The following is a 228623-nucleotide window of genomic DNA, read 5'->3' on the forward strand; positions in this document are numbered from 1 at the left end:
AAGGGCGGCCTGGAATGGGAGCAGGAGCAGCCCAATCATCTCTGGTACACACCGTTCGGCGAGCCCAAACGCCTGATCACACGCGGCGGAGCCGGCGCCGGAGCCGCAGCGGCACGGGTTTCGCGCATCCCCGGTGGTCACCCCGAAGGCTATCTGGAAGGCTTCGCGACGATCTATTGCGAGGCGGCCCGGGCGATCCGCGCCCTGCGCGAGGGCACGACACTGCCAGACGACGCGATCTTCCCCACCGTCCATGACGGCGTCGAAGGCGTCGCCTTCATCGAAGCCTGCGTCAGGTCGTCGAACGAGAACGGGGCTTGGACGCGGCTGGATTCTTAGGGGGCTGAACCCAAGGCCGTCGATGTCAGACGATGATGCCTGCTTTGCGGAACGCAGTCCAACGCGAACGCCGCACGAGTGTTCAGTCTATGCATAGTCCTTGCGACAATGCGACAGCCATTTGATTGACCATGAACTGGGTGCATGTCAGATTCAGCGGCGATCTCTTGGGGGCTAAAGTTCGCGTTTACCCGGTGTTGCACCCTCAAAAGCGAACCCCTGTTATAGGTGGTAATGCAAAGGCTGCGCGAATTCGTTCATTCCGCTACGGGTCCTTCGAGCGGTAGAATGGACAGGTGGCGTCCCTGTCGCTGATTACAATGGGATTGAACGGCCAAGCTATCCCGAACGCCGGATCGTCCCACCGTGCCACGCTCGCCGATTCGGGAGCATAAGGCGCGGACATCTGGTAGAAAATTTCCGTGGCATCCTCGAGCGTGAGCACGCCGTGAGCGCATCCACTGGGTATATAAAAGGCATTGCGCCGGTCGCTGTCCAATTCGATGCCGTCCCAACCCAAATAGGTCGGCGAGTCCGGCCGCAGATCCACGGCTACGTCGAAGGCTTTTCCGCGCGTTACACGTACGAGCTTGGTTTCCTCATCAGGCGCTGCTTGATAGTGGAGGCCTCTCAACGTTCCTCGAGTGGGGCTGTAGGAAACATTGCATTGGGAAATGTCGTAATCGAGACCGAGATCGCGGAAGGATTTGGCACAGAACGTGCGCGCGAATGTGCCGCGCTCGTCATCCCTAGGCTCGATGTCGATAACATACGCGCCGGCGACACGGCATTTCGTGAATCTCATGTGACAACCTTCAGTTGAGGCACGGCTACCACATATTTTCCTCCCCATGCGGAGATGTCGTTACTCGCGATAATCTCCTCCTGAATGTTCCATGGCAGGATGAGCACGAAATCCGGCCGGACCGTTGGAAGCACTTCGGGGGGCCGGATTGGAATTCTGCTCCCGGGTAGCAGCCGGCCTTGCTTGTAGGGGCTTCGGTCGACCGCCACCTCAATCAGATCGCGTCCCACGCCGCAAAAGTTGAGCAGCGTGTTGCCTTTCGCTGCCGCGCCGTAGGCGGCGACCTTCATTCCCTGAGCCCGTGCCGTGTTCAGGAAGGAAATCAAGTCATCTTTGATAGGCAGGATAGTGTTCTGGAACCCTATGTAGGTTGAGACCTCGCCCAGTCCGCCGTCAAGCTCATCGCGTTGTACTTTAAGGACGCGTTCCGTTGTCCCGCGATGCGTCGGTGCGTTGGCGAGGCTCGCCATCACCCGGATGCTCCCGCCGTGGGTCGGCAATTCCTCTACGTCGAAGACTTTAAGGCCGTGCCTTCGCAAAACCTTCTCAACCGCCAGCAGGGATAGGTAGTAGAAATGCTCGTGATAGATCGTGTCGAACTGCACGTTCCGGATCAGTTGGAGCAGATGCGGGAACTCCAGGCTGACGACGCCGTCAGGCTTTAGAACGGCGGCGAGCCCGCCGACGAAGTTATTGATGTCGGGCACATGGGCAAACACGTTGTTGCCGACCACCAGATCCGCACCGAGATCGCGTTGCTGCAGATCCATCGCAGTGTCCACGCCGAAGAAGCGCGCCTCGGTGGGAACGCCCGCCGCACGCGCTACTTCTGCCACGTTCTGGGCGGGTTCTATGCCGAGCGAGGGGATGTTGCGTTCCACGAAGTGGCGGAGAAGGTAGCCGTCATTGCTGGCAACCTCGATCACCTGCGAGGAGGAGGACAGGCCGAAGCGCTCGATGGCTGAGATCGTGAACCGCCGTGCATGCTCGACCCAGCTATCGCTGAAGGACGAAAAGTAGGCGTAGTCGGTGAAGATGTCGTCTGGAGAGGCGAAGGCTTCAGCCTGCACGAGCCAGCATTCTTCGCACACGAAGACTCGCAGGGGATAGACTGGTTCCGGCCGGTCGGCGGCATCGGGACTGATGTAGGAATTGGCAAGCGGCGTTTTGCCGAGATCAGCGAAGAGGTGGTTCAGCGGAGCGTCGCAGAACCGGCACGAATTTGGGGTCATGCGGCCATTCCTTCATAGTCCGAGATCTGGCGCTGCGTGAACGCACGCATGTCCGCGCCGGATTTCCAGGCGCGATACCACGCGCAGGTCCAATCAATCGTCTGCACAAGATTCAGGCGGGGCCGCCAGCCGATCGCCGATGCAGCCAGACCGGAATCGAGAAGGAGTTGGGCTGCTTCGGGCGGGTGGGATCCCGGCGCCGGTTCCCAGGCGCGGGTGATGCCCCAAACCTTTCCCAACGCGTCGGCCAGTTGCGCAACCGTCGCGACCTGCGCCGGATCGGGTCCGAAGTTCACGGCAGCCGGCAGTCCCGGTCCGGCTTCGGACAAGGCCTGCGCATAGGCCAGATATCCGCCGAGCGGTTCCAGGACGTGCTGCCATGGTCTTGTGGCCTTGGGATAGCGCAACTGTAGCGCTCTGCCGTCCTCGAAGGCGCGCAGCGTATCGGGGACCAAACGGTCTTCGGACCAGTCGCCGCCACCGATGACGTTTCCGGCGCGTGCGGTTGCCAGTCGAATGCCGCGCCCGGCAGCAAAGCTGTGGGCATAACTGCGGCAGACGAGCTCAGTGCATGCCTTCGAGCTGCTATACGGGTCGTTGCCGCCCAGGGCGTCAACCTCCCGGTAGGGCACGCCGCCTGTCGTCTCGGCATAGACCTTGTCCGTGGTTGCGACGACAACCACCTTCACCGACTCGGTCGCCAGAACGGCGTCGAGCAGATTGACCGTGCCGCCGACGTTGGTAGCATAGGTCTCGGCTGGCGCGCGATAGGAGCGGCGCACCAGCGCCTGAGCGGCAAGATGAAACACGAACTCAGGTCGGCATCGCCCCACCGCCTTCGTCAGCGCAGCCCCGTCACGGATATCGACGATGTAACTTCGGTCCCCGGCGCTTAGCGGCGCCAGCCGATACATGCTTGGCCCGGCGTCAGGTTCAAGCGCGATGCCGTGGACGCGCGCGCCAAGCTGTTCCAGCCACAGGGACAGCCAGCTTCCCTTGAAGCCCGTATGCCCGGTGACGAGAACCTCCCTGTCGTTCCAGAATTGCCTCAGTTCCATATCTTCCATGGCGCCTTCCCCGAGACCCACAGATTCTCCAGCATCATCTTCTCGCGCAACGTATCCATCGGCTGCCAGAATCCGTCGTGACGGAAGGCCGCCAGTTCCCGATTGCGGGCCAGTTCGGCCAGCGGTCCGGTTTCCCAGATGGTCGAGTCGTCTTCGATCAGGTCGAGAACGGAAGGCTCGAGAACGAAGAAGCCGCCGTTTATGCGCTGGTTGTCGCCGCGCGGCTTCTCGGTGAATTCCGTGATGATATCGCCTTCGAGCCCGACGGCGCCAAAGCGTCCCGGAGGGCTCACGGCGCACATCGTCGCCTTGAGGCCATGACTTTTGTGGAACGCGATCTCCGCCGCAATGTCGATGTCGCCCACGCCGTCGCCGTACGTCATGCAGAAGGATTCGCCGGGCTCCAGATAGTCGCGAACACGAAGCAGGCGGCCTCCGGTCATCGAGTGCATTCCGGTATCCACTACGGTAACGCGCCACGGCGGGCACTCCCGTGTGTGATACTCGATCCTGTTGCTGCCGAGCTCCAGCGTGACGTCACTGTGATGGAGGATCAGGTTTACGAAGTATTCCTTGACCATGTAGCTCTTGTAGCCGGCGCAGATGATGAAATCCGTCAGACCGTGATGGGAGTAGATGTTCATGATGTGCCAAAGCATCGGCTTGTCGCCGATCTCGACCAACGGCTTCGGTCGCGCGATCGTCTCCTCCGACATCCTGGAGCCGAGACCCCCGGCCAGTATCACAACTTTCATATCGACGTTCCCGACAGGTGGCCACACATGCGTCCCGTCGAATATCCGTTTGAAATTGTGCGAGGCTTGACGGCTCGTCCGGTGTCGGCGATCAGCGTTCCGAATAAGTCTGCGAACGCGATCCTGCAGGCAAGGAAAGCGCATCAAAAGTTGCGGAAGAAATCCGATAGGATATCGCGCTTGTCTCGTTTGAACACCAATGAGTTTTCTGGGCCTTGGAACGCGATTAGGTGGGCTTGTGTGTCGCGATCGATGACGCTGACACCTTGAGCGACGACGGTGCGCTGCCGCACGAGTGACTTCCCAATCACGGCGGAATTTGGAAACAGAATCACTCCATTCTCAATCACAGGAGCAATGCCGTTATTCTTACCGACAGTGCAGTTTTGATGAATCATAAAGTAATTTCCGTAGGTCGCTTTTGATAGCACTATCCCAACGGAATGGCCGATAAGAAAGACTTCCGGCATTTCGATTTCATAAAACATGTCGATCGCGTTTATCTGCTTGTTAAGCAGGAAGAGCTTCGTACACAAGGTCACCGCTCTCTCAGCGCGCCATATGGTGTTCGACAGGTAATATAGAAACGTACAGTATTGCGATGAGTGCAGGACGTCAAAGGAGCCCGGCTTCCATATCCGAACAGCCGAGATGCAATGATCCAGCCGAGCAAGCGCTTCGGAAAGATGGATGTCTATCAGATCGAAATCTGTCTCATCGCCAAAAGGCACCAGCCGTCGCAACTGTTCCTTGCAATAGGCCGCGAGCCTTCCAGTCTCAAGATTCACGATCTCCATTTCTTGCCCCTTATGCGCAGTCCACCATCATCCGCAGCCGTGCTGCGACCAATGTCTATCCAGGCTGATATAGTTCAGCCGGTTTCCTGAAAGCTCCTTTATCTCCTCCAGATAGTTGGAATTCATGACATAGATCGGCGTATTGTCGGCTAGCGAAGGCAATACCTCTCCCGGAGACTTGACCTCCAGCCCCGTTGCCGCCAGGAAGCGCCCTTGCTTGGCTGGATTGATATCGATCACACTGTCCACCGGCAGCCCCGCCCTTTCACACATAAGTGAGAAAATGACGCCTTTCGAGGCGCCGCCCCATACGATGGCAGCTTCTTTGATTTCGCTGCGGATATTGTTCAGGGCATTGGAAAAGTCAGATGGAAACTTCACGCTTCGTTCAGAGTCGAAGCGTGGCTTACGGGCAGACGAAAGCTCTGCGATCACGTAGATATATTGTCCGCCGAAAATATGCCCGCTTTCGATGACTTCGCCGAAAATGCGATCGAAGTCGTCGATACGAAAATAGTTCACATGCTCGTAGAAGATATCGAACCATGCACGGCGCTCGCAGATCCATTCAAAACACGGGACCTCGATGTAAATTTTCCCCTGGCCACCATTTGCCTCTTTGATCTGGAAGATGAAATCGACGGGGTCTGGAATGTGTTCCAGGACATGGCGAAGGACCAGGCCTCTTCCCCGGACGCCGGTCCCGGAACCGAAGTACTCCCGCCGTACGCGCGGATCGTTGCCCGTGTAGGTCGGGTCGAAACCGACGATGTCGGCACCGCGCGCAGTCAACATGTCCATGAAGAAGCCTTTGCCGCATCCGATTTCGACCAGATCTTCCAGTCCGATCAGACGCTCGACGATCGTCGTCACCTTCTCCAAATGCTCGCGAAAATGGGAGCTGTTCGCCTGTTCGTTCTGATAATGCTCGTCGTAGTCCATGACATCCGGACGAAAGGCGGCATTGTAAATCAGTCCAGTCTGCTGATCTTCGACCAGTCGAATATCACCTCGCGGGCAGCATCTGGCGTCTGAGGCGTTTGAATACATCCTGTTCTGAAAGACCGGAAACTGACTTTGCGAATACAGTTCGCGAAGGGGAGAGTTTTGCATTGGCGTAACCTCACTCAAAGGCGTCACAGCGTGCCCACGACACATGGCGGATCAATCACGTTGTCAGGGCGGGCGCCAAAATTGAGCAGCGAACGGCCCCCGTATTCGTCCGATATCCGTTCCGCCAACTCCCGGATCGTTACCGGTATGCCGGAACAGATATTGATTGCTCCCTGGCGGGGTCCGATAGCGGCGTCCACGGTCATGCGCCCAGCGTCTCGGACATTCATGTAATCGCGAATCTGATTTCCCGCGGTCAGGTCCACCGGCTCTCCGGCAGCCAGCTTGGCGCGCAAGTATGGCACGAACCGTCTGTCGTCCTCCCCTTCGCCGAACAGATAGAAGAGGCGACACCAGGCAAACTCGACACCGACGCTTGGCAACCAATGCGATAGAGCGAGGTAGGTGGACGCCTTGGCATCTCCATAAATCGTGGCAGGCTTCAACGGCGTTTCTACCGATAGCCTGCCATCCGACACGTCATATTCGAAACAGGTGCCAATACCGACAAAACGCCGGATGCCGGCGTCGACGCAGCCCTTGGCCATGGTGAGTGTGCCCGCCAGGCAATCGATATTAATTGGGGACGTGAGGTATTTTCTTGGCTCCGCGTACCAAGCAGCATGAATCACCAGATCTACATCTTCGGATGTCTTTCTCCACCATCGCTGGTCCTCATGGAATAGAGAAGCGCTTGAAACGATTTCCTTGACTGCGGGGTATCCGGCCAGATCCGCCTCGCGCCCGCTCCTGACCACGGCGCGCACATCAGCGCCCCGATCCGAAAGGGCCCTCAATATTTGCCGGCCTACGAATCCCGTGCCACCAGTGACGAGAACCCTTTCTATGTCTGAAGCCATCGCAAGTCCTCACCCATGGCCCATCCGACTAAAGGCCCATTGCTGCCGGGCAAAAGCTGCGCGACAGCTTCGGCCGACTTCCGCAACTGGAATGCGATGCTTCCCGTGATCAGTATCCTCATAAAAGCAAACCGTCCGTTGGAGCCCACGCGGGAGCAGGCGCGCCTGCATGACAGGCAAGATCAGGTCAGGATTGTGCGGGAAATGTCCGCATCAGTAATCACCAGGTTGGGCGAAAACCCACGCGCCAAGAACGCGTCACGATGCGCCGCGTCACTGACGAATACTGCGGATCGCTGGATCACTTCCGCCGATTGATCGGCTTCATCGCGCACCACGACGACGTCATCTCGCAGGCCGGTCTTGCGCAGGAGCTCTTCGAGCGCGGCATGATCGGCAACGCCGTCAAGCACCAGTCGGTCAATCTCAGCGGACGAGTTGACAATCCATGCCAGTGTCTGAATGGCTGCCGTTACCTTTAGAGTTTCCTTGATCCGTGTGACGTCAGGATGCTTTTGCTGACCACCCCAAAGCATGCGAGTATAAAGCTCGTATGCTCTAACATAATCCTTTTTGGCTACCCAAAATCGTACCGCTACGCCCATTCGCGACATTGTGAATTGTTTGATCGCCTCGTCGTAGAACGCCCGTCGCTGTGCGGTCTGCTCGACGACACCGCGTTTGGCTCCTACGTAAAGAAAATACTCCAGTCCCCCGCGGTAGCGATCCCACGCAGTCATTACCTCGTCGTTGCCTGCCTGGGTATGCTCCCGGACGATCTTGGAAACGACGACCGCGCGATAGAAAGGCTTCTTCAGAAATGCCACCGCGCCAATGTCAAGATAATGCGCAAGGTGAGAAAAAGCCCAATAGGCGAAGTATCGGGGAACCCAAGCAGAACGGAGTGCTGTGGCCCTGTATATGCCTACTTCTGGAAAGGCGTGCTTGTTGATCAGGAAGTTGAAGACAGACATGAAGTCTCGATGCTTGAATTTGACGTTTTTGTCGACTTGGTAGAACGTCCCTTTGTCGACATTCAAGCGTTCATTATACAGATACCAAGGTGCGTAGCACGCGACGACATCAGGATTCTGATCCATGTAGCGGATCGCTTCGATGAAACCATCCATGACGAGGATGTCATCGTCTGCAAGATAGATGTTATATTCGCCTCGAGCGTGACGAAAGGCACTTGCCAGATTGGGTTCATACCCGAGATTTTCCTCTCGCCTGAAGTACCGGATTGGCAAGCCTCTACCAATGTAATTTTCGACCACTTCGCGCGTATTGTCGGACGAAGCGTTGTCTGAAATTACGATTTCATAGGTGAGAGAGATTTTGTAGACTTCTGTGAAATAGCTCAGGGCCTTCGCGAGGAAAGTCGCGCGATTGAACGTTGGGATACAGATACTCAGCTTGACGTCGCTCACGATTCTTTCCTCTAGACAAATCTGGGCAATCGAAATTCTGTTCATTCACGATGAGTGGTTGGGAGTGCGGCGAGCGGATCCCGAACGCGGAACGCCGACATCTGCTAGACCTCTCGCGCATAGCCCGCACGAATATGGCAACCTTCGCGCGTAATGATCGTCGGTGCTGCGATGACCTGTAGGCTATACCGCAGACGGGCCACGCCAGCATTGGATGCAAATATCGCGAGATAACCTTGTGCCGGGCTGGATGAACCCCGATGGCATGTGCCTGTTTCACCTGCAAGTTCACTGAAGCCCAATAGGCGGGATGCCTGGATGGCATTGTCGTCTGCCAGCTTGAGGCAAGATTGGCTTGATAGGCGGATTATGCCGCCATTGAGGGTCGTGACTGGATCTCGTGAGCGGAAGAGGTAGCACTTGGGAGACTGCAATGAACGCTGAGGCAGCTTATTTTGCGGCATCGAAAGCCTATCAGAAGGGCCAGTATGTGCCCGCTCTGCAGTTGCTCAACCGGTTGCTGGATGTAAGCGGGGACGCCAAGACCTTCGTCTTGCTTGCGAAAACACTGATCAAGTTGAACATGCCCGCTGAAGCGGCTGCCTCCTACCAGAGGGCTGCGGAAGCGGGTGGGCGCCGGGAAGAAGAATACACCCTGCGAGCGATGGAACTCTATGTCGAGGCCGGTGACGACGACAGTGCGTTGCTCGCGGCCAGGAAGCTGGCACACAAGGCGCACCAAAATCCCGATATCGCATTCATCCTTGCATCGATATTCCGCAAGCGCGGGGATCTGGACGTGGTACAGGGGCTTCGCAAACCGCTGATCGAAAGCAAGGACCCCCGTCACGTCAAGCTGGCGACTTACCTGCTCACCGCTGAGGAGGATGACGAGGAGAATCATCGAACGATCGCGGTGGCTCTGAAGAAGTTTCCCAAGCGGCACGATCTTCGCTTCTATCACACATATCTTCTGCGCAAGGTCTGCGACTTCGACCAGATTCGCGCCCATCATGCCGCGTTGGATACTCATATCCGGAAGGACGAGGTGGAGGTGCTTTCGCGCGAGCGCCCCTGGAGCAGCGTCATCTGGTGTGGAGACGAACGGCGCAACGCGCTGGCCACGCGCGAGACCCCGAAATACTCATCAGCGATCACGCTCAAGCGTCGGAACATGGTACACCGGTGGGACGAAAAGAAGCTTCGCATCGGCTACCTGTCCGCAGACTATTGGGGTCGCCACGCCACGATGAAACTGATCGCCGACATTCTGCGGCGTCACGATCGGAATCGCTTCGACGTCGATCTCTTTTGCTACACGCCGCAAAAATATCTCGACATGAACGACGTCGACCGCAGCGAGTGGGGGAATGTGATCCTGGTACGGGATATGAGCGACGACGACGCTGCGGCTGCTATCCGCGAACGCAACATCGACATACTGGTCGATCTCAAGGGTCATACCCGGGACGGGCGCGCGAATATCCTCAATCAGGCCGCCGCTCCCGTTCAAGTCGCCTGGCTGGGTTTTCCGGGGATGACAGTTTCAGCCGATCTCGACTACGTCATTGGCGATCCTCACGTGCTGCCTGACAGTTCCAAGCCATTTTATCATGAGAAATTCTGCCGCCTTCCGGACAGCTATCAGCCGAACGACCCGACCAACAGGCCTCTGCCGAAGCCGACGGCGCGTCGTCAATGGGGCCTGCCTGCGGACGCATTCGTATTTGCTTCGTTCAACCTGCCACACAAGGTCTCGGCAGAGATTGTGTCGCAGTGGGCAGAAATTCTCTCACGAGCGCCGAAGAGCGTTCTTTGGCTGATGACAATCGGCGGCGACAGGACCAGGATCAATCTCCTCAAGGAATTCGGTTCGCACGGGATAGGACCGGATCGAATCGTCTTCGCCGACAAGATCGAGTACTCGAAGCATATCAATCGCCAGGCGTGCGCCGACCTGGCATTGGATACCTACCCTTGCAACGGCCATACGACCACCTCGGATTCTCTTTGGGGCGGGTTGCCGGTTTTGACTCGCAAAGGGACAAACTTTGCCTCGCGCGTCAGCGAGAGCTTGCTCAATGCAATCAATCTCCCTGATCTGATCGCCGCCGATGCGCAAGACTATGTCGAGAGAGCGCTCGAACTCTACGCTAATCGGGAACGCATCGCAGAGTACAAGCAGCGGATCGACGAGGCACGCTTCGTGCAGCCACTATTTGACTCCGAGCGGTTCTGTCGCCATCTCGAGATGGCCTACGAACGGATGGCCGAGCGGGCGAAAGCCGGTGCTGCGCCGGATCATTTCGACGTGCCTGCGCTTCCTTCGCGGTCCAACCCTTTCATGGAAGCTCCAGCCGAAACGGAATAGCGCTGGCCCAACCTCCTGGGGATTTTGCGCCAGCGCTATATTCTGAGATCGCGCAGATACGTGTTTTGCGCCGCGCTCTGCGTGAAGTCCTCCGGCTGGATGGTTGCGAGCAGCAGCGCTTCGCCTTCGGCTTCGGCGGCGGCGAGGACCGAGCCGTCGGGCGCGGCGATCGTGGAGAGGCCGGCATAGGCGAAGCGGTCGTCGGCGCCGCAGTGGTTCACATAGGCCACGAAGACCTGGTTCTCGAAGGCGCGAACCGGGATCATCCGCCGGGCAATGAATTCCGCATGGTCGCCGGCAGGCAAAGCGGTCGGCACGAGGACCAGCGAGCAGCCGGCTTGCGCCAGCTTTCGGACGTTTTCCGGAAACTCGACGTCGTAGCAGATGAGCATTCCGAGTTTCCGGCCGCCATGGTCGAAGGTGACGGCGCGCGGTGATCCCGGCTGGAACAGGTTTCGCTCATAGTCGCCATAGAGATGCGACTTCCGGTAGACGGTGGTCTGGCCTTGGGGCGTGACGAACGCCGCGCTGTTCCAGACTGAACCGCCGTCCGCCTCGGCAAATCCCGCAACGATCGCAACCCCTGCATCGGCGGCGATCGCACCCAAACGCCCGATCGTCGGGCCATTGGCCGGCTCGGTAAGATCGCGGATAGCCTCGCCGATGCCGTAGCCGGTGGTTGCCAGTTCTGGGGCAACAAGCAGATCGGCGCCATCTCTTGCCGCCTCGCGGGCTGCCTTCTCGATGCGCTCGAGATTTGCGGCGACATTTCCAGGTGTTGCCTGCATCTGGAGCGCGGCGATCTTCATTTATCGTCCCCCGATAGCGCACCCAGCAGTTTCGGGAGATCGCCGAACCGTGCGATCAGTCCGAAGACCACCGCAGCGACGACCACGAAAAACACGGCTACCGCGGCCATGGTGGGCGTGTAACCGTATCGAAGCGCGTTGAAGATCTTGATTGGCAGCGTTTCCATCGTGAAGCCGACGGTCATGTAGGCGACGATGTACTCGTTCAGCGACAGGACGAAGGCAAAGGCGAAGCCGGAAATCAGGTAAGGCAGGATCAGCGGCAGAACGATGGTACGCAGCACGGTGCGGTCGTCCGCGCCCATGGTCGCGGCGGCCTCGACGAGGCTGCGATCGATGGAGTTGAAGCCGAGCGACAGGGTAACGAGCGGCAGCGTTACAAAGAAGATCGCGTGGCTGATCGCCGCCGTCCAGGGCTGGCCGTAAGCGCCGACAGTGGCCCAGAACGTGAGGAAGCCGAGCGCGGTGATGACCGGCGGAAGGATGAAAGGTGCGACGCCCAGAAGCTGGAAGACGTTGGCCCATGGCGCGATGCGCCGCCACAGGAACCAGGCGAGCGGCAACGCTATGAGTACCGCAAGCGTGGCGGCGCCTGCGGCCAGCAGCAGCGAGTTTACCAACGCAGAGCGCCAGCCCGGGTCGGTGAAGATCTGCCCGTACCACGAAAGGGAAAACCCTTGGGGCGGGAAGGTAAGGGATTGCTGCTCGTTGACCGAGACGCCGGCAACGACGATCAGCGGGCCGACGAGAAACAGGGCGACGAGCGTGAAGAGGATCCGCCGCAGCGTCGTGGCGCTCATGTCGACGTCTCCCGGCGACCGCCGATGAGAAGGGTGAGGCCGACCAGCGCCAGCGACATCAGCACCAGGAAGACCGCCATGGCCGCGGCAAAAGGCATGTTGGACTGGTAGATCGCCTGATCGGTGATTAGCACCGACAGCGTCCAGTGTTGGGGACGGCCGAGAATCTGCGGCAGCAGGTATGCGCCCAGCGCGAAGACGAAGACCATGATCAGCGTGGCGATGATGGTGTTGCGAAGCGCCGGCACCAGCACATTGAAGAAGGCGCGCAGGGGCGAGGCGCCGAGCGTGCGCGCCGCCTCGAGCAAGGTCGGGTCTAGCCGGACGATGGCCGGGTACAGAACGAGGATCGTGTAGGGCAGGGCCTGGTAGACCATGGCGGTGAGCACGGCGCCGAATCCGGGCGTCAGCGCCTGCGGTTCGCTCATCAGGCCAACCAGCACGAGCAGGTTCGTGATGCCCGCCGTTCTGGAAAACAGCGTCGACCAGGCGAAGCCGATGATGACTTCCGACAGCGACAGCACCGACAGGATCGCGACGAGCCACACAACCTGCACACGTCGCTTGGCCTGCGTCAGCAGGTAGGTGAACGGAAACGCAACGACGACGCAGACGATCGCGACCATGACCGCCAGCATGATCGAAAAGCCGAGCACGCCTCCGAAGAAGGCCGAGATGAAGCGCTCGTAATTCGCAATGGTGAAGTCGGGCGAATAAAACCCTGCCGGGTCGCGGCGGAAAAAGGAGACGGTGATCATCGTCGAGAACGGGATGACGAAGAACACCACCAGCATGATCGCCGGAAACACCAGCGGAGCGTAGTCGCCAAGCGCGCGGGGCGGCTCGCGTTTCATGCCTTCAGCACCACGCAGCTTTCGAACGGCAACGTCACGCCGACGGCGTCGCCTGTCACGAAGGCGGTTCGCTGGCGCGGTGTCGTGACAGCGGTGATCGTGTGGCCGCCAACGTCGACGAAGGTCTCGACGGTTCCGCCGAGGTCGCGAACGAAGGTGACGGTGCCTCGCAGCGTACCCTCGTCCGGGGAAACCAGCCGCACATCCTCCGGGCGGATCGACAGATGGCCGCCACCGGCTCCGACGCTCATGCCGAGGCTCGGGAAGCTGCTGCCGAGGAGATCGCCATCGCCCTTCAGCGGAAGCAGGTTCGTCGAGCCGATGAAGTCGGCAACGAAGGCGTCGGTCGGCTTGCGATACACCTGGACGGGGGACGCTGCCTGCCGGATACGGCCCTGGCCCATGACGACCACGAGGTCGGCCATCGTCATGGCCTCGCGCTGGTCATGGGTCACGACTATGGTGGTGATGCCGAGCTGTTGCTGGAGCTGGCGCAGTTCGACCTGCATCGCCTCGCGGAGCTTGGCGTCCAGCGCCGACAACGGCTCATCCAGCAGGAACAACTTGGGCGACAAGGCGAGCGCGCGGGCGATCGCGACGCGCTGGCGCTGGCCGCCGGAAAGCTTGGACACCGGCCGATCTGCATAGCCGCTCAAATCGATGAGGGAGAGCAGTTCGTCGACCCGCTTCCGTCGGGTGGCCTTGTCGATGCCGCGAATGCGCAGAGGGTAGCCGATATTGTCGCCGACGTTGAGATGGGGAAAGAGCGCGAGCGACTGGAACACCATGCCGAAATCGCGCTTGTGGGTCGGGATGGGCGTGACGTCTTCGCCGCCAAGCAGGATGGTGCCGCCCGACGGCTCTTCCAGGCCGGCGATCATGCGCAGCAAGGTCGTCTTGCCGCAGCCCGAAGGTCCAAGCATGCAGACGAATGTCCCGTTCGGGATTTCCAGGGTCACGTCGTCGACTGCCGTGAAATCACCAAAGCGCTTTGAGACGTTCCGAAGCTGCAGAGCGGACATGGATGTTCCTATCCTTGCGACCAGGCCGCGTGGGGCGCAGACACCCTCTCCCCGATGCGGGGAGAGGGCAAGGGGCGCCGAGCGTCAGCCCGCGATCGTTTCAGTCCACGTCTGGTTCAGCCAGTCGGCCTTCGATGTATAGAGGTCGTAGCGCGGGATGATCGGATCGATATCCGACGACACAGCGGCGAACTCCTCTTCCGTAAGGTCAAGAAGGTCGCGCGAGACGGTCGGTGCGGTGCCGACCTGACGCGACATCAGCGCCTGGATTTCAGGCTGGCTCATATAGTCGATGAAGATGTGCGCTTCCTCGACCTTCTCCGACGCGCGCGACAGTGCCCAGCAGCCGGAATCGAGAATGCCGCCTTCCTTCGGGAAGGTGGAGCGCACCGGGTGGCCGTCGGCGGCCGCGAGGCCGGTGACGTCGTGATAATACTGGCCCATCGGGATTTCGCCGGATTTCAGGGCCTGCTCGAACTGCGCCTCATCGCGGTACCAGAGCCGCACGTTGGGCTTCACCTCGGCGAGTTTCTCGAAGGCCTGCAACTGGCCTTCCTCGGTGTCGAGCGCATTGGTGCCGCCCATGAACGTCTTCGCCGTCACCTCGAGCAGGAATGAGTTGGAGACGAGCGCGAGGAGACCGAGCTTGTCGCGGTTGGCCTCGTCCCACAAAGCGGCCCAGCTTTCGGGCGCCTGGGGGTAGGCGTCGGTATTGGTGACGAGCGTGATGTACCAGGCCACCGCGCCGATGCCGGCAACGCGGCCATCGGGATATTTGTTGACGAACTGGTCGAGCAGATTGCCCTCGTTTTCCAGCTTCGCGGTGTCGATCGGCGTCCACAAATCCGTGGCCTGACCTTTCAGCATGGCCACCTGGGACATCATCGAGATGTCTGCGGGTGCCTGGCCGGCGCGGGCTGCCTGTTCCAGTTGAACCAGCCACGCCTCGCCGGTGGGCTCCGCGACGGATTCGACGGCGATGCCGGTTGCCTCGGTGAATGTCGGGAAGACGTGCTTGTCGAAGGAATCCTTGAAATAGCCGCCATAGACGCCAACCTTGATAGAGCGATCCTGCGCGCGCAGGATCGCCGGCATGGCAAGGGCGCCGGCTGCCGCAACGCCGGCACCGAGCGCCGCGCGGCGGCTGATGGACGTGTTCAGAAGTCTTTTCATGAAACTGTTCTCCTCTGTGGCGGGGTCGTTGCCCCTTGGCTTCTTTTGGTCAGGATTATCTTAGTCCGATCAAGCGGTGTTTCCAGTCAGCGTGGGGCTGAACGCCATCAGGCTGAGGATTTCAAACAGCACCTGGGCGCCTGCATGGGCGGTGTTGGTGGTGGAATCGTATTGCGGGGCCACCTCAACGACATCGCCGCCGACGAGATTCACGCCCTTGAGACCGCGAAGAAGTTCGAGCACTTCGCGGGTGGACGGGCCGCCGATCTCCGGCGTGCCGGTTCCGGGCGCAAAGGCGGGATCGAGGCTGTCGATGTCGAATGACAGGTAGGTCGGGCCGTCGCCGACCACCTGGCGCGCCTTTTCGATGATGGCGGGTATGCCCATCGCAGGCATCTCTTCGGCGTGGATGACGGTCATGCCGGACTCATAGGAGAATTCCCACAGATATTCCGACGATCCGCGAATGCCGATCTGGATCGTCCGCGTCGGGTCGAGAACGCCGTCGAGCACTGCATTGCGAAACGGTCCGCCATGGTGAAACTTGGTGCCGTCGAAAGAGCCCGACGTGTCGCAATGCGCGTCGATATGGATCATCCCGACCGGCCTGTCCTTGCCGACGGCACGAAGGATCGGGTGGCTGACCGAATGATCGCCGCCGACCGATAGCGGAACGACGCCTGCGGCGACGATCTTGCCGATATGACGTTCAATGTCTTCGTGGCTCTGCTCGAGCATGTAGCGGCTGCGGAATGGAACGTCGCCGATGTCGGCGACCTTCAATTCGTGCGTGGGAGCACAGTCGAGCACGTGATTGTAAGGACCGATGCGCTCGATGGCGCGCAGCGCGCGCGGGCCGAACCGGGAGCCAGGGCGGTTGGTCACCCCGAGATCCATCGGCATGCCCACCATCGCAACCTGCAGATCGCCAAATTCCGGATTGGCCGGGTCGATCTGCATAAAGGGCGCGTCGAGGAAGGTCGGCATGCCGGCGTAGGGCGCGGTACGGGTGCCGCCCGAGGAGAAAATCCGATCCGCGACCCGTTTGAAGCGCGGCTCGAAAATGTCGCCGCCATGGCCCTGGGCGTACTTTGCCCGCAGCTCGGCGAGGCTTTCGTCGTTCCAGCTCATTCCCGGCAACCTCCCGATCGAATGGCGCAAGTCGGGGGATCGTGCGGCAGAATGCGTGGAAACTCAATTGAGATTGATATACCAATGTTTGTGAGAAATTTTCATACGGGTCCACTGCATGGCGAAGCGCCTGCCGCCGCTCAATCCATTGCGCGCCTTCGAGGCGGCAGCACGGCATGGTTCGCTGACGCGGGCGGCGGGCGAGCTCAATGTCACGCACGGCGCAATCAGCCATCAGGTCAAGGCGCTGGAAGCCTCGCTCGGCGTGGCGCTTTTCGAGCGCGTCGGGCAGCGGCTGCGTCTCACCGGCCATGGCGCGGAGCTGCTGCCAACGGTTTCCACGGCTTTTGACAACATCGCCGCCGCCACTGCACGGATGACGCGCCCGACGAGTTCCGGCACGTTGTCGGTCGCCTGCGTGCCGGCGCTGCTGTCGTTCTGGCTGATGCCGCGCCTGGGAAGCTTCACCGCGCAGTTTCCCGGTATCCGGCTGACGCTCGACGCATCGAACGACGCGCAGGCGCTTCGCGATCCGGATGTCGATGTGTGCGTGCTTTACGGTGACGGAAACTGGTCGGACTGCTGGCTGAAGCGCTGGTCACATCTGGACCTGTTTCCGGTGATGAGCCCCACCTTGATGAACAGCAGGCCCGTGCGCACGATTCGCGACCTCGGAACCCATGCGATGCTTCACGCCGACGATGGCCGCGAGTGGCAGCAATGGCTGGCAGCCGCCGACGCGCTCGACCTGTCGCGAGGCTCGCAGCACCATTTCTCCGATGCGAGGCTGGCGATCGAGGCCGCTGTGCATGGCCATGGCATCGCGCTTGGCGATACGATGACGGCGGCCGCGCTGCTGGCGAAGGGGCAACTCGTGGCGCCGTTCAACCTTGCCGTCCCGGCGGCCGACGCTTTCTACGTCGCATGCCGCAGCGATCTTCGGGCAGCGCCGATCGTCGGCGTATTCATAGACTGGCTGTTTGCGCAGCTCGAGGAGGACGATGCGCGGGCCGAGCCCCAGACCTCGGCTCACCGCGCCATCCGGCGCGCGAGTGACGACGCGCGTGCCAAGAGGAAATCGGCGCCGAAGGCGCCCCGCATTGCATGAACATGGATAAGCAACAGATGCCAAAGCCTGGTTTCAACCCGCTGGTCGCCGAGCTCTCACAGCCACCCATTCCCGCCGTCCAGGCCTGGGCAAAAGCCTATGATGGCGCGCATGGCCAGCTCATCGACCTGTCGCAGGCTGTGCCAGGCTATCCGCCGCATCCCGACATGCTCGCATGGCTGGCGGAGGCCGCGGGATCGGCCGCGCTCGCCGGCTACGGCGCGATCGAGGGTGACGCGGCGACCCGTGCCGCCTATGCCGCGCATGTGTCAGAGCTTTACGGGGCGATCATCCGGCCTGAGAACGTCCATCTGACCGCCGGATGCAACCAGGCCTTCACCGTGGCGGCCATGGCGGTCGCGGGACCGGGCGACGCGATCCTGATGACCAACCCGTGCTACTTCAATCACGAGACGACCTTGCAGATGATGGGCGTCGAAGCGCGCTATTTCGACTGCACTGCTGACAATGGCTTCGTGCCCCGCATCGAGGACATTGCCGACGCGCTTGATGGCGTGAAGGCCCTGGCTCTGGTATCGCCCAATAACCCCACCGGCGCAATCTACCCGCCTGCCCTGTTGGCGGACATCTTCGCGATCTGCCGTGAGCGTGGCGTTTGGCTCATCCTCGACGAGACCTATCGGGACTTCATTGCATCTCTCTCAGGCAAGCCCCACGACCTGTTTGCAAGGCCGGACTGGCAGGACAACCTGATCCAGCTCTATAGTTTCTCGAAATCGTTCTGCATTCCCGGCCACCGTCTTGGCGCGATCACCGCCGGACCCGAGGTGATCGGACAAGTCGCGAAGGTCATGGACAATCTCCAGATTTGCGCGCCCCGCGTGCCCCAATACGCGGTCGCCAGGGGATTGCCTGCGCTGGGTGGCTGGCGCGAGGCCAACCGGATCGAGATCGAGCATCGGGCGAATGCGATGCGCGCTGCATTCCAGCACGTCACAGGCTGGGAATTGCAGGCGATCGGCGCCTATTTCGCCTTCGTGCGCCATCCGTTCGACGGCCTGACGTCTTCGAAAGTGGCAGAGAAGCTCGCGCGCGACTATGGCGTCGTCACCATCCCCGGCAGCTATTTCGGCGCGGGGCTCGACCGCCATCTGCGCGTGGCCTTCGCCAATGTCGGCGCCGAGCAGATCGGCGACGTCGGCGGAAGATTGCGGATGATGACCTAGGCCGCGTCAGATGTGCAGCGCATGCCCCAATGCCTTGAGCGCGGCTTCCTGAAAGCCTTCGCTCTGGGTCGGATGAGCATGGATCGTGCCGGCGATGTCCTCCAGCCGGGCGCCCATCTCGATGGCAAGCGAGAAGGCGGCCGATAATTCCGAGACACCGGAACCGACCGCCTGGATGCCAAGCACCAGGTGGTTGTCGGCCCGTGCCACCACGCGCACGAAACCGCTTTCTCCCTGCAGCGTCATGGCGCGACCATTGGCTGCGAAGGGAAACTGTCCGATCTTGATCTCCGCCGCGCCCGCGCGCGCCTCGTCCGGTGACAGGCCGACGCTGACCACCTCCGGATCGGTGAAGCAGACCGCAGGCATCGCGCGCTTGTCCCAGCTCCGGCGGTTGCCGGCGACGATCTCCGCTACCATCTCGCCCTGCGCCATCGCGCGATGCGCGAGCATCGGTTCGCCGGTGACGTCGCCGATGGCGTAGATGCCACGCATGGACGTCCGGCACTGGTCGTCGATGCGGATGAACGGGCCTGTCAGGTCGAGGTCGATTTCCTCGACTCCCCAGCCCTGCGTCGCGGGCTTGCGGCCGACGGTCACCAGCACGTGGTCCGCCGGGATATCGCGTTCGGTACCGTCGGCGGTTTCCACCAGCAGCGCGTCGCCCTTCGAGGAAAGTCCCTTGGCCTTTGCGCCTATCAGCACCGCAACGCCCAACTCGTCGAGACGCTTCGATACCGGCCTGGTCAGCTCGGCGTCATAGAGTGGCAGGATGCGATCCTGCGCCTCCACGATCGTGACGCTCGCCCCCATCTTGGCGAACGCCGTGCCCAGTTCGAGGCCGATATAGCCGCCGCCGACGACCGCCAGTGTTTCCGGCACTTTTTTCAGCGCCAGCGCCTCGGTCGACGAGATGACCTTGCCGCCGAAGGGCATGAAAGGCAGTTCCACCGGCAGCGAGCCAGTGGCGATGACGATGGTCTCGGCGCGGATCACCTGTATTCCGGTTTCCGTCTCGACCTCTACGGTCTTACCGTCACGGAATCTCGCCCAGCCCTGGACGGACTTGACCTTCGCCTTCTTGAGCAGGCCGGCGACGCCGGTGTTGAGGCGGCCGACGATGCCGTCCTTCCAGGCGACGGTCTTCTTCAGGTCGATGGCCGGCTCGGAGAGCGAGATGCCGAGCGGATCGCCGCCTTGCGCCATCTGCGAGACCTTGAGGTACTCGTCAGCCGCGTGGATCATCGCCTTCGACGGAATGCAGCCAACGTTAAGGCAGGTGCCGCCCGGCTTTCCCGCTTCCACGATGACCGTATCGATACCGAGCTGCCCCGCCCGGATGGCGCAGACATAGCCGCCCGGTCCGGAGCCGATGACGAGAAGCTTGCAGGTGATTTCCTTCATCTGGTCAATCCACGAATATCATCGCCGGCGTCTCCAGCAGCGTCTTGATGCGCTGGACGAAGACGGCGGCATCCCAGCCGTCGATAACGCGGTGGTCGAAGGAAGAGGACAGGTTCATCATCTTTGCCGGCACAAACTGCGTGCCGTCCCATAGCGGGCGCACCATGATCTTGTTGACGCCGATGATCGCGACTTCGGGGTAATTGATCACTGGCGTGGTGGCTACGCCACCCATGGCGCCAAGCGACGTGATAGTGATTGTCGAGCCGGTGAGCTCCTCGCGCGTGGCCGTTCCCGCCCGTGCCGCTTCCGCAAGGCGGGCTGCTTCCGTCGCGCAGTCCCAGAGGTCCCGCGCCTCGGCATGACGGACGACAGGAACGACGAGGCCCGACGGGGTCTGCGCCGCGATGCCAACATGCACGCCGCCGTGACGGTGGATGACGCCGGCGTCGTCGTCATACAGCGCGTTGAGCTGCGGCTGGTCCGCGATCGCCTTGACCATGGCGCGCATCAGGAAAGGCAGGATGGTGAGTTTCGGCCGGTCGGGGCGTTTTTCGGCGTTCAGCCTTGCGCGCAGGTCTTCCAGCGCCGACACGTTCACCTCCTCGACATAGGTGATGTGGGGAATGCGCGACTTGGCCAGCGCCATCTTCTCGGCGATCCTGCGCCGCAGGCCGACAACCTTGACCTCATCCACGGAGGTGTCACGGCGAAGGCCGGTAGCGACGGGCTGACTGCCGCGTGCGATGAACTGGTCGAGATCGTCATGGGTGATCCGCCCGGCCGGGCCGCTGCCCGGCACCTGTCGCAGGTCGATGCCGGCATCCTTGGCACGCAGCCGTACCGCCGGCGAGGCGAGCGGCCGCTCGCCTTCTGCACGGGGGGCTCCTGCCTTCGAGATTGGCGGAGCCGATTTCGCCGCGACCTTCGGCTTGTTCGCCTTGGGTGTCTCGCTTTCCTTGTCCGGTTTCTTCTCGCCCGCCGCTGCGGGTGGAGGCGGCACGGTCTCGCCTTGCGGCGCGAGGCCTTCGGCGACCGGCGCCTCGCCTTCACCATCGTCCATCGGAGCCGGCGCATCTCCGGCAATGTCGATCTTCACGATCGGCGATCCGACCGCGACCGTTTCGCCGATCTCGGCGCCGAGCCACGAAACCGTGCCTTCCACGGGAGACGGGATTTCGACCGTCGCCTTGTCTGTCATCACGGCGGCAAGGACCATGTCCTCGCGCACGGGGTCGCCCGGTTTCACGTGCCATTCGACAAGTTCGGCCTCGGCCACGCCTTCGCCGACATCCGGCATCTTGATGACGTGCTCGGCCATCTACGCCTCCATCACTTCGACGAGTGCCTCGCCGACGCGTTTAGGACCAGGGAAGTAATCCCATTCCTGCGCGTGTGGGTAGGGGGTGTCCCAGCCGGCGACACGCGCAATCGGTGCCTCGAGATGGAAGAAGCAATGCTCCTGCACCAATGCGGTCAGTTCGGCGCCGAAGCCGCTTGTCAGCGTCGCCTCATGGACCACTACACAACGTCGGGTTTTCTTCACCGAAGCGACAATGGTGTCCAGGTCGAGCGGCAGCAGCGTTCGCAGGTCGATCACCTCGGCGTCGATGCCGGTGTCGTCTGCCGCAGCCTGAGCGACATGCACCATCGTGCCGTAAGCGAGCACGGTCACGGCGCTGCCTTCGCGCCGGACTTCCGCCTTGGCGAGAGGGACCGTGTAGTGGCCGTCCGGCGCCTCTCCCAAGGGGTGTTTCGACCAGGCGGTCACCGGGCGGTCGTGATGGCCGTCGAATGGCCCGTTGTAGAGCCTCTTGGGTTCGAGGAAGATGACAGGGTCGGGGTCCTCGATTGCAGCAACCAGAAGGCCCTTGGCATCATACGGATTTGACGGCACCACAACCTTCAGGCCCGAGACGTGCGTGAACAGCGCCTCCGGGCTCTGGCTGTGCGTCTGGCCGCCGAAAATGCCGCCGCCGGTCGGCATCCGGATGACGATCGGGCACGTGAACTGTCCGTTGGAACGGTAGCGCAGGCGCGCGGCCTCCGAAACGATCTGGTCGTAGGCTGGATAGACATAGTCGGCGAATTGCACTTCCACGCACGGGCGCAGACCGTACGACGCCATGCCGATCGCCGCGCCGACGATGCCAAGTTCGCTGATCGGTGCATCGAAACAACGTGTTCTGCCGTATTTCTGCTGGAGGCCGGCAGTGCAGCGAAAGACGCCGCCGAAATAGCCGACATCCTCGCCGAAGACGACGACATTGTCGTCGCGCTCCATGGTCACGTCCATCGCCGAACGGATCGCCTCGATCATCGTCATGCGCGGCATGTCTACACCCCCGCCTTCTGGCGCTGCCGGCGCAAGTGCGGCGGCATCGTCTCGTAGACGCCTTCGAACATGTCGCGTGTCGAAGGTTTGCCTCCGGAATGCAGGGTCCCGTGCTGTTCGGCTTCCTTCTGGGCGGCGATCACCGTGTCGAGGATTTCCGCCTCCATCTGCTTGTGGCGGTCGTCGGTCCACGCACCGCGCCGGATGAGGTGGTTCTTCAGCCGGATGACGGGGTCGCCAAGAGGCCAGGAATCGGATTCGGTCTTGGGCCGGTATGCGGATGGATCGTCGGATGTGGAGTGCGCGCCGACGCGGTAGGTGACGTATTCGACGAGCGTTGGCCCGAGGTTGCGGCGGGCCCGTTCCGCGGCCCATTTCGCCACCGCATGCACGGCCAGATAGTCGTTGCCGTCGACGCGCAGGGCCGGGATGCCGAAGCCGTGGCCGCGCGCTGCGAAGGTGCCGGATCCGCCTCGCGCGATGCCCTGGAAGGTAGAGATCGCCCATTGGTTGTTGACGATGTTGAGGACCACCGGTGCCCGGTAGGTCGAGGCGAAGACGAGTGCGGCGTGGAAGTCGCTCTCGGCGGTCGAGCCGTCGCCGATCCAGCCAGCGGCGATCTTGGTGTCGTTCTTGATGGCCGAGGCCATCGCCCAGCCGACGGCCTGGATAAACTGCGTGCCCAGATTGCCCGAAATCGAAAAGAAGCCGTGCTCCTTCGACGAATACATGATCGGCAGTTGCCGACCCTTCAGGGGATCCGCCTCGTTGGAGTAAATCTGGTTCATCATCTCGACCATCGGATAGCCGCCGGCGATCAGCAGCCCGGCCTGGCGATAGGTCGGAAAATTCATGTCGCCCGGCTCAAGCGCCTTGCGAAACGCGCAGCTCACGGCTTCTTCGCCCATATGCTGCATGTAGAACGACGTCTTTCCCTGTCGCTGGGCCATCAGCATGCGCGCGTCGAAAGCGCGCAACGTCATCATGTGGCGCAGGCCTTCCATCAGTTCCTCGTCGTTGAGGCTGCCGGCCCACGGGCCAACGGCTTCGCCGTCGCGATTGAGCACGCGGATGATGGAATAAGCGAGGTCGCGCATGTCGCGCGGATCGACGTCGATCGGCGGTCGCTCGACCGAGCCGGCTTTCGGAATGACGACCTTCGAAAAGTCGGGCGTGTCCCCCGGTCGCACCTCCGGCTCCGGTACATGAAGGCTGAGCCCTTGCCCGTCGGCCATCTTTTCCTCCTCGCATCGCACGCCCCGGTTCGACCGCCAGCTAAGGCCAAGAATTCAGGCTTGTCTACAGTACCCAACCTGGCTCACCTGTATCAGGCATCAAGGTCCGCTTCGCGACGCATCGCCGTATTTGCGAAGATTTCGGCATTAGCCTTGCCGCCGATTGTTTGTTTCGTGATCGATGATGCGAACGCAGGGATTGTTCGACAGCATCTTGTTTCGACGCGGCGAAAAAAGTTGCGGAACCGGGACAGCGGATCGGTGTGGCGGGCGTAAAAGTGAAACCATTTCTGGAACTAACGCTTATTGAGACGTATGGTCGTCCCAAAAGCCCTCAAGCCCGTCTGATTCCTGACGTCCGGTTCACGGTGGTGCGTAGCAGGGTGTCCAGGAGAATCAGTACGCGATGTTGCGGACCAAGCGTCAGGCGATGAAGTTCGTCCAAGCAGTGAGCCCTTATGCGGTTTCGACCTTGCGTCGCGAAAACCGAAGTTACCGGGCTCACGGACATGACGGTGACAACGTCGATGCGGTCATCGCCTCCTACAACATCCATAAGGCCGTGGGTCTCGACCGGCGCTTCGATCCAAGCCGGATCATATCGGTCATCCGCGAGATCGATGCCGACGTGATCGCGATCCAGGAAGCCAACCAGCGCTTTGGCGCACGGGCCTGCCTGCTCGACCTCGGCAATCTCGAACGCGAATGCGGCCTCGTACCGGTGCCGCTGGAGGAAGAAGGACAAAAACACGGCTGGCACGGCAACCTGATCCTGTTTCGCAATGGCGAGGTGACCGACGCACATCGTCTCGACCTGCCCGGGGTCGAACCACGCGGCGCCATGATGATCGACCTGACCCTCAAATCCGGACCCCTGCGCATCATCGCCGCGCATCTCGGCCTCTTGCGGCGATGCCGCGAACAGCAGGTCGAAACGCTGGTCCGGCTGGCCGAACCAGCGGATGGGCGTCCGACACTGTTGATGGGTGACCTGAACGAATGGCGCCTGGGCTCGCGCTCGGCGCTCAAGGGGCTTGAGCCGACATTCGGCCCGCTCCACGCGACGATACCCAGCTTTCCTTCACGCTTTCCTCTGCTGCCGCTTGATCGCGTGCTGGCGAAGCCGCACAATCTGATCTCAAGTGTGGAACTGCACGACACGCCGCTCGCGCGGATCGCCTCCGATCACCTGCCGATCAAGGCAGGCATCAGATTGGCCGAGGCCGATCGCGTCAGACAGGACCTCGATGCAGTCGCCTGACGAGGGGGAGGGAACGGCAAATGATGATCACGGGTGCCCAATGCCGGGCAGGGCGTGCGCTCGCGGAGCTTTCGCGCGAGGTTCTAGCGAAACTCTGCGGTGTCGAGGAGACCATTATTGAACGCTTCGAACGACAACTGGCCGTGCCCGATGATACCGTCATTGCCGGAATTGCCAGCGGCCTCGAAGAAGCCGGTATCGTCTTCATTCCGGAAAATGGCGGCGGAGTCGGTGTCCGATTGAAGTTCAACGCTTCCGAGACGAAGCGATTGTCGACCCTTGAGGGAGAGGGCGGCCGCGCCGCACTCGACGACGTACCGTGAGGCGTGCCGCCCGCCCGCCCTTTGTGCCGATCGAGATAGCGGGCACCCGACAATCGTGACCGCCGCCGCCAACCTGCCGCCGCTCGCCCCGTTCCGCCACGCGGTCTTCCGCTCGATCTGGTTCGCCAGCCTGGCCTCCAATTTCGGCTCGTTGATCCAGACCGTCGGCGCGGCATGGATGATGACGCTGATCTCCAGTTCAGCGGACATGGTTGCGCTGGTTCAGGCTTCCACAGCGCTGCCGATCATGCTGTTCTCGCTGATCTCGGGTGCGATCGCGGACAATTTCAACCGCCGGCACGTGATGCTCATCGCCCAATGCTTCATGCTGGTCGTATCGGTGCTCCTTGCTGCGACGGCGTATCTGGACCTGATGACGCCGTGGCTGTTGCTCGTCTTCACCTTCCTGATCGGCAGCGGTACGGCGCTAAACAATCCGTCGTGGCAGGCCTCGGTCGGCGACATGGTTCCGCGGTCTGACCTGCCGGCGGCGGTCGCGCTGAACAGCATGAGCTTCAACCTGACCCGAAGCGTCGGGCCGGCGATTGGTGGTGCGATCGTGGCTGCCTTCGGCGCCGCGGCCGCCTTCGCCATAAACGCGATGAGCTACCTCGCCATCATCGCCGTGCTGGTTCGCTGGAAGCCGCCGGCGAGCACCAACACCCTGCCACGCGAAACGCTGGGTCTGGCGATCGTTGCCGGGCTTCGCTACATCGTGATGTCCCCGAATCTCGAGAAGGTCTTGCTGCGCGGCTGTGTCTTCGGCTTCTCGGTGATATCCGTCGTTGCCTTGCTGCCGCTCGTGGCGCGCGATCTGCTCGACGGGGGCGCGCTGCTCTATGGTGTGCTATTCGGGGCCTTCGGCATCGGTGCCGTGGTCGGCGCGTTGGCGACCGGCTCCATCCGTGAAAAGTTTTCAACGGAATGGATCGTTCGGCTTTCTTTCTGCGGTTTCGCGATTTGCGCGCTGACCGTTGCGGCGAGCCCCGTCGCCTGGTTGACTTTCCTGGCTCTGCTCGTCGGCGGCGGCTGCTGGGTGATCGCCCTTTCGCTGTTCAACATCACGGTCCAAATGTCGACGCCACGCTGGGTGGTGGGACGTGCGCTATCGCTTTACCAGACGGCCGTCTTCGGCGGGATGGCTCTCGGTGGCTGGATCTGGGGCCTGGCGGCGGAGTCCTATGGTCCCGCCATCGCCCTGTGGATCGCGGCCACCGTGATGATCGTCGGAGCCGCGCTCGGCATGGTGCCGCGGCTGGCCCTGCCGGCGCTCGCGTCGCTCAATCTCGACCCGCTCAACCGCTGGAAGGAACCGCGCGTCGAGCTCGACATCAAGCCTCGCAGCGGGCCGGTCAAGATCATGATCGAGTATGTGATCCGTGAAGAACGCGTGCCGGAATTCATGGAAATCATGGCCGAGCGCCGACGCATCCGCAAGCGCGACGGCGCGCGGCGCTGGAGCCTGATGCGCGACATGGAGCATCCGGAACATTGGGTGGAGAGCTACCACCTCCCCACCTGGCTCGAATATGTGCGCCACAACCAGCGCATGACGCATGCCGATGCGATCGTCGGCGACAGCATTCGCCAGCTTCATTCGGGTTCGGAACCGCCGCGCGTGTGGCGGATGATCGAACGTCCGACAAACCGGCATGCTTCGGACGGCCAGCCGAAGGGAATGATCGACCTCCACCAGCAGGGGTGAGCCCTGCGGTTCGATCAGGTGCCGCAGAAGGTCGCCAGCACGCGCTCCTCGTCGCGCGGCGGCTGGGCATAGCGCTCGTTCCCCGGCTGCTCGTCGAACGGGTTGGCAAGCACGGCCACAAGCTGTTCGAAAGGCGCGAAGTCGCCGCTTTCGGTGGCTGCCTTGATGACTTCCTCGACACGATGGTTGCGGGCGATGTATCGCGGGTTCGTCGCACGCATGATCGCAGCGCGTTCGGTTTGATGCTCCGGTTCCCGCGCCAGGCGATCGCGCCAGCGCGCGGCCCAGTCGTCGAATGAAGTGGGGTCTATGAAGTGGTCGCGCGCGCGCGCCTTTCCTTCCGGTGCGTCGAGCTCGTTGGCGAGGTCCCGGAAGGTGAGCGTGAAGTCCGCGCCGTTCTGCGCCATTCGTTCGAGCAGGTCCGCGGCCAGCGCCATATCTTCTCCCTGCTCGGTGAGAAGTCCCAGCTTGCGGCGTATGCCGGCGTGAAACGCCGTCTCGTATCGCTGCTGGAACGTCCCCAGCACTGCCTGCGCTTCTTCCAGCGCCGCATCGCCTTCGCCGATGATCGGAAGCAGCGCCTCGGCGAGGCGCGCAAGGTTCCAGACCGCGATGCGTGGCTGGTTGACATAGGCGTAGCGTCCCGCGTGGTCGATGGAACTGAACACGGTGGACGGGTGGTAGCTGTCCATGAAGGCGCAGGGACCATAGTCGATCGTCTCGCCCGAAATGGTCATGTTGTCGGTATTCATCACCCCGTGGATGAAGCCGACGAGCATCCAGCGTGCGATCAGTTCCGCCTGGGCCGCGACCACCGCGTCGAGCAGGCCGAGATATCGCGCTTCCTTGTCGGCGAGATGTGGATAGTGACGGTCGATGGCATAGTCCGCCAGTGTCCTCAGTCCTTCGACATCGCCGCGTACAGCGAGATACTGGAAGGTGCCGACACGGAGGTGGCTGGCTGCCACGCGCGCCATTATGGCGCCGGGTAGCCGCGTTTCGCGATAGACCGCTTCGCCCGTGGTGACGGCCGCCAGCGTGCGCGTCGTAGGGATGCCCAGCGCATGCATCGCTTCGCTGACGATATATTCGCGCAGGATCGGACCGAGGGCCGCGCGCCCGTCGCCGTTGCGCGAAAAGCGGGTCGGTCCCGAGCCCTTGAGCTGGATATCGCGTCGGTGACCCTCACGGTCTACGACTTCGCCGATCAGAAGCGCGCGTCCATCCCCGAGTTGCGGCACGAAATTGCCGAACTGATGTCCCGCATAGGCCTGCGCGAGCGGGCGAATACCCTGGGGGAAGCGATTGCCAGCCAGCATCGCGACGCCTTCTTCGCTCGCGAGGTCGTCCGGATCGAGCCCCAGCTCATGCGCAAGCGACACATTGAGCTTGATGAGCATTGGGGCCGCGACCGGCGACGGGGCGGTGAAGGCGTAGAACCGCTCGGGCAAGTCCGCATATGTGTTTTCGATGCGTAGCGTGTGCATGGTAGCTTCATCCTGTCCTTCGCCTACAGATAGGATGCCGCTGCCGCGAGGACTACCCGTTGACGTCGGGTTCAATTTTATTTAACAAGTTAAAGAAATACGACAGGGAGGCATAAGTGCCGCACTTCACTTTCGAATACTCGGCAAATCTTGACGATCAGATCGACGTACAGGGCCTGTGCGATGCGACGCTTGAAGCCGCGCTCGCGACCGGCCTTTTCGAAGTCGGCGCCGTGCGTGTCCGTGCGATACGGTGTGACCATTATGCCATTGCCGATCGTCTTGCGCAAAATGCTTTTCTCGACCTGTCGATCCGGGTCGGTGCCGGGCGCTCGCCCGAAGCGTGCAAGCAGGCCGGGGAGGCGGTGTTCGCGGCGGTTGCAGGCTACTGTGCGCATCTTCTCGAAGCGCCGCACTTCGCCATGTCGGTCGAGTTGCGCGAGATCAATGCCGCGCTGAGCTGGAAGCGCAATGCGATGCATGCGCGCTTGCGCGGTTCCTGAGGAGCGACCATGGCGGATCTTGAAGTCAATCTTGACAAGGCAGCAAGCTATCTGGCGCGCTTCCGCGACGAGGGCGTGAAGAACCAGATCGCCGGCAGCGCGGTGGATGCCGCGGATGGCTCCACCTTCGAAACGATCTCACCGGTCGACCTCAAGCCGCTCGCGAAGGTCGCGCACGGAAGGGCAGAGGATATCGACCGCGCCGCCAAGGCAGCCAGGGCGGCATTCCCCGACTGGGCGCGCATGGATGGAGACAAGCGCAAGAAACTCCTGCACCGCATTGCCGATGCGATCGTCGAACGGGCCGAGGAGATTGCATTTGTTGAGTGCATGGACACCGGTCAGGCGTTGAAGTTCATGTCCAAGGCCGCCTTGCGCGGCGCCGAGAATTTCCGCTTCTTCGCCGACCGCGCACCCGAGGCACGAGACGGCAAGGCGCTGCATGGGCCGGGCCAGGTCAACATCACGACGCGCGTGCCGATCGGTCCCGTCGGCATCATCACGCCGTGGAACACACCGTTCATGCTGTCGACATGGAAGATCGCGCCGGCGCTGGCTGCCGGCTGCACGGTCGTTCACAAGCCCGCCGAGCTCTCGCCGCTGACGGCGCGGCTGCTCGTCGAGATCGCAGAGGGTGCAGGGCTTCCTGCCGGCGTCTGGAACCTGGTCAACGGTTTCGGAGACGAGGCTGGCAAGGCACTCACGGAGCATCCTGATATCAAGGCGATCGGGTTTGTCGGCGAAAGCCGCACAGGTTCGGCGATCATGAGACAGGGTGCCGACACCCTGAAGCGCGTCCATTTCGAGCTCGGCGGCAAGAATCCAGTGGTGGTCTTTGCCGATGCCGATCTCGACCGCGCAGTCGACGCCGCGGTCTTCATGATCTACTCGCTGAATGGCGAGCGCTGCACCTCATCTTCGCGTCTGCTGGTCGAGGCATCGATCTACGAGGAGTTCACCGCCAGGGTCGCCGAGAAGGCCAAGCGGATTAAAATCGGTCATCCGCTCGATCCCACGACGGTGATCGGACCGCTCATCCATCCGGATCATGAGCGCAAGGTGCTTTCCTATTTCGACCTTGCTCGGGACGAAGGCGCCACGATCGCCACCGGCGGTGTCAAGGCGGACCGTGAGGGCTGCTATGTGGAGCCCACGCTGTTCACGGGTGCGCGCAACGACATGCGCATCGCGCAGGAGGAAATCTTCGGGCCAGTCCTGACCGCGATCCCCTTTGCCGACGAGCCGGAGGCGTTGGCGCTCGCCAACGACGTGTCATACGGCCTTGCCGGTTATCTCTGGACATCGGACGTGACGCGCGCGTTCCGCTTTTCGGAGGCGATGGAAGCCGGCATGATCTGGGTCAATTCGGAGAATGTGCGCCATCTGCCAAGCCCGTTCGGCGGCGTGAAGTCCTCCGGAATCGGGCGTGACGGCGGCGACTGGTCGTTCGATTTCTACATGGAAACGAAGAACATCGCTTTCGCAACCACGGCGCACGCGATCACCAGGCTTGGCGGGTAGGGCGATGCCGGTTCCAGCAGCAAATCACTATCCCCCCTTCAATGTCGTGCGGTTGAGCCATGTCGAGTATGTCGTGCGCGACCTTGCCGCCAGCAAGGCGTTCTACGCCGACACGCTTGGTCTGCAGGTCACCCACGAGGACAGCCAGACACTCTGTCTTCGCGCCATGGAGGAGCGTGGCCACCATTGCATCGTGTTGAAGAAGGGCGCCGACCCGGTCGCCAACGTGCTCGGTTTCAAGGTCTATTCGGAAGAGGACGTCGACCGCGCCGCACACTTCTTCAAGGAGAAGGCGCTTCCGGTCGCGTGGATCGAGCGGCCACATCAGGGTCGTACACTGCGCACCGCCGATCCGTTCGGCGTGCCAATGGAATTCTACCACCGCATGGACCGGCTGCCGCCGATACACCAGAAATATGCGCTTTATCGCGGCGTGAAGCCGCTGCGCATCGACCACGTCAATTGTTTTTCGACCGATGTCGACGGGTCGGTCGCATTCTGGAACGCAATCGGCTTCCGCGTCACCGAGTATACGCAGGATGCGGAGACAGGCCGGCTTTGGGCCGCGTGGCTTCACCGCAAGGGTGGCGTCCATGACATCGCCTTCACCAACGGGCGCGGGCCGCGCCTGCACCATATCGCATTCTGGGTGCCGACGCCGCTCAACATCATCGACCTGCTCGACCTGATGTCCACCACCGGCTATCTCGGGAACATCGAGCGCGGGCCTGGACGCCACGGAATCTCCAATGCATTCTTCCTGTATGTCCTCGATCCTGACGGGCATCGAGTGGAGATTTACTGTTCTGACTATCAGACGGTGGATCCCGACCTGGAGCCGATAAAGTGGGATCTCAAGGACCCGCAGAGGCAGACATTATGGGGCGCACCGGCGCCGAAAAGCTGGTTCGAGCAAGGCACGGCCTTCGAAGGCGTCACCGTTTCCGACCCGATCCTCAAAGCCCAACCGATCGTGGCGCCGTGACCGAATGGGAATGCTGAACATGTCCGCAGCTCGCTTCGTTACCTTCACCGCTGCCGGAAAACAGCGCTACGGCCTGGTCCGCGAGGACGGCGTGGTCGACCTCTCCGCGCTTCACCCGGAATGGCCGACCCTGCGCGAGGTGATCGAGGCCGGCGGGTTGCGGCGACTTTCTGATGAGGGCGCGGCGCTTGCCGCCGATTTCGCCGAGGCGGATATCGCCTACCAGATACCTGTTCCCGCGCCACAGAAGATCATCTGTGTCGGAGTGAACTATCCGGACCGCAACGCCGAATACAAGGATGGGCAGGAGGCGCCGCCGAATCCCTCGCTGTTCGTGCGGTTTCCGGGCTCGTTTGTCGGTCATGGATCGCCGCTGGTGCGCCCACGCGTCTCCGACCAGCTCGACTATGAAGGCGAGGTCGTCATCGTCATCGGCAAGCCGGGGCGCCACATCGCCGAGGCGGACGCGTTTGACCATGTCGCCGCCATATCGCTTGCCAATGAAGGCACCATCCGCGACTGGGTACGCCACGCCAAGTTCAACGTCACGCAAGGCAAGAACTTCGACCGTTCCGGCTCGATCGGGCCCTGGCTGGTGCCATTCGAAGACGAGGCGCAGATCGCCGACATCCGGCTGACCACGGCGGTGAACGGCGAGATAAGGCAGGACGACCGCACCAGCCGGATGATCTTCTCGTTCCGAAGGATCATCGCCTACGTTTCGACCTTCACCACGCTTGTCCCTGGCGACATCATCCTGACGGGAACACCGACGGGAGCCGGCGCGCGCCATGACCCGCCATTGTGGTTGAAGCCGGGCGATGTGATCGAAGTCGAGGCCGAGGGAATCGGCATGCTCCGCAATGGTGTCGTCGACGAGGAGCCGCAATGACGCCGGCCGAGATCGAAGCGGCGGCCGCTGCGCTCGACGACGCCGAACGGAGCGGCAGACAGATAGGGCTTCTGTCGCTTGCCCATCCGGGTATGTCGATGGACGACGCCTACGCCGTCCAGGCCGAGTGGGTTCGAGGAAAGCTTGCTGCCGGCCGCCGGGTCATCGGCCACAAGATCGGCCTCACGTCGAAAGCAATGCAGCAGGCGCTGAATATCAACATTCCCGATTCCGGCGTGCTCTTCGATGACATGCTGTTTGGCAACGGCGCGACTGTACCGGCGGGCCGTTTCATCCAGCCGCGCGTCGAGGCCGAGATCGCCTTCGTGATGAAGACCGATCTAGTGGGCGACGACATCGGCGTAACGGAGGTGCTCGCCGCAACCGACGCCATTGTCCCGTCGCTCGAAATTCTCGACACGCGGATCCTGCGAGTCGATCCAGAGACCCGGCGGGCAAGAAACATCTGCGACACGATCGCTGACAATGCCGCGAATGCAGGGCTCGTGCTGGGCGAGGGGCGCTTCTCGCAAGACGCGGTCGACATGCGCTGGGTAGGCGCGATCGTCAGCCGCGATGGCGAGGTCGAGGAGACAGGGCTCGGCGCTGGCGTGCTCAATGATCCCGCTGCCGGCGTCGCGTGGCTGGTCAACCGGCTGGCGCTCTATGGCAAAGGGCTCAAGGCAGGCGAGATCGTTCTGTCAGGTTCATTCATTCGCCCGATTGAGGCACCGCCCGGTAGTGAGATCGTCGCGGATTTCGGGGCTTACGGCATCGTGAGCTGCCGCTTCGGCTGATCGCTGGATGGCTCGCCTCTATCTGTTGGCGGCCAGTGAGACGCCCTTGATCTGGGCGATGACCGTTTCGCCCTCGCTCAGGCCCAGCGCCTCCAGCGACCGGCGGGTGATGCGCGCGCGTATCGGTGCCGGTGCCGTCGCTCCGATGTCGAGACGGATGCTGGCTTCGGCGTCGCCGAGCGGCTCGATGGTGACAACTCTCGCAGACACCGCATTGAGGATGCTGCTCTGGTCGTGCCGGTTGCGGGCAATGGAGACGTCGCTGGCCGCTATGCGGATGCGCACCGCGTCGCCGGGTTGCAGGCCCTCCGCCAGAAGCAGGAATTCGCTGCCCGCCACGTCGAGCACGGAAATGCCGTCGGCATCGTTTCGAAGCACGGTTGCGGGCAGCACAGCGGCAAAATCCCGTCTTGCCGCCAAAGGCGAATGCGGCGCGGCCAGAACGTCGTTGAGCGGCCCGGATGCGAGCACGCGGCCTTCGCGCAACAGCACGAGGTGGTCCGCAAGTCTTTCGACCTCGGTGATATCGTGGGTGACGAGCAAAATCGGGATCTGCAGGTTCGCGTGCAACGCCTCGAAATAGGGCAGGAGCTCATCCTTTGCGATGCGATCGAGCGCCGAAAGTGGCTCGTCCATAAGAAGCAGTTGCGGCTGCGATAGCAGCGCGCGTCCGATGGAGACACGCTGACGCTCGCCGCCCGAAAGATTGTGTGGTGCGCGGTCGATGAGGTGGCCGATGCCGAGCAGGGACACGATGTCGTCGAACCGGATGTGTCTCTCGGCGATCCTGGCGCGTTTCTCGCCATAGGTGAGGTTTTGCCGCACGGAAAGATGCGAAAACAGGCTCGCCTCCTGAAGCACGTAGCCTAGCGCGCGCTTGTGCGTTGGCACGAATTCGGTCTCGTCCTGCCAGACCTGATCTCCGACGGCGATGCGGCCGGGAATGCGGTTGAGGCCGGCAACCGAGCGCAGGATCGACGTCTTGCCGCAGCCGGACGGGCCGAACAGGGCCGAGATGCCATGCATGGGCAGCGTCAGATCCACGGCAAGGCGGAAGGCACCCAGTTGGCCGTCCAGCGAGATCTCTATGCTGTCGCTCATCAAAAGACCTTCCGGCCGGACCGGCGCGCCAGCAAGGACACGGCAAGTATGACGGCGAAGGAGAATACCAGCATGCCGAGCGACAGGATGTTGGCTTCGCGCCAGCGCAGTGTTTCGACGAAATCGTATATTGCGATCGACAGGACCTTGGTCTCTCCGGGGATGTTGCCGCCGATCATGAGGATGACGCCGAACTCGCCGACGGTGTGCGCGAAGCCGAGCACGGCGCCGGTCACCAGGCCCGGCACGGCAAGCGGCAGCGCCACGCTGAAGAAGCGGTCCCATGGCGAGGCACGAAGGGTTGCGGCAACTTCGAGCGGGCGCGCGCCCATCGCTTCGAAGGCATTGCGCACGGGCTGAACCATGAATGGCAGCGAGGAGATTACCGAGCCGACCAGCAGCCCCTCAAAGGTGAAGGCGAAAGTGCGCATGCCCACCCACGGGCCAACCCAGCCACCGAGGCCCTGTGGGCCGAGTAGAAGGAGAAGATAGAAACCCAGCACCGTGGGTGGCAGGACGAGCGGCAGCGCGACGATGGTTGCTACCACTTCCTTCCAGCGCGACGTCGTCCAGGCAAGCCACCAGGCGATCGGCGTGCCAACCAGCATCAGCAGGATGGTGGTGACGGCGGCGAGCTCGACGGTGAGCAGTATCGGCGACCAGAGCTCCTGAGACAGCGTTGGCTCCCCTTCTTCAGTCGGCGGAAACTAGCCGATCAGCGGTCGAGCGCGTAGCCATATTTTTCGATGATGGTGCCGGCCTCGCCGCCCTTCAGGAAATCCAGAAAGGCGATGGCGGCCAGATTGTCCTCGCCGGACTTCAGCAATACCGCATCCTGGCGGATCGGCTGGTAATGCTCCTGCGGAACGACCCAGCGCGAGCCGGATTGAGCCTGCGACACCAGGCCTAGGGCGACGAACCCCACTTCCGCATTGCCTGTCTCGACGAACTGGAACGCCTGGCCGATGTTCTGGCCCTGGACGATCTTCGGCTGCAGCGCATCGTACACGCCCAGCGACCGCATCGTCTCGACGGCGGCCTTGCCGTAGGGCGCGGTTTCCGGATTGGCGATGGCGATGCGGGTGAATTCTCCAGCCTCGAGGGTCGCCGCCCCACTGACCTTGCCTTCGTCGATGGAGTAGAGCACCAGTTGGCCGATCGCGTAGGTGAAGACACTGCCATCCGTGCCGTGGCCGTCTTTCACCGCGAGCGACGGGCGCTGGTCGTCGGCAGCGAGGAACACCTGGAATGGGGCGCCCTGCGCGATCTGCGTATAGAGCTGACCGGTCGCCCCGAAAGACAATATCGCCTCGTGCCCGGTAGCCTTGGCAAACGCCGCCGCGATGTCGTTCGCGGCATCAGTGAAATTCGCCGCAACTGCAACATTCACTTCATCCGCTCGCGCGCCCGCGGCGAGTGACAGGCCGATCGATAGTGCCATCAGGAGGCGCCGCATCTCGAACCTCAATATATTCATTCGAATATAACGGTATCGATAGCTCGATTGCGTAGCCGTTGGCAAGCGCCGTTGGCCGCAATTCTCCAGATGGCGCTCGCGAGGTGATTCGATGGCTTTTTTCGGGAACCGGTCGCGCCGGGCTGCATTCTCCCCCCAACAAGAGAGAGCATTCTCCAACAATCACACAGAGGAGCGATATCGTGAAAGCCCTGCTAGCTACCGTATCCGGATTTGCCGTCGCCATGGTGCTGTTTGGCGGAGGCGTTGCCGTGGCCACCGGAGTGATCATGGTCGACGATGCGCCGCAGGCACGCGCAGCCAACGATGTCGCCCAGGTCTGGACAGGTAAGCCGCGTCCTGTCGACGTTGACGCCCAGGCGTTCGAGCGTGTCGGCCCGCCGGTGGTCACTATGGCAGAAGAAGTCGACGGCGCTCCGGCCGATGACGGGAGCTCCAATGAGGCCCTCATGGCATCGGCTGATCCCGGAGTCGACACGATGACCACGGCTGCCTACCAGCCCGCCGAAGAAGCGCAGATGGCCGTCGACGAAGCTCTGATCGAACTGCACACCGCCCATGTCGAATGGTGTTCCAGCCATTACCGCTCATATGATCCCGACAGCGACAGCTACCGGCCCTATAGCGGCGGCTTCCGCGCCTGCGAGTCGCCTTACTCGGAAGAGATGGCGGCTTGGGACGCGCCTGAATATGCCACCCCTGTCGACAGCGCCTACAGCCAGGTGGAAGACGCTTCCGTACAGACCGCCAGCTTTGGCGGCCAGCAGGGCGATAGCCGGTTTGGCATGACGCCGGAGCATGTCCGTTCATGTTTCGACCGCTATCGCTCGTATCGCGTCGAGGACAACAGCTACCAGCCCTATGGCGGCGGCCCCAGGCAGCAGTGCGAATAGTTCAAGTCGCAGTTTTCTACGGTGAAACCGGATGGCCTGGCTGGGCGTTGATTGCTGGCGCGATGATGCGCGGGAGGAATTCAGCATGGCCAAAACAACCACGTCCAAGACCCTGTCCAAGAAGGGCACCGAAGCTGGCCGCAGCCTGCATGCCGCGGCTGCCAAGGAAGAGCGGAAGGTGGAAGGCGAGAAGGGCAGCGACCTGAAGAAGGGCGCCGCCCGCTTCGAGGAGCGCGCGAAAAGCGCCAACGGCAAGGGCGCGAAGAAGACGCAGACAGATTAGGTGTCGACCGTCAGGGCTGCACGCAGGCGCCGGATTTCCTGATTGAGCGAGATCATCTTTTTGGCCGTCATCCCGGCTTTGGCGAATAGCGCCTCGCCAAGGCAGCGGCTGCGCTCACTCAGCGCTTTTCCCTGCTCAGTCAAATCAACCCGTACGCTGCGTTCGTCCTCCACGCTGCGCGTACGGCGGACGAGTGAGGCTGCTTCCAGGCGCTTGACCAGCGGAGTGATGGTGCTTGGCTCGAGGTCGAGCCGAGCCGCAATCGTACCGATGCTCAGTCCATCCTTCTCCCACAGGACGTTCAGCACCAGATATTGAGGGTAGGTGATCCCGAGCCCATCGAGCAGCGGCTTGTAGAGCCGGCTGACAGCCAGTGATGTCGAATAGAGCGAGAAGCACAGCTGGTCCTCGAGCGAGATTGCTTGGGTCATGGTTCTGCGTATCACGCAATTGTTTATCGCGGCAAATAAAAACTGGACAGGCAGGTCACTTCGCGTTACGAAGATGATTATCGCGATAATGAGTATCGCGACCGCAATCCAAGGAGGCCGATGTGCCAGTCAATGTTCTGTACAGCACCAACGCAATGTCCACCGGAGGACGTGACGGCAAGTCTTGCATAGATGGCGGACGAGAGATTCCGCTGTCCACCCCGAAGGAGTTGGGCGGTGGCGGGGGAGACGGCGCAAATCCTGAACAGCTTTTCGCTGCCGGCTATTCTGCCTGCTTCCTCGGCGCCCTCAAGGCCGTTGCACCTCAAATGAAGCTCAGGGTTCCCCAAGATGCCGCGGTCACCGCAACCGTCGGTATCGGGCCGCGCAGCGAGGGCGGTTTTGGCATCACCGCCGCGCTGGCGATCAGCCTGCCGGGCCTTTCCCGCGACGACGCGGAGCGGCTGGTCGAAGCCGCACATCAGACGTGCCCCTATTCGAACGCGACCCGAAACAACCTCGATGTCGCATTGACGCTCGTCTGAGCTCTGATCAAGCAGCTCCACCTGCACCCGGGAGCCTTGCCGGGTTTGCGGAAAGGAAGACATATGTTCGGAATTACGCCTCTCGGCTGGCTGCATACGCTGGGTAGCCTGCCTGCCATCCCCGCCGCCGCCTATATGCTTGTCCGCCATGGTCGGATCGTCCCGCGCTCCATCGCCGGCCGAATATACTTCGTATGCATGGTAATCGGCGCGCTCACTGTCTTCCTCGTAGCCAATGCGCCGGAAAGCCCGATCATCGGAGCGGCCACCCTCGTGATTCTCCTTGCCGGGTACATCATAGGCAGGGTCACGGCCCTAGGCCGCGTCCGCTGGTATCTGGAAACTTTTTTCCTGACCCTCACGGTGTTCCTGCTGATGGTTCCGACAGTCTCCGAAACACTGCGCCGTGTTCCCGATGGACACCCGATCGTGACGGATCCGAACTCACCGATCCTGAAGGGAGCTCTCGCAGGCCTCGCGGCGATGCTGGTACTCGGTCTAGCCGCGCAGTTCATCTACCTCTTCAGGTACAAGGTGAGCCGCAAGGCCCCCTGACCAGCGCTGTGTGAGGCATGGATCCAGCTACGAAAAGCCAGAGATTCGTTTTCTGCCCAGCGCCGGCACCATGTCTCTCCCGCTTCCTGGCGACATGGCTGCTGGCAGGGCGCGTGCCCAAATGCATTTCAGGCCCGATCCTGCGATCGGGCCTGAGGCATTAGACCGTTGATTTCACATAACTATCAGGAGCAGCCCGAAGTGCTTCCGCAATAATATGAAGGGGTGAGGAAAAAAGGCTATAAAGAATAGCGGGTTAGCACTTGGCATACACGCTCCTCGTATGCCGGGACCATGGGTGATCGGAAGGACTAGGAGTGACTCCGTGATGTCCTCATCCCCACTGGCGGTGCTGTGCTGTATGATTGGCGGTGTGCGGCACGCGCTGAAGCCGCCCGCGACGTGTCGTTGAGATCTCTGGTGGCAAGTCAGCTTCAGCCGAACTCCAGCGCCAGAACCAAAGGTTGGCTCAGACCGGAGTAGGATCAAACCTCGCCTCTGGTCAGCTCGAGGAGTGCCTATTGCTGCCGCGGTCGCTCTCGATCAGCCAGCGCCCGGTGCAGATCTCTGATGTCAGCCTCCAAGCGCTCACATTTCAGTCGGAGCTCTGACAGCTCTCCGGACTGTTCGGCGAACTCCAGTTCGGCTTCTGCCCATCGCTGTCTAATCTTGTCGAGCTCGGTGTTGGCTTCGTCTGCCCGCTGGGTGACATGCCTTCGAATGTTGGTGTGACCGGTGATGGTGCCTTCAAGCGTCTGCGTCACCCATTCCCGCAGCTCGGCTCGCAACGCTGCGTGGCGGGGCTTTGCGAGCAACGCTCGATCCAAGCCCGCCCTTCTTAACACCTCTTCGATAGACAAACGCCCGCCAGCGTTCGGATAAACTCCAGAATTGCGCGCAATTTCCTTTGCGATGATCTTCTTGGCACGTTCGATCCTTGAGACCGTAGCCTCGCGCTTCTTATTGGCCGCTTGGCGGCCGTGCTCTGCAATAGTAGTCGGTTTGTCTCGATTAGCTGACATGTCTGAACCGCCGCTACAAATCGTGGCTGGACCGGCGCCCATCCCATATGGCACGTGCGACGGGACTTTCGGCCATGATTTGGTTTCGGACGTCCGGCCAGCGCTTCAACTGGGCGAGGATTTGCCCGTCGAAGTAAGCAACCTGGAGATCCGCCCCAGCAGTGGAAGCTTGGTCGCGGTCACGTAGCAGTCCCCGCAGAGCGCGGAGGCAGTCGGCCTTGGCTCGGGCAAGCTCTAGCCGGTGATCGCAGCCGGTATCGCAGTTGCCGGGATCGGGTGCACCGCTGCCACGGGTGCACGGACCAAATTGACCGAGCCCCTTCGTGCACAACACGCCCTCGCGCACCGAAGCCCACAGTCTTCCGTTGAAGGTGAGGATGGCGATCGCCTCAGCCATTGTTTCAGCCCCCAGCTCTTCCTGCCCTCGGCGCATCTTCAAGCCATTCAGGCCACTTCGGAGCGGTTCCGCCGCCTGCCCCCCGGCCCTGCCGGCTTCAACATCCACGATGGCCTCTTCAGCGAGCGCATACGCAATTTCCTCGGCTATTCGCTGGACCTCTTCGGCGATGGAGGGATTCGAGAGGATGTAGTGGAGCGTGATCTCGAGATCCCTGTGCCCAAAAAGGTCCATCAGCACTTGTGGAGCCGCCGCGACACACAAGGCGATCAGACGAGCGATCGTGTGTCGCCAACGGTGAGCATGGGGTCTTTTTGGCCCTGAAAGGGCAGTCAGCCCCAGCTTCTTGATTGCCTCGACTATGGGTTCGGTTGCGTTTCGCAGCGGCGAGCCTGCGGGCTCGGCCCCATCCACCAACAGCATCCACAGATGCGTGCCTTCTTCAGGGCGGATGACCTTGGCAATCTTCTGTTGGATCTCCAAGGCCTTGATGGCGCGCGGATGTAGTGGCCAGTCCCGATAGGTTCCACCCGGCAAGGGTTCGTACTTGAACGTGCGCGCGTTAGGCCGCTCCGGATCTTCAGGAGATACGGAATTGTCATCGACGTCCAGGTTTTCGCTAGACCGCGCTCCATCGCAGAACGAAAGCGTGCAGAAATTCAGCGCTTGGATGATGCCGACCATGACGTTGATGCTTGTGGCATCGCGAGGCGGCCAGACGGCCGTTATCTCCCTCTTCCGGCCGACCTTGACTTCCCAAGGAAGCTCAGTGAGCGGGCGTCCGTCAGCATCCTTCCAAGGGAAGCTCGCGATTATGAAACGGCGTTCTTCGATAGTTCGAGGATTGGACGTGGTGCGACCCGATCGTGCGGCAACGGCCGCGTGTTCTCTCAGCTCAGCCCAGCAATCAATGACCTGCGCCGCGAGGTTGTCTTGAAGCCAGATTGCCCGGCCCAGAACCGCCGTCACGAATTCATCGGAGAATGGCTCAGTCTGCGACTTTGGCTTCTTTTGCGTCGCTTCCTTTTTTCTTTCTCCACGACGTGACGGCTCGCTCGTCTGCGTAGGCCGACGATGTTGGTGAGGGGCTCTCCGGATGTTTGGAAAATCCGATAGCAGTCCCCGTTCTCCATACGCCGCCAAATCTATGATCAGGGAGAGAGTTTGTCTTCGATACTCCGCAGAAGCGGTCATCCCGATGATGGCGCTCCACTCGTCTCTATCGAGATGTGACCAAAGTCCCTCCTCCCTGTCGGGGAAGTGCTCGACAATGCATCGGCCTAGCTTTATCGACTGCCGAGCTCGCGCCAGCCAGGTCGATGGACCAATGGTTCGAATTCCGGTCAGCGTCCGGCGCGGCAGGGACAGTGCCAACAGGGCTCGACACAGGCTTTCGTCTTGGGGATGCAATTCATTGATCTCAGAGTGCTCCCGTGTCCTCGGCGTCAAGCTTCTGAAGCTTTCACGCTGGGATGCTCCCGCCGGAAGGTAGGAGCCGGGCATAATCCAAGTGTGAGCGCTGAGAGGGGTTCCAGGAAATATCTCGAGGTGGGCCAAATCTGACCACGGTCTGGAACCAAGCACTTCATAGTTCCCGAGCTGTGACCAGATTCCTTCAGCCCAATTAAAGCCACGCCTACCGCTGTTTCCTTCAGTACGCGGGGTAGGTGTCATGAACGTCAATCTCGCCACGAAGAAAGCGGGTGAGCCATTCATTAATGGCAGTACTGACCCGCTCTGGAGGGAAGTACTCCAACGTCTGATCGAGTGATGCAGCCTCCATTTCAAATGAAGACCCCATCCAGGCCGTCAGGGGTATCGAGCGCTGAATCATAAAGAGTTCCGCGCGTGCTCTGGTCAGCGGATCAAAGCTGTCCTCGAAAACGACTCCGTTGTTGCATCCCGTACACCGCTGCACCGCGCACAGCGCGCCCGAGGAATGACCAGGTGCGATTTCCGGAGGTGGATTAGTTGGATCGAGGCAGCCCATGCCAAGCCGCGAGCGCTTGCGATGATCCAGCAGCCTGGCTTCCATCTTCTCATCAATGTGTCCTCGGTCCACCAATAGGCGAAGTCGCGTGGCGTCGAGAACGCGCCCGCCCTCGATCTCACCAAACACGGCCTTCTGAAGGGCGCGAACTGCCTTTTCACTCTGAGCGCGGTAGCGGCGTCGGCGCAGGTAATGAACCAATGTTCTGTAGTCGGAGTGTTGGGCCGCAAGCTGTGCGATTAGGGCGTTATTGCCGCTAGTTATGTATGCATGGCCTATCCATGCGTCGCGAGCGTCGCTTGTCGTCAGCTGGGTGAGTATTGGATGGTGATCTCCAAGAGAGTGTCTCTCGCAGACCGAGCGGGCGATATCATTCAAATGAAATGAATCTTCCCCATCGAAAGCACCAACTGCGCCGATCTTGTTCACGACATGGTAAAGCCATGGACTCTTCACCAACGCCGCCAAGCGCTCGACTTCAGCTGCACTTTGGTCGCTGCCGTCGCGTAGATGTGTCGCGCGCGCAGCCTCAAGATCTTTGGCGACAGTTCGCCGTAGAGATGCTGTGCGCTCGATCATGTATTCCAAAATGCGGTAGGGATGCCACTCGGGCTTCCTGAGGCACGGAATAAAAACGTGTCGTTCGGATCGATGTTTGAAGGCGTGAACTACGCAGAAATCGGTTCTATGCGGATGATCTTCAACCCACGCTTCGCGCGTACTGATGTCTATCGAGACGACAGTTGCGAGATTCCAGCCTGTGCCTATGAGAAATAGCCAAAGGAAGACGGCCGTATCGTGATAGCTTGGGTGAAACCACCTTAGTTTCCCAACAATTCCTTGTTGACCGCGCGCAGTCATTTTCGGGGCCAAGTAAGCGGGTCCATCATGCTTTTGAGTGCGAGTATCGTTCGCCTTGTTTAGTCCCTGGGCCTTGAGAAGATAGAATCCAGATTTTGAGGGGATATGATCCTGTGTTAGATGTCGTACGAGCCAGGCATGGTTCTCGGGAAGGTTCCATTCAGCGCTACCAGGCGTGCCAACGACGCCGCGCGGGTCGCGGCCAAGGAGTGCCATGCGCTCGCCCTCACGGAACATGCCCTTGATCGACATCGCTTCCTTCTTCAATGCGGAATACAGCTTCTTGAACGCTTGAAGATCGACATCTTCATTGTGTCTTGGGCCGCGACGAGCGGGCGTCGGCCAGAACAACGGCGTATAACCAGCGATCATCCTTGCTAGGTCAACGAGGCTCTTGATTTGCTTGTAAGTGCCCTGACTCCATCCCTGCTCACCGACCCAGAGCGCGAGCGCCCGCCCCATGGCATCCTTCAGTTCCCCAAATGATTTCACGGCACAGTCTGGATCGATGGTATCCAAGAACCGCATTAGGCCTCGGCAGGAAGCGCGCATCGTTGACTGGAGTGCCGAACTGGGCGTGGTGGTCCGGAATGTGTCCGCGAGTTCCAGGGCAATCGGCCTCCGTCCCTGGAAATCTCCGGCCCAAGATCTTTTTGACTGCGATCTTAGGTTATCCTCCCGGCCGCCCAGATAGAACTCAGTTAGGTCTACCTCATACCGAATATCGTCTGGCGGATGGACCCAAAATCTCAGATCAGCCAAATCGAAGAGGTCGTCGAGCTGCGAAGAGATCATCCGTGGTTACCTTCCATTTCAGCGGCGAGGAAATCGTGCCATCCGGTGGCGGCTGAGGCCGCTCCCGATGCGGTCACGAGCCAACGCAGATAGAGCTCCGTGGTGCTGTCGTCCGCGTGCCCCAACTGCTTCCTCAGCGTTTTCAGGTGCCATGCCCCGCGCGAGTTGATCCAATCTGCACCCATGTCCGACAACGCTCGGCCGACCATCTTTGCGTCGCGTTCTGTTGCGTAGAGAATGAAGAAGCAGGCGTAGGTGTGCCGGCCGTGGTGGGTGGTCCAGTGCTCGGGACGCGGCTCTACCGTATGAAAGCAGTCGTACAGGCGGGCTTCCGAGACCGGCATGCCTTCGTGATCTCTCGCGGTCGAAAGAAACAGCCTGTCGGAAGGCGTCTTCTGTGTCCGGGCGTGATAAAGGTAGCGGAGGCGCATACGCGGGCCATCGATCCAACGGCGTATCTCTAAGAGAAAGGGGATCGATGCCTGGATTGTACGGGGCCTGGCCCCTTTCGTCTTGGTTAGGTTCACGGGTGCCGTCAGCTGCCCAGCCCCGGCGAAGGCGTCCAAAGCTTGCAGAGACGGGATCTGGTCTTCCGTGATCGCGACCGTCTCTGCCAGCCGGGTCCCGCACTCCAATACGAACCGGCAGGCGAGGTATTTGCTGTATCCCTTTTTCAGCCGGACTTGCTTCAACCACTCCGCAACAGGCTTGGGTTGCGGAAGAAATGTGATGGCGGTGATATCGCGGCTGTACGATGCTTTGCGTCGCCCAATGCGCAACAGCATGACATCATCAGGTAGCCTTGGGTGTAGAGCACCTCGCCTGCGGACCTTGTACCTTACGTCCAGTGCGGGCCGCAGTCCCACCTTCCCAGCCCAGGTGAGGAAGCGCGTTACCTCATCAGCGCGTTGGTTGGCTGTGTCGGCTTGCAGCGGTCTGCTGCTTGGAGACCATCTTCCCAACGCCATATCATTCTGGAACCGCAGAACACCATTGTAGTTCAGCGTTTTCCAGTCGATCTGAAGGTCGACACACCAGTCAGAAAATATCGAGAGCTGTCGTCCGATGTTTTCGAGTGTCTTTTCGGAAGGATATTCAACTGCGTGAAGGTCATCAGGATCGCCAAATACCTCCTATAGGGCACGCGCACGGAGATATCGGTTTAATTCGCGACAGTACCGTCCTGTCTTATCAAAGAGAATTGGTACGGTGGAAACATCATTAAAGCGTAGTGACTGGAGGCGGTTCTCATCTGGGTAGAACAATTTTGCCATTCGCCATTCCAAAATATAGGGAGTGACGCGCCTGCGAACTTCTGATCACGACGCATTATGGATGTTTCGATTTGCAGTTCGACATTCGTATGTAGTTTAGAGTAGTTTGAATTAAACATCAGTCATGCAAATAATGTTCTAAACGATGATCGATAAGAAGGAAATATGTGAATGATTTCGCCGTTTTGCTATTGACTTCGCTGTCCGCAACTATCGGTATACGGTGGCTTTTCTCTGCGAATCTGTTCTGGATTGGCGTGCGAAATCTTGCCCCGGCAGCGAATCCTTGGACGGATACTAACCGCATGATTCGTATGGTATATTTGGTGCGGATCATTCTCCGGCGTATCAAGGCTGGGCAGGTGGCCAAGGAATCGTCCGAGAGCGGAGTTCTTCAGGCGTTGTGGAGCTCGTGGCGGGGAAAGCTGGCGCTACAGACCCGGATGGCGGCCCAACTGCCACAGTTGGCGTTCCAGTGCACAACTACTGGTGGAAGCGCTGTCCACAGGTAGAGGCACTTTTCCACAATGGGGTCGGTTTGTGGTATTTGCCGACGGGTTTGGTGGGCATCGAGAAGTAGGCTATCGACATGTCGATAGACGGTGACTTCTGGTTCGCGGGCTGCTCCTGGCAGCCCAACTTATCAAAGCGGCTCTATGAACTCCGAGCCAGGACTGATTCCGGACACCAGCAGCCTGTCTCGTGCCCGCGTCGCGGCAACGTAGAGGAGCTGTCGCTCGGTCGCGATGACCTCGTCCAGCTCGAAGGCGTCGGCAACATCGGCGACACGCGCTGCAAGCGGGAGGACGTTCTCGTCACAGGCGACGACGGCAACGGCGCGGAACTCGAGGCCCTTCGCGAGGTGCATTATGCCGACCAGGGCCTTTTCCTCATCCTGTCGGCTCGTGGTCGCTGTCCGGAACGGCAGCCCTGCCGCCTCGGCGATACTGCGCGCACGCGGTAGCTGCTCAGCCGACCGCACGAAGATGGCGATCTCGCGCGGCGCGATGTGCACGTCCAACGCGCGCCGGATGAAGGCAGCGGCGGCGTCCCGCTCGGCAGCCTCGTCCTCGGCGATCATGACCTCCGGCTCGATGCCCTCGAACACCGATACTGTTCCGCGACGGTCCTCCTCGAGCCCGTCGACGTCGCGGACGGTCCGGGGAAGGAGGCTATCGGCCATCTGCCGGATCTGCTGCGACGTTCGGTAGTTCACCTTCAGCGTGACCGAGCGACCGCGGACATCGATGCCGAGACCGAGCCAGGAGAATGGCTGCTGGAAGATGCGCTGGCCGATGTCTCCCGCGAAGAACAGCGCGTCGGGCATGTCCGGCGCAATTGCGGCGAGGAAGCGGAGCTCGGAGACGCCGAGATCCTGCGCCTCGTCGACTACGATATGCGAGAACGGTTTTTCATCCCGCGCGGCGTAGGTCGCGGTGAGGTGCTGGAAGAGGGCCGCTGGCGTGAAGAGGGCGCGCTGCCGCAATGCCTCCCGAATCCGGGCGAAGACCTGCCACAGCGTCTCGCGCTGCTTCGCGCCAAGACGGTTCTTTCGGCCCATGCGCGGCACGTCCGCGTAGGCGTCGGCGCTGCCGATGTGCCAGGCGTCGATAATGTTCTCCCACTCCGAGAGCAGGAAGCGCGGCGAGAAGCCGGTGACACGCGACTCCGACGCGGCCTGTTCCACCAGCTTGCGGATGCCGTCGCGGTCGGCCAAATGCGCCTTTCTGCCCGTGGTAAGCGCATAGAGCTCCTCGCCGATGCGCCGGAACGATGCGACGGTGACACGGTCCATCAGTTCGCGTCGGCCGCCCGCCAGGATCGCCAGCTTTCGCTGGAGAGCATCGGCAAGCGGGTCGGAAAAGGTGGTTAGAAGGACGCGGGCGTCGGGATCGCTGTGCAGGATACGCATGACGCGGTGTAGCGCCACCACGGTCTTGCCCGTTCCCGCCGAGCCGGCCACACGCACCGGGCCGGAATAGTCGCGGTCCACCACCTGCCGCTGGAGCGGGTGGAGGAACACGGCCCATTTCTCGAAGGGGGCGTCGAGGGCTGCCTGAAGCTCCTCAATTCCGTCGAGGATTCGGAACCGGCGCATCGTGTCCGGATGGACCAGCGGATCGGCTGTCGCAGGAGCCGGGACAGGAAGGATGCCCGTCGCGGCGTATTCAAGCAGTGCCTCGGCCGCTTCCTGGGGCAGGTGGGCGGCGAGTGCGAAGAAGGTCTCCTCGGTCGCCTTGCCGACGTCGGCGAGCCAGTCTTCCGGTACGCCGACGGACAGGAGCTGTGCCGCATCCAGGCTGGCGAAGATCGGCGGGAGCGTGGCGGGCGCCGGCGCGTCGAAGGCTAGCTCGATCTGCAAAGGCGCGGCAGGTCGCGCGATCTCCTCGACCCTCTCGCGTACCTCGACGATCTGGATCGCGCCTGTCGTCGGATGCGCCTCGATGCGGCGGCGCTCCGCCCAAGCGTAGGCGGCATCGTGGTGGTCGACATAGGCGAGCATCAGGCTGCCGCCCGTCTTGTGAACGATGATGCGGATGTCCCGGCTGACCCGCACCGACCAAAAGTTCGGATCCTTGGACTTGTCGATGCGGTGGAACTGCAGCCCCGGACGATCCGGCTCCGTCATCAGCGTAAAGGCCGCCAGCTGAGCCTGCTTCTGCTCGTCATTGGCGAGCTTGGGGAGGGAGGCAGTGAAGCTGTCGGCGAGGATGGTGGGCATCAGGTCTTCCTGATCTCGACATACCGAGCCAAGTTCATGCCCTTCCGGATCTCGGTGGCGTAGGTGACGGGTATCTCGGCGCGCGCGGCAAGGTCCTTCAAAGGCAAGCCGTCGAGTTCCGCCGCGAATTTGATCCCGAACAGATGTACGGACAGCGCCTGTTCGCGAGCGGCAATGCCTTGGTGATACATACGGGCCAGCTCTCGCGCCGCTTCATCGATTGTCATTCTCAGCTCCCCCTAGTCGGTCACCCAATTGAAGCCTCTTGCGCTCATTGCGGAAATCCGTTGGCGGCCCTGTGCTTCGCGAGAAAGGCTTGCATTCGAGCAGTCGGTTTCCGCGATAATCGCATGCCTTCTTCCAGAAGGCCGCTGTGCGACGCCATTGCGCGAGTAGCCAGAAGCACGCCATCCGGATCAAATGAGATAAGCCCACCATCGAAAAGTGCGTCGAGCGTTGCGATGAGCGGCAATCCGTTTTCGGGATCGAGACGCTCCTCATTGGTTGCGGTTCGCCACGGCAACAGATGAGAGGCTCGAATGACGGCGCCGAGCGAACATCCCGTGACAGCACACCGTCCATCCCAAAGGGCCAAGACACTTGCGCGAAATCTGCCCTGACCGACTCGGGCGAGTACCAGCTGTTCTCGCTGGGTTGCCGAAATGGATGTATCCGCCCCGACAACTGCGAGGTCAGAAGCGATCGATTGCACTTCGGGGCTAAGTGAATCGACCAGGGAACGCTTCGGTTGGACTGCAACTATGAAGCCCTGTCTGTTGCAGATGAAGTCAGCAACGTTCTGGCCATCCGGACCGACGAATTTCAGGCAGCCACCATCCATCGAGCGTTGCGCACCGTTGCTGACAAGGAACCTGTAGGGGACTGGGACTTCCCCTATCTCCTTGAAGATGCGAACCAGATGATCCTTGAAATAATCGGTCCGCGAACCATCCCCTGCACCATCGCTCCCGAGCGACTCCGGCTTGAACAGGCCGTGCGAAGACTTCGAGAAGGGACCCGACGCTGCCGAGCCGTCGGGCTTCACATAATCCGGGATATCCACTCGCAGCGGCGCGAACGGAGGATCACCCTCCAGAAAATCCTTTAGCGACATTCCGGTTGTGGGTTCGACCCAGTTCTGGGGACCGCTGACATTGCCGTCCCGGATCACACCTGCGGCGCGGCTCGGGCTCGTGAACACGTGATCCTCGGCGAAGCGAAGCAGGTTGTCTTCTTCCGTCTCAACCAAGACCCCTTGCCGAATGAGGCGGTCGCGTTCGTCTCGATCTCGCTTATCGCCTGCTGAGCTTTCACGCACAGCAGTAGAGTCTGCCAGAACGACGAAACTGCCGTCTGGCAATAGGCGTCCTGATGCTTGAGCATTTTTTGATCGGTACCGGAACGCAAGTCTCGATACGGCCGGGTCTACCCGCCCAGTCGCGCTACTCACGCCCTATATCCCCTCGAAACCAACGGCCAAAGTCAATATCAATCTCATTTCGATCCTCTTCGTCTCTGCCGCAGAGCGGCTGTAGCGTAGCGATCGAGTTTCGACCGTGGTAGCGTGTATTAGGCCTTTGCAGACCTGTTGCGGCCGGGCTTAACCAGCATCCACGGATAGACAATTTGCTGAGGCATCTGTCCATGGAAGCGGTAACCCTTGTTGAGTATATGCCAAGCACTCCCTCCGTTGCTGCCCATGCCAGGGAGGGTGTACATCTTCCTATCATTTACAAGGTATGGCCAGAGCGTCCAAATAAGGATGTGTTCGATCTCTTCGGACGCCTCCTTTATCCGTTCAATCTTATTCCTGCCCTGTATGAAATCAAAAAACGAAAAGCTGATGCTTGCTTTTCCTTGACGATTTACGATGTCATGAGCTGTCGGGTGATTGAGGAATCGCTTTGAGGGGTCTTTGGTCAGGCCGACGTAGACAATGCGCTTTTTGTGCCGATAGCGTCCATCATCGTGCATGATGATGTAGACGCAAGGATCCTTGCGATCGGTAGGGGTCTTCTTCCCCTTTTCCCAGTCGATAGGCTGTGACCAATCCAATTGAACGGCTTTGAAAAGTGGGTTCCCAGCTGCGTTCTCTAGCTCGCCTACTTCCGCGCCGAAATCAGCGGCATTCAACCCCTTGGGTTTCGTCACGTCCTTACCTCCGTCCAGGTTCAGGCTGTCTCACACCCCAAAAACCTTCAACACCTCGTCCCCGAAGTGGTTAATCACCTTCACCGCGATCCTTCCCGTCGATGGCCGCGGGAACGGGCGTGACGTGTCCGAATAGAGCGTCCCCCACGCGTCCTCGTCGATCTCGGCCTTCAGCGCGGTCTTCAGGGACTTGTACGGGTCGTTCGCGCCGAGGAAGTAGGCGTGGCGGACGAAGAAGCTTTCCTCGTTGTAGTCGGTGTCGATGAACCAGGCGGCGATGCCCTTGGTGTCGGTGGCTCGGATGTCGCCCGTGGAGGGATCGAACACGTCGACCCCGTTGACCTTCACCTGGATCTCGCCGGCCGGCGTCTCGATCAGGTCGATGTCCGGCTCGCCGAAGACGACGAAGAGGTTGCCCTTGCCCGTGTTCTTCAGGTCCTCGGCCATGTGCAGGTCGGGGTTGATGCGGGCTTTCAGGATCGGCAGCGGTCCGAGCCTGTTGAGGTCGCTCGCCTGGGCCTCGAAGTTGAAGGCGCAGGCGATCAGCGCGTCGAAGCGGGCGTCGGAGGCCTCGCGCGCCGCGGCGGTGATGTTGGAGCGGGTGAGGGTACCGAATTCCGGGCCGATCAGGAATCCCGCGCGCTTCTCGCGCCCGTCCCCGTCGGTGTAGCGGCCTTCGGCGGCAAGCCAGTTGCCCGGCCAGGGCTCGACTGAATGGAAGTGGATCGTGTCGCGCCGCTCCTGGCTGTGGACGCCGGCGGAGCGCAGATGGTCGAGCACCATGCGGCCGAAATCCTGGTCTGGCACGTTCTTCGGCGCTGGCTGCATGGTGCCTTCGGCGGCTGCCAACTCGTTTGCCAGCGTGTCGTCGCGAGAGGTGACGACGCGGTGCGGCGACAGGCTCTCGACCGTGAACGGACCGGCGACGCGCACCTTGGTCTTGTCCTCGTAGGGACGGTCGTAGAGCATCTCGACGTCGGCGGCGCGGGCGATGGAATCGTCGATCTCCTTCTGCCGCGCGATCCGACCTTCCCACCAGTCCTTGTGCAGCGCGCGCACCCGGGCGCTGACGAGCCCGGCTTTCCCGGCACCGTTCTTCGTCTCCAGCCACTGGTCGAGGTCGCGCGGGATCTCCCATTCCTCGAAGCCGGCCTGAAGCCTTTCGTTCAGCTCGGCGCGCAGCGGCTCCAGCACCGCCTGCCACTTCTCCCAGATGACATCGATTTCGGCATTGTTGGCGATGGATTTCAGCGTGATGTGCGGCGCGCGCTCGTAGACGAATCCCTGGCGGAGGTCGCCGGCTGTCGGCGCCTGCGGCTGGAGCTTTCCGGAGACCTTCTGCTCCTGCGCGCGGCCGTCCGGGCTGTCGGCAAGCAGGTAGTAGGGGTAGCGTGCGGCCATGAGACGTGTGCGGGCGAGCGCCAGTGCAACGCGCGAGGTATCGGTGGTAATCCAGCGCCGTCCCCACTGCTCGGCGACGGCCGCCGTCGTGCCGGAACCGCATGTGGGGTCAAGCACAAGATCGCCCGGGTCTGTGGCCATGAGAATGCAGCGCTGAACGATCGACGTGCTGGTTTGCACCACGTACACAATGCCGGCAGCTCCTGCGACGTCAGTCCACACGTTAGAGACAGGGTAGGCTGCAAAGTCGTCAATGAACCTTACGTAGGCGACGGTTTCTTTTCTTTTTTCGATACGGGCAGCTTTGGCGAGCGTCGCGAGGCCATTTAGTGAAGTCTTCCAGTTGGAGCTCTCTCCGGAATGGAAGCGCCGACCTTCAAAATACCATCCAGCAGTTGTGTTCGTACGAACGCCGCTGGAAATGAGGCTAGTCAATTGATACGGGCGAGCTGCGCTAGGAAGCGGAGCCCCCGCTTTCTCAGTCTTGTTCATTGGTCTTGATGAGAGATCGGGCAATCGAAGCTTGTCGTAGCGCGCCCCACTTCCTTCGCCCACGCCTACCTCTTTTCGGAAGTATAGCTGACGGTACTTCGCCGAGCCGCGATTTTTCGCATACCACAATATGTAGTCAGAGACGTTCGGTAGAAAGGACGTCTCTTGGCCGCCAGTCTTACGGAGACAAATCTCGGATAATACATTCTTTTCCCCAAAGACCTCGTCCATCACCGCTCTGACGCGGTGCACGTTCTCGTCGCCGATCTGGACGAAGATCGAGCCGCTCTCGGTGAGTAGTTCGCGGGCGACCATCAGGCGGTCCCGGAGATAGGTGAGGTAGGAGTGGATGCCGTCCTTCCAGGTGTCGCGGAACGCCTTCACCTGTTCCGGCTCGCGTGAGACGTCCTCCTTCTTGCCGTCCTTGACGTCGCGGGAGAGGGTGGACACCTGCCAGTTCGAGTTGAACTTGATGCCGTAGGGCGGGTCGAAATAGATGCACTGCACCTTGCCGCGCATCGCCTCGCGCTCGGCGAGGCTCGCCATCACCTGCAGGCTGTCGCCGAGGATGAAGCGGTTCGTCCAGTGCTGGGCATGGCTGTAGAACTCGGCCCGCGCCTCCGGATCGGTGATGCCATTGAAATCGGCAAAGAGGTTCGGCTGCTCGGCGCCGCCCTCGCGGGCGCGTTCCGACATGCGCCTGAGGTCGTCGATCAGGTGCTTCGGGTGGATGGCCTCCTGGCGGTAGATCGGCGGCGCGTTTACCACGAGGTCGGACCAGTCCTGCGAATCCTTGCCGCGCCAGACGAGCTGCGCGTCGCCGAGCTCAAGCTCGCCCGTCTCGGCCAGCTGGCGCATCTGCTCCTTGGTGATGCGGATCTTCGCGCCGTTCCAGACGATCTGCGGGTCGAGATCGCCATCGCGCGCCCGCGTCTCGCCATGGGCCAGCGGGCGAGGGCGCGGCATCGTCATCTCGCGCTCGACATCGCCCGTCAGCTCCGCCTGCTGCTCGAACAGCGACGCCATCTCGGCCGTTGGGACGTTGATACGCGTGTCGTCATGCGACAACGACGCGATGGCCTTCTGGATAGGGGTCTTGGCCATTGGCTTACTCGGCACTGAATGCGTGTTCGGATGAGGCTTCGGAGGCCAGCGGTTCAGGAATCTTCAGGTCCCCGCGCAGAGCTGCAAGAAGCTCGTTTCCGGCCTTGGCCAGCCGTTCCGCCCTTGTCTGAACCCATTTCGGGAACTCAGCAACGCTGGTGGACGAAAGGGTTGGCTCGATGAATTGTTGCGAAAGTTGCGAGTCGCCGATGTTGTACTTGCCCACGTAGTCCATCGGGTTGTTCTTTGAGATTCGGATGTTGGCCTTGGGCCCTATCAGGGCGATGTTTGCTAGCGCGTTGACCAGAGATTCCGGATGGCTGTCGCCGATGAATGCCTTAGGGAAGACGTGATGGAACTGTGGGGTAAGGCCGGCAACGAGATCGCCTGAGTCGAAGCCGATTTTCATGTGTGGCTTGTCCCAGTCAATCGCTCCGGCGTTGTAGATCAGCACGTAGAGAAGAAGGCGGCCGAAGCGGGCGTCGGAATAGTCGCGGAGGAAATCATCCGCCGTCAGCGCCGGAAGATAGCGAATCCTTGCGAGCAGCCGCTCAAGTGCGTCCTTGATGTCAGACGCGTCCGCGATTTCCTTGAGATCCTCCTCCATCGAGCTGGTTGAAGACGTCGAGTAACGTCCGAAACGAGACGCCTGGAGCAGCCAATAGAATACCTGGTCGAAGGTCGCCTCTGGAAAGCGGTCTAGTAAGGCTGTCAGGGGGACCAACGCATTGTCCGAGGGAAGCAGGGCATTTCCGGAAATGCCGCGGTCGCGCAGGTGCTTTACCGTAAGCGACCACGCCTTCTTCGTCCGCTCCCAAGTCGGAAGGATGTAAGTTTCATTCCAAAAGTCCGAGTCGATATCGCGGTACCGCACACGCTTCTTGCCGATGCCAGTTAGCGTGCGGAAGACAAGGTTCGGCGTCACGTCGAACCCGGACTCACCCAGGCTCTCGATGTATGGGAGATAGTGCTGCCTGACCCAACCGGGGGTTCTGGCAGCTACGACGCCGAGATAGATGTCAGCTTCGGTGACGCGAGTGCCGCGGCTGTTCAGTCGAGCGAAGATTTCGACGACGTCCTCGAGATCGTTGTCCACCGTGATCAGGACGACATCCTTGTCGCGTATCTTTCTCAGGCGATCCAGTCGGGTATAGACCTCTGTAACGTCCAGCCCGTCACAAAGCCCGTCGAGCTTCACCTGCCTGGCGAGGTCGAGGAGCGCCTTCTGATCCTTCTCGACATCCGTGTCGAGGTTCAGCAAGTCGCGGACGGGGATATATCGTTTCGTCGCGACCTTCCGGGTAGCAGCATTCGCGACCACGAAAAAGGGTGGCTTCGTAGTGTGGATGTCGAACCTGATGTCGTATTTGCGCAGCAGGTCATCCCAAGGTTTTCCGGTCTGCCACCAATATGGCTTCCTACCGCTTAAAATGCACAACGCCGTCGTTCGCTGCTGGCCGTCGACCACCCAGCTTGTCGGACTCTGGGAGTCCGTTGCGCCCTTGGTCTCAGCCCCGGCACTGCTATCCCATATGAGCAGCGTGCCGACCGGATAGTTCAGCCACAAGGATTCCGCCAGATCGCGAACCTGGGTTGTTTTCCAGACAAAGCCCCGCTGAAACTCGGGGATGCTCCATTCATGGCCGACAGAGCGCTTAACAATGTCTTTGACCTTTACCGATTCGTATCCCACGATTTGCCCCTCAATTCGCCTGCAACAGTGCGCCTTCTGCCGTCTTTGAAGTATGTGCTCTCAGTGCTTCGACGAGCTTCCTCCACTCTTCCTCGATCGCGAAGGCGTCCCGGAATTCCGCGAAACCCCAGCGGCCGAAGGTGCCGCGGTTGTTGACCCCCGGTACCCAGAGCGCCTCCATCGTCTCCGCCTTGATCTGGGCGTCGACCCCTCGGAATCCTTTCACCTCGACGATCAGGTGAAGCGGATCGTCTGCGCCGCGCCCATCGTCGACACGTACGATGAAATCCGGCAGGTAGCGGCGCGTGGTCGAGCCGAGGCGGTAGGGCACCTCGAAGCCCAGTGCCTGGTTCTTGACATAGGCGAGCGTGCTGGGATGGGATTCGACGACCCGAGCAAATTCGGCCTCCCAGTCGGAGTCGCAGACGACGTGATTGATGTGCGACTTGTCCGGCGCGGTCTTCCAGAGGTTGGACTTGGTTGTGTTGAAGGCGACGAAACTGGTCGTGCCGGCGGGGTTGTAGGGGTCGAGCATGGCTTTCACCACGCGGGCACCCTCAGCTCCCGCTTCGCGCACGATCGCACTGTAGATCAGGTTCGCCGCCTTCTCCGCCAGTTCGGCATAGGTGAGCATGCCGACCCTCGTGCCGCCGACGCATTTGACGTGCTCGCGCAGCCAGCGGCGCGTCACGGGCTGGATCTGGCTGAACAAATGGTAGGGCGGGTCCTGGTCGCCATCGCGAAAGTAGAGCTCGATCAGGCGCTTGGTCAGATGCATGCTTACCGTGTTGGGCGCCATCTCGTCGAGCGCTGCGGGCGACATGTCAATTCCTTCGCCGACGAGACCTTCGAGCCGGACGTTGGTCGGCCCGACCATTTCGGGCGTCAGCGTCAGTGTCGAATCCTGCGTGAAGCTCGCCGAGATGCGGTCCGGCGGCAGCTCTGTGCGGTATCCCGCAACCCGCGGGAAGCGAATCGCCAGCCGCTCGCGCTCCTTCATGGCCTGGACGCGGGTGGTCTTCTTCGGCGGGGTGCGAACGACCTTCTGCGGCTCTGTCGCGAAGTCGAAGGGAATCCCCATGATGTCGGCATATTCGGTGTTGAACAGGCCGCGATCGTTGAGCTCATAGGATTGGCGACGTAGGCCGCGCCCAATGACCTGTTCGCAGAGCAGCTGCGTGCCGAAGGCGCGGACGCCCAGGATGTGGGTGACGGTGTTGGCGTCCCAGCCTTCCGTCAACATCGAGACCGAGACGACGCAGCGAATCTGCTCGCCGAGGCGGCCCTTCTGGCCGACCGTGTTCATGACCTCGCGCAGCAGGTCGGAGTCGGAGATATTGCCGGCGGCCGCGCCTTCGCGCTCCTGCTTCTCCCGCCGGAACAGGTCGATCTCTGCTTCGGCGAGCTTGCGGAATTTGGGGTCGAGCGCCTCGCCGGATTCGAGCTGTTCGGAATCGATCAGCAGCGTGTTCATGCGGGGCAGGGGATTGCCGTACTCGTCGAAATTGCTGAACAGCTTGAGGTGGCCGCGATGGAAGTAGTCGGCCTCCTCCTCACGCTCTCGCCTCCAGCCGGAGATCCATTCGAAGACGAGCTTGGAGCTCGACGTGTTGTTGCAAACCACGATGAAGACAGGCGGCACGTCGATCGGCACCTTCCGCCATTCCTCGAATTCGGCTTCGTAGTGGCTGTAGAGCGAATGCAGCGCCGTCTGCAGCTCGTTGGGGAGTTCCAGGGGATCAAGGTCGCCTGTCTTTCCGGCGCCCTTCTTCGGCATTTTCTTGCCGATGTGGTCCCAGAGATTGCGGTAGATCGGTGAAGGTGCGTTGACCGCATTGTCGGCGACGGGAACGCGGGGCAGCTTGACGATGCCACATTCGATCGCGTCGACGAGGCTGAAGTCGGACACGACCCAGGGAAACAGCGTGCCTTCGTCGTAGCCCGAGCCGCGCAGGAAAAACGGCGTGGCCGACAGGTCGTAGACGCCACGTAAGCCGACCTTGCGCTTGAGCGCCTCGATGCCCGAGATCCAGAGGCGCGCCGCCTCGTTGTTCTTCTTGGCTTCCTCCTTGTCCTCGCCCTTGGCCTCGGCTTCCTCGTCGGTCCCCGGGCGCTCGCGGTAGCAGTGATGCGCCTCGTCGTTGATGACGACGATGTTCTTGAGCGGAAGGAGTTCGCCGCAGGCGCGCTGCAGCATCTCGCCTTCGGTTTCCTGCTTTTCGATAGGCGCACCGGTCCGACCCTGCATCAGGCGCTCGCCCACGGGGTTGAGGTCGTGCGCCTTCCGGCGCTGGAAGGCGTGATAGTTCGTGATGACAATCTTGGCCTTGCCGAGATCGACCATCATGTCCGGCGGGACGAGTTCACGGGTGACGTAGTAATTGTCGGGGTCCGACGGAAGGAGTACGCGAAGTCGATCGCGAATGGTGATGCCGGGCGCGACAAGTAGAAACCCGCGGGAGAACAGGCTCGAATTCGGCTGGCGGGCGGCGTTGATGGACTGCCAGGCGATCAGCATCGCCATGACGGTGGTTTTGCCAGCGCCGGTCGCGAGTTTCAGGGCCAGCCGGAACAGCTCCGGATTGGAATCCCTGTTTGCCGCTTCGAGAGACCTAAAGATGTGCGCATACTGCTTTCGCCCGCGCGCGACTTCGCTCAACCAGATGATGGTCTCGGCAGCTTCCACCTGGCAGAAGAAGGGGCGCTGGTTCGAGAATTCATGATGGCGCCAGTGCTGGAGCAGACGCTGTGTTGTCGGCGTCACGCCCCAGTCCAAAGGGTTGGGAAGCGCGCGCCAGGATTCGAGATGGCGTCGCAGTTCGTTGACGAGTGCATTCGGCGAATATTTCCCTGCTTCGCGACCGGCCTCATCCAGATCGAGCGCCCGTTGCGCCGCAGCAGATTTGGAGCGCTTACCGCGAGGTACCGGGACCAGGTACTTCGATGTCCGTCGACCGTCGATCGGCGGCGAGTCCAAGGGCTGCCCCTCGTCATCAAGCGCGTGGTGACGGGTCGGCGGCAGATATGGCGAATTTAGAATAGGTTCCGAATAGAACGGCTTCGTCATCATCCCCCCAAGGCACGAATCCTTCGGAGAATGGACGCCTATTCCTCCTGGATCAACCGAAGAGAGCCTCGTTGGTGGAAGCGTGACCTGTTATGCAGTGAATTGGTAAGATCATTATGTACTGCGGGAAGATCACGAAGGCGGGCGAGCATAGCAATTTTGTGGTCGGGTGCGGACCGGCAGCCTTCAAGACCTAGAGGGGGAACAGTTGCCGCTACGACGCGGTCCAGTCAGGCAGATTGATGACCTATTGCGGCTGACAGGTGTGAATCTAGCGGCTGCTGCGATTGCGGACTTATCCGCGTTGGGGCGGCCGCCTAGGACGGTCGAATGGGTTTTCGACGGACCCTAGCTACATTCGCGTACCAGGGCCAGCTATAGTTCAGCGCGGCGATCTCAGGTGGACACATCCGGCTTACGGCAAATCAGCACGGTTTCGGTCCGCATCCGCTTTGACAGGGCATCGCCTGAAACCGGCAAATATCGATTTGCTGCAGGAAGGTCGCGCTCGCGGCTCTGCTCGACCATCAGTCCGGCCGCTAACACGGCCTTTGCGACACCTGCGGCATTGTCGATAAATCTGCCCTTGATACAGCTATTCCCGACGACGAACGTCGCGCGGCCGCCTGACTTGAGTACCCGTGCGGTTTCACTCGTCATCGCGAGCAGATCGACCGCATAGCGGGTTACGATCCCTTCGAGGCGGCCGGTCAGTAGTTCCGTGCCGCGCATCGATGCCATCACTGACACAACGTCTTGCGAAACAGTCGCCCCGGACGCGCGTTCGGCGCCGATGGACGTCGAACGGACCGTCCTCAGCTCGGGTATGGAGTGGCCCAGCCATACCAGCGACATGCGGTGTCCGCGCATGTAGTCGATGGCATTCAGGTAAGGAGGGGACGTCACCACGGCGTCCACCGTTCCGTCCGCAATCCGGAGCGACCTGGCGTCGCCGTGATGGATATTCGCGGAGCCGGTCGGCGGGTGCTCGAGCAACCGCTTGCGGAGCTGGGCGACAGACCGCACAAAGTTCGGGATGACCTGGTACTCGGATTCAGTCGCGACCCTGTGCGGACGGCTGTGCGATGTGTCGCGCGCGAGGGAAGCGCCTTGTTCCTTGGTGATGATGATCCGACTGAAAGCGACAAGCAGTACCGTGAGGGCGGCGTCACCAGTCAGTTCTTGCACGGTCGCCTTGCGACGGTCCAGCACCAAAGCAAGTCTCGCGAGGTCGCCACGCTGGTTCTTGTGGAACCAGTAGTCCACGAACTTTAGGGTATCCGAATCCTGCTGCCAGGGCAGGGTCGGCACCGTACTTCCCAGTCCTTCGACCTGCTCAAGTACAATTTTCAGTTCCGTATCGATCGCCGCGTCGGACACCGACGTTGTCCATGCCCGGCTCATCAAGACGGCCAGGGGGTCCATGTCGAAGCCCAAGGCTTCATGACCCAACTCTGTCGCGTGCCGGGCCACGGTCCCCGAACCGACCATCGGGTCGAGCACCACACTGCCCGTGGGAAGATCCTCCATTGAGACCAGTGCCAGGTCGGGCGCCATCCTGGCCGGGAAGGGATGTATGGATCTGACCTTCATTCGGGGCTCCGGTGCTCATGGCGCAGGTCTGCGGGCTGGTTGCGACCGCGGCGCGCGGATAGCAGCGACACGATGATGCACGCCGGCCGACCCGGCGTAACGGACTGATAACCGAAGACTAACTACATTCCACTGAATTCACCCGATCGGTCCGAAATGCTTACCATAGAACTCACCCGCCAGGAGCAGATCGCCCCTTGGAAGTACAATCGCCTGAGGATGGCCCCCTACTCGAATGACTGGACCGAATCTACCGAAGTCGAGTCAAGGATACACCGTATCCACTCCTATCCTGCAAGATTTCCGGCTTTCATCGTCCAAAGGGCGTTGGAACACGCCCGGAGACAGGGAGTGGAAGTCAACAGGATCGCGGACATCTTCTGTGGCAGCGGGACGGTCCTATTTGAGGCATCGCGGCGGAACATCGGTTTCTGGGGTTGCGATATCAATCCGGTTGCCACGCTGATCGCCAAGGTAAAGAGCTACCGGCTGGACGCCGACGCGTTCGGGGTTACCACTGCGAGGATCGTTGACCGGTTCGCCAGCGCGTCGCTTGTCCCACAGATCTCGGACAAAGCCTCGGACCGTTTGCGGCCCTGGTTCGAAGACACGCAGTTCAACGACCTGGTGCGCTTGCGCAATGCCGTCCTGGACGTGGTCGGCGATCATCGGGAGTTCGCCGCAGCTTTCGACTGTGCGTTCTCCGCCATCCTCAAACCGGTATCGCGTTGGCGCAGCAGGTCGAGAAAGCCGTCGCTCGATTCGTTGAGGTCGGCCCCGGCGGTCATCGATACATTCGTACGCCAGTGCAGGATGATGCAGGAGGCGTGGGCGGAGGTTGGATTATCTCCAGCCGCCCCGGCTGAAATCGTGCGCGGCAGCGTCATCGACGTGCCGCGGCCCGCCGAACCCGTCGACCTGATCGTGACCAGCCCGCCATACGCCACGTCCTATGAGTATGCGGATCTCCACCAGCTTTCGGCGCTCTGGTTGGGGTTCGTGGACGACCATCGCGACCTGCGGCCTAGCTTCATCGGGACCAGCAGCCGTCGCTCGAGCATCGGTACGGCACTCCGTAACCTCAATTCGATCGGAGAGCAGGTCGTATTTAGCCTGTTCGACAGGGACCGGCCGGCGGCAGAAGCCACCGCGACATATTTCCTCGACATGCAGAAGGTGGCGCAGCGCTGCCACGAATTCTTGAGGCCCGGCGGGATTTCTGTATTTGTCGTAGGAAACACCCAGCTCAGCGGGGTGAGAATAGACAACGCGAACCACTTGGTGGAAAGTCTAGTCGATTCGGGCTTCGTCGACGTAAGCGTCGTAAAGCGGCAACTGTCCAACAAGCCGAACACGCCATATAGACTTCCGAATGGCCGGCTTTCCTCCATTCGGACCGACATACAGATTTACGCGGAGGAATATATCGTCATGGCCCAACGCGGATGACGTCCACCCCCCTCAAGTTCAAGCCTTACGCTAGGCTACTGACCATGCTCGGGGACCAGCTTATCCGGAACGAGCAGGTCGCATTGGCCGAGCTGATCAAGAACGCCTATGACGCGGACGCTAGCTGGGTGAAGGTTTCTTTCCTCGGGTTCGATGCTTCCTATCGACCCAAGACCGGTGCCAAGATCGTCGTCGAGGACGACGGCCACGGGATGACCAAGGAGATCATCGAGAACCATTGGGTCAACCCAGCAACGCCGATGAAGCTGATGGGGAAGCAGGCCAAGAGGACGACCGTCGGCGGTCGCATCATCCAGGGCGAGAAGGGCATCGGCCGTTTCGCACTGCTGAAGCTCGGCCGCGACATGACCATGATTACCCGTCCGGTCGGCTCTTCGGACGAGAATGTCCTCGAACTGAAGCTCGACCAATACGACGAGAACTTCATCAAGGACGACCAGGCGATGTTCTTGGAAGAGCTGGAGCTCCAATTCTCGGTGAACGCCCCGGCCACCGCGATCTTGGCCGACGACATCGATCTCGGGGGCAAGACCCGAAAGCGCCGTCCGCACGGAACGCGGATCGAGATATCGCCACCCAATGGAAACTGGTCCCGAGGCAAGGTCGAAAAGGTCTACGAGGATCTGGCCCGACTGCAGTCGATCTTTACCGCGCCAGTGGATCAGCCGGACCTCTTCCCGGACCAGTCGTCAACGTCAACCGCACAGGCGGATGCGCCGGACGAGGCGGAAACCGATCCCGAATTTGCGGTGTACTTCTACCGTGACGGGGAGTTCGAACCGTTGCTTGCCGAGAAGCGCGACCAACTGAACACGCTCCTCGAAGACAAAACGGTCTTCAAGATCGAGGGCGGCTATGACGATGTCGAGCGTTGTTTCACTTTCGCGATAGACGGTCGCGAGCGGACACTACCCATAACCGATGCGGAAATATCGGGGCTCGCGGTATTCCGGGACTACCTCAAGCAGCTTGCCGTCCCGGTCGCCGACGTTGAGCGTTTCCAGCCGGAGTGCGGGCCGTTTCAGTTCTCCTTCTATGTCTTCGACTTCAGCAACGAGGCCACCGGTAAGCGTCTGCTGGACAAGGACGACAAGGAACTCATCAAAAAGCACAGGATCTACCTTTATCGCGACGGGATCCGCGTCTACCCGTACGGCGATCCCGACGACGACTGGCTGCTGATCGACGTCAGGCGCGGTACGGTCCGCGCCAGTGAGTTCCTAAGCAACGACCAGGTCGTCGGCTATGTAGCCATTTCCCAGAAAGATAATCCCAACCTCCGGGACAAGACCAGCCGCGAGGGCTTGGTCGACACGGGAAGGGCCGTTCAGGATTTCCGGGCCCTGCTGCAAGTTTTCCTGGCATGGGTGCGGAAGGCTCCTTACCAAGCCTACAAGATCGGCCAGAAGCAGACCAAGGACGTCGAGGTCTTTAAGTCCGGTAGGGTGCCGACTTTGATGGACGATGTCGTTTCTGCCTCGGCGGCGGCGGATGTCCCGCCGACGGTCCGCGAGAAGATCGCGGAGGTGAGCCGGCAATACAAGGTCGAGCGGCGTTACCTAGTCCAGAGGGCCGAGAACACCGAGCACCTTGCCGGCGTAGGCCTGTCTGTCGAAGCCGCGTCGCACGACCTCATGCTGGCCATGCAGCGGTCGATGTCCGCGGTCGATAAGCTGGCGAGCTACTGCGATGGCGATGCCGAGATCGACAAGGAAGCCTTGCGGGCCGAACTCATGTCGATCAGGGGCTTGCTGAGCTTCGTCCAGTCGCAGATGAGCGACATGCAGACGCTGTTCAGGTCGACGAAACAACGGCGTAAGGACGTGCGTGTCCTCGACCTGGTCGAAAAGGTCGCCAAGATATTCAAGAGCTTGCTGGAGCGAAATTCCATCTCGGTGAGGATCGAAACCATGGGTGCGCCGCTGGTGGCGAAGACGACCGATGCCGTCCTGCTCCAGTTGCTGCTCAACCTGTTCGACAATGCCGCGTATTGGCTGCAGGGCGCGCCCGAACCCCGCGAGATCGAAATTCTCTTAGACGGAGACGCCAACCAGATGGTGTTCGCCGACAACGGGCCGGGGTTCAGGGAAGACGACCTGCCATATATTTTTGAGCCGTTTTTTTCCGGCAAGGGCGAAGAGGGCCGGGGCCTCGGCCTCTACATCGCTCGCCAACTTCTCGACCGCCACGAATACTCGATCGAGGTGGCGTCCAAGGAACAAGCCTTACTCAAGGGAGCCAATCTGGTGATTTCGTTCGTCAAGGAGCAGCCATGACCGTCCCCCACCTCTTCAAGGGAGTGGCCGTGGTGATCGACAACGGTATCGGCACCGGTGAGGCTATCGACACGATTCTGGCGAGCATCCGCGCTAGCGGTGGCCACGCGATTGAACTCGGGAAGCTTCCCCCCCCGGAGTACGACCTGGAGCATTTCGCCCGCGTTTCGTTTTTCATCATGGACTGGAACCTCGCCAACGACGAGAACGGGATACCTCTGGAAGCGAAAGTCAGGCTTCCCGAGATGCTCGACAAGCAGATGGTCGCCGACAATATCGATTTCTTGAAGCGTTTGAGGAGGAGCCGACATGCGCCTGTGGTCATCTTCTCGAACGAGGACCCCGATACAGTCATCGACGAGCTGTCTGCCGACGGCGAACTGCACAAGAGCGTGCAGGAGTCCCACATCCTCGTCAAACGGAAGGTGGACGTAGCGGATAAGGTCTACGAGATCCTCGAGGACTGGGGCAATGCGACGCCATCGGTGCTGACGCTCAAGACGTGGGAACGGAACTACATCAGGGCGGCAAACGACCTGTTCATCGACCTGCATAACCGGACGCCCTACTGGCCTGTCCTGCTCTGGCAGACTTTCGGTGCCGACGACATCCCCCCGGAAGTGGAAATGAACAAGCTGCTGAACCGACTCGTCGAGTCTCGCATGGACTTGCTCGCCCTGGAGCTGAAGCCATTCCTGGAAACGGTGGATCAAGAGCGGGCCAAGAACCACACGGACTATATCGAATCCATGAATGGTGTTCTGGAAGGAGAGAGGTTCCTGCGTGCAAGCAAGCTCAGGGATGGCATATACGCCCCCGGCGATATCTTCGAGCGCGTCGTGAACGAGGACAAGCGGACATACTGGATGAACATCCGGGCCGAATGTGATTGTCTGCGCGGCAGCGACAGCATGGAGTTGTACTTGCTGCGGGTGAAGCTGGTGGAAAATCCGGAAATCAGCCCTCAATTTGGTCTGATATCGAACGAAAAGGACACGGAAGCCGTCGTCTTCGCGATGATGGACGGCAAGACCTACACCGTGAAGTTCAAGGACATGGACATCAGGGAGCTCCGGAAGATGAAGGACATGACTCGCGTCGGGCGCCTGCTTCCGCCTTTCGTCACGCGTGTCCAGCAGCGCTACGCATCCTACCTCCAACGTCCGGGCATGCCGAGAATTCCGGAGGTGTTCTACCCAGCCGCCGAAGAAGCAGTTAAAGCCTGACGGCACGAGGGGGCAGGTGTGCTCCTTTGCAACAATCCGAGTAGGCGTGTCCGCTCTTTGGAGCTTGATAAATACGTTGTAGCGACCGGAGTGGGGGAGGGCGCATTCCTGCCGTCCCCAAACTCGGCGCCATGGCTCGCTGATGACTCATTGGAGCCCCAGCGCACCCGTGGAAACCTCCACCACCATCTGCCGATCGAAGCTGCCGTTCTCGTCGTCATATCCACGAGGATTGCAAACGATGCGAGTATTGCCGACGCAGTAGTCGGAGCTGTCATGGGTGTGGCCGTGAACCCATAGTGCGGGTCGTCCTTGCTCGATGGTCTGCGACAGGTCGGACGCATAGGCGGCGTTGAGGAGGTCTCCGGCGACACGCTTCGGGATCGATTGGGGATGCGGCAGGTGATGGGTGAGCACGATGGTCGGAATCCTTGTCGCCAGCAAGGATTCCTCGATGAACTGCCGAGAGACGTGGTGCATCCGCGCCGCCGCTTCGGGCACGAAGCGCTGCCAGGGATTTCGCTGAAGGGCGATCTGGCGATAGTCGTTCATGCGTTCGCGCGCATGCGACATCGCAAGGCGATGGTGACCCTCGATCCGGTAGTCCGTCCATAGCGTGGCGCCGACGAAGCTGACGCCGTCGATCGTGAGGGCCTCGTTCTCCAGGAAGTGGATGTTCGGGAATCCTGCCGCGGTAGCGTGGCCGTCTTCCAGCCCCTCCCGGATCGAGCCTTTGTAGAACTCGTGGTTGCCGGCGACGTAGACGCAGGGCATGGCATGCGCGACATGCTTGGCCAGCCAGTGAACGCCGTTGGCGGGTGCCCGGCAAAGGTCACCGGCGACGACGCAGATGTCGGCGTCTGGAATCACGAGTGGTTCCGGCAGGTCGGCATATTCGAGATGGAGGTCGGAGAGGATCCAGATCTTCATTCCCGGATCAGCTTTCTGGTCCGGTCGAGCACCTGCTCGAGCTCGGATCCTTCCAGCGTGCCATGGACGAGCAAGGCTTCGACGAGGTGGCCGATCGCGGCGCGCTGCTTGGCCACCATCTTGCGGGCCGCTACGTATGCGGCATCGAGGCGCGCGTTGACGTGATGGGCGAGTTCGGGATCGATGGCGAGAAGGAACTGCGGATCGGAAGAGCCCCGATGCAGCAACGGCCATTTCTGGCCAAAACCCATCGCGGTCTCCATGTCGAAGGCGATCCTGGTCGCGACGGCATGATCGCTGGCTTGCCGGTCGTCTCCGCCGCTCGCTCCGACCGAGCCGATGATCACCGCCTCTCCGGCACGCCCGGCCAGGGTTGCGGCCAGGACTGCCGTGAAGAACTCCTCGGTCTGCTCATGCAACTCGTCGGTCCTCCACGCGATGTAGCCGCCCTCGGGCGCGTCAATGGTGATCCTGGTGATGGTGCCCAGACCGAGGTAGAGCCGGATGACGGCATGGCTTGCTTCGTGAACTGCGAGCCGGAACAGCAGGTGCTCCGTCCGCCTGGGGCCGTGCGAGGCGGCGTCTCGCTTCTTTTCCTCGGGAACGTCCACTTCGCTGCGAGCCTTCTCGATAGGCTCGGTCCTGGTCATCTTGCTGTAGAGGTATTCCCGGACGACGTTCCGGGCCGGACGGTCCGGTGCAGGTGATATCGCAGGCATGAGAGTCCCTTCCTCCGATGGTGGGTTGAGCTGATCGAGTGGATGGTGGCCAAGGGGTCGGGTCCCGGATTGCCGAAGGCTTGGGTCCAAGGATTCGCTAAGGTGGATGGTGCCCGAGCGATCACTGCGGTGGCCGCTCCCATTCGCGGACTTCGACCAGCTGCTCGATGATGCGTTCCAGTCTGCGGATCGAACCGCCACCCCAGGTGGCGGCGACTGCTTCCAGTTCGAATCCTTCGAGCGGCGTCGCCCAACGGGGGTCGTGCCCGAGCTCGACATAGAGCCGCTCCATGATGCGCAGGGCCAGGATCGGCAGATGCTCCACGCCCGGCGCGGGGAATCTCAGGATGCGGCACCGATCCCGCAGCACCGTGGGAACGGGACCTATGTCGTTCGCCGTCATCAGCCAGGACAGATGCGACAGGTCGCAGTTCGCCTGGATGTAGGGATCATGCCAGCGGCTCGAGGTCTCCGCCTCGAACAGGCCAACGAGCACATCGTGCGGATTGCCATTGTGCCGGCTGGTGCCGACCTTCTCGATCTCGTCGAGGATGATGACGGGTCCGGCGCATTCGTGCCGGCGCACCGACAGGATTGGCAAGCTGGGTTCTCCGGAACTCCACCGACGCGGCGTGCCGCCAAGATAGCTGTCACTCATGCCCCCGCAGGGAATGAGTTCGTAAGGTGTGCCCAGTTCCTCGGCGAGCCTGCGGGCAAAGCGCGACTTGCCGCAGCCGGGCGTCCCCAGAAGGATGGTCGGCCGGATGCGCAGATGCTGCCGACCCTGAAGCCCCCTGAGTACCTGTTCAACGATCGAGCCGGCATGCGGGAATTCCTCGAGCAGTCTGGTGCGGACAGCGGCGAGGTCGGGCGTGGCCGGCACGGGCAGCGCACGCCCGACAATCGACTCGAATTCCCTGCCGACCTGCTTGCCCTGCGAGATCGATACATTGCCGACCTCGCGCACGACGATCACCGTTCCAGGCGCCGGTTCCTCGGCAGGTGCGGATCGCTCCTTGCCCGCAACCTCGACAGGCGCGTCGCCCTGGGGATCGTCCGCCGTCACTTCCACCACCGGCTTCGGCGGGCGGATGGCCTTCCTGAAGTGGTAGATATAGGAGCGAAGGTCGTACTCACTCCCCAGACTGTTGGCGGGACTGCGATCGACGCCGGACCTGCGCCACTCCGCGAGGTCCCGCGAAAACGCGGCCCAGCTCAACGCACACCACAACATTCTCTTCTCGCCCGAATCCTTCAGATCCTTCAGCGCCACCAACGCCATCTCTGCCGCGACGGCGGCAGCCGCCTCCGGATCGCCGAAGCCTGCCCGGTAGACGAGGCACCTGATGCGGGTTGATTCCGCCGAGAAGCCGGGAACGTCAGGGACCTCGTCGAGCGCGGCCTGAAGGGCGGCCACGCTGTCGCAGCTGCGCTCGACCGTCAGTTCCTCGAAGTGCGAGACGAGCAGCGCAAGATCCGTACGCTGGCGCTTGCGAAGGCGGCGCGCCAGCCGTTCGCCGAACTCCCTCACGTCCTCGGCGAGATCCTCGCGGAAGAACGACATGCCGCGCAGGAGTTCCTCCTCGGTCGGCAGCCTCTGCCCGGCCTTGGTAATTCGTTCCCGCCGCATGAACAGCCGCTGTTCGTGAGTGAGCTCGTCCGTCACCGCGGCCTCACGAATGATCTGCCGGATGCCCGGCCGGGCGACCCAGCCGATACCAGCGTGACAGGGTGCGGGCCCAGCTCCTGTCGTCCGACAGCAGCCAGAGATCGGAGGTGGCGATCATTCGTTGCTCACCTGGAAGCTTCGGATGCCCCGAAGACAATCCGGCAAGACAGGGGATCGCACGCTGGGCAATGATCCATCGGTCGAGGACGGGTGCCGGACCGTCGCCCAGGCTCTCCGGAGGGACACCTTCCTTGATCGCCTCCATGTCGGCCACCAGCGCCGACAGACGCGCCAGCTCGGCTTCGAACAGGTCGCCATGTTGTTGCTTGCGCAGGTTGAACGTCACCATCGTCATGCCTTCCGCCTGTCCCGCCGAGCCCGTCTACGAATCCTTGCGATTCGCCTGTCGACCAGGCGAAGACATACGGCGTCCGCACCGTGGGCGTCGAGGCGCCCACTGATATTTTTATGCGGATCCTGGGGCGCGGTTGTGCTCCACCGGCGCAAAGGACTGGAACGGATGAGGCCGGCTGGCTAGACAGGTGGCATGAAAGCTCCCTACCAACTCCTGCGCGCGGCAAGAGCGGCCCTCGGCATCGAGCATGTCATGCTTGCCAGGGAAGCAGGGGTCAGCAAGCGCACGCTGGTTCGCATCGAGACCCTTCGCAACGTCTCCGAGGAATCCCGAGGTGCGGTCCAGGCCGCGCTGGAGGCGCGAGGTGTGCAGTTCCTGGAGCCGCAGGACGGAAGCGGCCCGGGAATACGCGTGCCGGACGATCTCGCCCCGCCTGCGATTCGTCGACATGAGCCTGGCAAGCCCAAGCCGAAGGTGGGAAGACCACGATCCGAGGATTGAACCGAGGACCGGGTCGTCCCTCGGATCGCGAACTGGATCCTGGAATCAGGCCGCGTCCCAGACTTGGTTGAGGATGCGCGCGGCCAGTGCCGCCTTGTCCTGCGGCAGGAAGCGCCCGTAGTGCTTGGCCACCATGTCCGGCGTGTCCTGGATCGCGTAGCTGGCCTGCTCGTAAGAACCTGTCTTCTTCAGGATGTGCGTTGCCAGCACGTCGCGGACGTTGTGCGGACCGTGCGGCAGCAGCCCTTTGATCACGCCGCGCCCCGTATAGGGATTGTGGATGCCGTAGCGCTGGATGATCAGCCTCCAGGCCTCGAAGAAGGTGTTCTGGTCATAGGCTGCGGTCACACTGTTCTCCTTCATCGTCTTGACGAAGAAGGTACCCGGATCGTCCGCTCCCTTCAGGAGGCGCCCGCGGTGGTGGCTGACATAGGCATCGATGTGACGGTAGAGACCCCCGATGTCCGGCAGAACCAGACGAAACGGCTTGTCGCCGAAGTATGATGAATTGGCGTTCTTGAAGGCGACAGACGGGATAAACACCTCCCATCCCTGGTCCCGTTCGCTCCAGCGCAGTTCGCCCACCTTCATGTCCTCGAGCTGTCGCTCGGAGGTCGGCGTCCGCCCCCTGGGGCACAGCAGCAGCTGGCGCAGGTTCTTCTGGCGAAGGCCCGTGTGCAGCCCAAAGCGGATGATCAGGAAGGATCGTGTCGCTTCCGCGGCAGCGACCGGGTAGCGTCGCTCGTCGGGCATGATCCTCACGATCTCGTCGGCGATCTTCCTGTACTCGCCGACGGGGCTGTCTGCCTCCAGGATAGGCATGATCGCCTCGAACGGATTTCGGTGGACCTTCGCGACGCGTTGGATTTCCTTGACGCGCCCGGCACAGTGTTTCTGGCAGGTTTCGCATGCAGCGTTCCAGTCGGCCCGTGCTGCCGCAACCTGTGCCTCGGAGACCATGCCGGGGATGTGCTGGAGATGGGCGGCAAGGTCGGGACGCTGGCGAAGCCAGCCCGTCTCTGCGCGTGTCAGGGCAAGTGCGATGCGCAGCATGTCGACTTCCCAAGCCGTGTAGAAGCCGCGGCGCTTCTCGCGCCAGGTCAGATACCAGTCCCACACCGAAGGAAAGACCAGCATCGCGAAGGTGAGCGCCTCAAGCGGAATGCCCAGACCACGAACGGCACTGCGCTTCGGCGCGGCGAGTGCACCGAACAGCAGGCCGAAATGCTCAACCTTCTGGGCAGCCGTCTCTTCACCCCACACGCCGATCCGCTGGAAGCCGAACGTCGTGAGGGTGGCTGTCTTGAACTGCAGCAGTTCCGACATCTCGGTCCAGAGGCGGTATGGTGCGTCGACGGCGACGTTGGTGGCGCCTTCGAGGTCGTCATCGTCCGGATCGAGGTCGAGGCCCTGCCGATCGCGCGTGAGCGCGTCGACCGGAGCTGACCCGCCTTCCAGAACGCCCGGGAAGCGCACGCCGTAGCGATTGCGCAGAGCGAGCGCCTGGAAGCGACGATAGTCCGTCCCACCAGAAATGATGTTGTCCTGTACCCACTGGAGGATCTCTTCGCGCTCCTGGTGCGGCCGTCGGTCGAAATCGTCCGGCAGATGCCAGGCGATGCGACGCAGTTGCGAGGGCGTGATGTCGGTCGGCCGATGCCCGGAAGTGGCCCGCGCGGGATGGGCAAGCTTTGCCTTGAAGTAGTCTACGGGAAGTCGATACCGACGCTCGATGCGGCTGAGGATCTCGAAGCTCGACACAGACCGAGGCGCTCTGGTTCCCTGGATCCACGTGACGAAGGTCTTGTGGTCGAACCCCTCGGTGCCCCGCACGACGGCGCGGCGCAGTTGCCAAGCGCTGTCGCCGTGGCGGTCCATGTGAAGCTTGAAAGCTTCCGAGAACGTCTCCGGTTCTTCCCATTCCGTCCAGAGCGGTTCGGGAAACTCGATGATCGGCCTTGGCGCGGTTCCACGCCTGCGCCGAGGAGGAGATGCAGAACGCTGATCAGCCGCGCCATCGTCTGTCGCCGAGGGAACCGAAGCGGTCTTTCGTGGCCGTCCTCGCTTGCGCGGCGTATCGGTGGGCCGTCTCTCGGCCACGGTCTTATCGACGTCGCCCTTTCGCGAGGCAGCCTCCGCTGCAGGCTCGCGAGCCTTCGCTCGTGTCCCCAAGAACCGCGTGATGGCGTCGATACCCGGTTCGAGCACCCTACCGGCCGCTGCCAGCGCATCCGCACCCACGCCGCATGCAGCCGCGATCGCCTCCCAATCGGGATGGCCTCCTGTGCGAGGAGGCAGGGTCGTCTCGTTGATAAGGGTTCGAAGGTAGTTGCTCAGGCGCTCAAGGTCGCGAGGAGGAAGTACGGAAGCGCCGCGCTGGCGCAGGAACTGTTCGATCATGCGGGGGAAGGCCGCCCGCCTTGCACTGGTCGTCATCGTCGTCTCGTTTGAAAACAACGACCCTGTGCCGTTGCCGGCCCGCATCCCTAGCCGGCGGAAGCGTTGGCGTCACCGGCTAATCGGCAACGGTCGAGAGGGATGAAGGTAAGCGTCTGTCGTGCGGCTCTCAAAGCCCGCCTTCGGCAGGTCCAGGGAGCTTGGCATCGACGCATCGAGGCAACTTGATCCGGCGGGTGCCAAGCTGAAATCGCTGGCGGGGACGACGACCAGCTATTTGGTTAGCGCGTCGTCCCCGCCAGCTTCCGGATTAACTCCGCTCAAAAGTATGCCAATCTATCAGTTGGCATATCAGGAGCAGCCACTTGTACTTCCGCACGTGTCGCACTTTTCGCAGGTGCCGTTGCGGACCATCGTGAAGTTCTGGCACTCCGAGCAGGAATTGCCGGTGTAGCCCTGCATCATGGATTGCTGGCGGCGTTCAGCAGCGAGTGCCTTGGCGTCGGCGGCTTCGCGGGCGGCGGCGTCGGTGAACAGCGCTTCGGCCGGGCTCTCCTCCTCCACTGCGACTTCCTCGACGAACTCCTTGGCGCGCTCCTCATAGTCGCGCTTGAAGGCGGTCGCCGGCTGCTGGACCTCCGAGGAGAGCGGCTTAAGCGCCGTGACCGTGGCGGTGCCCGAGATCGCACGCACGTTGGAGGTGGACGCGCCCTTTGGCTCGGTGCCGGTCGAGGTCGTGCCGGAGACGACCTTGAGAGGAGACGCACCGCGGGTCAGGCCGCGCGAGAAAGGCAGAGCCTTGCCTTCATTGATGCCCTTGCCGAGCGCCGTGTTGGAGAAGTCGGACGTGTCGACATGGGCGAGGTCGCCGCGGGCGAGGTAGGACACCGCCAGTTCGCGGAACACGTAGTCGAGGATCGACGTGGCGTTCTTGATCGCGTCATTGCCCTGCACCATGCCGGCCGGCTCGAACTTGGTGAAGGTGAAGGCCTCCACGAACTCCTCCAGCGGCACGCCGTATTGCAGGCCGAGCGAGATGGCGATGGCGAAGTTGTTCATCATCGCGCGGAAGGCGGCACCTTCCTTGTGCATGTCGATGAAGATCTCGCCGAGGCGGCCATCGTCGAACTCGCCGGTGCGCAGGTAGACCTTGTGACCGCCGATGACGGCCTTCTGGGTGTAGCCCTTGCGGCGGTTCGGCAGTTTCTCGCGGTCGCGCACGACCTTCTCGATGATGCGCTCGATGATCTTTTCGGACACGGTGACGGCCTTGGCTGCCGCCGGTGCTGCCGCCAGTTCCTCCAGCATGTCTTCCGCATCGTCCTCGTCATCGGCGATGAGCGAGGCGTTGAGCGGCTGCGACAGCTTGGAACCGTCGCGGTAGAGCGCGTTGGCCTTGAGCGCCAGCTTCCACGACAGGAGATAGGCGTCCTTGCAGTTCTCGACCGTGGCGTCGTTGGCCATGTTGATGGTCTTGGAGATGGCGCCCGAGATGAAGGGCTGGGCGGCCGCCATCATGCGGATGTGGCTTTCGACCGAGAGGTAACGCTTGCCGATCTTGCCGCAGGGATTGGCGCAGTCGAACACCGGCAGGTGCTCGTCCTTCAGGTAAGGTGCCCCTTCGAGTGTCATCGCACCGCAGACATGGATGTTGGCCGCCTCGATCTCCTTCTTGGTGAAGCCCAGCGCAGGCAGAATCTCGAAGGAGAAGTCGTTCAACTGCTCGTCGGTGAAGCCGAAGGTCTCCTTCAGCCAGTCGGCGCCGAGCGTCCACTGGTTGAAGATGAACTTGATGTCGAAGGCGGAAGCGGTAGCTGCGTTGAGCGCCTCGATCTTCTCGTCGGTGAAGCCCTTGGCCTTGAGCGAGCCGGGGTTGACGCCGGGCGCCTGGTTCAAATTGCCGTGGCCGACGGCGTAGGCCTCGATCTCGGCAAGCTGCGCCTCGGTGTAGCCGAGCGAACGCAGGGCTTCCGGCACGGCGCGGTTGATGATCTTGAAGTAGCCGCCACCAGCGAGCTTCTTGAACTTCACCAGCGCGAAGTCGGGCTCGATGCCGGTGGTGTCGCAATCCATGACGAGGCCGATCGTGCCGGTCGGCGCGATGACGGTGGCCTGGGCGTTGCGGTAGCCATATTCGGCGCCGAGGTCGATCGCCTTGTCCCAGGCGGCACGGGCGTGCTCGACGAGTGCCGTCTGGCTGACATGGTCGGCATTGATCGGCACCGGAGAGACCGCCAGCTTCTCGTAGCCTTCGGTTTCGCCATAGGCCGCGCGGCGATGGTTGCGCATGACGCGCAGCATGTGAGGCGCGTTGGCGGGATATTCGGGGAAAGCGCCGAGTTCGCTCGCCATCTCGGCCGACGTCGCGTAGGCGACACCGGTCATGATCGCGGTGAGCGACGCGCAGATGCCGCGGCCCTCGTCGGAATCATAGGGGATGCCGGAGGTCATCAGCAGGCCGCCGATATTGGCGAAGCCGAGGCCGAGCGTGCGGTACTCGTAGGACAGCTTGGCGATCTTCCACGACGGGAACTGCGCCATCATCACCGAAATCTCGAGCACCATCGTCCAAAGGCGCACGGTATGCTCGTAGGCCTCGATGTCGATCGTGCCGTCGGTGTTGCGGTAGGTCAGAAGGTTGATCGAGGCGAGGTTGCACGCCGTGTCGTCGAGGAACATGTATTCCGAGCACGGGTTGGACGCGCGGATCGGGCCGGCGGCCGGGCAGGTGTGCCAGTCGTTCATCGTGGTGTTGAAGTGCAGGCCCGGATCGGCAGAGGCCCAGGCGGCGTAGCCGATCTTCTCCCACAGGTCGCGTGCCTTGAGGGTCTTGTGCACCTTGCCGTCGATACGGCGGATGAGGTTCCAGTCGCTGTCGTCCTCGACGGCGCGCAGGAAGTCGTCCTTGAGTGAGACGGAATTGTTGGAGTTCTGGCCGGAGACGGTCAGGTAGGCCTCGGAATCCCAGTCAGTGTCGTAGGTCTTGAATTCGAGCTGGGTGTAGCCCTGCCTGGCGAACTGGATGACGCGCTTGACGTAGTTCTCCGGCACGGAGTTTTTCTTGGCGGCACGGATTTCGCGCTTCAGCGCCGGGTTCTTGGCCGGGTCGAAGCAGTCGCCATTGTCGGCCTCGCAGTTGACGCAGGCCTTCATGATGGCGGCGAGGTGCTGCTTGACGATCTTGGAGCCGGTGACCAGGGCAGCGACCTTCTGCTCCTCGTTGACCTTCCAGTCGATGTAAGCCTCGATGTCGGGATGGTCTGCGTCGACAACGACCATCTTGGCGGCGCGGCGCGTGGTGCCGCCCGACTTGATGGCGCCTGCGGCGCGATCACCGATCTTGAGGAACGACATCAGACCTGACGACTTGCCGCCGCCCGAAAGCTTCTCGCCTTCGCCGCGCAGCATCGAGAAGTTCGAACCGGTGCCGGAGCCGTACTTGAACAGCCGCGCCTCACGTACCCAAAGGTCCATGATGCCGCCCTCGTTGACGAGGTCGTCGCCGACGGACTGGATGAAGCAGGCATGCGGCTGTGGATGTTCGTAGGCCGACGACGAGCGGGTGAGCTTGCCGGTGAAGGGGTCGACGTAATAGTGGCCCTGGCCGGGGCCGTCGATGCCGTACGCCCAGTGCAGGCCGGTGTTGAACCATTGCGGCGAGTTCGGCGCCACGCGCTGGGTGGCGAGCATGTAGGCAAGCTCGTCGCGGAAGGCGAGGGCGTCTTCCTCGGCCTTGAAGTAGCCGCCCTTCCAGCCCCAATAGGTCCAGGTGCCTGCAAGACGATCGAAAACCTGACGCGCGTCGGTCTCTGAGCCGTAACGTTCGTCTTCGGGCAACTCGGCAAGCGCGGCCTCGTCGGCCACCGAACGCCACAGGAAGGAGGGAACGTCGTTCTCCTCGACCTTCTTGAGACGCGCCGGGACGCCCGCCTTGCGGAAATATTTCTGGGCCAGAATGTCGGCGGCGACCTGGCTGAACTGCGCCGGCACGTCGATATCGGCCAGGCGGAACACGACCGATCCGTCGGGGTTCTTGATTTCGCTCGTCGCCTTGCGGAAATCGATCTCGGCATATGCCGTCTGGCCTGCCTTGGTGAAACGACGTTCGATGCGCATCTCTTTTCCCTTTAGTCCCTAAATATAGTGTCTTCGGACTGGAAACGCATCGCGTTCTCCACAGTCTCCTGACACAGTCCGCCGCATGCCGCCACGCCCTCTCGCAGCGACGCTATCGGCCCCGGTGCCTCAATGGTCCGAAACAAACCGGTCACGGTTCATTCGGCCCGCCAAACACCGCGGCCCATACTCTTCCTGACGCCTGATTGTGAATTCAGTCGGCAAATCAACGCTGCCGAGGCTTCACATTATCTGGTGCTGATGGTGGCTGCAAACACTAAATATAGTCTTAACAGATGATTTACGCCACATCGAGCATCGCGTCTGCGTCATGGCAACAGGTGGCGCCAAAAGCGCGTCAGCGGACCGCCATGACCTGCGGCCAGCCCCCTCGAACACATACAAAACTGGAAAAACGGCCACGATACGGAGTTCGTCGACCACGTCCCCGAAGGACGCATGGCCCATAAAAGGCGACTCGTCCGACATGGTCAAGAACTCGTTTATTTATGTTTTATGACCCCAATATCTTGTGTGCATGAATGTGGATAGCGGGGAGAAGAAACGGCCGGAAAATCTGCGCGATCGCCCCAAATTGCGGGCCGGAGCAGCCAGCGGCGGCTTGTCCACATGCCGTTGCGTCAGGCCAAGGCGTCGAGCAGAAGATAGGTCATTGCGGCCAGCAGCGCGGAGGCCGGCACGGTCGTGACCCACGCGGCAGCGATCGTCGTGACGTGGGCTCGGCGCACCAGCTTGCGGCGCGCGATCTCTTCACGCGAGATCGGCGGGCCATCGCTTTCGAGGTCGTCGCTCTGGACAGGTTTCTCGGGCGAGGTCTCACGCGCGGCGCGCGCACGGCTTGCCTTGCGTTCCATGTAGGCCCGGCGGCGTGACGAATTCGCCGTGTACCACTCGCGAAAGAAGCCGACGCCGAAGACGGCGCCAACCGCGATATGGGTGGAACTGACCGGGAGGCCGAACCAGGAGGCGACGATTACGGTGATCGCGGCGGAAAGCGCGACGCAGAATGCGCGCATCGGATTCAGCTTGGTGATCTGCTCGCCGACCATGCGAATCAGCTTGGGGCCGAAGAGGACAAGTCCCAGCGAAATGCCGACGGCTCCGATCGCCATGACCCAAAGAGGCACACCTACCGCGCCGCCGAAGCCGCCGCCGCTTGCGGCCTGAACGATCGCGGCGAGCGGGCCGACCGCGTTGGCGACATCGTTGGCCCCATGGGCGAAGGAAAGCAGGGCCGCCGAGCAGATGAGCGGCAGGTTGAACAGCTTGCGCAGCGACTGGTTGCGGTTCTCCATGCCATGCGACAGACGCCGGACTCGGATGTGGCTCCAGCCCCAGGCCAGCGCGAAGCTCCCAATCCCAAGCAGTGCGATCTGAAACCCGGACAAGTGGACCACGCGCCTCAGCCCTTTGGTGGCCAGGTATGCGGCAAACGCGCCCGCCATGATCGCCACCAGCAGCGGCACCCAGCGCCGCGCTGCAGAGATCTTGTCGTCCTGATAGATGATGGCCGACTTGACGAAGGCGAGGAACAGCGCCGCGATCACGCCGCCGAGGAGGGGAGATATCACCCAGCTCGCCGCGATGCCGCTGAGCATACCCCAGTTGACCACGGAAATACCGGCGGCAGTGGCGCCGGCGCCGACCACGCCGCCGACGACAGCGTGCGTGGTGGACACCGGGGCGCCGATCCACGTGGCGAGGTTGACCCACAGGGCGGATGAAATCAGCGCCGCCATCATCAGCCGGATGAAGTCCGATGAGTTGCTCATCGCGGCGGGATCGACGATACCGCGGGCAACGGTGTTCATCACCTCGCCGCCGGCAATCAGGGCGCCAGCGCTCTCGAAGATGGCTGCGATCGCCAGCGCGCCACCCATGGTGAGCGCCTTTGCGCCGACGGCGGGGCCGACATTGTTGGCGACGTCGTTGGCGCCGATGTTCAACGCCATGTAACCGCCGATCGCGGCGGCTGCGATGATGATGACGGCGCGTGGTTCACCTAGCGCGAACAAGGCTGCGATGACCGCAGATAGCGCAAGAAACAGCAGGGCGAGACCCGGCGCCACCAGTCCACGCGCGACGAAGCTCGTTGCTTCCTCGACGACGACCAGCTTGTCGAGGTCCTTGTCGAGCGTGTCCTTGCGTGTGTCGGGGGCGAATTCCGTCATCGTCATTCCTGAATGGGCACCGTGTCCGGACGGGACACGACTTCAGGGAACCGCTTAGGAAAGCTGGTGCGTGTTAACAACCCGGCTCCGCGCTTCCGCGTGCCTAGGCGGCATATTTCCGTGGATTAACGCCGAATCCGGCGATCAGCTCTGCCAGATCAGGTTCGGCGACGAGTTCCGCGGCATCCTGCGGCGCGAACCAGCGCCGCGTGCGCTTCTTTCTCTCGGGCCACTTTTCGGCGACGGTGTCGACTTCCATGGGATAAACATGGACTTCGCAGCGCCACTCCATGCCGGAGGGCAGTACCTTGCTGTAGTAGAAGCAGCCAAGCCCCGAGCTCGATATGGCGCCGGAAACGCCTGCTTCCTCCGCCGCTTCGCGTGCCGCGGCTTCATAGGGCCGTTCGCGCTTTTCGGGCCAGCCCTTGGGCACGACCCAGCGTCCCGTGCCGCGGCTGGTGACCAGCAGCACCTCGAATTCACCGTTCTCAGCGCGCCGCCATGGCAACGCGGCAACCTGCACCCGGCATGGCAGACCGCCGAAGAAGCGCCGGATGCGCTCCGTCAACTGTTTGCGCCTGCGATGGGTGATGAACATGATTCGAAACCTGCCTGTAATTCGTTTGCCGTCTCACCAATATTCGCGCACGGTGACCGGAAATAAAGGGCTTAGATAGGAAATTTACCTGCAAAATGCAAAAAAGGCGTCAACGGGAGACGCCTTCGCAAGTCCTGCGCAAGCTTCAGCCGCTGATTCTCTCAGCCGCGATGATCTTCGGCGATCGGCTTCTGGTAGGTGAAGCCGAGATCCCAGGGGAAATAGATCCAGGTATCCTGCGACACCTCGGTGATGAAGGTGTCGATCATCGGCCGGCCCTTGGGCTTCGCATACACCGCGGCGAAATGCGCCTTCGGCATCATCGCCCGCACGATGGCCGCAGTCTTTCCGGTATCGGTCAGGTCGTCGACGATCAGGACGTCGGCGCCGTCGTTTTCCAGCAGCGAGGGCGTGATTTCCTTGAGGACCTTCAACTCTCCCTGCTCGGTATAATCGTGATAGGAGGCGACACAGACCGTCTCGATCAGCCGGATGCCGAGTTCGCGCGAAATGATCGCCGCCGGCACGAGACCGCCGCGCGTGATGCAGACGATGGCCTTCCACTCGCCGTTGACGCCAGCCAGACGCCAGGCGAGCGCGCGGGCGTCGCGATGGAACTGGTCCCAGGAAACGGGAAATGCCTTTTCGGGAAGGGACATCGGGCGCACTCCGGCTGCTCGGGGGGAATGCAGCCGGAATTAGCCGGAATCCGGCCTGATTGGCAAGTGGCGATGGATCGTGTGGGCAACGATCGCCTGCGGTGCCCGTCTGTTCAATCCCGAGCCTGTTGGTCTATGATGTGATTTCGGTGCCGCCCGCGCCGCCCTCCCTCCGCCGGGAAAGCACTCCTCGTGCCGGGTTACTTCGATCAGCCGACTGTTCGGGCACCACGCATAAGGAGGGGTTGCATGATCCGCCCGCATCAGGAGGTACAATCATGCATCTGTCCGCGCCGATCTATCGGCTGAAGCGCCAGGCGAGGCTGCTCGCACGCCACGAACGCATACCGCTTCACCATGCGCTCGACCGCGTCGCCGCTGGCGAGGGGTTCTCGAGTTGGAGCCTGCTTGCGGCGAAATCATCCGAGGCCGGGCCGGAAAAATCCCTGTTCGAGCGGCTCAGTCCGGGCGATCTGCTGCTGGTTGCTGCCCGCCCGGGGCAAGGCAAGACCTTGCTGAGCCTGGGGCTGGCTATCGAGGCGATCCGGTCAGGCAGGCGCAGCGCGTTCTTCTCGCTCGAATATACCGAAGTCGACATTCTGTCGCGCTTCGAGGCTCTCGGCGTCGATCCGGTGCGCCACGCCGACAGCTTTACATTCGACCGCTCCGACGACATCAGCGGCGACTACATGATCGAGAAACTGTCGACGGAGCCGCGGGGCACGCTCGTCGTGATCGATTATCTGCAACTGCTCGATCAGCGACGAGACAAGCCGCCGGTGGCCGAGCAGCTCGGTCGCCTGAAGTCCCATGCAAAGTTGACCGGCCATGTACTGGTGTTCATCTCGCAGATCGACAGGCGCTACGATCCCGGTGCCAAATCGGTGCCGGATGTCGATGACCTGCGCATGCCGAATGCATTCGACGTGTCGCTGTTCGACATGTTCTGCTTTCTGCATGCCGGCACCGTCCATGTGCATCAAGCGCGTGGGCAGCCCGCGTGATCAGCGCGCCATAAGCGTCGCCACCGGCATGGACTGGAGCAGTGAACGGGTGGCGCCGCCAAAGAAGAACTCCTTGAGCCATGACTGGCTGTAGGCGCCCATCACCAGCAGGTCGGCTCCGGTCTCGGAGATGCGGTTTTCGATCGCCTCCGCCGCGCCGATGCCGCCCGAAGCCTGGCTCGCCACGGTGACGTTTGCGCCATGGCGGGACAGGGCGGTGGCGATGTCGGCGCCGGCAACCGCGGCGTCCTGCATGCTGTTGTCGGGCGCGTCGATCGAAAGGATCTCGGTCTGCTCGGCGGCAACAATGAAGGGCAGGGCATCGAACGTGGCGCGGGCTGCCTGCTGGGTGCCGTTCCATGCAACCAGCACCTTCTTGAAGCCGCTGCTGACCGGCATCGCATAGGGCACGAAAAGCACCGGACGACCGCTTTCGAACAGCAACGCTTCCAAGTTGGCAGAAGAACCGGCTTCGCCATCCGGGTCGGTCTGCTGGGCGATAACGAGGTCGCTGGTGCGCGCCGCAGTCAGTGCGCTCACGGCGCTGTCACCCGACACGTTCTGCATCGCCTGCCATTCGTGCGACACGCCCTCCCGGGCCGCGCGCGCTTCGAACAGGGCCTGGATTTCGCCACTGCGCTTTTCGTTGATCTCGGAACTCGTGGCGATGAAATCGGTGTCGGGGAAGCCCATCGGCGTGACATAGGGCAGCGGGATCGCCTCGGCATGGACGCCGATGAGATGTGCGTCGAAGCGCGTCGCCAGCGGCAAAGCGCAGTCGAGCACGCGCTCGGCTTCGTGTTTTCCCTGGAGGACGGCGAGCAGCGTCTTGTAACTCATGATAGCCTCCGATGCGTGATCGCGGCGTTCCACCGCGCTGAATTAACTTGCAGTGGGGCTGGCCGGTTCCGGTTCGATGCCGCCAGGTTTGGATCACAAAACGCCCCAAAGGAAAAATGGGGCACGCGAACGGCCGGCGCAAGCCGTCGCCTTCCGATCAGTCGGGTTTGGGTCCCAGACCGTCGACCATCGCCTGGACGGCGGCTGCCGCCTCGTCGAGCACCTCCTGCGAGCGGGCGCGGACCACCAGTTCGGTCCAGAACGCGCCGTCGAGATATTTGGGATATGACCCGATGATCGTGTCGGGGAACGCCTTCTGGATCTCGCCCAGCGGACCGCCGATGGTTCCCTCTCCGAACGGGCAGTGCACGGTCGCGGAAAGCAGCTTCTGTCCCGTCTTCAAGCCGGGCACGACATTGTCGAGCATGGCCTGGAAGATGGCGGGCACGCCCGCCATGACGTAGACGTTTCCGATGTTGAATCCGGGCGCCAGCGATACCGGATTGTCGATGTGGGTGGCACCACGCGGCATGCGCGCCATGCGCTTGCGGGCCTCTGTGAACTCGATGCCGCGCGCGGCGTAGTGCGCTTCGAGCATCGCATAGGCGCGTTCGTCATAGTCGCACGGCACGCCGAACGCCTTCGAGACCGAATCGGCGGTGATGTCGTCGTGGGTAGGGCCAATGCCGCCGGTGGTGAAGAGATAGGTGGTGTGCGCCCGCAGGGCGTTGACGGCCGCGACGATCTCGTCCTCGTCGTCGGGCACGATGCGGACCTCCTTGAGGTCGATGCCGATCGCAGTCATCACGTCGGCCAGATGGCCGATATTCTTGTCCTTGGTGCGCCCCGACAGGATCTCGTCGCCGATGACGATCATGGAAGCGGTGATGATGTCGGCCATGGAAGCAACTCCGGATGCGGGAACCGACGCATAGCGCCGCGCGAAGCATGCGGCAATCCCGGTTGCCATTGCCGGATGCAGGGTTACAGTGGCGCATACGCCTCGCCTTTCACAAGGACCCCCATGCTCTACGTCATTTTCGGTGTTGCCGTTGCCCTCGTCGCTGCGGCGCTGCTCGTCGCCGCCTATCTGGCGCATGTGACGCGGCGGATCGCCAGGCGCGCCGAGAAGGCCGTGCCAGCGATGGGAAAATTCGTGGATATCAACGGCAACCGCATTCACTACGTGGAACGGGGCGAGGGGCGGCCCATCCTGATGATCCACGGGCTGGGCGGAACGCTGCATCACCTGAGGCGTCCGCTGATGGAATCGTTCGGCGACGGATACAGATTGATCGCGATCGACCGCGCCGGCTCCGGCTATTCCATGGCGGCTCCGGGTTTCGGCGGCACGCTCGCCGAGCAGGCGCGGCAGGTCGCGGGCGTCATCGCGGCTCTGGGACTCGAGAAGCCGCTGCTTGTCGGTCATTCACTCGGCGGCGCGGTTGCGCTGGCGACCGCGCTCGACCATCCAGACAAGATATCGGGCCTGGCGCTGATATCGCCGCTGACGCGGTTCGAACCTCAACTGCCGGCAGAATTCAAGCCTCTGGCGATCGAATCGCCACTGCGACGGCGGCTTGTCGCCCACACCATCGCGGTTCCTATGTCGGTGAAGAACGCACCGATGGTGCTCGACCGCGTGTTCGGGCCGCAACAGCCGCCGGAGGATTATGCCGTTGCGGGCGGCGCGATGGTGAGCCTGCGGCCGCAGCATTTTTATGCGACCTCGACCGACCTTGTGGGCAGCAGGCGCGACCTTGCGCAGTACGAGGCGCGCTATGCCGAATTGTCGATGCCGGTCGGCATCCTGTTCGGCACGGAGGACCGGGTGCTCGATTATCAGCGCCAGGGCGTCGCCATGACCGAGCGGATCGCCGGGCTCGACCTGGAGATCGTCGACGGCGTAGGCCACATGCCGCAATTCGCTGTGACCGACCGCGTCGTCGCATTCATCCGGCGTATCGCCGAGCGGGCCTTTACCCTCGCCTGACGGGTCTACTGGTGCGGGCGGCGGGGATCGAACCCGCATGACCGAGGCCGAGGGATTTTAAGTCCCTTGCGTCTACCAATTCCGCCACGCCCGCACGGACATCGCTTTTCGAATTTCTCGCTGACGCCGTCAACGAAGGTTTTCGCGTTGCGGCGCTTCTTTGCCGCTTTCGCAGTGCAATGAGGCATTGCCTCGCGCCGATGCACGGTGGCACATTCGGGCAAAAGGAGTCCTGCCGACATGCCGACCACCGTCAAGTCTGTGTTTTCCCGACCCAAGCCGTGGACGGCGGTCGCACCGCACCTGGTCGATGTGGCGACGGGGCGCAAGCCGGCCGACCTCGTGGTACGCAACGGCCGTTGGGTCAACGTGCATTCGGGCGAGATCATTCCCGGCACTGACATCGCCATCGCCGAAGGACGCTTCGCCTTTTGCGGGCCAGATGCCTCGCACGCGATCGGTGCGGGGACGAAGGTCGTCGATGCGGGCGGCCGCTATCTGGTACCGGGCCTGTGCGACGGACACATGCATGTCGAGAGCGGCATGGTGACCGTCACCGAATTCGTCCGCGCAGTCGTTCCGCACGGCACCACGTCGATGTTCATCGATCCGCACGAGATCGCCAACGTTCTCGGCCTGGAAGGCGTGAGGCTGATGCATGACGAGGCGCTGGCGATGCCGATCAACGTGCATGTGCAGATGCCGTCCTGCGTGCCGTCCGCGCCCGGGCTGGAAAATGCCGGCGCCGTGCTGACGGCCGACGACGTGGCCGAGGCGATGACTTGGGAAAACATCGTCGGCCTTGGCGAGGTGATGAACTTTCCGGGCGTCACCGCCAACGATCCGCTGATGGTCGCCGAGATCGCCGCAACGGTGAAGGCCGGCAAGACGGTCGGCGGGCACTATGCCTCGCGCGACCTGGGGCTTGCGTTTCACGGCTATGTCGCGGGCGGGCCGGAGGACGATCACGAAGGCACGGCCATGGAGGACGCGATCGCACGCGTGCGCCAGGGCATGAAGGCGATGCTTCGGCTCGGCTCCGCCTGGTACGATGTCGCCAGCCAGATCAAGGCGGTCACTGAGCAAGGGCTCGACCCGCGCAACTTTATCCTGTGCACCGATGACAGCCACTCCGGCACGCTGGTGCAGGAGGGGCACATGGATCGCGTCGTGCGCCATGCGATCGCGCAGGGCCTTTCGCCGATCATCGCGATCCAGATGGCGACGATCAACACCGCGCAGCATTTCCGTCTCGAACGCGAGCTCGGGTCGATCGCGCCGGGCCGGCTCGCGGATTTTCTTGTCGTTTCCGATCTCGCTGCACTGACGATCGACGAGGTTTACGGACGTGGTGTCAGGTTGGCCAAGGCAGGGCGGCTGGAAGCCGACGTGCCGCCATACGACTATCCGGCGGCGGTCAAGAAAACGGTCAAGCTCGGCAAGACGATTTCCGCGGAAGACTTCGACATCGGCGCGCCGGAAGGCGCCAACGAGGCCAGGGTCAGGGTGATCGGCGTGATCGAGAACCAGGCGCCGACGCGCGCGCTGGAAGCCGATCTCGGTGTCGAGGACGGGCTGGTCGTGATGGACCGCGAAAACGACGTTTGCCAGATCGCGCTGGTGGAGCGCCACCGTGGCACCGGTGGGGTGACCAACGGGTTCGTGTCGGGTTTCGGCTATGTGAAGGACTGCGCGCTCGCCTCGACGGTGGCGCATGATTCGCATCACATGATCGTCGTCGGCACCAACAAGCGCGACATGGCGCTTGCCGCCAATCGTCTCGGCGAAGTCGGCGGTGGTGTGGTGCTGTTCTCGCAGGGCAAGGAAATTGCGCTGGTGGAGATGCCGATCGCCGGCCTGATGTCGGACGAGCGCGCGGAGGTCGTCGCCGAAAAGGCCGCGAAACTGACGGCTGCCATGCGCGACATGGGCTGCTCGCTCAACAACGCCTACATGCAGCACTCGCTGCTGGCGCTGGTGGTGATCCCCGAATTGCGCATCTCGGACGTCGGCATCATCGACGTGACGCGATTCGAGAAGGTCGACCTGTTCGTCAAGGAGTAGGCTGGCTCCGGGGTTCTTCGGCCATGGGGAGTTCCAGCATGGTACGCGTACCGCTCCTGCCATCGCCATAGGCGATGCTGGTGCCCAATTGCGTCGCCATGGCGGATACAATGCGGGTGCCGAGCCCGGTGCCCTTGGCAACGCCTGTGCCGTCCCAGCCGACGCCGTCGTCCTCTACGATCAGCGTAGCAACGCCATTGCCTGCCCTGCGCATCACGACGCGCACTTCGCCGGACACGTCCGGCGGGTAGGCGTATTTGTAGGCGTTGGTCAGCAATTCGGTGACGATCATGCCGACGGACACCGCCTTGTCGGTCGGGACGATCACTGGGTCCAGCTCCAGCCTCACGCGCGACGGATGGCCCGATGCGCGCATCGAGGTATCCAGTTCCTCAACCAGCGTTGCGAGGTAGGAATCGAGCGACACCGAGCGCACGTCGTCGGACGTGTAGAGGCGGCGATGGAGGCCGGCGATGGCGGATATACGCGCCTGCGTTTCGGTCAGGGCATCCTTTGCAGCCGGATCGGAGATTGCGGAGGACTGCATGCGAACCAGCGCAGCGACCAGGGCGAGGCTGTTTGCAACGCGGTGGTTAACCTCGGCCAGCAAGATTTCGGCGCGATCTCGCGCTGCCCGTACTTCCTGCTCCGCAACGTCCTTCAGGCGCTGGAGCCGCGCCTTTTCGATCGCCTGTTCGATGGCGCTGACGAGAAGGACGATGAATTCTTCGCCGACCGTCTTGAGCACGTAATCGGCGGCGCCAGCCTTGAGGGCTTCAACCGCAACGGTGGGCTCCTGGGAGCCGGTAACATACACCACGGGCGGGGCTGGCGACTGCTCGTAGAGGGTCGCGAGCACGCCCAGTCCCGTACCGGAATCGAGAAAATGGTCGAGCACCACGACGTCGATGCCGCCCGCTGCGATCCGGTCGAGGCCAGCCTGAGCGTCGCCGGCATGCTCGTAGACATAGCCGCGCCGCGTCAAGGCTTTCTCGACGAGGCGCGCCAGCGCGGCGTCGTCGTCTATCTGCAGGACTGTGTAGACCCGGTTCGGCACTCAATCGGTCTCCGGAACCTGCATTACCGAGAAGAACAGCCCGAGCTGGCGTATCGCGTTGGCGAAGCTCTCATAGTCGACAGGCTTGGTGATGTAGACGTTTGCGCCGAGGTCGTAGCAGCGCTGGATCTCGCGCTCGTCGTCCGTCGTGGTCAGGACCACGACCGGCGAACGGCGGGTATGGGGATTGTTCTTGACCTTCTCGAGGATCGCGACGCCGGTCATGTCCGGAAGGTTGAGGTCCAGCAGGACGAGAAGCTGGCGACGCGCGCTTTCCTCACCGGAACCATCCTTGCCCAGCAGATAGGCCAAGGCGTCGGTTCCATTGGTGAACGGCATGATCTCGTTGCTCACGCCGGCGCGTCGAATGTTCTTCTCGATGAGGCGGGCATGCCCCTCATCATCCTCGATCATGATGATCGTCACGGGTTTTGCTGAGTTCATGTGATGGTACTCCTGGTAACGGTCCTGACGTCGAGCGGCAGGATGACGGAGAAGGTCGTGCCCTCGCCGAGGATCGAGTTCATTGTGATGTCGCCGCCAAGACTGCGGGCGAGCGTGCGTACATGTGCGAGGCCGATGCCTTCTCCGGGCTGATCCTGCTGGCCGGCGCGGCGAAACAGGTCGAAGACGCGCTGATGGTCTTCCGCCGCGATGCCGCGGCCGTTGTCGGTAATGTCGATGCGCAGTTGCCGGCCCGCGGCCTTCTTCACCGAGATGGCGATTTCCAGCGGCCGGTCCGTCGCGCGGTATTTGACCGCGTTGTCGAGCAGGTTGCCGACGATCTGCTCGAGCGAAAACCGGTCGGAAACGATGGTGGGCACGTCGATCGACAGTGACGTCTCGCCATCGGCGTCGGTGACCTGATGCTGCACGGAGGCGAGATTGGTCTCGAGCAAGGATTTCAGATCGATGGTTTCCGGCTTGACTGGCCGCTTTCCGTCCCGTGAAATCTTCAGGATAGCGTTGATCAGGCCGTCCATCTTGCGTGTCGAGGAGCGTATGAAACCGATCGCCTCAGGCAGGTCTTCCGAGGCGGCGACGCGCGCCTCCTGGATTTCCTGCGGACTCAACGGATCGCCATCGCTCAGGACATAGGCCTGTATCGATTTCATCGTCTCGTCGAGTTCGCTGGTGAAGCCCATGATGTTCACCAAGGGCGCGCGCAGGTCGTGGGTGACAATGTACGCAAAGCGCTGCACTTCCTCGTTGGCGCGCATAAGATCCTGGGTGCGCTCGCTGACGCGGGCCTCCAGCCCGGCGTTTAGCGCCTCTACTTCGCTTCGCGCGCTGAGGATTTCGCGGGTATAGGTCACAGCCGTCCATACGGAGCCGCCGACGACAGAAATGATGACGAGACCGCCCAGGATCGCGGTCCAGCGGAGCAAGACGGCGCTGGCGCGCTGGTCTTCCACGCCTTCGTTCAGTCGGCGGTCAGCGGCATTGATAACGCCGTCGAAGAGCAGCCTGGCCTGATCCATGATCTCCTTGCCGCGATCGGTGCTGACGATGGCGATCGCCTCGTCGCGCCGACCTTCGCGCGCGAGGCGTATCGTCTCCTTCATTTCAGATAGTTTGAGGTCGATACCCTCGCGCAATTGGCGCATAGGCTCGGTTGCCTGCGGATAGGGTTCGAGAATCCTGGCAAGCCGCTCGTAGGACGGGATTATGCGCGCGGCGGATTCGTTGAAGGGGTCCAGATATGGCTCGTCGAGGGTCAGCAGATAGCCGCGCTGCCCTATTTCCGCGTCCTGCATGACGTAGCGCAAATCCACTACGGCTGCTCTTGCTTCGCGGGCCTCGACGACTTCATCGAAATAGACCTGTGTGCGTTCGACGAGCCAGAGCGTCGTACCGACGATCGCGATCAGTGCCACGAGGCCGACGATCAGCAAGATCGCACTGGTCCGCATGAAACTCGTCTGGGTAATTGGCATTGGTGCTCGCGAAAAAACCTAAAAGGCTTCCATGGCTGAATCCAACCATGCACGCCATTAAAAAAAGACATAGAAAACGACGAAATGTCGTTTTTATGAGGTGCCAGTGTCGCAAAGGCTGCAGGCCGTACGGGCGATGAACGTTGAGTGCAGGTATCTAGCGCCCGACAGCGATGCTGATCACCTCGATTGGCGTGGTTATAATGATTTCGGCGGCGCTGCCGAGGGTCTGGCCGATTCCGCGCGTCAACTGCTCGACCCTGCGCGTGATGTCGTCGCCGCTCTCGCCGAACGTGTCGCCCTCGTTCAACCGGTCGCCAAGCAACTGCACGAGAACCGGATTGTCGGCGAAGCGGGCATGGTTGAGCCTGTCGCCGCTTGTCAGGCCCGAGACGTCGACCACGATCACGCCAAGGCTCGCGAGGTCGTCGTCGCGATCGTAGTCGCCGACACGTGGGCGGTTTCCGGCAATGATCGAAGACACCAACAGCGCCCGGTCATCGCGCGAAAGCAGCACGAAGAAGGGTCGCTCCGGCCGGCCGATGCGCTGCAACTGACTCTTGAACACGTCGACGTCGATGTCGGGAGACGCCAGCACAACGTCGCCGAGCAGCGACGCGACGTCTTGCTCCTGGGCGATGGCGACCTGGCGCAGCGCTTCCATCGTCAGCCAGTTACCCATCGAATGGGCGACGATGTCGATGCGCGTGGCACCGTTCTGGCGGAGCACGCGTAGCGTCCGTTCGAGGCCATCGCGGGCGATGGTGGCGGAGTTGTTGTCGTAGATGTAGTCGACGGTCCGGCCGGTTGATGCCCAGGAAAACAGGACCGGGGTGCCCTTGTAGCCGGAGTCGTGAACCATCTGCGCGGCGCGATAGACGGAGCCGTCGAACGGTGTGCGGTAGCCATGGACAAAGATGAGCGCGCGGCCATTGGTGCTGGCGAGGCGTTCACGCAGAGCGGTCTCGAAATCACCTTCATCCGGGAAGACAGCGATCTCGCCGGCCGCGAAATGCTTTGCAGCGTCCCGCCGCGTGCCACGGCGCGGTTGCTCAAGCATGCCTGGCACGTGAACGCGCGGGATGGTGACGTCGACGCGGGCAAACGAGAGCCCGTCGCCTCGCCTGCCGCTGAAGACCTCGCCAGGCACGTCGGCCTTCTCGCGGGTGGTTGCCACGAGGATGCGATGCGTTGCTGCGATGGCCGCGGGCTCGGCGACGGAGACGTCCAGAAGGTCGTGTGACCTGCCGCCAGCGCATGCGGCCGTGAACAGCGCGATCAGAAAAAGCGCAACGATCCTGTTGCCCGACGAAACCAAAATACTACTCCCGTGCACGCCATGCCCTGGCAGCGGCAGGATCGAATGGTCGGGCTCGACAGTGGCCTTGGCGGCATGATTGTGCAATAGCGCGTAAAACGGATGGAGCCTTGTGATGGCAGGATTTGCACGGGCCGTTGCCCACGCGGCACAGTCGATGCGGGTGCTGTTTCCCGAGACGCCGCTGCAGGAGAACGACTATCTCTCGCGCAAGACCGGCGCGCGGATTTTCCTCAAGCGCGAAGACCTTTCGCCGGTGCGTTCCTACAAGATTCGCGGTGCGCTGAACTTCTTCACCAAGGCACTGGCGCGCGGGGAGCGGGCGGAGGTGTTCGTCTGCGCATCGGCGGGAAACCACGCGCAGGGCTTTGCTTTCGTGTGCCGGCATCTCGGGCGCAAGGGCGTGATCTTCATGCCGGTGACCACACCGCAGCAGAAGATCGACAAGACGCGCATGTTCGGCGGAGATGCCGTCGAGATACGCCTCGTCGGCGATTTCTTCGATGACTGCTACCGTGCTGCGCAGGACTTTGCCGAAGCCAGCGGCGGCCAGATGGTGCCGCCCTTTGACCACAAGGACATCATCGAGGGGCAGGCGAGCGTCGGCCACGAGATCATGGAGCAGATGCCTGACGGGATCGTCCCGGACTTGATGATCCTTCCGGTCGGTGGCGGTGGCCTGTCGGCGGGCGTGACCCGGTACTTTCAGGATGTGCAGGCGCCGACGCGCTTCGTCTTCGTCGAGCCGGCGGGTGCGCCGAGCCTGAAACAGAGCCTGATTGCCGGACGCAGGCTCAGGCTCGAGAGGGTCGACAATTTCGTCGACGGCGCCGCTGTCGCCGAGATCGGCAAGGAGAATTTCCGGCTGCTGAAGCATTTCGAGGAAAGCCAAGTGCGGCTCGTGCCGGAAAACAGGCTGTGCGCCACGATGGTCGAGATGCTCAACGTCGAGGGTATCGTGCTGGAGCCGGCCGGCGCGCTGGCGATCGACGCGCTCAAGGATTTCCCGCGCAAGGAGATTAAGGGAAAGAGGGTCGTGCTCGTGGTCTCCGGCGGCAATTTCGACTTCGAGCGCCTGCCGGACGTCAAGGAGCGGGCGCTTCGATACGAAGGCCTGAAGAAGTATTTCATCTTCCGCTTTCCCCAGCGTCCCGGCGCACTGCGCGACTTCCTCGACCTGCTCGGCCCTGACGACGACATCGCGCGGTTCGAATATCTCAAGAAGTCGGCACGCAATTTCGGCTCGGTGCTGATCGGCATCGAGACCCGTGACGCCAAGAACTTCGACATCCTGCGCAAGCGGTTCGCGGAAGGCGGCTGGGCCTATCAGGACATCACCGAGAACGAGGTGCTCGCAGGGCTGATCATATGAGCGACACCGTCTTCATCCTGCTGTTTCGAGGCGTCGGCGGAAAGACGCAGCTTCCGACGAAGCCGCTGCGCGAAAAACTGGGCGAAGCCGGGTTCGACAAGGTCGCGACCTACATCAACAGCGGCAATGCCATCGTGCGGACATCGCTTGGCCGTGAGCAGGTCGTCGACCGTGTGGCGGATCTCTGCGCCAAGGAATTCGGCTTCGAAAAGCCGATATATGCGGTGTCCCGGGCGGAGTGGATGGACGTCATCGCGAACAATCCGTTCCCTGACGCCGTGGAGCTGGGCAACCTGTTGCATGCGGCGTGGCTTGCCGAGGAACCGAAACCCGGCGCGGTGGAAACGCTACGCACGTTCGCAAAGGGAGGCGAGCGCGTCGCCGTGGTCGGCAACGCCGCCTATCTGCATACACCCAACGGCTTCGGGCGCTCCAAGCTCGCCGAGAAATTCGACACGGGCATCGGCGTGCCCAACACCGCGCGCAACTGGAACACCGTGCTGAAACTCGCGGAACTCGCGAAGGCGGTTGACGGTTAGGGCACCTGTTGCGCTGCACAAGAATTCGGTTGCTTTCCGGTGCGAACTGCCCCATATGCGAGCAACGAGGCGCATGGGCCGGGTCTGCCGGCTTTCCATTGAAACGGACTGGTTGCGTCTGGCTTCTCCTTTACCAAGCCAAGAGCGATGGTGGACGGAGAAGTGGTCCCGCTGCACGTGTGCGCGGGCACGACAGCGCAGCCGAGCGGACCTGAGGTCCGCCGCCTTGTCGTCCATACATGAATTCAAAGCGGCAGGTTGCGCCTTGCCGCAGACCCCGTTTGCGATCAGGCAATGTCCTTGGATCGCGGAAGAGAAGATTATTTTGACAAACGAAAACACCGCCAAGGCAGTCGATACCGCCGCTCTCGATGGCTTCGAAGCACTCGGAATCACCGGACCGCTGCTCAAGGCAACTCATACCGCCGGATTTACCGAGCCGAAGCCGATCCAGCTTCAGGCGATCCCGGCACAGCTTACCGGACGCGACATCTTCGGCATCGCACAGACCGGTTCCGGCAAGACCGCCGCCTTCAGCCTGCCGATCCTGTCGCATGTCATGGCCATCGGCAGCAAGCGCGTGCCGAAGACCTGCCGTGCGCTGATCCTCGCGCCGACGCGCGAACTCGCCGTGCAGATCGAAGAGACGATCCGCACGCTGGCCAAGGGCCTGCACATCTCCACGGCGCTCGTGCTGGGCGGCGTCTCCCGCTTCTCGCAGGTCAAGAAGATGGGCCCGGGCGTCGATATCCTTATCGCTACGCCCGGCCGGCTCACCGACCTGGTGCGCGAAGGCGATATAAGCTTGACTGAGACGCGTTGGCTGGTTCTGGACGAAGCGGACCGGATGCTCGACATGGGCTTCATCAACGACGTGCGCCGCATTGCAAAGGCGACGCATCGCGATCGCCAGACGGCGCTCTTCTCGGCAACCATGCCGAACGAGATCGCCCAGCTCGCCGCGACCCTTCTGAAGGAGCCGCTGCGCGTTGAAGTCGCCCCTCAGGGCACCGCCGCAGGCGAAATCACGCAAAGCGTGGTGATGGCCCGCACCAAGCAGAAGCGCAAGATCCTGTCCGAGATGCTCGCCGACGAGGCAATGAAGTCGGTCATCATCTTCTCGCGCACCAAGCATGGCGCCGACCGGGTGACCAAGGACCTCGACCGCGACGGCTTCCAGGCAGCGGTGATCCACGGCAACAAGTCGCAGAACGCACGCCAGAAGGCGCTGACCGATTTCCGTGATGGCAAGGTGCGCATTCTGGTCGCCACCGACATCGCCGCGCGTGGCATCGACGTTCCCGGCATCTCGCATGTCGTCAACTTCGACCTGCCGGACGAGGCGGAGAGCTACGTTCACCGCATCGGGCGCACGGGCCGCAACGGGGCGGACGGCATTGCCATCACGCTGTGCGATCCGTCCGAGAACTCCAAGCTGCGGCAGGTCGAGCGCATCATCCGCTCCAAGCTGACCATCGCTGCATCCCATCTCGACCAGCCCGATCCCGCGCCGGTCAAGCGCGATCCGTCGGCACCGCGTTCGTCCGCGGCCAATGACGACCGCAACACGAGTGACGGGAATGAGCGCCGCAACCAGGGCAAGCCGAAGCGTTTCGGCGGCAAGCCTTCCGGCAACCGCAGCTTTGCTGCTGCTGGCAAGCCGGGCGGCAACAAGCCGTTCCGTGGTCGCCGCAAGCCGCAGGGCGGTCGCCAGGCGGCATAAGGGTCAGCCTGACTGGCCCAATTGCACGGGTGCCCGTGATCGACTAAGCCAATTCCCGGCGGCGTGAAGACCGCTCAATGAAAAACGACGTCGGGAAACGCTCATGGCCGGTATGGCGGCACTCGCGATCGCCTATGTGCTTTCGCAATTCTACCGTTCGTTCCTGGCGGTGCTCACCCCTTCGCTGATCAGCGAACTGGGCGCCACCAAGGCGGAACTCTCGGTCGCATCGGGGGCGTGGTTCATCGCCTTCGCCTTTGCGCAGTTTATCGTTGGCGTGTCCCTCGACCGGTACGGTCCCAAGCGGACGGCAGCGGTCCTGCTCGCCGTATGCGGCGGCGGTGGCGCACTGCTTTTCGCCACGGCCACGCAGCCATGGATGGTCACCGCGGCGATGACGCTGATCGGCATAGGCTGCGCGCCGGTGCTGATGGCTTCCGTCTTCATCTTTGCCCGTACGCATTCGCCGGCGCGGCTCGCGATACTGGTGTCGTCAATGGTCGGCCTCGGCTCGTTCGGCAACGTCATCGGCGCGTCGCCGCTGGCATCGGCTGCCGAAGCCTTCGGCTGGCGGCCCGTCATGCTGGCTCTGGGGGTGTTGACGATCGCAACTGCAGGCGCGGTGATGCTCTTCGTCCGCGACCCAGAGCGCCAGGGCGACGGTAGCGGTGACGGATTCGCAGGCTATCTCGAACTGTTCAAGATCAGGGTGCTGTGGCCGATCCTGCCGCTGGTCGCGATCAACTATGCGGCTGCCGCCGGCATTAGGGGGCTTTGGGCGGGACCCTATCTCGCCGACGTCTACGGTGCGGACGCCATTGCGATCGGCCAGGTTACCTTGTTCATGGCGCTGTCGATGGTTGCCGGCAGCCTGATCTACGGCCCGCTCGACATGTTCTTCGGGACGCGCAAATGGGTGGCCATGGTGGGCAATGCGCTGGGACTGGTGGCGATTGTCTTCCTGGCGATGAACCCGGCATCCGACCTGTTCATGACCACCGTCATCTTCGTCGTCATCGGGCTCACTGGCGGCAGCTACGGGCTGTTGATGGCCCATGGTCGCGCCTTCCTGCCGACGCATCTGACAGGGCGCGGCGTGACGATGCTGAACTTCTTCTCGATAGGCGGGGTCGGCGTCATGCAATTCGCTACGGGAGGGGTCGTCACCTCCTATGCCGATTCCACCCGTCCCGCCGCTTCGTACGAGGCGCTGTTCTGGTTTTATGCGCTGATGCTGTCGATTTCCCTCGTCATCTACCTGGCGGCGCGCGACGCGAGGCCGGAACGCAGCGATGCCAGCGCGACGGAAGCTTGAACGGCATTGCGCGATAATGCGCAACAGCGGAAAAAGCGTGCTTGAAAGGCCGGGCCGGCGTTTCTAGTTTCGCTTCATAGGCAGAATAAGGACGTTCCCATGACCAGTTCGGTGCTCGACGTCATCGGCAATACACCGCTGATCAAGCTCAGGCGCGCCTCCGAAGAGACAGGCTGCGAGATTCTGGGCAAGGCGGAATTCATGAATCCGGGCCAGTCGGTGAAGGATCGCGCCGGTCTGTTCATCATCCGGGATGCGGAGAAGAAGGGTCTCTTGCGGCCGGGGGGCGTGATCGTCGAAGGCACGGCAGGCAATACCGGCATCGGCCTGACGGTTGTTGCCAAGGCGCTCGGTTACCGAACTGTCATCGTCATTCCCGAGACGCAGAGCCAGGAAAAGAAGGATGCCCTTCGCATCCTGGGCGCCGAGCTGATCGAAGTTCCGGCCGTACCCTACAAGAACCCGAACAACTACGTGAAGGTTTCGGGCAGGCTGGCCGAACAGCTCGCCAGGACCGAGCCCAACGGCGCGATCTGGGCCAACCAGTTCGACAATGTCGCCAACCGCGACGGCCATGCAGAAACGACTGCGCAGGAGATCTGGCAGCAGACCGACGGCAAGGTGGACGGTTTCGTCTCGGCCGTGGGGACCGGCGGGACGCTGGCCGGTGTCGCGGAAGGGCTTCGCCAGAAAAGCAATGCCGTGCAGGTCGCGCTCGCGGATCCACTGGGGGCTGCGCTCTTCAGCTATTACACAACGGGCGAGCTGAAGTCGGAAGGCTCGTCGATTACCGAAGGAATCGGCCAAGGGCGGATCACCGCCAACCTCGAAGGCTTCAAGCCCGACTTTTCCTATCAGGTTCCGGACGCCGAGGCGCTGCCGATCATCTTCGACCTCGTGCAGGAAGAGGGCCTGTGCCTGGGCGGTTCCAGCGGCATCAACATTGCCGGCGCCATCCGCCTCGCCAGGGAGTTGGGGCCTGGCCACACCATCGTGACGATCCTGTGCGACTACGGCACGCGCTACCAGTCCAAGCTGTTCAACCCGCAGTTCCTGCGTGGCAAGGACTTGCCGGTGCCGGGCTGGATGGAGAGCGAGGCCAGGATCGACGTGCCGTTCGAGGACGTGGCCTGATGGCCCTCGTCACGCAGGCGCTGTTTCGCGACGATGCTTATCTCGACTCGACGCCGGCTGCGGTCGTCGCGATCAACGATCGTGGCGGCATCATTCTGGACCGGACGGTTTTCTATGCGACGTCGGGCGGCCAGCCGGGAGACACCGGCTATTTCGAGCGCGCAGACGGTTCCAGGATCGCTATCGCTGCAACCGTGACCGGCGAGACGAAGGACGAGATCATCCATGTTCCGGCCACCGGCGAAGCCTTGCCGGACACCGGCGAAACGCTGACGGCAGTTATCGACCGCGAGCGCCGGCTCAAGCTGATGCGCATGCATACGGCCTGCCATCTGCTTACCGTGGTGTGCCCCTATCCGATCACCGGGGCGTCTGTGAGTGAAGACGACAGTCGAGTCGATTTCGACATACCCGACGCGGCGTTCACCAAGGAAGACGTCACCGCGCGGCTGATGGAACTGGTGCACGCCGATCATCCGGTCTTCACGACCTGGATCACCGATGACGAACTTGCCGCGAACCCCGCGCTGGTGAAGTCGAAGAACGTGCGGCCGCCAGTCGGGACCGGACGGATCCGTCTGGTCGGCATCGGCGAGGGTGGCAAGGTGGATTCGCAACCTTGTGGCGGTACGCATGTTGCATCCACCTTGGAAGTAGGCGGCATCCATATCGGCAAGATCGAGAAGAAGGGGCGCGAGAACCGCCGGTTCCGCATCCGCTTCGGGCCGCTGCCCGCCAACTGACAGGAGCGACGATGAGCGAGACCAGTCCATTCGTGGTGTCGGCCGACTGGCTCGAGGGCAAGCTCGGCGAGCCGGGGCTCTCCATCGTCGACGGCTCCTGGTATCTGCCGGCACAAAAGCGCGACGCACGCGCTGAATATGACGCCGCTCACATTCCCGGCGCGGTGTTCTTCGACCAGGACAAGGTGGTGGAGCCCGAGGCCGCCCTTCCGCACACGCTGCCGCATCCGGGATTGTTTGCCCAATTCGCCAGCTCGATGGGCGTGGACGAGAAGGACACGATCGTCGTCTATGACGGCCCAGGGTTCTTCTCCGCGCCGCGCGTGTGGTGGATGTTCCGGCTGATGGGCGCCAGCAACGTCCTGCTTTTGGACGGCGGATTCGACCAGTGGAAGGCACAGGGCAGGCCGGTGACCGACGAGCCGACCAAGGTGGCACCGGGCTTCTTCGATGAGAATTGCGCGCGCGATCGTGTGGCGAGCCTCGACGACATGCGCAAGATCGTGGAGACGGGCGCGTACCAGATCGCGGACGCGAGGCCGGCGGGGCGGTTCAGCGGGGCTGACCCGGAACCACGCGCAGGCATGCGCTCCGGCCATATGCCGGGCGCGAAGAACGTTCCGGCCACCTCGCTCTCGCGCGACGGTCGGCTGTTGCCGGTCGATGAGTTGAAAGCTGTTCTCGAAGGGGCGGGTCTCGACCTGTCGAAACCCGTCGTCACCTCCTGCGGTTCCGGCGTCACCGCCGCAGTCATCTCGCTGGCCCTGGCCTCTGTCGGTCATCAGGACAACAGGCTCTATGACGGCTCCTGGACCGAATGGGGCGGTCGTAGCGATACGCCCGTCGTCACCGGGAACGACTGACCATGGCGGCAAACGACGACGCGGCGACGCCGCTCATGGCCCGTATCACGCATCTGGAAATGGTCGCGCCTCCCGCGCAGCGGGTGACGATGCCGCTGGGGCTCAGGCTTGCCGTGATGCGCACGCGCGAGATGCCGCTGTCCTTCTACCGGTTTATTTATCGTGAGGTCGGCAAGCCGCATCACTGGCTATTCCGGCGGAACACGCCCGATCAGGAACTCTCTGCGATCATTCATTCCGAGAAGACGGAGATCCAGGTCCTTTATGCGGAAGGCTCGCCCGCCGGTTTCTTCGAGCTTGATCTTCGGCGATTGCCAGAGGAGGCGGAAATCGTCTATTTCGGCATCCTGCCGGATTTCCAGGGCAGGGGGCTTGCGCGCTTCTTCCTGTCGGAAGCGATATTCGCAGCCTGGGCGCATCAGCCTAGCCGTCTCGTGATCCATACCAATACGTTGGACAACCCACGCGCCCTGCAGCTCTACCAGCGGGCCGGGTTCTCACCCTATGCCTACGATCAGGAGGTGGTCGACCCCTGGACCGACTGATGGATGAAGATGAACGGCAGGCAACGACCCGTTCAGCTTCGTTTCAGTCCGGTTGCGTCATTGTCTCTCCAACATCATCGCGCCCGCCGCGCTCTTGAAGGAGACGAACAATGAACCGTCGCGCACTCATCGCCCTTGCCCTCGCTTCCATTGCCCTGCCGGGCGTCGCAACGGCTCAGATCGCCTCGCCGCCCTCAATGCCGTCAGCCGAGCGCATCATGCGCCAGCTCGAAGCGCAGCCGCGCATGCAGGTCGCGCCGAACCGGCGGGTAACGGTACAGGAATTCAAGCGCCGTCCCGACCTGCGGCGCGCCGCGCCTTCGATCGAGATCCAGTCGATCAATTTCGCCTTCGGCTCGGCCGACATCCCGTATTCGCAGGTCCGCAAGGTAGAGCAGATCGCGACCGCGCTGGAGCGCGTGCTCAGCCGCAACCCGCGGGCGCGCATTCTCGTGGAAGGCCACACCGACGCGGTCGGTTCGGGATATTCCAACCAGATCCTCTCGCAGCAGCGGGCGGAATCGCTGAAGCGCCTGCTGGTGCGCGAATTCGGCGTACCGTCTCGCGCGCTTGAAACGGTGGGTTACGGCGAGGACTACCTGCTGGTGCAGACACAATACGAGGAATGGCAGAACCGGCGGGTGACGCTGCGCCGGGTGGACCAGTTCCTGCGCTGACGACCGCGCCGCGTTGCCGACGCGACAATGCACCGGATCGCGGTCCAGTCGACACGCACCAATTGCTACCGGTTAATGTATCGACCGGCATGAAAAAAGGCCCGCCGGTGGTGCAGACCGGCGGGCCATGGTTTCCGCGCGGGAGGAGGAGTGCGCGGAGACTTTGACGGTCAGGCCGCGAGAACGGCCTTCGGCTCTGCCATTTCGTAGCCGAGAGCCTCGGCGACCGCGACGTTGGTGATGCGGCCACGATGCACGTTGAGGCCGTTGCGCAGATGCGGATCGTCCACCAGCGCCTTCAGTCCCTTGTCGGCAAGCTGCAGGCCGAAGTGAAGGGTCGCGTTGTTGAGCGCGTGGGCCGAGGTGACCGGCACGGCGCCCGGCATGTTGGCGACACAATAATGGATGATGCCGTCGACTTCGTAGGTCGGCTCGGCGTGGGTGGTCGCGTGCGAGGTCTCGAAGCAGCCACCCTGGTCGATGGCGACATCGACGAGCACGGCACCCTTCTTCATGCCCGACAGCATCTCGCGGCTGACGAGCTTCGGGGCGGCGGCCCCTGGTATCAGCACGGCGCCGACCACGACGTCGGCGGAAAAGCATTCGTCTTCCAGCGCCTCGACGGTTGAATAGCGCGTGTGGACGCGGCCGTTGAAGATGTCGTCGAGCTGGCGCAGGCGTGGGATCGACCGGTCGAGGATGGTGACGTCGGCGCCGAGGCCGACCGCCATCTTCGCGGCATTGAGGCCCACAACGCCACCGCCGATGACGGTGACCTTGCCCGGCAGTACGCCGGGTACGCCGCCCAGCAGGACGCCGTTGCCGCCATTCGCCTTCTGCAGCGCGGTCGCGCCTGCCTGGATGGCGAGACGACCGGCGACCTCGGACATCGGCGCAAGCAGCGGCAGCCCGCCACGATCATCGGTTACCGTCTCGTACGCCACGGCGGTGACGCCGGAGGCAACAAGGCCCTTGGTCTGTTCCGGATCTGGAGCCAGATGCAGGTAGGTGTAGAGTATCTGGCCCTCGCGAAGCTGCGCCCATTCGCCGGGCTGCGGCTCCTTGACCTTGACGATCATGTCGGACTTCGCAAAGACCTCCTCGGCAGTGCGGGCGATCTTGGCGCCCGCAGCCATGTAGGCTGCGTCGTCGGCGCTGATCCCGGAACCTGCACCGGTTTGCACCAGCACGTCGTGACCGTGCGCGATGTATTCGCGCACCGAACCGGGTGTCAGCCCGACGCGGTACTCGTGGTTCTTGATCTCTTTCGGACATCCGACGCGCATGGCGGTTTCCCGTATCTGATTGGGGTTACTCTGCGGCAATTTCTACCACGGGCAACGCCGAACGTGTTTGCGAATGGCGCTGGCCGGTTCCCTGAAATTCGTGCATTATTGCGTGAGAAGGCACCACTACGAAAGGAAACGCGACAAATGGCACTCGACAGGATTGATATCGCGATTCTGGAAGCGCTTCAGAAGGATGGAAGGATGTCCAACGCTGCCTTGGCCGAGACGGTAGGGCTGTCTCAGTCGGCTTGTTCGCGGCGGCTCGACAATCTGGAGAAGGACGGCGTCATCCGAGGCTACCACGCGCGCCTTTCCAACGCCGCGCTCGGGCACCGCATGACGGCGATCGTGCACATATCGCTGTCAGGACAGTTCGAAAAGACGCTGGCGGATTTCGAGGCCGCGGTGAAGCGCTGCCCGAACGTGCTGTCATGCCATCTGATGTCGGGAGAATACGACTATATCCTCCGCATCGCCGCGCGTGACCTGCAGGACTATGAGCGCATTCACAAGGAATGGCTGACCGCCATGCCCCACGTGACCAAGATAAACTCGTCGTTTGCCCTGCGCGAGGTGGTGGACCGCACCAGCTTCGGAATGAAGCCCGAACTCGCATGACGCTCATTTCGTGACGTTTTGAGCGGAGTTAGGATCGCTTTAATGGTTCTGTGCGCGAATGCCCCCTTGGGGGTACGGGTCATCATGGCCCGTGGTGCGCGAACGGACGTCGAATGTCATTCTTCGAGGAACTACGAAGAGACTTTCGTCGAAACGCTGAGACGTCAGCTTTCGATGCGGCGCTGCGTATAGACCGTCTCCAGGCCCTACAGGCCCTGCATACGATACCGATGATCTGCAGCCCGGCGGGCAGCCTGCTGATCTGGTGGGAACTCGGCAATCTAGGCAATCCGGGTGTCACCGCGTGGCTGGTGGCTGCAATCGCACTCGTTGCAGTGGACCTGCTGACGCGGCGAAACCTGCCTCAACTCCCGACCCCGAGACAGGTCGACTACGCACACCGCCGCGCCATGGCGATCTGCTTTCTCTATGGCGTCCAGTGGGGCGCGCTCGCGACGCTGTTCTACGGTTCTGCCGATGCAAGTGCGCGCCACGTCATCACCATATTCCTGATCGCCTTTGTCAGTTCCGCGCCGCTGGTGCTTGCCGCGGTGCCCTCCGCCGTCGTCGCTTTCGTGCTGCCGGTGGTCTTGCAGGTGATCGTGACGCTTGCGGCAAACGGCATCGCGGAGCACGCGTTCCTCCTGGAAATGACGGTGCTCTACCTGATCGCGTTTCCGCTGACGCTGGGCCACTACTGGCGCGCCTTTTCCGAACGCACCCGTGCGATGGTGGAAGTGGAGGATCACCAGCATCTGATCGGCGTGATGCTCGACGACTTCAAGGCAAACGCGCGCGACCGCCTATGGCACACCGATGCCGACCTGCGATTCCAGCCTGTTTCCGCCCGGTTCCGCAGCAAGCCGACACTGCCGTCCGACCCGATGATCAATATCGACATCGACGAGGTGTTGACGCGTGCCTTTTCCATTGACGGACAGATCGACGCCGGCGCGCTGGATGTGGTGCGCCGCATGCGGGCGCGGGTGCCGTTCCGGGACGTGGCGGTATCGCTGGTCCAGAAGGGTGAAGAGCGCTGCTGGCTGGTCTCCGGCTCGCCGAGCCTTGCCCGCGACGGTAGTTTCACCGGCTATCGCGGCATTGCGCGCGACATTACCGAGAAGCGGCGCGCCGAGCGCGAACTGACCTTCTTGGCTCATCATGACGCGTTGACGGGCGGTGCCAACCGCGCCTCTTTCAACCGCGAACTGGAACGCGTGGGCAAGGCGGTGGTCCGCGAGGGGCGGAGGTTCGCACTGATCCAGTTCGATCTCGACGACTTCAAGGCAGTCAACGATACCGCAGGCCATGCGGCGGGCGACGAGGTGCTGTGCGCGGCCTACGAGCGGATGGTCGCGGAGATGCCGGCGGGCGCTTTCCTCGCGCGCATGGGCGGTGACGAATTCGGCGCCATACTGGAGATTGCGGCGGGCACGCAGCGCGCGGAGGTGCGGCAACTGGCACAATCGATGGTCTCGGCGGTCTCGCGCCCGATCGAGGCCACGGCGGGACTTTTTCGCATCGGCGCCAGCGCCGGAATCGCGTTGATGCCGGACGACGGGCAGAACGCGCACGCCGTCATGCAGCTTGCCGACATCGCGCTCTACAACGCCAAGGCCGACGACGTGAACCGCGTGCATCTCGCAAGCGCGGAAGACGGCGTCGCCTATTCCTATAGAAAGATTCTCGAACGCGACTTGCGCAATGCCGTTGATCGCCGTGAGTTCACCCTCTACTTCCAGCCGATAGTGGATGCGGTCACCGGCCGGGCACTGGTCATGGAGGCGCTGTTGCGCTGGCGTCATCCCCGCTTCGGGTTCGTGTCGCCGGGCGAGTTCATCCCGATCGCGGAGCAGACGGGAAGCATCCAACAGATCGGGCAATGGGCGCTTCAGGAAGCATGCCGGCAGGCGACTGCTTGGCCGGAGGCTATCGGCGTTGCGGTCAACATCTCGCCAAGGCAACTCGACCGCGACGATCTTGGCGCCAATGTTCTGCAGGCATTGCGGGCATCCGGGCTTAAACCCGAACGCCTCGAACTCGAGATCACCGAGAGTGCCTTCCTCAGCGGCGTCGATCGAGTGCGCAGGACCGTCAAACGGCTGCAGGCGTTCGGGGTGACCGTGGCGATGGACGATTTCGGCACCGGCTATTCGAGCCTTTCCTCGCTGCAGGACGTGCCTTTCGACAAGCTCAAGATCGACCAGTCGCTGGTGGCGCGCGACAGGAGCGAGCGGCGGGCGGTGAGCATTCTCAAGTCCATCCTGGCCATCGGCAGTGCACTCGACCTGCATGTCACGGCCGAAGGGGTGGAGACCGCCGAGCAGGCGGCCTTTCTCAAGGGGCTCGGCTGCAACAGCCTCCAGGGCTATCTCTTCGCGCGCCCGATGCCGCCCGAGGAACTGCCGATCTTTTTCGCCAGCGAGGCAAAGCGCATGCTGCAACCGGACGCAGAAGCGGCTCCGCAATCGCGGCAGAGTGGAAACGCCGCCTGAGCGATCAGGCGATTGCCGCATTCCGGCCCTTCAATAGCCGGTGAAATTTCATCAACCCGTCATCGAATGCTGCTGGACTCGCGCGATCGACAGCGCGACATTCATGCGCTTCAGCCTTTGACAACCGATCCGACGGAGACCGACAATGCCCGCGATGCTTCCCTCCATCTCCAGGCGTTCATTCCTGGCAGGCTCGGCCGCCACCGGGGCGTTCGTGATGCTGCATCCCTTCTCCGCGCGCGCACAGGCCAACCAGGCGCATTTGCGCATCATGGAAACCACCGATCTGCACGTCCATGTCTTTCCCTACGACTATTATGGCGACCGGCCCAACGACACGATGGGTCTCGCACGCACCGCGACGATCATCGACACGATCCGCGCCGAGGCGACGAACTCGATCCTCGTCGACAATGGCGACTTCCTCCAGGGCAACCCGATGGGCGACTACATCGCTTATGAGCGCGGCATGAAGGAAGGCGACGTCCACCCGGTCATCAAGGCGATGAACGTGCTGGGATACGAGGCCTCGACGCTGGGCAACCACGAGTTCAACTACGGGCTCGACTTCATGATGAACACGATCGCCGGCGCCGACTTCCCGGTCGTGTGCGCCAACGTCACCAAGGGCAGCCTTGCAGCCAATGGCCGTGACGACGACCTGTTCCTCAAGCCTTATGTCATCATCGACAGGACCGTCACCGACGGCGCCGGCAACGAGCACCCGATCCGCATCGGCCTGATCGGGTTCGTGCCGCCACAGATCATGAACTGGGATTCCAAGCACCTGGCCGGCAAGGCGATGACGCGGGACATCGTCAAGGCGGCGGAAGCGTGGGTGCCGCAGATGAAGGAAGAGGGCGCGGAAATCATCATTGCCCTGTCCCACTCCGGCATGGGCACGCCGCAATATGAGGAAAATCTCGAGAACGCCTCGATCCTCGTCGCCGGGGTGGACGGCATCGACGCCGTGGTCACCGGCCACAGCCATCTCGACTTCCCCGGGCCGAAATTCGACGGCGTCGAAGGGCTCGACAACGGAGCGGGGACGATCAACGGCAAGCCTGCGGTGATGGGTGGCTTCTGGGGCTCGCATCTCGGCCTCATCGACCTGATGCTCGAGCGTGACGGCAACGCATGGCGCGTGGTCGGTTCAACCTCGGAGGCGCGGCCGATCTCGCAGCGCGTCGACGGCAAGACCGAGGCGCTCGTCGACAGCAAGCCTGAGGTAGAGGCCGCGGCTCAGGAAGAGCACGAGGCGACGCTTGCCTATGTGCGCGCAGCCGTCGGGGAAACGTCGGCACCGCTGCATTCCTACTTCGCGCTCGTCGCCGACGACCCGTCGGTCCAGATCGTGAGCCAGGCGCAGATCTGGTACATCACCGACATGCTGAAGGATACGGAATACAAGGACCTGCCGGTGCTGTCGGCGGCCGCTCCATTCAAGGCAGGCGGGCGAGGCGGTCCGGAATACTATACCGACGTGCCGGCCGGCACCGTGGCGATCAAGAACGTGGCCGACCTCTACCTCTATCCCAACACCGTACAGGCGGTGGTGATCACCGGCGCCCAGGTGAAGGAGTGGCTGGAGATGTCGGTCGGCATCTTCAATCAGGTCGAGGCGGGCGGAAGCGACCAGCCGCTGATCAATCCCGAGTTTCCGTCCTACAATTTCGACGTCATCGACGGCGTTACCTACAAGGTCGACCTATCGCAGCCGGCCCGATACTCACCCAAGGGAGAGATCGCCAATGCCGACGTGCACCGTATCGTCGACCTCCAATTCGATGGGGCGCCGATCGATCCGGAAGCCCGTTTCGTGGTGGCGACCAACAACTACCGCGCGGGTGGCGGCGGCAGCTTCCCGGATATCGGCGCCGACAAGGTGGTGTTCGAAGCACCCGACACCAATCGCGACGTGATCGTGCGCTACATCGTCGAGCAAGGCACCATCAACCCGTCGGCCGATGCCAACTGGACGTTCGCGCCGATGGAAGGCACCACCGTGATCTTCGAGACCGGGCCAAAGGCCGAAGCCTTCATTGCGGACGTCAAGGGTGTGACCATCGAAGCAGCGGGCGAAGGCGCCGATGGGTTCGCGAAATACCGCATCACGTTGTAGGCGTATTGAGGGTCCCGGATCTGATCCGGGACCCTGACGTTCGCTTCTCGTTCCGCCACCGTCGGTCGCGTCAGGCCTTGTAGACCACTTGGCGCACGTCGATGTATTCGGCGCGGAAGCCTGCTTCGCAGTAGTGCAGGTAGAACTCCCACAGCTTTTTGAAGCGCTCGTCGAAGCCGAGCGGCACGATCTTTTCCCAGGAGCCCCAGAAGCGCGACCGCCATTCGGCGAGGGTGCGTGCGTAGTCCTGTGGGAAAATCCTCTCGCGGGCGAAGGTCAGCCCGTGCTCCGTGCCAAGCCGCTTGAGGATGGACGGCGTGGGCAGCATGCCGCCTGGAAAGACATAGCGCTGGATGAAGTCGGGCCGGGCACGGTAGCGCTCGAACGCGTGTTCCTTGATGGTGATGATCTGCATGCCGGCGCTGCCGCCAGCCCTGAGGCTGTCTTTCACCTTGCCGAAGAAGACGGGCCAGTATTTTTCGCCGACCGCCTCGAACATCTCGATCGAGGCGATGCGGTCATAGGTGCCGGTCTCGTCGCGGTAATCCTGGAACTTGATGTCGACCTTGTCGGACAGGCCGGCCTTGGCGATCCGTGCACTGGCAAAGTCGTGCTGTTCGCGGCTGATGGTCAGGCCGGTGACCCTGCAGCCGATCTCGCGCGCGGCGAACTCGGCGAAGCCGCCCCAACCGCAGCCGATCTCCAGGACGTGGTCGTTGGGCCCGATCCCGGTATCCTGCGCCAGCGCCCGATACTTGGCCGCCTGCGCGCTTTCGAGGTCGTTGGCGCCGCCGTCGTACAGCGCCGACGAATAGGTCATCGAAGGATCGAGCCACTTTCCGTAAAAGGCGTTGCCGAGGTCGTAATGCGCCGAGATGTTCTTCCGCGAACCGGTGCGGGTGTTCTCGTTGAGCCAGTGGCGGATGCGCTGGATCGTGCCGACCAGCCAGCTTGCACCACCTGCCACGCGCTCGCCCGCATCTTCGTTGACGACGAAGAGTTCGAGGAACGACGTGACGTCGGGGCTCTCCCAGTCGCCGTCCATATAGGATTCCGCCACACCGATCGTGGCGCCGGAGAACGCGCGGCCAGGCAGGTTCCAGTTCTTCAGGATTACCTCGGCATCCGGGCCAGGCCCATTGCCGCCGAGCTTGAACAGCAGGCCTTCGGGCGTGCGCACCGTCAGCGTGCCTCGCGGGATTTCCATCCCGACAGCCATGACCATGCGGGCCCGGGCTGGAAGCGTGCGGGTGGCCTGCGAGAAGTTGGAACGATCCAGCTTGACCGCCTCCGACCCATCGACACCCATCGCCTTGCCTTCCAACATAGCGCGCTCCCTCTTCCGCGCGGGCCATTCCAAGGCCCATGGACCAATCTTCCACGGCAATGCGCCGAAACTCAAGAGGCTATGCCGTTGTCGTCACACGCGAAATCGCCGATGCGAGTCGATGAGAGATCCGAAGCCGGCAAGGCTTCACGCTTGAAAATGCTCCTGTAAGTCACAATAACAAGGGAGCTTGGAGAGAATTCGATGCTTGCCATTGGTGAATTGTCACGATCGACCGGCGTAAAGGTGCCGACGATCCGCTATTACGAGCAGATGGGGCTGATCTCGGCCGCCGGGCGCTCCGAGGGTAACCAGCGGCGCTACGAACCGTCGGATCGCGATCGACTGGCCTTCATCAAACATGCGCGTGACCTCGGGTTTACGATCGACGCGATCCGCGAATTGCTCGATCTCAGCGCCAATCCGGAATGCCCGTGCGCACAGGCCGACGAGATTGCCGGCCGTCAGCTCCAAAGCGTGCAGGACAAGATCGCCCGGTTGACGGTTCTGGAGGACGAATTGCGGCGGATGACGACGCGCCCGCATGGCGACCATGTGCGCGACTGCTATATCATCCGGTCGCTTGCCGACCACGCCCTGTGCCGCCACGAGCATTGAGGTGTCTCACGGCAAAGTCAGTCGCGCGAAGACCGGCAGGTGGTTGGAGCCGTAATTCGGTCCGGTCGTTACGCTCTCCAGCCCCACGTCGGGCGAAACCACGATGCGATCGATCGGGCTTCCCAGTTGGGTCAGAGCAGCGAAGCGAACGCTGAAACGGGTCGGCAGCGGCCACCAGCGCGATTCCGTGGTGCGGTATCCCGTCGAGCGGAGGAGATCGGTTAGAAACGGCGACCAGCTCGGCGTGTTCCAGTCTCCGGCGACGATCACCTGCGCCCCCGGGGGCTCGCCATGGAGGCTGAGCTCCAGGTCACGCAAATAGGCATTGCGTTCGCGCCACATCGAAAGGCTGCGCGGGGTCTGCGTGTGAACCGCATACAGAACGAGCGGCCGTCCGTCGACGATCAGTTCGAGCCTACGCGGATGTCGGCCGCCGGTATCGCCGCTGTCGGGAGACACGGTTTCTTCGCTGGTGATCTCGAAACGGCTGAAAACCTTCATGTCGCTATGGGCGCGCAGATTGCGATCACTCTCGAACGGCCAGAGGCCGCTCTGCGACAGCGCGTCCTGCCAGTCGGGTGTCACCTCCTGGAGGACCAGGATGTCACCGCTGGTGACCTCCGGGATGGACATGAAACCTTCGATGTTGGGATTGCCGACCAGAAGGTTGGCGGAGACAACGCTAAACGGCGTGCCGCCCAGCCATGGCGCCGGGGAGGGCAGGAGTGTGTAGGGCAGCAGCGCGGAAGCCAGCGCAAGAACACCGCCGATGCGTGCCCAGCGGACCGGCAACAAGAACCCGATGACCAGCAGCCCGACCCCGATGATGAGCAGATGGAGACGAATGAAGTTGGCGAGATCGGCCAGCCAGACGGTGTGCGCCAGCATGACGGACATGACCTGTGCCAACGCAAAGCCGAATTGCGCCGTGACCAGGATGAACAAGGCCGCGCGCACCAGTCGATGGCCACGATGCCTCCGGTACCATCCATGCAGAGCGTTCATGAGCTTCCCGAGAATGCGAATGCGCGCGGGCCAATGCCGCAGAAGTCGCGCCACGCATACCCTTTCGTCTTGCGAGAGGCCAGATGCGGGCTAGCTTTCCGTACGCAGTGCACACACGGCTTCGTGTTGGCTGAGGAAGACCCGCCCGTGGAGGTGTTGGAGAAACTGCGTGTTGCGCAGGCGGTCCATCACGGGCCCCTTCACCTCCGACAGATGGAACCCGATGCCTGCCTCGCCGAGCCGGTGGTTGATTTCCTCCAGGCTTTCGAGCGCCGATGCGTCGATGGCATTGACGGCGGAACACATCAGCACGACGTGGCTGAGCGCCGGCCGCTCGGCAACCTGCGCTGCAATGCGGTCTTCGAGAAAGCGCGAATTGGCGAAATAGAGACTCTCGTCGACGCGCACGGACAGGATTTCGGGGCAGGTAATGACGTCGTGGCGATCAATGTTGCGGTAGTGCTCGGTGCCGGGCACCTGTCCGACGATCGCCATGTGCGGCCTGCTGGTGCGGTACAGATGCAGCAGCAGGGAGAGCAGCACGCCGGCGACGATGCCGAGCTCGACGCCCCAGCCGAGCGTGACGATGATCGTCGCGGCCATCGCGGCAAAATCGGATTTCGAGTAGGCGAAGACACGGCGGATCGCGCCGAGATCGACAAGTGAGAGCACCGCGACGATGATGGTTGCCGCCAGGGTTGCCTGTGGAAGACTGGCCAGGAGCGGCGTCAGGAACAGCGCGGCGACGGCAATACCGATGGCGGTGAAAACGCCGGCCGCGGGCGTCTGGGCTCCGGCATCGAAATTGACGACCGAGCGGGCAAAGCCGCCAGTGACGGGATAGCCGGACGACATGCCGGACGCGATGTTCGCAACGCCCAAGCCGATCAGTTCCTGATCGGGCTCGATGCGCTGGCGGCGCCTTGCGGCGAGTGTCTGTCCAACGGACACCGACTCGACGAAGCCAACCACCGAAATGAGGAAGGCGGGCAGCGCGAGCGTGCCGACAAGGTCGAGCGAGAATGCCGGCAGGCCGAGCGCAGGCAGACCCTGCGGAATCGCGCCGACCAGCGCCAGGCCCTCCGCGCCGAGGTCGAAGGCCTGAGCGATGAAGATGGTGACCGCAACCGAGAGGATCGGCGCTGCCTTGGCGGTCATGTCGGCCACCCGCGCGGGGAGCCCCACGATCCTCAGCAATCGCTTGAGGTGCGTGCGCGCGAAAACGAGGAAGGCAAGCACGCCCGCGCCAATGGCAAGCGCAACAAGGTTGGGAGCGTTGGACTGGCCGGCGAGCCCGTGGGCGATCTCCGGCAGCGTGTCGCCGCTGCCTTGAACGCCGACTATGTGCCGGATCTGGCCGGCCGCGATGAGGATGCCGGATGCGGTGATGAAGCCGGAGATGACCGGGTGTGACAGGAAATTCGCGAGGAAGCCGAGCCTGAACACACCCATCAGCACCAGCATGGCGCCGGACAGCAGCGCCAGCAAGGCCGCCGCCGCCAGGTATCCGACGCTGGATTGCGCCGCAACCTCGCCGATCGCGGATGCGGTCATCAACGAGACGACCGCGACCGGTCCAACCGCGAGCGTCCGGCTGGTGCCGAAAATGGCATAGGCGACCAGCGGCAGGATCGACGCGTAGAGCCCGACCTCGGGCGGCAGACCGGCGAGCATCGCATAGGCGAGTGACTGCGGGATCAGCATGATGGTGACGATCACCGCCGCCAGAAGGTCGCTGGCAAGTACGGTGCCGTCATAGGTGCGGCTCCATTGAAGGACGGGCAGATATCGGGTCAGGCTGGACATGGGACCGGGTCAGGGGAGGGGGCGAGGCTGGTCGTCCGCCGCGTGCGAGACGCGCGGCGGAGTGGATGCTGCACAGGAGGCGGAGGCTACCGCGCCGAGTAGAGCGCGGTCGCGCGCGCGCCAGAGCGGCAATAGCCGAAGACGGGACCGTCGAACGAGGACATCGCAGTGCGGAACTGTTCGATCTGCTCCGGCGTGGGAGGCATGGTGGCGACCGGCACATGTGCTGCCTTCATGCCATGCTTGCGGGCTTCGCGCTCGATCTCGGCGAAGGAGGGTTGGCCCGGATCCTCATTGTCCGGCCGGGCGCAGACGATGGCGGTAAAGCCCTGCGCGGCCAGTTTGGCGACCTGGTCCGGTTGGATCTGGCCGTCGACGGAAAAATGCTCGTCGATCCGTTTCATGATGATTGTCTTCCTTGCAATGTCAGAGCCGTAGCGTTCCGTTCAGGCGGGGCGCGTCGTGCGGGCGGAGATGATCTGCCGCGAAAGCCGCGCGAGGGCGATGCCGGCGACCATGGATGCGACGAACAGCCATGCTTCGCCGTGGCCGAGGCCGAGGGCGGGAATGGAGCCGCCGGGGCAGAAGCCGGTGATGCCCCAGCCTATGCCGAAGGTCGCGGAGCCCGCGAGCAGCGGTAGGTCAATCGCGCGGGATGTCGGCAGATGGAACCGCCTATCGAAAATCGGCGCCGGGTTCTTCAGGACAAAACGATAGCCGATCGCGGTGACGATGAGGGCGCCGCCCATGACGAAGGCAAGCGAGGGATCCCAGGTGCCGGCGAGGTCGAAGAAGTTCAGGACCTTGGCGGGATTGATCATGCCGGAAACAGCAATCCCCGCGCCGAACACAAGGCCGATGACGAGTGCTGAGAGAATGCGGGACATCAGAGGCCTCCTGCGACGTGACGAATGATGAAGACGGTGATGGCGGTCGCCGCCATGAAGGTCAGCGTCGCGACGATCGAACGCGGCGACAGCCGTGCGATGCCGCAGACACCGTGGCCGGACGTGCAGCCCGAGCCGAAATAGACGCCAGCGCCGACGATCAAGCCGCCGACGATCAGCCACGGTGCGGGAGTGGGGCTGGAGAACGGTATCTCCAGACCGGTAGTTGCAGCGATGATCGCTGGGGCCACGACCGCGCCGGCGAGGAATGCGGCGCGCCAGCCCCAATCGGAGGCGAGGGGCGGTATGATGCCGGTGAGAATGCCGGTCATGCCGGCGATGCGGCCGTGGAGCGCCATCAGCAGCACGGCGGCCAGGCCGATCAGCGCTCCTCCGAGCAGCGACATCCAGGGGGTGAACTCGGTCATGCGTGTTTCCTCGAGGTTTCGCGCCTATTCACAGAACAGGCGGTGCATGGTGGTGATGAACGCTTCGACGCGGGGATCGGCGAGCCGATAGAAGACCTGCTTGCCCTCCTTGCGGCCGGCGATGAGGCCGGCCTCGCGCAGTTCGGCGATCTGCTGGGAAAGGCCGGGTTGGCGAATGCCGAGCCCGTCTTCCAATTCGCGCACCGAGCGCTCCCCGTCGACCAAGGCGCAGGCAACGAGCAGGCGATCGGGATTGGACAGCTTCTTGAGGAAGGTCGACGCTTCGTCGACCCTTTCCTTCATGTGCCTGGTTTCCGGTGAGAGGGCGTTTGGGTCCATGATCAGTCCCAGGCCGCTTCAAGAAGATCGAGCGGTATCTTGAGGTAGCGGCGGCCGTTCGCCTCGGGTTCGGGCAATCTTCCAGCGTTGGTGTTGACCTGCAGGGCATGGAGAATGAGCTTGGGCATCGGCAACGTCTTGTCGCGCGCCTCGCGCGCAGCGACGAACTCAGCCTCGGTCTTGTAGACCGACATATGCGTGTTGGTGGCCTTCTGCTCCGCGACGGTGGATTCCCAGCGGGGCTCGCGCCCGCCGGGCTGGTAGTCATGACCGGTGAAAACGCGCGTGTCGTCCGGCAATGAAAAAATATCCTGGATCGACGCCCACAGAGCCTTTGCGCTGCCGCCGGGAAAATCGGCGCGGGCCGTGCCGCCATCTGGCATGAAGAGCGTATCGTGCACGAAGGCCGCGTCGCCGATCACGTAGGTGATCGATGCAAGTGTGTGGCCGGGGGAGAACATCACTTTCGCCGGTATGTTGCCGACACTGAAAGTCTCGCCGTGGGCGAAAAGCTTGTCCCATTGCGACCCGTCAGCGGGGAAGTCCGGCCAGTTATAAAAGCCCTTCCACAGCTTCTGCACGTCGACGACCCTGTCGCCGATCGCTGTCGGAGCGCCGGTCTTCTGCTTCAGGTAGCTGGCTGCGGAGAAGTGATCGGCATGTGGATGCGTGTCGAGAATCCACTCGATCTCATAGCCCTTGCCGGCAACGAACGCCAGGATCGCGTCGGCATTGATCGTCGCCGTGGTGCCGGACTTCTCGTCGTAGTCGAGCACCGGATCGATGATGGCGCACTTCCTGGTCTCGGGATCGGCGACGACATACTGGATAGAGAAAGTGCGCTTGTCGAAGAAGCCGGTCACGTCGGGTTTGCGGTGCATCGATAGGTCCTCTTTCGCCATTCATTGCCGCTGTGCGGTATGAATCGATACATATTATTGATTGCAAAAAAATGCAATAACAAAAATGCAGGAAAGATTGATGCAGGTTTCGACGCGCTTGCGGCGGGGTTTACGGGCGGATCGAGACGTCACCTTCTATGCGGACAAGGTCGAAATCCGTGACGAGTATGTCCAGGCGCAGGGTCCAGACACCGGCTACCGGCAGGACGACGTCGTCGGTACGCCAGCTTCCATCGCCGGGTTTCTGTGCCTCGCGTCGAAATGGCTCGATGCCGGCAGCCGGGTTGGAGAACACGAAGGTGAGTTCCTTGGCGTCGAGAGGGCCGAACTCGCCGGTCATGATTACGGCCGAGACGCTCACAGGCCCCGCGCGGCCCGGCGTCACGGTTACGTCCGCCATGGCATCTTCTGTGTGGATGTGAATCGATTCCGGCTGGGCAGCGGCGATGGCCAGCGCGCGAGGAGGCGGGGTAAAGCGCCAGCCGGCGGCGATGCCGAATATGAGCAATGCGATGGCGGTCTCAGCAGCGATCATCCGCGCCAGACGGCGACGCGCCGTTGCCTCGCCTGCTTCAGCAGGCAGCGTCAACCGCCAGCGGTTGATGCAGGCGAGCGCGAACAGCGCGATCACAAGCGCCAGCTTGGCAAGCAGGAGACGGCCATAGTCGGTGCGCCAGAGTGCCGACGGCTGCTGCACCTGGATAATCGTGAGGGCGAGACCGGCGGCGATCAGAATTGCGACCGCGACGGGAATGAAACGCGAAAAGGCGCGCAAGGCGCTGGCGGCATCTTCCGTGCCGCGCCAGAGTGCCACACCCAGTGGGGCGAGAGCGCCGATCCAGAGCCCAATGGTGGCGGTATGCAAGAAGACCGCCGGGCGCGTCAGCCATTGCGGCTCGGCGGCACTCGCGTGGCCGGAAAGTGCCAAAGCCGTCGCGCCCAGCGCAAGACCACCGGCTGAAAGCAGACGCGACAGGACGATCGACCTGGTTGCAAGCGAAAGACCCGAGGCAAAAAGTGCCACGAGCACGACGATCACCGTCCAGCCATAACTCGTCTGGAGACCAGTCGACCAGATTGTCGGGTCGGTGTAGCGCGCAAGGGTGGCGCCAAGCGCATCGAGCCCCTGGAATCCGGGAGACAGCGCCGTGCCGACGAAGCCGATTGCCAAAGCAGATGCGACGACATGTTGTCCCGAGCGTGACGAGGCATGAAGCCATGTGACGGCCACTGCACCGCCGAGGCCAACGAAGACGCCGATGTAAAGTGCGATCCGGCTCAGCCAGAGGCCTAGGCGCACGTGGGTGTCATAGGGCTCCGAGACTGCCGGCGGCGCAGCGCTGGGTTCGCCGATGGAGAAGACGACCGATCCCGCGACCGGATGGCCGTCGAGGGAAACGACCCGCCATGTGAGGACGTGGGTGCCTTCTGTCAGTGCAGCGGGAGCGTCCATTTCCAGCAAATTGCCGCGCGCGCCCGGCTGTTCGAGCGGGATCGTCGTGCCGTCGGGGCGTATCAACGACAACGCAAGGGGCGACACCGGCTCGCTGAAAGAAAGGCTGAAGCCCGAGGGTGCGTCTTTCATCACCACGCCATCGGCCGGCTTACTGGACGTCAGCGACGCATGCGCGGCGGCGGCACCGATGGTGGCCGGCCAGAACAACAGGGCCAGCAGAAGGCATTTCACAAGACGCATCGTCGCTGATCCCTCAATTCAGATGAACGGGGTGGCCGGCAGGGGCTGCCGGCCACCTTCATGGCGTCAGTGACCGCCGGTCTTCTCCAGCAGTTTCAGGCTCGGCGCAGGCATTTCTAGATCACCTGTGGACTGGCCTTCGGCGGGTGTCTCGATCCAGCGTTCGGCCAGACCTTCCGGGCATTCCTGCACGACCGCGAAATAAAGCGTCGAGCCAGCCGTGAGACTGTCGGCAAGCGAGCCGCGTACGACGAACTCGTCATATTCGTCGTCGAGAAGGTTGCCGCCGCTCCAGACGACTTCCTTCACGCCTTCACTCACCTCGGTGCCGTGGTTGACGTAGGTGTTTTCGTAGGCGCCGACGATCTTCTCGAGCGTCCAGCCGGCCTTCGGCATCGGCTTGACGGCAAAGAAGCCTTCGGGAATGCGGACCCGTACCACGTTGGTCGGCTGGCCCTCGCAGCCATGCGGCACCCGCAGCACCGCCTTGTAGGTGGAGCCCATGGGAGCCTCCCTTGTTTCAAGGGTGACGTGCGCGAGGGCCGCGGTGGCACTGACCGCGAGCAGGGCCGCGGTCGTGACGAATTGCTTCAACATTGATCATGTCTCCTTAGCGTGCCGGCGCGGGGCCGGCATTTCTGACTGTGTGGATTTGGATGATGCGCGACCGGTCAGCCGCGCAGCAGGTTTCTGAGCTTGGCCAGGCGTGTTTCCTGGTCCTCCTCATAGGCAATGGTGCCAACGAACCGGCCTTCCGCATCCATCAGGTAGACGGAGGCGGTGTGGTCCATCGTGTAGTCGCCGTTTTCCAGCGGCACCTTGCGCCAATAGGCCCGATAGGCCTTCGCCAGCGCCGCGACTTCCGTCTCGTTGCCCGTCAGTCCGACGATGTGGTCATCGAAGGACTGAAGATAGCTCGCCATCAACTCCGGCGTGTCGCGTACCGGATCGACGCTGACGAACAGCATGCGAAAGCCGTCGGCCTCCTCATCCAGTTGGCCGAGTGTCTCCGACATTTCCCACAGCGTCGTTGGGCAGACTTCCGGGCAATGCGTGAAGCCGAAGAACACCGCAAATGGCGCACCCTCGAGGTCTACGTCCGCCAGCGTCTCACCGTGATGGGTGGTCAGGCTGAACGGGCCGCCGATCTCGACCGTGTCGGTCGCGTCGGCAACCAGAGGGCCGCCGGGCTTGAAAACCAGCCAGGCGGTGGCACCGATGAGAAGGACCGCGGTGAGGCCGAGCGCGGCGATTGACCTGCGAAGCCGACGCAGCGCCTTGTCATCCGCCATGGTCGTCATGGTCCATGTGCGTGCTTGCGCCGCCCATCGCGTCGACCGAGAATTCGATGTCGACGGTGCCGGCCTTCTCGAAGGTCAGCGTTCCGGCGAAGCTCTCGCCCTGCTTGGGCGCTTGTCGAAGGTCCATGAACATGACGTGGTAGGAACGCGGCTTGAGTTCGACTTCGCCGCCGGCGGGGATTTCGATGCCTTCGCCAAGCGGGCGCATGGTCATGACGCCCTTGTCGTCGACGGCCATCTCGTGGATTTCGGTTCTGTTGGCGATTTCGCCGCTCACCGAGACGAGTCGATCGTCTTCGGTGCCGTTGTTCCTGACCAACAGATAGCCGGCGGCAACCTTGGCGCCCGCGGGTGTCTCGCGCGACCAAGGATGGACAATCTCGATATCGGCGACCTTGAATTCGTGTGCCCAGAGCGACTGGGACATGGCGAAGACGAGGGCGAGCGTGAAGCCGAGGATTCCGATGCGCTCTTCGACAGAGCGAAAGCGCGACAGGGGTGATGCTATGGCGCGCAGTGCGCCACCTGTGGAAAATGACATGTGATAGCTCCTTTTGGTGCCGTCGCTGGTTTGCGGGCACACAAGTGACGTCCGGACATGCCGCGTAGAGCGGCGCTCTCAGAGCGTGACGGGAGGAGCGCGGGGATTGCCCGGATCGTGATCGGGAGCGGATAGGACGACGGTTGCGTCGGAGCTGAACTCGACGTGCAGTGCAAACGGCAGCGGATTGGGCAGTGAATGCGGCGTGCGGTCCTCGACGGTCAGCGGCGCAAACATGCTGCATGCACTGCCGCAGCAATCGGGCAGGGCGCCATGGTCGCGATCGCCGTCGGATTGGGCGGCCGTGTCCTGGCTGGTGATGCACAGCGGATTGCCGAACACGTCGAGCATCGGCGAGGCGCTGGCGGCGCCCATCGCGAAGGCGCCCAGCATGGCCTGAAGCACGAGCATATATGCCGCGACCAGCGCGAACCCCAGGCTCCATGACTTCTGGCGGAAGTAACCCAATGCAATTCCCTCTCGTGTGCTTCTCGTAGCAACAAATCGCGCCGACGAGAATACGCAGAATGCCGCACACTGCGATAAGCGCGCACGGGCCCCGGAACGAACGGCCAGGCGGCGGCGTTCACCGTCTTTAAACGGAATTTTTCTGATGGCGCCGCGCAGTTTCTGGAAGGGCTATCTCAGGCTGTCGCTTGTCACCTGCCGGGTCGCGATGATGCCAGCGACATCGACACGGAACAAGGTGCGTTTCCACACCATCAACCGCGCCAGCGGCAACCGCATCGAAAGCCGCTATGTCGACGACGTTACCGGCAAGCCGGTCCGCGAGAGCGACGAGGTCAAGGGTTACCCGGTGGCCGAAGACAAGCTGGTGCTGCTCGAAGACGACGAACTCGACGCGGTTGGGCTCGAAAGCACGCGAACCATCGACATCGACATGTTCGTCGCTCGCGACGACATTGCCTGGATATGGCTCGACAAGCCGCACTACCTGACGCCGGACGACAAGATCGCCGAGGAAGCCTTCACGGTGATCCGCGATGCAATGGCATCAACAGGCATGGTCGGGATCGCGCGTCTGGTGCTGTACCGGCGAGAGCGCGCGGTGATGCTGGAGCCGCGCGACAAGGGCATAGTCGTGTGGACGTTGCGCTACGGCGACGAGGTTCGCGATGCCGAGGATTATTTCTCCGGCATAGACGACGGCAAGCCGGATTCGAAGGCGATGAAGCTGATCTCGACGCTGATCGACGAGCGCACCAAGGATTGGGATCCGGCGATGGTCGAAGACCCGGTGCAGAAGAAGCTCAAATCGATCATCGCGGCGAAGAAGCGCAAGCAGAAGCCCGAAGCGAAGAAGACAAAGAAGCCCGCTGAAGAAGCCGACACGTGCGACAATGTCGTCTCGATCATGGATGCGCTGCGCAAGAGCGTCGAGGCGGAGAAGAAGGGCGGTAAGTCGCGCTGACGCTTAGCGTCTGCCTTTCGCCTTCTTTACGTCGAGTGGCACGGCTGCCTTGCGGAAGTCCGCCCATGGATCAGACCGCAGATTGTCCAGACGTGTCATGGCGTTGACGACCGTGAAATGGTCGGCGCCGATCGATGGTACCAGTTCGTCCCAGTCGAGCGGCATCGAGACGGTGGCACCGGCGCGTGCCCGCGTCGCATAGGGCGCAATCGCCGTCGCGCCGCGTCCGTTGCGCAGGTAGTCGACGAATATCCTGCCCCTTCGATCCGCCTTGCTCGCCCTGGCAATGAACTGGTCGGGGTCGTCGGCCTCCATCTCGTCGGCAATGGCGTGGGCGAAATCCTTCACCGCTTTCCAGTCGGCTTTCGGCTTGAGGGAGGCGACGACATGCAAGCCCTTGCCACCGGTCGTCTTGACGAAGGCCGGGAGCCCGGCGCCTTGCAGCCGCTCGCGCACCTGACGCGCCGCGTCCTGCACACGCTCCCATGGCACGTCTTCGGCCGGATCGAGATCCATGACGATCTGATCGGGCTTTTCGAGGTCGTCGAGCGCTGCCTGCCATGTGTGAATTTCGAGCACCGCGCCCTGCACGAGGCCGATCAACCCGTCGAGCGAGTCGATGGCGATGAGTTCGTTTTCGTCATCGTCCTTGGGATCGACGACGGTCAGGATTTCCTTGCTCATGCCCTGCCAGGCATGTTTCTGGAAGAAGCATTTTTCAGTGATGCCACGCGGACAGCGCAACAGCGCAAGCGGACGCGAGACCAGGTGCGGGGCCATGAACCGCCAGACCTGGGCATAGTAGCTGGCGAGCCCTTCCTTGGTCACGCCGGCATCTTTCCAGTAGATGCGGTCCGGATGCGTGAGTGTCACTTTCGACGGTGTGGCTTCCCTTGATTTGCTCCTTGCCTTGGGGGAAGCCACGCCTTCGCGCACAACCTCCTTGGCGGCCTTGTCTTCGCGCAGGCCGCGGAAGGACGCATGACGCAGCCGTCCGTCGGCCGTCCAGTCGCGGAACTCGACCTCTGCGACGAGCTTCGGATCAACGAATCGCACATCGCGGCGAGCACTCGCATCGAGTTTGCCGGAGAATGGAGACTTCGTGCGTTCAAGCTTGGCGAGACGCGCGAAAAGGTCTTCGGCAACGGCGCGGCTGAAGCCGGTGCCGACCCGCCCTGCATGGCGAAGCTTCCCATCTTCGAAGACACCAAGCACGAGCGAGCCGATGGCATCCTTGTAAGTCGACGACGGCACGAAGCCGCCGATCACCATCTCCTGCCGGTCGCCGCACTTGGACTTGATCCAGTCGCGCCCCCGGCCCGGATTGTACTTGCCGGTGGCGCGCTTGGAGACGACGCCCTCAAGGCTCAACCGGCAGGCGTGGCGCAGCACCATGTCGCCATCTTCCTCGAAGTGCTCGCTGTAGCGCAGGGCTTCGGGCGCATTGTTCAGCAAGTCCGCCAAGGCGCGCTTGCGGTCGACCAGCGTGGCCGCCTGTAGATCGCGGCCATCGAGGTGGAGCAGGTCGAATGCGTAGTAGACGAACCGGTCGTTGCGGCCTTCGCTCAGGTCGGCCTGCAATGCCGAAAAGTCCGACGCGCCGCCCGATGCCTCGACCACGAGTTCGCCATCGATGATCGCCTGCCTGGCCGGCAGAGACGCAAGCGCCTTTGGCACGGCCTCGCCGAACTTGTGTGTCCAGTCGAGCCCGGAGCGGGTGAGCAGCACAACCTTGCCTTCTTCGATTCGTGCCTGCAGCCGGTAGCCGTCGAACTTGATCTCGTGCACCCAGCCTTTTCCGATCGGCGCCTGCGGCTTGAGCGTTGCAAGCTGTGGCGGGATGAAATCCGGCATCGCGGCCTTCTTCGATCCCTTTGGCACGGGGGCGTTGGGCGTCTTCTTGATCTTTCCGGTTTTCGACGACCAGCCGGGATCCTCGCCTTCGACATCCGCGATGACGCGTCCCGTCTTCACGGATTCGGGACGTTCCTCGAGGATGTCCGGATCGCTTTCGGTCCTTGCGGCGTCATCGTCACCTTTCACCATGAGCCAGTTGTCGCGTTTTTCACGCGGTCGTCTGGCCATGCGGACGAGATGCCATCTGCCGCCGAGCTTTTCGCCCTTCAGCTCGAATTCGAGATGGCCCTTATTCAGACCCTTGTCGGCGTCGCCGATGGGGGTCCACGTCCCGCGATCCCACACGATGACGGTGCCGCCGCCATACTCTCCTTGAGGAATGGTGCCTTCGAAATCACCATAGTCGAGTGGATGGTCTTCGACATGGACTGCCAAGCGCTTCTCGGAGGGGACGAGGCTCGGACCGCGCGTGACGGCCCAGCTCTTCAGGACCCCGTCCATCTCGATGCGGAAATCGTAATGCAGGCGACGGGCGTCATGCTTCTGGATGACGAAGCTGTTGCCACGCTGCTTTGCCGGCGCGCCCTTGGGTTCAGTCGTGCGGGTGAAGTCGCGCTTCTTGTTGTAGGTGTCGAGAGCCATCCGTCAGCTCGCCTTGCGCTTCGGGGCAGGGGCCGCCTTGGCCTTCCTCGTCTTCCCCTTGGCCTTTCCAGCGGCAGCGGCGCTGTCGCGCAGCGCCTGCATCAGGTCGATCACCTTGCCCTCGAGCTTCTTCTTCGGCTTCTCGATGGCGCGGCCCTCGGCCTTGGCCTTGACCAGTTCGGCAAGCGCTGCGTCGTAGCGGTCGTCGAATTCGGACGGATCGAATTCGCCGCGCTTGGTGTCGATGATGTGCTTGGCGAGATCGAGCATCTCGCCCTTCAGCTTCATTTGCGGCACGTCGGAAAACGCGTCCGTTGCCGAGCGGACTTCGTAGTCGAAATTGAGGGTGTTGCACAAAAGGCCGCAGCCGCGCGGCCTTATCAGCACGCTGCGCACGCGCCGGAACAGGACGGCGCGTGCGAGCGCAGCGACCTTCTTCTTGCGCATGCCCTCGCGGATCAAGGCAAAGGCTGCCTCGTCGGCTTCGTCGGCTGGCGTGAGGAAATAGGGTTTGTCGAAATAGACGGTGTCGATCTCGTCGCAGGGAATGAAATTCTCCACCGACAGCGTCTTGTCGCCCTCGGGGACCGCTGCGGCGATCTCGTCGGGTTCAAGAATGATGTAGCGGTTCTTGGAAGTCTCGTATCCTTTGACCTGATCGTCGCGATCAACGGGCTTTCCAGTCTGCTCATCGACGTATTCGCGGCGCACGCGATTGCCGGTCTTGCGGTTGACGATGTGGAAGGAAATGCGCTCCGACGTGGTCGCAGCCGAATACAGCGCGACACCACACGACAACTCGCCAACGCTGAGATGGCCCTTCCAGATCGCTCTCGTTGCCACGGCACACTCCTGTCTGCGTGAAAACAGCGTGCAATGGGGAAAGTTCCCGTGGTCGCTTGGTTGGTCCCGATCAAGGGTTTCGGCGAAACCGGATACAAGGTCAGGCGTTAGCGAAGTTCAGTTGAGGGCACGCATGTCTCGCCAAACGATTTCCATCCTCGTGATGGCGGCCGCCGCCGTCTTTCTTCTGGTGCTGGCACCGGAAGTGTTCATGATCCTGGTGGCCGGCATCTTGCTGGCCGTGTTTCTCAGTGGCGGTGGACATGCGATCGCGAGGCGGCTGCATATCGCTGACCATTGGGGCATCGCGATCTTCATCCTTGCGGTCGTCGTCGTGCTGGTGGCCTTCGCTGCGATCCTAGCTCCAGAGGTATCGAACCAGATTGACGAGCTCACACGCAGGATTCCCGAAGCGTTCGAGGACTTTCGAGATCGCATCGAGCAGTATGCGTGGGGAGACCGCCTGCTTCGTAACTTGACCCCTGAATCACTGACCTCCGGGGACGGCCCGCAGGCCGCCATGTCGGCGCTGACGGGCACATTCGGCGTCCTCGGGAATTTCGTCATCATATTCTTCATCGGCCTCTATGGCGCACTCGATCCACGTCTCTATAGCACTGGCGCAAGACTGCTCCTCGCGCCGTCGATCCGAGGCCGCGGGGAGGTGGTGCTGTCGGCAGTCGGCAACACGTTGAAGCAATGGCTTGCAGCGCAACTGATCGCGATGACCGTGGTCGGCGTGCTCACCTCGTTCGGACTATGGCTGGCGGGAGTGCCACTGGCATTCGCACTGGGTTTCATCGCGGGCGTACTTGCATTCGTGCCCAATATCGGCCCGGTGCTGGCCATCGCCCCAGCACTGCTGCTTGCGATCCCGGAAGGCCAGACGACGATACTGGTGGTGCTGGCGGTGTATCTTGGCGTCCAGGCGCTGGAAAGCTATGTGATCACCCCGCTGATCCAGCAGGAGAGGGTATCCTTGCCGCCAGCGCTGGTGATCGCGGTGCAGCTTCTCTTTGGTGTCCTGTTCGGGCTGCTTGGCCTTGCCCTCGCGACGCCGATCGCAGCGGCCGCGATGACACTGGTGCGCATGGTCTACATCGAAGACTATCTCGAGCGTGAGAAGGCCTGACGGCGAACCAGGGCGCTACTGGAGCGCCTCCGCTTGGAAATCTCCGCAACCGGCGAGATCAGAAATACCGCAGGGTGGGAGTTCGCGCGCGATGTCGCGCAACGCCGAGCGGAAGCCCTCTTCGAGCGTGGGGTGATAAAACGGCATGCGCAACAGATCGTTGACAGTGAGCTTTTGCCCGATAGCGAGCGCAAGTAGGTGGGCGAGGTGTTCGGCGGCGGGCGCAGCCATCGCGGCACCGAGAATGCGGCCGTCCTGCTTGTCTGCATAGACCCGCAGCATGCCGTAGTTTTCCTGCATGATCCGGGCGCGTCCCTGTCTCTCATAGCTGACGGAGCCGACGAGCGTGCTTTCCGGATCGAGCTCCTCGAGCGCCTTTCCAATGGTCGCGACCTCGGGATTGCAGAAGACAACGCCCATGGGCGTGCGGCGCTCGAGGCTGACGGGCTCGTCACTCGTCGCATTGATGCCCGCAATGTGGCCTTCGTCGGCCGCCTCGTGCAGCAGTGGCCGGTCGCCATTGCCGTCTCCGGCGAGGTAGACGTTGGTGTCGCCGATCCGCATCGTGTTGGCATCGACCGGAGGCATGCCATGGTCGTCGAGGACCACGCCAAGCGTTTCGAGGCCCAGGCCCGCGACATTGGGTTTGCGGCCGATCGCGACGACAATCGCGTCCACAATCGTGGAACGCCTGTCCCAAGAAAGCTGAATACCTTTGTCGGTCTCCGACAGTTCCACTTCAGCCCCGAGGTGGATCGTGAATTCCTTTCGCAGCCTTGCCTGCAATGCCTCGGCCACGTCCTTGTCCTTGACGCCGGCGACGGACGCTCCGGCGTCGAAGGCGTGCACTTCCACGCCGAGCCGGGACAACGCCTGCGCAATCTCGACGCCGATCGCGCCAAGGCCGATGACGCCCATGCGCGCGGGCAGGTCCTCCTGTTCGAACAAGGTGTCGGAGGTCAGAATGCGCTTGCCCAGCGCCTGCCAGGGTTTCGGAACCACCGGGCTTGAACCTGGCGCCAGAATGATGCGCTTGGCCGCAATCCGGCGACCGCCGACCGTTACGTGGCCTTGTCCGTCCAGAACGGCCCGGCCGGCAATGTTGCGCTCGCCCAGATCGGCCGTCGACTTGAGGACGCCTTCGACGAAATGATCCCTGAGCGTGCGTACGCGCCTGAGTATCTGGGGGATGTCCGCCCGGGCGTCGGCGGCGCCGGTGATACCGAATTCCGGCAGCCTATGCGTCGCATGAAGCGCGTTGGCCGCGGCGATCAGCGCCTTTGAAGGCATGCAGCCGACACGCGCGCAGGTGGTGCCGTAAGGCTCCTCGTTGATGATGACGAAATTGTCGGTTCGACGTCGTACTTCACGCAGGGCTGCCAGCCCCGCCGTTCCCGCACCCACGATCGCGACATCGACCGACATATCACCCATCTCAAATTCCTCCAGTATCGACAATTCTCGTATTTGCGTTCGATAACACACGGCGTCTGCATGGCGTTCCGCTGCTGGACCTGGAAGCGCATGCGTCCTAGGAATCGAACCGCGCAATTATGGAGACGCCACGATGGCAGGCCATGTCGATCCCACCAAGGAAGTCTACAAGGCGTTTCGCGAGGCAGATCGCGACGGGCCCATTCACATGCTGAACCTGGTGAGGTTTCGCGACAAGGCGGCCTACCCGGATGGGCGCGAAGCGACCGGTGCGGATGCATACGCTGCATATGGACGCGATAGCGGTCCCGTCTTCGAAAGGCTGGGCGGCCGCATCGTCTGGCGGGGACGTTTCGAGCTGATGCTCATCGGGCCGCAGGACGAAGCCTGGGACGCCTGCTTCATCGCCGAATATCCGTCGGTTCGAGCCTTTACCGAAATGCTTGCCGATCCCGTCTATCGCGAGGCGGTGAAGCACCGCCAGGCAGCGGTGCTTGACTCGCGGCTGATACGCCTCGCGCCTTCGGCGGTCGGTTCCGGCTTCGGCGGAAAGACGTGACGCGGTCAGCGTGACGGCGCTGCCGGTATCGTTTCGAACATGGTCGCGCCGAGCTTTCTGAGCAGCGCGGCGAGCGCCTCCTGCTCGTCCTCGGACAGGCCAGCGAGCATCCGCGCCTCGATCTCCATGTCCTGCCCGAACACCGTCTCCACCAGGTCCCGGCCGCGTGGCGTCAATTGCACCAGCAGGCTGCGGCCGTCGTCTGGGGCAGGGGGACGTTCGATGAGCCCGACAGCCTCGAGCCGGTTCAGCCGGGCGGTCAGTCCTCCGGACGTGACCATCAGCGAGCGGTACATTTCGGTCGGGCGCATCGTATAAGGTGGTCCGGCACGGCGCAGCGTGGCAAGCACGTCGAACGTGCCCCCGTCCAGCCCATGCTTTTCCATGATGCTCAGAATTTCCGGGCGGGCGCGACCTACGATCCGTAGAGCTCGCCCCAGGATCGCCATGCCGCGCGTGTCGACGTCCGGCAATTCCCGTGCCCAGCTTTGCCTGAACCTGTCGACGTCATCCATTTCCATCAATGCGCACCCCGTATTTTATGTTGACATCAACGTAAATGTCTTTATGAGAAGATAAATCGAATGATCGCTCCTTGTCGAGTGCCGGCACTGCGAAAGGCTTGCCCATGAATCCGAAAGTAATGCTCTGGACAGGTCGCGCCCTGACAGGTCTTTTTGCGCTCTTCATGCTCGGGGCATCCATCGCGCCGAAGCTGCTGCAGATGCCGGTGGCCGAAGAGATCATGGCCGAGCTCGGATGGCCAGCGGGCTATGCGATGATGATCGGCTTTATCGAACTCGGCTGCCTGATCCTCTACCTCGTGCCACGCACGAGCCTGTTGGGCGCCGTTCTGATGATGGGACTGCTCGGCGGGGCCTTGGCCACGCAGGTCAGGGCGGAGAGCCCGCTCTTCAGCCACGTGTTCTTCAGCCTGTATCTGGGACTGTTCATGTGGGGCGGGTTGTGGCTGCGCAGTCCACGGCTCCGCGCCCTGTTTCCTCTCGCGCGGGAGACGCCCGCCATCTGACGGGCGCCGCCCCGCGCCGGCGGTCTATTCGATCACGGCGCAGGCCAGGCGGTCTCCCGCGTCGCCGGAAGGCTGGCTTTCATAGTCGTCCGCCCCGGCATGAATCATCAGTGCGCGACCGACGACGTCATTGTCTCCGTCCCCGAGCTTGATGAAGGGGTTGAAGACTTGCGCGCGCAAGGTGCCGTCCTCGCCGACATACTGGTTGGGCATGTCGCCCGCATGCGGACCTTCCGCAGCGAGATAGCCATGCTCCTGGGATGTGGGGTTGAAGTGCCCCCCTGCCGATTCATGGTTCGTGGTGTGATCGCACGAACCGGTCTCGTGGACGTGGAATGCTACCCATTGAGACGAGGGCAATCCGCTCACCTCCACAGTGATCAGGACGCCCGTCAAGGTCTGGACGAGATCGGCCGAACCGTTTGATTCACCGTTCGCATCGACGAAGTCGGCCGCCGCCGTGCGGCTTTCCTGTGCGAATGCGCTGCCCGCCATCAGAAACGTGGCAGTGGCGAGGGCAATGGTCTTCTTCATGGCTTCCTCCTTGTGGGATGAAGGTCGAACGGGAGCCTGCGCGCATTGTTCCATGCTGCCGGCTTTCTCTGCGGGCCTGTCCTGAGATTCGCCCCTGGTCGCTAACGCCTTCGTGTTGCGGGCGAGGGAACAGGCGTCGTCTTGTGCAGTTACGGCAGGTGCGCTGTCGTGCGCCCGAAGGATGATCTTGGTGATGCTGGACTTGATCGAACCGGCGCGCGCCGCCGAGCACGCGGCGCTCTCCTATGTGAGCGATACCGATCCTGGATACCGACGCAGGCGTGCCGGAAACGGCTTCTACTATCTCGATTCCAGAGGTGCCCGTCTCGATGACCAGGCGATCGTCGCCCGGATCAAGGCCCTCGCGATACCGCCCGCCTGGACCGACGTGTGGATTTGCTCCGATCCTGAGGGGCACGTCCAGGCGACCGGTCGAGACGAAAGGGGACGCAAGCAATATCGCTACCACGCGGCGTGGACGATCTGTCGCGACGAGGCGAAGTTTTCCAGCCTCACCAGTTTCGCGCGCTCCCTGCCCAAGCTTCGCGCTCGGGTGGACAGGGATCTGCGTCGGCACGGGTTGCCGCGCGAACGCGTGGTGGCGAGCGTCGTGCGGCTGCTCGATGCCACATTGATCCGCGTCGGCAACGACAGCTACGCGCAGGAAAACAAGAGCTTCGGCCTGACCACTCTGCGCTCGCGCCATCTCAAGGTGGCAGGATCGAGCTTGCGATTCTCCTTCATGGGCAAGTCGGGTCAGGAATGGCGGCTGACGCTGAACGACAGGCGAATTACCAACGTCGTTCGCTCCATCGCGGAACTGCCGGGGCAAAGGCTGTTCCAGTATCTCGATGAAGATGGCGGCCGCCACCACATCCGCTCGCAGGACGTAAACGAGTATATTCGTGAAACCAGCGGGGCGGATTTCACCTCAAAGCATTTTCGGACATGGGGTGCGACGGCTGCGGCCGCGCTGGCGCTTGCCGACGAGGAATTGCCGGCAACGAAGCGGGCCACCGCCATCACCCTGAACGGGGTCATCGATGGGGTCGCCGGCAAGCTGCGGAACACCCGCGCCGTATGCCGAAGCTGCTATATCCACCCCGCCGTCGTAGAGGCATGGCAGGACGGGCGGCTCGGCGATGAGATTGGTGCGCTTCGCAGGCGTTTGCCGCGCCCTCTCAACGGCCTCGACGCGAGCGAATCCACGGTGTTGCGCTGGCTTTCAAGCCTTGAAGACGCGGCTCAGCCGTCGCCCGGATAGGGTTCGGTCTTCAAGAGTCTCGCCAGATGAGCGGTGTTTCGCCCGAGCATCGCCACCGCCTCCGTCACCTTGTCGGGCACGGGATCGAGGTCCTTGAAGTCGACCGAACCCATCGCCTCGCCGACCCAGTAGGCAACCGCGTTGGGGGCGATGCTGAAGCCGACATCGTTCAGCGCCTGGTACAGCTCCGCCGAGACGTGATGCGCGCCGTCCTCGTTCCCGACCACGGCCACCGCCGCGACCCGGCCATACGAGACCATGCGTCCCTGGTCGTCCGTTTCCGAAAGAAAGGCGTCCATGCGTTCGAGTGCCCGCTTGCATACGCTCGATGGCTGCCCCATCCAGATCGGCGTCCCTATGATCAGGATGTCGGCGGCAAGAATGCGCTTGCGCAGTGCCGGCCATGCGTCTCCCGGGCCTTCGTCACAGGTGACGCCCTGCTTGATATCGTGATCGGCAAGTCTCACGATCTCGCCGTCGATGCCGTGGGTCTTAAGGTCGTCAAGTACCAGCTGCAGCATCCGGTCTGTCGAAGATGGCTCGCCGGCCGAACTGGCCTTGAGGGTCCCGTTGAGGGCAATCGCGGTGATCTTGGTCATGATGGCATCCAATGGCAGTGTCGTGGCCGCAACGCAGTGTTGCGGCGGCGCACCCTTCCAAACCGGCCGAGTCCCGATAGGTTCCTTCCAGGACGTTCGCGAGCGTCGAGGGGAGAGAGACACTTGGAGCACACCCAACTTGAGCAACTTCTTGATCGTGAAGCGATCCGCGATTGCATCTACCGCTATTGCCGGGGGATTGACCGAGCAGATGAAGAAGCGCTCCGAAGCGCTTACTGGCCGGATGCGCATGACAGCCATGGCGCCTACAATGGCCCGGCCGAAGGCTTCATCGCGCGTGTCCTGGAGGTCTTCAAGAAAGAACCGCGCAACGTCCACCAGGTATCGAACATCCTGATCGAATTCCTGGAGCCGGGCGTGGCTGCCGTCGAAAGCTATTTCCTCGCACTTCAGCGTGGACCCGACCGCGAGGGCGTCACGCGCCAGGTGCTTCTGTCCGGCCGCTATTGCGATCGCTTCGAAAAGCGAGACGGCGAATGGCGGGTCGCGCATCGGACAGTCGTTTATGACTGGGTCGACGAGCAGACACCGCCGACGTCGAGCGAGACGGAGCGTTTCAAGGTGCGTCAGCCCATTGGCACTGCTTATCCGAACGACCCGATCTACGCATTGCTGAATGGACCTCCGACGCTAAAGCCCTGAGAGCGCCACGGGCATCTGCCTGGGGCGCCACCGGCATCCGCCGCTTTGGGTCAGGGGCTGCGCTCGACATGGGCGCGGATTGCGTTGCTGTCGGCATCGATCCAGCCCTTGCCCGCCGCGTAGTCGATCATCTTGCGGTAGTCCGCGAGCCATTCGGCGGTAGGCGGCGCACCGGGAAGTGCCGGCACCGCGTCGACGGCGACCAGCACGTTGTCGTCGTCGACGTAGAACACGTTCTCGATTTCGGGTCTCTTCCGTGTGGTCTCCCGCAATCGCAGCTTGAAGCCTTTGAAGTCGTCCGGCTCGACGAGGCGGAGTCCGTCAGCGGGTGAGTAGTCGACAATCATTGATAGCCTCCGTTGGTGGTTTTTGCCGGCCCGCTGCTACGTCGCTTCAAGCGGAAAGCGGCGCTCCGGCAGGCCGCGCACGCCAAGCCCTTCGATCGCGAACAGGCAGCCGCCTCGTTCGTCCTTCGAGATCGCCCGGCCGGAGCCGGAATCCTTAATCGAGGTGACGAATAGGGTGCCAAGATCGTCTGCTCCGAAGGCCACGCTGGAAGGCAGATCGGTCGGCGCGTCGATGAGCCGGTCGAGCGTGCCGTCGGGTGCAAAACGGCCGATCTTCGCCGCGAAGATCAGTGCCACCCACAGGTATCCCGCCGCATCGACCGTCGCGCCGTCCGGTCCGGTGTTCCACGCCCTTGTATCGACGAGCGTTCGACACGCTCCGGGGGCGCCGTCGTCCGCGGGATAGTCGTAGGCCCTGATTGCTCGCTCCACGCTGTCGGCGAAATACAGCGTACGACCATCCGGGCTGAAACAAAGCGAATTGGAGATGCGTATGCCGGCCACGAGCGCGTCGTGTCTTCCCGCCGCATCGATCCGCCAGAGCGTTCCGAGCGGATCGGCATGTACGCCCATGCTTCCGCACAGAAAGCGGCCTTCGCGGTCGGTCTTGCCGTCATTGAAGCGTATGCGTTGATCGGCCGGCTCCGGCGTGAATAGCGGTTCCAGCCGCTCGTCGGAGAAATGGAAGCGATAGAGTCCGTCTTGAAGGCCGACCACCAGCGTGTCCGCGTCGCCAAGCGCAACCGAGCCGATCATCGACGGCATCGCCCATTGCCGGAACGTGCCCTCCCGGGGGTCGTGGCAACGCAACAGGCGCGACACGCCGTCGACCCAGTAGATGACGCCGTTGTCGGGGTCCCAGACCGGGCTCTCGCCGAGCAGATCCGCCCGCTCAGATACGCAGCGTATGGTGACGGGCATGGTGTCAGGCCTTCATCCTCTTCACGAGCGCATCCGCGATGACCACGCCTTGACCTTCAGGACGCACAAAAGCGGGATTGATGTCGAGTTCGACCACGCCCTTTTCCGGGTTGGCAACCAGGTTGCCGACACGTACCAGCAAGTCCACCAAGGCGTCGATATCCGCGCGCTGCTGACCGCGCGCGCCCTTCAGGAGTGTCGAGACCTTTGTTTCCTCGATCATGGCCATGGCGTCCGCGCGCGTCAGCGGTGCGAGCCGGAAGGCAACGTCGCCAAACGCTTCGGCATAGATCCCGCCGGCACCGAACATGACGGCGGGACCGAGCGCGGGATCGCGCATCGCGCCGATGATGGTTTCCACTCCGCCCTTGATCATTGGCGCTACAAGCGCACCCGCGATCTTGATTCTTCGACCGATCCGCGCGGGAATATTCTGCATGTCCTCAAAGGCCGCGCGGACGGCGGCGGCATCGACGAGATTGACACGCACGCCGCCGACATCCGATTTGTGCGGCAGGTCGGCGGAGACGATCTTGAGCACCACCGGATAGCCGATCTTCCCGGCAGCCGCCACCGCTTCATCGGCGCTCGCCACCAGCGCCTCGTCCGGGATGGCAATTCCGGCGTCGCGCAGCAGGTCCTTGGATGCTGCCTCGTCCATGGTGACGGGTTCGCCAATCTGCGCCAACGGTGCAGCCGTGCCGGTCGCCATATCGCCGGTGTCCAACCTTTTCGCGGCTTCCGCGAAGCGCCAGAGCGCGCCAACACCGCGCATGCAGCGTCCCGGTGTCGGATAGACCGGAATGCCTTCCTCTTGAAGCAAGTCGACCGCGGCGCGTGCTGCATCGTCGATCGGTGTCCAGGAAACGGCGATGGGCTTCGCCGTACGCTGGAGAAGGTCGATCATCGCCGTTGCCGCACGGCCAGCCGCCGGTCCGCCGATGGCCGCGAAGCCGATGGCGATCATGTCGAACTCGCCGCTTTCGCCGGCCTTGCGGAGAGCATTGGCAAAGGCCTCGCCACCGGTGATCGCCTCGGCGGTGACGTCTAGCGGGTTGGCAATGCTGGCAAAGGCCGGCAGCGTTTCACGAAGCTCGGCGGCAAGTGGTTCCGAGAGACCCGAGGCTTCGAGTCCGTAGCGCGAGGCCCTGTCGGCCATGACGATGCCCGCGCCTCCGGAAACGGTGATCATCAACGTGCGTGGACCGGCTGGCAGGGCGGGTGTCGAGAACGCCTTCAGGCTGTCGGCCATGTCGGCGATGTCGTCCGCCTCGATGATGCCGAACTGCCGAAACGCGCTGAAATAGAGCGCGGCGTCGCCGGCGAGATTGGCGGTATGAGACGCCGCCGCCTTCGCGCCACTCTCGGTGTTGCCGACCTTCCACATCACGATCGGCTTGCGCAAGCGCAGGGCTTTTTCGGCAACGCCACGCAACCGCGTCCCGTCACGCAGTCCCTCTACATAGGCGCCGATGGAACTGGTGCCGGGATCATCGAGATAGGCGTCGATCAGGTCCAGGGTCGTCGTCGTCGCTTCGTTGCCGGTGGAAACGTAGCGCCGCAGCCCGACACCCTCGGCATTGACGCCCATCACGATCGAATTGCCGAACGCGCCCGATTGAGACGTCAGGCTGGTTCCGCCGACATAATAGTCGAGGCCGTACGGCACGCCGAAGCCGACGCGCACGTCGCCGGCAATGTTCATCAGGCCCTGGCAATTCGGCCCGATCACACGAATGCCGGTCTTCGTTGCTTCCTCGAGGTCGCGTTGCAGTGCTTGTCCGTCAGCACCTGTCTCGGCGAAGCCTGACGAAAAGACAATGGCGAACGCAACGCCCATCTCGCCCGCCTGGCGGATGACGGCTGTTACCATCGGGGCGGCAACCGCCACGACGACAAGGTCTGGAACGCCTGGCAATGCGGCAAGGTCCGGATAGGCTTTCAGCCCCGCGATTTCGGCATGGCGCGGGTTCACCGGATAGATTGCGCCGGCATAGCCCTTCTTCTGCAAATAGCTGATCGGCTGGCCGCCAATCGCCAACGGGTTGGAACTTGCGCCGACCACTGCAATCGCACGTGGCGAGAACAGAGCATCGAACGCGCTCGCGGTGTTCTCAAGCATCGGTGCCTCGCAGTGTGAGCTTTGCAATCGTGAGCTGGTGAATCTGGCTGGTGCCCTCGTAGAGCCGGAACAGCCGGACATCTCGATAGAAGCGCTCGATCGCGCTGTAATCGCCGACATAGCCCGAGCCGCCGAACATCTGCACCGCCCGGTCGGCGACGCGGCCGCACATCTCGGATGCGAAATATTTGCACATCGAGGCCTCCAGCGTCGTGTCGATCCCGTCGTCGCGCTTGCGCGCCGTGTCGAGCACGAGCGCGCGGGCAGCGTGAATTTCGGTCTGACAGTCGGCGATCATGGCCTGGACGAGCTGGAAATCGCTCAGGCTTTTGCCGAACTGCCTGCGCGACTTGGTGTGCCTGACCGCCTCGTCAAGCATGCGGATGGCCGGGCCGATGCAAAGTGCCGCAAGATGCAGGCGCTGCTTGTTGAGCACCTTCATCGTGGTGCGGAAGCCCATGCCTTCCACCCCACCGATGAGATTGTTTGCCGGCACCCGGCAATCATCGAAATGCACTTCGCCCACCGGAGAACCTGCCTGTCCCATCTTGCGATAGGCCGGACCTGTCTCAAGGCCGGGTGTGCCGCGCTCGACCAGGAAGGCGCTGATACCGCGCGCGCTGGGATCGGACGGATCGGTACGCGCCATCACCGTGAACAGGTCGGCGATCGGCGCATTGGTGATGAACGCCTTCGAGCCGCTGAGAACGTAGTCGTCGCCATCCCTGCGCGCGCTGGTGGTGAGCGACACAGCATCCGAGCCGGCGTCACGCTCGGTCAGTGCGAAGCAGCCGGTCATCGCGCCGCTTGCCAGTTCCGGCAGGTAGCGGTTCTTCTGGTCTTCCGTTCCGTCTGCGACCAGCGCCTCGGAGCCGATGCCCGTATTGGTGCCGACGCGTGCCCGGAAGGCGACCGAGCATTGCGACAGTTCGAGTGCGCCGAGAACAAGCTCTTCCGCAGTCAGGCCGCGGCCGCCATAGGCTTCGGGGATGCTCCAGCCGAAGAAGCCGCGTGCGCGCATGTCGGCAACGAGGTCGTCCGGCACGTCGTCCAGTTCTGCGACGCGCTCCTCGTTGGGAATAGCCACCTCGCGTACCCAGTCTCGTACGCCACTCAGCAGTCGCTCCAGTTCCTCCCGGTCGCGGATCATGCGTTTTCCGTTCTATCGTTGCGGTTTGCGAATTGTTCGTGGCGCGGCGGCAATCGCTGCTTCTGACGAGATGGCGTGCTCCGAAAGGATTTCGTCGCGGTGTTCGGCAAAGGACGGCGGCCGTCTGCGGTAGGTTGCGGGCGTGGATGAAAGCTTCACCGGGCTTGCCGTGCCGCGCGCGCCATCGGTCTCGACGATCATTGCGCGAGCATGTGTGTGAGGATCGTCGATCACCGCATCGATCGAGCGCACCGGCGCGCAGGGCACACCAGCATTGATGAGCCGTTCGCCGATCACCTCAGCCTTGTGATGGAGAAGGGAGGCTTCAAGGATGACGCGTAGCGCGTCGCGATTGACGTTGCGGGTCGCCGTGCTACCGAAACGCTCGTCTTGCGCCAGGTCTGGCAGTTCGAGGACTTCGCAAAGGATGGAGAACTGACGGTTGTTGCCTACCGCGAGAAACAGATCGGCGGTGGCGGTGGGATAGCTATCATAGGGCGTGATGTTGGGATGCGCGTTGCCGCTGCGGCCGGGCACGACACCGCTGAGAAGGTAGTTCGGAATGTGCGGGTGAAGAAGCGAGATGCCGTTATCGTAGAGTGCGGATTCGACCCGTTGGCCGCGCCCAGTGGCGGCTCGTGCCTGCAGGGCGAGAAGCACCCCAAGCGCGGCGTTCAATCCGGTGACCATGTCGACGACCGGAAGGCCGACGCGCAGCGGCTTCCCACCGCGTTCGCCATTGACGCTCATCAGGCCACACAGTGCCTGGAGGGCGGCATCATAGCCCGGGCGCCCTCCATAGGGGCCGTCTTCTCCGAAGCCGGTCACGCGGCAATGGATGAGGCGGGGGAATCGCTGGGCGAAGTGGTCGGCACCCATGCCCCATCGTTCTAGCGTGCCCGCCTTGAAATTCTCGATCAGGACGTCGGCGTCACCAAGAAGATGAAGCAGCAGTTCGCGCCCCGCCGGCGCGCCGAGGTCGATGGCGATGCCGCGCTTGTTGCGGTTGAGACCGAGGAAATAGCTAGCGGCATCGCCTTGGAAGGGCGGTCCCCAGCCGCGTGTTTCGTCGCCCTCCGGAGGTTCGACCTTGACCACGTCGGCGCCATGATCGGCAAGGATCTGGCCGCAGTAGGGCCCACCGAGCACGCGGCTCACGTCGATGACGCGAATGCCATGCAATGCACCGTGTGACTGCGCGTCATCCGCGCCAGGCTGGAAATCCATCGCGCGTCCTCCCAATGCGCTCAGGCGGCTTCAAGCGTCTGCAGCATGCCTTGATAGTTGATGAGCGGGCGACCGGATCGGGTATGCGAATGCACGATGCGGCCGACGATCAACCGGTGTGTGCCGACCAGATGCGATTGCATGATCTCGCATTCCATGGCGCACAGCGCGTCTTCGAGAAGCGGCAGGCCGAGGGGGCCATCGTCGATCCACGAACCGGTGGCGAAGCGCTCAAGGCCACGCAATCCGCCTTGGCCGGCAAATCGCATAGCAAGCTCCTTTTGCTCGATGCCGAGCAGATTGACCGTGAAAGCGCCTGTCTCAAGGATTGTGCCATGGGCCTCGGCCGACGTGTTGACGCCGATCAGCAGGCAGGGTGGTTCAGCCGACACCGAGGTGACCGCTGAAACGGTCATACCCCGACGATTGCGGCCGTGGCCCGAGGTCACGATCGCCACGCCCCCTGCCAGTGTTCGCATAGCCTGCTTGAATTCGTCGCTGTCGACTGCCGGTGGCGACATGGAAGGGGCATGGCTGGAAAGCAGGCCGTCGGAAACCGGTGTGCGTTCCCCCTGCCAGTTGCTTGCGAACGTCATATCCATGGCCAACTCCTTTCAGGCGGCGTCGCGACGCGACGTGCCGGTCTTGTCGCCAAGTTCCTTGCGGATTGCAGGGATGATCCTGTCGCCCCACACCTCCATCTGGCGCAGCATGGTCTTCTGGTCGAAGTCACCGAGCTGGGTCTGGATGGCGATGTGGTTCGGCTTGAGAATGGAGATTTCCTCCAGCATCCTGTCGATCACGTAGTTGACTTCGCCGACCGGCAGGTTGGCGCGCAACTGTTCGAAGGAAAGGTCGGTCGGGCTTGGCTCTTCTTTGATGAGGTAGCCGTCCTCGCTCTGGGCGCGGCGGAACTTGAGGCTCTCGGAGAGGCGACGCTGGAAACGCGCGTTGTCGAGATAGGAATCCACCTCGGCCTTGTTGTCGCTGGCGAAGGCACAGCGAAGGAAGCCGAACTTGGTGTCCTCGATGACGCGGTTCTGCTTTGCGGCGATGCCTTCGAGCTTTTCACGCAAGCCCTTGATGCCATCCAGCCCGTTGAGCAGGGCGGTGACAAACAGGTTGTCGCCCTCGGCGACCGCCTTGCCGAGCGTTTCGGGATTTCCGGAGGTCACCCAGATCGGCGGCAGCGGCTGCTGCACCGTGCGAACCGCGATCGACGTCGGCGGAATGGTGAGGAACTTGCCGTCATAGGAGAACATGCGCTCGGTGAGGCCCTTCTTGATGACCTCGAACATTTCGGCGAACAGGCCGTGGGCATCTTCCAGCTTCGTGCCGAAGCGCTGGAACTCGAAATCCTGGTAGCCGGAGCCGACGCCGAAATCGAGGCGGCCGTCCGACACGGTGTCGGCGAAGCCGATCTCGGCCAGCAGGCGCAGCGGTTGGTAGAGCGGCAGGATGCAGACCGCGGTGCCCAGCCTGATACGGCTGGTCTTGCCTGCACAATGCGCCACCATCATCAGCGGAGACGGGGACAGAGAATAATTGTTGAAGTGATGCTCGGCATACCAGGCATTGTCGAAGCCCGCCTGCTCGGCCATCACGGTCTGCTCGACCGAGTTCTTGATGACGTCGCGCGAGGATTGATGATAGCCGCGCTGCTGGGCGAGGATGAAGACGCCGAATTCCATGGAGCAATCCTCCCTTTGTTGACACTCAGGGGGAAGTGTAGCAATTGCAGATTTGACATCAATCCGGCCAGCTCGGATAACACTTGTGCATTGAGCGCAAAGGTCGCGACATGGATCGATTTCAGGTGATGCAACTTTTCGCCGACAGTGTCCGGCTTGGAAGCCTGTCAAAAGCCGCCCGCCATGTCGGGCTCAATCCTGCTTCCGTGTCGCGGAAGATCTCCGAACTCGAGCAACGTCTGGGCGTGCAACTGCTCAACCGCACGACGCGGCAGGTGGCGCTGACCGAGGCCGGGCGGGCGTATCTCCAGCATATCGACAAGGTACTCGAAGGGGTTGCCGAGGCGGAAAACGCGGCAATCGCGCTTCAGAAGACGCCACGCGGCACGTTGCGCATCCACTCCCGGACGCTGTTCGGCGTGCAGGTCCTGGGGCCGTTGTTGCCGGTCTTCCAGGACCGCTACCCCGACATACGCATCGAACTGCGCCTTTCGGAAAGGCCGATCCAGTTGCGCGAGGAGGATTGCGACATTGATTTCCGTATCGCGCCGCCGCGCGATACGGGCCTGATGCAGCGCAAGCTGTTTTCTAGCGAGCGCATCCTGATCGCAGCACCCGACTATGTCCGGCTCAATCCGCCGATCGCGGCCCCCGAAGACCTCGAGCGACATCGATGCCTGACCTACTGGATCGGCCATGACGAGATGGTGTGGCGGTTTCTGCGCGAGGGCCGGCTCCAGGAAATGGCGATTCCGGCAGGGATCTCCGTCAATAACGGCATCATCCTGCGGGACCTGGCGGTGGCCGGAAGAGGTGTGGCGCTACTCGACGACTACACCGTGACGGATGCGCTGGAGCAGGGGGCGCTCGTTCGGGTGCTGCGGGACTATCAGGTGACGAACACCACCTTCGAGGAGGGCATGTATGCGACCTATATCGAGGCCGCGCACGTACCTGAGAAGATCCGGACGTTTCTCGATTTCCTCGTCGGCGCGTTGCGCCCGCTTCTCGCGCGCCGCAATGCTGCAATGGCCCAGACGAGCGCCAGTTGAGAGGATTTCGCGCGCCTTGACCGGTCGGTCAGCTCCTCTTACCTTCGGGTCAATTGCATGAAAATTGAATCGAGGATTCGGTGAGCGTCAGATCGGGTGTTGCGGAAGTCGAATCGTCGGAGCGCGTCGCGCAGATCCTCGATGCCTCGGCACGGATATTCGCGAGCAAGGGATATGAAGGCACATCGATGCGGGACATCTCGGAGTCCTGTGGCATATCGAAGTCGCTGCTCTACCACCATTTCACCAACAAGGACGAACTCTACACCCGCGTGGCCGAGACGGCGACCAAGGAACTCTATTCGTTCGTTGAAGGCCGTGTCGCAGCGGAGACCGATCCGACGCAGCGGATTCGCGCCTTCATGCTCGCCACCGCCGAATATTTCCATCGCTACCGTTGGGCGTGGATAGCTTCCACGAATGCGTTCTGGAGCGATCCGAAGCGGCGGCGTCAGAAGGAACGGATGATGCGCCGCAAGCGCTACGAGACTCATCTGCGCGAACTGATCCGCGACGCCGTGGAGGCCGGACAGATTCGCAACGTCGACGAGGCCATGGCAGGCCGCCTGATCCTGTCCGCGCTGAACTGGATGCACCGCTGGTACGACCCATCGAAGTCGGCCACCCCGCACGAGATCGCCGATACGTTCTTCGACCTGATTTTCAAGGGATTGGAAAACAAGGGCTGACGCTTCGATGTGAGCGTCGCCGACCCGCGCGACGAAGCGGGCAACGCGCCGGCCGATCGTCTGGCCGGCGCGAAAATTCGCTAGTTCAGCGACAGGTTCTCGGCTTCGATGATCTCGCCCCACAACGCTTTGTCGGCGTCGAGCTGCTCATCCAGAAGCGATGGCGGACCGGAGCGCACGCGCAGTCCTTCGGCAGCAAGACGGCCGGCGATCGCCTCGTCGGCCAGTGCCTTGTTCGCCGATTTGTTGATCATCTCGATCATCTCCTGAGGCGTTCCCTTCGGCGCATGAAGCGCGGTCCAGAACGACGCGGTCAGCTTCGGGTAGCCCTGCTCGGCGAGTGTCGGCGTATCCGGGAACTGTTCAAGGCGCTCCTCCGTGGTCAGGGCCAGGATCTTCAACTTGCCCGCCTTGACGTGCTCGACGAGTGCGATTGGCGTCGCGAAGCTGAGTTCGGCCTGGTTGGCGAGGAGGTCGACAAGCGATGCCGGGTTGTTCCGATACGCCACGTCAACGACGGGGATATCGAATTCCTTGCCGAGTATGAGGCCGAACAGATGCGTCACGCTGCCAGGTCCGAGCGTGCCGTAGCGCATCGGACGGTCCTGTTCCTTCGCCCATGCCACGAACTCTTCCACGTTGTTCACAGGCAGGCTGGAGTTGATGGTCAGCGAGAGCGGCCCGTCGAAGAGCATCGCTACCGACTCGAAATCATCGAGGGAATAGGGCAGGTCTTCGCGCAGCATCACATTGAGTGACACCGGACCCGTGCCGCCCGAAAGCAGGGTCAGGCCATCTGGATTTGCGCGCGCGACATACTGGGCGCCGACAATGCCGTTCCCGCCGGGCTTGTTCTCGACGAGAACGGGACGACCGAGATCCTGGGTCATGAATTCGGCAACCAGACGTACGACGCCGTCGACCGAGCCGCCGCCGCCATAGGGCACGACGATGGTAATCGGTTCGTCTGACTGGGCATATGAGAAGGTGGGCGCCGCAAGTGCTGCAAGCGCCGTTCCGGCGATGGCCGAGATCGCGCGTCTTCTGTTCATCCTGAGCATATTCTCCTCCACGAGAGCTGGGTTGAAGGACTGCAACATTAGAGGTGACTGACCGATCGGTCAACAAGGTTATGAAACCTAGTGGCTTGATAGGATCAGTAGTGCATGGTAATCAACGGCACTGACCGACCGGTCAGCCTGCGGATTGAAAGGGAGGAGTTGGTCATGAGTGCGGCGCCAGTTCGGCTGGAAGTTTCAGATTTTATTGCGGTCGTCACCATCGACCGTCCGCCGGTCAACGCGCTCAATCGGGAGGCGCGCGAAGCTCTAGTGTCCGCTTTCGACGAGATCTCCGAGCGTGAGGATGTGCGTGTGGCGATTCTGACGGGTGAGGGCAGGACGTTCTGCGCCGGTGCCGACCTGAAGGACCGTCCCGATGCCGAAAGGAAGGGCGATTTCCTCAGCCACAATCGCATCACGCGCGAGACGGGCAACTCCATCAAGGAATGTTCGAAGCCGGTCATCGCAGCGATCAATGGACCCGCGCTCGGTGCCGGGTTCGGTCTGATGGCGGCATGCGACATCTTCATCGCTTCGGAGAACGCCACCTTCGGCATGCCGGAGATCAATGTCGGGCTCGCCGGCGGCATCTCGATGCTGCGCACGCTTTTCGGGCGTTCCACGACACGCCGGATGTTCTTCACCGGCATGAGGCTGACCGCGCAGGACCTTCTCGACCGCAACATCATCGAGGCTTGCACGTCGCCGGATGAGTTGATGCCGATGGCGATGGAGATCGCTCATGAGATCGCGTCCAAGAGCCCGATCGCCATCGCCTATGCAAAGCAGGCGGCGAACATGGTAGACCTGATGCCGCAGCGCGACGCCTATCGGTTCGAACAGAATTTCACCATGGCGCTATCGAAGACTGAAGATGCGCGCGAAGCGCGTGCCGCCTTCATCGAGAAGCGCAAGCCGGTGTTCAAGGGACGCTGAGATGCAGGTGGGAGAGGGACTCGACGCCATCTTCGAGCCGCGGTCGATCATGATCGTCGGCGCGTCACAGGACGCTACGAAGATCGGCGGCAGGCCAGTCGAACTGCTGGTAAAATACGGCTATGCCGGAGGCATCTTTCCGGTCAATCCACGCGCTGAAACGGTGCAGGGACTGCCCGCCTTCGCGTCGGTCGCCGATGTTCCAGAAGCTGCCGACCTCGCGCTCATTGCCGTTCCCGCGCAGGCTGCCCCAGGTGCGGTGCGTGAATGCGCAAACAAGGGTGTGCGCGCCGCCGTCATTCTGTCGTCCGGCTTCTCGGAACTGGGCGAGGAGGGCATGAGGCTCCAAGCTGAACTTAGCGAAGTCGCGCGAGGGACAGGTCTGAGGATCGTCGGCCCGAACTGTCTCGGCACGGTCGGCGTGGCGCACAAGGCGATCGCGACATTTTCGATCGTGCTCGAAAGTGCCATGCCGAAACCTGGCGCGCTCGCCATCGTCTCGCAGAGCGGCAACCTCGGCAGCTTCACCATGCGGCTGGCGATGGAACGCGGCATCGGCGTCAGCCGGTTCATGACCACTGGCAACGAATGTGACCTCGATATTGCCGACGGCATTTCGTGGCTCGCCAGGGACGCTCAGACCCGGGTGATCCTGTGCGCGATGGAAACCTGCCGCAACGGTCCCAAACTGATGCAGGCTCTCGACGAGGCGCAGGCAGCCGGCAAGCAGGTGGTCGTCCTCAAGATCGGCTCGTCCGATGCCGGCCAGGCGGCTGCGGCTTCGCATACCGGCGCGCTAGCGGGTTCCGACATGGTGTTCGACGCGGTGTTCCAGCGATCCGGCGCGATCAGGGTGCACAGCGTCGAACAGTTGATGAATGTCGGCCATGCCGCTTCGATGCTCCTGCCCGATCGCCTGCCGCAAGGTCCCCATGTGGCGCTGGTGACGGCATCAGGTGGTTTCGGCGTGATGATGGCTGACGCCGTCAGTGGCGTGGGGCTCGACGTGCCGCCTCTCTCGCAAGCCGCGCAAGACAGGATCCTGGGCGTCGTTCCGTACGCGTCGCCACGCAATCCCGTCGATACGACGGCGCAGGTTTCGAGCCGTCCGGAATTGCTCGAGGAAGTGCTTTCGGCCGTCGTCAGCGACGATGCGTGCGACGCCACGCTGCTCCTGTTGTCCTCGTCGCTTTACCTGCCGCGCCTGCGCACGGTCTATATGGAAGCGCTGAGCAGGTTGAAGGAAGCCCATCCGGACCGGCTGCTGATGCTGATCGTCAAGGGGCCCGCTGACGCCGTGGCAGAACTGAATGCCATGGGATACCCGACCGCCGACAGCATCGACGCGGCCGCGTCCACCATTGCCTCGCTGGCGGCAATGGGGCGATCACCGCGCGTTCAGGGAGGCCGCTCGACCCCACTGTTGGGGTTGCCGGAACTTCCCGCCGACGCACTGCTCAACGAGCACGGCGCCAAGGCCGCGCTTGCCGCGGCGGGCGTGCCGGTGCTTGCCGAGCGCCTCGTCAACACTGCCGATGAGGCGGTGTCTGCAGCCGATGCGATGGGTTATCCGGTTGTCATCAAGATCGTCTCTGCCGATCTGCCTCACAAGACGGAAGTTGGCGGCGTCATCCTCGGGATTGCCAACGAGCGCGCCCTTCGCGAGGCGTATGATGTGATGCTTTCAGGCGTGACGAACAAGGCGCCGCATGCGCGAATCGACGGCGTGCTCGTTGCGCAGATGGCAAAGTCGGGTGTCGAACTCATCCTCGGCACCAAATGCGACCCGATCTTCGGCCCGGTGGTGATGGCGGGTCTCGGCGGCATCTTCGCCGAGATTGTCAGGGACGTGGCCTTGCGCGTGGCTCCCGTCGACGAGACGGAAGCCGAAGCGATGCTGCGTTCGCTCAAAGCCTTCAAGATACTCGATGGCGCTCGCGGACGACCGCGCGCCGACATCGCCGCAGCGGCGCGCGCGATCTCTGCCCTGTCGCAATTCGCGGCCCATCACGCCGACAGGATCGTCGAGAGCGACATCAATCCGCTGGTGGTGCTCGCAGAAGGAGAAGGCGCAATCGCGCTCGATGCACTCATCGTCGGGGCACCCCAGCAGAACGAGGAGCACAACGCATGAACGCGCTCACCAGTGTCGCTCACAAGGATCAACGCGCGGCGGAAAATGACGACTACCGCCGGTCGATCCGCAACTGGCTAGCCGAGAACCTGCCTGCGCATTTCAGGCGTGATTCCAGTGCTTACCGCGCGCCGGTACTCGACGAGCAGAAACAGTTCGAAGCGGCGATGCACAAGGCGGGACTGGTCGGCGTAGCGTGGCCGAAGGCCTATGGCGGCCACGGCCTCAGCTTGCGGGAACATTTGGTCATCAGCCAGGAGATCGGCCGTCTCGCGATGCCGGAGAGTGTCAACTCGATCGGCAAGGAGCTAGCCGGCCCGATTATCCAGGTTGTGGGCTCGGAAGACCAGAAGCAGCGGTTCCTGCCATCGATTCTGCGCATGGAGACGATCTGGTGCCAGGGCTTCTCAGAGCCGGGCGCGGGTTCGGACCTGGCCGGGCTTCGGACGAAAGCGGTGCGCGAGGGCGACGAGTGGGTGATCAACGGACAGAAAATCTGGACAAGCGGTGCTTATCGGTCCCAACGCTGCCTGCTTCTGGCACGCACTGGGACCGTTGAGGATCGCCATCGCGGTCTCGCGCTGTTTGCCGTCGACATGAGCCTGCCTGGCATCAACGTGCGGCAGATCAAGTCGATCGACGGGAAGGAGAGCTTCTGCGAGGTCTTTTTCGACAATGTCCGCGTTCAGCAATGCGATGCGCTGGGTGAACCTGACGAAGGCTGGCTGGCGGCGGTGCGCGTGCTCTCCATCGAGCGCGCGACCAATCGCATGCATCGCACCTGGCGGTTCGAAAACGAGTTGCAGCATCTCTTGAGGACGTGCCGGGATGCGCCGGTATTGGCTCCGCTGCTCAAGGAAAGCGATTACCGTCGCCGGATTGCTGCGACGCTCGCCGATATCGAGGTGCTGAAGGCCTATGTGGAAGGTGTCGTCGAGGCCATTTCCATCGGCGAGGCGATAGGCGCGCGCGGGTCGCTCTACAAGCTTTTCTGGAGCGAGGCGCATCAGCGCTTCTCCGTGCTCGCGCTCGAGATGCTTTCCAAGGCGCCGGTCGATGCCGGACCCGAGGTGGCCAATGCCATTGCACGCTTCAATGACGTCTATCTCCTCGGCCGGTCGGAAACGATCTACGCCGGAACTACGGAAATCCAGCTCGGCATCATCGCCGACAGGATCCTCGAACTGCCACGGGTGAAGTGAGATGACAGTCGAGTTCAACGGAATGGTGCCATCGGATCTTGCCGGCACCGCCGAGAAGGCGATCGCTGCCTGCGCGGATAAATCCTTGGCAGAGCAGGCGGGGCTGATGGCGGCAGACGGCCTCCTAGGCATCTGCGCGAGTGAGTCGGTCGGAGGGCTTGGCTTGCCGCTGGCTTTTGCATTGCCTCTGGCAGTGGAAAGCAGCAGGGCGATGCAGCGCTTCCCGCTGGCCGAAGTGCTGACACTCACAGCGGCGTTGGAGCCGGGAACATCGGATATCGCGGAAAAGATTGCTGCCGGCGAAGATGTGGCAACCGTGGCCTGGAAGGGTGAATTGAGACTGGAAACGGTGGCTGGCGGTTTCGTGGCGACCGGCGTCGTGGGTGGGACGCCGTTCGGCAAAGACGTCGACCACGTGCTCGCGCGCATCGATGACGGACGTGGCGTTCTTGCATCGACGACCGGAAAGGGTGTGTCGGTCTCTCCGGCAGCGGGCAGTCTTGATCTGGTCCATCCCGAGAGTATCCTCGGGTTCGATGGGGCGGCCGTTCCTGCCAGCGCGGTCATACCCGTCGACGTGATGGAGATGATCGACCGCGTCGCCTTGATCTTGAAGGCCGCGTCGATCGTCGGTTCGGCGCAATACTGCATCGAAGCGGCAACCGAGCATGCGACGACGCGCAAGCAGTTCGGCAAGCCGCTGATCGCAAACCAGGCGATCCGCCATCATCTGGCACGTCACAAGCTCGCATTCGAAAGCGCCAAGGTGGTGCTCGATCGCGCAGTGATGCCGGGTGCTTCGCTAAACGCCGCCAGAAGCGCCTATGCGATTGCCGTGAACGCCGGCATTCAAATCGCGGAAGGCGCCATTCAGGTTCATGGTGGCATGGGCTTCACCTGGGAGGTGCCGCTGCATTTCCACTTGCGCCACGTCAGAAGTATCGAGACCCAGTGCCAGGCGACCACCAATCTCGATCGTCTCGGAGCCAGCTACATCGAGGCGCTGAGCGGCACCAGCGTCGCAGCTTGAATGTTTGGGGAGGAAAGCATGGACAGACCCCTTGAAGGGCGCGTCGCATTGATCACCGGCGCCGGTCACGGCATCGGCCGCGCGACGGCCCGGCTGATGTCGTCAAAAGGCGCAGTCGTTGCGATCAACGACCTAAAGCCGGAATTCGTCGAAGAGGCTGTTGCCGAGATCGAGGAGCAGGGTGGCACAGCGATCCCGGTCGCCGTGAATGTCGCGACGCGCGAAGGCATGCGCGAAGCGGTTGCCAGGGCCAGCGAGGCGGGAGGCCGGTTCGACATACTCGTCAACAATGCGGCCTGGGTTCGCTATCAGGCCGTTCCCGATATCGCGCCGGAAACCGTCGACCGAATGCTCGATATCGGCTTCAAGTCGGTCATCTGGGGTATTCAGGCCGCCGCGGAAGCGATGGATCCGGAGCGTGGCGGCGCAATAGTGAACATCGCTTCGACGGCGGGTTATCGCTCGGCCGCCAACTCGGTGGTGTATAGCGGCATAAAGTCCGCCGTGATCGGCATTACCCGCGCGGCCGCAGCGGAACTGGGCGCGCGCCGCATCCGCGTCAACGCGGTGGCGCCGTCAGCCGTGCCGACCGAGGGCACGGCCAAGCATCGCTCGGAAGAGCGCGATGCAAGACGCATCGCCGCAACGCCACTCGGCAGGCTTGGCACCGTGGATGATATCGCCCGGACGGTGGTTTTCCTGGCTTCAGACGAAAGCGGGTTTGTCACGTCGCAGACACTCGTCGTCGATGGCGGCATAACGTTCACCAATCTCTGAACGGCCCAGCCGCGATGACGAGGATCAACTTCGACGGCAAGGTCGCTCTCGTGACTGGAGGCGCGTCGGGCATCGGCTGGGCGACCGCTCAGATGTTGTGCGACCACGGCGCGCGGGTCATGATCGCGGACCGGGACGGGGACCGCGCCCGGCAACGCGCCGCCGAACTCGGCACTGGCCATTCGGCAGTGGCCGCCGACGTCTCATCGAAGACCGATGTGGCGGCAATGCTTGATGCATGCGTGATGCATTTCGGCCGCCTCGATGTCCTCGTAAACAATGCCGGCCGTACAGACAGCCGCGGCCTGCCGCTCAACGAGCACGACGCATCGTCATTCGAGGCGGTGATGTCCGTCAATCTCGAAGGCACCATGCAGGCGACGCGCATCGCGGCGGAACTCATGCGCGAGCGAGGTGGCGCGATCGTCAACGTCGCGTCCGGAGCGGCGTTTCGCGCCATCCCGATGCGGGGAAGCTATAGCGCCTCGAAGGCAGGAGTCGTCGGGTTCACCAAGTCGTTCGCAGCGCAGAGGCTGCCGGTGAACGTGCGTGTCAATGCCGTCGCGCCCGGGTTTGTGCGCACCGAACTCGTTGATGGTCTGGTCGCTGAGGGGCGGCTCGATCTTGCGGAAGCAGCCGCGAAGATCCCGCTTGGTCGCGTCGGTGAGCCCGCGGAGATAGCGGCCGCCATTTGCTACCTTGCGAGCCCGGCCGCCACTGACGTGCGTGGTGCAGTGCTTTCGGTCGATGGCGCGTCCAGCGCGTTTGGAGCCAGCAGGTTGGCCCCTGCAGCGAGAATCCCCCGCGCCGCCTCTGAGAGTGGCGTGATCGCGGTTCTCGGCGACGAGACGGCACAAGCCTGCATCGACCTAATTCGTGCCGACGGTCATTCCACCTGTCATGTGCCTTCCGGCCTAGCGGACGACCCGGGGTTGCTGACCGAGCGCCTTGCAGCGTTAGCTTCCCGCTATGGTTGTGTGAGCGGTTTCATCGACGCGTCGGACCTCCCCTCCGGCCTTGCAATCGGGCAGCAACTGACGCGTCAATTCCTGTCGGCCACCGCGGTCGGAAGGGTGCTCTGCCAGCAGGGCTGGGGTGCATATGCTGCTCTGGCCAGGCGAGCCGCATCTTTTGACCCGGTCGACGGCGACGTGGGTTGCGAGACCATCGCGATGCTGGTCAAGACGATGGCATGCGAGTGGGCACCGTTTGGCGTGCGCGCCAACGCGGTAATTGCTGGTGGGAATGCAGGTTCGGCAGGACTGCTCGCTTTCCTTGTGTCGCATCGGGCCTCGTTCGTGGCGGGTAGCATTGTGGATATATCAGGCCGTGCTTGAATTCGCGGTTATCAAACCGGACAGAGGCAAGAACGAGCGTTGACCGACCGGTCAGTCACACGCTAGACTCGAGGCCGGTGAAGACGGGGAGAGCCCGTGTCGGACAGTGGCTGCCGGGCGCGGATTGAGCATCTGCTGCAGGCAGTCGGGATGCGAACACCAGGGAGTGAAGCCAATGATGATCATGGGACGACGCCTGACAGATGTGATGGCCGGGCTGACGATGTCAGCGCTGGGGATATTCGTGCTCGCCAGTTCGTCGGGCTACGCGATGGGAACAGCGCGCGATATGGGGCCGGGGTATTTCCCGACGATCGTCGGATTTGCGCTGGTGCTCTTCGGCCCTGCCATCATCGTAATTGAAGGCCGCAACCCTTCAGAACAGGCGCCGGAATTCACCAGCCTTCGATCGATCCTGCTGATCATTGGCAGCATAACCGCGTTCGCATTGATGGTGGAGCGCTTCGGGCTCGCCCCAGCGACCTTCGTCGCGGTGATGCTCTCATCCTTCGCGGACAGGTCTTCAACCTTGCCGTTTTCGCTCATGCTGGCAGCCATCGTGTCGATCGTGTCCGTCCTGCTGTTCATGGTCGGCCTGGGCGTCCAGGTCGACGCCGTGAGGTGGTGAAATGGATTTCTTCACAAACATGGCGCTTGGCCTGTCCGTTGCCCTTTCCCTGCACGGGATCGCCTACTGCTTCGTCGGCGTGACCCTTGGCACGTTCGTGGGCGTGCTTCCCGGATTGGGGCCGATGGCGTCGATCGCGATGCTTCTTCCACTGACATATCATGTAGACCCAACCTACGCGCTGATCATGCTGGCAGGCATCTACTATGGGGCGGCATATGGTGGTCGCATCACGTCGATTCTCCTGAACCTGGCCGGTGAAGCCTCCAGTGCGGTTACTCTGCTCGACGGCTATCCCATGGCGCGCAATGGTCGTGCAGGCGTGGCGCTGTTCATTACCGCGATTGCGTCGTTCGTCGGCGGCATCATTGGTATCGTGCTGCTCGCGACCTTCTCCGAAAGTCTCGCCGCGGCCGCGCTCCAGTTCAGTGCGCAGGAGTATTTTTCGCTGATGCTGCTCGGTCTCGTTGCCGCAGCCTTGCTCGCGGGCGATACGCCGTTCCGCTCGCTTGCAATGGTGGCATTTGGCCTCGCGCTCGGGCTCGTCGGCATCGACCTCAATAGCGGGACCGCGCGATTTACTTTCGGCGTTCCCGCCCTCTATGACGGCCTGTCACTGGTGGCGATCGCCATCGGCCTGTTCGGTCTCCCCGAAGTCATGGCCAATGCGGGGGTCGCCGACGAGCATCGCCCGGCACCGGAAAAGATTACGCTGCGATCGCTGGTTCCGACACGCCAGGACTGGAAGCAGGCGGCGGCGCCGATTCTGCGAGGCTCGGCCATAGGGTCCTTCTTCGGGGCTTTGCCGGGTACTGGCGGCGTCACCGCTTCGTTCATGTCCTACGCGGTGGAGAAACGCGTCGCAAAAGACCCGTCGAAGTTCGGCAAGGGCGCCATTGAAGGTGTCGCCGCGCCGGAAGCGGCAAACAATTCCGCTGTCCAGACGGCGTTCATTCCGACGCTCAGCCTGGGCATTCCCGGCGATCCCGTCATGGCGCTCATGCTCGGTGTGATGATGGTGCACAACATCCTTCCCGGGCCAAACTTCATCGCCGGCCAGCCGGAATTGTTCTGGGGTCTCGTCGCGAGCTTCCTGGTCGGCAACATCATGCTCGTGGTCCTGAACATTCCACTGATCAGCTTGTGGGTGCGTATCCTGCACATCCCCTACAGGATCCTCTTTCCCATCATCGTGGCCGTCGTGTGCATCGGCATCTATGCCGTCAACTATCAGGTGCTTGACCTCGTCGTGCTGATGCTGTTCGGCCTGCTGGGCTATGCCCTGAAGCTCATGCGCTTCCAGGCCGCGCCACTGCTGCTTGGCCTTGTCCTGGGGCCGATGATGGAGGAGAATTTCCGCCGCGCCATGGTGATTGCGGGGGGAGATTTCAGCAGCTTCGTCACCCGGCCGCTGAGCGCGATTTTCCTGGCCTGCATCTTCGCACTTTTGGCCTGGACGGCATTCTCCAGCTTCAGGGCGAGACGCTTTGCGGCGTCGAATAGTGCAAATTCTTCCTGATGCCGAAAGGGCTTCGCATGTCGGATATCCCAACGGTCCTCGTCCACCAGCATGACGGTTTCGTCGAAATCGTGCTCAACCGTCCGGATCGACTGAACGCCTTCACGAAACAGCTTCACGCTGAGCTCCTGGCGGCATTGAAAGCAGCGGACGGCGACGAGGGCTGCAAAGCCGTTCTCCTGACGGGGGCCGGCCGCGGCTTCTGCGCGGGGCAGGATCTGACCGAGCGGGTGTTTGTGGACGGAGAGGTGCCGGACCTCTCCGAGAATCTTGTCGAACGATACAATCCACTTATCTCGTTCATTCGACATGCACGCGTTCCTGTTGTCGCCGCCGTTAACGGTGTGGCAGCCGGCGCGGGCGCAAGCCTCGCTTTTGCCTGCGACATCGTCATTGCGGCGCATACGGCGAAATTCATGCAGGCGTTCGCAAAGATCGGCCTGATCCCTGACGCCGGTGGCACCTGGACCTTGCCGAGGATCGCGGGCGATGCGCGAGCGCGCGCAATGATCATGCTGGCAGAACCCGTGAGCGCAGAGCTGGCCGTGCAGTGGGGCATGATATGGAAGGTCGTCGACGACGCGCTTCTGCACGACGAGGCCGTTGCCACCTGCCGGCGACTTGCCGCGCTTCCCGGCAGCGCTACGGCGCTTGCCAAGCGGGCATTGCTCGGTTCGTCGGGCAACGATCTGGACGCACAACTCACCTTGGAAGCCGAACTGCAGCGCCAGGCCGGTGAACATCCTGAATATCGCCTTGCCGTCGAAGCCTTCCGCCGCAAGGGCTGACGGGGATCAGAGCGCATCCACGCTGCGATCTCCAGCTAGCGATCCGACCCTTGGCTGGAGAGGTTGCAGCGAACACCGTTGCCGCTTCTTTTGATCGCCGCCTGGACGGGTGACGGCGTCATTGTCAGCTCGTTGCTGCGGAAACAAACCCGGCAATACTTTGCCAGCGCCCCCGTCCGTCGCTCAGCAGAGCAGCGGGATCGGAGGTTTGCCAAAGCAGCAGACCGCTGGCATCGCTGCGGTCGACGGGAGCCATGTCGCAACCCAGCGCTCTTGCCGCATCGGTCATGACCGTCGGCAGCCAGTAAGAGACCGGCGGCGGCAGTTGCGCGGCAAGCACCGCCAGCGACAGCGCCGCCGCCGGACTGTGCACGCCTAGCGGACAGAACGCGTCCTGCACGTTGTCGGTGCCGAAGACCGTGTTGACGCCTGCCTCCATCAGTTCCCTGACGGAGGTCAGCCCGCGCAGGCGCGGCATGTCGCCGCCGCGATCCTGAAGATAAAGGTTGCTGGTAGGCAGCGAGACGACGGAAAGGCCGGCGCGGGCGACTAACTCGATCCGGTTCCTGCGGGCATCCGATGTCAGCGAGGCAAGGTTGCAGGCATGGCCGCACAGGACCGGTCCCGCGTGACCGGCTGCAGCCACTTCTTCGGCGATGATCTCCAGTCCATCAAGGCTGTCACACAGACCTTCGTCAACATGAAAGTCCAGAGCGATGCCATGTCTTGCCGCGGCGTTGACCATGTTGCGGATGCCAGCCCGCCGGTCGGGTTGCCCGTGGACGAAGGCGCCCATGACGCAGCCGCTGGCTGCAATGAGCCGTGCGACAATGTTCGTATAGGTTTCATCCGCCATCACCTCGATCGGCAGCAAGGCAGAGCGCTGGATGGCAATGCGGCCGCGCCATTCCTCTCGAAGCTCCTCAAGTACCCGCCAGGCCGTGGGAAGTCGCTCGGGATCGCTCGGCTCAACATCCCAATCCACATGGGTGCGGACGATTTGCGCGCCGGCGGCATGGAGTTCCTCCAGACCACGCTGCGCGCGGGTACGAAGGTCGTCGCGGGTCCAGTGACGTTTGTCCTTTGATTGCGCCGCGATCGCCTCGGCAAGCGTGCGCGCAGGGGAATCCAGCCTGTTGCCGGTGAAACACTTGTCGAGATGGCAATGCGGCTCGACGAATGGCATCGTCACCAGCCTTCCGCCGGTGTCGACATCGGCTGGCGCGTCGGTCAGGCCGGCGATCTTTCCGCCGCGGATGACGAGATTGCCGGCGAGGCAGTCGCCGTCTCGTCGTCCGCCAAATGCGGCCGCGTCGGCGACGAGGGAGGCCGGCACCCTGACGTTGCCGAGGATAACGTCGAGGTCGCCGGGTGTGGCCGCAATCATCCTCATTCCACGCTCCGCGTGCCGTCCGCCTGCGGCGAGACGCTTGCCATCCAGCGTTTGAATGCCTCGTTCACCCGGTATTCGTAGATGAATGCCTTCACCGGCGTGTATCCTGCAGCGATCATCCTGCGATCCAGTATGTGATCGGCGGGACGGTTGACGATGTCGATCGCGACAAGCGTGCCCTGCCGGAAGTGATGCACAGCAAGCTCATTCTGCACGGGGTTGCCGGTGGCAAGATGATCGTCCGCGTCCATGGACAGGCCGACGACCTGCCATGCCCGTCTCCAGCAACGACGATGCCCTCCATTACGAAGCGTTCCGCACGGGCTGGTGAGGCGGCAGCGCCTCGATCTCGTCGGCCGAGAGGTGCTTCACCTCGTTCCAGAAACGCGATTTGGGCGAATTGAGCAGCCCATGTGGGTCGAGCCGCTTTTTCCAGGCGAGATGGCGGAAGTCGGGTTTCATCGACCCACCCTCGACAAAGGGCACATGCGGGTTGGATGTTGGGCAGCCATGCTCGTCATAGGCGCGTGCGAGTTCGAACAGTCGCTCGTCGCTCGTATAGCGCACGATTGGGAGGTCGAAGGCGACAAGCTCGTCGTTGAGCAGCGCGAACTCGTGGTGCATCAGCACCTCGTCGCCGAAAATGCGCCGGAGCGGATCGATCTTCGCGCTGTCGAGCGGCGCGCGGAACGTCACCTGCAGGTTGGTAACCGAACGATCCTGCTTCAACACCTGCAGCGTGGTGTGGTTATAGGAGAACTCGGACAAGGCCGGCAGGCCGGAGTCCTCCATCGCCGCGTCGTCCAGCTCGAGTTCCGTCGTGCCACCTTTCTCGTTGATCTGGCGCATAGCCTCCGCAACGTGTTCTTCGGCGATCTTCACCAGAAGCAGGTCGCGGCTACGGCCGGCGATGTCGCCGAGCGGTCTGATGGAGGATGCGATGCGCCCATCGACGGTGGTCAGAAGTTTCAGGTTCAGCTCGTGCGCTGAACCCAAGGCGATCCCGGCTTCGAAAGCCTGCTTGTAGGTGTCGAACGACGCGATCACGTTGATCCAGCGCGGCGACGGCACGGTGCGCAGAACCAGGTCGGTGATGATGCCGTTCAGCCCCCAAGCGTGATGGATCGCGGAGATGTTCTTGCCCGAGAAGACGTGCCGCTGCGGTTCCTTTTCGATCGACAGAACGCCTATTCTTTCAACATTGCCGCCATCGCGCAGCATGCCGTGGCGTATTGAGCCGATGCCGCCGGAGCCGCCGGCGATGAAGCCGCCAATGGTGGCGATCGCCTCGGTCGACGGAAAAAGCGGCAGTTCGCGGCCGTGAGCAGAGAGCGCTTCGTTGATCGCACCGATCTTCGCGCCCGCCTCGACATGCACGGTGACCGGATCGATATCGAGAACTTGCCCGATGCCGGTCATGTCGATGATAAGGCCGCCTTCCATCGGTACGGCCTGCCCGTAATTGCCGGTGCCGCCGCCGCGGACGACCATCGGCGCATTCCATTCGACGGCTGCCGCGATGCAGCGTTTGAGCTCATCGACCGATTTCGGCGCGGCGACCAAATCACCGAAGCAGGAGGCCAGTTCCCGGTTGAGAACCGGGCTGTACCAGAAGAAGTCACGCGAGCGCTTTTTCACGATGGATGGCGTATCGAACGTCTCCACATCGCCCAGCGCCAGTGCAAAGGCGCTCCAGTCGATGTCGTTCTTGCCCGAAATGGACATGCGGTTCCTCCGGGGTTCTTCTTCAGCGGGCGCGGTTGTGCTGGTCTTGCAGATCACAGAACCGGCAGAATTCGGACAGGAATGAAGCAAAGTTGCGCGCCGCTGTTGCGAGCAGTTCCTTCCCCAGTTTGGCGGTTGCCGCAGCGGCGTTGCCGCAGGCGCCCGCCTGGCTGAGATCCTCGATGGTCCATGCAGGTCGCGCGCGGCCGGAGGTTAGCCCGATATGGCGGAATTCCTCCTGCCAGCCTTCGGCCGCGTTGCGGAACTCGGCTGCCACGGCCATGGCGACGAGGTCCGGCTTCAGCGCCAGCATCGCACTGGTCTCGACCAGGCCGGCATGGATGCCGAACGAACGCTCGCGCGCATCGCCATGTCGGTCGGCTTCGTTGAAATTGTACCAATTGCAGGTCGCGACATGCAGGCCGAACTCAATCTTGAGGTCGCGTGCGGCGATGTCGAGCACCGGTGCGTTGCCGCCATGGGCGTTGAACAGCACCATGCGGCGAAAGCCGGTCCGAGCGAGGCTCCCGGCAATGTCGGCGAGAAGCCGGAGCATCGTTTCGGCGGAGAGGCTGATGGTTCCGGGGATCGCGCCATGCTCATTGCTCTTGCCGTAGGCAAAGCCGGGCATCGCCAACACCGGCAGGTCCGCCGGCAGATGCTCAAGCGAGCGCTCCAGAACGGCTTCCGCCAGGTCGCGATCGACAGACACCGGCAGATGCGGGCCATGTTGCTCGATGGCGCCAACTGGCAGCACTGCGATTGTGCGGCTTCGATCGGTGGTTTCGAACTGCACGCGCGACAGGTCGGCCCATCGGGTGAGATGGCGCGTCATGAGGGGAGGCTCCTGTCGGATGGTTGCAGCGTGTGGCTGAGGCGCGAGACGCGCCGGTCCATTCTATAGTGGGGGATATCCATGAGGCTTTTTCCGAACATCTCGCTTTTCCGCTGATCGCCCTGCGACCGGTCGAATTGCGGCTCGTTCCGTAAAAGCCCTGTGCCATGGGGTATCGCAATGTCATCGAAGGCTGTGACACTGTCAAGCGCCCCACGCCGCAGACCGCCTCCCGCGAAGCGGTTCCGCAACAACCGCTTCTGTCCTATGGCTTGGCGCAGCATCAACGGACCCGACAGGGAGATTCGACATTGCCCAAATCCGTCAACGCAGGCGACATAGCGGCCCCCTTCTCCAACTACAGCCACGGCATGCTGGTGTCGGCTGGCAGCGACTTGCTGTTTTGTTCCGGCCAACTCGGCAACGCGTCTGACGGCAGCGTTCCGCAAGGCTGCGCCGCGCAGGCGGAGCAGTGCTTCGCCAACGCCGAATCGATCCTGCGCTCCGCCGGCATGGGTCTCTCCGACGTCGTGCGCATCAATGCCTATGTGACGGCGCGCGAGCATATGGCTCCCTATATGGAGGTTCGCAACCGGCTCTTTGCCGAGCCTTATCCTGCATCCACGCTGGTGATCGTGTCCGGATTCTCGCGCCCCGAATTCGTGGTCGAGGTCGAGGTGGTCGCGGCGCGCAAGCCCTGACGCCGCTACTGGTATGACGCTCCGGGGATGAACGGATATTTCTCGATCACCTTCTCGTCGATCTCGACTCCGAGGCCCGGCGCTTCCGGCGCAAGTATGGTTCCATCGACGATTTCGAAAGGGGTGCCGAGCTCATCGCGGAACGCATTGATGGCGGAGACATCCGCCTCGTAGATGAAGGCGTTCGGCGCCACCGAAAGCACATGGGTGGACGCCGCAGTGCTCAGCACCGATGCGCTCGTATGCGGCGCGAACTGAAGGTGCCATGCGCCTGCCAGAGCGGCGATCTTCAAGATCTCTGTGACGCCGCCCGTCTTGCAGCAATCCGCCTGCACGAACTGGATGACCTCCTCGCTGATGAGCGTCCTTAGTTCATGCCGCGTGAAGTGGTTCTCGCCGGCCGCCAGCGGCGTTGCCGTCAGGTCGCGCAGACGCCTGTAGCCAGGCAGGTTGTCCGGCGTGAACGGCTCCTCCAGCCAGGCAAGGCGACCCGCCTCGCAGATTTCGGCGATGCGGGCGACGTCGGCGGTCCGGTAGCGGGTGCCGGCATCGGCCGCAAGCGTGATCTCGGCCCCGAATGCCGCCCTGATCGCGCTCACGCGTTCCAGGTCTTTCTCCAGCGTGTCGCCGACGCGCAGCTTCATGAAGTCGTAGCCGCGCGCGATGAAGCCCTCGATCTCGCGCTTGAGGTCGTCCACCGGCTGAAAGCCGAGGCTGATGCCGCCCGCATAGGCGCGAATCGGCCGCCTTTTGCCGCCGAGCAGACGATAGACCGGCTGGCTCAGGTCCTTGCCCTTTATGTCCCACAGCGCCAAGTCGACGCCACTCAGCCCGATCACTGCAGCAGCGCCCGGTCCATGGGTCGCTATGTAGTGCCTGTAAGACTTGTCCCAGATCGCCTCGGTCTCGTGTGCATCCATGCCGATGAGCGAGGGGCCAAGCGCGTCGTTGATGAACGCGGCAATCGTGCTCGGCGTCTGCGCGTGGTGCGCCTCGCCATAACCGACGATGCCGCATTCGGTCTCGATCCGCACCAGCACCATGTCGCGCTTGGCGGAACGGCCGACCGCGAAAACCGCACCACCCGGTGTCGGGCAGGACAATGCAAAGGCCTGGATACGCTTGATCTTGGTCATGTGGATTATCCCTTCACCGCGCCGCCGCCGACACCAGAGACCAGATGCTTCTGGAGGAAGAAGAAGACCAGAAGGATCGGCGCCGAGGTAAGAACGCCGCCGGCCATCAGCATGCCCCAGTCGGTGGTGTACTGGCCGATCAGGCCCGACAGGCCGAGCGGCAGCGTACGGTTCTTGTCGGAGAGGATGAACGTGCTAGCGTACAGGAATTCATTCCAGGTGTGGATCATCACCCAGGTGGCCACCGCGACGATGCCCGGTCGGGCCATCGGCAGTATCACGCGCCAGAACGCCTGCCAGCGCGTGCAGCCGTCGAGCCTGGCCGCATCCTCCAGCGAATGCGGAACCTGCGAGAAGAATCCGCGCATGAGCCATACGCAGAGCGGCAGCATGTAACTGAGATAGACGGGGATCAGACCGTAGAGGCTGTCGAGCCAACCCAACCAGCGAAGCTGGATATAGAACGGGATGAGCAGCAGAACCGGCGGGAACATCTGCCCGTAGAGCATGAACAGCGGCAGGGCTACCGATCCCTTGAACCGGTGGCGCGCCATGGCGTAGCCGGCTGTCACCGAGATCGCGACGCTGATGACCGTGACGCTGGCCGTCAGGATCAGGCTGTTGAGGGCGTACCGCCAGAATTCGGCGCCGACCAGCAGGTCCACATAACTCTGGAACGTGAACGAATGCGGCACGAGGCTGGGCGGCCGTGCGAAAAGCTCGTCCTTGGCACGCAGTGACGTGGCGATCATCCAGTAGAACGGAAAGACGCACCAGATGAACGCTACCCAAAGGCCGAGGTAAAGGAAGCCGATGCGGAGCCATTTCGGAGTCCAGCTGCGGCGCAACGGCGGCACCGTCACAGCAGTGTCGGAAGGAGGGGTGGTGATGGTGTTGCCGCTCATGGTCACTCGCCCTCCTTTGCCTGGATAAGCTTGAGATAGAGCGTGGTGGCTATCACCAGACCGACAAAGAGCATGGTGGCCACAGCCGATGCCATGCCGAGATCATAGCGCTGGAAACCGTATTTGTAGGCGAGTGTGAAGAGGATTTCAGACGAATTCAGCGGTCCGCCTTCCGTCATCAGCCAGATGGCGTTGAAGTTGTTGACCGTCAGGATGAATGTCAGCACCGCCGCGATCGCGAACGAGACCCGGATTTGCGGCAGGATCACATGCCACAGTTTGCGCCAGCCCGATGCGCCATCCATCGATGCCGCTTCCATGATTGAGCGCGGAACGAGCTGCAGCGCGGCGAGCAGCAGCAGCATGACAAACGGGGTGCCTTTCCAGATGCTCTCCACGGTGACCGCGTAGAGCGAGGTTGCGGTATCGCCCAGCCAGGGATGGTAGTCGTTGATGACGCCCCACCGGACGAGAAGTTCGTTCACGATGCCGACGCTGGGGTCGTACATCCAGCGCCAGGTGAGCACCGCGACCACGCTTGGAACCACCCACGGAACCAGGATGCCCGAGCGGAAGAACCCGATGCCCGGCATTGCGCGATGAAGCAGCAACGCCAGGCCGAGGCCGAGCGAAAGCTGGGCGACCACGTTGAGCACCACCCAGACGAGCGTGTTGAACGACGCGATGCCGAAACTCGGATCGGCAAAGACACGCTCGAAGTTGCGCAGGCCAACGAAGGGCATGTCGCCGCTGTTGAGCGTGCGCAAGGTGACGTCATGGAAGGCCGACGTGATGCCGGACACCAGGGGATAAACCACCACGCCGACCACGATGATGACCGCTGGAAGCACCATGAGATAGGGATAGATGCGCGCGCCCGCACCCGTCTCGAAGACGGACGACCAGGTTCGCCGCAGCTTCTGGTTTGTAGGAGCGCGCGCTGTCATTGCTTTACTGGCCCAGTATCTGTTCGATCTGCGTTGCAGCTTGCGCCATCACCTCGTCGATGGGCTGGCCCCGCAGGGCCGAATCCCACACGGAGCCGAAGACGTCGGAATGGATCTGGCTCCACTGCGCGACCACCGGACGCGCGCGACCGGCGCTTGCCTGCGTCATGAAGGGCTGCAGATCCTCAGGCAGCTTTGCAATCGCCTCGTCGGTTGCGGCTGCGGCCTGAGCGGAAAGACGCTGGTATTGCGCCATCAGTTCGATGCTGCGCGGGCCTGTCAGCCACTCCACCAGTTCCCAGCTCGCTTCCGACACGTCGCTATTGGCATTGATCGCAAGATTGTAGCCGCCGATCACTGTTGCAGCCTGCGCTCCCTCGGGCAGCGGGACGATCGAATAGTCGAGATCAGGATTGCCGTTGTTCAGCGCGCCGATGGCCCAGTCGCCGCTGATCAGCATGCCCGCGCGTTCCTGAATGAAGGGCGCGTTGACCTCGTCCCAGGAATTGGCGGTCAGTACGGAAGCCGGCATGGCTTGATGTTCGGTGTAGAGATCGGAAACGAACTTCACCGCCTCGATTGCTTCGGGCGAACCGACGCCAACCGCTCCGTCGTCTGCGATGATCTCAGCCCCGCTCTGCCAGATGAACGGATAGAGCTGGAAGGCGCCGACACGGCTCCCTCCGAATGTGAGGCCGAAGGTGCCGGCGTTCTTGTCGGTCATGGCGATTGCTGCAGCCTCGAACTCATCCCAGGTCTTCGGCGGCGCGTCGATGCCGGCTTCCGCCAGCATCTTGTTATTGACGTAGAGCGCGACGTTGTTGGTGTAGAGCGGCATCGCATACTGACGCTGCTTGAAGCGGCCGGCCGACAGCGGGCCGGGCTGATATTCATCGGCGATCGGGTCGCTCTGTTCGGTCACGTCGGCAAGCAGCCCGGCATCGGCCAGACCCGCCACCCACGCGATGTCCAGCGCCATGACGTCTGGTCCGGCACCGCCGGACAGCGCGACGAATAGGTTGCGCTCCATCTCCATATGCGGAACGGCCTGCAGTTCCACCGTATGACCGGTTTCGGCCTCGAATGCCTTCAACTCGGCATAGATTGGCGCATCGGGTGCCGAGGCGAGCGGTCCATTCACCCACAACACGATGTTGTCGGCAAATGCCGGCGTCGCGCCGAGCGCGGCAACGAGTGCGGCCGCAATTGTGCTGGTCTTCCAGAAATGTCGCATAGTCTTCTCCTCCACTGTGCGCCTTGTGGCGCTGCTGCTGTTATCAGGGTTGTCCGGTCACGTTTCCTTCCGGATCTTTCGGACGGTCCCAGGCGAACCCGGTTCCGAACCATTCCTCCAAGGTCTTGGTCATGGGCGGGGTCGAAGCGGTTGCGGTCGATGCGCTGACGACACCGACTGCCTCTATCGACCAGCCTTCCTGCGGCACCGCCTGAGCCGCCTGTTCGGCATCGTCGAAGACGAGCTGGACCGCCCGGCGAGCGGCGATGTCGCTGGCCAGCGTCAGCCGCGCACCCTTGCGGATGAAGATCGGCATTCGGTCGAGTGGCACGTCGTGGATGCGCCACGCCAGACCGGACACGAACGCGCCCGTCAACACGTCGAACCAGTCGCCTTGCGGAAGAAAGACGGCGCGCGTGTTGCCATAGAACGCGACGGGGGCGACCAGGATGTCGTCGCCGAGCATGTATTGCTGGTCCCAGTCGTTGACGGCCGACCAGTCGATCTCGGGGAAGGCGAGCGGCATCATCCGCATCATTGGTGTGCCGCCTTGCGCAGCCTCCCGCCCGTAGCGCTCGAAGATCGGCCTGAGCGCCAGATGAAGCTTGCCGTAGGTGTGATAGACGGCGGCGGACTGCTCATCCATGTCCCATGGCTCGCGACAGCCGAGGCCGTGCAGCATCATCAGCGGCGTGAAGCAGGAGAACTGCGTCCAGCGCGCAAAAACCTGCGGCGTTGGCGTGCCGAAATAGCCGCCAAGGTCACTGCCAACGAAGGACCAGCCGCAGAACGCTGCGCTCTGTACCGCGCGGACGGAGGATGGCAGCCCCGTTTTGGGGCAGAAATCCGATGTCTGGTCCCCGGTCCAGATGGGCGTGCGCACGCGCGGCGAACCAGAACGGCTGATGATGGCCGGCACCTTTCCGTCAAAGGCCGCAATCGTCGCCTCCAGATAGTAGCGCACGAAGGCATTGTGCGCCTTGCCGCCGGTCTCGCCCGAGTGAAGCACGGCATGCTCGGGCAACTGCTCGCCGAAGTCGGCCTTGAAGCCCTTGATGCCTTTCCGAAGCAGGCTACGCAGACTGTCCGCCCACCATGCGGCGGCTTCCGGTTTCGAGTAGTCGATCAGCGCCGCCACGATGTTGGGGTTCGCGCCCGGCCTGCGCGTGATCAGTTCGCCCTTAGCGTCGACGATCGTGTAGCCGTTCGCCCGTGCGAACTCGAAGGATTTGGTGCCGACGACCACCCAGGGGCAAAGCCAGAGATAGATCTCGGTCCCGTCTTGCGCCATGCGTCGGACCATGGCGTCGGCATCGGGGTATTTTTGCGTATCGAAGGCGAAGGAGTGCACTTCACTCGCCCAGTAGGCGTCGATCAGCTTGACGCCCATCGGCAGGCCTAGTGCGGAGTGACCGTCAAGGTCGGCCTGCACGGTCCCCGCGTTTTCGATGCGCCAGTCGCCGGCCTTCCAGAGGTCGAAGAAGCTCTCCTCCGGCATCAGCGGAGGCCCAATACGCCCGATCAGCGCTGCGTAGAGTTCGCCAAGGTCGCCGAGATGGATTTCGAGTTTGAGGCGGCTTCCTTCCACCTGGATGCGCAGCATGTTGGGATCGAAGGGTGCCGCGATGTGGAAAACCGCCGGCGCCTCGTCTGGCAGGTAAAGGCCGTAGCCAAGCGTCGTCGCGATCCACGGCGACGGAAGGTACGTGCCGTTCCCGAGGCCGAAATTCTCCAGATAGTAGCGAACCGACTGGCCGCGCAGGTCCAGCGTCTCGAAACGCTCGCCGCCGCCGAAGGCCTGAAACTTGCGAGGCACGGCGAACGCGATGTCGAGGGCCGCCGCATCGGCCTTTTCGATCGTCAGTCGGAAGCTCTTGCCGCCGGCATCGGCGGTTGTTGTCACGTCGATGCCATTGGCGCGATCAGGCTGCAGATGCGTCCACGAGCCGCCGTCGGCTCTCCAGCCTATGGATACCGGGCGCCATGGCGCGTCGCCACCGAGGGCGAAGACCGTCGGCGTTTCAGACATGATCGACCTTCACGCCGAGCTGCCGTCCGAGATGGAGCACCGCATCGGCCCAGCGTCCATAGACGGCGGTCACATGGTGCTCGTAGCCCTCGTCGATGAAATGGCGAACCAGCTCTTCCGCGCCGGCCTCGGCAGGACGGAAATAGCCCGCCGCGCGGTTGGCGCGGGGCTTTTCTGCCTCGATCTCGCCCTCGCTGACGAAGATGCGCAGGGTGCCGTCGTCGCGCAGCGACAGCCGTATCAGCGTGATCGGGCCGGCCTTCAGCGGGAAGGTTTCCTGCTTGAGCGCCGGATCGAGCGAGCGCGGGCCGTCTGCAAGACGCGGGCTGACGCCGTAGTGCCATAGGACGAGCCGATCGCTTGCACGGTCGAGCCCGGAAATGTCGGTGAGGAACGGCAGCGAAGCGGGATCGAACGCGCGTGCCACCAGAGCGGTCGCGGCACCCATCACATCGCCTTCCGGCGCGATTGGCACTGTGCGGTCGGAAAGCTCGCCCAGCGCGCCCCAGGTTCCCTTGAAATCCTCGGCGTAGAGAATCTCCGGCCAGTCGCGGATCGCGACGGCGTCGGCTTCGATCCGGTCAAGTCCCGCCGCAAGCTGCGCATAGGTGCGGCCCAGCGCGAGGCGGCCGGCCTCGTCATCGCCACCGTCGAAGGAAGCCTCCGCCCAGCGGCTTGCACCGAGCTGCACGGCCTCGTCGTCGGCATTGCAGGCTTCGAGAAAGCGCACCAGCGTCGTCTGCTGGATGGTGATGCCGAGACGCTGGCGTAACATCCAGGGGTCAACGGCGAGATTTGTGAACCAGTCGGCATGCGAGCCGATCAACGCGATCCGCGCGCCACGCAAGCGACTATGCGCACGCGATGCCGCGGCGAATGCGGCGAGCTCTCCCGCCAGGGGCGGATCCTCCGGATTGCCGAGCAGCAATGTGAAACCGTGGCCGAAGCGGATGAGGGTGGAGGCCCAGAGCTGCGCACCGCACAGCGAATTGGTGACTATCTCGTCGGCCTCCTCCAGCGCCCAAATCGCAATGGGGATCGGCCGGTCGCCGACGGCGTCGAGCACGTCGTGCAGGAGCTCGGCCGTACAGAAGGTGGAAAGCTGGACGACCAGCCCGTCGAGCGCGTCGAAATCGAGGGACGCAATCGCTTCACGACAGGTATCGCGATCGCGCGCCAGCTTGCCCGCAAGCGCGAACCGGCCTTTTAGCCCACCGCCACCCATCAGCTGGTCGGTACGCGTAACCAGCTCTGCTGCTGCCGCCTCCGAAAAGAGCGGCGAAGCCACGAAGAGCACACCGATACGATTCCCGTCGGCCTGGACCGGGTCGGTTCTGGTCAGCATTTCAGGTAGTCTCCTCCATCGCGGGCGCATCGCGAGCTGCCTCGAGCCCGCCGCCGCTTACAAAACAATAGGCCGCATAGCTGAGAGCGGCCTTCGGGTCGTTCCCGATCGATGGCGCGATGAAGGAGAGCGAAAGGCGCCCTTCGTCATAACCACCCAGCAGGCTCTGGTTCAGTCCGTCAAAAATCGCGCTCCGGTCCGACCCGGGCGTAAGCGAGGGCCAGCCACTGATCACGACTGCCGGGACGGGATGCAGGTTGAGCGCGTTTCCGAGCGCGAGACCGATCAGGAACTGACGCTCGCGCAGCATGTCGCGCGCCACATCATCGACCTCAAGGGCATCGAGGAACCGATCGCCGCGAGCGAGAATCTCGTTGCCCGGCACGCCGATGATCGTCGAAACGGCGCGCAACGAGGTGTACGCCTCAAGGCAACCGCGATGACCGCAACGGCAGAGGAGACCGTCGCGCTCGATGACCATGTGCCCCATCTCGAACGGGGAGAAGGCGTCGATCGGCTCGGCCTCGTTGACGATGACGCCTGCTACGCCATGGCCGACAAACAGGAACAGGTGATCGCCTTCGACACCGTAGGTGGAGGGCATCGCATAGCGATTGAACGCAGCCTGCGCGACGACCGAGTTCGTCAGAGTGAGCGGCAGCCTCGGCAGCACCTTGCCCAGGAACCTTTTGAGGCGCGCCATGTCCCACGGAAAGATCGGGTTGCCAGCCTCCCGCCCGTAGCCTGGGATGGACATCGCAGCCTGACGCAGATCGACGCCACGGGCATCCGTCCACTCGCGTAACGCGACGGTGCTTGCCGCAAACAGCCTTTCGAACTCGTCCTGGTCGAGGTTCGGCGATGCCGGCATTCGCTCGACGTAGTCCAGCGTTCCGCCGAGATTGCCGACACCGAAGGAAAGGCGGCTGTTGGACAGCTCGATACCGAGCACATTGATATTATTACTCAATGTAACGAGGGCAGTCGGACCACCTGCATGAGGTGCGGATTCCTTCCTCTCTTCAACCAGTTTTTCACTGCGCAAATCTGCGACGATGCGCGAAACACTCGCCTCGGTAAGGCTGGTTTCTCGAGCCAAATCAGTGCGAAATGCGCCTTTTGTGCGCAGAAGACTCTCGAGAACGGTTGCTCTCGTCTGCCTTCTGCTACGGGGCACAAATCGTCCGGACATCGGCTCTCGGTCATGTTTACACTGTGTAATTATTCTGCTTTATGGAAGCGACTTGTCAACAGGGAGCGAGAACAAAGTGGCAGAGTTGACACTGCGGGGGGTGCAAAAGCGGTTTGGTGGCGTGGAGGCGGTCAGGGCCGTGGACCTCGATGTCACCCATGGCGAGTTCATCGTGCTGGTAGGGCCATCCGGCTGCGGCAAGAGCACGCTGCTGCGCATGATCGCCGGTCTGGAGGAGATCACATCGGGCGAAATCAAGCTTGACGGACACAGCCTGAACCAGGTGGCGCCGCGCGACCGTGACATGGCCATGGTGTTTCAAGATTACGCGCTCTATCCGCATATGACGGTCGCCGAAAATCTAGGATTTGCCCTCAAGATGCGGGCGCTCGCTCCCGAGCAGATCGACGCAAAAGTCTCCGAAGTCGCGAAGATGCTGGAACTCGACACCTTGCTCGAACGCAAGCCGCGCGCATTGTCCGGCGGGCAGCGTCAACGCGTCGCGCTGGGGCGTGCCCTGATCCGCGACCCCAAGGTGTTCCTTTTCGACGAACCGCTTTCCAATCTCGATGCTAAGCTGCGGGTCGGAATGCGCATGGAGATACGCAAGCTCCAGAACGCGCTAGGCACGACGAGCATTTACGTGACGCACGACCAGATCGAGGCCATGACCATGGCCGACCGGATCGTCGTGCTGAAGCTCGGCGAGGTGCAGCAGATCGGCACGCCGGGCGACATCTACCAGCGGCCTGTCAACAGTTTTGTCGGCACCTTCATCGGCTCGCCGCCGATGAGCCTCGTACCCGCGACGCTGCGGCGGGACGGCGATGCCTTCCTCCTCGATTTCGGTAAGGACCAGACGATCCGGTTGCCTGCATCGCGCAACGAAAGCATCGAGCGGGCCGGCGTCGAACGCGTCGATGTCGGCATGCGCGCTGAGCACCTGTCCATCGCCGAAGGTCCGCACGGCCCGGACGAATTCGATTCCGAAATCGTGCTGGTGGAAGAACACGGTGCCGACTCGATCGCCGTGGTCAAGCTCGGCCAGCGCGAGGTGATGGCACGCATTCGCCCCGGTGCCGCCGAAACCGGCGACAAGAGCATGCGCTTCCGCGTCGGTGGCGAGGCCGTTCATCTCTTCCATCCAGATACCGGTGCGCGCCTTGTCTGAGCAACGCCGCGGAAAGGTCTTCTGCGTTGGCCTTGCCATCCAGGACACGATTTTCTCGGTCGACGATATCCCCCGCGAGCCGGTGAAAGTCTACGCACGGGAGCGTCGCGACGTCGGAGGCGGACCGGCTGCCACGGCGGCCGTCGCGATCGCGCGACTTGGTGGGCGCGCGACAATCGCGGCGCGGATTGGCGCCGATGCCACGGGAAACGCGATCAGCGATGAGCTGAGCGCAGAGGGCATCGACACCACCTGGTTGCGCGTATTCGACGACAACCGGTCACCTGGCGCCGTCATCCTGGTGGACAGGCACGGGGAGCGGCTCATCGTCGCCTATGTCGATCCCGACACGCCGACCGACGCCGACTGGCTGCGCCCGGAAACGCTGGGCGGAGCGCTGCTTTGCGATCTGTCATGGCCGCACGGCTCGCTTGCTTGCTTGGAACAGGCGAAACGCGAAGGCATTCCATCGGTCCTGGACGCCGAGATCACCCGTCACCCGCGCGAGCTGGTTGAACCCATCATCGCCGGTTGCGACCATGTCGTGTTCTCCCGACCGGGCCTCGCCCAGTTCACGGGCGCGGACTCGATCGAAGAGGGTTTGCGTCGCGCCCGCCGCCCCGGCCACAAGATCGTCGGCGTCACCGATGGTTCCGACGGCCTCTATTGGCTCGATGGGGACGTGCTGCGCAATGCCCGCGCGCCTCATGTCGACGTGGTCGACACGGTCGGCGCCGGCGACGCCTTTCACGGCGCCTTTGCTCTCGCGATGTCTCATGGCAGATCGCTGGAAGAAGCGATCCGCTTCGCCAACAGCGTTGCCGCTCTAAAATGCACAGTTCCGGGCGGGCGCGCCGGTCTGCCCACGCCACAGGCGCTGCTGCGTTTCGACCCCACACTGGACCTTGATTGGATTGCTGTAAGATGACTGAAGGTTTCACTCCGACGCCCATGGAACGAAACACCAGGCTCGACGAGAAGCTGGCCGCGATCAGGCGCGACCCCGCCGGGTCGAAGGAATTTCTCATCTGCGACGCCAAGGATCCCGACATGGCGCGCGGCATCGCTGCACTGGGGACCGTCCGCGATGAGAATGGCAAGGAAAGGCCGGGCAATCGCCAAGAATTTCTCGACATCGTCCGCGCGGTGGTAAAGCAGGACATCGTCGATCTGATGCTGCTTTCCGCGTACAATCTGCACAAGCTGGCGATCGAGGAAAACCTCTTCGCAAACTGCAAGATGGCGCGGGGCGCGCGCGTCAACGACACGAGCGAAATCTGGCTGCCGCGCCATGGCGCATATCGCGCCTCCCCGTCGCAGCCATTTCGGACGGCCGATCTGGCGCGGGTCATGCATGGCGGCCGTGCGCCGCTGTCGAAGGGCGTCGCCGGCGCCGATCTCGGCCTCTACAGCCTGACCTTTACTAACGATGTCGATGCCGATCATCGCACATTGACCGCATACAGTGCGTTCCGCGCGGAGTGCAACGCGCTCGGCTTCAGGCACTTCCTCGAAGTCTTCAACCCGAATGTCGGCACGCTTGCAGGCGAGGAGATCGGCCAATTCGTCAACGACTGCATCGTACGCTGCCTTGCAGGCATCGATCGCGATGCGGCGCCCATATTCCTCAAGGTCGCCTACAACGGGCCGCGCCAGATGGAGGAACTGGTGGCCTATGACGAGGAGATGATCGTGGGCGTCCTCGGCGGTGCGGGCGGCACCACCCGCGACACGCTCGAACTGCTCGCGCAGTCGAAACGGCATGGAGCACGTCTTGCGCTGTTCGGCCGCAAGATCAATCAAGCGGAATCGCCGCTCGACCTGATCGAAATTCTTCGCCGCGTTGCCGATGGCGATTTGACACCGGCCGACGGCGTGTCGCTCTATCACGACCGGCTCGCAAAAGGACGCATTCCGGCGCGCATGGCGCTGGAAGAGGATCAGCTTGTCAGCCAGCCGCTGCTCAAGGCAGCATAAGGAGCATTTCTCAGTGACGCGGGTGACGCCAATTCATAGATCGACGACTGCTCTTGATCGACTGTGAGGTGGCGATCCGCAACAGGCAGCTTCTGGCGAGCAACTTTGCTCGAATAGGGGCGGAGCCCAGGCTGCTCGCGCGGTTCATATTGGGGAGAGGTCACGTGCCCGGCAATTTGGCCTTGGCTTGAGACTGGCGGTGGATCGAACTCACGTGCCGAACCGACGTATGAACCTGTCTGAAAGCAGGATGGGATCGCGCCAAGGCCGGCGATCACCTGCATGTCGCTCCGACCCCATTCGGGAGCACTGCCACCGGCGCGCAAGGCGCACCTGCAGGTAGTAGCGTCCCTCGCGTCGGGAAAGATAGGATGGCAGGGCTATTACATCTCCGCATACATCTGTGCGGGATGTCTCACAGTCATCCGAATCCCGTCCGGACTTAACCGTTTGGTTTTCCTGATACTTTGACCAATGGTAGCGGAGGAGGGATTCGAACCCCCGACACAAGGATTATGATTCCTCTGCTCTAACCTACTGAGCTACTCCGCCCCGTCTCGACCGGCTCATCGCCGCTTGTTGCAGTGCCGCGCGAAGCGGGGGCCGTCGTCAAGGTCGCGCGGATATAAGGGGGCAGTGGCGGGACTGTCAAGCGCGCATCCGGGCAAATTGGAGACGCGTCCCCGGGCATTTTGGTGCTGTTCGACAGACGGGTTCGGGGCAGGCGCGGTCGGGGCCTGCACGGCGGCTTGAAGCGTGGCGGGCGGCGCGCGGAGTGCCGCAGCCGGCAAAAGATGGCCTCGGTGCCGCTTTTCCGCTGCGGCGGGGTTGAGTTCGCGCCAGCGCCCGACTATGTCTCCACGTCGAAGTTTTCCGGTCACAGGGTTCATGAAACCGCGTATTGCCGTCCTCGGATGCGGCTATTGGGGCTCCAATCACATCCGCACACTCAAATCGCTCGGCGCACTCCACGCCGTGTCCGATGCCAATGGCGCTCGCGCCGAAGGCTTCGCCAGCGAGCAGGAGTGCCTGGTCATCGAGCCGGACCTGCTGTTCGAGCGTGATGACGTAGATGCGATCGTCATGGCCCTGCCGCCACAATACCACGCAGACGCGGCCATCCGCGCGGTCGAGCACGGCAAGGACGTGCTGGTCGAAAAGCCGATCGCGCTCAGCGTGCCGGATGCCGAGCGCGCGGTCGCCGCGGCCAAGGCGCATGAACGCGTGTTCATGGTCGGCCACGTGCTGCGTTTCCATCCCGCTTTCGAGAAGCTGAAGCAGCTGATCGACGAGGGTGAGCTCGGAACCGTCAAGTACATCCACTCGCACCGGCTCGGCCTTGGAAAATTCCACACCGAGAACGACGCGCTGTGGGATCTGGCACCGCACGATCTGTCGATGATCCTTGCCATCACCGGCGCAGCGCCCACCGAGATCAGGGGCGAAGGCGCGGCGATCCTCGACCATCTGAGCGACTTCGCGCATCTGCACATGCGGTTTCCCGGCGGGTTGCGCAGCCATCTCTTCGCCTCGCGGCTCAACCCGTATCGCGAGCGGCGGCTGACCGTTGTTGGAACGAAGGCGATGGCAGTGTTCGACGATGTCGAGCCCTGGGACCGGAAGCTAGCCGTCTACCGCCATGCGGTGTGGCAGGACAGCGGCCACTGGGCCTTCACCACCAACGAGCCGTCCTATGTGCCGGTGACGTCAGGCATGCCGCTTACGCGTGAGCTTGAGCATTTCATCGAGTGCATCGGCACGCGCGCCGAGCCGCGCACCAGCGGCGAAGAAGCGATTGGCGTGTTGCGCATCCTGACCGCTGGAACCGTCGGGCACGACTGATCGCGGGGATAGCGCGGGACATCGTGCGTCATGCGAGGCTCGATCACGGTTCAGGATGAGGACGGTGGGTTGATGGAGCCGTTGCGCCAGTGGCGTCAGGCGCTCTGCTTTTCCACGGGTTCGGCCGCGAGCCGGGACAGCATCGCCTCAGCCTCGGCACCGCGCTCGGAGCGTTCGATGAAGCCGCCGCCGAGCACACGCGCCTCATTGCCATCGTCGGAATAGAGAACACAGGCCTGGCCGGGGGCGATGCCGCTCTCGCCGTCAACGAGTTCGACCCACGCGACGCCATCCTTGCCGTGCAGCACCGCCGGGCGGGGAGGGCGGGTCGAGCGAACCTTGGCGAAAAGTTCCAGACCGGTCTTTGGCAGGGCGGCCAGATCGTCGTCGCCGAGCCAGTTCAAGTCGCGCAGGAAAATCTTGTGAGTCTCCAGCGCTTCGCGGGGTCCGACGATGACGCGCGCGCGATCGGGGTCCAGATGCACAACGTAGAGCGGTTCGCCAGACGCGACACCGATACCGCGGCGCTGGCCGATCGTGTATCGCAGAATGCCGTCATGGCGGCCGAGCACGCGGCCGTCGATGTGGACGATATCGCCGGGAGTCGCGGCCGTCGGCCTCAGCTTGGCGATGATGTCGGTATATTTGCCCTGCGGCACGAAGCAGATATCCTGGCTGTCCTGCTTGGTGGCGACGGTGAGGCCCATCGCCTCGGCGGCCTCGCGCACCTGCGGCTTGGAAAGGCCGCCCAGCGGGAAGCGCAGGAAATCGATCTGCGCCTGGGTGGTGGCAAAGAGGAAATAGCTCTGGTCGCGATCCGCGTCGACCGGCCGGTAGAGCGCGCGGTGAGCGCCGTTTGCCTTGCTGCGGATATAGTGACCCGTGGCAAGCGCGTCGGCGCCGAGTTCGCGCGCTGTGGCGAGAAGGTCGGCGAACTTGACGGTCTGGTTGCACGACACGCAGGGGATCGGGGTTTCGCCGGCGACGTAGCTTGCGGCGAACGGGTCGATCACCGCCTTCCTGAAGCGCTCTTCATAGTCGAGCACGTAATGGGGAATGCCGAGTGTCTCGGAAACCCGGCGGGCGTCGTCGATATCCTGGCCGGCACAGCATGAGCCGGCGCGATGCACGGATGCCCCGTGATCGTAGAGCTGCAGCGTCACGCCCACCACATCGTAGCCCTCCTGCTTCAGGAGGCCGGCGACGACTGACGAATCGACGCCACCCGACATGGCGACGACGACTCGTGTCGCTTCCGGGCGTCCGGGCAGGTCGAGGCTGTTCATGATGCGTGGTTCCGTCTGGCTCTGCTGTGTCTTCGGGCTGGCGCGCGCGGCGTCTCAATGAACCTGACCGCATTATAGGTCAAGCGTCGCGAGACCGCCAGCCGGGGCCGGAATGCCGTGAGCGCGGCATTCTAATCAAATGCCCGCCAAAACCCTAACGCGGGATTCACATTCCTTACTTATGCATTAGCGGGCGCTTAGGCAAATTTTAAAGCCAGCGCGCTAGTGTCCCTTCGATTGGTGCTTGAGTTTTTGTAGAGAGTACGATGACCGATCTGGTTAGACCACGCGTCAAATATGTCATTGGGCCGGACGGCAGCCCGCTTACTGTTGCCGATTTACCGCCGACAAACACGAGGCGCTGGGTCATCAGGCGCAAGGCGGAAGTCGTTGCGGCTGTGCGCGGCGGTTTGCTCAGCCTCGAAGAAGCGTGTCAGCGTTACAAACTGACAGTCGAGGAATTCCTCTCCTGGCAGGCGTCGATTGACGAATATGGCTTGGCAGGGCTGCGCACGACACGCATCCAGCAATACAGACACTGATTTTCGAACCGATCCTGAAGCTTCTCCTCATAAGGGATGCCGGCTACGCTCCATGCGCAGCCGGCCTTCCGGATTCCATCTCCGGTTCCAGGTCGCTCGACACGCATTGAAGCTGCGAACCGGTTGAGCGGGCCCAAAGCCAAAATGCCGCTTCTCCGAGTGGGAGAAGCGGTGCGGCAGGTCCGGATCAAAATGCGATGAAGCGCGGCCTTAGCCGATCATTGCCGAGCGCGTGCTAGTGTCGGAGTCCTTGGCCTTGGGGTCGCGTGACTCCAGCCGTTCGGCCTTCTCGAGTTCCGCCTCCGCTTCCTTCAGCGCCGCTTCAGCGGCTTCGCGCTGCTGCAGAAGGTCGGCCTGGGAGTTCTTGAGATTGTCGCGGCGCAGCCGGGCCGCCTTTGCGAAGGTCGGATAGGCAAAGTGGTTGATGTCGGTGATGCCGGCCTTCTTCTCCTCGGCGCCAATCTGCAGGTCGAGCTCGTTGGCCATGCGGTCGAACTCGGCAATCATCATGTCGAGCTGCAAGAGCTGCTTGCGCTTCTCGTTGACCTGAAACTGCTTCAGCCGCACGAGGTTTTCACGTGACTTCATCACTCGCTACTCCCGAAACGCATACGCTGCACCGCCAAGGGGCGCTGGTCTGTCTTTTTTGCGACAGCACCGATTATCTTCGCAAGGTCGCAAACAAATTCCTAAACTTTGGCGCGCTCGGTAACCATTCGTTTACGCGCATTGTTAATCATAGCTGAGAGGGCTTAAGGGCGGGTAAAGATGCCTCCTTGCAGCCAGAACCGGCAAAGCGACTCATTATGAGTCTCTTGCCAGTTTTTCTTAAACCGTCACATTAACATCCCGTTAATGTGAAATTTGTTTAGATTCAGTGGGATGCAGCTATTCGCTGAGTTGGAGTAATATCGCTTGCAATCGGGAATCATATTTTGTTAACCATTGCATGGCAGCCTCCGATTCAGGCAATCACTGCTCCGAGTGCCGGAAGCTCGCTGAACCCGATTCGGCGGCGGGGAAAGGGGACCTAAATGCGCGTTCTGCTCATTGAAGACGATAGCGCCACGGCGCAGAGCATCGAGCTGATGCTCAAGTCAGAGAGCTTCAATGTCTACACTACCGACCTCGGCGAGGAAGGTGTCGATCTTGGCAAGCTTTATGATTACGACATCATTCTGCTCGATCTCAACCTTCCCGACATGTCGGGCTACGAGGTTCTGCGGACACTGAGGTTGTCGAAGGTAAAGACGCCGATCCTGATCCTGTCGGGTATGGCCGGCATCGAGGACAAGGTCCGTGGTCTCGGCTTCGGCGCCGACGACTACATGACCAAGCCGTTCCACAAGGACGAACTCGTCGCCCGCATCCATGCGATCGTGCGCCGTTCGAAGGGCCACGCCCAGTCGGTGATCAATACCGGCGACCTGGTGGTCAACCTCGACGCAAAGACGGTCGAGGTCGGCGGACAGCGGGTCCACCTGACGGGCAAGGAGTACCAGATGCTGGAGCTGCTTTCGCTCCGCAAGGGTACAACCCTGACCAAGGAAATGTTCCTCAACCACCTTTATGGTGGCATGGACGAACCCGAATTGAAGATCATCGACGTCTTCATCTGCAAGCTGCGCAAGAAGCTTGACGCGGCGTCGGGCGGCCAGAACTACATCGAGACGGTGTGGGGACGTGGCTACGTGCTGCGCGAGCCGGAAGAAATCCGCGAAAGCGCCTGAGCAGCAGTCTCACTCACGTTTCGGGGCCAGTGACATTGTCAGTGGCCCCATTCGCTGTTGTGCTATGCTGCAATCTGCATTTCGCGGAAGCGCTCGAGGAGCTGCGACCGGTCGAACGGCTTGAGGATGTAGCCCTTTGCGCCCGCGCGCTTGGCGCGCATGAACGCGCCGACGTCGAATTCCGTCATGCACAGGACGATATGCGGCTTGATCGGGTTGCTGATCGCGGTGACCTGGCGGATGAAATCGACGGCAAGCATGTCGGGCAGGCTTGCATCCACGACGATGATCTCCGGCATGTCGGCGTGGCACATCGACAACGCATCGCCGGCGGAAGAAGCCTCAACCACCAGCATCTCCGGTCCGTTCAGTATCCGCTTTGCGACTTTCCTGATGACGCTCGAATCATCGACAATCATGCAGCGTTTCATGGCCCACCCCTCTTGCCCTGTGCAGAACGACATCGTCCGGCAACGTGAGGGGGAGCTTAGCGCCCGAGGGTAAATCCGACGGTAAGAGGCAGGCTAAAAGTTTCGTAAACGCGCCTGAGAGCCACGCCTATAGAGCAGTCAGCACGATTTCTTCCGCGCTGGCGCGGATCTCGATCGTCATGCCCGCTTCGCGAGCGAGAAGCAGCGTGTAATATGGCTGGACGGCGTGGGCGTCGATCGGCTCTTCCGGCTTCACCCCGGAGTGCAGTTCGAGGAAGCGGGCCGGCACACGCACCATCGGCCCGTGGGCTGTCAGTGTGAACCTGGGCGCGGTGTCGACATCGTGCAGTTCGACGGTCAATTTGCCACCGCGGGGAATGGCGGCATTGGCGACGAGAAGCAGGTTGAGCAGCAGCTTGACCTTGTTCTTGGGCAGCAGTGCCCGGCCGCCGCGCCATTCGAGCTCCGGCTTCTCGTTGGCAAGAAAGGCCGTAGCAACGGACTCGGCATCGCCGGTATCGATCTGCATGCCGGCCGAACCCGCCGCTCCGAACGCGATGCGGGCAAACTGGAGCCGGGCGGAGGCATTGCGGGCACTGGTCTTGATCAGGCGCATGGCATCTTCGTCGGCGCCGCCTTCCTCCAGCAGCTCGAGCCCGTTGTTGATGGCCCCGACCGGCGAGATGATGTCGTGGCACACACGGCTGCACAGCAGCGCAGCAAGCTCGGGCGCGGTGAGGGTCAGAATGTCGGCCATGAAAATTACGTCCCCGTGATGCGTAGCGATGAAATCAATACGCCAGCCTCGCGCCGCGCGAAGCTGGCGAATCATCCCTTTATTGACGAACTAGAAATTACACAGCGAAGGCGGCTCCACAAGAAAGGAAGCCTGCCCGGGATGGGAGCGCGGCGATCGACCTGCCGCCTGATAAATTGCGCGTATCACGCACTTGGCGCTTTCGTGCGCGTTCGATCGCCAATGGTTAATGATTGGATAAGGTTTCGGGCCTAATTTGATCGGAAATGGCACATGCAAGGGGCTGGAAAGCCGCCGATGCCGCCTGCATGGCAACGCGGCCCGTTTACGGAGATTGAGGCATGTTCAACAGGCTGATTCCCAGCAGATTGTTCCACATCGCAAGCGCGGTGCTGGTGGCGGTGACGCTGGCGGCTTCCAACCCGCAGAGCGCTCACGCCAATGCGGGCCAGGCTTTCACCGCGCAGGAAATCCTCGATTCAGGGCATCACTTCTTCGGGTCGACCTCCGGGGGGCTCGCAAGCCTCGTCGAGCAGATATTCTCGTCCTACGGCATGCCAAACGGCTATGTTCTGGGCGAGGAAGGGTCAGGCGCGCTGATCGGCGGCCTGACTTTTGGCGAAGGCACCCTCTACACCAAGAATGTCGGCGACCACCCGGTGTTCTGGCAAGGCCCGTCGGTCGGGTGGGACTTTGGCGGCCAGGGATCGCGTACGATGATCCTGGTCTACAACCTCGACAGCGTCCCATCGCTCTACCGGCGATATGCGGGCGTGGCAGGGTCGGCCTATGTCGTTGCCGGGCTCGGCTTCACGGTGCTGAAGAACGGCCCGCTGCTTCTGGTGCCAGTACGCACCGGCGTCGGCGCGCGCCTTGGCGTCAACATCGGCTACCTCAAGCTGACCCCGCAGCCGACCTGGAACCCGTTCTAGGCGGCGCTCCGTCAGCAACGCTGTCCTGAACGCCGCATCTGCCTGCCTCACGGCACTGGATTCCATCCGCCTCGTCGTGGCAGATAGGGCAGGGTGTTCCGCCCGGTTGTGATGCCGGGCGTGTTGAGTGGATGGACGATTGTGATCCAGACGGCGCTTTTCTTCATTCTCGGCTTCCTGAGCGCGGGTTTCCTGGCGCTTCTGGTCGCGCCGTCGATCTGGCGGCGTGCCGTCGCGTTGACGCGCAGGCGCCTGGAGTCGACGCTGCCGCTGTCGATGGCGGAAATTCAGGCGGACAAGGATCGCGTCAGGGCCGAGAACGCCATCGCGGTGCGGCAACTCGAAATGAAGATCAAGACGCTGAGGGAGAAGTCGGCCACGCAGCAGGTGGAACTCGGCCGCAACCACGAAGAGCTGTTGCGGCTCGGCGGCGTGATCGAACGAAAAGATCAGGCGGCAGCGGAAGCGCGCAGCCAAATCGAGACGCTACGCGAGGAAAGCAGGCTCGGTGCCGAGCGGATCGCGACGCTCACCGAAGAAGTCAAAGGCCTTGAAAGCCGTCTCACGCAGCAGAAGGAAGAGAACGAGCGTCTTGGCCGGATGTATGACGATGCGAGTTTCAGCGCATCGAGCCGGCAGATCGAGATCGTGGCGCAGGAATCCAAGCTGGAGAAACTTTCCGAGGATGTTTCCGCCTTGCGCGCGGCGCGCAAGGAGGCAGATGCGCAGTTGCGGGAAGCCAAGGCCGAGGCAAAGGCGTCCAGCATGGCGCTACGCGACGAGCGCAAGAAGAGCGAGGGCCTGGAAAAGAAGCTCGCGGCCATGACGTCTTCGCTTGCCGACAGCGACGACAAACTCGAACGCAGGCTTCAGGAACTGCGCCGCCTGCGCGAGGAGTTGAAGGAAAAGGCTTTGCTCGAGCGGACTGTGGACGAGCTGAAAGGGACGTTGGCCGACAGGGAGGACAAGCTCGAACGTCGCGCACAGGAAATGAAGCGTCTGCGCGAGGAGCGCGAAACAGAGGCAGGCGTCGTGGAAGCAGGCGGGCTCGCAGCGGAAGAGCGGCGACGCATGGAGGATCGGCTGACGAGGATGACGCAGGAAAATCGCAAGCTGCGTGCCGCGCTTGACGAGACCGGCAAGGGCTCAGGTGACAAGGACAAGGACAAGGAGAAGGACCGCGAGAATGCCGCCCTTCGCGAGCGGATCGCTCAGTTGGCAGCCGAAGTGGTCAACCTCACGGCCGTGCTTGATGGCCCGGATTCACCTGTGTGGAAGGCGCTTGGGGAATTGCCGGCGAGACCGCAGGCGAATGGCGGCGCCCAGCCCGCCGCGAGCCTGGCCGAACGCATACGTGCCTTGCGCGATGCCGCCGCCGGCCGGCCGCAAGGCTGAGCTATTGCCACAGGCGGTGCAATGCGATCGCGGAGGCTGCCGCGACGTTGAGGCTGTCGAAGGCGTCCGACATCGGTATCCGCACCGTACGCATGCGGGCCATGAGCGGTGCCGGCAAACCCTCGCCCTCGGTGCCAAGATATAGCGCGGTGCGGCCTTGACGGCTGAGTGTGGTGACATCGTCCCGCCCGGAAGGGGATAGCGCCACCTGCTGGAACCGATGACGCTCCAGTGCCTCGAAGAGCTGCGTATCATTGTCCAGCTTCGCAAACGGCACCTTGAGCGCCGCGCCGACCGATACCCGGATCGCCTTGCGGTAGAGGGGGTCGCAGCACGATGCGTCCAGCAGTACCGCATCGGCCTCGAATGCCGCAGCGTTGCGAAAGATCGCACCGACATTGTCGTGGTTGGCGATGCCGACAAGTACGACGACGAGCGCATTGTCTCCCAGGCTTTCCAGCAGCGCCTCCGCGTCAAGCGTGCGCGTCCGGCCCATGGCCAGTATGCCCCGGTGGATGTGGAAGCCGGCAATCGCGTCCATCACCGCCTGGGATGCCACGTAGACGGGCATTTCGGGCGCGGCCAGTCCGAGCGTCGACTGCATCCCCGGCAGCCGCTTGTCGAGCACCAATGCCGATTCGGCTTCGAACTGCCGCGCGGAGAACAGGACGTTGAGCACGACCTTGCCTTCGGCGATGAAGCGGCCCTCGCGCCCGACGAGGTCGCGCTCGCGGACGGCGTGGTAGCTGGCGATGCGCGGGTCGTTCGCGTCCTCGATGCGGATGATTTCCATATCAGTCTTCGCCACGCGGGCGCCAGCGGGCAAGCAGCGCCGAGTTCGTCACCACGGAGACGGACGAGAACGCCATGGCGGCACCCGCGAACATCGGCGACAGGATCCCTAGTGCCGCCAGTGGTATGCCGATGACATTGTAGACGAAGGCCCAGACGAGATTTTGCCGGATGGTGCGCTTCGTCGCCAGCGCGATATCGAGCGCTGCAGGCACCAGCCGGAGGTCCGGCCGCATGAGTGTGATGGCCGCAGCCTCGCGCGCGACGTCGATGCCCGATGACATGGCGATCCCCAACCGCGCTTCGACAAGCGCGGGCCCGTCGTTGAGGCCATCGCCGACGAAGGCGATGCCCTTGCCGTACTGTTCCGAAAGGCTGCGGATGGCGGCGATCTTATCCTCCGGAAGCAGGCCGGCGCGGATGTCGTCGATGCCGAGCTCCTTGCCAATGGCCGTCGCTGCCTGCGCGGTATCCCCGGTCAGCATCACCGGTACGAGACCCCTGCGTTTCAGCGCGGCGATCACCTCGCCTGCTTCCTCGCGCGGACGGTCGGCAAATCGCACCGCGCCCGCAAGCGCGCCGTCGACGATGATGAACGCGGTGGTGCCAGCGTCGCCAAGTCTGCCTTCGAACGTGTCGAGTTCGCCGTCGCCGATGCCTGCCTCGCCTGCGAACTTGCGGTTGCCTACCTCGACGCGGTGACCGGCGGCGTTGCCGGACAGGCCCTTGCCGGCGGTTGCCCGTACATCGGCCGCGGTCGGAATCGCAAAGCCGTTCGCCCGCACTTTTTCCACCAGCGCCTTGGCAAGCGGGTGTTCGCTGTTCGCCTCGACCGCCGCAGCCAGTGCCAGTACCTCGTCGCTGGCGTCGACGGCCGCCACCTGTGGCTTGCCAAGTGTCAGCGTACCGGTCTTGTCGAACGCGATCGCTGCGATGTCGCCCGCCCTTTCGAGGGTCTCGATGTCGCGGATCAGGATGCCGGACTTTGCAGCCGCGCCCGTGCCGGCAACGAGTGCCGTTGGTGTTGCAAGGCCAAGCGCACAGGGGCAGGCGATGACAAGCACGGCGACGGCTGCCACCATCGCCCCGGTCGGGTCATCGGCCACCAGCCACCAGACCAGAAATGTCGCTGCCGCGATGACGAGGATCGTCGGAACGAAGATGGCAGAGATGCGATCAACCAGCTTCTGGATCGGCGCCTGGCCGGTCTGCGCGTCCTCGACCAGGCGCGCCATGCGCGCCAGCCGCGTGTCCTCGCCCACCGCTTCCACCTCGATCTCGATCGCCGACTCGCCATTGACGGTGCCGGTGATGACCGCGTCGCCGGGGTTCTTCTCCACCGGCAGGCTCTCGCCGGTGACCAGGGCTTCGTCGATGCTCGAACTTCCGCGCAATACGCGGCCGTCGCAGGGAATGCGGCCTCCCGGACGCACCAGCACGATGTCGGCGCGCTTCAGCGTCTCAACCGGAACCGTGCGTGAACCGCCCTGGATGATCAGCTCGGCTTGCCGCGGCTGCAGCCGATGCAGCGCTGCCAGTGCGGCGGACGCGCCCTGTTTGGCGCGCGCTTCCAGATACTTGCCGAGCATGACCAGCGTGAGCACGACCGCCGCGGCCTCGAAATAGAGGTGGGTGCCGCCATCGCCCAATGCCACCATCACCAGAGAATAGACATAGGCCACCGAGGTGCCGAGCGAGACCAGCACGGCCATGTTGGCCGAGCCCCCGCGCAGCGCTGCCCATGCCTCGCGCAGGAACCGGGTTCCCGAAGCGAGCATCACGCCCGTTGCGAGCAGTGCCTGTCCCCACGGCCCGATCCACGGCGCCCCGGCGCCCAGCATCATCGGCAAGGTGCCGCCGACGAGCACGATGGACAGCGCCGCGGAAATGCCGAAGCGCAGGAGGGTCTGCCGTTCTTCGGCACGTTTCCTGGCCTCGCGCGCCTCGTCCGCCTGGCGCCTGCGGGCGTCATCGGTCTCTCGAACCGTTGCGCCATATCCGGCCTTCTCGACGGCCTGGGTCAGGAGCGCCGGCGAGATCGGCCGGCTTGCCTCAATGGCGGCCCGCTCCAGCGCGAGGTTTACGTTCGCCTTGTCCACGCCCTCGACGCGGGACAGAACCTTCTCCACACGCGCGGCGCAGGCGGCGCACGTCATGCCGGAAATGTCGAGCGAGAGCTTGTTCAAGGTCGTGTCACCCGTCGATGCGGGCGTCGTAGCCGGCATTCTCGACTGCCGCGACCAGCCCGGCGGGATCGGCGGAGCCCTCGCTGGATACCTTGGCGCTTCCCGCTTCCAGATCGACCGTCACCGCTGAAACGCCAGGCTGCGCGCGCAGCACACGTTCCACGGCCGCCTTGCAGCCACCGCACGTCATGCCTTCAACTTTCAGAGATATGTCCACGACGTCTTCTCCAATCCCGTGATCGGGGTGGAGATAGTGTTTCCAGTGGCTGGAAGGTCAAGGGCGAACGTGTTTATTCGGCCGCTGCCTTTGCGCCGAAAAGGCCGTCGAGGGTCAACAGAACCTCGCGCACCCTGGAGGAGTTGCACGAATAGAAGATCATCTGGCGCTCGCGCCGCGTCTCGACGAGGCCCATGCTGCGCAGCTTGGCCAGATGCTGAGACAATGCCGACTGGCTCAGGCTGACCTTTTCCGCGATTTCTCCAACGGAAAGCTCTCCGCCCAGGAGATGGCACATGATTGCAAAGCGTTTTCCGTTGCCGATTGCCGAGAGAAACTCCGCGACCATGTCGGCATTGTCTACCAGTTGTTCCGAAACCATTGGTCCCCCGTCGCCGCATGGTCCACCGACGTCAGGAGGGGATTGGCGTCTGGCAGAAATACAGAATCGCGGCCGGCTTCCTCATCGTCGGCGCGCAACCTAACGTAGCGCAAACCGCTTGGATCACAAGTGATTATGAAGAACTTTCACAAATGAGCGACGGGGTCCTGCAACTACGCCTTTGCCGCCAGACTCTGGCGCGCTTCGATGGCCATGCCGACGAGGCGCTTGTGCATGTCCGACGCGTCGGCGAGCGGTTCATCGAAGAAAATCCGCAGCACCCTGTCATTCAAGCAGATGTCGAAGCCGTCGGCGTCGATACCCGTCATGACCCAGCCGGCATCCTCGCTCTGCCTGCCGAAATGGACGGCGTAATTGGCGATGGCATCGAGATGATCGTCATTCATGTGCGAGACCGCGCCGGGTTCGGCCGCTGCGATGGCGTCGATATTGGGCGACGTCGTCAACAGGTCCTGCGCAGTCAGCGCATAGGCCTTGCCGAAACCGCCGTTGAGGCTGGCTGAGACCGGCTCGAGCCGGAAGTATGAGAAATCTCCCAGATTGGCGTAGAGCTTGGCCTTGGGATTGTGCGACAGGAACCGCCACTGGATGCGGGCGTGGCGTGGATCGTCCTTTGAAATGCGTTCAGCCATGCAGGCAATCGTCATGCGCGCATGCGCCAGAGGATCGCCCTTGCCGGGCTCGCCGAGCAGAAGCGAGCAGCGGGGATCGGCAATGATGCTGCCAGTATGGGCCGCCAGAGCGGAGACGAGAACAAGCGGCGTGCCATCGTGGTCGCTGGCGACAGCGACCCGGCTCGCCAGGGGGGCGCCGGACACCGGATCGAGCACGGCGATCGCGCCATGTCGGGACGAGCGCAACAGCGTCCGGGCCAGGCGCACGGCGTCGTCATCGGTCGCTCGAAGTACATCCTTCTTCTTCTCGTCCACGCCTCGGCCTCATAACTTGACTGTGCTTGTCCTATTATCGGCCGACGATGCCCTCGCTTGCAAGTCTCTCGGTTTCATCGTCCGCTAGGCCGAATGCGCGAAGCGTTGCGACCGCGTCGCGTTCGGCGGCATCCGCGGTTTCGCCTGGCGTGCGCGAGAAGCGTGGCGCGGTTGCGGGCCGCGTAAAACCGTTGCGACTGACATGGCTGCCACGCGCCACATTGTGCGGGTGGGTAGGCGCTTCACTCAGCGACAGCACCGGCGCCACGCACGCGTCGGTGGCTTCAAAGGTGGCTGCCCAATCGTCGCGGCTAAACTGCAGAATCCGGGTGGCGATGGCCTCGCGCATCTGCGGCCACAGTGTCTCGTCGTATTGCGCGTGGGCGAAGCGCTCCTCCAGCGGCAACAGCCGACAGAACTCGGCGAAGAATTGCGGCTCCAGACAGGCGACTGCAACATGGCGTCCATCGGCGCATTCGTAGGTGTCGTAGAACGGCGTTCCGGAGTCGAGCAGGTTGGAGCCGCGTGCCTCGCGCCAGATGCCGGATGCCAGGAAGCCGAAAAACGGAGCCGCCAACTTGGATGCGCCTTCAACCATGGCGGCATCGATGACCTGGCCTTTGCCGGAACGCGTCTTTTCTAACAACGCCGCCAGAACGCCCATGATGAGGAACATCGTGCCGCCGCCATAGTCGGCGGCAAGGTTGAGCGGCGGTACCGGCCTGGCGTCCTTCGGGCCGATAGCATGCAGCACGCCGGACAATGCCAGATATGTCAGGTCGTGGCCGGCGCGGCTGGCAAGCGGTCCATCCTGGCCAAAGCCGGTCATGCGGCCATAGACGAGGCCCGGATTGAGCTTGAATGCGTCATCGGGGCCCAGTCCCAAGCGTTCCATGACGCCCGGCCGAAAACCTTCGATCAGTGCGTCCGCCTTCCCCAGTAGTCGCAGCACGAGGGAGACGCCTTCCGGCTTCTTCAGGTCGATCCTGAGGATTTCGCGGCCGTGCCGGTCGAGATCGAATTGCGGCGGCAGGTTCAGGAATGCCTGATCCTTGGCCAGCCTTTCGATCCGCACGACTCGCGCGCCCATCTCCGCCAGCATCAGCCCCGCATGCGGTACCGGGCCGAGCCCGGCCATCTCGATGATGGTCAGGCCGGCCAAGGGGCCATGGTTGCGCGCCTCCGCCACCGTGCTCACGAAGGCGCTCTTACTTTGGCGCCATGCGGATCGCGCCGTCGAGGCGGATGACTTCTCCGTTGAGCATCTGGTTCTCGACGATGTGCGCCGCCAGCGCGCCGTATTCGGCGGGATCGCCAAGACGGGACGGAAAGGGCACCTGCTGGCCGAGCGACTTCTGCGCGTCCTCGGGCAGTCCGGCCAGCATCGGCGTCCTGAAGATGCCCGGTGCAATAGTCATCACACGGATGCCCGAGCGGGCGAGGTCGCGTGCGATCGGCAGGGTCATGCCGACGACGCCGCCCTTTGACGCCGAATAGGCGGCCTGGCCGATCTGGCCGTCATAGGCGGCAACCGATGCGGTGCTGACGATGACGCCGCGTTCGCCGCCCTCCAACGGGTCGAGCTTCTCGGCACGTGCCGCAAACAGCCTGATCATATTGAAGGTGCCCATCAGGTTGACCTCCAGCACCTTGCGGAAGACGTCGAGCGGGTGGGCGCCGTCCTTGCCCGTGGTCTTCATCGCAACGGCGATGCCGGCGCAATTGACGAGGATGCGGGCGTCTCCAAGCTTGTCGGCCACCTCGGCAAAGGCTGCCTCGGCGCTGTCGGCGTTCGAAACGTCGCACTTGACGGCAATGCCGCCGAGTTCCCCGGCCACGGTCTCGGCACGATCGACATTGATGTCGAACAGCGCGACCTTGGCACCCTTGGCAGCCAGCGCGCGCGCCGTCGCCTCGCCGAGCCCGGAACCGCCACCGGTGACCACGGCGACCTGACCTGATGGGTTCATGAAACTTCCTCCGCAAACATTGTTATGGAATAGAACAATCTCGCATCATCATAATGTGCCGTCATGCGAGGGCGCAATACGTCGCTTCTAGCGTCGCACCACCGACTTCAGCACGTCGCGCACGCCGATTGCCCCGACGAAACGGGAGGCTTCGTCGAAGACCGCGACGGGAGCCGTCTGCGACTGATGCATGGCCTGCATGACCGCCTTGAGCGAGGTGCCGGAACGCGCCCAGTAGACCTGGTGGGCGTCGGCGGGCAGGGGATCAAAGGGGTCGCACGACGTCCAGATCGCCGGTTGGCCGTTGCGTTCGGCACCGATGACGAGCCCGTTGTCGTCGAGCTGAAAGCGCGTCGTGCACCGACGATCGAGCCAGACCCAGTCGTCGCCGGCGTCCTGCAGGTCGCGCCGGTCGCGCATCACGTTCCAGGCAGTCAGGACGGACAGGGGATTCACGTTGGCGATGAAGTCGCGGACGTAGTCATTCGCCGGGTTGAGCACGATGTCTTCCGGCGCGCCGCTCTGGATGATCCGCCCACCCTCCATGATGGTGATGCGGTTGCCGATCTTCAGCGCTTCCTCGAGGTCGTGGCTGACGAAGAGGATGGTCTTGTGCAGGCGCTCCTGCAGTTCCAGAAGCTCGTCCTGCAGCTTGGTGCGGATCAACGGATCGAGGGCGGAAAACGGCTCGTCCATCAGCAGGATGGGTGCTTCGGTGGCAAAGGCGCGAGCAAGACCGACGCGCTGCTGCATGCCGCCGGACAGTTCATGGGCGTATTTCTTCGCCCATTGCGTCAGGCCGACCAGCTCGAGTTGCTTGGCCACACGCTGGCGGCGCTCGGCGGCAGGCACGCCGGAAAGCTCCAGCCCGAAACCGACATTTTCCTCGACCGTGCGCCATGGCAGCAGGGCGAATTGCTGGAACACCATCGCGACGCATTCGCGTCGAATCTTGCGCAGTTCGGCCGGGGTGCCCGAGACGACATCGGCGGCCCAGTCGCCGTCATGGACTATCACTTCGCCACGCGTGACCTCGTTGAGGCCGTTGACGGCGCGAAGCAGAGTGGACTTGCCGGAACCCGACAAGCCCATCAGCACGGAAATCTCGCCCTGTTCGACGGTCATGCTGGCATCGGCGCAGCCGAGCACGGCGCCGGTCTTTTCCAGTATCTCGGCGCGGTCTGCACCCGCGTCGATCATGCGGATGGCTTCGGCCTGCTCCTTGCCGAAGACGATGTCGACGTTGCGGAATTCGATCGCCGCGCTCATTTGCGTTCTTCCCCGCCGATGCGCGCCATCCGGTCGAGGATGATGGCGAGGACGACGATGGCCAGTCCTGCTTCGAGGCCGAGCGGGATGTTGAGGGTATTGAGGGCACGCACGACGGGCGTGCCGAGGCCGGACGCGCCGATCAGCGCGGCGATCACCACCATGGACAAGGACAGCATGATGCATTGCGTCAGGCCCGCCATGATTGTCGGCAGGGCCGAAGGCAGTTCAACCTTCCACAGGAGTTGGCCCTTGGTTGCCCCGAACGCTTCGCCCGCCTCCAGCATTGGCTTGGGCACCGAGGTAATGCCGAGATAGGTCAACCGGATGGGCGCCGGCATGGCGAATATGACGGTGACGATCAGGCCGGGCGCCAGCCCCAGGCCGAACAGGATCAACACGGGGATCAGGTAGACGAAGGTCGGCAACGTCTGCATCAGGTCAAGGATCGGCTGCAGCACCCGATAGACGCGTTCGTTGTGCGCGGCCCAAATTCCAATCGGCACGCCGATGGCCATCGATGCGCTCGCGGCCGAGACGACCAGTACGAGTGTCTCAACCGTCTCGGCCCAGAGTCCCTGGTTGATGATGAAGCACAGGCCGACGACGACACCCAGCGCGAGTTTCCAGGAGCGCTTGAGCGCGTAGGCGAGCGCCGCGATGGCAAGCACCACGACGACAGCCGGCAGCCAAAGGAGCGCGTCGACGAGCCCGTTGAGGACAGTCGACAGCCCTTCGGCCACCGAATCGAAGAACCACGCAAAGTTGGTCGTGAGGAAATCGAAAAAGTCCCGCCCCCAGCGGCCGACCGGAATCTTCCAGCCGGCAATCCATTCAGAGATCGGGTCCATGGGGCGGGGTCCTCAGGCAACGGGGCAGCGGGAATGTCGGCCGTCGCGTGGGCTGGTTAGCGCAGCGACAGCCGACCAATGTCGTCTCAGAGGCCGAGTGCGCTCTTCACCGCTGCGACACCGTCCGATCCGTCAAGCGTCGTCACGCCTTCCAGCCAAGGGCCGAGGGCATCCGGGTTGGCCTTGATCCATGCCGTGGCGGCCGCGTTCGGCTCTTCGCCGTCATCGAGGATGGCGCCCATGATCTCGTTTTCCATTTCGAGCGAGAAAACGAGGTTGTTGAGGAACTTGCCGAGGTTCGGGCACTCCTCGGTGAGGCCGGCGCGCACGTTGGTGTGCACCGTCGCGCCGCCATAGTTCGGCCCGAAGACGTCGTCGCCGCCGGCAAGATATTCCATCTCGATGTTGGCGTTCATCGGATGCGGTTCCCACCCCAGGAAGACCATGTGCTGGTCGGACCGTGATCCGCGCATCACGGCCGACAGCATGCCTGCTTCCGAGCTTTCAACGAGCTCGAAGCCGGAAAGGCCGAACTGGTCGGCCTCGATCATGTCGAGGATGAGCCGGTTGCCGTCATTGCCCGGCTCGATGCCATGGATCTGGCCATCGAGCTGGTCGCGGAACTCGGCGATGTCCTCGAACGATTGCAGACCGGCATCGAACGTGTATTTCGGAACCGCCAGCGTGTATTTGGCGCCTTCGAGGTTGGTGACGAGCGTCTCGACGGAGCCATCCTCGCGGTAGGGCGCGATGTCTGCCTCCATCGTGGGCATCCAGTTGCCCAGGAACACGTCGACGTCACCGTTCTTGAGCGATGCGTAGGTGACCGGCACCGACAGCACCTGCACGTCGGGCTCATAACCCAGCGCCTCGAGCAGCACCGAGGCGGTCGCGGTCGTCGCGGTGATATCCGTCCAGCCGACATCCGAGAAAGTCACGCTGCTGCAGCTTTCCGGATCGGCCGCGTAGGCAGCGCCGGATCCAAGGGCCGTCGAAATAGCGAGTGAAATCAGCAGGGTCTTGCCATGCGACATGAAACGTCTCCCATTTTTCTGTGGCTCGGTGGCGGGGTCGCCATCGATCATGTTGATTGTCTTGAGCCAAACATCATTTCGCGCCGGATTCAACCCGCGTGAAACATCGCGTCACGGCGTGATCTGGTCTGGATGCTGCAGGGGAGGGCTTTTTGGTGGACGGAGACACGAGAGGCCTCCCCTAGCGACGCCTCATGCGCTTAAAAGCAGCATGGCCAAGCTCTATTTCCACTACGCCACGATGAACGCCGGCAAGACGACGATGCTGCTGCAGGCGTCGTACAACTATCGCGAGCGCGGCATGACGACGATGCTCTTCGTCGCCGGCCACTATCGCCGCGACGATCAGGCGGGATATATCTCGTCACGGATCGGGCTGGAATCGGATGCGGAGATGTTCCGCGATGGCGATGATCTGTTTGCGCGCATTGGTGAACACCACGAGCATACGACCACGCATTGCGTTTTCGTCGACGAGGCGCAGTTCCTCGAAGACGAGCAGGTGTGGCAACTGGCGCGCGTTGCCGATCGCCTGAACATCCCGGTGATGTGCTACGGCCTGCGCACCGACTTCCAGGGTAATCTGTTCCCCGGTTCGCGCGCATTGCTCGCGATCGCCGACGAGTTGCGCGAGGTGCGCACGATCTGCCGTTGCGGGCGCAAGGCGACGATGGTGGTGCGGCTTGGCGACGATGGCAAGGTGGCGCGCCAGGGCGCGCAGGTAGCGATTGGCAAGGACGTATACGTCTCGCTTTGCCGCCGGCATTGGGAGGAGGAAATGGGGCGGCTGCCGCCTGAAGACATGATCGGCTTCACCGGCGGCTGAGCCGAAGCTGTAACATTCTCGGCAAGAACGCCGATTATGGGCCTCGGTGCCCTTGAGCGAACCCGGCTGCAATGCCAATAAGCGCGATGAACATTCCTCTCGTGCACGCCCCACCCCTTACCGACACCCGACGCTGGACGAAGCTGCTCGCCCAGTACAAGACGCCGCATCGCGGTCGCAGCGCGTTTGAGCTGGCGGTCACGATCCTGCCGTTCTGCGCGTTGTGGGTTCTGGCCTGGCTGTCGGTTGAATACGGTTTCTGGCCCGGGCTGCTGCTGACCATTCCCGCCGCCGCCTTCCTGCTGCGGCTGTTCATGATCCAGCACGATTGCGGCCATGGCTCGTTCTTCGCCAATCGCCCGAGCGACGACTGGACCGGTCGCATCATCGGCGTCCTGACGCTTACGCCGTATGGCTACTGGCGCCGAGCGCACGCTACTCACCATGCAACGGCCGGAAACCTCGACGAACGCGGCATTGGCGACATCACCACGCTCACCGTGTCCGAATACCGGGCGCTTTCCTTCTGGGGGCGGCTCCGCTACCGGCTCTACCGCCATCCACTGGTGCTTTTCGGCCTCGGACCGATCTGGGTCTTCGGACTGACACAGCGGTTGCCGCTGGGCTTGATGCGCGTCGGCCTGGGCCCGTGGGTGTCGACCATGACCACGAACGTCGCGATCGCGGCGATGGTCACGGCGCTGATCTACATCGTGGGACTGGTGCCGTTCCTGCTTGTGCACCTGCCGATCGTCATCCTTGCCGGCAGTGCCGGTATCTGGCTCTTCTACGTCCAGCACCAGTTCGAGGAGACGCATTGGTCGAACGGTCCCGATTGGGACTTCAGGGAAGCGGCCCTGCACGGCTCGTCCTATTACGACCTGCCGGCGATGCTGAACTGGCTTACCGGCAATATCGGCATCCATCATGTCCACCATCTATCGAGCAAGGTGCCGTGCTATCGGCTTCCGGAAGTGCTGCGCGATTTTCCCGAACTCAAGGAGATCGGACGCATCACCATCGCGCAAAGCCTCGACTGCGTGAAGCTGGCGTTGTGGGACGAGGACCGGCGCCGGCTGGTCTCCTTCCGTGAAGCCCGCGTCGGGACGTGAAGTCCGCTGCGGGCCGCGTCCAAGGTCAGGCGAAGCACAGTCGCTGACGTTGTTGGCTGCCTGTCTTTCAATCGACGTGCGCGCCACATATATTCCCTAAAGTCATTTTGAGGGGTTGGAGCAGATCGCATGGCCACATTGCAGAATTTCGATGCCGAAATTGCCAAGACCAAGAAGGTCGTGGAGGACATGCGATCGAAGATCGAGCAGTCCGGTGTGGTGCTGGACACGTTCGCCGATGCGGACCAGCAGATCGGGGCGGCGGATTTCGATATCGAGAACGCGCGTATCCAGGACGTGCTCAACCAGCAGAAAGTCATGGAAGGCAATATCGCCGACCTGATCATCGGACTCGAGGACGCGACCAACGTGTTCGGCACCGAGTTCGAAAGCATGAAGAACTACACGGGCTGGGAAAGCTTCGTCGGCATCTTCTCCGCACAACGCAAGCAGCGTATGCGCACCGAACGTGTGCGCAACATGTCGCTGGCCGGCAATCTGCAGGAGCTGCTGTCCAAGTCCGACACCATCGTGGGCATCCTCAAGGAGCAGAAGAACATCCTCGACCAGCGTTACGCGACGTCGGAGGCGAGCCTGGCGCAGGTAATCGAGCGCCGCAAGGGCACGATCGAGAACCTGACGGCAACGCAGAAGCGTATCGAGGAACTCAACCCGATGCTGCTCGACATCGAGAACCGCATCGCGGCCTCTACCGACCAGACGCAGCGCACTGAACTGGAGGGCGAGCGCTCCAAGCTGGCCACCGAATACAATGAGCGGCAGGCCAAGGAGCAGGAGCTTCTGGCAGAGAGCCAGACGCTGGAGCGATACACGTCGATGTTCCAGACCTTCGTGGATTCGCTCAACAACCAGATCGCGGCGCAGAACACGCTGATCAACAAGCTGACCATCGATACCGAGCAGCGCATCGTCCTCTACAAGGCGCTGGAAGACTCGCTGAAGACGGCCGCCCAGCAGGACGTTGCCCACAAGATCAACACGCTCGGCAGCCAGGTCGATACGACGGCGGAGACCACGATGGCTGGAATCGGCGCAGCCGCGCAGAAGCACATCGGCGACCTGCTCGAACTGCACGAGAAGAACATGGTCGCGACGGCCGACATACAGCGCCGCAAGAAGCTGGCCGACGACGCCTTTGCGCGCCGCTTCGAGGAGGTGCTGCGCAAGCACAACGCGGCCGACTACGTGAAGCAGTAGGCTTAGGCCCGCTCGCCGATGACCAGTACCGCCGATCCCGCGGCCCGCTATTTCGATGCGATCACCTCCGCCTTGAATGGCCTCGACATCTTCATGCGCGACGAGCGATCGCCGCTCTACCGGCATGACCTGGTGGCGAAAGTCCTGTCGGAATATGTGGTGAGGCTGGAAAACTCCTTTGCCTGCTGGCGGAACCGCCTCGGTTTCATGGACAGCTTCCGCATTTCGCGGGCGGAGAGCGGGTTTCCGGTTTTCCAGAACGTGCTCGAGCTGGAGAACGATAAGCGCCACGCCGACAAGCGGCTTTCCGCTATCCCGGAGCCTGCGGACCTTCGCGCCGAGATGGCAGACTTCATCCTGCGCCAGCGGGCCATGCCGGATGCGCTTCGCAAGTCGATGGCGGAGCGCCTCTATCTGGAGGAGGTGGCCGCCGGGCTGGTTTTCGCTCCGTTCGTGCTTCCCAAGACGATACGGGTCGCGGTCAATCCCAAGACGAAGAGGCCTCTCTACGTCGTGCACTGGGGCGCCTTCGACGGATCGGCCAACCTGCCGATCGTCTACATGGCGACGGTGGAGGATTCCTCCGACAGCATGGTCAATGCACTGGTCACGAAGGACGGCAAGCTCGACGCCACCGTGGATATACCGCTGCCGGTGGAGGGCTTGCTCAATCCTGACCTCGCGCATCGGTTCGACGATTTCGCTGAAAAGAATTCCGTCTATTCGCTTTCGCCTGCCACGATCGCCGGCAATCTCGACAAGGATTTCGACACGCTGCATCCCAAGCAACTCCGGCGCATCGTGCTCGGGCCGTTCTATTCGACCGGAATAACCGAGCACAATTCGACGGTCGCGGACGTGCTCTCACGGGTGCGAAGAGCGGAGAATGCCTGGCTGCTGACCTGGACCGTGCAGGAGGTCTATTCGAAGGCGGAGCAGCCCGCCAAACGCGGCCTCTTCTCGAGCCAGCCGGCGCGCGAGGAGTTCCACATCAACACCGACGATCTCGAAGCGGCCCGCACGGGCGTGTCGCATTACGAAAAGCATGCCCTCATCCCGCACGAGGCCTACCAGGTGCTCTACGCGGCGGGCGAGGCGCAGAAGATCTTTTCCGGCTACCAGGTGCACATAATCTCCAATGGGCAAGTGATCAGCGATGTGTGAGGAGGGACGCGCATGGACACCGGCCTGACGGCAATCTCGGAAACGGATATCGAAAAGCATCGTGCCATGGCACAAAGCTTCATCACGCGGGTGGTGGTGCTCGAGGATTCGTCAGGCCGGTCGCAGACCGGGCTGGCCGGCACCGGACGGCGTTTCGTCTCCACGGTTTCGACGGGATCGGTGCGCAAAACGCGCGAGGTGGAACTGGCGAAGACCGTGCAGGCGGTCCGCCCCGACGACCAGCTCCTGTCGATCCCGCAGCATACGCTGCTCTATCGCGCTCGGCGTGGACTGGCAGTCGCGATGGCCGTTGGCGACGTGTTCGCCAAATCGACCGCGCTGGAAGATTTGCAAGCGAAGAATGCGCGGGCGCCGCTGGAGGGAGACGATGTCGCCGCCTACAAGCGGTTGCTTTCCGCAGCAAGCTACGTCGTGGCTTTCACCTTCGCATCCTACCTGCTGCAGACCATCGACAGCGACGCGGACGCGCCCGGTGACGTGGCGGAGCCGGATTGCGTTTTCGACACCCAGCAGGATGCGCTGAAGGCGCTGGTCGCCGGGCTCGACGCCAGCTTGCAGGGAGCCAAGGACGAGCTCGACCTGCCGTCTCGCACCCGCGCTTTTGCGACGGCCGCGATCGAGGGACTGCTATCGCGCAAGGGGCGCTTCGACGCGCTGGGTGCGTTCGAGGACGCGCATATCCGTATCGAGAAGGACGATTTCACGATCGACGGCTTCGACGTCGCGCCGGGGCGCAAGTCGAAACCACTCGTGATGACGTTCAAGAAGCCGGACGAGGTGGTCGGAAACCATATCGCCAAGTACCAGTCACTGAAGCTGGCCAAGATGCTGATGGCCTACGATTTCGACCGGCAGCTCAATCCGTTCGTGGAACTCGGCGGCTTCCTGTTCACCTTCATCGGAGATGGTGCGCCGGGCACGGGCAAGACGACGCTGATCCAGATGATCGCCGGCATCGTCAACGAGTATGCGCAGGTCGCGGGCGTGCCGTTCCACTACGAGAATTTCGGCGTCGACCAGATTTCGTCCTATCAGGGCAAGTCGGGGCAGAACTGCCGGCAATTCATCAACAATGTGCTCAACCCGCGGGCCATCGGCTTCGGCACTGTCGACGACATCGACCAGGTGGCCGCCAAGCGTTCCGACGACCGCGCGTCGGCAGGCCAGCAGGAAATCACCGGCGTTCTGATGGATGCCTTCGCAGGGGCGGGCACCGTCGTCCGCGGGAACTGTTCGTTCGGGATGTTCTCCAACTATCCCGAAAACGTCGACGATGCGCTGCGGCAGCGCGCCGGCGCACGCTGGCTCGTCGACGGACCGCAGACACGCGACGACTATGTGGACATCTTCGTGCTGCTTGCGGGCAAGAACCACGAGATTCCGCTCGGCGACCATACGCTCTATGCCGCGCAGGAGATCAAGCGCGCCATCCAGAACGCCTACGACGAGCATTCAAGGCCCCAGGAAGAGGGGTTGAAGCGCGTCTACGACCGCTTCATGGACGAGCGCGGCGAGCCGAAGACGCTGGCAGACGTCGGTAACTATCTCCATCGCATTAAGGAAGCCGAGCCGCGCTTCACCGGCCGCGCCATCAAGAACGTCACCGATGCCATCAAGATGCGGGCGATGGACATCGAACTGCCGGATGCATGGTTCGAAACGCCCGAGGCGTTCATGGGCAAGGGCTACGACGAGAAGAAAGCGATGATTTCCGAACTGCGCCGACCGTTCACGATGGACATGGTCATGCAGGAGATCAACCGCTACGCCGACTCCGAATTCCGCTACTCCGACAAGTCAGACGATGTCGCGGTCGAGAAGATGATCCGCGATGCGAAGCTGCGGGAGCGGACGATCGCCGAAATCGAGGCGCTGAAGGCGAAGGGCTTGTGGAATGGCTGAGCCTTTCCTTCTTCCCGTGCTCCCCGTGAACGGGGAGAAGGGACTGTGAATCTCCTGCGCGACAGCGAGCTCATTTACGGCAGGCTTCTTGCCATCGAAGAGCCACACCTTATCGAGCGCTACAACAAGGCGCTGCAGGCGTTCGGGCTGAAGCCCACGACGCGGGAGCGCATCGAGATCGACCGTACCGGGTTTTCGCCGCAGGTGGCCGAAGACCTCGACGACCCGCACTACCTCGATCCCAATCAGATCAACCGCCGATTCATCATCCTGACGCCGCAGCAGATCGACCTGCCGGTGGTGCACACAGCGTTCTCCAACACCTCGCAACTGCTCTACGAGTTCATGACGGCCAATGCGCGCGTCATCAACGCGCTGACGATCAAGGACGTGATCTATGGAGAGATCGAGGACACGGTCAATAAGGTTGAAGACATCGAGGACCTGCTGTCGATCAACCAGGTCGAGTTCAAGGTGCTGTCCGCGGAGGACGTCACGGGCAAGGCGACCGAACTCGCGACGCTTGTCGACCGGCTGAAACAGGAACCCGATTTCTGGCGAGACACCAGCGCGCTGGAACACATGGTCGATCTCGCCAAGGTCACCGGCGACATCCGCCAGAACGCGCTCGTGCCGGACCAGGTGATCTTCAGGCACAACGCCTACTGGACCAGCCTTTTCGGCGGGCTCTACGTCTTCGTCGATCCTGGAATGACCACCGTCATCAGCGATCCTTCAGCGCCGGGATTCCGGCGGTCGCGGCCATGGCAGGTGAGCTACCTGTCCCTGCACGACGTCGAGCGGGTGTTCGACTTCCTGATGGAGACCGGTCGCATCGAATTGCCGCGCGCCTCGTGGATCGACAATTCCGGCTATCTCGAGCACCGTGCGGAAATGGCGGTGCGCATGCTTATCCACCAGGCCGAGCCAACGCGGAAACTCGGTGAACTGGACAAGGTCTGGCTCCAGACATGGATTCACAGCCATGCCGACATGATCAATCGCGACGGCACGTTCCCCTTCCTCAACGGTGCCAAGCGAGAGCTCGCGCAGCTTGGCCAGATCAAGATGGAGGACGTGCGTCCAGACCGCCGCTTCCTGCTGGTGCGGGCCAAGCCGGGCCACCCTGACGCGTGGCTGACGAACCGGCTTATCTCGGACTTCGTTCCGTTCGACTTCATTTCGCGCTACGTGTTCAACAAGCAGGGATTCTATCGCGACTACGAGGGTTTCAACGAGGTCTGGCGGCATCACGTTGTGGAGACGCTCAAGGATGCGTATCTAAAAGACAAGGCCGGGCTGCGCGCGCGGCTTTATGGCCTGCACGACTGAGGGTGAGACATGCTTGATCCGATCGTCAATTTCTTCACCCGCGTGTTTCAGGCGCTTGGCCGCGGCATCGGCGTTTTGGTCGGGCTTCTGCTGTGGCCGTTTCTGTGGGCTGGCCGCTGGTACACGCAGCGCGGTTGGATCCTGCGCGGCGCGATCGGCCTCGTCCTGCTCGGTATTGTCGTGCTTTACGGCTATTTCTTCTATGTCACGCAGTTCTGGACCAATTTCGACCCGGACTATCCATCGGCGATCGTCGATACGAGCGAGCCGGTAGCCGCCGGCGAGGAGGTCTCGGGAGCCGCGTCCGGGCAGACCGCCGCAAGCCAGACCTGCAAGCCATCCGCCATCGTTGCCGTTTCGGCCGCCCTCATCGACTTCAACGTGAACCAGAACGCGTGGATATCCTCCATGCTGGCGTCGAAGATGGGGCTCTTCGGTATCGACTGGCGCAGCACGCCGTTCTTCGACAACAAGGCCGCTTTCCAACTCGGTATCCACCAGGTGCTGCGACGCACGACGACGGAAATGGTGGACACGCTTGGTCGCGTGCGGGGAACCTCACAGATCGACCAGAACCTGCAGGACGCGCGCACCGCGATGGCGTGGAGCGAGACCGCCTGGTATATCGGCTGGCGCGGGCCGACGCGCCCGTCGCCGAGCGTCTTCCGCGAAGGCCGGGAAAAGCTGCTCGCGTTCAATGCGAGCCTGCAGAATTGCCAGGCGACATTCGATGCGCGCGCGGACAACCTGCTGTTGTTCCTCGACCGGATTGCAGGCGATATCGGTTCCACCTCGGACATTCTCGGGCAGCGGATCGAGGCGTCCGATGCAGGGTGGTTTGACCTGCGGGCCGACGACCGCTTCTGGTTCGCCTACGGCCAGCTTTACGCGTACCATGGCATCGTTGCAGCCGCGCGCTCGGACTTTGCCTCAGTGGTCGCGGAACGCAATCTGACGACATTGTGGACACGCATGGAGGCGCAGTTGCGGAGGGCGCTCGAAGTCCAGCCTTGGATCATCTCCAATGGCAATGAGTCCAGCGCCTTTTTCCCGTCACACCTGGGCACGATGGGCTTCAATCTCCTGCAGGTGCGTTCGAACCTCGTCGAACTGAGGCAGATTCTCGATCGGTAATCGTGGAAGGGAATTGGGTGGCAGACTGACGAAGCGATCGCTTGGCAGCGCTGTCGTAAGTCGCTTAGCTTGACGGTCCGATCCCCCCCACGCCCCACGCCCCACTCCCCAACACTTGGCACGACATCTCGGATTGTATACAGTCTGTCGACATGACGCGTGGAGGACCGTGTCGCATTCTGCCTATTGCGCGGCATTTTTGGGATGGCGCGGAAGGGATGGAACGGTCTTTGATGCGCCCAACTTCGGCGCGGGCAACGCGTCGATCAACGATCCAGACCCCGGGGGGAGCTATTGATGGCCGATTTCAAGACAGATATCGAGATTGCGCGCGCCGCAACGAAGAAACCGATCATGGAGATCGGCGAGAAGCTCGGTATACCGTCGGAGCACTTGCTGCCTTACGGACACGACAAGGCAAAGGTCTCTGCTGAATACATCAAGCAGGTTCAGGGCAACGCGGATGGCAGGCTCATCCTCGTCACGGCGATCAATCCGACGCCGGCGGGCGAGGGCAAGACGACGACCACTGTGGGGCTCGGCGACGGCCTCAACCGCATCGGCAAGAAGGCCGTCGTTTGCATCCGCGAAGCATCCCTCGGACCGAATTTTGGCATCAAGGGTGGCGCAGCCGGCGGCGGCTATGCCCAGGTAGTGCCGATGGAGGACATGAACCTCCATTTCACCGGCGACTTCCACGCCATCACCACCGCACACAACCTGCTGTCCGCCCTGATCGACAATCACATCTACTGGGGCAACGAGCTCGGCATCGACATCCGCCGCGTCGCGTGGCGGCGCGTCATGGACATGAACGACCGCGCGCTGCGCGGCATCGTCTCGTCGCTCGGCGGTGTGGCGAACGGCTTTCCGCGCGAGACAGGCTTCGACATCACCGTCGCCTCTGAAGTCATGGCGATCCTGTGCCTTTCGACCGACCTGAAAGACCTCGAGCGCCGGCTCGGCGACATCATCGTCGCCTACCGCCGCGACAAGAGCCCGGTCTTCGCCCGCGACCTCAAGGCCGACGGTGCGATGGCGGTGCTGCTGAAGGACGCCGTTCAGCCGAACCTCGTGCAGACGCTGGAGAACAACCCCGCCTTCGTCCATGGCGGTCCCTTCGCCAACATCGCGCATGGCTGCAATTCGGTCGTTGCCACGACGACTGCCTTGAAGATCGCCGACTACGTGGTCACCGAGGCAGGTTTTGGCGCGGACCTCGGCGCGGAGAAGTTCTTCGACATCAAGTGCCGCAAGGCCGGTCTCAAGCCCGCGGCGGCGGTGATCGTCGCCACAGTGCGGGCGCTGAAGATGAATGGCGGCGTCAAGAAGGACGAGCTGGGCGCGGAGAACGTCGCGGCGGTCAAGAAGGGATGTGCCAATCTTGGGCGCCACATCGAGAACGTCAAGCAGTTCGGCGTTCCGGCGGTCGTCGCCATCAACCACTTCCATTCCGATACCGACGCCGAGATCCAGGCGGTCAAGGACTTCGTTGCCTCGATGGGCGAGGAGGCGATCCTTTGCAAGCACTGGGCGCAGGGCTCGGCCGGGATCGAGGAACTCGCCAACAAGGTGGTTTCGCTGGCGGAAAGCGGCGCCTCGCAGTTCGCACCGCTCTATCCCGACGACATGAAGCTGTTCGACAAGATCGACACTGTGGTCAAACGCATCTATCGCGGATCGGAAGCGATTGCCGACAAGAGCGTGCGCGACCAATTGCACCAGTGGGAGGAGCAGGGCTATGGGCATCTGCCGGTGTGCATGGCGAAGACGCAATATTCCTTCTCGACTGATCCGAACCTTCGCGGCGCGCCGACCGGCCACGTGGTGCCGGTGCGCGAGGTGCGGCTTTCGGCCGGCGCCGGTTTCGTCGTTGCCATCTGCGGCGAGATCATGACGATGCCCGGACTGCCGAAGTCGCCGTCTTCCGAACGCATCTTCCTCAACGATCAGGGCCAGATCGAAGGCCTGTTCTGATATGCTCGTCCCGGCCGGTGATGCACCGGCCGGGACACAGCCTCGCCGCGCCCATCCGCGATACTTTCCCAGCCGTCTACGGCTTGCCGTGACCGCTTCCAACCGCCATACCAGACGGTCACGGTCGAAGCGGGAAAGTCGATGATCTCCAAGTGGGCATGGCATCTAAAGCGTCTGACGCGAAAGCTCTGGCTGCGCGCGGCGCTCATCTCGCTTCTTGCGGTCGCGGCGGCGCTGGGTTCGCTTGTGGTATCGCCGCTTCTGCCGCCGGGCCTGTCGGCCCAGATCGGCGCGGACGCCGTCGACAACATCCTCAACATCATCGCCACGAGCATGCTGACGGTGACCACGTTCTCGCTGAGCACGATGGTCGCGGCCTACGCGGCGGCGACGAGCAATGTCACGCCTCGTGCGACGAGACTGCTGATCGAGGACACGACGACGCAGAATGTGCTGGCGACGTTCGTCGGTTCGTTCCTCTACAGCCTGGTGGCGATCATCACGCTCTCAATGGGGGCCTACGGGGAACGCGGAAGGGTCGTGCTTTTCGCGGTGACGATCGTGGTCATCATCCTCATCGTCATGACGCTGCTGCGCTGGATCGACTATCTGTTGCGGCTGGGTCGGGTTGGGGAAACGACGCAGCAAGTCGAGAAGGCTACCACCGAGGCGATGCGCATCCGCAAGAAGACGCCGAACCTCGGCGGCGTCCCGATCGAGCAGGCCGAAAGCGGCATCCCCAGGAACGCCAGCCCGATCTTCACCGATACGATCGGCTACGTCCAACATATCGATGTCGACGCCCTCAACGATTATGCGGTTGAGGCGAAGGGTCGGATTTACCTTGCAGCATTGCCCGGCACGTTCATCGATCCGAAACGCCCGCTGGCCTGGTGCTCGGGCCTCAATGAGACGCCGGATGCCGCAACGATCATCGCGGCGTTCACGATCGGTGAAGATCGATCCTTCGACCAGGATCCGCGCTTCGGCCTGTGCGTGATGGCGGAGATTGCGCAACGGGCGATGTCGCCGGCAGTCAACGATCCCGGTACCGCCATCGACGTCATAGGCCGTGCCGTGAGGGTGCTCTCGATCTGGGCCGAACCCGATGCGGAGGCGGAGGTGCAGTTCAACAGCATCTTCGTCCCCTCTATCGATATCGCCGATCTGTTCGACGATGTCCTGACACCGCTGGCTCGCGACGCGGCAGGAAGCGTCGAAGTTCAGATCCGGCTGCAAAAGGCCTACTCGGCGCTGGCCAGGATCGGCGACGCCCGCTACGAAGCTGTCGCGAAGCGTCATTCGAAGGCGGCTATCGAGCGTGTGCGCGCAGCGATGACCAGTTCGCACGATGTCCAACGTGTCGTAGATGCGGCCAAGTTCGTGGGGCGGACAACGGGCCAGAAATGACCTGCCCGGCAGCAGTACCTGAAACTGGCGAATTGCCCGCCCACGAGGCGATGCGAAACAGGTGATGCTCGCTGCGGAGCCTTTCAGCCTCGTCCCGTGTGAGGCCGGCGTCGAGCAGCAAGTGATCGTGCGGCTTGGCGAGTAGGCTCGCCAGAGCGGCACGGCGGGCAGCGCCGCGTCTCCAGCGCCGCCACGCCTCGCGCAATCCGAACAGCAGAATCCTGCCAGTGGTTTGAAGCCGATTGCTCATGGCATCCTCGAACGGTTTGACGTGGCTCGAACAGTCTGATGGGTCCAATCTGGGATCGGTTTTGACATTCGACAAACGAATAGTGAGAATGGCAGGCATTCGATCTTCTGATGGTGACCTGATGTACCTGCCACTTGAAAGCGATCTGCTTCGCACGTTCCTGGCCGTGGTCTTGCGGCAGAATTTCACGCGTGCGGCCGAGGATGTCGGCCGCACGCAATCGGCCGTCAGCATGCAGGTCAAGCGACTGGAAGAAATCGTCGGCGAACCGTTGTTTCAACGCGGGGCAAGGGGTGTGGTGCTCTCCTCCAGAGGCGAGCAACTGGTGCCCTATGCGCGGCGGATCGTCGGTCTGGTGGACGAGACCAGCACGGTGATGCGGCTCAAGCCGCTCGACGGGCCGGTGCGCATCGGGCTGCCGGAGGAGTACGGCCAGAACGTCCTGCCGCGTGTGCTGGCAGCATTCGCCGAGCGGCACCCTGCCGTCGAAGTGACCGTCAAGTGCGGCTATTCACGCCAGCAGATGGCCGCGCTCGAACGCGACGAGGTCGATCTCGCCATCGTGTTCGACTGGAGCAGGGAAACGATCGGCGAGGTGCTGTGCATCGATCCGACCGTGTGGGTGACGTCGCTGGCCCACAGCCTGCACGAGCAGGACCCGATCCCCGTCGCGATTTATGGCGATTCGAGCTGGTGCACCGACTTCGCGCTGCGTTCTCTCGACCAGCATGGGCATCGCTACAGGATCGCCTACACGAGCGATCACAGTGGCGGCCTCAAGATCGCCGTCTCTTCGGGGCTCGCCATAACAGCACTGGCGCGCAGCAACATTCCCGCCGGATGCAGGGAACTTAATCAAGCCGACGGCTTTCATCAGGTTGATTCTTCCCGCGTCGTGCTGCGGCGAAACCCGCGCCGTTCGAGCCCAGCTATCGAGGGAATGATCGAGATGTTACGTGTAGCCTTCCAACCATCCATCCTTGCGAACCAGACATAGAATGATCAACTTCACTGACCTCGTGCGCGGCATGCGCGACTACCGTTTTGCGACGGTTCCCGTCGTCATGGTGGCGATCTTCGCCAGCAGCATCTACGCCTTTCTCCAGATCGCCGACGAGGTGGGAGAAAACGAAATCGAGGAAATGGATCAGTTCCTCCTGCTGCTGTTTCGCAGCCGAACGGATGCCAACGACCCGCTCGGCCCGCCCTGGCTCGAGGAAGCGGTGGCCGAAATTACCACACTGGGTGGCTATCCCGTCCTGATCCTGCTCGTCGGTTCGGTGACCGGATTTCTCATCGTCGCCCGGAAATACGGCCCGGCGCTCTACGTCCTGGCTTCAGTGATTCTGGGAACCGTGGTGAGCCAGGGGCTGAAAATGCTCTACGATCGCCCGCGTCCGGACATTGTCGACCACCTCGTCGGCATTCATACGGCGAGCTTTCCGAGCGGCCATGCAACCATGTCGACCGTCGTCTATCTCACGCTGGCGGCGCTGATAATTCGCCTGGTGGATGACGCCCGTATCCGCGTCTACGTCATGTCGGTCGCGATATTCGTGGCACTGCTCGTCGGCCTGAGCCGGATCTATCTCGGCGTGCACTGGCCCAGCGACGTCGCCGCCGGCTGGACGCTCGGCGCGGCGTGGGCGAGCCTCTCCTGGCTCGCCGTGTCCGGGCTGCGTGCCTACCGAAACAGGGAGATGGCCGGATCATGAACAGCAACACGGGCGCATTGCCGAAGCCACATCCCGGATGGATGAAGCCACTGGCCAGGCTCGGCTACGCCGCACGCGGGCTTGTCTATCTCGTCATCGGGGCATTCGCCGCGCTGACGGCGATCGGCAGCGGGCATACCGAAGATTCGCGTGGGGCACTGGAGACACTCGTCACCGGCACAGCCGGGGGCATTGTCGGGGCAGTGCTGATCGTCGGACTCGCCAGCCATAGCGCATGGCGTTTCGTGCAATCGTTCGCCGATACCGACGACCATGGCTGGTCGCTCAAGGGTTTGGCGATTCGTGGCGGCCTGCTGGTCTCCGGCGTCGTCTATGCTGTCCTGACGGTCTACACGGTGTCCCTGTGGCGCGGCCTCGCTTCCGACGAGGGCGGCGGTGGCGGCGCCTTCGCGGAATATCTGTCAGGCTTCGTCGGCGCGCGACCGGCAGCGTGGCTGCTTGCGCTGGTGTTCGTGATCGTGGCCGGTGCGCACATCATGAAGGCGGTCCGCAAGGGCTATCGCAAGCATATCGCTGCTCCGCAGCAGTTCGAAAAGGCGCTCGATCCAATCGCCCGCACGGGGCTCATCGCGCGGGGCCTGACGTTTCTCATCATTGGCATCCTGTTCGCGACGCGTGGCCTGACTGCCGGCGGTGACGGCAGCGGCGAAACTCCGGGTCTGAGTGACGCCCTCAACTACATTACCGGGCTGCCGTTCGGCGGCATCCTGCTTTCCCTGATGGGCGTCGGGCTGGTGGCCTTCGCGCTCTATTCGTTCATCGAAGCTGCCTGGCGCCGCATCAACGCCGAGGACATCCTGCGTTGAAGCGCTAGCCGATGAAGCGAAGCGGCTTGAACTCTTTCATGTCGTCGAAGGCGCAGAAGGCCGGCAAGTCGAGTTCGAGCCCCTGCGGAAACGTTTCGAGTTCCGCCTTGATGTCGTCGAGTGCTGCCAGATAGGTGTCTTGGCATTGCGGGGGCAGCCATTCGAGCTGGTAGGCCAGCGTGATGTGGAATGTGTAGTCTTCGTGGTCGGGATGGCGGTAGCCAAGCAGGTCGGCGAGCGCATCACGCGCGTCGCGCATCACCCTTTCATCGTCCTCCGTCAGGCCGGAGACGACGATCCCCAAGGGGGTCACCATATCGGCCTTGATACGGAACGGTGCGGCGACGCTGAAGGAAGCGATTCTGGCATCCATCCACGAGGTTGCGGTTTCAAGTCTTGCCTCGCATGAGAGGCCGCTTGGCCAGAACGGCCGGCTGCGCCGGTTGTCGGTGACACCCTGGAACAGCGTTTTGTGGAGGCTGGCCACCGGGGTAAAGGTGAAATGGTCCGCATGCGGCATCGCCATCAGCCTCTCCCGAACGGCGACGATCGCTGCCTGCGTTGCAGAGCCATCCGTCACATGCGAGACGAAGGTATTGCCGGGTTCGTAGAGAAAATTGCCTTCGCGGTCGTACCGCGTGCCCAGGTAGCGCGGCGGTTTCTCCTTGCGGGTGGACGTGAAATGCAGGGCAAAATCGTCATTGGTGGCGTAGGCCAAGGCTGGCTCCTTTCAGTCCGGCGTCGCCGTCCGCCTAGATGATCCGCGTGACACCGCCGTGACGCCAGGCGGGGCATACGAGCCCACAGAAATGCGCTTGCCGCCGCCGTCGTTCGCCGCTATGGATTTTGCCATGAACACGCATTCGACCTCGAACCTGTGGTGGTGGGCCTGCTGACAGCGGCCAACTGAGCGCATGCGCGTGGAAAAGGGATGGCCGCAACGGATTTCCGGGCGGCCATTTTGTTTTCAAGCTGATCCGGAACGCCTGCGGCGGAAACGGATGGAGACACCAGAATGACAGTGGAATTGCTTGAAAACGGTGCGGAACGTTTCGTTACCGCCGGTGGCATCGCGATTACCAGGCAACGCCACGACACACCGTACGAGGCAGCGATCGAGACCTACATCGACGCGCTGGATTCGCGGCGCGGCTGTGTCTTCTCGTCCAACTACGAATATCCAGGACGCTATACACGCTGGGACACGGCGATGATCGATCCGCCGCTGGTGGTCAGCGCGCGCGGCCGCGCGATGCGGATCGAGGCGCTGAACAAGCGCGGTGAGGTGTTGCTGCCGACCATCGAGAAGGCCGTGAAGACCCTGGGCGAGGTGACGATCGAAGAAGCCTCGAACCGGCTTCTGAACCTGCAGGTTGCGCAGGCGGGCAGGGTCTTCGCAGAGGAAGAACGCAGCCGCGTGCCCACCGTCTTCACCGTCCTGCGCGCGCTGGTGGACCTCTTCCGGTCGCCTGAAGACAGCAATCTCGGCCTCTATGGCGCGTTCGGCTACGACCTGGCGTTTCAGTTCGACCATGTCGAGCAGAAGCTTGAGCGCGCGCAGAGCCAGCGCGACCTGGTTCTCTACCTGCCGGATGAAATCCTCGTCGTGGATCATCACCAGGCCAAGGCTTGGCACGACCGTTACGACTATGCCGGCGATGGGTTCTCCACCGAAGGGCTGCCGCGCGAAACGCCGACCGAGCCATTCCGCCAGTCCGATCGCATCCCGCCGCGTGCCGACCACGAGCCGGGCGAATATGCCAGGCTCGTCGACAAGGCAAAGGAGAGCTTCCGCCGTGGCGACCTGTTTGAGGTGGTGCCGGGGCAGATGTTCTTCGAACGCTGCGAATCGAAGCCGTCGGAAATCACGCGGCGGCTGAAGAAGATAAATCCCTCGCCCTATTCATTCTTCATCAACCTGGGCGAGGGGGAGTATCTGATCGGCGCCTCGCCAGAGATGTTCGTGCGCGTCAACGGCCGCCGGGTCGAGACCTGCCCGATCTCCGGTACGATCAAGCGCGGCGACGATGCGATCTCGGACTCCGAACAGATCCTCAAGCTGCTCAACTCGAAGAAGGACGAGAGCGAGCTGACGATGTGCTCGGACGTCGATCGCAACGACAAGAGCCGGGTTTGCGAACCGGGATCGGTGCGGGTGATCGGCCGGCGGCAGATCGAGATGTACTCGCGGCTCATTCACACCGTCGACCACATCGAGGGGCGACTGCGCGAGGGCATGGACGCCTTTGACGCGTTCCTTTCGCATGCATGGGCCGTCACGGTGACGGGTGCACCCAAGCTCTGGGCGATGCGCTTTATCGAGAACCATGAAAAGAGCCCGCGCGCCTGGTATGGCGGGGCGATCGGCATGGTCCATTTCAACGGCGACATGAACACCGGCCTGACGCTGCGCACTATCCGGGTCAAGGACGGTATCGCCGAGGTGCGCGCAGGCGCCACGCTGCTCTACGATTCCGACCCTGCAGAAGAAGAAGCCGAGACGGAACTGAAGGCGTCGGCGATGCTGACCGCAATCCGCGAGGCTTCGGCCGGTAACGCGTCAACCGCCGAGCGCGAAGGCGCGCGGGTTGGCGAGGGCGTCTCGATCCTGCTGGTCGACCATGAAGACAGTTTCGTCCATACGCTCGCCAATTATTTCCGCCAGACAGGCGCCTCTGTCGCCACCGTGCGCTCGCCAGTCTCGGAAGAGGTGTTCGACCGCGTCAACCCCGACCTTGTCGTGCTGTCTCCGGGGCCGGGCAGCCCGAAGGATTTCGACACCAAGGCGACGATCGACAAAGCGCGCAAGCGCGACCTGCCGATCTTCGGTGTGTGCCTCGGCCTGCAGGCGCTGGCGGAGGCCTATGGCGGCGAACTGCGCCAGCTTTCCGTTCCCATGCATGGCAAACCGTCGCGTATCCGGGTCAACAAGGCCGGCACCGTATTCTCCGGCCTGCCGAAGGAAGTCACGGTGGGCCGCTACCACTCGATCTTCGCCGATCCGGTGCGGCTGCCGGAGGAGTTTCTTGTCACCGCCGAGACCGAAGACGGCGTCGTCATGGGCATTGAGCATCGCAGCCAGCCGGTTGCGGCCGTTCAGTTCCATCCCGAATCGATCATGACCCTCGGCCAGAACGCCGGCATGCGCATGATCGAGAATGTGGTGGCGCATCTGGCACGCAGGGCGAAGGTCAAGGCGGCCTGAGACGGTGACTTCCAAGCAAAAGATCCGGCGCCTGGCGGCGTGGTCGATCGTCGTGGCGTTCGGCGTGATGGGGCTGAAATTCGTCGCGTGGCGGATGACCGGTTCGGTCGCGCTCTACTCCGACGCGCTGGAATCGATCGTCAACGTCATCGCCGCCTTTGCGGCGCTGTGGGCGATCTCCGTCAGCCACAAGCCTGCCGACCGTGACCACCAGTATGGCCACCACAAAGCCGAGTATTTCTCGGCTGTTCTGGAAGGCGTGTTGATCGTTGTCGCCGCGCTGCTGATCATCGCGGAAGTCTGGCGCAGCTGGCAAAATCCGACCTCGCTCGAACAGCCGTGGCAGGGGCTTGCGGTCAACGGAGTTGCTGCCGCGATCAACTGCCTCTGGGCCCTGCTGCTGATCCGCGTCGGCGGCCGGGAGAAATCGCCCGCGCTCGAGGCTGACGGCCACCACGTCATGACGGACGTGGTGACTTCTGTTGGCGTCATCTTTGGCCTCGTCGCCGCCGTCTATTCCGGCTGGCACTTTCTCGACCCGCTGCTGGCGCTTGTCGTGGCATTGAACATCCTGTGGCAAGGGTGGAAGGTCATCACCTCGTCGCTGGACGGCTTGATGGACCGCGCCGTGCCATTCGACGAGCACGTACGCATCCGGGACATCATATCCTCCAATTCCAAGGGCGCGCTCGAAGTCCACGACTTGAAAACCCGTTTCGCCGGGCGGGCGACCTTCATCGAATTTCACATGGTGGTGGACGCCGACATGACGGTCGGCGAAAGTCACGCGATCTGCGATCGTATCGAAGATGCGCTGACCGCGGAGATTCCTTCGGTTCGCGTGGTCATCCACGTTGAGCCGGAGGACGAGGCGAAGCTGCCACCGGGTACTCCGGCGGTGCCGTTCGCCTGAGGGAGCGCGTGCATAGGATGGACCGATGAAATTCGCCGCGACGTTTCATGATCTCCGGGGCAAGTCGGTGTTCATTTCCGGCGGCGGTTCCGGCATCGGTGAATATCTGACTGAAGGGTTCGTCGCGCAGGGCGCCCGGGTGGCTTTCGTCCAGCGCAGCGATGCCACCACGCTCTGCGACAGGATCGAGCGCGACCATGGCGCGCGTCCGCTGTACATCCCATGCGACGTCACCGACATTCCCGCGCTGCAAGCCGCAATTGCGCAGGCCTCAGAGGCGCATGGCGACGTCGGCGTGCTGATCAACAACGCCGCCTGGGACAATCGCCACTCGCTTGATGACCTCACCGTCGAACAGTGGGATTACATGCAAAGTGTGAACCTCAGGCATCATGTCTTCGCCATTCAGGCGGTGGCGCCCGGCATGCGCCGTGCCGGCGGTGGAACGATCGTCAACTACTCGTCGATCGCCTACATGATGGGAGGCGACGAGTTCCCTGCCTATGTCACTGCCAAGGCGGGCATAACCGGCCTGACGCGCGGCTTGGCGCGCGAACTCGGCCCCGACAACATCCGCGTCAACGCGCTGATGCCGGGCTGGGTGCTGACGACGCGTCAGCGCGAATTGTGGGCCAACGAGACCTCGCTTCGCGCCCATGTCGACCGGCAATGCCTGAAGCTTGAGATCCCGCCACAGGCCATGGTCGAGCCGACGCTGTTCCTCGCTTCTGCCGCCTCCAGCGTGATGACTGGGCAGGCGCTGGTCGTTGATGGCGGCGTCGTGGTCACGGGCTGACGACGCTCTGCCGACGGCGCCTGTGGGCCTTGCAATCACCGATCGGCGGACGGCCCGGCCGCGGCGACACAATCGCTGTCGCGGCCCGGCGGGTCGACCTGCACGGTGACGTGGTCGATGGCAAAACGCTGCTCCAACCATGCCGCCACGAGGGGTGGCAGGGTCATCGGGTCGGTGCCCGACGCCGGCACGACATGAACCGTGGCGACGCGCGATTCTTCGGCCAGGGTCCAGGCGTGGAAGTGGCGCGCCTCGGCGATGCCATGGATTTCTGCGATGCCTTCGGCGGCTTGCCTGCCATCGACGCCGTGCGGCATGGCCTGCAGGAGCACCCGGACCGAATCGGCGACGAGCACCCATGCCGATCGCACGATCAACGCCGCGACCACCACGGACAGGAGCGGGTCGAGAATCGTCCAGCCGGTCAGCATGATGCCGACGGCTGCTGCAATGGCGCCGACCGAGCCGAGCAGGTCACCCAGAACGTGCAGAAAGGCGCCGCGCAGGTTGCCATCCTGCCGATTGCCCGACCACAGCGCATAGGCCCCGGCGAGGTTGACCAGCAGCCCCACGACGGCCACCGCCAGCATGGGGCCGGCCAGCACCTCGACCGGCTGGTTGAGACGCTTGAGCGCTTCCCATGCGATCCACGCCACCAGCAGCAACAGGGTCGCGCCATTGGCGAGCGCAGCGAGAACGCGCACGCGATGGAAGCCATAGCTGCGCTTCGCGTCGGCCGCGCGTCGCGCGATCCGGTAGGCGATCAGCGCCAGAAGCAGTGCGGCGGCATCGGAAACCATGTGGCCGGCATCGGCGACCAGAGCCAGCGAGCCTGCCAGCCAGCCGCCCACGGCCTGCACCAGCGCATATCCGGCGGTAAGGACGAAGACGAACCGGATGCGTGCTTCGTTGGAGGCGGTGACGGCCTGCGCGTGGTCATGGCCGTGGGAATGCGCGTGTCCCGCATGAGAATGGCTGTGTCCGGTATCGGTGTGGTCGGGCGGCATGCGAACTCCGGGTGTGACTGCTTTCCCCTGTCTAAAACCTCTAGCCACTAGAGCTTCAAGCCCAAAATCTACTATCGTCGCGCCGGTACGTCGCCGGCCCGCAGAAGCGGAGGCGAACCCGGGAGGTGATGCGGCATCATCCCCAGCCATGCGCGCGGCGATCGGTGCGATCATTCTTGATGCATCGCGGCGGATCGTCTAAGAGGGTGCGTATCTCGCATGCACCCGTAGCTCAGCTGGATAGAGTGCTGCCCTCCGAAGGCAGAGGTCACAGGTTCGAATCCTGTCGGGTGCGCCACTTTTCTACCGCTCCGGAATGAAACTCGGCACCTATGGGCCAGATGCAATTCGGAGCGGAACGCGGTCAGTCCGCATCATGTCGGGCGTGGCCAGCAAGCGCACGGTCGTCAAGTCGCGAATGGCTCCTTCGTCTCCTGACGCTGGCGGCTACGCGCTCCTGATCCAATGCCAGCGCGCATACTGCCGAACGGCCCGTGGAGACATCCGGGAGGCGAATGCGTCGGGTGCGTCAGGAAACCTGCGGCCAACATGCCATCGCGGAATCCGCGATGGCCATCAGTTTGCCCCTTCCTGCACCGTCCTTCGCAAGCGTCGACATGCCCTGGACCACCGCGAAGACATGGCCAGCCAGCATCTCGGCGTCCGATCCGGAGGGCAGCACGCCCTTGCGGATGTCTCGCTCGATCCGGGCGCGCAACGCAGCTTCGATACCCCGTCGGATGTCGGCCAGCGTCTCCCGCACCGCTTCGGCTTCCTTGGAACTCGTGACGAGCGAACTGGCCAGAAGGCAGCCGGGCGGCGTGTCGTCGCCCGTATCACCGAGCGCGGCGGCCACGAGCAAGTCGCGAGCGGCCTCCCGCGCGCTCGCAGCGCAGACGATCCGCTGTTCGACGTCCTCAATGCCCCCGAGATAGCGATCGACCGCCTCCAGGAACAGGCGTCGCTTGTCTCCAAAGGCAGCATAGAGACTGGGCGGCGTGATGCCCATCGCCCGCGTCAGGTCGGCAACCGAGGTCGCCTCGTAGCCATGGCGCCAGAAGAGATGCATGGCGCTGACGAGGGCCGCGTCCCGGTCGAAGGAGAGCGGCCGTCCTGTGCGTCGCACGAACGGAGCAGACAAGGAATCCATATCGATCACTATAGAACGCTTGACCCGGTCTATCAAGCGAGATAGAGGCTTTTATAACGATCACTAGGAAACGATCTCATGTCCATGAACACCTATCGCACGCTCGGCCGATCCGGCCTCGTCGTCAGCCCGCTGTCTCTCGGGACGATGACCTTCGGCGTCGGTCGATGGGGCATGGAAAGGCCCGATGCGGAGGCTGTCTTCGATGCATATGTAGAAGCCGGCGGCAATCTCGTCGACACGGCCGACGTCTATGCGGCGGGCCGAAGCGAGGAAATGCTGGGGGCCATGATCGCCGATCGCGGGCTCCGCGACAGCCTCGTCGTCGCAACCAAGTCCGGCTTCTCCGCCGGGAGAGGTCCTCATGCTGGCGGCAACGGCGCCAAGCATCTGCATCCCGCGCTGGAGGGATCGCTGCGCCGACTCGGCACCGACTACATCGACCTCTACTGGGTCCATGTGTGGGACTCGGTGACCCCCGCCGAGGAACTGCTTGAGACGATGGCGGGCCTCGTGAGGGCAGGGAAGATCCGCTATTGGGGGCTCTCCAACGCACCTGCCTGGTATGTGGCGAAGATCGCGACGCTTGCCTCTGCCCACGCGATGCCGGGCCCGATCGCCCTTCAATATTTCTATTCGCTCGTCAGTCGCGAGGTGGAAGCTGAGCACCTGCCTATGGCGCGCGACATGGGCCTCGGAATGATGCCCTGGAGCCCGCTCGCCTACGGCCTGCTCACGGGCAAATACGATCGCGCCACCGTCGAAGCGGGCGCGCCGCGCGCTGGCGGCCTTCCCAGCGACGCCGGGACAGGCGTCGCCCGACCGGAGGGCGACAAGCGGCTCGACGGAAGCAATCCTTTCGGCGACACGCTCTTCACGGATCGCAACTGGCGGATCGTCGATGCGCTACGTGGTGTCGCCGACGTGATCGGCGAGACGCCGGCCCGCGTGGCGCTGGCCTGGGTTCTCTCTAAGCCTGGCGTCGACACGGCCCTCATGGGCGTAAGCCGTGTCTCGCAAGTCCATGACAATGTCGCAGCGACCGAGCTTCGCCTGCCGGCAGAGCAGATTGCGGTTCTCGACGAGGCCAGCAGTCCGGAAAGGGCGATGATCTATGGACTCTTTACCCAGGTCGCGCGCCAGAACCTTGTGTTTGGGGGCGCCGCCGTGGTCGATCGCGGATAGGGTATGGTCGGACACGTCTGTGAACCGACGACATCTCCAATCCCTTCCGTGGCACTAGGCGGCTTCAATAGGCCGCCTCGCGCTGACGCTCGACCCGCCTTTTCAGGGCCTGGTTGAACCCGTCATAGCCATTGGCGCGGGGTTTCGCGCCCTGCCTGAAGAACGGCTGCAGTGGCCAGACGAGCGCGCCTGAGAACGTCTCGACATTGGCGAGATGCGTCGTGCCATCGGCGTTGGGCGTGAGCACGAAAGTATGCCGTCCCTCGAAGATGCTGGCGCTGACGATCCTGGCGGCCCATTCCAGCTTCTGCCCGGGTGTGGCGGCCGTGACGGTGGAGCCGAACGACATGCCCGGCATCCGCATCCTGAGCCGCGCGCCGAGCCGGGGTTCGCCGTCGACCTTCGAAAAGTTGCTCCAGTCTCCATACGAGAGGAAGTCGGCGAGAACCTCCCAGACCGCGCCCGGGGTGGCGTCGATGTCGATCTCGGTGGCGATGACGATGCTCATGACTTTGTCTCCGTGAGGGCCTGCGGCGCGCCTGTGGCGCGCGCCGTGGTGCGGTGTCAGGCGCGCGGGGCCTTTGCTGCGTGCAGCCCGTCGAGGAAGGCAACGATCCGCGGTGAAACAAGCTCCGGCATCTCGGTGTGCGGGTAGTGGCCGGCACCGTCGACGATCATCGTCTCCGCATCGAGCTTGCCGGCGAGCATGCGCGCCTCCTCCACCGCGTCCTTGAAGTCGGGATCCCTGGTGCCCATCACGACCAGGGCCGGAACCGTGCTCTTGTCCAGAATGGCCGCCGTGTCGGCCTTGGAGAGGCCGAGCATCGCCTTGAGCGCGTCGATGCGACCCGGCTCGCGCAGGTTCTTCGTGATCGCCGCTTTGACCGCGGCATGGTCGGCCGGCTTTTTGGTCGGGAAGAGCGTGTTCCAATACATCATCCAGAAACCGACGCTCCAGGGGCCAGCAAAGCCGATCTTCAGAGAGAGCTTCTGGACGAAGGATGGTTCCAGATCGCGCACGATCGGGCCGAGCAGCACCGCCCCGGTGACCTGATCGGGGGCATCCTTGCCGGCCCAGAGCGCGGAGCCGGCGGCAAACGAATTGCCGAGGATGGTGGCCGGGCCGGCGCCGAGATGCTTCAGCACCGCGACGGCGTCGCGGCCGACGGCACGCGCCGAAAAGTCGCTCCACTTGGCGGACGTCTCGCCGAAGCCGCGCGCGTCCATCGTGATCACACGGTAGCCCGCCTGCACCAGGGCCGGGCGGAGGAAGCGGTATTCAGAGCGCAGACTGCCCATGCCGGGAATGGCGAGGACGACGGGGCCGTTGCCGCCGGTGTCCTCGAAGGCGACACGGCCGCCTTCCGTGGAAAGGAACTGGGTCTGGGTAGTGTTCATGATCTTGATCTCTCTGGCTTCAGGTCGCCGGCTTTGCCGCGATCCCGTGTTGTTGACGCCCTTAAGCTAGCTGGCCTATTTTCGAATGGTAATTGAGTAGATCAGGATAGGGTCATTCCAGAAATGCATAGCCTCGACTGGACCCTGCTGCGCTCCTTCCTCGCGGTCGTCGAGGGCGGCTCGCTGTCGGCGGCGGCGAAGGGCATCGGCGCGACGCAGCCGACGCTCAGCCGCCACATTCGCGAGCTGGAGACTGCGCTGGGCGTGATCCTCTTCACCCGCTCGGCGCAGGGCCTCGACCCGACCAAGGCAGCGCTGACGCTGGTCGACGACGCGCGCGCCATGGGCGCGGCCGCCGAGGCGCTGGCACTGAAGGCGCAGGGGCGCTCGCAGCAGCTCTTCGGGACGGTGCGGATCACCGCGTCCGTCATCGTCGCCAATCTCATGCTGCCGCCGATCCTCGCGGCGCTGCGCCAGGCGGAGCCAACCATCCAGATCGAGATCGTCGCGTCGGATACCAACCAGAACCTGCTGCGCCGGGACGCCGACATCGCCATCCGCATGACCGACCCAACGCAGAATGCACTGATCGCGCGAAAGCTCGGGGACACGCCGATCGGCCTGTTCGCGACGCGGTCCTATTTCGACAGGCGCGGCCGTGTCACCTCGAAGGGCGACCTTCGGCACCACGACCTCATCGGGCTCGATCGCAACGATTTCCTGATCCGCGGCTTTGCCGGCCACGACATCCAGCTGACACGCGAGGAATTCGCGCTGCGCACCGATGACGGCATGCTGACCTGGAACCTGCTGCTGGCCGGCGCCGGCATCGGCATCGGGCAGGTCGTGCTGGCGCGCCGTCATCCGGAACTCGAACAGGTCGACGCGGGGCTCAAGCTCGGGGCCTTGCCGGTCTGGCTGGTGATGAGCGAGGAGGTGCGAACCAACGCGCGCATTCGCCGCGTTGCGGATTTTTTGGTAGCCGAGCTGACGGACATCCTGCACGGAGGGCGGCCTGGGCAAGCGGAGGGTGTTGCCGAGATCACATTGCAGAGACAATGACATACGACTTCTCAGTTTCATCCTGTCGGGTGCGCCATTCCAAAAACGGCCATATTCGGAACCTTGCTGTCCCCGAGCGATTTGACCTTCAGGCTGTCGTCGGAGGGATACGCGCTGGTTGAGAGGCATACAGAAACAGTGGTTCAGGATCATCGGGGCCAAGAGGCGACCGCGCCGTCCCACATACCGGCCAGGGGCTGGTTCGACATCTCGAACCGCTTGTGGCGGGCGATCGGCGAGGATCGGATTTTTCTTGTCGCAGGCGGCGCCACTTTCTACCTGCTGCTTGCGCTGTTTCCTGCGTTGACGGCTTTCGTCTCCGCCTACGGCTTCTTCGCCGATCCGGCCGCCGCGACCGGGCATGTCGACGCATTGGGAAGTCTGGTGCCATCCGATGTGCTCGGCGTCGTCTCCGAGCGGCTGGAGAGCCTGGTGACGCAAGACCAGAGCGCTCTGGGCCTGGGCATGATCCTCGGCATTCTGATTGCCCTGTGGAGCGCCAACAACGGCATCAAGGCGCTTTTCGAGGGCCTCAACATCGCTTATCGCGAGAGGGAGACGCGATCCTTCGTCAGGCTCAACCTGATCGCCATGTGCTTCACGCTCGGTGCGATGGTCGCCGCGTCGCTGCTGATCGCCGCCATTGGGATCGTCCCTGTCGTCCTGGCGGTACTGCATCTCGGAAGCTGGTCGGAGCTTCTGCTCAGTTCGCTGCGCTGGCCGGTACTGCTCGTCCTGATAGGGGCCGGAATCACTCTGATCTACCGCTACGGGCCCAGTCGCGAACCGGCGAAATGGCGGTGGCTGACCTGGGGCAGCGCCGGCGCCACCGTGGTGTGGGTGATGGCCTCCGCGGCCTTCTCGTTCTATCTGGAGCGCTTCGCCGACTACGAGGCAACCTACGGGTCGCTCGGCGCGATCATCGGGTTTCTGATGTGGACCTGGATTTCCGTGATCATCCTGTTGCTCGGCGCGGAATTCAACGCCGAGATGGAACTCCAGACATCCGTCGATTCCACCACCGGTCCATCGCGGCCGATGGGCAGCCGCGGCGCGGTGGTCGCCGACACGCCGACCCCGCCGAGAAACTGATACACTGCCACATCGCGGCGGTCGGCGTCAGATGACATGCCTTATGGCCATCCAGACAGCCATGGCGATCATCATCAGGTTCTCGGTCAGCGAGACGAAACCGAGCGGCACGTTCGACCCGCCGCCGACGCAGGCGCATTTAAGCTCCCGCCGCTCGACATAGACGGCCTTGAAGACGGAGACCGCGCCGACGGTCCCGATCACGAACGCCACAGGCACGGACAGCCACGACAACGCCCCGGCCAGCATCAGCAAGCCGGCCCCTGTTTCCGCGAAGGGGTAGATGTAGGCATAGGGGACCCAGCGCCGGGCCAGCAGGTCGTAGTTGAGAAACATGGTGGAGAAACCCTCGACGTCGCGCAGTTTCTGCAAGCCCAGCAGGATCATGGCGCTGGCGATGACCCATTCCGCCGTGCGGATCGGCTCGACGGTGCCGAAGGCCGCCCACGAAATCGCCAGACCCATCAGCGCTGCGACGGCGAAGATGGCGATCACGGGCCGGTAACTGGTGTCCCCTTCACGCTCCACGGGCTTGCCAAAATAGGCGCGCAGATCGTCATGCCCGCCAATGCGCCTGCCATCGATGAAGGTCTGCGGCGTCGTCTCCACCTCGTGCTCGCGCATGAAGGCCTCCGTCTGCGCCCGGTCCGTCAGGTGGTGGTCATTGACCGCGAAGCCGTTGGTCTCGAGCAGCCATTTCGACTTTATGCCATAGGGGCAGACATGCTCGGGCATGACCATGCGATAGAGGTCCGCGGTTCTGGTTTCAGGCTTTGTATTCGCGTCCATCGTGCCGCCTCCTTTTTTCATGATAGCCAAACACCTTGCCGCCGCGATTGATCCGCGCGACGAGGAGCCGTATCGGCCTTCCACCGGCTGGAAGGTCAAGCCGCCACCGAGAATGAACCTGGCATGTGCGTGGGCTTGAGCTTCCAGTCGCTGGAAGCCACATAGTGGCCAGCCTGCAGGATGGAGACCTTGCCATGAACATCGGAAATGCTGCCCGCAAGTCGGGCTTGCCGCCCAAGACCATTCGCTACTACGAGGAGATCGGGCTGATCACCGCAGACAGGGCGTCGAACGGCTATCGCGACTATTCCGGTGAGGACGTGCATCGCCTGCGTTTCGTACAGCGCGCCCGCAGCCTCGGCTTTTCCGTCGAGGAATGCCGGCAGTTGCTGTCACTCTACTCCGACCGGGACCGTGCCAGCGCCGACGTGAAGGCGATCGCGATCGACAAGCTGGGCGAGATCGACCGCAAGATCGCCGAACTGACAGGCCTGCGCGACATGCTTGGCCACCTCGTCTCGAACTGCCACGGCGACGCACGCCCCGACTGTCCCATCATCGACGGTCTGTCTGGCCGTACCGGGCATTGAGGCGCGCTGGGCGAACGGAGACAAGGGGAGGGTGGGCGAAGGGCAGCTCTTCGCCGACCGGGTTGCGGAAGAGGACCTTCATCCAATGCCAAACCATTAGCTTCGGCCCATGCGCGCAGAGGATTACTTCCGGTAGATGTGGCAATCGAATTCCGCCGCTTGCAACCTGGCAAGCTCGCCGCTTAACATCAATCCGTATTTATCCTTGGCGGGAACGATACTCTCCTCCTTGTCGGCTTACCCGGGGCCGCCTGGCAGGCTTTCCTCGCATACGGCCTGCTGGTTGCGGTGCTTGCAGCTCTCATTGCAGTGTTCGGCACGCGAACCCGTGCCTGGACTTGAACGACAGCGAGGAAAATGAACATGGAAGCGATACGGCAATTGGCGGCGAACGTTACCTCGGCCTCGCTCTGCGATGCGCTCGGGCGCATGCATACCCATCGGAGCCATGTTATCGACATGGTGTCGCCCACCCCCGGAAAGGTCTTGTTCGGGCCTGCAGTCACCATGCGAATGCTGCCGTGGCGTCAGGACCTCTACGACAGCGGCGTCCACGGCTTTGCTCGCCAGTTCTACCTCGCAGTCGGAAGTGAGCCAGCCGGCAAGGTGCTGGTTGTCGACAGCAGCGGTCACACTGCTGTTTCGGTAGGTGGGGGCACGAAACTGTCGCGCCTTGCCAATATGGGTCTTGCAGGCATGATTACGGATGGACGCCTGCGCGACTTCGATGAACTCGCCGGCTACGACCCGGTTTTCTACTGCAGTGGAACGACCATTCGTGCAGGTACGGGCGACTTGATGCCCGTGGCAGTCAACGAACCTGTGAATCTTGCCGGCGCTAGCGTAGTGCCTGGGGACTACGTATTCGCAGATGGGGCAGGAGCGGTTATCGTACCAGCGGTATCGCTGTTGGAAGCGTTGCAAGCCGCAAATGATATCCAGGCGAAGGACAAATACTACCTTGATGTGATTCTGCGCGAGACGGGCTCAACCTCCGGTGCCTCACCGAGCGACAAGGCATGACATGTCTCTGGTGTACCCGAACCCCGGTATTCGTGGTGCTATGCGATCTAGCAAAGGATGGACACTATGGTGACCCGTGGATTTGTAGGGAAGAAGCCCGGGGGCGGACCCAAGGACCCGACCGAACGCATTCCGCCCGGGCAGCACTTGGTGAATGACTTCCCGGTGCTGACGGCCGGCCCTACGCCCCGGATCGCGACGGTGGACTGGGCGTTCACCCTCAAGGTCGGCCCGCAACCCGTAAAGAAGTGGACTTGGCAGGAGTTCAACGCCCTGCCGATGACCAAGGTGGTGCGCGACATCCATTGCGTGACGACGTGGTCAAAGCTGGACACTCAGTGGGAAGGGGTGATGGTCGACGACATCCTGGCCGATGCAGGGATAGAACCGCCGACAGACTTCGTGTTGGCGCATTCGTTCGATGGCTATTCCACGAATGTGCCGGTAGCAGACATGGTTGGCGGCAAGGCTATGGTCGCGTTGAAATTCGGTGGGCAGCCGCTTGCGACCGATCATGGTGGTCCGGCACGTCTGCTGGTGCCGCATCTCTATTTCTGGAAGTCCGCGAAATGGGTGAACGGCTTGCAGTTTACGCAAAAGGATGAGCCAGGGTTCTGGGAACTACGCGGTTATCACATCTATGGCGACCCCTGGTTGGAACAACGGTATACCAGTGATTGAAGCTGCGAGCCTTTCGAAGGCTGGTGTGTGGATGGAGGCGCGCGTGTCCTCGATCCTTGACCGAACGCCGTCCATCAAGAGTTTCTTCTTCGACGTGGGAACGCACTTCCGGCATATTGCCGGGCAGCACATGGTCGTCAGGCTTACGGATCCGGACGGCTACAGTGTGATGCGGAGCTACTCCATCGCCTCGGCGCCCGCCGGCGATGGTATTATCGAACTGGCTATCGAGAGACTTGCAGATGGGGAGGTGTCGCACTTCTTCCACGATGTTGTCGAAGTCGGAGATGCCATCGAACTGCGCGGTCCCTTGGGAGGCCATTTCATCTGGTCTGCCGAAAAGCCGGGGACATCGCTTTTGATCGGCGGCGGATCCGGCGTCGTTCCGCTGATATCGATGGCCCGCCAGCGCCGGACAGGGTCGGCAGGTGAGCCCATGGGGCTGCTGCTCTCCGCACGCAGTAAGGACGACGCTCCATTCTTCGACGAACTTGTCGAGATGGATGCCGGAACCCCGGGCTTCTCGTTCACGGCCACCTTTACGCGGGAGCCTCCGGTGCGCGCTGCAGACTTCGACCGACGCCTGGACGAGGATATGATCCGGGTAGTCCTCGGCCGCCTCGGCCAACCGCCGGACTGCACTTTCATCTGCGGCTCGAACCGCTTCGTCAATGCGGCGGCTGACAGCGTCCTTGCTGCTGGCATCCCGGCCGAAACGGTGCGGACCGAAAGATATGGCGGCTGACGCGGTGGCTGGAACGCGCGCCTGACGACTTCACAAAGGGGAAAACCACGCACGACCAAGAAGACATGCAGCCGTCCGACGCGTCAGGCCATAACGGCTGCGTTCATCAAGGGCCTTAGCCTCCCTGCTTTCCTACCCTTTCACTCTTCAGCTACCTCAGGTCGTGCCCGGTACAAGCAAGGATCAGAAGTCGTTGGTTGAGGCCGATACCTGGCGCAATGGCCGCTTGTGAGAAATCCCAGATCAGGGTCGAATGTCCGAGAATGGTGTCGGAAGCAGCCATCGCCGGAGCGATGCGGGACATAGGTGACATTTTGTACCAATGACATGGCGGAGGGAGTGGGATTTACACACCTCTCCGCCAGTGTCCGCACTAGGTCGCAGAAGTGGTTGAAATACCGGAATTCTGCGGCCTTTTTGTTTGCTGGTATCCGCCCCCGTCCGCTATCATCCTCGCGACATTGTGGGGAAGATTGTGGGGAAGAGGTTGGCGCGCGGATCAAAGAAGCTTTCAGCCACGGAAGTCAAAGCGATTGTCCGCCCGGGCCGTCATGCGGATGGCGGGGGGCTATATCTCAACGTATCGGCATCCGGTACGAAGTCCTGGGTCTATCTGTTCATGAAGAACAGAGTTCGCAGGGAGATGGGGCTTGGCGCTTACCCGGCGGTCTCCCTTGCTGCAGCGAGAGAGAAGGCCGAGTCGGCTCGAGCCGTGGTGGCAGCCGGCGAAGATCCGTTCGCCCTGCGCAGACAAGAGGCGCCGAAGACTTTCGCAGAGGCCGCGGAGGCGTTCATCGGCTCAATGGAGAAGGGCTGGCGAAACGATAAGCATGTCGCACAGTGGCGCATGACGCTTGGACCGACATACTGCAAAGACATCCAAAATAGACCAGTTTCAGAGGTGAGCACCGATGATGTCCTGGCCGTTCTGTCGCCGATCTGGACCACGAAGGTAGAGACCGCGTCACGGGTGCGGGGGAGGATTGAGCGCGTGCTCGAATATGCCAAGGTCAAAGGCTGGCGGACGGGCGACAATCCGGCCCTCTGGCGCGGCCACCTTCGTGGCGCCTTGCCACCTCGTAAGAAACTTCAGCGAGGTCATCATGCAGCTATGCCATATTCGGACGTGCCCCAGTTCGTCGGTCGTCTGACGTCTGCAGATGCAATGGCAGCCCGTGCGCTGGAGTTCCTCATCCTTACAGCAGCGCGATCGGGGGAGGTGATCAACGCTCGATGGTCCGAGATAAAGCTGAAAGAAGGCGTGTGGATCGTGCCCAAGGAGCGAATGAAAGCCGGTGTGGAGCACCGCGTTCCTCTTCCTGAGCGGGCGATCGCGATATTGACTGCGCTGCACGATACGAGGCTCAACGAATTTGTATTCCCTGGCGAGAAGAAGGATCGTCCGCTCTCACCCATGGCTCTCACGATGCTGATGCGGCGGATGGATGCCGGCCACTTCACCCCGCACGGGTTCCGATCGTCTTTCCGCGATTGGGCTGGCGATGCCACAAGCTTTCCCCGAGAGATCGCGGAAGCCGCTCTTGCGCACAAGGTCGGCGATGAGACCGAGCGAGCCTATCGCCGGTCCGATGCTCTTGCGCGCCGTCGTAAGATGATGGGCGCCTGGGCTGCCTTCTGCACCAGAAAAAACGTAGGAAAAAAGTCTCCGCAGTAGTCCGCACTGGCTTGCGTTGTTCTTCTTTTGAGCTACATTAATGATTGATTGTAGGACCGCACTAGGGCGCGCAAAGTTCATATCTTGAGCCCGCCCGACATGTCTGTCCGGAGATAGCCGCAAGGCCATCCAGCATCGCTCGCAACGGGGCGATGTGTGTGCATCGCACACGTTTGGATGGATGGCTTGGCGGGTACCCACATCCGAGACCGTTGCCGGATTTCCCCATTCGCGGGGGAGTTCGGCGCGGTCTTTTTTTATGCCTCGAGTTCAGAAAGGAGCAACGATGAACGAGGTGGTCGAGGAAGAAGTTGTAGGCGGAAAGGTAGCCTACAGGATCAACGAGTTCTGCGCCGCCTTCGGGGTGGGGAAGTCGCTGGTATTCGAGGAGATCGCGGCCGGAAGGCTGCGCACCAAGAAGGCTGGCCGTAGGACGCTCATTCCCGCGCGCGATGCTTCCGCATGGCTGGAGGCATTGCCGGAAGGGAGGCTTCCATGACGATCCCTATCGGCGGCAGCACCGGTTGCGATCATGAGCACAGCGCGGCGGTTGACGAGGCCGCTGCCTGGCTTTCCCAGACGCCGCCACAGGCCATCGGCAAGCCTGTCATTCCCGCCTTGCGCCAGCGCTTTGGATTGACGCCACTGGAGGCATGCGAGGCGGTGCGAGAGGCCAATCTGCGGAGGGCGCGGGCGATATGAGCGCGGCGTACCTGAAAAAGAACGGTGATGGAACCGGCCACCTCATGCTGGGCAAGGTGATCCTGCGCGATCTGCGCTGGGAGAAAAAGCCCCAGCATAAAAAGCACCAGCGGAAGGGATGGCGCCACTCGCTCGAAATGCAGCGTCTGCGTGAAATCGAGGACATCATCAGGCACCGATTCAACGGGCCTGTGCCTGATCCGGAAGGCACCGACGACCGCGAAACTTGTCTCGACTTCGTGCGCGTCGCTGCGCTCTCGCTTGTGCCTGGGCAGGACATGGCCATGTGGTGCCGTGTGTTCGCGCCCTGGGTAACTGAAGCTGATCTTCTGCCGATCACCGTAGAGGCTTCAAAGCGTCGTCGCATGATGCGGGCGGATGGCGCCGCGGGTCTGCTCCACCTCACCATGACCGAGCGGCTGGCATTGAAGCTGAAGACCATTGGCGCGGTCGATATGAAAAAGGCGGCCCGTACGAAGTTCATGAAGAACAGGAAGCGGGAGATGGACCGGAAGCGCGACGAGCAGAAGCGAAGGGCAGCCGGTGCCAAGGACCGCGCGTCGTTCGTGGCTCAATCCATCTCGGCAGCAAAGCCATGGGAGGCGCTGAATATGTCCCGCCGCACTTGGTACCGGAAGGGCAAGCCCGAAGTTGGCACAAGTCCCTCGCGAGTAGAAGTAATAGGGAAATGCGAGGCACCTGTGCCACCGGCAACGGGGACCGTCGAGGCGCCGCATTCCATGCCTGTCCCGAGCAGTTCAGCCGCGCGCGTAGCGCGTGGTGAGGGTCTGGGGGATCATCCCCCAGCGGGGCTCCAAGGGGCGGAGCCTCATGGGAGCGGCGCGCTGCCCGATGTCAGTGTGGAACAGCGGAGGAACGCAGCATGAATGTGATCCCCTTTCCAATAGAGGCCGAGGTCGCAGCGATCGAGCGGGCAGCGATCAGTATGGAGCGACGGGAAGCCAGATCGGCGGCGAAGTGGTGGCAGACGGAATGCCGGCGCCTCTACGCGCGATATACCGCCTGCGGCATTCCGGACGCCGACAGCCGGGCGATCGTTGATCGATTTGCGCGCGCCGTGCAGCGAGAGCTTGAGCGCCGTGCATATCTGGAACAATGCCAGACGCCTGGAGATGCCGCTTGATCCCGTACGCCTTCACCTGCCGGCTGATCGACCACGCCCTGGCGGAGCTCGCCGAGCGCGTCGAGGCGATGCCGGCAGGTGACTTCATCGACCAGCACACGGCCGTGCATGCCGAGACTAGGAGCCCGACGATCGATCTTGTCGCCAGTGTGCTCGAGCGTGAGTTCTGGCGCCGATGGCCAGAGGGCCGAGAAGATGGCTGATATGGGGGGCGTCGGCAGATATCCCGGTGATGGGGCCTGCGGACCGGCTTGGGGCAAACGAACAGAATTAGTTTCGCGTTCAAGGCCGGTGATTCATGACCAGCGCGGCTGAACGCATGCGTCGGCATCGCAGGCGCGCGGCTAAGGGGATGATTGTCCTCCCGGCCACATGCGACGAGGCCGGCCTTGCCGATATCCTCATCGAACTCGACCTGATCGACCCGAACCTTGCTGACGATCGGCGCGAGCTGGCGCGCGGCTTGTCCCGGCTGATCGGCATGATGACGCTGGTCGATATCCAGTGACGCGTAACGTCATGCCGTCGCGAAAACTGCCATTCTCGCTCCAACGATGTGATTTGGAGAACCGGAATGCGCGCAGCAATCGCAACAGCAACCCGAGGCGAGCCGGGATTGATGGCAAGCTACGTCCGCCACCTGGCCCTTGCCAATGGCCGACCCTCGCAAGCCGCCTCAATCGCAGAGGATGCGCGATGCAGTGACCGCGTCGTCGGCGCCTTGAAAGCTGCAGTTCCCGCGCACCGGATCACCGACAGCGATTTGGCCGGCCTTCGAGACGCCAACTACGTCTCCGCGCAATTCGTGCCGTTCCTCGCCCGCGCATCGGTGTTCTATTACCTCATCGAACAAGGCGGCATGATCCGTGTCCCGCTTGAGCAGCGCATCGGATGGACCACGGCGACGGCGACTGCATACGTCGCACGCGAAGGCGCCGCGGTGCCTGTGTCTCGGGTGGCTGTCGACGGCACAGGGATAGAACGCCAGAAGGTGAACGGCCTCCTTGTCCTCACCGAAGACATGGTCCGCAACATGGGCGTCCGCGGCGAGACCCTGATCAGTCGGGAGTTGCGGCGCGCCCTCGCGAACACGGTAGACGAGGCATTCCTTGATGCGGTGGTCGACAGCTCGACAGCCCCGCTCGACTCCACAGGCAATCCGGCACAGGATCTTGCCGCCCTCCTGGCAGCAGTAGAGCCCACCATCGAAAGCAGGCTGGTCTGGGCGATGTCTCCTGATGTTGCGATCATGGCATCGACGGTCACGACGGCGGCTGGCGGGTTCCTGTTCCCCGATATGGGGCCGAGCGGTGGCGAGATGTTGCAGACGCCGGCCATGGCCATAGACGCATTGCCGGAAGGTACGATCATGTTGATCGACGCAAGCGGCCTTGCCGGCGATGCCGAGCTCATCACGGTCGACGCGAGCAACGAAACCACGATCGAAATGCTCGACGATCCTATCGGCGACGCAACAACCCCAACGGCCGCCCAGATGGTGTCGATGTTCCAGACGAACAGCGTCGCCATGATGAGCACCGCATGGTTCGGCGTGCATCGCTTCCGAGACGAAGCCATCGCGACCATGTCCGGCGTCGAGTGGGGCCTGCCCGCAAGCGGAGAGTGACATGACGACGTTCGACGGCAAGGCATTCGGCAAAGAGATCGTGAAAGCGGTCAAGGGCTACGTCGACACCGAGATCGCCAAGGTGAAGGCAAACCCTTTGCAGGAGGCGTTTGACCAGGGCTTCGACGCCATGAAGGCATATGTCGACCGCTCGCTTGATCACTACGCCGAGCGCATTGAAGCCCTGGAGGCAGAGAAGGGCATCAAGCCTCGCGTCCGTGTAGCGGCAGGGAGTTCTCGCGATGCCTGATCTGATCGATCAAGTGGACGTCGAGCTTTGCGAGGATGGCCGAACCGTCCTCTTCATTGGTCATACCCAACACGACGACGAGACGTTCATCGCCTCCGTCACGCTTCCGGTGCCTATCCATCCAGATCAATTCCTCGCAGCCGATTGGCGCGAGGTGCGCAACCTGCATTGGCGGCTCCACTGATGTTGCACCCGGCCTCCTTCGTGCAACGGGCGATGGGTCAGGCGTGGCTCATCGCCCATTCAGGGGGGGGTATGTGCGGTTTCCAGGCGACGTCCAAGGCTAGACCCGCCCCTCTCTCATTTGCGCACTTTTTTCGGGTGGCCGGAATTTCAGATGCTGAAAACGGCCAAAATGGCTCAAACCGCATTCATCGCTGACGAGGAATAGGATCAGTACATGGCGCGCGAAAACGTAGTCCGCACAGTCACAATCAAGGGCCGCGAGGAAGGGCTCGACCAGGTCGCAACGAAGCTGCGCAAGGTCGGGCAGGACGCGCATCAGGGTGGCCAGCGCATCGGTGATCTGGATCGGCAACTCGACAGCCTCGACAAGACGCTGGCGGGCGCCCCAAGGGCCTTCGCGGCATTCGAGAAAGGCGCGGCGACGCTGGAACGGGGCCTGAATGCTGGCAAGATATCCGCCCAGGACTTCTCCAGGCAGATGGTCGAGCTACAGCAGCGCCTGCAAAAGACGATATCGCCGCGGATCGCGGTGGACGTGGACCAAAGCGGCCTGCGCAGTCTGATCGATGGACAGACCGAGCTCGACGGGGCGACCCGCCGATCGATCATGAGCATGATCAAGCAGCAGGAAGAACTCCAGCGGCACGCCACCAGGGCAACAGCAGCGATCGACGCAGAGACCGCCGCGCTCCGAATGCAGACGGCAGCGGCGAACGACAATGCGGCATCGTTTCGGAGGCGAAACCTTGGCTACCAGCTCTTCGATATCGGACAGACGGCCGCGCTCGGGATGAGCCCGGCCATGATCGCGATGCAGCAGGGTCCGCAGATCGCCCAGATGTACGCAGGCGAAGGTGGCGTCAATCAGGCGCTGAAGGACACCGGCAACATCCTCGGCGGCATTGCACGGCGGTTTGGCCCGATCGGCATCGCTGCAGGCGCGGCCGGTCTCGCCATCGCCGGCATTCAATCCGAGATCAACGCTACGTCCGATGTGATGGTGAGCTTCGGCGATGTCGCCTGGGCGGTTCCTCAGTTGATCGGCGAGGCGATATACGAGTTCGCGCAGCCTGCCATCGCCGCCCTTGCACCGTGGTTCGCGGAAGCCTGGACGCTGATCAAAGAGAGCACGCGCGACGTCGGCAACTTCATCGTCCGAGAGTTTGCCGCCCAGTACGAGATATTGAAGACGACGGTGCAATCGATCGTTCCCGCCTTCCTCGTCGCTGGTGAGGCGGCCGCGAACGGTTTCATCACCGCCATGAACTGGATGACGGAAAAGGCGGTGGCCGGCGTCAACACCATCATCGGCGCAATGAACGACATGATCGAGTTCATGGGCGGTGACACGATCGCGGAGAAGCTGGGCTTCAATCTCGACATAGGCACGATCGAGGCGCCGGTGATAGCGCCGCTGGACCTAGGCGGGCAGCAGGCACTGGAAGACCTGAACGAGCGCTGGAGCACATTGCGCGACACGCTCGGCGAGATCGACGAAGCGGACTTCATGGGGAGACTGTTCGGCGCGATCCAGCAGCAGGCCATCGAAAACGCAACAGAGCGACTGGCAGAGAACGAGGAAGCGCTCAAGGCGACCAAGAGCACGACGCGCGACCTGGCGGACCACACGAAGAAGGCCGGCGCCGAGATGGCGGAAGCCTTCAACCCGGTGCGCGACCTGTTCGAGGGCATCCTCGACATTCTCTATTCGTCGGGCGACGCGATGGAGAAGCTGATCAGCATCGGCGCCAACATCGGCAAGCAGTTCGCATCGAAGGGGCTCGACACCATCCTGCAGGCCCTTGGCATCGAGGGCGCCGGCAACGTGCCAGCACCGGCCCGTTCCTTTGCCGGAGCGCCATCGGTGGCACAGGCAAAGCAGCTTCAGGCGGTCAACGATAACCTGAAAGGCGTCAGCACAAGTGCGATCGACGTCGCCAAGCAGTTCGCAGGCCTCAATGAGCGCGCCGACAGCGCGGTTTTGGATAGCTTCCTGCAGGCGTCCGGCACGTGGAGCGGCATGTCCTCGCAGGACTTCGCATGGTGTGCGAGCTTCGCCAATGCGGCGATCGTCAAGGCAGGTGGACAGGGTACGGGCTCAAACATGGCTTCGTCCTTCCTCGGATGGGGGCAGGGCACGAATGCGCCGCAGATCGGCGACATCGTTGTCTTGCGGCCGCAAGCCCGCGGCACGTCCGGCCATGTCGGTTTCGTTGCCGGGTTCGGAGACGGTACGGTGCAGGTGTTCGGCGGCAATCAGGGCCAGCCCGGCGGCGCGAACACCAAGTCATTCGGGCTCGACCAGGTCGCAGGCTTCCGCTTCGATCCTTCGATCATGCGTGACGCGGTCTCGGGCGGCATGACCGACTTCTCACGCAGCGCGCAATATCGGCCGGAGATGGCGGGCAACGGTCCGGGCGGCTTCAAGGCGACAAACCTCGAAAACATGCTCGGCATCGGCGGCGCTGCCTTTGGCGCATTCGCAGGCGGCATGCAGAGCGGCGATCCACTGTCAGGCGGCCTTAGCGGTGCTCTGGCGGGTCTCGGCGCGGCTCCGCAGCTTGCCGGCGCACTCAACATCGGCATGGGCGCCGCTGGCGCTCTCGGCTTGGCCGGCGGCGCCATCGTCGGGGCGTGTGCAGGCAAGATGGGTAAACGCGAAGAAGACAGGAGAGCCGCATGACCGCAGTCAATGCGTTTATAGGACGAGATCGGGCATTCATGCTCACCGATGCGTCAATGTACACCGCTTACGGTACAGTCATGGCGTTCGGGCAAAAGGCCGTCGCAATCCCGAATCTGCGGGCAGTGATAGCAAGTCGTGGCGTCCAGAAGACGACCGCTATCCTGGCTATGGAGCTTTCGCTCATGCAGTCGTTCGACGCTCTCTTGGAGCGCGCCGAGTACATCCTGCCGGACTATCACCAAAAGCACCTGATGGAGTTATCGGCGGCGGGTGGTCAAGACATCAACATCGTTGTCGTAGGGTGGTCTGACGAGGCAAATGCCCCGCTTGGCTTCTGCTTCGACAGCACGACCGAGACTTTCGAGATGATTGACGGCTATGTCGCCGGTCCAGTGCCGAGCGACGAGGAAAATTACAACCTGCTCAGCATCGGTTGTCGGCCGCAGCGTGACGTGCCTGTCGCGATCTTCGATCCCGTCGAACACGGCATTCCGTATATGGAGGCGCAGCGACGAATGAAGATCCAGGTCAGCGATATATGCGAACCGATGTCGATCGTGGGCGGGCATGTTCTCCTTTCGGAGGTCACGCGAGACGGCGTCTCACAGCGCGTCATCCATCGCTGGGACGATGAGCCGGGCGAGCCGATCGAACCTGAACCTTTCCACGGATCAGCGCCTCTCGAGCGAACCCTCAATCGTGCAGAGCGGAGGCGCCTGGGGATAGCAGCGAAGAAGAAGGCGCACGCGCGATGAGCTATGCCTCCCATCTTCTCACAGTGCGCAACGCGGGCCGCGAGGGGGCAAACAAGACCTTTGCCCTGCGGCACAACTACGACACGTTCGAAGAGATGTGCGCAGCCGGCAGGGGCGAATGTGAGCGTGTTCTGACGGCGGCCAGTTGCAGCCACAGTCACAAGCAGGTGATCAGAAAGGCCTTCGTGAAGAACGGTTTGGCCGGCTTCGATGCTCGCATGAAGGAACTGCGCCACAAATGGGACGAACAAGAAGACGAGTAGGATCCGATCCCGATCGTCTTCCTTGGTGGCCGCCACGGTTGTCCCGCTGTGGCGGCCTTGCCTTATCAGGAGATCAGCCTTGCCATGAACGATTCGGAGTTGACCCAGCGCCCGTCCAAGGGCTGGACGCCATGGCGCGATGGACCGGTTACAGAGATCACCCGCGTGTGGTGGCAGGCCAAGGAACTGCACTTCCCGAAACTCAACGTGACGGTGTGGTTCGACGGGTCCGATCTGGTCGGTATCGAGCATTGGGGATACCGGGAGCACAAGTGGACCATGAAGAAGCCGCCGGCCAACTGGGAGCCCATGCCAGCGGGCTACAGGGAAGCCGCTGAACGCGCCTGGCAGGAATGGCAGGTCGCGAGCGGTGCATAAGTAGGCAAATTTGCCTGTTTAGAATGGGTATCGGCGGCGGCACCAGTTTCCGGCTGGCCGACGAGTATGACGCAGCGCAAGCGCGTGGCGAGGTAAGGACGCGGGCGGACAATCAGCATGTTCCAGACCAGAACAAGCTCTCGCCGGAAGATATTGGGCTGACGCGAAAAGACATTCACGAAGCCCGCCAATTCCGAGATGCGAGATAGGTACGGGCAGCCATACTCAACTGGATGGCAGGGCGCACGCAAGCGCCGCCCCGAGGGGCGTTCTTGCATCGTTAACCGAATAGGGGCATCATCATCGCGGGCTTAGCAACCCGGACCGCGATAAGCAGGACATGATTGGCGTCATGTGCGCTGCTGACGCGCTAAGAGACCTTGGCGGGTCTCGAATGCGCATAGGTAACGCCTTGGCGGGCGTTCCAACTCGGCTTTTATGGCCGGGGGCGAACGCTATGTCCAGAGGGCAACCTTAAAATCGTTCGGCCTGTCTCGCGGCAGGTTGCTAACCCCCGGCTATCGGTCCGCCACCGATGACAGAACTTTCCGCAAATTTGCGGAATGTTCGCCGGCCGTAGCAAGCCGGTTCGAACCGCGAGAACCATCATGTTCACATACACCCACCCACAATCGCCCGCATTTGACCGTGGAGAGGCTTTGGCCGTTCCCGGCTCCCCAACGCCGAAAGCCACGCCAGCGCTCGCTGACGGGCAATCTGGCGTCGAACTGACCAAGAAGGGGGAGAAATACGTCGCGCTGGTCGAGGCCAGCGGCGTGTTCTTCCTGACGCTGTCCCGCGATCGGGCGAGCATCGCCTACACGATCGAACGCCTCATCAACATGCTGGACGATATGGAGGAAGACCCGGATATTGAACCCGATTCGGATGACGACACGGCCGTCGATGACGAGCGATGCGATCCGTCTGAAAGCGGAGACGATGAGCCGGCGTTCGGTTGGGAAGCCGGGTCGATGCCCTACAATCAGGCCTACCTCAGCGCGGGCATGTATGGCGGCCTGGACGAGATCGAGGATGAGAACGAGCACGGCGGCGACATTCTGGACGAGCCGCACGACGAGGCCGACCAGGGCGACCGCGAGCCGTTCCTTGGCTGGTCGGAGCAGTGCAGTCAGGGCCGTGACGATCCAAGCCTTGCGCTCGGCGATCCGGTCGATGATGCGTCGGACTCTTACCCCATAGGCCTCCTGGCTTTCGACGGCGACGGCTATCACCAGGCAAACGAGATGCTTCGCAAAGCCGGCCACGACCGTGTCAGGGTTTCTCCCGGCTACGGGTGGTTCTGATGACGGCGGTTCGGGAAATATCGCACGTCCGCGAGATCGTCGAGGAGGTGCGATCCGGGGGCGGTACGGTTGAGCAGCAGCTCGCGCGGCTGTTCGATAGCTTCAACACGGCCGTCAGGGTGATCGATCCCAGCATCAAGGGATCGTGGACCGGGTATGACGCCAACATGCCCGATCGGCCGGCCGTCATCATCTTCGAACGGGAGGGCGCCGGCTACTTCAAGGTGCCGCAATGACCACGCTCGACGTCATGTTCGCCGGCACTATCCTGGCCGGCTGGCTCGCTCATCTACTGATCGTGCCTTGAGGGGAACGTTGTGGGGATGACGGGAGGCTGAATGCCAAATTCCCTTTGTTTCCATCACGTTAGCAGGATTTCTTGGCGGAGGGAGTGGGATTCGAACCCACGGAGACATTGCTGCCTCGCCGGTTTTCAAGACCGGTGCCTTAAACCGCTCGGCCATCCCTCCGAAGGATGCTGCTTGCGCCGGTGCCGATCAGCGCCAGTGGCGACATCTGGCTGTCATGGCACGCCGTCGAGCGTCGCGACCGCGTTTATAGCTGCTTGCCTGACGCCGTCAACGAGGGCTGCGAAAACTTCGAGCCTCTCGTGAAGGAAACCGGACAAGAAAGCGGCCACCCGAAGGTGGCCGCTGACTTTTGATGGCGACGGATCACATATCCGGCGTGTGCTTGGCGATCAGTTCCTGTGCCTCGGCTACGAGCGCCTCGGCGTCGAGGCCCTTGCCGTTCATCTCCTCGATCCAGGCATCGATGATCGGCGTCGCCGCATCCTTCCAGCGCTGGGTCTCGGCCTCATCGAGCTCGACGATGTTGTTGTTGCGGTCCTGCGCGATCTTCAGGCCGGCAGCGTCGCCGTCATCCATCACCTTGCCGAACATGGCAGCGGCCTCGATGCCGGAATTGGCGTCGATCACGGCTTTCAGGTCGTCGGGAAGGGCGTCATAGGACGCCTGGTTCATCGCGAATACGAAGGTCTGCGTGTAGAGCCCGTTGGCGCCGGAGAAGCCGGTATGGTTGGTCACCAGTTCGGAAACGCGCAGCGACGGGGTCACCTCCCACGGGATCGTGGTCGCATCGATCACGCCCTTGGACAGTGCCTCGGAGACCGCAGGCACGGGCATGCCGACCGGCGTCGCGCCAAGCGCCTCGAGCATCTGGTTGATGACGCGCGACCCGCCACGGATCTTGAGGCCCTGCATGTCTTCCAGCGTGTTGACCGGGTTCTTGGAGTGGATCAGCCCCGGGCCGTGGGCATGCCAGGCGATGACCTTCATGCCGGCGAACTCTTCGGTGCAGTGCTTTTCACAATATTCGTGAAACGCCTTGGAGGTCGCTTCGCCGGTGGTCATGAAGAACGGAAGTTCGAATGCCTCGGTCGACGGAAAGCGTCCGGGCGTGTAGCCGATCACCGTCCAGATCAGGTCGACGACGCCGTCGCTGACCTGGTCGACGAGCTGCGGCGGGGTGCCGCCGAGCGCCATCGTGTCGTACTTCTCGACCTTGATGCGGCCGTCGGATTCAGCCATCACCTTCTCCGCCCACGGCACCAGTGCCTTGGCGGGAATCGTCGCCTGCGGCGGCAACATCTGGTGAAGACGCAGCGTCACTTCCTGCGCATGGGAAGCAACGGTCATTGCGCCGAGGGCTGCGGTGGCCAGTAGCAACGATTTCAATTTGGTCATGCGAGTATTCCTCCCTGGATATAAAGCTAAATTGTTATAGAGCAGAACTTTCTCTTCGGAAAGCCCGTTACAGCGCTGGACGATAGCGGATTTCGGTATGGTTTACGATGCCGGGGGCAACAACGGTGCCGCGCTCAGTTCGAGACGAGGACAAGGCCGGGGACGCGCTCGATCAGCGCCGGATCCTTCAGAACGAAGTCGAGATTGATCCGGGCAAGCCGCGCATGTTCGCGGGTTACCGCCTCGGCGCGCGATCCCTCGCGCATCTCGATCGCGTGGGCGATGGCGCGGTGCTGGGTCTGGCCGAAGGTTAGTGATGCACGGAAGGCCGGCACGCTTATCTGGGCATTGAGGAATGCGCTCGGTCCGGCGAACGGCAACTGCATCACGCGTTCAAGTTCCCGCTGGACGATCCGGCTACCGGAAAGCTCTGCCACCATCTCATGAAACTGCGCGTTGAGGACCATGTATGCGTCGAGGTCCATCTTGTCGGGGCCGGGCAGGACGACCGTGTCGAGGTTCTGGATCAGTGCGCGCAACGCGGCGAGGCGGGCAGGCGTGATGCCGCGCTCGGCCGCTAGCCTGGCCGCCGTACCCTCCAGCACGCCGCGCAGTTCGATGGCGTCGGCGACGTCGGCCGCCGAAAACAGCCGCACCGAATAGCCGCCCGAGGGAATGGCCTCCAGGATGCCCTCCTGTTCGAGCCGCGCCAGGGCGGCGCGCACCGGCGTGCGGGAGAGGCCGAGATGTTCGCTGACACTGATTTCGGACAGGCGTTCGCCGGCCGGAATCGCACCCGAGAAGACGAGGTCGCGCACACCCAGAACCGCCTTCAGCGTCTGCGACGAGCCTTTTTCCTGGCGCGCATTGTCGCCCATTTCGCAAACCCCTCTCGGTGTTGCAGGGCGTGCGCCAAAGCATGGCCGTCCCCGCCTCAATCAGGAAATACATAATGTATACAGTCGGAAGTCAAGTGGATGGCTTTTGGCGGCAACACATGATAGCCAGCGGCAAACTCCCATTCGGAACAGCTATCGCCAGGAGGATACCATGCCCGCTGAAGCCATCGCCCGCCCGCCTTACCGCGCCGACCATGTCGGCAGCCTGCTGCGGCCGCAATCGGTCAAGGACGCGCGCAAGCGCTTCTACGAGGACAAGTCGATCGGGGCGGAAGAACTCGCGGCCGTCGAGGACGAGGCGATCAGGGACGTGGTGCGGATGCAGGAGAATGCGGGGCTCCCCGTCGTCACCGACGGCGAGATCCGGCGTTCCTTCTGGCATTATGACTTCATGGGCGGGCTGATCGGGCTCGACCTGGAGGAGCGCGACGAAGGCGTCCAGTTCCACGGCGTCAAGCTTCGTCCGATCTTCCCGACGATCAACGAAAAGCTCGACTTTCCCGACGACCATCCGATGCTCGACCACTACCGGTTCGTCGCCGACGTCACCAAGGTGATGCCGAAGATTTCCATCCCGGGTCCGAGCTGCTGTCATTTTCGCACCGCGAAGAGCGACATCCACGTCAAGGATTACGAAGATCCGGAAGCGCTATTTGCCGATCTGGCAAAGACCTATGCCAAGGCTGTCCAGGCATTCTACGATGCCGGTTGCCGCTATCTCCAGATGGACGATATCTTCTTTGCTTATCTCTGCGACCCGAAGCACCGTGCCGCCAAGGCAGCCGAGGGGCAGGATCCGGACTGGCTCATCGACCGCTATGCCTGGATGATGCACGAAGCAATCAAGGACCGCCCGTCGGACATGGTCATCGGCATGCATATGTGCCGCGGCAACTTCGTGTCGACCTATGCCGCCGAAGGGGCCTACGACCCGGCGGCGGACGCGATCTTCAACAAGACCGGCGTCGACATCTTCTTCATGGAGTACGACACCGACCGCGCTGGCGGGCTGGAGCCGCTGCGGCTGCTGTCGAAGGGCAAGCAGCGTGTCATGCCCGGCTTCATCACCACCAAGGTTGGTGATCTCGAAGACATCGAAGACCTCAAGCGCCAGTTCGACGCGGCATCCAAATATGCCGACATCGACCAGCTCGGCATCGCGCCGCAGTGCGGATTTGCTTCCACCGAGGAAGGCAACAAGATCACCGCCGACGACCAGAGGCGCAAGCTCGACCTGGTCGTGAAGACGGCGGAAACGATCTGGGGCGGCGTCGACAAGTAGGGTACCTATTCGGCTGGGGCCATGCCTCCAGCCGGAACTCTCGCCCGTTCGCGTGCGTTCGTGCTCCATGATCGACCATACCGGAATCGTCGTTTCAGACCTTGGCAAGGCGCGCCGCTTCTACGACGCCATCGCCAAGCCGTTGGGTCTCGCCACCGCAGACAATGGCGAGGAATCCTTCGTGTTCGGCAAGAGCGCGGAGGAACCTATCCCCTATCTGTGGGTCGGCATCACGCGGCCTAGCTACTGGGTCGATGGCTCCCGGGCCGGCCTGAACCAGATGCATGTGGCGTTCATCGCGCCGAGCAAGCAGGCAGTAGACGAGTTCCATCGGGCTGCACTGTCGGCCGGCGGACGCGACAACGGCAAGCCCGGTCCTCGCGAGGGGGCAGGGCAGTATTATGGCGCATTCGTGCTCGATCCGGACGGCAACAATATCGAGGCCTGCGTCAGGGGACAGGCCGCGCTGTGATCGTGTCGGCACGCGGTGGCTTGCCAGCTCTGGCGGCATCGGCTATTGAGCAGCCCATGAACACGCAGCGCACAGCAGTGATTTCCCGTCCGTCCGCATTCGCGGGCGAGACCATGCGCGCGCTTTTCTCCACGCTTCTCCTTCTCGGCCTTAGCGGCGATCGCCGGGCTCGCTGAAGGAGCACCCGGCGGTCGATCGTGCCGCCGACGGCGCTCTGCTCCTTGCCCGACCCAGTCCGAAAACTGACGAAAGCGCGC

Annotated in this window: 214 protein-coding genes and 4 tRNA genes (1 of these 218 cut by a window edge); 104 read left to right on the forward strand and 114 right to left on the reverse strand. The window is 62.6% G+C overall.

What is annotated here, in order from left to right:
- A protein-coding gene (locus AAFN84_RS01375; RefSeq protein WP_347512575.1) for a Gfo/Idh/MocA family oxidoreductase crosses the window boundary here: on the forward strand, window positions 1-339 show its end. The gene continues 852 nt to the left of window position 1, outside the view; the window shows 339 of its 1191 coding nt (coding positions 853-1191); its start codon lies beyond the left edge, outside the window; its stop codon occupies window positions 337-339.
- Window positions 340-604: 265 nt separating this feature from the next.
- Here AAFN84_RS01375 and AAFN84_RS01380 read toward each other — a convergent pair whose 3' ends face one another.
- The 8 genes from AAFN84_RS01380 to AAFN84_RS01415 form a co-directional block, all read right to left on the reverse strand.
- Window positions 605-1144 (reverse strand): dTDP-4-dehydrorhamnose 3,5-epimerase family protein, encoded by a 540-nt coding sequence (locus AAFN84_RS01380; RefSeq protein ID WP_347512577.1) that lies wholly within the window; start codon window positions 1142-1144, stop codon window positions 605-607.
- Window positions 1141-2376, reverse strand: coding sequence for a class I SAM-dependent methyltransferase (locus tag AAFN84_RS01385; RefSeq protein WP_347512578.1), 1236 nt, complete (start codon window positions 2374-2376; stop codon window positions 1141-1143). The genes AAFN84_RS01380 and AAFN84_RS01385 overlap by 4 nt, the downstream gene beginning before the upstream one ends.
- Window positions 2373-3434 carry a CDP-glucose 4,6-dehydratase gene (rfbG, locus tag AAFN84_RS01390; protein ID WP_347513766.1) on the reverse strand — a complete coding sequence of 354 codons (1062 nt, stop codon included), beginning with the start codon at window positions 3432-3434 and terminating at the stop codon, window positions 2373-2375. Before rfbG ends, AAFN84_RS01385 begins: the two co-directional genes overlap by 4 nt.
- Window positions 3425-4198, reverse strand: coding sequence for a glucose-1-phosphate cytidylyltransferase (gene rfbF, locus AAFN84_RS01395; RefSeq protein WP_347512580.1), 774 nt, complete (start codon window positions 4196-4198; stop codon window positions 3425-3427). The genes rfbG and rfbF overlap by 10 nt, the downstream gene beginning before the upstream one ends.
- Window positions 4199-4341: 143 nt before the next feature.
- Window positions 4342-4995: a hypothetical protein gene (locus AAFN84_RS01400; protein ID WP_347512581.1), complete on the reverse strand. Its 654-nt coding sequence runs from the start codon at window positions 4993-4995 to the stop codon at window positions 4342-4344.
- A gap of 27 nt (window positions 4996-5022) precedes the next feature.
- A complete protein-coding gene (locus AAFN84_RS01405; RefSeq protein WP_347512582.1) occupies window positions 5023-5937 on the reverse strand; it encodes a class I SAM-dependent methyltransferase in 915 nt (304 codons plus the stop codon).
- Between the two features lie 194 nt (window positions 5938-6131).
- Entirely contained in the window at window positions 6132-6968 is an 837-nt protein-coding gene (locus AAFN84_RS01410; RefSeq protein WP_347512584.1) for an NAD(P)-dependent oxidoreductase, read from the reverse strand.
- A 182-nt stretch (window positions 6969-7150) separates the two neighbouring features.
- Complete coding sequence (locus tag AAFN84_RS01415; protein ID WP_347512585.1) at window positions 7151-8398, reverse strand: glycosyltransferase family 2 protein; 1248 nt, start codon at window positions 8396-8398, stop codon at window positions 7151-7153.
- A gap of 433 nt (window positions 8399-8831) precedes the next feature.
- Here AAFN84_RS01415 and AAFN84_RS01420 point away from each other — a divergent pair, with 433 nt between their 5' ends.
- Window positions 8832-10769 (forward strand): glycosyl transferase, encoded by a 1938-nt coding sequence (locus AAFN84_RS01420; protein WP_347512586.1) that lies wholly within the window; start codon window positions 8832-8834, stop codon window positions 10767-10769.
- A gap of 35 nt (window positions 10770-10804) precedes the next feature.
- Here AAFN84_RS01420 and AAFN84_RS01425 read toward each other — a convergent pair whose 3' ends face one another.
- The 6 genes from AAFN84_RS01425 to speB all read right to left on the reverse strand — a co-directional run bounded on the left by AAFN84_RS01425 (window position 10805) and on the right by speB (window position 16558).
- Complete coding sequence (locus AAFN84_RS01425; RefSeq protein WP_347512588.1) at window positions 10805-11578, reverse strand: carbon-nitrogen hydrolase family protein; 774 nt, start codon at window positions 11576-11578, stop codon at window positions 10805-10807.
- On the reverse strand, window positions 11575-12378 hold the full coding sequence (locus AAFN84_RS01430) for an ABC transporter permease (protein WP_347512590.1): 804 nt from the start codon (window positions 12376-12378) through the stop codon (window positions 11575-11577). The genes AAFN84_RS01425 and AAFN84_RS01430 overlap by 4 nt, the downstream gene beginning before the upstream one ends.
- On the reverse strand, window positions 12375-13232 hold the full coding sequence (locus AAFN84_RS01435) for an ABC transporter permease (RefSeq protein ID WP_347512591.1): 858 nt from the start codon (window positions 13230-13232) through the stop codon (window positions 12375-12377). The genes AAFN84_RS01430 and AAFN84_RS01435 overlap by 4 nt, the downstream gene beginning before the upstream one ends.
- On the reverse strand, window positions 13229-14254 hold the full coding sequence (locus AAFN84_RS01440; protein WP_347512593.1) for an ABC transporter ATP-binding protein: 1026 nt from the start codon (window positions 14252-14254) through the stop codon (window positions 13229-13231). The genes AAFN84_RS01435 and AAFN84_RS01440 overlap by 4 nt, the downstream gene beginning before the upstream one ends.
- Before the next feature lie 84 nt (window positions 14255-14338).
- A complete protein-coding gene (locus tag AAFN84_RS01445; protein WP_347512595.1) occupies window positions 14339-15427 on the reverse strand; it encodes an ABC transporter substrate-binding protein in 1089 nt (362 codons plus the stop codon).
- 69 nt (window positions 15428-15496) lie between these two features.
- Window positions 15497-16558, reverse strand: a complete 1062-nt coding sequence (speB, locus tag AAFN84_RS01450) for an agmatinase (protein WP_347512597.1) — start codon at window positions 16556-16558, stop codon at window positions 15497-15499.
- Window positions 16559-16676: 118 nt separating this feature from the next.
- Here speB and gcvA point away from each other — a divergent pair, with 118 nt between their 5' ends.
- A complete protein-coding gene (gene gcvA, locus AAFN84_RS01455; protein WP_347512598.1) occupies window positions 16677-17666 on the forward strand; it encodes a transcriptional regulator GcvA in 990 nt (329 codons plus the stop codon).
- A gap of 17 nt (window positions 17667-17683) precedes the next feature.
- Window positions 17684-18853, forward strand: coding sequence for an aminotransferase (locus AAFN84_RS01460; protein ID WP_347512599.1), 1170 nt, complete (start codon window positions 17684-17686; stop codon window positions 18851-18853).
- Window positions 18854-18859: 6 nt separating this feature from the next.
- On the opposite strand, the gene lpdA is transcribed toward AAFN84_RS01460, so the two are convergent.
- From lpdA to AAFN84_RS01480, 4 genes are read right to left on the reverse strand one after another with little or no spacing between them, the layout of a single operon-like run.
- Window positions 18860-20257 carry a dihydrolipoyl dehydrogenase gene (gene lpdA / locus AAFN84_RS01465; RefSeq protein ID WP_347512600.1) on the reverse strand — a complete coding sequence of 466 codons (1398 nt, stop codon included), beginning with the start codon at window positions 20255-20257 and terminating at the stop codon, window positions 18860-18862.
- A gap of 4 nt (window positions 20258-20261) precedes the next feature.
- Window positions 20262-21578, reverse strand: a complete 1317-nt coding sequence (locus AAFN84_RS01470; RefSeq protein ID WP_347512601.1) for a dihydrolipoamide acetyltransferase family protein — start codon at window positions 21576-21578, stop codon at window positions 20262-20264.
- Window positions 21579-22592 carry an alpha-ketoacid dehydrogenase subunit beta gene (locus tag AAFN84_RS01475; protein ID WP_347512602.1) on the reverse strand — a complete coding sequence of 338 codons (1014 nt, stop codon included), beginning with the start codon at window positions 22590-22592 and terminating at the stop codon, window positions 21579-21581.
- Window positions 22593-22594: 2 nt separating this feature from the next.
- On the reverse strand, window positions 22595-23827 hold the full coding sequence (locus tag AAFN84_RS01480) for a 3-methyl-2-oxobutanoate dehydrogenase (2-methylpropanoyl-transferring) subunit alpha (protein ID WP_347512604.1): 1233 nt from the start codon (window positions 23825-23827) through the stop codon (window positions 22595-22597).
- Window positions 23828-24233: 406 nt separating this feature from the next.
- Between AAFN84_RS01480 and AAFN84_RS01485 the strand changes: the two genes are divergently transcribed.
- From AAFN84_RS01485 to AAFN84_RS01495, 3 genes are read left to right on the forward strand one after another with little or no spacing between them, the layout of a single operon-like run.
- Window positions 24234-25088 carry an endonuclease/exonuclease/phosphatase family protein gene (locus AAFN84_RS01485; RefSeq protein ID WP_347512606.1) on the forward strand — a complete coding sequence of 285 codons (855 nt, stop codon included), beginning with the start codon at window positions 24234-24236 and terminating at the stop codon, window positions 25086-25088.
- 20 nt (window positions 25089-25108) lie between these two features.
- Window positions 25109-25411, forward strand: a complete 303-nt coding sequence (locus AAFN84_RS01490; RefSeq protein ID WP_347512607.1) for an XRE family transcriptional regulator — start codon at window positions 25109-25111, stop codon at window positions 25409-25411.
- Window positions 25412-25466: 55 nt separating this feature from the next.
- Window positions 25467-27116 carry an MFS transporter gene (locus AAFN84_RS01495; protein WP_347512608.1) on the forward strand — a complete coding sequence of 550 codons (1650 nt, stop codon included), beginning with the start codon at window positions 25467-25469 and terminating at the stop codon, window positions 27114-27116.
- Between the two features lie 14 nt (window positions 27117-27130).
- On the opposite strand, the gene AAFN84_RS01500 is transcribed toward AAFN84_RS01495, so the two are convergent.
- Window positions 27131-28603 (reverse strand): protein adenylyltransferase SelO, encoded by a 1473-nt coding sequence (locus AAFN84_RS01500; protein WP_347512609.1) that lies wholly within the window; start codon window positions 28601-28603, stop codon window positions 27131-27133.
- A 116-nt stretch (window positions 28604-28719) separates the two neighbouring features.
- On the opposite strand from AAFN84_RS01500, the gene AAFN84_RS01505 reads away from it, so the two are divergent.
- The 5 genes from AAFN84_RS01505 to hpaH are packed head-to-tail and all read left to right on the forward strand — an operon-like array spanning window position 28720 to window position 33301.
- Entirely contained in the window at window positions 28720-29106 is a 387-nt protein-coding gene (locus tag AAFN84_RS01505) for a 5-carboxymethyl-2-hydroxymuconate Delta-isomerase (RefSeq protein ID WP_347512610.1), read from the forward strand.
- A gap of 9 nt (window positions 29107-29115) precedes the next feature.
- A complete protein-coding gene (gene hpaE, locus AAFN84_RS01510; protein ID WP_347512612.1) occupies window positions 29116-30627 on the forward strand; it encodes a 5-carboxymethyl-2-hydroxymuconate semialdehyde dehydrogenase in 1512 nt (503 codons plus the stop codon).
- Window positions 30628-30631: 4 nt separating this feature from the next.
- Complete coding sequence (gene hpaD, locus AAFN84_RS01515) at window positions 30632-31612, forward strand: 3,4-dihydroxyphenylacetate 2,3-dioxygenase (protein WP_347512614.1); 981 nt, start codon at window positions 30632-30634, stop codon at window positions 31610-31612.
- A 19-nt stretch (window positions 31613-31631) separates the two neighbouring features.
- Window positions 31632-32504 carry a fumarylacetoacetate hydrolase family protein gene (locus tag AAFN84_RS01520; protein WP_347512615.1) on the forward strand — a complete coding sequence of 291 codons (873 nt, stop codon included), beginning with the start codon at window positions 31632-31634 and terminating at the stop codon, window positions 32502-32504.
- Window positions 32501-33301: a 2-oxo-hept-4-ene-1,7-dioate hydratase gene (gene hpaH, locus AAFN84_RS01525; RefSeq protein ID WP_347512616.1), complete on the forward strand. Its 801-nt coding sequence runs from the start codon at window positions 32501-32503 to the stop codon at window positions 33299-33301. Before AAFN84_RS01520 ends, hpaH begins: the two co-directional genes overlap by 4 nt.
- A gap of 18 nt (window positions 33302-33319) precedes the next feature.
- On the opposite strand, the gene modC is transcribed toward hpaH, so the two are convergent.
- Genes modC through modA form a run of 3 tightly spaced genes read right to left on the reverse strand, consistent with a single transcriptional unit; the run spans window position 33320 to window position 35843 of the window.
- Window positions 33320-34402 (reverse strand): molybdenum ABC transporter ATP-binding protein, encoded by a 1083-nt coding sequence (modC, locus tag AAFN84_RS01530; RefSeq protein ID WP_347512617.1) that lies wholly within the window; start codon window positions 34400-34402, stop codon window positions 33320-33322.
- Window positions 34402-35079, reverse strand: a complete 678-nt coding sequence (gene modB / locus AAFN84_RS01535) for a molybdate ABC transporter permease subunit (RefSeq protein WP_347513767.1) — start codon at window positions 35077-35079, stop codon at window positions 34402-34404. The genes modC and modB overlap by 1 nt, the downstream gene beginning before the upstream one ends.
- Window positions 35080-35117: 38 nt before the next feature.
- Window positions 35118-35843: a molybdate ABC transporter substrate-binding protein gene (modA, locus tag AAFN84_RS01540; RefSeq protein WP_347512618.1), complete on the reverse strand. Its 726-nt coding sequence runs from the start codon at window positions 35841-35843 to the stop codon at window positions 35118-35120.
- 218 nt (window positions 35844-36061) lie between these two features.
- Here modA and AAFN84_RS01545 point away from each other — a divergent pair, with 218 nt between their 5' ends.
- Together AAFN84_RS01545 and AAFN84_RS01550 are read left to right on the forward strand one after the other, a co-directional pair.
- Window positions 36062-36772 (forward strand): BA14K family protein, encoded by a 711-nt coding sequence (locus tag AAFN84_RS01545; protein WP_347512619.1) that lies wholly within the window; start codon window positions 36062-36064, stop codon window positions 36770-36772.
- A gap of 85 nt (window positions 36773-36857) precedes the next feature.
- Complete coding sequence (locus AAFN84_RS01550; protein ID WP_347513768.1) at window positions 36858-37055, forward strand: hypothetical protein; 198 nt, start codon at window positions 36858-36860, stop codon at window positions 37053-37055.
- Here AAFN84_RS01550 and AAFN84_RS01555 read toward each other — a convergent pair.
- Window positions 37052-37486, reverse strand: a complete 435-nt coding sequence (locus AAFN84_RS01555; RefSeq protein ID WP_347512621.1) for a MarR family transcriptional regulator — start codon at window positions 37484-37486, stop codon at window positions 37052-37054. The genes AAFN84_RS01550 and AAFN84_RS01555 overlap by 4 nt on opposite strands.
- Before the next feature lie 122 nt (window positions 37487-37608).
- Between AAFN84_RS01555 and AAFN84_RS01560 the strand changes: the two genes are divergently transcribed.
- Window positions 37609-38031, forward strand: coding sequence for an organic hydroperoxide resistance protein (locus tag AAFN84_RS01560; protein WP_347512623.1), 423 nt, complete (start codon window positions 37609-37611; stop codon window positions 38029-38031).
- A gap of 63 nt (window positions 38032-38094) precedes the next feature.
- On the forward strand, window positions 38095-38586 hold the full coding sequence (locus tag AAFN84_RS01565; RefSeq protein ID WP_347512624.1) for a hypothetical protein: 492 nt from the start codon (window positions 38095-38097) through the stop codon (window positions 38584-38586).
- A 518-nt stretch (window positions 38587-39104) separates the two neighbouring features.
- Here AAFN84_RS01565 and AAFN84_RS01570 read toward each other — a convergent pair.
- The 12 genes from AAFN84_RS01570 to AAFN84_RS01625 form a co-directional block, all read right to left on the reverse strand.
- The gene (locus AAFN84_RS01570) at window positions 39105-39608 is read right to left on the reverse strand and encodes a hypothetical protein (RefSeq protein WP_347512625.1); all 504 of its coding nucleotides are present in this window, start codon (window positions 39606-39608) and stop codon (window positions 39105-39107) included.
- Window positions 39609-39621: 13 nt separating this feature from the next.
- The gene (locus AAFN84_RS01575; protein ID WP_347512626.1) at window positions 39622-40974 is read right to left on the reverse strand and encodes a hypothetical protein; all 1353 of its coding nucleotides are present in this window, start codon (window positions 40972-40974) and stop codon (window positions 39622-39624) included.
- Window positions 40975-41656: 682 nt separating this feature from the next.
- Window positions 41657-43375 carry a hypothetical protein gene (locus AAFN84_RS01580; RefSeq protein WP_347512628.1) on the reverse strand — a complete coding sequence of 573 codons (1719 nt, stop codon included), beginning with the start codon at window positions 43373-43375 and terminating at the stop codon, window positions 41657-41659.
- A gap of 272 nt (window positions 43376-43647) precedes the next feature.
- Window positions 43648-44436 carry a hypothetical protein gene (locus tag AAFN84_RS01585; RefSeq protein WP_347512629.1) on the reverse strand — a complete coding sequence of 263 codons (789 nt, stop codon included), beginning with the start codon at window positions 44434-44436 and terminating at the stop codon, window positions 43648-43650.
- A gap of 1132 nt (window positions 44437-45568) precedes the next feature.
- Window positions 45569-47647 (reverse strand): 3'-5' exonuclease, encoded by a 2079-nt coding sequence (locus AAFN84_RS01590; RefSeq protein WP_347512631.1) that lies wholly within the window; start codon window positions 47645-47647, stop codon window positions 45569-45571.
- Entirely contained in the window at window positions 47647-47874 is a 228-nt protein-coding gene (locus AAFN84_RS01595) for a hypothetical protein (RefSeq protein WP_347512632.1), read from the reverse strand. The genes AAFN84_RS01590 and AAFN84_RS01595 overlap by 1 nt, the downstream gene beginning before the upstream one ends.
- 44 nt (window positions 47875-47918) lie before the next feature.
- Window positions 47919-49097 carry a DUF4357 domain-containing protein gene (locus tag AAFN84_RS01600; protein WP_347512634.1) on the reverse strand — a complete coding sequence of 393 codons (1179 nt, stop codon included), beginning with the start codon at window positions 49095-49097 and terminating at the stop codon, window positions 47919-47921.
- A 119-nt stretch (window positions 49098-49216) separates the two neighbouring features.
- Window positions 49217-49798, reverse strand: coding sequence for a GIY-YIG nuclease family protein (locus tag AAFN84_RS01605; RefSeq protein ID WP_347512635.1), 582 nt, complete (start codon window positions 49796-49798; stop codon window positions 49217-49219).
- A 30-nt stretch (window positions 49799-49828) separates the two neighbouring features.
- Entirely contained in the window at window positions 49829-52795 is a 2967-nt protein-coding gene (locus AAFN84_RS01610; protein WP_347512637.1) for a site-specific DNA-methyltransferase, read from the reverse strand.
- Window positions 52796-52799: 4 nt separating this feature from the next.
- A complete protein-coding gene (locus AAFN84_RS01615) occupies window positions 52800-54488 on the reverse strand; it encodes a DUF262 domain-containing protein (RefSeq protein ID WP_347512638.1) in 1689 nt (562 codons plus the stop codon).
- A 10-nt stretch (window positions 54489-54498) separates the two neighbouring features.
- Window positions 54499-57465 carry a DEAD/DEAH box helicase family protein gene (locus AAFN84_RS01620; protein ID WP_347512639.1) on the reverse strand — a complete coding sequence of 989 codons (2967 nt, stop codon included), beginning with the start codon at window positions 57463-57465 and terminating at the stop codon, window positions 54499-54501.
- A gap of 486 nt (window positions 57466-57951) precedes the next feature.
- On the reverse strand, window positions 57952-59148 hold the full coding sequence (locus AAFN84_RS01625; protein ID WP_347512640.1) for a hypothetical protein: 1197 nt from the start codon (window positions 59146-59148) through the stop codon (window positions 57952-57954).
- Between the two features lie 351 nt (window positions 59149-59499).
- Between AAFN84_RS01625 and AAFN84_RS01630 the strand changes: the two genes are divergently transcribed.
- From AAFN84_RS01630 to AAFN84_RS01640, 3 genes are read left to right on the forward strand one after another with little or no spacing between them, the layout of a single operon-like run.
- Complete coding sequence (locus AAFN84_RS01630; protein ID WP_347512641.1) at window positions 59500-60597, forward strand: hypothetical protein; 1098 nt, start codon at window positions 59500-59502, stop codon at window positions 60595-60597.
- Window positions 60594-62894 carry an ATP-binding protein gene (locus AAFN84_RS01635; RefSeq protein WP_347512643.1) on the forward strand — a complete coding sequence of 767 codons (2301 nt, stop codon included), beginning with the start codon at window positions 60594-60596 and terminating at the stop codon, window positions 62892-62894. The genes AAFN84_RS01630 and AAFN84_RS01635 overlap by 4 nt, the downstream gene beginning before the upstream one ends.
- A complete protein-coding gene (locus tag AAFN84_RS01640; RefSeq protein WP_347512645.1) occupies window positions 62891-64120 on the forward strand; it encodes a hypothetical protein in 1230 nt (409 codons plus the stop codon). The genes AAFN84_RS01635 and AAFN84_RS01640 overlap by 4 nt, the downstream gene beginning before the upstream one ends.
- Before the next feature lie 147 nt (window positions 64121-64267).
- Here the strand turns inward: AAFN84_RS01640 and AAFN84_RS01645 are convergent, their stop codons facing one another.
- From AAFN84_RS01645 to AAFN84_RS01660, 4 genes are all read right to left on the reverse strand, one after another.
- Entirely contained in the window at window positions 64268-65050 is a 783-nt protein-coding gene (locus AAFN84_RS01645; RefSeq protein WP_347512646.1) for a metallophosphoesterase, read from the reverse strand.
- Window positions 65047-65769, reverse strand: coding sequence for a hypothetical protein (locus AAFN84_RS01650; protein ID WP_347512647.1), 723 nt, complete (start codon window positions 65767-65769; stop codon window positions 65047-65049). The genes AAFN84_RS01645 and AAFN84_RS01650 overlap by 4 nt, the downstream gene beginning before the upstream one ends.
- Before the next feature lie 121 nt (window positions 65770-65890).
- A complete protein-coding gene (locus tag AAFN84_RS01655; protein WP_347512649.1) occupies window positions 65891-67435 on the reverse strand; it encodes an AAA family ATPase in 1545 nt (514 codons plus the stop codon).
- Between the two features lie 7 nt (window positions 67436-67442).
- Window positions 67443-67793, reverse strand: a complete 351-nt coding sequence (locus tag AAFN84_RS01660) for a DUF6634 family protein (RefSeq protein WP_347512651.1) — start codon at window positions 67791-67793, stop codon at window positions 67443-67445.
- Window positions 67794-67985: 192 nt separating this feature from the next.
- On the opposite strand from AAFN84_RS01660, the gene AAFN84_RS01665 reads away from it, so the two are divergent.
- The gene (locus AAFN84_RS01665; RefSeq protein ID WP_347512653.1) at window positions 67986-68294 is read left to right on the forward strand and encodes a helix-turn-helix transcriptional regulator; all 309 of its coding nucleotides are present in this window, start codon (window positions 67986-67988) and stop codon (window positions 68292-68294) included.
- 45 nt (window positions 68295-68339) lie between these two features.
- On the opposite strand, the gene AAFN84_RS01670 is transcribed toward AAFN84_RS01665, so the two are convergent.
- The 5 genes from AAFN84_RS01670 to gpt all read right to left on the reverse strand — a co-directional run bounded on the left by AAFN84_RS01670 (window position 68340) and on the right by gpt (window position 78256).
- Window positions 68340-70730 carry a hypothetical protein gene (locus AAFN84_RS01670; RefSeq protein ID WP_347512655.1) on the reverse strand — a complete coding sequence of 797 codons (2391 nt, stop codon included), beginning with the start codon at window positions 70728-70730 and terminating at the stop codon, window positions 68340-68342.
- Between the two features lie 312 nt (window positions 70731-71042).
- Complete coding sequence (locus AAFN84_RS01675; protein ID WP_347512656.1) at window positions 71043-74807, reverse strand: vitamin B12-dependent ribonucleotide reductase; 3765 nt, start codon at window positions 74805-74807, stop codon at window positions 71043-71045.
- 641 nt (window positions 74808-75448) lie between these two features.
- On the reverse strand, window positions 75449-76999 hold the full coding sequence (locus AAFN84_RS01680) for an inorganic phosphate transporter (protein ID WP_347512658.1): 1551 nt from the start codon (window positions 76997-76999) through the stop codon (window positions 75449-75451).
- A gap of 103 nt (window positions 77000-77102) precedes the next feature.
- On the reverse strand, window positions 77103-77597 hold the full coding sequence (locus AAFN84_RS01685; RefSeq protein WP_347512660.1) for an NUDIX hydrolase: 495 nt from the start codon (window positions 77595-77597) through the stop codon (window positions 77103-77105).
- Window positions 77598-77758: 161 nt separating this feature from the next.
- Window positions 77759-78256, reverse strand: coding sequence for a xanthine phosphoribosyltransferase (gene gpt, locus AAFN84_RS01690; protein ID WP_347512661.1), 498 nt, complete (start codon window positions 78254-78256; stop codon window positions 77759-77761).
- Between the two features lie 278 nt (window positions 78257-78534).
- Here gpt and AAFN84_RS01695 point away from each other — a divergent pair, with 278 nt between their 5' ends.
- Entirely contained in the window at window positions 78535-79260 is a 726-nt protein-coding gene (locus AAFN84_RS01695) for a DNA helicase (protein ID WP_347512663.1), read from the forward strand.
- Here AAFN84_RS01695 and AAFN84_RS01700 read toward each other — a convergent pair whose 3' ends face one another.
- The gene (locus AAFN84_RS01700; protein ID WP_347512664.1) at window positions 79261-80100 is read right to left on the reverse strand and encodes a universal stress protein; all 840 of its coding nucleotides are present in this window, start codon (window positions 80098-80100) and stop codon (window positions 79261-79263) included.
- A 157-nt stretch (window positions 80101-80257) separates the two neighbouring features.
- On the reverse strand, window positions 80258-81001 hold the full coding sequence (locus AAFN84_RS01705; protein WP_347512666.1) for a competence/damage-inducible protein A: 744 nt from the start codon (window positions 80999-81001) through the stop codon (window positions 80258-80260).
- A 123-nt stretch (window positions 81002-81124) separates the two neighbouring features.
- Between AAFN84_RS01705 and AAFN84_RS01710 the strand changes: the two genes are divergently transcribed.
- On the forward strand, window positions 81125-82093 hold the full coding sequence (locus tag AAFN84_RS01710) for an alpha/beta fold hydrolase (protein WP_347512667.1): 969 nt from the start codon (window positions 81125-81127) through the stop codon (window positions 82091-82093).
- 9 nt (window positions 82094-82102) lie between these two features.
- Here AAFN84_RS01710 and AAFN84_RS01715 read toward each other — a convergent pair.
- Window positions 82103-82187 (reverse strand) — tRNA-Leu (locus AAFN84_RS01715).
- 146 nt (window positions 82188-82333) lie between these two features.
- Here AAFN84_RS01715 and ade point away from each other — a divergent pair.
- Window positions 82334-84157: an adenine deaminase gene (gene ade, locus AAFN84_RS01720; RefSeq protein ID WP_347512669.1), complete on the forward strand. Its 1824-nt coding sequence runs from the start codon at window positions 82334-82336 to the stop codon at window positions 84155-84157.
- On the opposite strand, the gene AAFN84_RS01725 is transcribed toward ade, so the two are convergent.
- The 4 genes from AAFN84_RS01725 to AAFN84_RS01740 all read right to left on the reverse strand — a co-directional run bounded on the left by AAFN84_RS01725 (window position 84147) and on the right by AAFN84_RS01740 (window position 88469).
- The gene (locus tag AAFN84_RS01725) at window positions 84147-85214 is read right to left on the reverse strand and encodes a histidine kinase dimerization/phosphoacceptor domain -containing protein (protein WP_347512670.1); all 1068 of its coding nucleotides are present in this window, start codon (window positions 85212-85214) and stop codon (window positions 84147-84149) included. The genes ade and AAFN84_RS01725 overlap by 11 nt on opposite strands.
- Window positions 85215-85658 (reverse strand): response regulator, encoded by a 444-nt coding sequence (locus AAFN84_RS01730; protein WP_347512671.1) that lies wholly within the window; start codon window positions 85656-85658, stop codon window positions 85215-85217. It abuts the gene before it with no gap.
- Window positions 85655-87151, reverse strand: coding sequence for a CHASE3 domain-containing protein (locus AAFN84_RS01735; protein ID WP_347512673.1), 1497 nt, complete (start codon window positions 87149-87151; stop codon window positions 85655-85657). The genes AAFN84_RS01730 and AAFN84_RS01735 overlap by 4 nt, the downstream gene beginning before the upstream one ends.
- Window positions 87152-87308: 157 nt before the next feature.
- Window positions 87309-88469, reverse strand: a complete 1161-nt coding sequence (locus tag AAFN84_RS01740) for an alpha/beta hydrolase (protein WP_347512675.1) — start codon at window positions 88467-88469, stop codon at window positions 87309-87311.
- Between the two features lie 115 nt (window positions 88470-88584).
- Between AAFN84_RS01740 and ilvA the strand changes: the two genes are divergently transcribed.
- The 9 genes from ilvA (at window position 88585) to AAFN84_RS01785 (ending at window position 97380) form a co-directional block, all read left to right on the forward strand.
- The gene (ilvA, locus tag AAFN84_RS01745; RefSeq protein WP_347512677.1) at window positions 88585-89841 is read left to right on the forward strand and encodes a threonine ammonia-lyase IlvA; all 1257 of its coding nucleotides are present in this window, start codon (window positions 88585-88587) and stop codon (window positions 89839-89841) included.
- Window positions 89838-90380 (forward strand): DUF1697 domain-containing protein, encoded by a 543-nt coding sequence (locus AAFN84_RS01750; protein WP_347512678.1) that lies wholly within the window; start codon window positions 89838-89840, stop codon window positions 90378-90380. Before ilvA ends, AAFN84_RS01750 begins: the two co-directional genes overlap by 4 nt.
- Before the next feature lie 325 nt (window positions 90381-90705).
- Complete coding sequence (locus AAFN84_RS01755; protein ID WP_347512680.1) at window positions 90706-92103, forward strand: DEAD/DEAH box helicase; 1398 nt, start codon at window positions 90706-90708, stop codon at window positions 92101-92103.
- 103 nt (window positions 92104-92206) lie between these two features.
- The gene (locus tag AAFN84_RS01760; protein ID WP_347512682.1) at window positions 92207-93418 is read left to right on the forward strand and encodes an MFS transporter; all 1212 of its coding nucleotides are present in this window, start codon (window positions 92207-92209) and stop codon (window positions 93416-93418) included.
- A gap of 99 nt (window positions 93419-93517) precedes the next feature.
- Window positions 93518-94552 (forward strand): cysteine synthase A, encoded by a 1035-nt coding sequence (locus AAFN84_RS01765; RefSeq protein ID WP_347512684.1) that lies wholly within the window; start codon window positions 93518-93520, stop codon window positions 94550-94552.
- Window positions 94552-95295 (forward strand): alanyl-tRNA editing protein, encoded by a 744-nt coding sequence (locus AAFN84_RS01770; RefSeq protein ID WP_347512685.1) that lies wholly within the window; start codon window positions 94552-94554, stop codon window positions 95293-95295. Before AAFN84_RS01765 ends, AAFN84_RS01770 begins: the two co-directional genes overlap by 1 nt.
- A gap of 11 nt (window positions 95296-95306) precedes the next feature.
- Complete coding sequence (gene sseA, locus AAFN84_RS01775) at window positions 95307-96158, forward strand: 3-mercaptopyruvate sulfurtransferase (RefSeq protein WP_347512686.1); 852 nt, start codon at window positions 95307-95309, stop codon at window positions 96156-96158.
- A gap of 2 nt (window positions 96159-96160) precedes the next feature.
- Entirely contained in the window at window positions 96161-96703 is a 543-nt protein-coding gene (locus AAFN84_RS01780) for a GNAT family N-acetyltransferase (protein ID WP_347512687.1), read from the forward strand.
- A 110-nt stretch (window positions 96704-96813) separates the two neighbouring features.
- On the forward strand, window positions 96814-97380 hold the full coding sequence (locus tag AAFN84_RS01785) for an OmpA family protein (protein WP_347512688.1): 567 nt from the start codon (window positions 96814-96816) through the stop codon (window positions 97378-97380).
- A 170-nt stretch (window positions 97381-97550) separates the two neighbouring features.
- Here AAFN84_RS01785 and ald read toward each other — a convergent pair whose 3' ends face one another.
- On the reverse strand, window positions 97551-98666 hold the full coding sequence (gene ald / locus AAFN84_RS01790) for an alanine dehydrogenase (RefSeq protein ID WP_347512689.1): 1116 nt from the start codon (window positions 98664-98666) through the stop codon (window positions 97551-97553).
- 147 nt (window positions 98667-98813) lie between these two features.
- On the opposite strand from ald, the gene AAFN84_RS01795 reads away from it, so the two are divergent.
- The 3 genes from AAFN84_RS01795 to AAFN84_RS01805 all read left to right on the forward strand — a co-directional run bounded on the left by AAFN84_RS01795 (window position 98814) and on the right by AAFN84_RS01805 (window position 103904).
- Window positions 98814-99287 (forward strand): Lrp/AsnC family transcriptional regulator, encoded by a 474-nt coding sequence (locus AAFN84_RS01795; protein ID WP_347512691.1) that lies wholly within the window; start codon window positions 98814-98816, stop codon window positions 99285-99287.
- Window positions 99288-99517: 230 nt separating this feature from the next.
- Window positions 99518-101782 (forward strand): EAL domain-containing protein, encoded by a 2265-nt coding sequence (locus AAFN84_RS01800; RefSeq protein ID WP_347512693.1) that lies wholly within the window; start codon window positions 99518-99520, stop codon window positions 101780-101782.
- 145 nt (window positions 101783-101927) lie between these two features.
- Window positions 101928-103904: a bifunctional 2',3'-cyclic-nucleotide 2'-phosphodiesterase/3'-nucleotidase gene (locus AAFN84_RS01805; RefSeq protein ID WP_347512694.1), complete on the forward strand. Its 1977-nt coding sequence runs from the start codon at window positions 101928-101930 to the stop codon at window positions 103902-103904.
- A gap of 70 nt (window positions 103905-103974) precedes the next feature.
- Here the strand turns inward: AAFN84_RS01805 and AAFN84_RS01810 are convergent, their stop codons facing one another.
- Window positions 103975-105231, reverse strand: a complete 1257-nt coding sequence (locus tag AAFN84_RS01810) for a cyclopropane-fatty-acyl-phospholipid synthase family protein (protein WP_347512696.1) — start codon at window positions 105229-105231, stop codon at window positions 103975-103977.
- 204 nt (window positions 105232-105435) lie between these two features.
- Between AAFN84_RS01810 and AAFN84_RS01815 the strand changes: the two genes are divergently transcribed.
- Window positions 105436-105849: a helix-turn-helix domain-containing protein gene (locus AAFN84_RS01815; RefSeq protein WP_347512697.1), complete on the forward strand. Its 414-nt coding sequence runs from the start codon at window positions 105436-105438 to the stop codon at window positions 105847-105849.
- A gap of 6 nt (window positions 105850-105855) precedes the next feature.
- Here the strand turns inward: AAFN84_RS01815 and AAFN84_RS01820 are convergent, their stop codons facing one another.
- The 12 genes from AAFN84_RS01820 to AAFN84_RS01875 form a co-directional block, all read right to left on the reverse strand.
- Window positions 105856-106854, reverse strand: coding sequence for an endonuclease/exonuclease/phosphatase family protein (locus AAFN84_RS01820; protein WP_347512699.1), 999 nt, complete (start codon window positions 106852-106854; stop codon window positions 105856-105858).
- 90 nt (window positions 106855-106944) lie between these two features.
- The gene (sulP, locus tag AAFN84_RS01825) at window positions 106945-108660 is read right to left on the reverse strand and encodes a sulfate permease (RefSeq protein WP_347512700.1); all 1716 of its coding nucleotides are present in this window, start codon (window positions 108658-108660) and stop codon (window positions 106945-106947) included.
- A gap of 86 nt (window positions 108661-108746) precedes the next feature.
- On the reverse strand, window positions 108747-109064 hold the full coding sequence (locus AAFN84_RS01830) for a TIGR01244 family sulfur transferase (protein ID WP_347512701.1): 318 nt from the start codon (window positions 109062-109064) through the stop codon (window positions 108747-108749).
- Between the two features lie 42 nt (window positions 109065-109106).
- Window positions 109107-109547 carry a DUF6691 family protein gene (locus AAFN84_RS01835; protein WP_347512702.1) on the reverse strand — a complete coding sequence of 147 codons (441 nt, stop codon included), beginning with the start codon at window positions 109545-109547 and terminating at the stop codon, window positions 109107-109109.
- Window positions 109547-109975 (reverse strand): YeeE/YedE thiosulfate transporter family protein, encoded by a 429-nt coding sequence (locus AAFN84_RS01840; RefSeq protein ID WP_347512703.1) that lies wholly within the window; start codon window positions 109973-109975, stop codon window positions 109547-109549. Before AAFN84_RS01840 ends, AAFN84_RS01835 begins: the two co-directional genes overlap by 1 nt.
- Window positions 109976-109999: 24 nt before the next feature.
- A complete protein-coding gene (locus AAFN84_RS01845) occupies window positions 110000-110278 on the reverse strand; it encodes a metalloregulator ArsR/SmtB family transcription factor (protein WP_347512705.1) in 279 nt (92 codons plus the stop codon).
- Window positions 110279-110316: 38 nt separating this feature from the next.
- Window positions 110317-111195: an MBL fold metallo-hydrolase gene (locus AAFN84_RS01850; RefSeq protein ID WP_347512706.1), complete on the reverse strand. Its 879-nt coding sequence runs from the start codon at window positions 111193-111195 to the stop codon at window positions 110317-110319.
- Window positions 111196-111325: 130 nt separating this feature from the next.
- Window positions 111326-112912 carry a CopD family protein gene (locus tag AAFN84_RS01855; RefSeq protein ID WP_347512707.1) on the reverse strand — a complete coding sequence of 529 codons (1587 nt, stop codon included), beginning with the start codon at window positions 112910-112912 and terminating at the stop codon, window positions 111326-111328.
- Between the two features lie 66 nt (window positions 112913-112978).
- Window positions 112979-113509, reverse strand: coding sequence for a YcnI family protein (locus AAFN84_RS01860; RefSeq protein WP_347512708.1), 531 nt, complete (start codon window positions 113507-113509; stop codon window positions 112979-112981).
- 74 nt (window positions 113510-113583) lie between these two features.
- On the reverse strand, window positions 113584-114204 hold the full coding sequence (locus AAFN84_RS01865) for an SCO family protein (protein ID WP_347512709.1): 621 nt from the start codon (window positions 114202-114204) through the stop codon (window positions 113584-113586).
- Window positions 114194-114754 carry a copper chaperone PCu(A)C gene (locus AAFN84_RS01870; protein ID WP_347512710.1) on the reverse strand — a complete coding sequence of 187 codons (561 nt, stop codon included), beginning with the start codon at window positions 114752-114754 and terminating at the stop codon, window positions 114194-114196. Before AAFN84_RS01870 ends, AAFN84_RS01865 begins: the two co-directional genes overlap by 11 nt.
- 78 nt (window positions 114755-114832) lie before the next feature.
- Window positions 114833-115222 (reverse strand): hypothetical protein, encoded by a 390-nt coding sequence (locus AAFN84_RS01875; RefSeq protein WP_347512712.1) that lies wholly within the window; start codon window positions 115220-115222, stop codon window positions 114833-114835.
- Window positions 115223-115367: 145 nt separating this feature from the next.
- Here AAFN84_RS01875 and AAFN84_RS01880 point away from each other — a divergent pair, with 145 nt between their 5' ends.
- Window positions 115368-116186 (forward strand): Ku protein, encoded by an 819-nt coding sequence (locus tag AAFN84_RS01880; protein ID WP_347512713.1) that lies wholly within the window; start codon window positions 115368-115370, stop codon window positions 116184-116186.
- A gap of 3 nt (window positions 116187-116189) precedes the next feature.
- Here AAFN84_RS01880 and ligD read toward each other — a convergent pair whose 3' ends face one another.
- Together ligD and AAFN84_RS01890 are read right to left on the reverse strand one after the other, a co-directional pair.
- The gene (gene ligD, locus AAFN84_RS01885) at window positions 116190-118685 is read right to left on the reverse strand and encodes a DNA ligase D (protein WP_347512714.1); all 2496 of its coding nucleotides are present in this window, start codon (window positions 118683-118685) and stop codon (window positions 116190-116192) included.
- Window positions 118686-118688: 3 nt separating this feature from the next.
- Window positions 118689-119528: a Ku protein gene (locus tag AAFN84_RS01890; protein ID WP_347512716.1), complete on the reverse strand. Its 840-nt coding sequence runs from the start codon at window positions 119526-119528 to the stop codon at window positions 118689-118691.
- A 133-nt stretch (window positions 119529-119661) separates the two neighbouring features.
- Here AAFN84_RS01890 and AAFN84_RS01895 point away from each other — a divergent pair, with 133 nt between their 5' ends.
- A complete protein-coding gene (locus AAFN84_RS01895; RefSeq protein WP_347512717.1) occupies window positions 119662-120660 on the forward strand; it encodes an AI-2E family transporter in 999 nt (332 codons plus the stop codon).
- 15 nt (window positions 120661-120675) lie between these two features.
- On the opposite strand, the gene AAFN84_RS01900 is transcribed toward AAFN84_RS01895, so the two are convergent.
- Entirely contained in the window at window positions 120676-122094 is a 1419-nt protein-coding gene (locus tag AAFN84_RS01900; protein ID WP_347512718.1) for a dihydrolipoyl dehydrogenase, read from the reverse strand.
- A gap of 133 nt (window positions 122095-122227) precedes the next feature.
- Here AAFN84_RS01900 and AAFN84_RS01905 point away from each other — a divergent pair, with 133 nt between their 5' ends.
- Window positions 122228-122653: a DUF1330 domain-containing protein gene (locus AAFN84_RS01905; protein WP_347512720.1), complete on the forward strand. Its 426-nt coding sequence runs from the start codon at window positions 122228-122230 to the stop codon at window positions 122651-122653.
- Window positions 122654-122658: 5 nt separating this feature from the next.
- On the opposite strand, the gene AAFN84_RS01910 is transcribed toward AAFN84_RS01905, so the two are convergent.
- The gene (locus AAFN84_RS01910) at window positions 122659-123174 is read right to left on the reverse strand and encodes a MarR family transcriptional regulator (protein WP_347512722.1); all 516 of its coding nucleotides are present in this window, start codon (window positions 123172-123174) and stop codon (window positions 122659-122661) included.
- Between the two features lie 107 nt (window positions 123175-123281).
- Here AAFN84_RS01910 and AAFN84_RS01915 point away from each other — a divergent pair, with 107 nt between their 5' ends.
- Complete coding sequence (locus AAFN84_RS01915; protein WP_347512724.1) at window positions 123282-123683, forward strand: DoxX family protein; 402 nt, start codon at window positions 123282-123284, stop codon at window positions 123681-123683.
- A 24-nt stretch (window positions 123684-123707) separates the two neighbouring features.
- Here the strand turns inward: AAFN84_RS01915 and AAFN84_RS01920 are convergent, their stop codons facing one another.
- A complete protein-coding gene (locus AAFN84_RS01920) occupies window positions 123708-124217 on the reverse strand; it encodes a superoxide dismutase family protein (RefSeq protein ID WP_347512726.1) in 510 nt (169 codons plus the stop codon).
- Between the two features lie 193 nt (window positions 124218-124410).
- Here AAFN84_RS01920 and AAFN84_RS01925 point away from each other — a divergent pair, with 193 nt between their 5' ends.
- Window positions 124411-125481, forward strand: coding sequence for a DNA topoisomerase IB (locus AAFN84_RS01925; RefSeq protein WP_347512727.1), 1071 nt, complete (start codon window positions 124411-124413; stop codon window positions 125479-125481).
- Here AAFN84_RS01925 and AAFN84_RS01930 read toward each other — a convergent pair.
- Window positions 125463-126080, reverse strand: coding sequence for a flavodoxin family protein (locus AAFN84_RS01930; protein WP_347512729.1), 618 nt, complete (start codon window positions 126078-126080; stop codon window positions 125463-125465). The two genes, AAFN84_RS01925 and AAFN84_RS01930, sit on opposite strands and share 19 nt — an antisense overlap.
- A 123-nt stretch (window positions 126081-126203) precedes the next feature.
- Between AAFN84_RS01930 and AAFN84_RS01935 the strand changes: the two genes are divergently transcribed.
- Window positions 126204-126743: a nuclear transport factor 2 family protein gene (locus AAFN84_RS01935; RefSeq protein ID WP_347512731.1), complete on the forward strand. Its 540-nt coding sequence runs from the start codon at window positions 126204-126206 to the stop codon at window positions 126741-126743.
- Window positions 126744-126793: 50 nt separating this feature from the next.
- Here the strand turns inward: AAFN84_RS01935 and AAFN84_RS01940 are convergent, their stop codons facing one another.
- The 7 genes from AAFN84_RS01940 to AAFN84_RS01970 are packed head-to-tail and all read right to left on the reverse strand — an operon-like array spanning window position 126794 to window position 134201.
- Window positions 126794-127090, reverse strand: a complete 297-nt coding sequence (locus AAFN84_RS01940) for a hypothetical protein (RefSeq protein ID WP_347512733.1) — start codon at window positions 127088-127090, stop codon at window positions 126794-126796.
- Window positions 127091-127126: 36 nt separating this feature from the next.
- The gene (locus tag AAFN84_RS01945; RefSeq protein ID WP_347512734.1) at window positions 127127-128011 is read right to left on the reverse strand and encodes an SMP-30/gluconolactonase/LRE family protein; all 885 of its coding nucleotides are present in this window, start codon (window positions 128009-128011) and stop codon (window positions 127127-127129) included.
- Window positions 128012-128015: 4 nt separating this feature from the next.
- Complete coding sequence (locus AAFN84_RS01950; RefSeq protein ID WP_347512736.1) at window positions 128016-130133, reverse strand: acetate--CoA ligase family protein; 2118 nt, start codon at window positions 130131-130133, stop codon at window positions 128016-128018.
- Complete coding sequence (locus AAFN84_RS01955) at window positions 130126-131283, reverse strand: acyl-CoA dehydrogenase family protein (protein WP_347512738.1); 1158 nt, start codon at window positions 131281-131283, stop codon at window positions 130126-130128. The genes AAFN84_RS01950 and AAFN84_RS01955 overlap by 8 nt, the downstream gene beginning before the upstream one ends.
- Window positions 131284-131295: 12 nt before the next feature.
- Window positions 131296-132510 (reverse strand): CoA transferase, encoded by a 1215-nt coding sequence (locus AAFN84_RS01960; RefSeq protein ID WP_347512739.1) that lies wholly within the window; start codon window positions 132508-132510, stop codon window positions 131296-131298.
- A gap of 20 nt (window positions 132511-132530) precedes the next feature.
- A complete protein-coding gene (locus AAFN84_RS01965; RefSeq protein WP_347512741.1) occupies window positions 132531-133112 on the reverse strand; it encodes a flavin reductase family protein in 582 nt (193 codons plus the stop codon).
- A gap of 12 nt (window positions 133113-133124) precedes the next feature.
- The gene (locus AAFN84_RS01970) at window positions 133125-134201 is read right to left on the reverse strand and encodes an LLM class flavin-dependent oxidoreductase (RefSeq protein WP_347512743.1); all 1077 of its coding nucleotides are present in this window, start codon (window positions 134199-134201) and stop codon (window positions 133125-133127) included.
- A 110-nt stretch (window positions 134202-134311) separates the two neighbouring features.
- On the opposite strand from AAFN84_RS01970, the gene AAFN84_RS01975 reads away from it, so the two are divergent.
- Both AAFN84_RS01975 and AAFN84_RS01980 read left to right on the forward strand, forming a co-directional pair.
- Window positions 134312-135253 (forward strand): LysR family transcriptional regulator, encoded by a 942-nt coding sequence (locus tag AAFN84_RS01975; RefSeq protein ID WP_347512745.1) that lies wholly within the window; start codon window positions 134312-134314, stop codon window positions 135251-135253.
- Window positions 135254-135333: 80 nt separating this feature from the next.
- Window positions 135334-135942, forward strand: a complete 609-nt coding sequence (locus AAFN84_RS01980) for a TetR/AcrR family transcriptional regulator (RefSeq protein WP_347512746.1) — start codon at window positions 135334-135336, stop codon at window positions 135940-135942.
- An 80-nt stretch (window positions 135943-136022) separates the two neighbouring features.
- Here the strand turns inward: AAFN84_RS01980 and AAFN84_RS01985 are convergent, their stop codons facing one another.
- A complete protein-coding gene (locus AAFN84_RS01985) occupies window positions 136023-136994 on the reverse strand; it encodes a tripartite tricarboxylate transporter substrate binding protein (RefSeq protein ID WP_347512748.1) in 972 nt (323 codons plus the stop codon).
- Window positions 136995-137168: 174 nt separating this feature from the next.
- Between AAFN84_RS01985 and AAFN84_RS01990 the strand changes: the two genes are divergently transcribed.
- From AAFN84_RS01990 to AAFN84_RS02030, 9 genes are all read left to right on the forward strand, one after another.
- A complete protein-coding gene (locus AAFN84_RS01990; protein WP_347512750.1) occupies window positions 137169-137939 on the forward strand; it encodes an enoyl-CoA hydratase/isomerase family protein in 771 nt (256 codons plus the stop codon).
- A gap of 1 nt (window position 137940) precedes the next feature.
- Window positions 137941-140073, forward strand: coding sequence for an acetate--CoA ligase family protein (locus tag AAFN84_RS01995; RefSeq protein WP_347512751.1), 2133 nt, complete (start codon window positions 137941-137943; stop codon window positions 140071-140073).
- On the forward strand, window positions 140070-141275 hold the full coding sequence (locus AAFN84_RS02000; protein ID WP_347512753.1) for an acyl-CoA dehydrogenase family protein: 1206 nt from the start codon (window positions 140070-140072) through the stop codon (window positions 141273-141275). Before AAFN84_RS01995 ends, AAFN84_RS02000 begins: the two co-directional genes overlap by 4 nt.
- Window position 141276: 1 nt before the next feature.
- On the forward strand, window positions 141277-142305 hold the full coding sequence (locus tag AAFN84_RS02005; RefSeq protein ID WP_347512755.1) for an acyl-CoA dehydrogenase family protein: 1029 nt from the start codon (window positions 141277-141279) through the stop codon (window positions 142303-142305).
- A gap of 18 nt (window positions 142306-142323) precedes the next feature.
- Entirely contained in the window at window positions 142324-143082 is a 759-nt protein-coding gene (locus tag AAFN84_RS02010) for an SDR family oxidoreductase (protein ID WP_347512757.1), read from the forward strand.
- A 14-nt stretch (window positions 143083-143096) separates the two neighbouring features.
- Window positions 143097-144419 carry a glucose 1-dehydrogenase gene (locus AAFN84_RS02015; RefSeq protein WP_347512758.1) on the forward strand — a complete coding sequence of 441 codons (1323 nt, stop codon included), beginning with the start codon at window positions 143097-143099 and terminating at the stop codon, window positions 144417-144419.
- Window positions 144420-144594: 175 nt separating this feature from the next.
- The gene (locus tag AAFN84_RS02020; RefSeq protein WP_347512760.1) at window positions 144595-145047 is read left to right on the forward strand and encodes a tripartite tricarboxylate transporter TctB family protein; all 453 of its coding nucleotides are present in this window, start codon (window positions 144595-144597) and stop codon (window positions 145045-145047) included.
- Window position 145048: 1 nt separating this feature from the next.
- A complete protein-coding gene (locus AAFN84_RS02025; protein WP_347512762.1) occupies window positions 145049-146566 on the forward strand; it encodes a tripartite tricarboxylate transporter permease in 1518 nt (505 codons plus the stop codon).
- 17 nt (window positions 146567-146583) lie between these two features.
- A complete protein-coding gene (locus AAFN84_RS02030) occupies window positions 146584-147354 on the forward strand; it encodes an enoyl-CoA hydratase-related protein (RefSeq protein WP_347512764.1) in 771 nt (256 codons plus the stop codon).
- A 124-nt stretch (window positions 147355-147478) separates the two neighbouring features.
- Here the strand turns inward: AAFN84_RS02030 and AAFN84_RS02035 are convergent, their stop codons facing one another.
- The 4 genes from AAFN84_RS02035 to AAFN84_RS02050 are packed head-to-tail and all read right to left on the reverse strand — an operon-like array spanning window position 147479 to window position 151307.
- Complete coding sequence (locus tag AAFN84_RS02035) at window positions 147479-148747, reverse strand: amidohydrolase family protein (RefSeq protein ID WP_347512766.1); 1269 nt, start codon at window positions 148745-148747, stop codon at window positions 147479-147481.
- Window positions 148744-149004, reverse strand: a complete 261-nt coding sequence (locus tag AAFN84_RS02040; protein WP_347513769.1) for an oxidoreductase C-terminal domain-containing protein — start codon at window positions 149002-149004, stop codon at window positions 148744-148746. The genes AAFN84_RS02035 and AAFN84_RS02040 overlap by 4 nt, the downstream gene beginning before the upstream one ends.
- Window positions 149005-149050: 46 nt before the next feature.
- A complete protein-coding gene (locus AAFN84_RS02045; protein WP_347512768.1) occupies window positions 149051-150472 on the reverse strand; it encodes an FAD-binding oxidoreductase in 1422 nt (473 codons plus the stop codon).
- 22 nt (window positions 150473-150494) lie between these two features.
- Window positions 150495-151307, reverse strand: coding sequence for a creatininase family protein (locus tag AAFN84_RS02050; RefSeq protein WP_347512769.1), 813 nt, complete (start codon window positions 151305-151307; stop codon window positions 150495-150497).
- Window positions 151308-151618: 311 nt separating this feature from the next.
- Here AAFN84_RS02050 and AAFN84_RS02055 point away from each other — a divergent pair, with 311 nt between their 5' ends.
- The gene (locus tag AAFN84_RS02055; protein ID WP_347512771.1) at window positions 151619-152008 is read left to right on the forward strand and encodes a Rid family hydrolase; all 390 of its coding nucleotides are present in this window, start codon (window positions 151619-151621) and stop codon (window positions 152006-152008) included.
- Between the two features lie 5 nt (window positions 152009-152013).
- On the opposite strand, the gene AAFN84_RS02060 is transcribed toward AAFN84_RS02055, so the two are convergent.
- Genes AAFN84_RS02060 through AAFN84_RS02090 form a run of 7 tightly spaced genes read right to left on the reverse strand, consistent with a single transcriptional unit; the run spans window position 152014 to window position 160556 of the window.
- Window positions 152014-153144: a mandelate racemase/muconate lactonizing enzyme family protein gene (locus AAFN84_RS02060; protein ID WP_347512773.1), complete on the reverse strand. Its 1131-nt coding sequence runs from the start codon at window positions 153142-153144 to the stop codon at window positions 152014-152016.
- Window positions 153145-153149: 5 nt separating this feature from the next.
- Complete coding sequence (locus AAFN84_RS02065; protein WP_347512774.1) at window positions 153150-154049, reverse strand: carbohydrate ABC transporter permease; 900 nt, start codon at window positions 154047-154049, stop codon at window positions 153150-153152.
- 2 nt (window positions 154050-154051) lie between these two features.
- Window positions 154052-154996: a sugar ABC transporter permease gene (locus tag AAFN84_RS02070; protein ID WP_347512776.1), complete on the reverse strand. Its 945-nt coding sequence runs from the start codon at window positions 154994-154996 to the stop codon at window positions 154052-154054.
- Between the two features lie 4 nt (window positions 154997-155000).
- Window positions 155001-156230: a sugar ABC transporter substrate-binding protein gene (locus AAFN84_RS02075; RefSeq protein WP_347512777.1), complete on the reverse strand. Its 1230-nt coding sequence runs from the start codon at window positions 156228-156230 to the stop codon at window positions 155001-155003.
- 43 nt (window positions 156231-156273) lie between these two features.
- Window positions 156274-158259 (reverse strand): TIM-barrel domain-containing protein, encoded by a 1986-nt coding sequence (locus tag AAFN84_RS02080; RefSeq protein ID WP_347512779.1) that lies wholly within the window; start codon window positions 158257-158259, stop codon window positions 156274-156276.
- Window positions 158252-159604 (reverse strand): hypothetical protein, encoded by a 1353-nt coding sequence (locus tag AAFN84_RS02085; RefSeq protein ID WP_347512781.1) that lies wholly within the window; start codon window positions 159602-159604, stop codon window positions 158252-158254. Before AAFN84_RS02085 ends, AAFN84_RS02080 begins: the two co-directional genes overlap by 8 nt.
- A gap of 1 nt (window position 159605) precedes the next feature.
- Window positions 159606-160556 carry an ROK family protein gene (locus AAFN84_RS02090; protein WP_347512782.1) on the reverse strand — a complete coding sequence of 317 codons (951 nt, stop codon included), beginning with the start codon at window positions 160554-160556 and terminating at the stop codon, window positions 159606-159608.
- A gap of 316 nt (window positions 160557-160872) precedes the next feature.
- On the opposite strand from AAFN84_RS02090, the gene ugpC reads away from it, so the two are divergent.
- Genes ugpC through AAFN84_RS02105 form a run of 3 tightly spaced genes read left to right on the forward strand, consistent with a single transcriptional unit; the run spans window position 160873 to window position 163944 of the window.
- Entirely contained in the window at window positions 160873-161967 is a 1095-nt protein-coding gene (ugpC, locus tag AAFN84_RS02095; RefSeq protein WP_347512783.1) for a sn-glycerol-3-phosphate ABC transporter ATP-binding protein UgpC, read from the forward strand.
- Window positions 161960-162895, forward strand: a complete 936-nt coding sequence (locus AAFN84_RS02100; protein ID WP_347512785.1) for a PfkB family carbohydrate kinase — start codon at window positions 161960-161962, stop codon at window positions 162893-162895. The genes ugpC and AAFN84_RS02100 overlap by 8 nt, the downstream gene beginning before the upstream one ends.
- Window positions 162892-163944 carry a hypothetical protein gene (locus AAFN84_RS02105; protein ID WP_347512787.1) on the forward strand — a complete coding sequence of 351 codons (1053 nt, stop codon included), beginning with the start codon at window positions 162892-162894 and terminating at the stop codon, window positions 163942-163944. The genes AAFN84_RS02100 and AAFN84_RS02105 overlap by 4 nt, the downstream gene beginning before the upstream one ends.
- Before the next feature lie 475 nt (window positions 163945-164419).
- On the opposite strand, the gene AAFN84_RS02110 is transcribed toward AAFN84_RS02105, so the two are convergent.
- Window positions 164420-164496, reverse strand: a tRNA-Met gene (locus tag AAFN84_RS02110).
- Window positions 164497-164832: 336 nt separating this feature from the next.
- Here AAFN84_RS02110 and AAFN84_RS02115 point away from each other — a divergent pair.
- Window positions 164833-165786: a Gfo/Idh/MocA family oxidoreductase gene (locus AAFN84_RS02115; protein ID WP_347512788.1), complete on the forward strand. Its 954-nt coding sequence runs from the start codon at window positions 164833-164835 to the stop codon at window positions 165784-165786.
- Between the two features lie 95 nt (window positions 165787-165881).
- On the opposite strand, the gene mnmA is transcribed toward AAFN84_RS02115, so the two are convergent.
- Entirely contained in the window at window positions 165882-167072 is a 1191-nt protein-coding gene (mnmA, locus tag AAFN84_RS02120) for a tRNA 2-thiouridine(34) synthase MnmA (RefSeq protein WP_347512790.1), read from the reverse strand.
- Between the two features lie 266 nt (window positions 167073-167338).
- Between mnmA and AAFN84_RS02125 the strand changes: the two genes are divergently transcribed.
- On the forward strand, window positions 167339-167614 hold the full coding sequence (locus AAFN84_RS02125; protein ID WP_091524245.1) for a DUF1153 domain-containing protein: 276 nt from the start codon (window positions 167339-167341) through the stop codon (window positions 167612-167614).
- A 210-nt stretch (window positions 167615-167824) separates the two neighbouring features.
- Here AAFN84_RS02125 and AAFN84_RS02130 read toward each other — a convergent pair whose 3' ends face one another.
- On the reverse strand, window positions 167825-168202 hold the full coding sequence (locus AAFN84_RS02130) for a flagellar export protein FliJ (RefSeq protein WP_347512792.1): 378 nt from the start codon (window positions 168200-168202) through the stop codon (window positions 167825-167827).
- Between the two features lie 446 nt (window positions 168203-168648).
- Here AAFN84_RS02130 and ctrA point away from each other — a divergent pair, with 446 nt between their 5' ends.
- Window positions 168649-169344 carry a cell cycle two-component system response regulator CtrA gene (ctrA, locus tag AAFN84_RS02135; protein WP_347512794.1) on the forward strand — a complete coding sequence of 232 codons (696 nt, stop codon included), beginning with the start codon at window positions 168649-168651 and terminating at the stop codon, window positions 169342-169344.
- Window positions 169345-169406: 62 nt separating this feature from the next.
- On the opposite strand, the gene AAFN84_RS02140 is transcribed toward ctrA, so the two are convergent.
- A complete protein-coding gene (locus AAFN84_RS02140; RefSeq protein WP_347512796.1) occupies window positions 169407-169775 on the reverse strand; it encodes a response regulator in 369 nt (122 codons plus the stop codon).
- A gap of 127 nt (window positions 169776-169902) precedes the next feature.
- Window positions 169903-170532, reverse strand: a complete 630-nt coding sequence (locus AAFN84_RS02145) for a histidine phosphotransferase family protein (RefSeq protein WP_347512798.1) — start codon at window positions 170530-170532, stop codon at window positions 169903-169905.
- Between the two features lie 341 nt (window positions 170533-170873).
- On the opposite strand from AAFN84_RS02145, the gene AAFN84_RS02150 reads away from it, so the two are divergent.
- Window positions 170874-171464: an EipA family protein gene (locus tag AAFN84_RS02150; protein ID WP_347512800.1), complete on the forward strand. Its 591-nt coding sequence runs from the start codon at window positions 170874-170876 to the stop codon at window positions 171462-171464.
- Between the two features lie 93 nt (window positions 171465-171557).
- A complete protein-coding gene (locus AAFN84_RS02155) occupies window positions 171558-172859 on the forward strand; it encodes a hypothetical protein (RefSeq protein ID WP_347512801.1) in 1302 nt (433 codons plus the stop codon).
- 1 nt (window position 172860) lies between these two features.
- Here AAFN84_RS02155 and AAFN84_RS02160 read toward each other — a convergent pair whose 3' ends face one another.
- The 10 genes from AAFN84_RS02160 to AAFN84_RS02205 form a co-directional block, all read right to left on the reverse strand.
- Window positions 172861-173652, reverse strand: coding sequence for an RNA methyltransferase (locus AAFN84_RS02160; protein WP_347513770.1), 792 nt, complete (start codon window positions 173650-173652; stop codon window positions 172861-172863).
- Window position 173653: 1 nt separating this feature from the next.
- Window positions 173654-175837 carry a heavy metal translocating P-type ATPase gene (locus AAFN84_RS02165; RefSeq protein WP_347512802.1) on the reverse strand — a complete coding sequence of 728 codons (2184 nt, stop codon included), beginning with the start codon at window positions 175835-175837 and terminating at the stop codon, window positions 173654-173656.
- Between the two features lie 7 nt (window positions 175838-175844).
- A complete protein-coding gene (locus AAFN84_RS02170) occupies window positions 175845-176054 on the reverse strand; it encodes a heavy metal-associated domain-containing protein (protein ID WP_347512803.1) in 210 nt (69 codons plus the stop codon).
- Between the two features lie 73 nt (window positions 176055-176127).
- Window positions 176128-176436 carry a metalloregulator ArsR/SmtB family transcription factor gene (locus AAFN84_RS02175; RefSeq protein ID WP_347512805.1) on the reverse strand — a complete coding sequence of 103 codons (309 nt, stop codon included), beginning with the start codon at window positions 176434-176436 and terminating at the stop codon, window positions 176128-176130.
- A gap of 173 nt (window positions 176437-176609) precedes the next feature.
- Entirely contained in the window at window positions 176610-177386 is a 777-nt protein-coding gene (locus AAFN84_RS02180; RefSeq protein WP_347512807.1) for a DUF2470 domain-containing protein, read from the reverse strand.
- A 34-nt stretch (window positions 177387-177420) separates the two neighbouring features.
- Complete coding sequence (locus AAFN84_RS02185; RefSeq protein ID WP_347512809.1) at window positions 177421-178584, reverse strand: CaiB/BaiF CoA-transferase family protein; 1164 nt, start codon at window positions 178582-178584, stop codon at window positions 177421-177423.
- A 10-nt stretch (window positions 178585-178594) separates the two neighbouring features.
- Window positions 178595-179356, reverse strand: coding sequence for a 3-hydroxyacyl-CoA dehydrogenase (locus AAFN84_RS02190; protein WP_347512810.1), 762 nt, complete (start codon window positions 179354-179356; stop codon window positions 178595-178597).
- A gap of 87 nt (window positions 179357-179443) precedes the next feature.
- A complete protein-coding gene (gene choV / locus AAFN84_RS02195) occupies window positions 179444-180625 on the reverse strand; it encodes a choline ABC transporter ATP-binding protein (RefSeq protein WP_347512812.1) in 1182 nt (393 codons plus the stop codon).
- Window positions 180622-181476 (reverse strand): choline ABC transporter permease subunit, encoded by an 855-nt coding sequence (choW, locus tag AAFN84_RS02200; protein ID WP_347512813.1) that lies wholly within the window; start codon window positions 181474-181476, stop codon window positions 180622-180624. The genes choV and choW overlap by 4 nt, the downstream gene beginning before the upstream one ends.
- A gap of 86 nt (window positions 181477-181562) precedes the next feature.
- The gene (locus AAFN84_RS02205) at window positions 181563-182510 is read right to left on the reverse strand and encodes a choline ABC transporter substrate-binding protein (protein ID WP_347512814.1); all 948 of its coding nucleotides are present in this window, start codon (window positions 182508-182510) and stop codon (window positions 181563-181565) included.
- Between the two features lie 211 nt (window positions 182511-182721).
- Here AAFN84_RS02205 and AAFN84_RS02210 point away from each other — a divergent pair, with 211 nt between their 5' ends.
- The 12 genes from AAFN84_RS02210 (at window position 182722) to AAFN84_RS02265 (ending at window position 197398) form a co-directional block, all read left to right on the forward strand.
- Entirely contained in the window at window positions 182722-183336 is a 615-nt protein-coding gene (locus AAFN84_RS02210) for a thymidine kinase (RefSeq protein WP_347512815.1), read from the forward strand.
- Between the two features lie 86 nt (window positions 183337-183422).
- Entirely contained in the window at window positions 183423-184448 is a 1026-nt protein-coding gene (locus tag AAFN84_RS02215) for a fatty acid desaturase (RefSeq protein ID WP_347512816.1), read from the forward strand.
- Window positions 184449-184577: 129 nt separating this feature from the next.
- Window positions 184578-185666: a hypothetical protein gene (locus tag AAFN84_RS02220; RefSeq protein ID WP_347512817.1), complete on the forward strand. Its 1089-nt coding sequence runs from the start codon at window positions 184578-184580 to the stop codon at window positions 185664-185666.
- 18 nt (window positions 185667-185684) lie between these two features.
- Entirely contained in the window at window positions 185685-186830 is a 1146-nt protein-coding gene (locus AAFN84_RS02225; RefSeq protein WP_347512818.1) for a hypothetical protein, read from the forward strand.
- A 12-nt stretch (window positions 186831-186842) separates the two neighbouring features.
- The gene (locus AAFN84_RS02230; RefSeq protein WP_347512819.1) at window positions 186843-188753 is read left to right on the forward strand and encodes an AAA family ATPase; all 1911 of its coding nucleotides are present in this window, start codon (window positions 186843-186845) and stop codon (window positions 188751-188753) included.
- Between the two features lie 45 nt (window positions 188754-188798).
- A complete protein-coding gene (locus AAFN84_RS02235) occupies window positions 188799-190085 on the forward strand; it encodes a DUF6638 family protein (protein WP_347512820.1) in 1287 nt (428 codons plus the stop codon).
- A gap of 9 nt (window positions 190086-190094) precedes the next feature.
- Window positions 190095-191219 carry a DUF2333 family protein gene (locus AAFN84_RS02240; RefSeq protein ID WP_347512822.1) on the forward strand — a complete coding sequence of 375 codons (1125 nt, stop codon included), beginning with the start codon at window positions 190095-190097 and terminating at the stop codon, window positions 191217-191219.
- Window positions 191220-191516: 297 nt separating this feature from the next.
- On the forward strand, window positions 191517-193196 hold the full coding sequence (locus AAFN84_RS02245; RefSeq protein ID WP_347512823.1) for a formate--tetrahydrofolate ligase: 1680 nt from the start codon (window positions 191517-191519) through the stop codon (window positions 193194-193196).
- Between the two features lie 141 nt (window positions 193197-193337).
- Entirely contained in the window at window positions 193338-194606 is a 1269-nt protein-coding gene (locus AAFN84_RS02250; RefSeq protein ID WP_347512825.1) for a DUF2254 domain-containing protein, read from the forward strand.
- A gap of 371 nt (window positions 194607-194977) precedes the next feature.
- On the forward strand, window positions 194978-195853 hold the full coding sequence (locus AAFN84_RS02255; RefSeq protein ID WP_347513771.1) for a LysR substrate-binding domain-containing protein: 876 nt from the start codon (window positions 194978-194980) through the stop codon (window positions 195851-195853).
- Window position 195854: 1 nt separating this feature from the next.
- Window positions 195855-196571 carry a phosphatase PAP2 family protein gene (locus tag AAFN84_RS02260; protein WP_347512827.1) on the forward strand — a complete coding sequence of 239 codons (717 nt, stop codon included), beginning with the start codon at window positions 195855-195857 and terminating at the stop codon, window positions 196569-196571.
- Complete coding sequence (locus tag AAFN84_RS02265; RefSeq protein WP_347512828.1) at window positions 196568-197398, forward strand: DUF1206 domain-containing protein; 831 nt, start codon at window positions 196568-196570, stop codon at window positions 197396-197398. Before AAFN84_RS02260 ends, AAFN84_RS02265 begins: the two co-directional genes overlap by 4 nt.
- Before the next feature lie 4 nt (window positions 197399-197402).
- On the opposite strand, the gene AAFN84_RS02270 is transcribed toward AAFN84_RS02265, so the two are convergent.
- On the reverse strand, window positions 197403-198116 hold the full coding sequence (locus AAFN84_RS02270) for a DUF1868 domain-containing protein (RefSeq protein ID WP_347512830.1): 714 nt from the start codon (window positions 198114-198116) through the stop codon (window positions 197403-197405).
- A 297-nt stretch (window positions 198117-198413) separates the two neighbouring features.
- Between AAFN84_RS02270 and AAFN84_RS02275 the strand changes: the two genes are divergently transcribed.
- From AAFN84_RS02275 to AAFN84_RS02285, 3 genes are read left to right on the forward strand one after another with little or no spacing between them, the layout of a single operon-like run.
- Window positions 198414-200603, forward strand: a complete 2190-nt coding sequence (locus tag AAFN84_RS02275; RefSeq protein ID WP_347512832.1) for an anthranilate synthase — start codon at window positions 198414-198416, stop codon at window positions 200601-200603.
- A gap of 4 nt (window positions 200604-200607) precedes the next feature.
- Window positions 200608-201516 (forward strand): cation diffusion facilitator family transporter, encoded by a 909-nt coding sequence (locus tag AAFN84_RS02280; RefSeq protein ID WP_347512834.1) that lies wholly within the window; start codon window positions 200608-200610, stop codon window positions 201514-201516.
- A 25-nt stretch (window positions 201517-201541) separates the two neighbouring features.
- On the forward strand, window positions 201542-202312 hold the full coding sequence (locus AAFN84_RS02285) for an SDR family oxidoreductase (RefSeq protein WP_347512836.1): 771 nt from the start codon (window positions 201542-201544) through the stop codon (window positions 202310-202312).
- Window positions 202313-202347: 35 nt separating this feature from the next.
- On the opposite strand, the gene AAFN84_RS02290 is transcribed toward AAFN84_RS02285, so the two are convergent.
- On the reverse strand, window positions 202348-203319 hold the full coding sequence (locus AAFN84_RS02290; protein WP_347512837.1) for a cation diffusion facilitator family transporter: 972 nt from the start codon (window positions 203317-203319) through the stop codon (window positions 202348-202350).
- A gap of 221 nt (window positions 203320-203540) precedes the next feature.
- Here AAFN84_RS02290 and AAFN84_RS02295 point away from each other — a divergent pair.
- Window positions 203541-203617: transfer RNA gene (locus tag AAFN84_RS02295), tRNA-Arg, on the forward strand.
- A 231-nt stretch (window positions 203618-203848) separates the two neighbouring features.
- On the opposite strand, the gene AAFN84_RS02300 is transcribed toward AAFN84_RS02295, so the two are convergent.
- Window positions 203849-204460, reverse strand: a complete 612-nt coding sequence (locus tag AAFN84_RS02300) for a TetR/AcrR family transcriptional regulator (protein WP_347512839.1) — start codon at window positions 204458-204460, stop codon at window positions 203849-203851.
- An 87-nt stretch (window positions 204461-204547) separates the two neighbouring features.
- On the opposite strand from AAFN84_RS02300, the gene AAFN84_RS02305 reads away from it, so the two are divergent.
- Complete coding sequence (locus AAFN84_RS02305; protein WP_347512840.1) at window positions 204548-205654, forward strand: aldo/keto reductase; 1107 nt, start codon at window positions 204548-204550, stop codon at window positions 205652-205654.
- A gap of 64 nt (window positions 205655-205718) precedes the next feature.
- Here AAFN84_RS02305 and AAFN84_RS02310 read toward each other — a convergent pair whose 3' ends face one another.
- Together AAFN84_RS02310 and AAFN84_RS02315 are read right to left on the reverse strand one after the other, a co-directional pair.
- The gene (locus AAFN84_RS02310) at window positions 205719-206162 is read right to left on the reverse strand and encodes an SRPBCC domain-containing protein (RefSeq protein ID WP_347512842.1); all 444 of its coding nucleotides are present in this window, start codon (window positions 206160-206162) and stop codon (window positions 205719-205721) included.
- A gap of 56 nt (window positions 206163-206218) precedes the next feature.
- Window positions 206219-207052 carry an alpha/beta hydrolase gene (locus AAFN84_RS02315; protein WP_347512844.1) on the reverse strand — a complete coding sequence of 278 codons (834 nt, stop codon included), beginning with the start codon at window positions 207050-207052 and terminating at the stop codon, window positions 206219-206221.
- A gap of 123 nt (window positions 207053-207175) precedes the next feature.
- Here AAFN84_RS02315 and AAFN84_RS02320 point away from each other — a divergent pair, with 123 nt between their 5' ends.
- Both AAFN84_RS02320 and AAFN84_RS02325 read left to right on the forward strand, forming a co-directional pair.
- Entirely contained in the window at window positions 207176-208114 is a 939-nt protein-coding gene (locus AAFN84_RS02320) for a LysR family transcriptional regulator (RefSeq protein WP_347512846.1), read from the forward strand.
- A gap of 138 nt (window positions 208115-208252) precedes the next feature.
- The gene (locus tag AAFN84_RS02325; RefSeq protein ID WP_347512848.1) at window positions 208253-209206 is read left to right on the forward strand and encodes a YihY/virulence factor BrkB family protein; all 954 of its coding nucleotides are present in this window, start codon (window positions 208253-208255) and stop codon (window positions 209204-209206) included.
- A 27-nt stretch (window positions 209207-209233) separates the two neighbouring features.
- Here the strand turns inward: AAFN84_RS02325 and AAFN84_RS02330 are convergent, their stop codons facing one another.
- The gene (locus tag AAFN84_RS02330; protein WP_347512849.1) at window positions 209234-209995 is read right to left on the reverse strand and encodes a glutaredoxin; all 762 of its coding nucleotides are present in this window, start codon (window positions 209993-209995) and stop codon (window positions 209234-209236) included.
- Window positions 209996-210189: 194 nt separating this feature from the next.
- Here AAFN84_RS02330 and cueR point away from each other — a divergent pair, with 194 nt between their 5' ends.
- The 20 genes from cueR to AAFN84_RS02430 all read left to right on the forward strand — a co-directional run bounded on the left by cueR (window position 210190) and on the right by AAFN84_RS02430 (window position 224243).
- Entirely contained in the window at window positions 210190-210585 is a 396-nt protein-coding gene (gene cueR, locus AAFN84_RS02335; protein WP_347512851.1) for a Cu(I)-responsive transcriptional regulator, read from the forward strand.
- Between the two features lie 363 nt (window positions 210586-210948).
- A complete protein-coding gene (locus tag AAFN84_RS02340; protein WP_347512853.1) occupies window positions 210949-211608 on the forward strand; it encodes a hypothetical protein in 660 nt (219 codons plus the stop codon).
- Window positions 211609-211674: 66 nt separating this feature from the next.
- Window positions 211675-212289 carry a sulfite oxidase-like oxidoreductase gene (locus AAFN84_RS02345; RefSeq protein ID WP_347512855.1) on the forward strand — a complete coding sequence of 205 codons (615 nt, stop codon included), beginning with the start codon at window positions 211675-211677 and terminating at the stop codon, window positions 212287-212289.
- A 43-nt stretch (window positions 212290-212332) separates the two neighbouring features.
- Window positions 212333-213034 carry an FAD-binding oxidoreductase gene (locus AAFN84_RS02350; RefSeq protein ID WP_347512857.1) on the forward strand — a complete coding sequence of 234 codons (702 nt, stop codon included), beginning with the start codon at window positions 212333-212335 and terminating at the stop codon, window positions 213032-213034.
- A 487-nt stretch (window positions 213035-213521) separates the two neighbouring features.
- The gene (locus AAFN84_RS02355; RefSeq protein ID WP_347512859.1) at window positions 213522-214709 is read left to right on the forward strand and encodes an integrase arm-type DNA-binding domain-containing protein; all 1188 of its coding nucleotides are present in this window, start codon (window positions 213522-213524) and stop codon (window positions 214707-214709) included.
- A gap of 286 nt (window positions 214710-214995) precedes the next feature.
- Window positions 214996-215208, forward strand: coding sequence for a DNA-binding protein (locus tag AAFN84_RS02360; protein WP_347512860.1), 213 nt, complete (start codon window positions 214996-214998; stop codon window positions 215206-215208).
- Window positions 215205-215411, forward strand: a complete 207-nt coding sequence (locus AAFN84_RS02365) for a hypothetical protein (RefSeq protein ID WP_347512862.1) — start codon at window positions 215205-215207, stop codon at window positions 215409-215411. Before AAFN84_RS02360 ends, AAFN84_RS02365 begins: the two co-directional genes overlap by 4 nt.
- On the forward strand, window positions 215408-216298 hold the full coding sequence (locus AAFN84_RS02370; protein WP_347512864.1) for a hypothetical protein: 891 nt from the start codon (window positions 215408-215410) through the stop codon (window positions 216296-216298). The genes AAFN84_RS02365 and AAFN84_RS02370 overlap by 4 nt, the downstream gene beginning before the upstream one ends.
- A complete protein-coding gene (locus AAFN84_RS02375) occupies window positions 216295-216555 on the forward strand; it encodes a DUF6074 family protein (protein ID WP_347512866.1) in 261 nt (86 codons plus the stop codon). The genes AAFN84_RS02370 and AAFN84_RS02375 overlap by 4 nt, the downstream gene beginning before the upstream one ends.
- A complete protein-coding gene (locus tag AAFN84_RS02380; protein ID WP_347512868.1) occupies window positions 216552-216758 on the forward strand; it encodes a hypothetical protein in 207 nt (68 codons plus the stop codon). The genes AAFN84_RS02375 and AAFN84_RS02380 overlap by 4 nt, the downstream gene beginning before the upstream one ends.
- Window positions 216759-216907: 149 nt before the next feature.
- Entirely contained in the window at window positions 216908-217063 is a 156-nt protein-coding gene (locus AAFN84_RS02385) for a hypothetical protein (RefSeq protein ID WP_347512870.1), read from the forward strand.
- A gap of 66 nt (window positions 217064-217129) precedes the next feature.
- Window positions 217130-218182 (forward strand): phage major capsid protein, encoded by a 1053-nt coding sequence (locus tag AAFN84_RS02390; protein WP_347512872.1) that lies wholly within the window; start codon window positions 217130-217132, stop codon window positions 218180-218182.
- A 1-nt stretch (window position 218183) separates the two neighbouring features.
- A complete protein-coding gene (locus tag AAFN84_RS02395; RefSeq protein ID WP_347512873.1) occupies window positions 218184-218432 on the forward strand; it encodes a hypothetical protein in 249 nt (82 codons plus the stop codon).
- Window positions 218425-218616, forward strand: coding sequence for a hypothetical protein (locus tag AAFN84_RS02400; protein ID WP_347512875.1), 192 nt, complete (start codon window positions 218425-218427; stop codon window positions 218614-218616). Before AAFN84_RS02395 ends, AAFN84_RS02400 begins: the two co-directional genes overlap by 8 nt.
- 216 nt (window positions 218617-218832) lie before the next feature.
- Entirely contained in the window at window positions 218833-221301 is a 2469-nt protein-coding gene (locus tag AAFN84_RS02405; RefSeq protein WP_347512877.1) for a TIGR02594 family protein, read from the forward strand.
- The gene (locus AAFN84_RS02410) at window positions 221298-222059 is read left to right on the forward strand and encodes a hypothetical protein (RefSeq protein ID WP_347512879.1); all 762 of its coding nucleotides are present in this window, start codon (window positions 221298-221300) and stop codon (window positions 222057-222059) included. Before AAFN84_RS02405 ends, AAFN84_RS02410 begins: the two co-directional genes overlap by 4 nt.
- Window positions 222056-222322, forward strand: coding sequence for a hypothetical protein (locus AAFN84_RS02415; protein ID WP_347512880.1), 267 nt, complete (start codon window positions 222056-222058; stop codon window positions 222320-222322). Before AAFN84_RS02410 ends, AAFN84_RS02415 begins: the two co-directional genes overlap by 4 nt.
- Before the next feature lie 84 nt (window positions 222323-222406).
- Window positions 222407-222700: a hypothetical protein gene (locus AAFN84_RS02420; RefSeq protein WP_347512882.1), complete on the forward strand. Its 294-nt coding sequence runs from the start codon at window positions 222407-222409 to the stop codon at window positions 222698-222700.
- A 608-nt stretch (window positions 222701-223308) separates the two neighbouring features.
- The gene (locus AAFN84_RS02425) at window positions 223309-224007 is read left to right on the forward strand and encodes a hypothetical protein (protein WP_347512883.1); all 699 of its coding nucleotides are present in this window, start codon (window positions 223309-223311) and stop codon (window positions 224005-224007) included.
- Window positions 224007-224243 carry a hypothetical protein gene (locus tag AAFN84_RS02430; RefSeq protein ID WP_347512885.1) on the forward strand — a complete coding sequence of 79 codons (237 nt, stop codon included), beginning with the start codon at window positions 224007-224009 and terminating at the stop codon, window positions 224241-224243. The genes AAFN84_RS02425 and AAFN84_RS02430 overlap by 1 nt, the downstream gene beginning before the upstream one ends.
- Window positions 224244-224387: 144 nt before the next feature.
- Here AAFN84_RS02430 and AAFN84_RS02435 read toward each other — a convergent pair.
- Window positions 224388-224477: transfer RNA gene (locus tag AAFN84_RS02435), tRNA-Ser, on the reverse strand.
- Window positions 224478-224482: 5 nt separating this feature from the next.
- Here AAFN84_RS02435 and AAFN84_RS02440 point away from each other — a divergent pair.
- Complete coding sequence (locus AAFN84_RS02440) at window positions 224483-224671, forward strand: hypothetical protein (protein WP_347512887.1); 189 nt, start codon at window positions 224483-224485, stop codon at window positions 224669-224671.
- Between the two features lie 10 nt (window positions 224672-224681).
- Here the strand turns inward: AAFN84_RS02440 and AAFN84_RS02445 are convergent, their stop codons facing one another.
- Both AAFN84_RS02445 and AAFN84_RS02450 read right to left on the reverse strand, forming a co-directional pair.
- The gene (locus AAFN84_RS02445) at window positions 224682-225713 is read right to left on the reverse strand and encodes a TRAP transporter substrate-binding protein (protein WP_347512889.1); all 1032 of its coding nucleotides are present in this window, start codon (window positions 225711-225713) and stop codon (window positions 224682-224684) included.
- 134 nt (window positions 225714-225847) lie between these two features.
- Window positions 225848-226591, reverse strand: a complete 744-nt coding sequence (locus AAFN84_RS02450; RefSeq protein ID WP_347512891.1) for a GntR family transcriptional regulator — start codon at window positions 226589-226591, stop codon at window positions 225848-225850.
- A gap of 172 nt (window positions 226592-226763) precedes the next feature.
- Between AAFN84_RS02450 and AAFN84_RS02455 the strand changes: the two genes are divergently transcribed.
- On the forward strand, window positions 226764-227894 hold the full coding sequence (locus tag AAFN84_RS02455) for a 5-methyltetrahydropteroyltriglutamate--homocysteine S-methyltransferase (RefSeq protein WP_347512893.1): 1131 nt from the start codon (window positions 226764-226766) through the stop codon (window positions 227892-227894).
- A 67-nt stretch (window positions 227895-227961) separates the two neighbouring features.
- Window positions 227962-228366: a VOC family protein gene (locus AAFN84_RS02460; RefSeq protein ID WP_347512894.1), complete on the forward strand. Its 405-nt coding sequence runs from the start codon at window positions 227962-227964 to the stop codon at window positions 228364-228366.
- The last annotated feature ends 257 nt before the right edge of the window (window positions 228367-228623 follow it).

It is taken from the genome of Mesorhizobium sp. CAU 1741 (genome assembly GCF_039839275.1).
In the GTDB taxonomy this organism is placed as follows: domain Bacteria; phylum Pseudomonadota; class Alphaproteobacteria; order Rhizobiales; family Rhizobiaceae; genus Aerobium.

Excerpts from the sequence above, each read along its gene's own strand:
- AAFN84_RS02245 (WP_347512823.1), top strand. The coding sequence starts at position 191,517 with ATGGCCGATTTCAAGACAGATATCGAGATTGCGCGCGCCGCAACGAAG.
- AAFN84_RS02215 (WP_347512816.1), top strand. The coding sequence starts at position 183,423 with ATGAACATTCCTCTCGTGCACGCCCCACCCCTTACCGACACCCGACGC.
- AAFN84_RS01570 (WP_347512625.1), bottom strand. The coding sequence starts at position 39,608 with ATGTCAGCTAATCGAGACAAACCGACTACTATTGCAGAGCACGGCCGC.
- AAFN84_RS02405 (WP_347512877.1), top strand. The coding sequence starts at position 218,833 with ATGGCGCGCGAAAACGTAGTCCGCACAGTCACAATCAAGGGCCGCGAG.
- AAFN84_RS02105 (WP_347512787.1), top strand. The coding sequence starts at position 162,892 with ATGACTGAAGGTTTCACTCCGACGCCCATGGAACGAAACACCAGGCTC.
- AAFN84_RS02130 (WP_347512792.1), bottom strand. The coding sequence starts at position 168,202 with ATGAAGTCACGTGAAAACCTCGTGCGGCTGAAGCAGTTTCAGGTCAAC.
- ade (WP_347512669.1), top strand. The coding sequence starts at position 82,334 with ATGCCGACCACCGTCAAGTCTGTGTTTTCCCGACCCAAGCCGTGGACG.
- AAFN84_RS01785 (WP_347512688.1), top strand. The coding sequence starts at position 96,814 with ATGAACCGTCGCGCACTCATCGCCCTTGCCCTCGCTTCCATTGCCCTG.
- ilvA (WP_347512677.1), top strand. The coding sequence starts at position 88,585 with ATGGCAGGATTTGCACGGGCCGTTGCCCACGCGGCACAGTCGATGCGG.
- AAFN84_RS01910 (WP_347512722.1), bottom strand. The coding sequence starts at position 123,174 with ATGGAAATGGATGACGTCGACAGGTTCAGGCAAAGCTGGGCACGGGAA.
- speB (WP_347512597.1), bottom strand. The coding sequence starts at position 16,558 with ATGAGCTGGAACGACGAAAGCCTCGCCGAGCTGCGGGCAAAGTACGCC.
- AAFN84_RS01880 (WP_347512713.1), top strand. The coding sequence starts at position 115,368 with ATGGCGCCGCGCAGTTTCTGGAAGGGCTATCTCAGGCTGTCGCTTGTC.
- AAFN84_RS01625 (WP_347512640.1), bottom strand. The coding sequence starts at position 59,148 with ATGAAGGTCAGATCCATACATCCCTTCCCGGCCAGGATGGCGCCCGAC.
- AAFN84_RS01975 (WP_347512745.1), top strand. The coding sequence starts at position 134,312 with ATGGATCGATTTCAGGTGATGCAACTTTTCGCCGACAGTGTCCGGCTT.
- AAFN84_RS01925 (WP_347512727.1), top strand. The coding sequence starts at position 124,411 with ATGCTGGACTTGATCGAACCGGCGCGCGCCGCCGAGCACGCGGCGCTC.
- AAFN84_RS02005 (WP_347512755.1), top strand. The coding sequence starts at position 141,277 with ATGACAGTCGAGTTCAACGGAATGGTGCCATCGGATCTTGCCGGCACC.
- AAFN84_RS01815 (WP_347512697.1), top strand. The coding sequence starts at position 105,436 with ATGCTTGCCATTGGTGAATTGTCACGATCGACCGGCGTAAAGGTGCCG.
- AAFN84_RS01835 (WP_347512702.1), bottom strand. The coding sequence starts at position 109,547 with ATGTCCCGCATTCTCTCAGCACTCGTCATCGGCCTTGTGTTCGGCGCG.
- AAFN84_RS01640 (WP_347512645.1), top strand. The coding sequence starts at position 62,891 with ATGACCGTCCCCCACCTCTTCAAGGGAGTGGCCGTGGTGATCGACAAC.
- AAFN84_RS01770 (WP_347512685.1), top strand. The coding sequence starts at position 94,552 with ATGGCCCTCGTCACGCAGGCGCTGTTTCGCGACGATGCTTATCTCGAC.
- AAFN84_RS02415 (WP_347512880.1), top strand. The coding sequence starts at position 222,056 with ATGAGCTATGCCTCCCATCTTCTCACAGTGCGCAACGCGGGCCGCGAG.
- AAFN84_RS01860 (WP_347512708.1), bottom strand. The coding sequence starts at position 113,509 with ATGTTGAAGCAATTCGTCACGACCGCGGCCCTGCTCGCGGTCAGTGCC.
- cueR (WP_347512851.1), top strand. The coding sequence starts at position 210,190 with ATGAACATCGGAAATGCTGCCCGCAAGTCGGGCTTGCCGCCCAAGACC.
- AAFN84_RS01550 (WP_347513768.1), top strand. The coding sequence starts at position 36,858 with ATGGCCAAAACAACCACGTCCAAGACCCTGTCCAAGAAGGGCACCGAA.
- AAFN84_RS01950 (WP_347512736.1), bottom strand. The coding sequence starts at position 130,133 with ATGCTTGAGAACACCGCGAGCGCGTTCGATGCTCTGTTCTCGCCACGT.
- AAFN84_RS02330 (WP_347512849.1), bottom strand. The coding sequence starts at position 209,995 with ATGGACGCGAATACAAAGCCTGAAACCAGAACCGCGGACCTCTATCGC.
- AAFN84_RS01820 (WP_347512699.1), bottom strand. The coding sequence starts at position 106,854 with ATGAACGCTCTGCATGGATGGTACCGGAGGCATCGTGGCCATCGACTG.
- rfbG (WP_347513766.1), bottom strand. The coding sequence starts at position 3,434 with ATGGAACTGAGGCAATTCTGGAACGACAGGGAGGTTCTCGTCACCGGG.
- AAFN84_RS02400 (WP_347512875.1), top strand. The coding sequence starts at position 218,425 with ATGCCTGATCTGATCGATCAAGTGGACGTCGAGCTTTGCGAGGATGGC.
- AAFN84_RS02025 (WP_347512762.1), top strand. The coding sequence starts at position 145,049 with ATGGATTTCTTCACAAACATGGCGCTTGGCCTGTCCGTTGCCCTTTCC.
- AAFN84_RS01850 (WP_347512706.1), bottom strand. The coding sequence starts at position 111,195 with ATGCACCGCAAACCCGACGTGACCGGCTTCTTCGACAAGCGCACTTTC.
- AAFN84_RS01475 (WP_347512602.1), bottom strand. The coding sequence starts at position 22,592 with ATGCCGCGCATGACGATGATCGAGGCGATCCGTTCGGCGATGGACGTG.
- AAFN84_RS02285 (WP_347512836.1), top strand. The coding sequence starts at position 201,542 with ATGAAATTCGCCGCGACGTTTCATGATCTCCGGGGCAAGTCGGTGTTC.
- AAFN84_RS01500 (WP_347512609.1), bottom strand. The coding sequence starts at position 28,603 with ATGCACACGCTACGCATCGAAAACACATATGCGGACTTGCCCGAGCGG.
- AAFN84_RS01955 (WP_347512738.1), bottom strand. The coding sequence starts at position 131,283 with ATGATCCGCGACCGGGAGGAACTGGAGCGACTGCTGAGTGGCGTACGA.
- AAFN84_RS01810 (WP_347512696.1), bottom strand. The coding sequence starts at position 105,231 with ATGTTGGAAGGCAAGGCGATGGGTGTCGATGGGTCGGAGGCGGTCAAG.
- AAFN84_RS02315 (WP_347512844.1), bottom strand. The coding sequence starts at position 207,052 with ATGAACACTACCCAGACCCAGTTCCTTTCCACGGAAGGCGGCCGTGTC.
- choW (WP_347512813.1), bottom strand. The coding sequence starts at position 181,476 with ATGGACCCGATCTCTGAATGGATTGCCGGCTGGAAGATTCCGGTCGGC.
- AAFN84_RS02010 (WP_347512757.1), top strand. The coding sequence starts at position 142,324 with ATGGACAGACCCCTTGAAGGGCGCGTCGCATTGATCACCGGCGCCGGT.
- AAFN84_RS01915 (WP_347512724.1), top strand. The coding sequence starts at position 123,282 with ATGAATCCGAAAGTAATGCTCTGGACAGGTCGCGCCCTGACAGGTCTT.
- AAFN84_RS01565 (WP_347512624.1), top strand. The coding sequence starts at position 38,095 with ATGTTCGGAATTACGCCTCTCGGCTGGCTGCATACGCTGGGTAGCCTG.
- AAFN84_RS02190 (WP_347512810.1), bottom strand. The coding sequence starts at position 179,356 with ATGAACCCATCAGGTCAGGTCGCCGTGGTCACCGGTGGCGGTTCCGGG.
- AAFN84_RS02345 (WP_347512855.1), top strand. The coding sequence starts at position 211,675 with ATGGTGACCCGTGGATTTGTAGGGAAGAAGCCCGGGGGCGGACCCAAG.
- AAFN84_RS01435 (WP_347512591.1), bottom strand. The coding sequence starts at position 13,232 with ATGAAACGCGAGCCGCCCCGCGCGCTTGGCGACTACGCTCCGCTGGTG.
- hpaE (WP_347512612.1), top strand. The coding sequence starts at position 29,116 with ATGGCGGATCTTGAAGTCAATCTTGACAAGGCAGCAAGCTATCTGGCG.
- AAFN84_RS02210 (WP_347512815.1), top strand. The coding sequence starts at position 182,722 with ATGGCCAAGCTCTATTTCCACTACGCCACGATGAACGCCGGCAAGACG.
- AAFN84_RS02460 (WP_347512894.1), top strand. The coding sequence starts at position 227,962 with ATGATCGACCATACCGGAATCGTCGTTTCAGACCTTGGCAAGGCGCGC.
- AAFN84_RS01590 (WP_347512631.1), bottom strand. The coding sequence starts at position 47,647 with ATGCCCACCATCCTCGCCGACAGCTTCACTGCCTCCCTCCCCAAGCTC.
- sseA (WP_347512686.1), top strand. The coding sequence starts at position 95,307 with ATGAGCGAGACCAGTCCATTCGTGGTGTCGGCCGACTGGCTCGAGGGC.
- AAFN84_RS02030 (WP_347512764.1), top strand. The coding sequence starts at position 146,584 with ATGTCGGATATCCCAACGGTCCTCGTCCACCAGCATGACGGTTTCGTC.
- AAFN84_RS01520 (WP_347512615.1), top strand. The coding sequence starts at position 31,632 with ATGTCCGCAGCTCGCTTCGTTACCTTCACCGCTGCCGGAAAACAGCGC.
- AAFN84_RS02305 (WP_347512840.1), top strand. The coding sequence starts at position 204,548 with ATGTCCATGAACACCTATCGCACGCTCGGCCGATCCGGCCTCGTCGTC.
- AAFN84_RS02255 (WP_347513771.1), top strand. The coding sequence starts at position 194,978 with ATGTACCTGCCACTTGAAAGCGATCTGCTTCGCACGTTCCTGGCCGTG.
- mnmA (WP_347512790.1), bottom strand. The coding sequence starts at position 167,072 with ATGAACAGCCTCGACCTGCCCGGACGCCCGGAAGCGACACGAGTCGTC.
- AAFN84_RS01945 (WP_347512734.1), bottom strand. The coding sequence starts at position 128,011 with ATGCCCGTCACCATACGCTGCGTATCTGAGCGGGCGGATCTGCTCGGC.
- AAFN84_RS01905 (WP_347512720.1), top strand. The coding sequence starts at position 122,228 with ATGGCAGGCCATGTCGATCCCACCAAGGAAGTCTACAAGGCGTTTCGC.
- AAFN84_RS01840 (WP_347512703.1), bottom strand. The coding sequence starts at position 109,975 with ATGACCGAGTTCACCCCCTGGATGTCGCTGCTCGGAGGAGCGCTGATC.
- modC (WP_347512617.1), bottom strand. The coding sequence starts at position 34,402 with ATGAGCGACAGCATAGAGATCTCGCTGGACGGCCAACTGGGTGCCTTC.
- AAFN84_RS02320 (WP_347512846.1), top strand. The coding sequence starts at position 207,176 with ATGCATAGCCTCGACTGGACCCTGCTGCGCTCCTTCCTCGCGGTCGTC.
- AAFN84_RS02375 (WP_347512866.1), top strand. The coding sequence starts at position 216,295 with ATGAATGTGATCCCCTTTCCAATAGAGGCCGAGGTCGCAGCGATCGAG.
- AAFN84_RS02240 (WP_347512822.1), top strand. The coding sequence starts at position 190,095 with ATGCTTGATCCGATCGTCAATTTCTTCACCCGCGTGTTTCAGGCGCTT.
- AAFN84_RS02310 (WP_347512842.1), bottom strand. The coding sequence starts at position 206,162 with ATGAGCATCGTCATCGCCACCGAGATCGACATCGACGCCACCCCGGGC.
- AAFN84_RS02260 (WP_347512827.1), top strand. The coding sequence starts at position 195,855 with ATGATCAACTTCACTGACCTCGTGCGCGGCATGCGCGACTACCGTTTT.
- AAFN84_RS02410 (WP_347512879.1), top strand. The coding sequence starts at position 221,298 with ATGACCGCAGTCAATGCGTTTATAGGACGAGATCGGGCATTCATGCTC.
- AAFN84_RS01940 (WP_347512733.1), bottom strand. The coding sequence starts at position 127,090 with ATGATTGTCGACTACTCACCCGCTGACGGACTCCGCCTCGTCGAGCCG.
- AAFN84_RS01420 (WP_347512586.1), top strand. The coding sequence starts at position 8,832 with ATGAACGCTGAGGCAGCTTATTTTGCGGCATCGAAAGCCTATCAGAAG.
- AAFN84_RS02365 (WP_347512862.1), top strand. The coding sequence starts at position 215,205 with ATGACGATCCCTATCGGCGGCAGCACCGGTTGCGATCATGAGCACAGC.
- AAFN84_RS01680 (WP_347512658.1), bottom strand. The coding sequence starts at position 76,999 with ATGACGGAATTCGCCCCCGACACACGCAAGGACACGCTCGACAAGGAC.
- AAFN84_RS02175 (WP_347512805.1), bottom strand. The coding sequence starts at position 176,436 with ATGGTTTCGGAACAACTGGTAGACAATGCCGACATGGTCGCGGAGTTT.
- AAFN84_RS02080 (WP_347512779.1), bottom strand. The coding sequence starts at position 158,259 with ATGTCTGAAACGCCGACGGTCTTCGCCCTCGGTGGCGACGCGCCATGG.
- AAFN84_RS01445 (WP_347512595.1), bottom strand. The coding sequence starts at position 15,427 with ATGAAAAGACTTCTGAACACGTCCATCAGCCGCCGCGCGGCGCTCGGT.
- AAFN84_RS02115 (WP_347512788.1), top strand. The coding sequence starts at position 164,833 with ATGAAACCGCGTATTGCCGTCCTCGGATGCGGCTATTGGGGCTCCAAT.
- AAFN84_RS01780 (WP_347512687.1), top strand. The coding sequence starts at position 96,161 with ATGGCGGCAAACGACGACGCGGCGACGCCGCTCATGGCCCGTATCACG.
- AAFN84_RS01805 (WP_347512694.1), top strand. The coding sequence starts at position 101,928 with ATGCCCGCGATGCTTCCCTCCATCTCCAGGCGTTCATTCCTGGCAGGC.
- AAFN84_RS01760 (WP_347512682.1), top strand. The coding sequence starts at position 92,207 with ATGGCCGGTATGGCGGCACTCGCGATCGCCTATGTGCTTTCGCAATTC.
- AAFN84_RS02230 (WP_347512819.1), top strand. The coding sequence starts at position 186,843 with ATGGACACCGGCCTGACGGCAATCTCGGAAACGGATATCGAAAAGCAT.
- AAFN84_RS01425 (WP_347512588.1), bottom strand. The coding sequence starts at position 11,578 with ATGAAGATCGCCGCGCTCCAGATGCAGGCAACACCTGGAAATGTCGCC.
- AAFN84_RS01830 (WP_347512701.1), bottom strand. The coding sequence starts at position 109,064 with ATGAAACGGATCGACGAGCATTTTTCCGTCGACGGCCAGATCCAACCG.
- AAFN84_RS02425 (WP_347512883.1), top strand. The coding sequence starts at position 223,309 with ATGTTCACATACACCCACCCACAATCGCCCGCATTTGACCGTGGAGAG.
- AAFN84_RS02000 (WP_347512753.1), top strand. The coding sequence starts at position 140,070 with ATGAACGCGCTCACCAGTGTCGCTCACAAGGATCAACGCGCGGCGGAA.
- AAFN84_RS02015 (WP_347512758.1), top strand. The coding sequence starts at position 143,097 with ATGACGAGGATCAACTTCGACGGCAAGGTCGCTCTCGTGACTGGAGGC.
- AAFN84_RS01855 (WP_347512707.1), bottom strand. The coding sequence starts at position 112,912 with ATGCGTCTTGTGAAATGCCTTCTGCTGGCCCTGTTGTTCTGGCCGGCC.
- AAFN84_RS01650 (WP_347512647.1), bottom strand. The coding sequence starts at position 65,769 with ATGCCTGCGATATCACCTGCACCGGACCGTCCGGCCCGGAACGTCGTC.
- AAFN84_RS02395 (WP_347512873.1), top strand. The coding sequence starts at position 218,184 with ATGACGACGTTCGACGGCAAGGCATTCGGCAAAGAGATCGTGAAAGCG.
- AAFN84_RS01555 (WP_347512621.1), bottom strand. The coding sequence starts at position 37,486 with ATGACCCAAGCAATCTCGCTCGAGGACCAGCTGTGCTTCTCGCTCTAT.
- AAFN84_RS02160 (WP_347513770.1), bottom strand. The coding sequence starts at position 173,652 with ATGGAAATCATCCGCATCGAGGACGCGAACGACCCGCGCATCGCCAGC.
- AAFN84_RS01440 (WP_347512593.1), bottom strand. The coding sequence starts at position 14,254 with ATGTCCGCTCTGCAGCTTCGGAACGTCTCAAAGCGCTTTGGTGATTTC.
- AAFN84_RS01480 (WP_347512604.1), bottom strand. The coding sequence starts at position 23,827 with ATGGCCGACGGGCAAGGGCTCAGCCTTCATGTACCGGAGCCGGAGGTG.
- AAFN84_RS01700 (WP_347512664.1), bottom strand. The coding sequence starts at position 80,100 with ATGAGTTACAAGACGCTGCTCGCCGTCCTCCAGGGAAAACACGAAGCC.
- AAFN84_RS02020 (WP_347512760.1), top strand. The coding sequence starts at position 144,595 with ATGATGATCATGGGACGACGCCTGACAGATGTGATGGCCGGGCTGACG.
- AAFN84_RS01380 (WP_347512577.1), bottom strand. The coding sequence starts at position 1,144 with ATGAGATTCACGAAATGCCGTGTCGCCGGCGCGTATGTTATCGACATC.
- AAFN84_RS01705 (WP_347512666.1), bottom strand. The coding sequence starts at position 81,001 with ATGGCCGACATCATCACCGCTTCCATGATCGTCATCGGCGACGAGATC.
- AAFN84_RS02340 (WP_347512853.1), top strand. The coding sequence starts at position 210,949 with ATGGAAGCGATACGGCAATTGGCGGCGAACGTTACCTCGGCCTCGCTC.
- choV (WP_347512812.1), bottom strand. The coding sequence starts at position 180,625 with ATGAGCGCGGCGATCGAATTCCGCAACGTCGACATCGTCTTCGGCAAG.
- AAFN84_RS01845 (WP_347512705.1), bottom strand. The coding sequence starts at position 110,278 with ATGAAGGAAAGGGTCGACGAAGCGTCGACCTTCCTCAAGAAGCTGTCC.
- ctrA (WP_347512794.1), top strand. The coding sequence starts at position 168,649 with ATGCGCGTTCTGCTCATTGAAGACGATAGCGCCACGGCGCAGAGCATC.
- AAFN84_RS01595 (WP_347512632.1), bottom strand. The coding sequence starts at position 47,874 with ATGACAATCGATGAAGCGGCGCGAGAGCTGGCCCGTATGTATCACCAA.
- AAFN84_RS02150 (WP_347512800.1), top strand. The coding sequence starts at position 170,874 with ATGTTCAACAGGCTGATTCCCAGCAGATTGTTCCACATCGCAAGCGCG.
- AAFN84_RS02220 (WP_347512817.1), top strand. The coding sequence starts at position 184,578 with ATGGCCACATTGCAGAATTTCGATGCCGAAATTGCCAAGACCAAGAAG.
- AAFN84_RS01750 (WP_347512678.1), top strand. The coding sequence starts at position 89,838 with ATGAGCGACACCGTCTTCATCCTGCTGTTTCGAGGCGTCGGCGGAAAG.
- AAFN84_RS01460 (WP_347512599.1), top strand. The coding sequence starts at position 17,684 with ATGCCAAAGCCTGGTTTCAACCCGCTGGTCGCCGAGCTCTCACAGCCA.
- hpaH (WP_347512616.1), top strand. The coding sequence starts at position 32,501 with ATGACGCCGGCCGAGATCGAAGCGGCGGCCGCTGCGCTCGACGACGCC.
- AAFN84_RS01765 (WP_347512684.1), top strand. The coding sequence starts at position 93,518 with ATGACCAGTTCGGTGCTCGACGTCATCGGCAATACACCGCTGATCAAG.
- AAFN84_RS01685 (WP_347512660.1), bottom strand. The coding sequence starts at position 77,597 with ATGTTCATCACCCATCGCAGGCGCAAACAGTTGACGGAGCGCATCCGG.
- AAFN84_RS02070 (WP_347512776.1), bottom strand. The coding sequence starts at position 154,996 with ATGACAGCGCGCGCTCCTACAAACCAGAAGCTGCGGCGAACCTGGTCG.
- hpaD (WP_347512614.1), top strand. The coding sequence starts at position 30,632 with ATGCCGGTTCCAGCAGCAAATCACTATCCCCCCTTCAATGTCGTGCGG.
- AAFN84_RS02085 (WP_347512781.1), bottom strand. The coding sequence starts at position 159,604 with ATGCTGACCAGAACCGACCCGGTCCAGGCCGACGGGAATCGTATCGGT.
- AAFN84_RS01695 (WP_347512663.1), top strand. The coding sequence starts at position 78,535 with ATGCATCTGTCCGCGCCGATCTATCGGCTGAAGCGCCAGGCGAGGCTG.
- AAFN84_RS01410 (WP_347512584.1), bottom strand. The coding sequence starts at position 6,968 with ATGGCTTCAGACATAGAAAGGGTTCTCGTCACTGGTGGCACGGGATTC.
- AAFN84_RS01490 (WP_347512607.1), top strand. The coding sequence starts at position 25,109 with ATGATGATCACGGGTGCCCAATGCCGGGCAGGGCGTGCGCTCGCGGAG.
- AAFN84_RS01675 (WP_347512656.1), bottom strand. The coding sequence starts at position 74,807 with ATGCGCATCGAACGTCGTTTCACCAAGGCAGGCCAGACGGCATATGCC.
- AAFN84_RS02060 (WP_347512773.1), bottom strand. The coding sequence starts at position 153,144 with ATGACCAAGATCAAGCGTATCCAGGCCTTTGCATTGTCCTGCCCGACA.
- ald (WP_347512689.1), bottom strand. The coding sequence starts at position 98,666 with ATGCGCGTCGGATGTCCGAAAGAGATCAAGAACCACGAGTACCGCGTC.
- AAFN84_RS01470 (WP_347512601.1), bottom strand. The coding sequence starts at position 21,578 with ATGGCCGAGCACGTCATCAAGATGCCGGATGTCGGCGAAGGCGTGGCC.
- AAFN84_RS01405 (WP_347512582.1), bottom strand. The coding sequence starts at position 5,937 with ATGGACTACGACGAGCATTATCAGAACGAACAGGCGAACAGCTCCCAT.
- AAFN84_RS02455 (WP_347512893.1), top strand. The coding sequence starts at position 226,764 with ATGCCCGCTGAAGCCATCGCCCGCCCGCCTTACCGCGCCGACCATGTC.
- AAFN84_RS02290 (WP_347512837.1), bottom strand. The coding sequence starts at position 203,319 with ATGCCGCCCGACCACACCGATACCGGACACAGCCATTCTCATGCGGGA.
- AAFN84_RS02075 (WP_347512777.1), bottom strand. The coding sequence starts at position 156,230 with ATGCGACATTTCTGGAAGACCAGCACAATTGCGGCCGCACTCGTTGCC.
- AAFN84_RS01400 (WP_347512581.1), bottom strand. The coding sequence starts at position 4,995 with ATGGAGATCGTGAATCTTGAGACTGGAAGGCTCGCGGCCTATTGCAAG.
- lpdA (WP_347512600.1), bottom strand. The coding sequence starts at position 20,257 with ATGAAGGAAATCACCTGCAAGCTTCTCGTCATCGGCTCCGGACCGGGC.
- AAFN84_RS01485 (WP_347512606.1), top strand. The coding sequence starts at position 24,234 with ATGTTGCGGACCAAGCGTCAGGCGATGAAGTTCGTCCAAGCAGTGAGC.
- AAFN84_RS01800 (WP_347512693.1), top strand. The coding sequence starts at position 99,518 with ATGATCTGCAGCCCGGCGGGCAGCCTGCTGATCTGGTGGGAACTCGGC.
- AAFN84_RS01665 (WP_347512653.1), top strand. The coding sequence starts at position 67,986 with ATGAAAGCTCCCTACCAACTCCTGCGCGCGGCAAGAGCGGCCCTCGGC.
- AAFN84_RS02265 (WP_347512828.1), top strand. The coding sequence starts at position 196,568 with ATGAACAGCAACACGGGCGCATTGCCGAAGCCACATCCCGGATGGATG.
- sulP (WP_347512700.1), bottom strand. The coding sequence starts at position 108,660 with ATGTCCAGCCTGACCCGATATCTGCCCGTCCTTCAATGGAGCCGCACC.
- AAFN84_RS01610 (WP_347512637.1), bottom strand. The coding sequence starts at position 52,795 with ATGGCCAAGACCCCTATCCAGAAGGCCATCGCGTCGTTGTCGCATGAC.
- AAFN84_RS01970 (WP_347512743.1), bottom strand. The coding sequence starts at position 134,201 with ATGGAATTCGGCGTCTTCATCCTCGCCCAGCAGCGCGGCTATCATCAA.
- AAFN84_RS02360 (WP_347512860.1), top strand. The coding sequence starts at position 214,996 with ATGAACGAGGTGGTCGAGGAAGAAGTTGTAGGCGGAAAGGTAGCCTAC.
- AAFN84_RS01985 (WP_347512748.1), bottom strand. The coding sequence starts at position 136,994 with ATGAACAGAAGACGCGCGATCTCGGCCATCGCCGGAACGGCGCTTGCA.
- AAFN84_RS01960 (WP_347512739.1), bottom strand. The coding sequence starts at position 132,510 with ATGGATTTCCAGCCTGGCGCGGATGACGCGCAGTCACACGGTGCATTG.
- AAFN84_RS01735 (WP_347512673.1), bottom strand. The coding sequence starts at position 87,151 with ATGCCAATTACCCAGACGAGTTTCATGCGGACCAGTGCGATCTTGCTG.
- AAFN84_RS01645 (WP_347512646.1), bottom strand. The coding sequence starts at position 65,050 with ATGAAGATCTGGATCCTCTCCGACCTCCATCTCGAATATGCCGACCTG.
- AAFN84_RS02145 (WP_347512798.1), bottom strand. The coding sequence starts at position 170,532 with ATGGCCGACATTCTGACCCTCACCGCGCCCGAGCTTGCTGCGCTGCTG.
- AAFN84_RS02225 (WP_347512818.1), top strand. The coding sequence starts at position 185,685 with ATGACCAGTACCGCCGATCCCGCGGCCCGCTATTTCGATGCGATCACC.
- AAFN84_RS02370 (WP_347512864.1), top strand. The coding sequence starts at position 215,408 with ATGAGCGCGGCGTACCTGAAAAAGAACGGTGATGGAACCGGCCACCTC.
- AAFN84_RS02390 (WP_347512872.1), top strand. The coding sequence starts at position 217,130 with ATGCGCGCAGCAATCGCAACAGCAACCCGAGGCGAGCCGGGATTGATG.
- modA (WP_347512618.1), bottom strand. The coding sequence starts at position 35,843 with ATGGCACTATCGATCGGCCTGTCACTCGCCGCGGGCGCGCGAGCGGAT.
- AAFN84_RS01385 (WP_347512578.1), bottom strand. The coding sequence starts at position 2,376 with ATGACCCCAAATTCGTGCCGGTTCTGCGACGCTCCGCTGAACCACCTC.
- AAFN84_RS02050 (WP_347512769.1), bottom strand. The coding sequence starts at position 151,307 with ATGACGCGCCATCTCACCCGATGGGCCGACCTGTCGCGCGTGCAGTTC.
- gpt (WP_347512661.1), bottom strand. The coding sequence starts at position 78,256 with ATGTCCCTTCCCGAAAAGGCATTTCCCGTTTCCTGGGACCAGTTCCAT.
- AAFN84_RS01585 (WP_347512629.1), bottom strand. The coding sequence starts at position 44,436 with ATGCTGTTGCGCATTGGGCGACGCAAAGCATCGTACAGCCGCGATATC.
- AAFN84_RS02065 (WP_347512774.1), bottom strand. The coding sequence starts at position 154,049 with ATGAGCGGCAACACCATCACCACCCCTCCTTCCGACACTGCTGTGACG.
- AAFN84_RS02450 (WP_347512891.1), bottom strand. The coding sequence starts at position 226,591 with ATGGGCGACAATGCGCGCCAGGAAAAAGGCTCGTCGCAGACGCTGAAG.
- AAFN84_RS02125 (WP_091524245.1), top strand. The coding sequence starts at position 167,339 with ATGACCGATCTGGTTAGACCACGCGTCAAATATGTCATTGGGCCGGAC.
- AAFN84_RS01930 (WP_347512729.1), bottom strand. The coding sequence starts at position 126,080 with ATGACCAAGATCACCGCGATTGCCCTCAACGGGACCCTCAAGGCCAGT.
- AAFN84_RS01900 (WP_347512718.1), bottom strand. The coding sequence starts at position 122,094 with ATGGGTGATATGTCGGTCGATGTCGCGATCGTGGGTGCGGGAACGGCG.
- AAFN84_RS01895 (WP_347512717.1), top strand. The coding sequence starts at position 119,662 with ATGTCTCGCCAAACGATTTCCATCCTCGTGATGGCGGCCGCCGCCGTC.
- AAFN84_RS02045 (WP_347512768.1), bottom strand. The coding sequence starts at position 150,472 with ATGTCCATTTCGGGCAAGAACGACATCGACTGGAGCGCCTTTGCACTG.
- AAFN84_RS02385 (WP_347512870.1), top strand. The coding sequence starts at position 216,908 with ATGATTGTCCTCCCGGCCACATGCGACGAGGCCGGCCTTGCCGATATC.
- gcvA (WP_347512598.1), top strand. The coding sequence starts at position 16,677 with ATGGCGAAGCGCCTGCCGCCGCTCAATCCATTGCGCGCCTTCGAGGCG.
- AAFN84_RS02205 (WP_347512814.1), bottom strand. The coding sequence starts at position 182,510 with ATGTCGCATGGCAAGACCCTGCTGATTTCACTCGCTATTTCGACGGCC.
- AAFN84_RS02445 (WP_347512889.1), bottom strand. The coding sequence starts at position 225,713 with ATGACCAAATTGAAATCGTTGCTACTGGCCACCGCAGCCCTCGGCGCA.
- AAFN84_RS02440 (WP_347512887.1), top strand. The coding sequence starts at position 224,483 with ATGCTGCTTGCGCCGGTGCCGATCAGCGCCAGTGGCGACATCTGGCTG.
- AAFN84_RS01920 (WP_347512726.1), bottom strand. The coding sequence starts at position 124,217 with ATGAAGAAGACCATTGCCCTCGCCACTGCCACGTTTCTGATGGCGGGC.
- AAFN84_RS01965 (WP_347512741.1), bottom strand. The coding sequence starts at position 133,112 with ATGGATATGACGTTCGCAAGCAACTGGCAGGGGGAACGCACACCGGTT.
- AAFN84_RS01990 (WP_347512750.1), top strand. The coding sequence starts at position 137,169 with ATGAGTGCGGCGCCAGTTCGGCTGGAAGTTTCAGATTTTATTGCGGTC.
- AAFN84_RS02140 (WP_347512796.1), bottom strand. The coding sequence starts at position 169,775 with ATGAAACGCTGCATGATTGTCGATGATTCGAGCGTCATCAGGAAAGTC.
- AAFN84_RS01670 (WP_347512655.1), bottom strand. The coding sequence starts at position 70,730 with ATGACGACCAGTGCAAGGCGGGCGGCCTTCCCCCGCATGATCGAACAG.
- AAFN84_RS01635 (WP_347512643.1), top strand. The coding sequence starts at position 60,594 with ATGACGTCCACCCCCCTCAAGTTCAAGCCTTACGCTAGGCTACTGACC.
- AAFN84_RS01865 (WP_347512709.1), bottom strand. The coding sequence starts at position 114,204 with ATGGCGGATGACAAGGCGCTGCGTCGGCTTCGCAGGTCAATCGCCGCG.
- AAFN84_RS01870 (WP_347512710.1), bottom strand. The coding sequence starts at position 114,754 with ATGTCATTTTCCACAGGTGGCGCACTGCGCGCCATAGCATCACCCCTG.
- ligD (WP_347512714.1), bottom strand. The coding sequence starts at position 118,685 with ATGGCTCTCGACACCTACAACAAGAAGCGCGACTTCACCCGCACGACT.
- AAFN84_RS02430 (WP_347512885.1), top strand. The coding sequence starts at position 224,007 with ATGACGGCGGTTCGGGAAATATCGCACGTCCGCGAGATCGTCGAGGAG.
- AAFN84_RS02250 (WP_347512825.1), top strand. The coding sequence starts at position 193,338 with ATGATCTCCAAGTGGGCATGGCATCTAAAGCGTCTGACGCGAAAGCTC.
- AAFN84_RS01710 (WP_347512667.1), top strand. The coding sequence starts at position 81,125 with ATGCTCTACGTCATTTTCGGTGTTGCCGTTGCCCTCGTCGCTGCGGCG.
- AAFN84_RS01795 (WP_347512691.1), top strand. The coding sequence starts at position 98,814 with ATGGCACTCGACAGGATTGATATCGCGATTCTGGAAGCGCTTCAGAAG.
- AAFN84_RS01430 (WP_347512590.1), bottom strand. The coding sequence starts at position 12,378 with ATGAGCGCCACGACGCTGCGGCGGATCCTCTTCACGCTCGTCGCCCTG.
- AAFN84_RS01730 (WP_347512671.1), bottom strand. The coding sequence starts at position 85,658 with ATGAACTCAGCAAAACCCGTGACGATCATCATGATCGAGGATGATGAG.
- AAFN84_RS02275 (WP_347512832.1), top strand. The coding sequence starts at position 198,414 with ATGACAGTGGAATTGCTTGAAAACGGTGCGGAACGTTTCGTTACCGCC.
- AAFN84_RS01660 (WP_347512651.1), bottom strand. The coding sequence starts at position 67,793 with ATGACGATGGTGACGTTCAACCTGCGCAAGCAACAACATGGCGACCTG.
- rfbF (WP_347512580.1), bottom strand. The coding sequence starts at position 4,198 with ATGAAAGTTGTGATACTGGCCGGGGGTCTCGGCTCCAGGATGTCGGAG.
- AAFN84_RS02035 (WP_347512766.1), bottom strand. The coding sequence starts at position 148,747 with ATGAGGATGATTGCGGCCACACCCGGCGACCTCGACGTTATCCTCGGC.
- AAFN84_RS01995 (WP_347512751.1), top strand. The coding sequence starts at position 137,941 with ATGCAGGTGGGAGAGGGACTCGACGCCATCTTCGAGCCGCGGTCGATC.
- AAFN84_RS02420 (WP_347512882.1), top strand. The coding sequence starts at position 222,407 with ATGAACGATTCGGAGTTGACCCAGCGCCCGTCCAAGGGCTGGACGCCA.